Source organism: uncultured Tateyamaria sp., from assembly GCF_947503385.1.
In the GTDB taxonomy this organism is placed as follows: domain Bacteria; phylum Pseudomonadota; class Alphaproteobacteria; order Rhodobacterales; family Rhodobacteraceae; genus Tateyamaria.
The window spans coordinates 1-227,119 of the sequence record NZ_CANNDO010000001.1; the positions used below are offsets into that span (position 1 = coordinate 1).

Sequence of the window (227,119 nt, forward strand, 5' to 3'; positions counted from 1 at the left end):
GAGCCAAACAGCTCCGGATCGCGGTCGGCCAGCGACCCAGTGAAAAATCCGTCAGTGCGGTGCGGCGCGTTCATGGAGGTCTCCTCGTTTTGGCTCAGGCCACGCGGTCGCGCGGGGCCGCGCCCGTGAAAAAGTCGTTGAGGTTGTCGAGCACGCGGAACCCCATGGCCTCGCGGGCCTCGCGGGTTGCGCTGCCCATATGAGGCAACATCACGAGGTTGTCGCATTGGGCGAGCATCGGGTGAACGTGCGGCTCTGCCTCGAACACGTCCAGCGCCGCACCCCCAATCGTGTCGAACATCAACGCCTGCGCAAGCGCCGTCTCGTTCACGACCTCACCACGCGCGGTGTTGATCAGAAAGGCATCCGGTTTCATCAGATCCAGCCGCGCGGAGTTGATCATATTGCGGTTCTCAGTCCCACCGGGGCAGTGGAGCGACACGAAATCGCAGCGCGGCAGCAGCGCCTCCAACGTGTCAACCTGACGGGCATTGAACTGCGCAAGAATGCCGGGATCGACGGGCGAGCGATTGTAGACCAGAACCTCCATCCCAAAGCCGTGATGCGCGCGGCGGGCCATTTGCTGGCCGATGCGGCCAAAGCCGACAATCCCAAGGGTTTTACCCGACACTTTGGTGCCGATCAGGTGGGTCGGACGCCAGCCCGACCAATCACCCGCCCGCAACTCGCGTTCCCCGTCGCCCGCGCGCCGTGCCACCATCAGCATCAGGGTCATGGCAAGGTCAGCGGTGCATTCAGACAGCACGTCGGGCGTGTTGGTGATGGCAATGCCCCGGCGGGTCGCGGCCGTCACGTCGATATGCGAAAAGCCCACGCCATAATTGGCCAATATCTTTGTCCGCGCCTTGGGCACGTCGAGGGCGTCGGCATTGATCTTGTCAGTCACGGTCGGCAGCACGGCATCATATTTGCCGATGGCTTCTCGGAATTCGGAAGGTGACAGGGGCCGGTCACTGCGGTTCGTTGCCACGTCGTAGGATTCGGCCAGCTTCTGTTCGACCACGGCGGGCCAGCGGCGGGTCAGAAGAACAGTTGGTTTCGCCATCACGCGGCCTCCATCGCAGTTGCAATTGTCTGTCCGATCACCGCCGGGTTTTCGGCAACGGTCACACCTGCGGCGGACAGAATTTCCACTTTTTCCGAGGCGCTTTCGCCAAAGGCCGAGATGATCGCGCCCGCGTGACCCATCGTGCGACCCTTGGGCGCGGTCAGGCCCGCCACATAGGCCACAACAGGCTTGGTCACATGGTCGCGAATATAATCGGCGGCTTCGGCCTCTTGCGGTCCGCCGATCTCACCGATCATGGCGATGACATGCGTGTCTTCGTCCTGTTCGAACCGTTCAAGAATGTCGCGGAACGATGACCCGTTGATCGGGTCACCGCCAATGCCGACGGACGTAGACACGCCGATCCCACGCTCCTTGAGCTGTGCCGCAGCTTCGTAGCCAAGCGTGCCGGACCGCCCGACAATGCCCACATGGCCCTGCAAATAAATATGGCCCGGCATGATGCCCAGCATCGCCTTGCCCGGGCTGATCGTTCCGGCGCAGTTGGGCCCGGTCAGGATCATCCGCCGGTCCTTGGGGTAGCGGTACATATAGCGTTTGACCCGGATCATGTCCTGCGCGGGAATGCCATCGGTGATGCAAACGCAATACTGGATGCCCGCATCCGCAGCCTCCATGATGCCGTCCGCGGCAAAGGGCGGCGGGACAAAGACCAGCGACGCCTCGGCGCCCGTCTTGTCGACAGCCTCTTCGACCGTGTCGAACACTGGCACCCCTTCGACGGTTTCGCCGCCCTTGCCGGGGACGACGCCGCCCACGACCTTGGTGCCGTATTGCAGCATGTCTTTGGTGTGAAACCGGGCCATTTTGCCGGTGATGCCCTGCACGATCACCTTGGTGTCGCGGTCCAAAAGGATGCTCATGATGCCACTCCCAATACGGTGCCCTGCAAGCGGTCGTTCTTCCATGCGCCCACGGCGCGTTCCGCCGCCTCGTTGAGTGTACCGGCCCGGATGATGGGCAGCCCGGACTGGGCGAGGATCTTTTGACCCGCTTCGACATTTGTGCCCGCCAGACGGACGATCACCGGAATTTCGATGCCAACCTCTTTCATCGCCTGTACCACGCCTTCGGCGACCCAATCGCACCTGTTGATCCCGGCAAAGATGTTCACGAGGATCGCCTGCACATTCTTGTCCGACAGCACGAGGCGAAACGCCTTGGCCACGCGTTCGGGTGTCGCCCCACCCCCGATATCAAGGAAATTGGCTGGCTCGCCGCCCGCCAGTTTGATCGTGTCCATCGTGGCCATGGCAAGACCCGCACCGTTCACGATACAGCCGATGTTTCCATCCAGACCCACATAGCTGAGGCCGCGGTCCGCCGCCCGGCTTTCACGTGGGTCTTCCTGCGATTTGTCCCGCAGTTCGGCCACGTGGGGATGCCGGAACAGGGCATTGTCGTCAAAGGTCATCTTGGCGTCCAACGCGATGACGCGGCTGTCGGTGGTGATGACCAGCGGGTTGATCTCAACCATGGTCGCGTCAAGTTCCGTGAAGGCCCGGTAACAGCCTTGCAGCGTGCGCACCATCTGCTGGATCAGACCAGCCTCGATGCCCAGTTTGAACGCGATCTGGCGACATTGAAATTCGCGGAGGCCCACCGCTGGCTCAACAATGGCGCGCACGATGCTGTCGGGTTTGTTGGCCGAGATATCCTCGATCTCCATTCCGCCTTCGGCACTGGCCACGATCATCACACGTTGGGAGGACCGGTCGAGCACGAAACCGAGATAAATCTCGCGGTCAATCGGCACGGCAGCCTCGACATAGACGCGGTAGATGCCTTTGCCCTCTGGCCCGGTCTGGTGCGTGACCATCTTCTGGCCGAACATGCCTTCGGTCGCGTCCTGAATTTCGACATCGCTGTCACAGACTTTGACCCCACCGGCCTTGCCACGACCCCCGGCGTGTATCTGCGCTTTGACCACCCAGCGTTCGCCACCCAGCTCGCGGGCGCGATAAGTGGCCTGTTCCGGGCTGTAGGCCAGTGCGCCGTCGGGAACGGTGACGCCGAAATTCGCCAAGACTTCCTTGGCCTGGTATTCGTGGATGTCCATTTGCGCTCCTCCCAAAGCGTGCGTGATCACTCGGCGGCGATTGCCTGTCCGTAGTGGCGGCCAAGCGCGGCATCGACCGCTGTCTGGTCGACGGTCGCACCCAGATCGCGCATCGCCTGCGCAAAGCGGGTGACGATATCGCTGATCGCTGTCTGGTTCAGCAGGTTGAGGATGCCGATGCGGACCTGAACGGGCTCAGAAAGGGTCGGCCAGATGCCAAAATTCTGCGCCCGGCAATGCTGCACCAGTTCCATCTCGCGGCCCGCCATGGACTTGGGCAGATCAAGGACAATCAGCGAAGTCATATTGGAGGTGACGTCACACCCCATTGCCGTCAGCGCGTCACGCAACGCGCCCTCGTGAAAGGCGTAATCCTTGGCCCGCTGGGCAACGGTTTGCTGCAACGTGATGCGCAGCGCCTCGTGAAAGGCGGCAACGGCATAGGCGGAATGGGTGCGGTGATACGTGCCCTTTTCGACGTCTTCGCCGCCCACGATGCCCCAGTGCCGCGCCTCAAGGATGGGGTGGTGTACAAAGGTGCGCGTGCCCGTGGACTTGAGCGTTTCGATGTAGTGGTCGGTAAAGGATACGGGCGCGTATGTGAGCGGCAGACAGCAGATGCCTTTTTGCGGGCAGGACGCCCAGCCATGGACACCGGGGAAATCGTCGATGCGAAAGTCTTCGACGCCAAGGCTGGACACGGCATCGACAAGTCCCATCGCGCCATGTTTCTCGCACGCGTCCGAAAAGCCGCGGATGTCGTTGATCCGGCCAGAGCCGGTTTCCCAATGCGCCATCGCTGCCCATTTTGGTTTGTGCTGGGCTAAGGCCGCGTCGACAATGTCGCCGGTCACAGACTGGCCGTGCGGGACGTTGACGATAGTGACGCTGGCGGCTTGCGGGTCGAGCGCATTGGCGGCGAGTTCTTCTGCCGTCGCCGCCTTCATCCGCACGGTCAAACCGTCGATGCCTGAAAATGTGCCATTCACGAACATCACGACGGTGTCGCCGGGCATGACCGCGCTGAACATCATATCCAGACCAGACCAGCCGGTGCCCGCCACGCCAAAGGTGTGAACGTTGCGGGTGCCCATCACGTCACGCAGCATTTGCTTGCATTCAACCATGCCGCGCAAGACGTCAGGGTGCATGTGATCCGCCATCCCCGCGCTGGCAAAGCGCGCCATGACCCGCGCATCGGTATTGCCCGGACCGGGCCCGGCTGCGATGGTTTCCGGGATGGTCAGCTGTGGGTGGATGGTCATTTTGTGGTCTCCCCTGATCGGTGCGGCGCCGTTTTTGCGGCGGTTGGCTCAAATTACGGGCGGCCTGAAAACGCACAACGCCACTTACTCCTGCTTTTGGGTATCTATTTGGGTGGGAAAATACCTACCCATATTGCTAAAAATGCCATAGTATACCGAAAATACCCCCACCCAAATGGGTGGTTAATTCGGATTAACCATTATGAATCAAAGCATTAACCCAACCGAAGGTCCGATTGGCATCATGCTCGCGGACAGCAATCCGCTGGTTCTCTCCGCCCTGTCAGAGTTGATAGACCGCGACCCGCGATTCTCTCTTGTCGCGACATCAGCCACCGCCGAAGGGTTTTTGGGCACGGTCATGCGGGTGCCGGTGCAAATCGGCGTCATCAACTGGAACCTGCCCGCTTTGGGCGGTGCAAAGCTGATCGAGGTGCTGCGCGATCAGGCGACCGCACCGCGTATCGTCGTCTATGCCGAAGATACCGGCGATCTGCCCCGGCTGGCGATGACAGCCGGTGCCGCCGCCTTTGCGCCCCGTTCCACCGCTGCGGAAACGCTGCTGGAGACTTGCGTGGACGTCGCTGCGGGCAAGATGGTGTTCCCCTTTCTGGACGTGCGCGAATTGCAGTCCGACCCGATCCACCAACTGTCTCGCAAGGAACGTGTCATCCTCGAAGCCTTGTCCAAAGGCCTGACCAACCGCGAACTGGCCAAAGAGTTGGAGATTTCGGCCAATACGGTGAAGTTTCACCTGTCCAATCTCTACGAAAAATTGTCGGTCAAGAACCGGGCACAGGCCATCGCATTCTACTATTCGTCGCGCCTCGCGCTCGAAGACAGGTAGCCGTCGGTATACCCAGATAGACTCAAAGAGTTCTTGACATAATCGTTCGACGCAAACCCTTTTGGCGCAACATTGTTACCGTCAAGAAAGGCCCGAACAGATGTCATTCCACCCGATCGAACAAGCCCCCGGGCGCCTCAACCGCTCTGAATTGGCCGTGCCGGGCAGCCAACCGCAAATGTTTGAAAAGGCAGCGCAATCTGACGTCGATGTCATCTTTCTGGATCTCGAAGACGCTGTCGCGCCAGACGAAAAGGAACAGGCCCGCAAGAACATCATCAAGGGCCTGAACGAGATCGATTGGGGCACAAAATCCATGTCGATCAGAATCAACGGGTTGGACACGCATTACATGTATCGCGACGTGGTGGACATCGTGGAACAGGCCGGTGAACGGCTCGACCTGATCATGATCCCCAAGGTCGGCACCGCGGCAGATGTCTATGCTGTCGACATGATGGTGACCCAGATTGAGGACGCCAAAGGCCTGAAGAAACGGATCGGGTTCGAGCATATCATTGAGACGGCGCTGGGGATGCAGAACATCACCGAAATCGCCGCCGCGTCCAAGCGCAATGAAAGCCTGCATTTCGGGGTCGCGGACTATGCCGCATCGACCCGCGCACGCACCACTGTCATCGGCGGCGTAAACGAAAACTATGCGGTGCTGACCGATCCCGACGACACCGGCCAGCGCGCGACGCATTGGGGCGATATGTGGCACTACGCCCTAGCGCGGATGGTCGTCGCGGCCCGTGCCAACGGTCTGCGCCCGATCGACGGTCCGTTTGGCGATTTTCAGGACGCGGATGGCTACCGGGCGGCGGCCTACCGGGCGGCGGTTCTTGGGTGCGAGGGCAAGTGGGCCATCCACCCCAGCCAGATCGCACTGGCCAACGAGGTGATGAGCCCGTCCGAGGCCGAAATCACCAAGGCGCAACGCATCCTCGAAGCGATGGCGCAGGCCGAAGCGGAGGGTAAGGGCGCAGTGTCGCTGGACGGTCGATTGATCGACTATGCCTCCATCCGTCAGGCCGAGGTGCTGGTGGAAAAGGCAAAGCAAATCGCCGGGGGCTGATGCCCTTTTTTGAGCAAGCCCTGACCGCCACGCCGTCGGCGCACCGCTAAACGAAAAAGGCCGCGCCCATCCCGGCGCGGCCTTTCCGTGTTCCAGAGTGGTCGTTGGCCTTAGCGCCGCAGACCCAGACGTTTGATGAGGTCGGTGTAACGCGCCTCGTCTTTTGCCTTGAGATAGTCCAGCAATTTGCGGCGTTGTGCCACCATCTTGAGCAGACCGCGACGACCGTGGTTGTCTTTCTTATGGGTCTTGAAATGCTCTGTCAGCGTTGCGATGCGCGAGCTGAGGATTGCGACCTGAACCTCGGGCGAACCGGTGTCGCCTTCTTTGGTCCCATAGTCTTTCATCACTTGTGCTTTGGCTTCTGCAGTGATCGACATCGGAATCTCCTTATCCGTTAGAGTTCAAAGACGCCGCCGGCCGGGATGTCGTCCAGCACGGGGCCATGGGTCCCGATCACATCGGGATGCGCGCGTATAGAAGGGAATCGGCGGGAACGCAAAGGGTAATTCGCGCGACGATGATCACCGGTCAGGCGGGTGCGATGCCCGACGCCTGCGCGAGGCTGAGCGGCATCAGAACCACGTCGCTGGGCGCGAGGTCTGCGGCGTTGAACACGTTGGCCACGGCCACGCCGTCCATCATCACTTGGGCCGTCGTCGGATTGTCCGGATCGGCCTGCACCGTAATCTCGGGGGCGTCGTCCGCGTCGTCATAGACCAACAGGATGTTGTCGTCTGCGGCGCTGAAATCCATGATGCTGGCGGCGGCACCCGCGTCGATCCAGTCGCCCAGAACAATGCTATCCGCCCCGTCGCCGGCCGTCACAATATCGTCATTGCCCGCAATGATCACATCGTCGCCGCTGCCCCCATTGAGGAAGTCGGCACCGTCCAAATCGTCCAGCGTTGCGGTGTCAGCATCGTCCACGACACCATTGATCAGGTCATTGCCCCACCCGCCAAACAGGCTGTCCATGCCTAGGCCGCCAGCCACTGTGTCGTTGTCGAGCCCGCCATGCACCGCATCGTTACCATCGCCGCCATCCAGCACGTCCTGACCAGCAGAGCCCTGCAACGAGTCATCGCCCGCTCCGCCGTTCAGCGTATCTTCGGAGTTGTTGCCAAACAGGACGTCATCGCCATCGCCGCCGTTCACGACATCGTTGCCGTCACCGCCATGCAGAGTGTCGTCGCCATCAAGCCCATCAAGCGTGTCATAGCCATCATCGCCAAAAATCACATCCGCTGTTGCAGCCCCAGCCAGCACGTCATCGCCAGTCGTGCCAAAAGGCACGTTCGGCGGATCGGATACGTCCGGTGTGTCAGGCGTATCCGGCAGATCGGCAACGTCGACATCATCCACAATGTCGGTCACGAACGGACCGTCAGGCAGGATGGCATCCGGACCACCGCCGGTTTCAGGTACAAAAACCAACTTTTCGTCGGCTTCGGCGTCTTTTTCCGACGGCACGTCGCCTTCGGCAGTGTCCTGCGCAACTACGTCATCGTCCGCCACCTCAGTGGGCTGGCCAAAGTCCGGTAAGGACAGGTTCAGGGCGTCGGCGATGTCCGCAATCGGCTCCGCCTCTGTGTCCTGATCCTCGACATTGTCATTTTCGGCCTCAGCGTTTTGCGACGCCGTCCCGATTTCGAGAACGCCGACCGTGCCCGCCGCCATTAACCCCATCAAACCTGCAAGCCACAACATCGCTGCCAAACCTCATCACAAGACGCACCACCACACCGTGCATCTACTGCAATGAGGAGAACAAACACAAAACAAATCCAAGGGCTTGGTTAACCGACCATGTCCCTGCGCGGGTCCCAACGCACTGGTGTTTGGGTGTAGGCGATATAGAGCGGATGCTTGGGGTGGCCCGCCTTGCCGAGACCCAAATGAAACAGCGGCTTGCCGCAGTCCATCAGCAGTGCGCGCACCGCATCACCCCGGTTCAGATGCGCGCCGTGGGTGCCCCAAGCGGCCACCACATCATCCGCCCAGACCGCGCACGCGCGGATCGCCGCATCATTTCCCGGTCCAACAGGATCGACCGCGGCGCGCATCGCCTTTGGATCGGTGTCGCGCCACGCAAAGATATTGGTCACTGCAAAACTGCCATATCCAAGCGCGCGCGCACGGCGTTCGCAGCGTTCGACCGTCGGGTCGTTCTGCACCTCGGTCGCGGTGGAGGGGTTGAGCATGACGAAATTCACCTTGCGCCCCTCGGGTGCCCACACGCGTGTCAGGCTGTAACGGTAGCGTTCGCAGGGCGAATAGATCGCGGTCGAGGGCGCATCGCCTTTGGTGTGATTGCGAGTGATCATGGTCCGGTGTCATGCCAGCGGCGCGGCAGAACGGCAAGAGCCGCCCACGCGTGGCAAGGGCGGCGCTGATCATGTGGTGCGGTGTTATTCGGCAGGAACGCCGGCCGGGGTGCGGCGCAGGGTCAGGACGGCGCCCTTGGCCTCCATGATGGCTGCGGCAATCAGGGCGTAGACGATGTGCCCCCACAGCGCGACCCAAGTGATCCCGGTAAAGCCGAGGAACGGTTTGTTGCCGGTCACAAGATGCGCCATGACATAAAGGGCAAAGACCCAGAGCGCGACACCGTAGGCAACAGCAGTGGCCGACCAGTGCAAGCGCGGCATCACCGCTTGCTGAAGAGGACGGGCAATCGCGAACCAGCCGACCGCATAAAAGACGAGGCCGGTCAGGGCGTGCAGGAGGTAGGCGGCACCCGACGGATTGGCGCCGAAGATTGCCTTGATCGACGCCCCGGCAAGGCCAACAGGGGCCAGCTTTGCAAAGCCGAAGAGCGGGCTAAGCGCTTGGCCAAAGACGTCAAAGGCGATGGTGGCAAAGGCACCGGCTGTCAGGACAATACCGGCGGTCTGAAGATGTGTGCGTGTCATGGTCTGTCTCTCCCTGTGGGGCGTGTCGTTTCGTGATGAGACATATGTGGACTGATCGGTTCCAAATAGAAACCCCGCTCACGCAGCGCTGATCAGGCGGCGCGGTTTTGTAACATTTGGGGCAGGTGGTGACGGTCAACAGCGCCGCAGCGGGCGGCAATTGTTACAGGTTAAAGACCCGCGCAGGGTGCAGTTCACCGGCCTTGTAACGACCCACGGCCACCGGAACACCGTCCAGTGAGGCCCACGCCTCGTCCCCGTATTCCACGTCGCTGGCCAACACCATACCGGGATTGCCGTTGCGCATCCGCACGGCCCCTTCGGGTGTGGCGCGCAGTTCGGGCAGATCGGCAAGGCCTTCGGCAACGGGACGCAGATGGGTGTCCAGCGCGGGACTGTGTGCCATGTCTTCGATCTGGTCGTAGGTGAGGCCGTCGGACGCCTCGAACGGACCGGACCAGATGCGGCGAAGGCGCAACACATGCCCATAGCATCCCAGCGCAGCCCCCAGATCACGCGCAATCGACCGGACATAGCCGCCTTTGCCGCAGACCATCTCAAGTTCGACATGATCGGGGTCGGGGCGGTCGGTCATCACCAGTTCCTCGACCCAAAGCGGACGGGCCGCGATCTCGACCTCTTCGCCATCGCGGGCCAACTTGTAGGCGCGTTGACCGCCGATCTTGACGGCGGAGAACTTTGGCGGGACCTGCTGGATGTCGCCCACAAACGCGCCAAGCGCGGCCTTGATTTGCGCATCCGTCGGGCGGATTTCAGAGGCGGCGATGATTTCGCCTTCGGCATCGTCGGTATTGGTGGCTTGCCCCAAGCGCACGGTGAACCGATACGCCTTGAGCGCATCCGTGACATACGGAACCGTCTTGGTGGCCTCACCCAGCGCCACAGCCAATACACCGGTGGCCTCGGGGTCCAGCGTCCCTGCGTGCCCTGCCTTTTTGGCCTGTAGTGCCCAACGCACCTTGTTCACCACCGCCGTGGAGGTCAGGCCAGCGGGTTTGTCCACCACCAGCCAACCAGAGATATCGCGTCCTTTGCGGGAGCGGCCCATGCCATGCCACCTGTCGTTGCTTGCAAGGCCCGCCGCCTATCGCGGGCCATGCGCCCTTGTCAATCGGCGGGCGTCACGGTGCCAATGATCGGCCCAAGCGAAAAGCCAAAATCGCTGCGGTCGAGATCCGGCGCATAAAGCCGGGAGATATTGCCGTCGAGGAACAGCGCATTGGGCAGATCAAGGTGATCGCGAAAAAGCGAGCCGAACTCGTGGAACGTCACTGCATTATTTGAAATCGCAAATACCGCGCGTTGGCCGTCTGGCGTGGTGCCAACCCCGTTGCGCACATAGCGCGAGGTGCTGTCGACCAGAAACCGGGGATGCAATGCGCCATCGATCACCAGCATTGGACCGGACTGTGTCGCGTAGGCACAATCTGGCGCCGTTTCGACAAAACGCAGGGTCTCAAAGACGTCCGCCCGCCCATCGCGAAGGCACAGCACCCCATTCGGCAGCAGACCAAAATTGCCGGGCCCCGCGTTCGGGATCACGCGCATGACCTCTTTGCCATCCTCGACATAGTGCCCCACGGGCGCGCGGTCGTCGTGATACATGCCCGCGTTCATCGCAAATCCAAGACGCGCACCATCCGCGCGCAAGTTGCGGTCGATCGCGCTGAACTGCCCATAAGGCGCGCCGTCGTCGTCATAGAGGAACAGCCGAAGCTCTTCTTGTGCAGGCAGCACGGTGCACAGCGTATAGCTGTTGCCCTCATAGCGGACGTCCTCGCAGGTCGCCGCCAGCGCGGGCGTCGCCCAGAGCAACAGCGCCGCAAGCAACCGCATCAGTCCTGCGTATCCCGGGACACGTCTTCGTCGCGCGCCACATCCTCTCGCACGACATCCTGTTCAAACAAGCGCCGCGTGTCGTCCATGCGGTCGAATGTCTGATCCAGTTGAAAGCGCAGATCGGGCGCGAATTTCAGCGTCAGCTTTTTGGACACCGCACGGCGCAGCTCGCCCTTGTTGCGCGCCAGCAGCTTGAGCACATCGTCCTGCCCTTCGCCGCCTAGGGGTAGCACATAGGCCGTCGCGATCTTGAGATCGGGGGACGTACGCACCTCACCCACTGTGATCGACATGCGATTGAGGTCGGGGTCGTGCACGTCGCCACGCGCCAGCACATCGGCCAGCGTGCGCCGGATCAGTTCGCCCACGCGCAACTGCCGCTGAGAGGGGCCGGGCCCGTCATGAAACTTGTTCTTTGCCATCGCCCCCATCTAAGCAGTCCCCTGCCCTTTGCCAAGCAAAGCGTGGCACGCTAGGACAGCGAAACATCGCCAAGAGGAAGACGCACATGTCAGACGGGATCGGGATCGTGGTGGCCGGAGCATCGGGCCGCATGGGACAAATGTTGATCGAGACGATCACCGCCAGCGACGCGGCTCATCTGGTGGGCGTGCTGGAACGGCCCGGCCACGACTGGATCGGCCGCGATCTGGGTGAGGTGCTGGGTGGCAAGCCATCGGGCGTGATGGTCTATGACGACGCGCTAGAGCCAATGGCGCGGGCGCAGGCGGTGATCGACTTTACCGCACCAGAGGCCACCATCGCGCTGAGCCATGTGGCCGCGCAGGCCCGCGCCGTGCATGTGATCGGCACCACCGGCATGACTGACGATGAGATTGCAGCGCTTGAACCCGCGTCGCGCCACTGTGCCATTGTGCGCGCTGGCAACATGAGTTTGGGCGTGAACCTGTTGGTGCAGCTGACAAAACGCGTCGCCGCCGCTCTGGACGAGGATTTCGACATCGAAGTGATCGAGGCGCACCACCACCACAAGGTCGATGCCCCGTCGGGCACGGCGTTGATGCTGGGAGAGGCCGCAGCAGAGGCGCGCGGGGTCAAGTTGTCGGATGTCCGCGATTCGGGGCGCGACGGGATCACCGGCGCGCGCAATCGCGGCCACATTGGCTTTACCGCGATCCGCGGTGGCGACATCGTGGGCGAGCATGACGTCTTGTTCGCGGCCCCCGGCGAGCGCATCGTGCTGCGCCATCTGGCAACGGATCGCGGGATCTTTGCCAGGGGCGCGCTCAAGGCGGCGCTCTGGGCGCAGGGCAAGGCGCCGGGTCAATATGATATGGTCGATGTGCTGGGCTTGCGCGATTAACGCGGCGTTCACCTGCCGCAGAATGTCCTTTTTTTGACCCAACGGGTGAACCGATCTGCTGCTATCCACGTAGCTGTATTGAGTATCTGGTTCAAAGGGGTTGAACACATGCGTCTGTTCGTTGCCGCAATCGCTGCTGCCATGGCAGTGTCCACACCTGCGCTGGCCGATCTGAAAAAGGTCGAAAGCCAGCAGGAATTCGTCACATTGGTGAAGAACAAGACACTGACGCGCCCCCTCATCAAGTTGCAGGTGTCACCTGATGGTCGCATCGCGGGCCGCGGCGCGCGTTGGGATGTCGAAGGGTCATGGTCGTGGCAGGACGGCTATTTCTGCCGTGACCTGTTCTGGGGCGGAGATGCGCTGGGGTATAATTGTCAGGAAGTGCAGGCAACGCCCGATGGCCGGATCAAGTTCACATCTGACAGGGGTGCGGGCGATAGTGCAATGTTCCGCCTGCGCTGAACGCCCCTGCGGTCAAAAGTCGATCGCGAGTCCCTTTTTCTCCCAATCGCCATAACGCACAGGCTCGGGCCCATCGCGGCCACCAAGCTCTGTGGGCAACGACAGCTCTTCTTTGGCCTTGCGGCGTGCTGCGGCCTCGGCCAGCGCGCGCTTCGCAGCGGGCGGCAGATCGGGGGTTTCGGCGTTGTCGGTCTTTTCCGTTGTCATACCCCCTGATATACGGCGCGCCTTGGCTCCGGCAAGCGGGCCCGACTGGAAAGAATGACGCATGAGCAAACCCGCCCCATCCGGCCCGCGTGACATCGGCGTGCCTGCGCGCCGCAGCGCGATCTACCTGCTTGATCAGATCATGGGTGAGGGCAAGCTGATGGCAGAACTGTTGGCCTCTGGCACACTGGACCGGCTGGAACCTGACGACCGCGCCCGCGCGCAACGGTTGGCGACGGAAACGCTGCGCGGCCTCGAACGGGCCGACCGCATTCTGCAAAGACACCTGCAAAAGCCGCCGCCCCTGCACGTGCGCAATGCGCTGCGCGTCGGCACCGTGGAACTGTGTCAGGGCGAGGCCGCGCACGGCGTGGTCAACGCCATGGTCAGCATCGTGGGCAAGCACAAGCGCTACGGTACGCTCAAAGGGCTGACAAATGCGGTGCTGCGCAAGGTAACCGACAGTGGGCCGGAGCAATGGGCGACGCTGCGCGTGCCGCGTTTGCCGAAATGGCTGCGGGGTCCCTTGGTGACCGCGTGGGGGCCAGAGGTCATGGCGGGCATTGAGGCTGCACATTTCGCCGGGGCACCGCTCGACTTGACCGCGCAAAGCGATGCGGACGCCGTCGCGGCACAGGTGGGCGGCACGGTCCTGCCCACAGGATCGGTCCGTTTGAATGCCCCGTCACAAGTGTCGGCCCTGCCCGGCTTCAACAGTGGCGATTGGTGGGTGCAGGACGCCGCCGCCGCGATACCCGCCCGCATCCTCGCGCCGCAACGCGGGGAGAAGGTGCTGGACCTGTGCGCGGCTCCGGGCGGCAAAACGCTGCAACTGGCTGCCGCGGGGGCGGATGTAACTGCGCTCGACATCTCCGAAGGACGGATGGAGCGAGTGCGTCAGAACCTGATCCGCACCAAATTGACCGCCGAAGTGGTGGTGCAGGACGCGCTGGAGGCGACAGGTCAGTATGACGCCATCTTGCTTGACGCGCCCTGTTCGGCCACAGGCACGATGCGCCGCCACCCCGACCTGCCCTATGCCAAGGACGGGTCGGAATTCGCCCAGCTTATCGCGTTGCAGGCGCAGATGATCGACCATGCGGTCACCCTGCTGAAACCCGGCGGGCGCATGGTCTTTTGCACCTGCTCGCTTTTGCCGGACGAGGGCGAGGTACAGGCCGAAGAGGCGTTGGAGCGCCATAAAACCCTGAGCATCGAACGCACCGCACTGGACCGTCCCGGCATCGATCCCGCATGGATCACCGAAGAAGGCGGGCTGCGCCTGCGCCCCGACCACTGGTCCGATTTGGGGGGGATGGACGGGTTCTATATCGCGATGCTGCGCAAGGCGGGCTGAGAAGGCGTGACTTGATCCGGGGCGCACGCTAGAGTGCCGCGAAAAGCGCCACCAAGACGCATTGAGGCAGTGTCGATGTCCACCCGCTCCGGGTTTGCCGCCCGCAAAGCCAGGTTTCTGAACCGTTGGCACGCCCGCCGCGCGACCAAAGCGCCGGCGGCCACGGCATTTATTTCAGCACCCGAACCGCGCACCATCGGCAGTTTCGCCAAGGGGCGGCAATTGGTGGCCGGAAACTACCTGTTTGCAGGCGCTTTGATCGAAGCAAAGGGCAGTGTGATCTGGGATGTGTCTGCCCCGGACCGCGCCTATACCAATGCGATTCATGGGTTCTCGTGGATGGATGACCTTGCCGCCGTGGGGGACCCATCGACGCGCGCGCTGGCGCAAGAGTGGCTCTGGGCGTGGATTGATCGGTTTGGGCGTGGCAATGGACCGGGCTGGACGCCGGACCTGACGGGGCGACGCCTGATCCGTTGGATCAACCACGCGTTGTTCGTGCTGCGTGGGCAGGAATCCGCGCAGACCGACGCGTTCTTTCAATCGCTGGCGCAACAGACCCGGTTCCTGTCGCGCCGGTGGCACGCCGCAGCGCCCGGCCTGCCACGGTTCGAGGCGCTGACCGGGCTGGTCTATGCGGGCCTGTCGCTGGAGGGGCTTGAGGATTTGGCACAACCCGCCATCGCGGCCCTTGCGCAGGAATGTGCCCGACAGATCGACGCCCAAGGCGGCCTGCCCACCCGCAACCCCGAAGAGTTGCTGGAGGTGTTCACCCTGCTGACATGGGCGTCCGCAGCGTTGAACGACGTGGGCAAAGCGACACCCGCCGCGCATCTGGCCGCCATTGAACGGATCGCCCCGACATTGCGGACGCTGCGCCATGCGGATGGCAGCCTCGCCCGGTTCCACGGGGGTGGGCGCGGGCAGGAAGGGTGGCTGGATCACGCGTTGGCCGCATCCGGCATCAAGAGCAGCGCGCCGGATGGGCTGTCCATGGGCTTTGCCCGGCTAAGCGCGGGACGGACATCCGTGATCATCGACGCCGAAAAACCACCCAAACCCGAGGCAAGTTTCAATGCGCACGCCTCGACACTTGCGTTCGAGCTGACATCCGGGCGGCGGCCCTTGATCGTCAACTGCGGATCGGGGGCCAGTTTCGGCGCCGATTGGCGGCGCGCAGGCCGTGCCACGCCGTCGCATTCGACCCTGTGCCTTGACGGCTATTCCAGTGCCCGGCTAGGCCCCGCTGAACGACGCACCGCGCGCGAAGCCTTGGTGGATACGCCGACCCACGTGCCGATTGAGGTGAGCCATGCCCCGGACGGATTGCGGTTTCAGGGTGGCCATGACGGCTATATCAAGACGCACGGGCTGACCCATGCACGCCAGTTGGAAATGACGTTCGACGGGCGCGGGATGGCGGGCGAGGATATCCTGCTGGCCATGGAGGACGCCGAAAAACGGCTTTTTGACCGGGCGATGGACGCCCACAAGCTGGCCGGTATTCCGTTCGACATCCGGTTCCACCTGCACCCCGAAGTGGACGCGGAGGTCGACCTTGGCGGCGCGGCTGTGTCCATGGCGCTCAAGAGCGGTGAGATCTGGGTGTTCCGCCATGATGGCACGCAATCGCTGGAGTTGTTGCCAAGCGTTTTTCTGGAGAAAGGCCGCCTGAAACCCCGCGGCGCATTGCAGATCGTGCTGTCCGGGCGCGCGCTCAGCTATGCGACGCGGGTGCGCTGGTCCTTGTCCAAGGCGCAGGAAACTGCCATTGGCATCCGCGACCTAGCCCGCGAAGAGCCGGGCCATGTATTCGAAGACTAGGACCTGCTGCCCATGACCAACCTTGCCCCGCTGCGCCGCGCGCTGATTTCCGTTTCTGACAAGACCGGCCTTGTGGAATTTGCCACGGCGCTGGCCGGGCACGGGGTGGCATTGCTCAGCACCGGTGGGACCGCGCGGAGCCTGCGGGACGCCGGGCTTGAGGTGCAGGACGTGAGCGATGCGACCGGGTTCCCCGAGATGATGGATGGCCGGGTCAAGACGCTGCACCCCGTGGTGCATGGCGGTCTGCTGGCGCTGCGCGACAATGCCGAACATGTGGCCGCGATGGAGACCCATGACATTGCTCCAATCGATCTGGTTGTGGTGAACCTCTATCCATTCGAAGAGACCGTGGCCAAGGGCGCAGCCTATGACGAGGTGATCGAGAATATCGACATCGGCGGGCCTGCGATGATCCGCTCGGCCGCAAAGAACCATGGTGATGTGACCGTCGTGGTGGACGTGGAGGATTATGGCGTTGTGCTGGATGCGCTCGACGCGCATGGCGGGCAGACGCCCTATGCGCTGCGCCAGCGGTTGGCGCAAACGGCCTATGCCCGGACGGCGGCTTATGACACCGCCGTGAGCACGTGGATGGCCGCGCAGGTCGACGGCACGCCGCGCCGCCGGACCTTTGGCGGTGCGCTTGCGCAAGAGTTGCGCTATGGCGAGAACCCGCATCAGGCGGCGGCGTTTTACACCGACGGCTCGGCCCGGCCCGGGGTCGCGACAGCGACCCAGCATCAGGGCAAGGCGCTGAGCTACAACAACATCAACGACACGGATGCCGCGTTTGAGTTGATCAGCGAGTTCGCTGGGAGCGGCCCGGCATGTGCGATCATCAAACACGCCAACCCCTGCGGCGTGGCCACAGGCGCCACGCTAAAAGAGGCCTATGGCCGCGCGTTCGACTGCGACCGGACCAGTGCCTTTGGTGGGATCATCGCACTGAACCAGCCGCTGGACGAAGAAACCGCGCGCGAGATCACAGGGATTTTCACCGAAGTTGTGATCGCACCCGGGGCCAGCGACGCAGCCGTGAGTATTTTTAAAGAGAAGAAGAACCTGCGATTGCTCACCACGGAGGGTCTGGCGGATGCGGCCGTGGCCGCTCTGGCGATCAAGCAGGTCGCCGGTGGGTTTCTTGTGCAGGACAAGGATGTGGGGCGCCTGTCCCGCGACGATTTGAAAGTGGTGACGCAGCGCGCGCCATCAGACGCAGAGATGACCGATCTTCTGTTTGCGTGGACTGTGGCCAAACATGTCAAATCCAACGCGATCATCTACGTCAAAGACGGCGCAACCGTCGGTGTGGGTGCGGGACAGATGAGCCGTCTCGACAGTTCGACAATCGCCGCAACCAAAGCGACGCGCATGGCTGCTGATCTGGGCCTGCCCGAGACCCCTGCCAAGGGGTCGGTGGTGGCGTCAGATGCGTTTTTTCCATTTCCGGACGGTTTGCTGGCCGCAGCGGAGGCCGGGGCAACCGCCGTTATCCAGCCGGGCGGATCAATGCGGGACGACGCGGTGATCGCAGCCGCAGACGAGGCGGGACTGGCCATGGTCTTTACCAACATGCGCCATTTCCGGCATTAGGGGCGCCATGCAGCTTTTGTGGATCAGCACTGTTCTGGCCTTTGGCGTCGACCAGATCTCCAAATATCTGGTGATCCATGTGTTGGGCGTGTCGCCCTTCAAATCCATTGATGTGCTGCCGCCGCTGGTGCGGTTCATCTATGGCGAAAACCGTGGCATCAACTTTGGCCTTGGCTATGGCATTCCGGTCTGGTCGCTGATCGCTGTGGCCATGCTGATCTGTGCGCTGGTGCTGTGGTGGATCACGCGCCATCGGCAGTCGCGGCTGGCCTATCTGAGCGCCGGTCTGCTGGTGGGCGGGGCGCTGGCCAACGTGTTGGACCGGCTGATCTATGGCTATGTGCTCGATTTTCTCAACATGTCGTGTTGCGGGATCGACAATCCATTTGTGTTCAACGTTGCGGATATCTTTATTTTTGTTGGTGCGTTTGGCCTCGTTTTCTTTGCCAAGGATGGCAAGGGGCAGAAAAAGGGTGCGTGACATGATACGCCAAGCTGCGATAATGCGGGCCAAAGACGAAGAGGAATGGACATGCGGCTGATCGCCTGCGCCCTTGCGGCGGTGACCCTGCTGAGCGCCTGTGGCGAACCGAACCTGCGCAATCTGCGCAGTCAGGGTGACGGTCCGGACGATTTTACCATCGTTCCTGCCAAGCCGCTTGCCGAACCCGAAAGCTACACTGCCCTGCCTGCGCCCACGCCCGGCGGGTTCAACCGCACCGATCAGCGCCCGTTGGAGGATGCCGTGGCCGCCTTGGGCGGGCAGGCCACCTCGCCCAATGCCGCAGTGCCCGGCAATGATGCAGCTCTTGTCAATCACGCCAGCCGCTTTGGCCGGGAAGCAGGCATTCGCGCGACCCTCGCCGAAGCGGATCAAAAGTTCCGCGACCGTCAGCGCCGGCTGACCAATATCCGCATCTTCCGCGAAGACATCTATGCGCAGGTCTATCGCCGCCAATCCCTTGATCCGGCGCGCGTGGCCGAACAGTACCGCCGAGCAGGTATCCCGACACCATCGGCCCCACCGTCACGTCGGCGGCGGCGCTGACGCGGCCCATTCTCACGAAACTGCCAGCACCGCTTGAACCCGGGGCGGGCCGCCGTATTTCGTACTGCAACCGACACGAATGTCAGGACATGCCATGAACCGTTTGCGAGGCGCGCTGAGCGCGCTTGTCATTTCGTTTGTCTCCATTGCCTCTGCCGCGACAGCGCAGGAGGATGCGGTGACGACCTTTACCCTCGACAACGGGATGGAAGTGGTCGTCGTCGAGGACAACCGCGCCCCCGTGGTCCAACATATGCTGTGGTACCGCGCAGGCTCCGCCGATGAGCCGGTGGGCTCTTCCGGGGTGGCGCATTTCCTTGAGCATTTGCTGTTCAAGGCGACCGACACGCTGGAGGACGGAGAATTTTCTGCAATCGTGGCGGCCAATGGCGGGCGTGACAATGCGTTCACCAGCTACGACTACACCGCCTATTTTCAGCGCGTCGCGGCAGACCGTCTGGGTTTGATGATGCAGATGGAAGCCGACCGGATGCGCAACATCAACTTTACCGACGAAAACGTTGCGACCGAACGGGATGTGATCCTCGAAGAGCGGAACCAGCGCACCGACAGCAATCCGCGCGCCCTGTTCGGCGAACAGATGAACGCCGCGCAATACCTCAACCATCGGTACGGCGTGCCCATCATCGGCTGGCGTCACGAGATGGAGACACTGGACCGCGACGACGCGCTGGGGTTCTACGACACCTACTATTACCCCAACAACGCGATCCTCGTGGTGTCGGGCGATGTGGATGCAGACGAGGTTCGCGCACTGGCCCAAAAACATTACGGCGTGATCCCCGCCAATCCGGACCTGCCCGAGCGTGTGCGCAGTGCCGAACCCCCGCAAACCGCCGAACGTCGCCTGATCTACCGCGATGCGCGGGTGGCTCAGGAATATGTCAGCCGATCCTACCTCGCGCCCGAGCGTGATCCGGGCGACCAGCGTGCCGCAGCCGCATTGACGCTGCTGGCCGAGGTGCTGGGGGGCGGGCAGACCAGCTACATGACCGAGAAGCTGCAATTCGAAAGCCAGAAGGCCGTGTTTTCCGGCGCGTTCTACCGGGGTGTGTCGCTGGACGACACGACCTTTGATGTGGTGATTGTGCCCGCCCCCGGCGTGAGCCTCGAAGAGGCGGAAACCGCCATGGACGAGACGTTGGCGCAGTTCCTCGTGGATGGCGTTGACGCTGAACAGCTGGACCGGATCAAGTATCAGCTACGTGCCAGCCAAATTTATGCGCGCGACGACGTGGACCGGATTGCGCGCCGCTATGGCGCCGCGCTTTCCGTGGGCCTCACGGTCGAAGACGTACAGTCCTGGCCCGACATTCTGCAATCCATCACCCCGGACGACATCATGGCCGCCGCACGCGACGTGCTGGACCGCAACGCGTCTGTGACCGGTTGGCTGACCCGCCCTGACACCTCGGAGGTGACACAATGACCCGCTTGGCCCTTGCCCTCATCCTGTCTTTCTTTGCGAGCCTGCCAGCGCGGGCCGAGGTCGAAATTCAGGAAGTCGTCAGTCCCGGCGGCATCACGGCGTGGCTGGTGCAGGAACCTTCGATCCCGTTCGTGGCGCTAGAGTTACGGTTTCGCGGCGGTGCATCGCTGGACAATCCGGACAAGCGCGGTGCGATCAACTTGATGACCGGTTTGCTGGAAGAAGGCGCGGCTGATCTGGATGCCCGCGCATTTGCCCGCACCCTCGAAGGGTTGGCCGCATCGCTCGACTATGATGTGGGGCCGGATGCGGTGTCTGTGTCCGCACGCTTTCTCACCGAAAATCGCGACGATGCGGTGGCCCTGTTACGCGCATCGCTGATCGAACCGCGCTTTGATCAGGATGCAATTGACCGCGTGCGCGAACAGGTGCTGACAGGTCTGCGGTCGGACGCCAAAGACCCTGACAAGATTGCGCGCGCCGCGTTCAACGCAATGGCCTATGGCGATCATCCCTATGGATCGAACTACCGCGGCACCTTGGACAGTGTCAGCGCACTGACCCGCGATGACATCGTCGCTGCGCACAGCGCCGTGCTGGCCCGCGACCGGCTCTATGTGGGTGCGGTGGGTGACATCACGCCCGAAGAACTGGGCGACCTGCTGGACACGTTGCTGGGTGCCTTGCCGGAAACCGGAGCACCACAGCCGGGGCCTGCGGAGATCACCATTGCAGGCGGGTACACCGTGATCGACTTTGACACTCCGCAATCCGTGGCTGTGTTTGGCCAGCTTGGGGTGGAACAGGACGACCCGGATTTCTTTGCCGCGCGCGTGCTCAACCAGATCCTTGGCGCAGGCGGGTTTGAAAGCCGGTTGATGACCGAAGTCCGGGAAAAACGTGGGCTGACCTACGGCGTCTACTCCTTCCTTGTTCCGCGCGATCATGCGGCGACATTGCAGGGACAGGTGGCGTCGTCGAATGACCGGATCGCCGAAGCCACAACTGTCATCCGTGAGGAATGGGCGCGCGCCGCAGCCGAAGGTGTGACACCCGAGGAACTGGACGCAGCCAAGACCTTTGTCACCGGTGCCTACCCGCTGCAATTCGATGGCAATGGGCCGATTGCGCGGATCATGGTGGGGATGCAGATGCTGGGCTTGCCCATCGACTACATCGCGACCCGCAACGACAAAGTCGAAGCGGTGACGCTGGAAGACGTGAACCGCGTGGCGGCAGAACTGCTCACACCTGACGCGCTGCATTTCGTCGTGGTCGGCAAACCCGAAGGTATCGAGACCAGCTTGCCAAACGAAGGCTGACGGAAAGCTGCACCGGTGCGTATCCCGGGCCGGTGCAGATGCTCAGACCCTTTCGATGGCGATTGCGGTACCCTCACCGCCGCCGATGCAAATGGCGGCGACGCCACGCTTGAGGTTCCGTTTCTCGAGCGCATTCAAAAGCGTCACCATAATGCGCGCGCCGGACGCGCCGATTGGATGACCCAGCGCACAGGCCCCACCGTTGACGTTCACCACATCGTGGTCAATGCCCATTTCGCGCATAAAGGCGAGCGGGACGACGGCAAAGGCCTCATTCACTTCCCACAGGTCCACATCATCCCGCGTCCAACCAATACGCTCCAACAGCTTTTGCGCGGCGGGCACTGGTGCCGTCGTGAAAAGGCCCGGCGCTTGCGCGTGGCTTGCATGGCCGACAATACGTGCCCGTACAGACAGACCGCGCGCATCGGCCTCTGCTTCAGAGGCCAGAACCAGCGCCGCCGCCCCGTCGGAAATGGATGAGGCATTGGCCGCCGTGACGGTTCCACCCTCGCGAAAGGCGGGCTTGAGCAGCGGGATTTTGTCGGGCCGCGCGGTGCCGGGTTGTTCGTCCTCTGCGACAATGACCTCGCCCTTGCGGGTCTTCAGCGCCACCGGCGCGACCTCACGCGCAAAGGATCCATTGGCTATGGCGTCCTGCGCCCGCGACAAAGATGTCAGCGCATAACTGTCCTGCACGTCACGGGTGAACTGGAATGCCTCGGCGCAATCTTCGGCAAAGGTGCCCATCAGGCGGCCCTTGTCATAAGCATCCTCGAGTCCGTCGAGGAACATGTGGTCCACCACCTGCCCATGACCCAGCCGCGCGCCGCCGCGCATTTTGGGCAGCAAGTACGGCGCGTTGGTCATGCTCTCCATCCCGCCCGCAATCATCGTCGTGGCGTGCCCCAGCGCGATCTGGTCAAAAGCCATCATCGCCGCCTTCATACCCGATCCACACATTTTGTTCAGGGTGGTCGCGGGCACCTCTTCGCCCAAACCGGCGGCAAAGCCCGCCTGACGCGCGGGGGCCTGCCCCTGCCCCGCGGGCAACACGCACCCCATCAACACCTCGTCCACCGTCTGCGCGCCCGCGTCTGCAAGGGCCGCCGTAATGGCGACGCCGCCCAGATCGGCGGCGGACATGTCGCCCAACGCGCCTTGAAATCCACCCATTGGCGTGCGGGCCGCCCCAGCGATCACTACATTTTCCATGTCTCGTTCTCCGATCTCGACGGTCGCAACAGATTGGTAAGGTTTCGGTTCTAAGCAATGGGTAACGCAGGCAAGCACGAGGCGCAAAGATGGAGTTGGACAGTCAGCAGAACGGACCCCTGCAGATCGTGCGCGTAAACAGCGCGCGCATCGACGCAGCCGTCGCAATTGAGTTCAAGGATGCAATGCGGCAGGTGACCGACACCGGCAGCCCCACGGTCATATTGGATCTCAGTACAGTTGAGTTCATTGATTCGAGCGGTCTGGGCGCGATTGTCGCCTCCATGAAGCATATGGGGCAGGAACGCAGCCTTGTCCTTGCTGGTCTGACCCCGACCGTGGACAAGGTGTTTCGGCTGACCCGGATGGATAGCGTGTTTGGCGTGTTTCCGACCCTTGAAACCGCGCTTGATGTCCATGCCGCCTAACGGAACGCTGACCATGCAATCCCCGCTCAAAGTGTCCGACGTTCAAATCTCGATCACCAGCGGAGAATTCGCAGTTCGTGAGGCGCTCGCCGCCTTGCTTGAGGCGCTCACACCGCTTGAGCTGGATGTCGAGGAAACAGGCACAATCGAATTGGTTCTGGCGGAGGCGATGAACAACATTGTCGAACACGCCTACCCGCCTGAGGATGTGCCAGGGCCGATCAATGTGAAATGCAGCCGTCAGGCAGACGGTTTGCGGTTTCAGATCAAGGATTGCGGACGCCCCATGCCCGATGGTGTGACCCCCATTGGGCTACCCGTCGATCTGGACGTCGAATTCTCCGACCTGCCCGAAGGCGGCTTTGGCTGGTTCCTGATCAAGGATCTTGCCAAGGATGTCGTCTACCGCCGGGTGGATGACGCCAACCAACTGACATTCCGCCTCGCCCTTGCAGGCTAACCAAACCTCCGACCTTAGCGCCCCACCCGGCAAAGCCGGGGTTCCGGCACATCTTTGCCCACGCACACGCGGAAATCCGCACGTTCCCAAAAGCGTCTTGGTGTTTCCACAATCCTGCCCAGATCAAATGCCAAACATGCTCCTGTAGCTGCATATGGCTTCCCTCGGCGCCGCGTGAAATTGCCCCCACCCAGTACGTGGCGCCGAGGCCTTCCCCTTATGGACAACCGTGGCCAGCCCACTAGGTTGCGGAGGAAGACAAAAGACGGGGTTCCACATCATGCGCGATTTCCACTTGCCAGGCCGCTCTGCCGTTTTGGCCAGCTCCGGGATGTGTGCCACATCCCACCCGCTGGCCGCGCAAACTGCGATCGAAACACTGAAGGCAGGCGGCAACGCCATGGACGCGGCCATCGCGGGCGCAGTTCTGTTGGGCATCTGCGAGCCACAAATGACCGGAATCGGCGGCGACTGCTTTGTTCTGTGGTCTGACCCGGACGGCACCCTTCGCGCCCTGAACGGATCAGGCCGCGCGCCGGCAGATCAATCCGCTGCCGCTTTGCGCGCGGCGGGTCACACCACCGTCCCGATCCACAGCCCTGATGCGGTCACCGTTCCGGGCGCGATCGATGCGTTCTGCACCTTGTCCGAACGTGTGGGAAAACTGGGCATCGACCGCCTGCTGGCCCCCGCCATCCACTACGCCGAAACCGGCGTGCCCGTGGCGCCACGGGTGGCGTTTGACTGGGCAAATGACGCAGGCACCCTGCAAGCCCGCGCGCGCGACGTCTATTCCGCCGATGGATCAGTCCCCAAGGTGGGGGACATCTTTGCCTGCCCAGGGCAGGCCGAGGTGCTGCGCCGGGTCGCGCGGGACGGGCGCGACGGTTTCTACACCGGAGAAGTGGCCGAAGACATGGTGAAGACGCTGCGCGGTCTGGGTGGCGCGCACACGCTGGATGATTTTGCAGACACAGCCGCCACGGACACGACCCCAACGCAAAGCGACTACAACGACCTGACGCTGTTCGAACATCCGCCGAACGGCCATGGTGCCACAGCGCAACTGATGCTCAACATCCTCAAACACTTTGACATCGCATCCATGGCCCCGTGGGGCGCGGATCGCGCACATGTCGAGGCAGAGGCCGCCAAGCTTGCCTATGACGCACGCAATCGGTTTTTGGCGGACGCCGATTACACCACGCGCCTCGATCACATGCTGGCGCCCGAGACCGCCGCCAGCCTTGCCGCGCTGATCGACCCGAAACAGGCGATGGATGATCCAACCGCGCTAAGCGAGGCGGTTCACAAGGACACGATTTACATCACCGTCGTGGACAAGGACCGGATGGCCGTTTCGCTGATCTATTCGATCTATCACGGCTTTGGGTCCGGCATTGCATCGGACAAGTTTGGCATCCTGTTCCAGAACCGCGGCGCGGGCTTTACCCTCGAACAAGGCCACCCCAATGAACTGGCCGGCGGCAAACGACCCATGCACACGATCATTCCGGCGATGCTGGCACGCAACGGCAAGCCGTTCATGCCCTTTGGCGTGATGGGCGGGGCGTATCAACCCAACGGACACGCGCGCTTTGTCTCGAACCTGACGGATTTCGGGCTGAATCCGCAAAGCGCAATCGACGGCCCCCGCGCCTTTTCGGACGCGGGCACCATGAAGGTCGAGCGTGGCTATAGTGACGCAGTGCGTGCCGACCTGACCGAGCGGGGCCACGATGTCACCGTGCCGGACACGGCCATTGGCGGAGCGCAAGCGATCATGATTCACGACAATGGCGTGCTCGAAGGCGCAAGCGACCCGCGCAAGGACGGCTGTGCGCTGGGATATTGAACATCCGGCGGGTGCCGCAAGTGTAGGGTGGGCCATCTGCCCACCAGATGTCAGTTCAACTGGAAGTGCAGGGGATAGGATCCGTCCTCGAACGGACCAAACAGGTCCGGGATATCGGGGTGGTCCACAGGCTCGCCGGAATAGTCCGCCACGAGGTTCTGCTCGGACACATAGGCCACGTAGTAGCTTTGGTCATTCTCGGCGAGCAGATGGTAGAACGGCTGCGTCTTTTTCGGGCGGCTGTCCTCGGGGATTGCTTCGTACCATTCTTCGGTGTTCGAAAACTCAGGGTCCACGTCAAAAACGACACCCCGGAACGGGTGCTTCTTGTGGCGGACAACCTGCCCGAGATGATATTTTGCGCGCTTGCTTAGCATAACGTTGCGCCCCCTACCGTCCGTGACTACACGGTGCAAGGGACAATTGTCCAACATTTGAGCGCGATTTCGCTGGAAACAGTCTGTGAACCTAGCCTTAACAGTATTGGAAATCGTGGCCCCCGTGTTCCTGTTGGCGGCGATTGGTTTTGTCTGGGTCAAGATCGGGTTTGAATACCGGATCCAATTTGTCACACGGCTTGCCATGACGATGAGCGTGCCATGCCTGATCTTTGTCGCGCTTATGCAGACCGATATCGACCCGGCGGCGCTGACCGCGTTGTCTGCGGCCGCCGTCATGGCCTATGGCGCGGTCACACTCGCCTGTCTGGCGCTGGTCCATCTGCTGCGGCTGAACCGGCGGACCTACGCCGCGCCGCTGATCTTTGGCAACACCGGCAACCTAGGGCTTCCCCTGGCGCTGTTTGCGTTTGGTGAGGCCGGTTTCAGCTATGCGATCATCGTCTTTGCCATCATGGCGATCTGGTCGTTCACCTATGGCATCACGCTGGTTGCTGGCAGTGGCGCGCTGACCAAAGCGCTGCGTGAGCCGGTGGTCTGGGCCACGCTACTCGGGGCGCTGTTCATGGTTCAGGGTTGGGAAACGCCGACCTTTCTGACCAACACGCTGGACCTCATCGGACAAATGGCTATTCCGCTGATGCTGATCACGCTGGGTGTCGCCGTTGCACGTCTGTCCCCCAAAGGGCTCGCGCGGGCGGCCCTTTTGTCAGCGCTCAAGCTGGTGATTTGCGTGGCGATCGCATGGGTGGTTGGGCACTATTTTGCACTGGAGCCGATCGCCTTTGGCGTGCTGGTGTTGCAGGTGGCAACCCCGGTCGCCGTCACGTCCTACATGTTGGCGGAAAAATATGGGGCCGAGGCAGAGGACGTCGCGGGCCTTGTCGTCGCCTCGACACTGATGTCCGTGGCTGCCCTGCCCGTGTTGCTGGCCATGTTGCTCTGACAAAACGTGATTTCCATGGGGTGGTTTTTCGGTTAAACTGGGAAAAAATATAACAAGGCGAGTGAGGCAGATGAGCAGACTCTTTCGCGCTTTGGCACTGGTACTTTTGGCTGCGAGCTGTGGTGGCGGTTCGGGGGATTCCCCGCGCAACCTCGACAACGCCTGTTCCATTGTCAGTGAGCGCCCCGAATACCTGAGGGCCTTTAAGGCCACGGAACGCAAATGGGGTGTGCCGGTGCATGTGCAAATGGCCACCATCTATCAGGAATCAAAGTTTCGCGCCGACGCGCGTACACCGTTCCGATATGCGGCCGGTGTGATTCCCATCGGGCGGCAATCCAGCGCCTATGGCTACAGCCAAGCCTTGGACGGCACGTGGGAGGAATATGTGCGGGATCAGGGCAAGCGTACCGCGCGCCGGGACCGCATCCGCGATGCAACGGATTTCATGGGCTGGTACATGGCGGAATCGCAAAATCGCCTTGGCATTTCCAAGGGAGATGCCCGCAATCAGTATCTTGCCTATCACGAGGGCCGGTCCGGCTATGCCCGCGGCAGCTATCGGTCGAAATCGTGGCTGATGCGGGTTGCGGGTGAGGTGGACCAACGATCCATCATGTACGCTCAGCAATTACGCAGTTGCTAAACGGGGCCGGGGCGACACCCGGCCTCCCCTCAATTTCCGCGGCTTGGCGGCTGAAACAGCCGGTTCGACAGCGTGCCGCCCTTGGACAGTTCGCCCAGCACAACCGTGGTGGAGCCACCGCCGCTGTCATTGACCACCCATTGGCGCAATTCGACCGGGTTGCCCGTGAACTTCATCTGGATGTTTCCATATTCAGGGTGTTCGGGGTCCTGCGCCGTGACGACCGTCGCCGTCCCGTCAAAGGAATGGCCCGTCACCATGTTCGCCTGCGACAGATTCACGTTCCGGGCAAGGATCAGCGACAGAGGCGTGCGGCGCAGCGGATATGTCTCGGGCGGCTGGTTCGACTTGGGGTCCACGATATAGACCGCATTGGCACTGGCCAGAATCAGGGCCGCATTCGGATCATCATATTCAAACCGCATCCGCCCGGGGCGTTTCAGCAACAATTTGCCCGTATTGACCGACCCGTCATCGTTGATCTGGGTGATTGTTGCCTGCGCCGTTTTCAGGTCGTTGAGGTAGGATGAAATCGCCGAAAGCGGCAGCTTTTCCGCCATGGCCGCAGGGGCCAAGGACAGGGCCAACACCGCACCGATCACACGTTTCATAAACACCATACCGCTCGCATCCTTTGCATCGTTGGTCTTGGTCCCACGATATAGGGCGGTGCGGCGTGATATACGATAACAAGCAGGCGATGATGGGCGAATATCGCCCATCCTACTGTTCGGGGACGAGAATCTCGCGCTTGCCCACGTGGTTGGCGGAACTGACCACGCCTTCGTCCTCCATCTGCTCCACAAGCCGCGCGGCCTTGTTGTAGCCGATGGCCAGCTTGCGCTGGATGTAAGAGGTCGAACATTTACGGTCCTTGATCACAATGGCCACAGCCTGATCATAAAGCGCATCCTCACCATCCGTGTTGCCGCCAAGGCCAAGAACTGCGTCAATATTGCTTTCCTTGTCCTCGTCCGGCCCCTCGACCACACCCGACACGTAGTCGGGCGCGCCAAAGGCCTTGAGGTGGTTCACGATCTCTTCGACCTCTTCATCGCTCACGAACGGGCCATGGCAACGGGTGATCTTGGCCCCGCCCGCCATGTACAACATGTCGCCCATGCCCAGCAGTTGTTCGGCCCCCATTTCACCCAGAATGGTGCGGCTGTCGATTTTCGACGTCACCTGAAAGGATATCCGGGTGGGGAAGTTCGCCTTGATCGTGCCGGTGATCACGTCAACCGACGGGCGTTGTGTCGCCATAATGAGGTGGATGCCAGAGGCCCGCGCCATCTGCGCCAGACGCTGGATGCACGCTTCGATCTCCTTGCCAGCAACCATCATCAGGTCGGCCATTTCGTCCACGATCACGACGATATAAGGCATCGCCTCGGGCGCGAATTCTTCGGTTTCAAAGATCGGATCGCCAGTGTCATCATCAAATCCGGTCTGGACCGTGCGGCTGAACATCTCGCCCTTGGCCAGCGCATCCTTCACCCGGCCATTGAAGCCGTCGATGTTACGCACGCCCATCTTGGACATCTTGCGATAGCGTTCCTCCATCTCGCCCACGACCCATTTCAGGGCCACAACCGCCTTTTTCGGGTCGGTCACAACAGGCGACAGAAGGTGCGGGATTCCGTCATAAACGCTCAGTTCCAGCATCTTGGGGTCGATCATGATCAACCGGCATTCTTCCGGCGACAATTTGTAAAGCAGCGACAGGATCATGGTGTTGATCGCCACCGACTTACCCGAACCCGTGGTGCCCGCAATCAGCAGGTGAGGCATCTTAGCAAGGTTAGCCACAACGCTGTCGCCACCGATATCCTTGCCCAGCGCCAGCGGCAGTTTCATCGTGCTGTCGCCAAAATCACGTGCCGCAAGAATTTCGCGCAAAAGCACCTTTTCGCGGTTCTCATTGGGCAATTCGATACCGATGACGCTGCGGCCCGGAACGGTCGACACACGTGCGGACAGGGCCGCCATGGACCGCGCAATATCGTCCGACAGACCAATGACGCGCGACGCCTTCAGGCCCGGCGCAGGCTCCAGCTCGTACATGGTGACAACGGGACCGGGGCGAACGCTGACAATCTCGCCCTTGACGCCGTAATCATCCAACACGTTTTCCAGCATCCGTGCATTTTCCTCCAACGCCTCATCGCTGAGGTGATGGCGTTCGATGGCGACGGGGTTTTCCAGCAGATTCAGCGGTGGCAGTTCAAAACCGGGGTGGGTGTCTTCGAACCGCAGCTTGGGCTGCGCCTCTGCCTTGGCCTGCGTGCTGGGCTGAACAGGTTTGCGCACGGGCTGTTGCACCACTTTGCGCGGCTCAGGCGTGGGGATACGCGGCGCGGGTTCAGGCATGACCGGCTCTGACGCCTCGAACAGCGCCATATCGTCCTCCTCCACCAGCGGTTCTGGCGCGGCGGGCATGGTGGTCAACGGCGGCTCGGGCGGCAGACCGACACGCGGAGCAGGATCCGCGATCAGCGGCACAGGCCCGCGTCCGCGACCCTTGGTCAGCGGTGCCACCCCTTCGATACGAACTGCCGGATTGGACCGCACCCGCGACTTGATCACATCCGTGATCTTGGCGCTGATACGCGCGTCGCTGGGGGCCTGCATATCAGGCGCATGGGGTGCCTCGACCAATTCGGGTTCGGGCATCGTGTCCGGAACAGGCTCTGCACGTTTGATCAGGGTGGGCATACGGGCCAGCAAGCCGGTTTTTTCAACAGGTGCATCATCCTCGTCCAACATCTCGGGCATAACGGGGATCGACTGTGCGTAGGCTTCGGCCTCTGCCGCAGCAGCCGCACGTTCTGCCCGGCGCATGGCCTGACGTTCCTGCAAACCGCGGGCCGCCGATACAGTGCCAGAGGCACCGCGCGTCAGCACCGTCATTACAGCAGCATAGGATACCACAAGGCCAACCAGCAGGAACCGGCCCAACCGCACCACCTCGGCACGGGTAAAGCCCAGCACAAACGCACCAAAGACCAGCACACCCATCGCCATCAGCAGCGACATCAGCTTTACGGCAAAGCTCGACCCCAACGGCAACACCGCCAGCACCATCGCCAAAACGGTATCCCCGCCGCGGCCACCTAGGCCAAAGGCATGGGTTGCCACCCATTCGGTCCCCGGTTGCAGGGTCGAGGCATAGACAGCCGCAAATGCGACAAAGATCGGCGCAAAGATCAAACGCTCCAATGCGCGCTCCTGCCCCCGGTGCAATGCAAAGCGCGCCCCCCAGACCATCAGCACCAGCGCAAAGCCGAACATGCCCCAACCACCAATTAGGAACAGCGGCGCCGCAACCGAGGCACCGGGCCGACCCAGCCAGTTCTGCACCGGCGCATCCGTGGCCGCCATCCAGCTGGGGTCAGCGGGCGTATAGCTCAGCATCAGGGCAGCCGCCAAAAGGCCGGCCACAAACACCCCAATCCCGAACAGCTCGCGCCCCCGACGTTCCAGCGCCATGCTGGTGTTCGGATCAAAAAGCGGATCGCGTCGCGTTTGAAATGCCATGCCTCGTCCTCGTAGTTTATGCGGCATAGATCACGTCACGCACGGCTTCGAGCCCGCGTTTGGTGTCTGCCATTGGGGCGACCAAGGCCACCCGGATGTATGTGTCACCGGGGTTCAACCCGTCGATTTCGCGTGCAAGATATGCGCCGGGCAAAACCCGCACGCCCGTCTTTTGCCACAACTCAAGCGCCGCCGCCTCACCATCAGGCACAGGCAACCACAGGAAAAAACCGGCCTCTGGGGCGGCATATCCCGGTACGCCGCCCAAAATCTGATCCGCAACGTCGTATTTCGCATGATACTGCGCCCGGTTGTCGACCACATGCGCCTCGTCCGCCCAAACCGCAGCCGCAGCGTGCTGCAGCGGTGTCGGCAGCGGCGTGCCTGCATAGGTGCGAAGCTGCTTGACCTCGCGCATGGTCGCCGGACCGCCCACGATGAAACCGGACCGCAAACCGGGCAGGTTGGACCGCTTGGACAGCGAATGAAAGGCCACAACGCGCTCCGGGTCCGCCGCTTCCGTGCATTGCAGAATGCCCACAGGCGGCACATCCCGGTATATCTCGGAATAGCATTCGTCGGCAAAAATCTGGAAATCATAGCGCTCGGCCAGCGCAATGAGGTCGCGCCAGTACCCATCGCTCGCCACTGCCCCCTGTGGGTTCGCGGGCGAGCACATATAACAGGCCACCGCGCGGTTCAGTAGGCGCTCATCCACAGCGGCGAAATCCGGCAAATGCCCTGTCTCTGCCGTGGCAGGCACCAGCACAGGCTCCGCCCCTGCCGAAATCGCGGCCAGCATATAGACTTGATAAAACGGGTTTGGCATCAGAACGACAGGCCGCAGCCCATTCTTCTCTTCAGGGCACAGCGCCATCGCAGCGTTGTAAAGCCCCTCGCGCGTGCCATTGAGCGGCATCACGTTGGCGTCCATATCCATTGTCACGCCATAGCGCCGCCCCAGCCAATCACAAAACGCAGACCGCAATTCCGGAATGCCCTCATTGGGCGGATAGTTATTAAAACCCGCAGCATGTTCAGCGATCACATCCGTTACCCAAGCCGGAAAGGCATGTTTCGGCTCACCAATGGTCATATGCACCACTTCCCCGCCGGGCGCATGATGGTCCAGCAGCGCGCGCAGACGCGGGAATGCATAAGCCGGAAGGTTCGAAAACCGCTCGGGAAACTTCATGAAACTGCCTCGGTCTCGGGATCATACACGCCCCGTTTGTGCCAGAATAACCCAAGGCGGACTCCGCCGTCCAGAAAAACCACAGCAAAACGCCGGGCCGTGACAAATCCGCCAAACCCCATCTTCTTCTTTTTGAAAATACTCGGGGGTTTGGGGGTAAAACCCCCAATCAACACATAAATCGCGTCGCGAAGCGTCCTTTAGGTCACGCCAGCGCAGCCTCTGCCGCCGCCCCCAACCGCAACAGCGTAGCCTCACAATGCGGCTTACCCAGCAGAGACACGCCGCAGCTTGGCACGCCCGTGGGCAGGGTCAGCGCGCACAGTCCCATCAGGTTGCCCACCCGCGTGTTGCGCAGCGCCATCAGGTTTTCCGTCTTGTAATAGGCATCATCCGTGTTCAACCGCTCCAGATTGGGCGGCAGGATCGGTGCGGTGGGTGTGATCACGGCATCAAATGACGCCACAGCCACATCCCAAGCCGCCCGTGCGCCATCCAGCTTGGCCCAGGCCGCCGTGTAGTCCGGTGCGCTCACTTCTGCCCCTGCGCGGAACCGTTCGAGGATTTGGGCAAACATCGCTCCCGGATTGGCCTCGATCACATCGCGCCACAGCCCGTAGGCTTCTCCGGTGAACAATGGCCCCGACAGCGCAAAGGCGTCGGCCAGTTCCGGCACCTCCAGCGGGACAATCGTCGCGCCTGCGGACCGCAGTCGTTCCACTGCACTGTGATAGGCCGCAAGCGGGGCATCGCGCATGTCGTCCAGCACGACCGTCTGCAATGCCGCGATCCGCACCCCTTTCAGTGACGCGCCGCGCAGGTCAGGTGCCCTGCCCGCCTCCATCGCCGCCATCAGCAGAGCGGCGTCCTCAACCGTGCGCGTCAACGGGCCGACCGTGTCGAATTTCAGGCACAACGGCACACAGCCTTCCAGCGACAGACGGCCAGATGTGGTTTTGAGCCCCACAAGATCGTTCCACGCCGACGGGATACGCACCGACCCGCCCGTGTCCGACCCAATGGCCGCAGGGGCAAGATCAAACGCGACCGATGCCGCCGCACCCGAGGATGAACCACCCGGCACAGCCTCCGGGTCGTTGACGCAAGGCGGCGTCGCGGTCGACGGGTTGTAACCCAGCCCCGAAAACGCAAGCTCGCTCAGATGCGTCTTGCCCAGACAGATCAGCCCCTGCCCCGTCGCGTTGGCCAGCACCACAGCGTCCCGGTCCGGCACCCGCCCCTCCAGCAGTTTCGACCCCGCTTCGGTCGCATCCCCCGCTGTGTCAAACAGGTCTTTCCAACTGATCGGCACACCGTCCAGAACCGACAAGCGTTGACCTGCCTTGGCCCGTATCGACGCCGCTTCGGCCTCTGCCATGGCGCGGTCTCGCGTCAGGCGGGCATAGACCCGATCACACAAATCATGCCCTTCGATCCGCTCAAGATATTGTGCCGTGATCTCCACCGGGTCCAGATCACCCGCGCCGATGGCACGGCCCAGTTCTGCCGCTGTTTTGTCAAACATCTCGCCCTCCATCAGCCCTTGCCGTGACGGTAGCGACGTCGCAACGCATGGACAATCCCAAGGCCGCCTCCATATTGCCGGACATGACGCATCGCAGCGATATCCTGATCACCGGCGGCGGCCTCGCCGGACCGACTCTCGCATTGGCGCTGGCGCAGTCCGGGCACTCCGTTACCGTCATCGACGCACTCACGGAAAAAGTCCGGCGCAACGCCACCTTTGACGGGCGCAGCTATGCCGTCGCACTGACCTCCTGCCGCCTGCTGGCGGCATTGGGACTGTGGCAGGATCTCCAAGACAACGCTCAACCCATCCTCGAGATCAAAGTGTCAGACGGACGCGCAGGCCAAGGTCCTGCACCGTTTTTCATGCATTTCGACCATGCCGAGATCGAAGAAGGGCCAATGGGACATATGGTGCAGGACCGCTTTCTGCGCCGCGCTTTGCTCGACGCCATAAAAGCGACGGACGGCATCACGCATCTGTCGGGCCGGTCGGTTGTGCATCAGGAACCGGGTCAGGGGCATGTCACGGTCACGCTCGATAAAGGCGAAACGGTACAGGGTGCCCTGCTGATCGGTGCGGATGGCCGCGCCAGCGGCACCGCGGACCGCGCCGGGATCAAACGAACGGGATGGGGTTACGGCCAGACGGCCCTTGTCTGTGCCATTGAACATGACCTGCCGCATCACGGGATTGCGCACCAGTTCTTTATGCCGCCCGGCCCGCTGGCCATCCTGCCCCTGCCCGGCCACGTCAGTTCCATTGTATGGAGCGAGACGGCAGAGAACGCCGCCGCATTCCACGCACTGCCCGATGCCGACTACATCACCATGCTGCGCCCCCGTTTCGGTGATTTCCTTGGCGATATCCGACTGCGCGGCCAACGCTACACCTATCCGCTGTCACTGTCGCTGGCCGATAACCTGACAGCTGATCGTGTCGCCCTGATCGCGGACGCGGCCCATGGCGTCCATCCGATTGCCGGTCAGGGCCTGAACGCAGGGATGCGCGACATCGCAGCCCTCGCCGAAGTGCTGACGGACGCCACCCGCCGTGGCGAAGATATCGGCAGCCCGCAGGTGCTGGCGCGGTACGCGGAATGGCGGCGGTTTGACAATACCGCCCTCGCCGTCGCGACTGACAGTTTCAACCGATTGTTCTCGAATGATAACGCGGCCGTTCGTGCGGTGCGCGACATTGGCATGGGGCTTGTGAACGCCCTGCCCGGTCTGCGCCGCGGGTTCATCCGCGAGGCCGCAGGGCTTACTGGCGATCTGCCTCGTCTGATGAAGGGGCGGGCGCTGTAGGCGTCTCGTCCAGCGATCGCGCCTCATCCACCAGCATCACCGGAATGCCGTTGCGGATTGGATAAGCCACCCCGGCCCCCTCAGAGATCAACTCGTTCCGCTCCGCGTCGAACCGCAACGTGCCATGCGTTTCGGGACAAATGAGCGCTTCGAGCACACGTCGATCCACCGGGTTTCCGATCATTGCATGATCTCTCCTTCGCCGCCGCGGAGATCGAATTCGATCAGCGTGATCAGCGTTTCGCGGCGTGTGCTCAGAGACGGTGCCTCAAGCAGCGCCTGTTTGTCCTCGGCATCGAAATCCAACATCATCGACAGCGAATTTATAAGCAGTTCGTCATCCGCCTCTTTCAGCGTTTCCCAATCCGCCGACAACGACCGCGCATCGAAATAGCGCCCCAAAGTGTCAAGGAACGCCTCGCGGTCAAAGCTGGGGTCTGCCTCGGTCCGACCCCGGTCCCGATCAAACCCATCCCAATTCACGTCGCACCGCCTGTAGGGCGTAAAACCTTCGATTTCGGTGACGACGCGGAACCGGGAAATGCCCGACAACGTGATGAGATATCGGTTGTCCTCGGTCTCGGAAAACTGGGTGATGCGCCCGGCACAGCCGATCGTGTGCAATCCGTTGCCCTTGCGCCCTTCGACCTCATTCGGTTGCACCATCCCGATCAGGCGGTGATCGGTTTTCAGCGCATCGTCCAGCATTTGAAGGTACCGCGGCTCAAAGATATGCAACGGCAGGCGCGCACGGGGCAGCAAAAGCGCACCCGGCAATGGAAACACGGGGATTGTCCCCGGAAGGTCCGCCACTTTGATCATAAAATGTCAGCTAGCCCGCGCAGCCCGTCAGGCAAATATGATCGAGCTAAGCCGCCGCCGTCCGTTCAAAACAATCGGGTCGTTGGGCTTGAGCGCGTCAAAGATGGTAAAGAGCTGCGTCTTGGCCGCGCCGTCGTTCCAGTCTGCGTCCCGCTTGAAAAGATCAAGCAAAGCGTCCACCGCCGCTTCGGTCTCGCCGTTGGCGTGCAGCGCTTGGGCCAGATCAAACCGGGCCTGATGATCCTCCGGGTTCGCGTCGACCGCCGCGCGCAATTCCGCAACAGGGCCCGCATCGGCGGCTTGTTTGGCCAGTTGCAACTGGGCGTGAGCGGCCTCCAGTTCGGCGCTTTCGGAGATTTCGGCAGGCGCGCCGTTCAAAATCGCCTCGGCCTGATCAAGGTCATCCATCGCGATATGGGACCGCACGAGGCCGCCATAGGCGCCCGCGTGGTTCGGCTCTTCTCCGAGGATCGCGGCAAATGTCTGGGCCGCATCCACGGCGGCACCTTCGGCCAGCATTTCTTCGGCGGCGGCCACTGCATCCTCAAGGCCTGCGCCGGGGGCTTCGCCGCCTGCGGCCTCGATCACCCGGTCCACAAAGGCGGTGATTTCGGATTGCGGCACCGCGCCCTGAAACCCGTCCACGGGCTGGCCCTGCCAAAAGGCGTAGACGGTCGGGATCGACTGGATGCGCAGTTGAGAGGCGATCATCTGCGCCTCGTCCACGTTGATTTTGACCATCTTGACCGCCCCTTTGGCGGCGGTGACGGCGGCTTCGAGCTGCGGGCCGAGGGTCTTGCAGGGACCACACCAAGGGGCCCAGAAATCGACGATCACGGGGGTGGTCTGGGACATCTCGACCACGTCCTGCATAAAGCTCGCCTCGGAGCCGTCCTTGATCAGATCAGCCGCGTCCGGCCCGGCAGACAATCCCAAATCCATGATCCTGATCCTTCCTTCACACGTTGGGGGATATATGGATGGGAATGGCGGCACTGCCAAGGGGGGTCAGAGATGTCCCACGCTGGGACAGGACGTGGGACACGAAAAATCAAGGGGTTACAGAGGCGGATTAGGGGTTTGTTAAGGGTTGACGGTGCGCGGACGCGCAATGGGCTGGCCGCGGCGTGTCGATGCAACTGCCGTTCCGGGGCGTTTTATGGTTGCCGCGTCATCGTCGTTTTGAACGATGCTGTGACGGCGACGTATCGACAGGCCGGGGGGCGGCCAGTCGATTGCGCGGCGGCCTGCGGCCTTGATTCCGCGCTTGTCGACCGCTCATTTGGCGTCTTGCCCAGTCTCACCTGCTGAATAACGACGGGCACGATCCATGACCTTGTTCACAACCCAATCCAACGCCTGTCTGACGGGATAGTCCTGTGCGTGGCTTGCCGCCAGCACAGCGGCCATATGTGGCGCCAGTACGGTCACCAAATGGGGGAGGGTCGCGGCGATGTATGGCCCCGCCTCGGTCACGGCGGCCCCGACGGATGCTGCACGCGCGTCGTTCAACGTAACCTTTAACGCACCGGGTTTACGTTCTTCCTTAAATGCCTCGCGCACGGCGAGGATAATGAAGTTATTGAGGCTATCCCGCTCGACCGCCAAGGCCCGCGCGGAGGCGGAATCGTCCCCACCGCTCATCGCGTGCAACGTGTTATATTCTGTGATCACCTCTTCCATGATGACACGCATTTGCGGCGCGATCGCGTCGATCAGATCAGCCATTTCGGCGCGGGCAGCTTCGGCGTCTGGCCGATCAATCGGATCGGGCCGATTTTCGTCCAGTGTGGAAAGTCTGGGATGCGCCGCACAAAAGACATTGTGCAGCGCGACAAGCGCATCCAAGCCGGTCTGCAAATCCTCGCTGAGCTTGGGCGCGCCATCCAGCACCAGATCACTGCGGGTTTCGTCGGCCTTGAGTTCCAAGCGCAATTTGTTGCCCGCATTCCAGAGACTTGGAGCACGTAAATTTGCAAGATCGATACCCAGAGCCTTGCCGTAGGCTTCCAGTTTTTGCCGAAAGGCCTTGAAGGGCGCATTGTCGCCGGTTGGGCAGGCGTCGAGCAATGCGTCGAGATCGTCGCGCAAGAGGTCAAACAAGTCTTTGGCGTCGGTGTCACTGTCTGCGCCGCCAGAGGCCAAACCAATACGGCCATCCACGACACTGTGTTCGAAGCCGTTGAGTGATTGTTGCGGCAAAGCGCTACTGTCAACCGGCGGTTCCCAGTCTTCGAGATAGTCAAAGAGAGCGCGGGCGCGGTCTGACCTATCTTCGATGTCGGCGATTTCGGCGATGCGCGGGTCTGCCAAAGCGGCAGCGCAGTTTTCGAAAGTGAGGCCGTCGAAATCGTACCGGTCGTCGATCAATCCTGTCAGGCCGCGCAGCGGGGTGAGGTCAGCCACGGGCGTGCCGTTCAACCACAGCTCCGTCAGACCCGTCAGGCTGCCAAGCGGGGTGAGGTCGGACACGGAGGTCCTGTTCAACCCTAGCGCCCTTAGAGCCGTCAAACCGCGCAGCGGGGTGAGGTCGGACACGGGCGTGCCGTTCAACCACAGCCACGTCAGACCCGTCAGGCTGCGCAGCGGGGTGAGGTCGGAAATTTGGGTGTTGTCGCAATCCAGATTACGGAGTGCGGTGAGGTGTTCGATGCTGTCCGGCAGGCGCGTGAGCGCGCGGGTGTCGGGTGTGTCGAAATCAAGTTTGCCCGCGCGGCTTGTCCGGGCCGCTGCGATCAAACGCTCTGCCGTCGCGTAGGCTTGTTCCGCTTCTGTCATACCGCACCTCTTCCCCGGACACTCAAGCGCAGAAGGTGGCGCAGCTCAATCGGAATTACGGACATGACGCGTCAGGCCGGGTCGGCACCGATCTGCGGGGGCAAAGGGGTGTCCGTGGTGGACAATCGCTGCTTGGGTCGCGCAGTGCCTGATTGCAGCCGCACCGGAGCGGTTGCGGCCCTGCACCTTTTGCCGGTGCAATGCGCAGCGGTGTGGTCGGCAAAATGCCCACCCTACGCACGATGGCGGGGGGAGGCGCGGCAGGATGCGCCGGTCAGAGGTCGAAGGTCGCAAAGACCGGCGCGTGGTCGCTGGGTTTTTCCCAGCCGCGCGCGTCGCGCAGGATGCGGCTGGAATGTGCGGCGTTCGAGATGTCGGGAGTGGCCCAGATGTGGTCCAGCCGACGGCCCTTGTCCGCGGCGTCCCAATCTTTGGCGCGGTAGCTCCACCAACTGTAGAGCAGCCCGTCGGGGATGTCCTGACGGGTGATGTCCACCCATTTGCCCGCATCCTGAGTTTCGGCGAGCGCTTCGACCTCGATGGGTGTGTGGCTGACGACCTTGAGCAATTGCTTGTGGCTCCAGACGTCATCCTCGCGGGGGGCGATGTTGAGATCGCCCACGAGGATGGATTTTTGCGGCGCTTCGGCGTGGAAATGGTCACGCATGTCGGTGAGGTAGTCGAGTTTCTGGCCGAATTTCTCGTTCTTGTCGCGGTCCGGCACATCGCCGCCTGCGGGGACGTAGAAATTGTGGATGGTGACGCCGTTTTCCAGCCGTCCGGCGATGTGGCGGGCATGGCCGAGACCGGCGAAATCGAAATCGCCCGCCTCTTTGATCGGGGTTTTGGACAGGATCGCGACGCCGTTATAGCCCTTGTCGCCGCGCGCCACCATGTGCGGATAGCCTATCGCCGCAAAGCCGTCGCGGGGGATTTTGTCCACCGGGCTTTTGCATTCTTGCAGGCAGAGCACGTCCGGCCCCTGTTCGGCCAGCAGCTTGAGCACGATGGGTTCGCGCAGGCGGACGGAGTTGATGTTCCATGTGGCGAGAGAAAAGGGCATCGGGCGCTCCGGATCAGGGTTCGGTGCGCCCTTGTTAGGCGGTTTGGCCCCGGGGGGCCAGATGCTCAGGCGGTGTAGACGACGAGGCCCGCGTAGCCCTGATAGAATGTGAGGCTGCTGGTGGCTTGGGCGAATGGTTTGGACGCGGTCACGTTGCGGACGATGGCAAAGGGGTTTTGCGAGGCAAGGCCAAGGAACGCGTCATGTCTGCCGGGGGGCATGTGGGTGTTCTGGCCGGAGTCATCAAAACCCACCCAGAGCATGTCCCCGCCCCAATCCGTGGGTTTGGACGGGTTCTTGAAGATGGGGTATTGCATGATCAGCGGTTTGACGGACGCGACGCGTCCGGGGGAATTGCCGTGCACGAGCACTGCGATGGACAGCTTGAGCGCTTTGAGCCGTTTGGCGTCGGGTTTGGGGGGATTTTGCAGCGTGTAGCTGGGCGCGGCCTTGCGTGTGGATTTGGGCGCGAAATAGAGCACCACGTTGAGCTTGTCGCCCGCGACGTCTTTGGTTCGGAACAGCGCCTTGGTCCGTTTTTGGGGGCCGGAGTAGTGGAAGCCGTGATTGTCCCATCCGCTCAGCGGCGGGTAGCAGAGCACGGTCCAGGACAGCCATGGCCAGTGGCCCGACAGCATGGTCAGGGCGTTTTGCGCGCTGCGTTGCAGATTGCCGGCGTCGACGACCGTGGTGGAGATGCGTTCGTTGAAAAAGTCTTCGATGACGTCAGCGGACATTCTCGGGTCAAAGCACACGCGGGCCCAGCGGTCACAGGCGTCGGCGATGGCCTTGAGGCGGGCGGCGTAGGTGTCGGGGTACCTTTCGTCGCCAATGGTGTTTTGCGCGATTGTGATCGCTTGGGTTTGGGTGAGGGGTTTGCCTGCTTTGGTGGCCGCGATTTGAGCCTTGGCCACTTCGACGCCCACATGGGCGGTGACGGCGCGTTGGGCCATGTGGAGGTAGAAGCCGCCGATATCCATCAGCGCGACCGGATCGGCGTAGGTTTTCCGGTAGGTGAGCGCCAGCAGGTCGGTGCCCGTCTGGCCGGTCATGTAGGTCTGGATGGCGGTGACGGCGTCAGACAGATCATCGGTGCCGCGATTGGCGAGCGTCTGCAACTGCGCGCTGGTGTCCTTTTGGTCGCGACGCATTCTGGCGATGGTCTGCATGTCGCCAGAGACGGTGCGCACATGTGTGATGAACGCGGTTTCGAGCCCGATCTGCACCATGGCTTTTGACAGGTCGATGCTGAGCGCATTGAGCCGGTTGGAGATGCGCTTTTCCATTGCGCCCATCTGTTTGCCCAACGCCTGTACCGCTTCGAGGATCTGGTCTTCGGTCGATTTGACGGGCACCAGCACCTGCAACACGGTCAGCGCAACGGACGCCGCCCCAAGGGCCGCCGACAGATTGGAGGCAAAGGACATCTTGGAGAGCAGCTGTTCCATGTCGGACATGCTTTTGCCCGCCTTTTCCAGCTTTTGCGCGGCGTCGACCCATGACTTGAGTTGCTTGGCCCCCTTGTCGGCATAGCCCACATAGGTTTTCGCGCTTTTGACAGCCTGACCCGCGGCTTGGTTCTGAACCGGCATGAGATGCCCCCCCTTTTTGTATTTGACACCGGACGGTAGACACATTGCGCCCGGTTTCCAAAACAAAAACCCTACGCATCCGTCTGCGCCCGCGTCAGGACCCAAAAAAAACCCGGGCATAAAGCCCGGGCAAGTCCAACAGGGAGGTACATGGCTTGGCTCCGAAAGAACCGCTGGCCATGTGCAGCAATAGGTAAGTCCTAAACGACGCAGTTCAAGGCCGCTTTGACTCAGATCAAGAGACCAGACGGTAGCCGCCGGATTCCGTCACAAGCAGGCGGGCATTGGACGGATCCGGCTCGATTTTCTGGCGCAGACGATAGATATGCGTTTCCAGCGTGTGGGTGGTCACGCCTGCATTGTAGCCCCAGACCTCGTGCAGCAGTACATCGCGCGCCACCACGCCATCGGTTGAACGGTAGAGGAACTTGAGGATGTTCGTCTCTTTCTCGGTCAGGCGGATTTTGCGGTCGTCTTCGGTCACCAGCATCTTGACGCTGGGTTTGAACGTATAGGGCCCGAGGGTGAACACGGCGTCTTCGGATTGTTCGTGCTGGCGCAACTGGGCGCGGATGCGGGCCAGAAGGACGGGGAATTTGAACGGCTTGGTGACGTAGTCATTGGCACCGGCATCAAGCCCCAGAATGGTGTCGGCATCCGTGTCATGGCCCGTGAGCATCAGGATCGGCGATTTGACACCCTGTTTGCGCATCACGCGGCAGAGTTCACGCCCATCGGTATCCGGCAGGCCCACATCGAGGATCACGAGGTCGTAGATCGCCTCTTTGGCGCGGACCAGCGCGTCCTGGCCGTTGCCGGCCTCGAAGACGTCAAAGTCTTCGGTCATGATCAGCTGTTCGCTGAGCGCTTCGCGCAGGTCTTCGTCATCGTCTACCAGCAGGATTTTCTTCAATTGGGCCATGGGTCTGAACCTCCCTTTCGTCTTGCTAGGATACATGTGCGGGGCAGGCCCTTTCAGCAAGATTTAGCGGTTGTCTCTCACGCCCATGTGTCGCTTGGGCGTCAAATGTTTCAATTCGCGCGTGATTTGCTTATGTGGAGCCTCAAGACGCGGCTGCGTTGTAACATGGGACACCGGGATGCCGTTGGGGCCAGACATCATTGAAACCTTGGCCCGGGCGCGCAGTGACCTGCGCATGGGCGTGCCGGTGGTCATTGCCGGCGCTGTGCCTGTGCTGGCCGTGGCCGCCGAAACGCTGTCCGCGGCACGGCTGGAGGCGATGCGCGCCATGGGGCGCGATCCGGTTCTGGCGATCACCGCGTGGCGGGCCGAAACGCTCAAGGCGCGGGCCTATGACGGCGATCTGGCGCGGATCGTCGTGGCACCCGACACCGGGCTGGCTGTGCTGCAAGCGCTGGCGGACCCCAAGGATGACCTTGCCACCCCGATGAAAGGCCCGCTGCGCAGCGCCCGCGATGGCGACGCCAGCGGCCATTTGGCGGCGATCCGGCTGTGCAAGGCGGCGCGGCTGCTGCCTGCGGCGTTCTGTGTGACGGTCGATGCGCATGTCGCGGCGGATCACGGGCTGACCGTTGTCGATCTGGACGCAGCGCAGCCCCATTTGAACGCCCGCAGCCCGCTGCACCCGGTGGTGCAGGCCCGCCTGCCACTGGAAGTGTCCGAAGCCGGGCGTCTGCATGTCTTTCGCCCCGAGGACGGCGGTGAGGAACATTACGCGGTCGAGATCGGGCGGCCTGATCGTTCGAAACCCGTGCTGTCACGCCTGCATTCTGCCTGTTTTACCGGTGATCTGATGGGCTCGCTGAAATGCGATTGCGGCCCGCAACTGCGCGGCGCGCTGGCACAGATGGGGGCCGAAGGGGCCGGTGTGCTGCTGTATCTCAACCAAGAGGGGCGCGGCATCGGTCTTGCCAACAAGATGCGGGCCTATGCGTTGCAGGATCAGGGATTTGACACTGTGGAGGCCAACCACCGGTTGGGGTTCGAAGACGATGAGCGTGATTTCCGGCTGGGGTCGGATATCCTGTCGTCTCTTGGATTTCGGTCAGTGCGTCTGATGACCAACAATCCGGCCAAGGTGGCGATGATGGAGGCAAGCGGCATCGCCGTTGCGGAGCGTGTGCCATTGAAAGTCGGCGAGACGGCGCATAACCGCCTCTATCTGGCCACCAAGGCGGCGAAGTCCGGGCATCTGCTGTGACCCCGCATGATCTGGTCCTGACCCCGCGCGGGTTGCGGTTTGGCGGACGTGTCTTTCCCTACACCATCGGGCGGGGCGGGATCACCGGGCACAAGGCGGAGGGCGATGGCGCGACGCCGCGCGGTGTGCACCGGCTGGTGGGGATGCTGTACCGTCCCGACCGTATGGCGCGGCCTGCGAACTGGGCGGTGCCGATCCGGCCCGGCGATGTGTGGTCGGATGATCCGGGCGATGAGGATTACAACCACATGATGCGCGCGCCCTATGCGCCCTCGCACGAGGTGCTGCGCCGGGCCGACCCGCTTTATGATCTGGTGATCCTGACGGACTGGAATTGGCCCTATGCGGTGCGCGGACGCGGGTCTGCGATTTTCATCCACCGGTGGCGGCGGCCCGGATATCCGACCGAAGGGTGCGTCGGCTTGCGCCCGGAGCACCTGCGCTGGATTGCGCCGCGCATCGGGTTCGAGACGCGGCTGGTCGTGCGCTAACCTGTCTGGCCCGCGCACATGACGGCAACCCGGCCCTTCGGGGAGGATTTTTGGGGGACAGAGACGGGGACGCCTATGCGGGTTTGACGCGCTCACCGAAGATGGCAGAGCCCACGCGGACATGGGTGGCCCCCAGCGCGATGGCCGTTTCGAAATCCGCGCTCATCCCCATGGACAATTGGTCGAGGCCATTGCGTTTGGCAAGTTTGGCCAACAGCGCAAAGTGCAGGCTGGCTTCCTCGTCGACGGGGGGGATGCACATAAGGCCGCGTAGGGGCAGGTCGAGGTCGCGGCAGGTTTGCACAAATGCGTCGGTGTCGGCGGGCATGACCCCGGCCTTTTGATCCTCTTCGCCGGTGTTCACCTGCACAAATAGGTCGGGGCAGGTGCCGATATCCTGCGCGAGGCGGGCCAGCGTGTTTGCCAGTTTGGGCCGGTCGACGGAGTGAATGGCCTGAAACAGCTCCATCGCCTGCCGCGCTTTGTTGGTTTGCAGGGGGCCAATGAGGTGCAGGTCGATATTGTCGAAGGTGTCGCGGAACTGGGGCCATTTGCCCGCAGCCTCCTGCACCCGGTTTTCGCCAAAGCAGCGGTGGCCCGCGTCCAGCACAGCCTCGACACGTTCGTTTGGCTGCACCTTGCTGACGGCGATGAGATGCACGGCACCGGGCGCACGGCCTGCGGCGGCTTCGGCGTGGCGGATGCGTTGGGTGATGTCGGTCAGGGACATGGGCGTCGGGTCCTTGTGGCGGTGCGGTGCCCTTTAACTATGACTGTGGGACAAAAGAAAAGGGGCGCGCCACTGGCACGCCCCGAATTCATCAGATGTCGGTCGGAGATCAGAAGTTGAAGATCACACCGAGGTCGGCAACGGTGTTGCCGGAAGTGTTCTGGCCGATACCACCGCGCAGCGACACGCCGCCGCCCAGACCGTGACGGAAGCCGATTGCGACAACTTCGTCTTCGGCGTCGAGGCCGGAGTCGGAGAAGGCAAAGCGGATTTCAGTCGCGTCGGACACGTCATACTTGACCGAGAAACCGTACATGGTTTCGTCGTTGCTGTCGCTGTCGCCAACCAGGATCGAGAACGCGAACGCACCGATTTCACCGTCGAAGGAGATTGCCCAGAAGTCGTTGTCGAGCGTTACCGCGCCGCCAACCAAGTCTGTTTCTTCTTCGTTACCGAAGGCGGCACCCACGGAGTAGTTGCCAAAGTTGTAGCCCACACCGATCTGATATTCTTCACGGCTGGTTGCTGTACCGGCTGTTGTATCCTGAGCGGATGTGCCGTTGGTCACCGACGCTGCAACGGTGAAATCACCGACGGTGTAGCGCAGTTTCACTGTCGGCAGCGTTTCGCTGTCATCACTTGCAACGCCAAAGCCCGAAGCGGGGATGCCGTTGAATGCGGACGACTGTTCAGCGAACGATGTCAGACCAACGCCGTACCCGTAGTAGTTCACCACGTCGCCGGAATCGATCACGTCGGACACGTTACCAACGTCCAGACGGAAGCCGTTCGTGGACATTGCAAAGCCAGCCGACGAACGGCTTGCGATGTTGGAGTTGCCGTTGGCCTGATCGTCTGTCTGCCAGCGAATACGACCTTCGAATTCCAGGCCGTTGTCCGCGGTTGCAGTACCGGTCGCGGTCAGACGGAAACGCTGCTCGATGCGCATGTCATCGTTGCCAACTGTTGCGTCATTGCCTTCTTGGTAGAACAGGCCGAAACGGCCAAAGCCACCAAACGTCACTTCCGCAGCTGCCATGCCGGATGTGGCGATCAGCGCGGTTGTAGCGAAGAGAACTTTTTTCATGAGTTTTCCCTCGGTTTTCTAGTCACGCACCCTGCGCGAAACATGCAATTATCATTTGACGGTACTTTTATTCAAAGGCACGCGTATCTCAATCGCCAATGCAGAAAGCCGATTGGATTTGGATGCGCGTGATGCAGGGTGGGCACAGATTGCATCAGCGCAGGCGGAAATTCGCTCGAAAACGCCCTTGGCCGCCTCACTGACTTGCCATGTGCGAAACCGGGAAACGGCCAGCAAAAGAAAAGGGGCGCACCACTGGCACGCCCCAAATCGTCGGATGATGATCAACTATTAGAAGTTGAAGATCACACCCAGGTCAGCAACGGTGTTGCCGGAAGTGTTCTGGCCGATACCACCGCGCAGCGACACGCCGCCGCCCAGACCGTGACGGAAGCCGATTGCGACAACTTCGTCTTCGGCGTCGAGGCCGGAGTCGGAGAAGGCAAAGCGGATTTCAGTCGCGTCGGACACGTCATACTTGACCGAGAAACCGTACATGGTTTCGTCGTTGCTGTCGCTGTCGCCAACCAGGATCGAGAACGCGAACGCACCGATTTCACCGTCGAAGGAGATTGCCCAGAAGTCGTTGTCCAGGGTCACAGCGGACGTAGCAACGCCACCGGCGCCGCCAGCCTCGGTGATTGTTGTGGTTTCTTCGTTACCGAAGGCCAAACCAACCGAGTAGTTGCCAAAGTTGTAGCCGAAGCCGATCTGGTATTCTTCACGCTCGGTGGTCACTGCGTCTGTGGAAGGCGCGGTAACGACCTGCTGCGAGGATGTGCCATCGGTGACAGATGCCGACACAGTGAAGTCGCCCATGGTGTAGCGCAGTTTCACTGTCGGTGTTGTTTCGCTGTCATCGCTTGCAACGCCAAAGCCCGAAGCGGGGATGCCGTTGAATGCGGACGATTGTTCAGCGAACGATGTCAGACCAACGCCGTAACCGTAGTAGTTCACCACGTCGCCGGAATCGATCACGTCGGACACGTTACCAACGTCCAGACGGAAGCCGCCTGTGGACACAGCAAAGCCAGCCGACGAACGGCTTGCGATGTTGGAGTTGCCGTTGGCCTGATCGTCTGTCTGCCAGCGAATACGACCTTCGAATTCCAGGCCGTTGTCCGCAGTTGCAGTACCGGTCGCGGTCAGACGGAAACGCTGCTCGATGCGCATGTCATCGTTGCCAACTGTTGCGTCATTGCCTTCTTGGTAGAACAGGCCGAAACGGCCAAAGCCACCAAACGTCACTTCCGCAGCTGCCATGCCGGATGTGGCGATCAGCGCGGTTGTAGCGAAGAGAACTTTTTTCATGAGTTTTCCCTCGGTTTTCTAGTCACACGCCCTAACCGGGGAATCCGGCGAGGGGATGGAGGCTGTGTCACCCATTTGATGAACCATCTCAAGCAAGGCCTTTTGCGCCGTGGCAATTCCGGCAGGGGATGGTGCAGCAATGCCACAGTGCGCAATCACGGTGTGCAACAGCTTGTAATGCACCCGCCTTGCGAGGGCGCATCAACTTGTCTATCACGAGGCTCAGGCAAGAATGGTGGGACACCGGATGAGCATGGATCGCAATTTCGCGCGCCGCGTGGTGCAGGTTTTGGGCTTTTCCCTGATGTTGGGCATCGCAGGGTGTGGCCTGCGGTTTGGGTCGAATAACTCTGGCCCTGCCGAGTTGGACCCCGATATCGCGCGCGAACAGACCGGCGGTGCAGGCACCACCATTCAGGAAGCATTGGCCAACCGCCGCAACGAAGAACGGATTGTACAGGTCAACCGCTATATCTGGACCGCCTCGCTGCAAGTGCTGAATTTCCTGCCTATTCAAGAGGTCGACCCCTATACAGGCGTCATCATCACCGGCTTTGGCACCCCGCCCGGCGGCGGCAATGCCTACCGCGCCACGGTTCTGATCCAGGACCCCGCGCTTGATGCGCGCTCGCTCAATGTGGCCTTGCAGACACGCCGTGGTCCGGCCAGTGCCGCCACTGTGCGCGCTGTCGAGGACGCGATCCTAACCCGCGCGCGCCAGTTGCGCATCGCTGACGGCGGTCGCTAGCCCCTTTCCGACCCTGCGTTTCCCCACTAAGAACACCGCCGGGCCCACGCCCGGCGTTTTTCGTTTCACAAACCGCGCAAGAGATTCAGTTTCATGGCCACCTACACCCCGTCCGAGATCGAAGCCCGCTGGCAGCAAGCCTGGGACAAGGCTGACGTGTTCAAAGCGCGCCGCAGTGCGGACAAGCCGAAATACTATGTGCTTGAGATGTTCCCCTATCCGTCGGGGCGCATCCATATGGGGCACGTGCGCAACTACACGATGGGCGACGTGATCGCGCGCTACAAGATGTCGACAGGCCATAACGTGCTTCACCCCATGGGCTGGGACGCATTCGGGATGCCTGCGGAAAACGCAGCCATGGCCATTGGCGGCCATCCCAAGACGTGGACATATGACAATATCGCGGACATGCGCAGCCAGATGAAGCCGTTGGGCCTGTCCATCGACTGGTCCCGCGAGTTTGCCACCTGTGACCCGGAATATTACGGCCAGCAGCAGGCGCTGTTCCTCGACTTTCTGGAAAAGAGGCTGGTCTATCGCAAGAACGCGCAGGTGAACTGGGACCCGGTGGATATGACCGTGCTGGCCAACGAGCAGGTGATTGACGGCAAGGGCTGGCGGTCGGGCGCGGAGGTCGAGCGGCGCGAGTTGACGCAGTGGTTTTTCAAGATCTCCGACATGGCGGGCGAATTGAAGGACGCGCTGGCCGGGCTCGACAATTGGCCCGCCAAGGTGCGGCTGATGCAGGAGAACTGGATCGGCGAAAGCCGCGGGATCGAGATCACGTTCCACCGGACGGATGGGAATGGCACGATCCAGTGTTATTCGACCCGTCCCGACACGATGCGCGGCGCGTCCTTTATCGCGATTGCGCCGGACCATCCGGTGGCGAAGGCGCTGGAGGCCGACAAACCTGAACTGGCCGCCTTTATCGACGAATGCCGCAAGATGGACACGACCGAGGCGGCGATGGAAAAGGCCGAGAAAAAGGGCATCGATACGGGCCTGACTGTGCGCCACCCCGTTTATGACGATGTGGAGCTGCCGGTGTGGATCGGCAACTTTGTCCTGATGGATTACGGCACGGGCGCGGTCTTTGGCTGCCCGGCGCATGATCAGCGCGATCTGGATTTTGCCCGGAAATACGACCTGCCGGTGCGCAACGCGTTTTTTATGCCCGGTGACACGACCGAGGTCGGGGACGAGGCACTTGTACCTGCGAAGACGGAAAAAGTGTCCTTCATCGACCATTTCGCGGGCATCGCTGACGTCACAAGTCAGGAGGCGATTGACGCGACGATTGACTGGTTCGAGGCCAAGGGGCTGGGCGTTGGCCAGACGCAGTACCGGCTGCGCGACTGGGGTCTCAGCCGTCAACGCTATTGGGGTTGCCCGATTCCGGTGGTGCATTGCGACACCTGCGGAGTGGTGCCGGAAAAGAAAGAAAACCTACCCGTTGTGCTGCCGGATGATGTGACATTTGACGTCCCCGGCAACCCGCTCGACCGGCACCCGACATGGCGCGATGTGTCCTGCCCGTCCTGTGGCAAACCCGCGCGGCGCGAGACGGACACGATGGACACGTTCGTGGATTCCTCGTGGTACTTTGCCCGCTTCACCGCCCCGCGGGCCGACACGCCCACCGATCTGGACGACGCGGCCTACTGGATGAATGTGGACCAGTATATCGGCGGCATCGAACACGCGATCCTGCACTTGCTCTACTCCCGCTTCTTTGCGCGGGCCATGCGGATCACCGGCCACCTGCCCCAAGGGTGTGAGGAACCTTTTGACGCGCTCTTTACCCAAGGGATGGTCACGCACGAGATCTACCAGACGCGCGACGACAAGGGCCGCCCGGTGTACCACCTGCCCGAAGACGTGACAGACGGAAAACTGGCCGATGGCACGGCGGTGGAGATCATCCCCTCGGCCAAGATGTCGAAATCCAAGAAAAACGTGGTCGACCCGCTGGGCATCATCGCAAGCTACGGCGCGGACACCGCGCGCTGGTTTGTGCTGAGCGACTCGCCCCCGGAACGGGACGTGGAGTGGACTGCCTCGGGCGCAGAGGCCGCCTACAAACATCTCAGCCGCGTCTGGACCCTGTGCGACCGGATCGCGGCGATGGACGCAGGTGCCAAGGGTGAGGGCGACGACGATCTGCTGCGCGCGATGCACGCCTGCATCCACGATGTCACGATGGGCGTCGAATCCTTTGGCTTTAACGCCGCCATTGCCAAGCTCTATGGCTTTACCGCTGTGCTGTCGAAATCCAAGGCGCGCCACGCAGCCCAGCGTGAGGCGATCATGACGCTGGCGCAGCTGATGGCACCGATGACACCGCATCTGGCCGAAGATATCTGGGCGCATCAGGGCGGTGAGGGCCTGATCATCCACGCGCCGTGGCCTGTCGCGGACGAGGCGATGCTGAAATCCGACACCGTTACACTGCCCATTCAGGTCAACGGCAAACGTCGGGGCGAATTGACCGTGCCTGCCGATATGGACAAGGCAGAGGTTGAAAAAGCCGCGCTGGCGACCGAAGCTGTGACACGGGCGCTCGACGGCGGGCAGCCCAAGAAGGTCATCGTGGTCCCGGGTCGCATCGTCAATGTCGTGGTATAAATCAGCGTTTCTTTGTCTGGCTCTGGCCGCCTGCGGGTTCACCCCCGTTTACGGCCCCGAAGGCGCGGGCAGCGCGTTGCAGAACCGCGTGCTGGTGGACCCACCCATTGACCGCCAGGGGTTTTTGCTGGTGCGACGGCTGGAGGACCGGCTGGGCCGGACGGGCGATGCCGCCTACCGCCTGTCCGTTGATCTGTCGATCACACAGGAAGACAGGGCGATTGATCCTGATGGCGATATCCGCCGTCTGCACCTTATCGGCATGGCCACCTATAAATTGACCGACGCGGCGACCGGCGCGGTTATAAGTGCGGATTCAGTCGATGATTTTGTCGGCTATTCGGCCACGGGCACGACGGTGGCGACACTGGCCGCGCGCCGCGATGCTCAGGAACGTCTGATGACGATCCTTGCCGACCAGATTGTGCTGCAATTGCAGGCCAGCGCGCTGTGAAACTGTCGACTGGACAGGCCAATGCCTATTTCGCCAAGCCGGACGCAGGGGCCACCGGCCTGTTGATCTACGGATCGGATGCGATGCGCGTGGCGCTGAAGCGGCAAGAGGTCGTGGCGGCCCTGATCGGACCGCAGGGCGAGGAAGAAATGCGCCTGACCCGCATCGCCGCCGCCGATCTGCGCAAGGACCCTGCGCAATTGATGGACGCGATCAAGGCCATCGGATTTTTCCCCGGACCGCGCGTGGCGCTGGTCGAGGATGCAAATGATACGGTTGGACCCATCATCACCGATGCGTTGGTGGAGTGGGCGACAGGCGACGCGCAGATTGTTGTGACGGCAGGCAACCTCAAGCCCACATCGAAACTGCGCAAGGCGTTCGAGGCGCATCCGACCGCACTTGCCGCCGCGATCTATGACAACCCGCCAACCCGCGACGAGATCGAGCGTGATCTGGCTGCCGCAGGGATCGTGAACCCGCCGCAAGAGGCGATGCACCAGTTGATGGACCTTGCCCGCGCGCTGGAACCGGGGGATTTCCGGCAAACGCTGGAAAAGATTGGCCTTTACAAGCGCGGCGATGACACGCCCCTGACCGGTGCCGATATCGAAGCCTGCGCGCCCGCCTCTATCGAGGCGGCGGTGGATGACGTGTTGCTGGTGGTGGCGGACGGCAATGCAACGGCGATAGGCCCGGTGATGCAGCGCTTGCAGGCGCAGGGCGTGAACGCGGTAACGCTGTGCATCGGTGCGATGCGCCATTTTCGCAGCCTGCACCGTGCGGCGACCGACACGTCGGGCCGCCCGCAAATCTGGGGCCCGCACCGCGACCGGATGCTGGCGCAGGCGCGCAAATGGGGACCGGTCAAACTTGAAACCGCGTTGACCGTGTTGACCGACACCGATCTGCAATTGCGCAGCGCGGGCCAGAACGCACCTGCATTGGCACTGGTGGAGCGGGCGTTTATCCGGCTGGCCATGCTGGGCGCCCGGTAGGGCCAGACAAGCGGCGCTGGTGGCCACCCGGCCCTCCGGGGGGGATCTTTTGGGGACAGAGACGGGGCGGACGGCGCACCTGGTCCAGCCTGTGCCCGCGAAATGTCAGCCGCTGTCGCCGCCGAACATCTCAAGCACTTGCGCTTCGGTCATCTGGTTTCGGTCGTCACCGGCAAAGCTGTAGACATCCGGTTTGAGGTCGATGAACAATTCCCCCGTAAACGGGATGCCGTTCGCATCATCCAGCGTCCCCAGCCCCACATGCATGTCGCCCTGCATCGGGCCGGGGGCCGTGACACGGTAGAACAGGTTACCGCCACAGGTTTTGCAAAACGCCCGCTCCGCCCATGGGGAGGATGTGAAGGTGGTCAGGTTCTCTTGGCCCTCAAGGGTCAGGCCACCGGCGGGGACGGCCACGCTCATGAACACGCCACCCGACCATTTGCGGCACATGCCGCAGTGGCAGGCACCGGTTTCGGTGACGGGAGATGTGATTGTGTAGCGCACCGCGCCGCAAACGCATGATCCAGTGTGAGACATGTGAACTCCTTTGCTATGGCTCGTGTCAGCCTAGGCCCGCCCCGTGACAGAATTTGTCAGCAAGGCGGCGTTGCCCTGCCCCGCCTTGCCTGACATTGTATCCCAAATCCGACGAAAGGGAGCCGCCCATGTATCGCGTCATCGGCACAGCCAAAAGCCGCGCATTCCGCGTCATGTGGATGCTGGAGGAACTGGGCCAACCCTATGAGGTGGAACCGGCCTTGCCGCAGACGGACGACATCCGGCGCTACAACCCGCTGGGCAAGATCCCGGCACTGGTGGATGGCGATGCGGTGCTGACCGATTCCGTGGCGATCATGACCTATCTTGCGGACAAGCATAGCGGCATGACCGCCCCCGCTGGCACGCCAGAGCGGGCGCGGCAGGATGCGATGACCCTGTGGCTGGTGGATGAGATGGATGCCTTGCTCTGGACGGCGGCCAAGCACAGCTTTGTGCTGCCGGAAAAGCTGCGCGTGCCAGAGGTGAAACCCACGGTGAAAGCGGAGTTCGCACGCAATGCGGACCGGCTGGCGGGGATGCTGCGGGGTGATTTCCTGATGGGGGATGTGCCGAGCCTGCCCGACATCCTGGCCAGCCATTGTCTGGGTTGGTCGCTTGTGGCGAAATTCGACCCCCTGCCCGACAGCATCAAGCCCTACACCAAACGCCTGCGCGAACGGGACGCCTACAAGGCCGCCGCAGCGAGGTAGTCAACCGCGCCCTGCCCTGCCCTGCGGCCCGTCGCGAGACAGGCCGTGAGCAGATAGCCCCCGGTGGGTGCTTCCCAGTCCAGCATTTCGCCGGCGCAGAAGACGCCCGGTCTGTCCTGCACCATCAGGTGATCGTCAAGCGCGGTCATCGGCACCCCGCCCGCGGTCGAGATCGCCTCGTCCATCGGGCGCAGGCCGTCATGGGCCACGGTCAGTTTCTTGAGCCGCCGCGCCAGTTGCAGCGGCCCGTCGGGCAGCGGACGGCCCCATTCCTGCAACAGCGCGATTTTAACAGGATCGAGGCGGAGCGTCTTGCGCAGGTGGTTCGACAGGCTCGCCTTGCCGCGCGGTCTGGACAGGCGGGCGGCAACGTCGTCGACGCTCAGGTCCGGCAAGAGGTCCAGCGTCAGCCGCCCCCCCTTACGCACGCCCCGTGACACGGTATAGATGCCGCCGCCTTCGAGACCCTTGGCCGACAGAACCGCCTCGCCGCGCGACCGGTGCGGCCCGGCGCGCCAAGCCACGCCCTTGAGCGGGGTGCCAAGGTGGCGGGCCATGTGATCGGACCATTCAACGCGCAGCGCCGCGTTGGCCGGGGCAAACGGTGTGATCTCGGAACCGATCCAACCGGCCCACGCACCATCGGAGCCAAGGCGCGCCCAGCTGGCCCCGCCACACGCCAGAATGGTGGCATCCGCAGTAACGCCAAGCGGCCCGGACGGCGTATCAAAGCACAGCCCTTTGCCAGCCCAACCGGTCCAGCGGTGGCGCGTGTGGGTCTGCACTCCAAGCGTCTGCAATCGGCCCAGCCACGCGCGCAAGAGCGGTGACGCTTTCATCACAACAGGAAAGACGCGGCCCGTCGTGCCGGTGAACACCTGCTGGCCCAACCCTTCGGCCCACGCAACGATTGCGGCATTGTCAAAGGCGTGCAGGGCCGGGGCCAGCGCCGCCTGCGCCTCTGCATATCGCGGCAAAAGGTCGGGCATAGGTTCGGCATGGGTCAGGTTGAGGCCGGATTTGCCTGCCATCAGGAATTTGCGCCCGAGGCTTGGCTTGGCCTCGTACAGGTCCACCGCATGACCTGCGCCCGCCACCACCTCTGCGGCGGCAAGGCCCGCAGGCCCGCCGCCAATCACCGCGACGCGGCTCATTCCGGCATCGGCGGCAGCGGGCCTTTGAATTCGACCGTGCGGTGGGGATAGGGGATCGCGATGTCGTTGTCCTTGAGCGCGTTCCAGATGAGGAACAGCACGTCGGAGGTATATTTCTTGGACCCGTCGTCGATCCCGTTCACCCAGAACTCAACGGCAAAGTCGATGCCACTGTCACCAAAGCCGCGCAATTCGCAATCGGGCGGAAACGGCTGGTCCAGCACTTCGGGGTGCGTGGACACCGCTGCTTCGATGATGGCGGGTACGGCGTTGATGTCGGTGTCGTAACTGACCGAGAACGGGGCCTCGTAGCGGTTGGCAGAGCCTGAATCGGAATAGTTGACCACCCGCGTGGTAATGAAATCCTCATTCGGGACCACGATCCAGCGGCCATCGAACGTCTCGAGGATTGCAGCGCGGGCCGTCATCTTGACGATGGTGCCCGCCTCGCCACCATCGAGTTCCACATAGTCACCCACGGTCGCCTGCCCCTCGACCAGCAGGATCACGCCCGAGATGAAATTCGACGCAATTTTCTGGAGGCCAAAGCCCAAGCCCACGCCAATGGCGCCCCCCAGCACGGCAAGCGCCGACAGGTTGATGCCCATGATGTTCATCAACACAAGGAAGGCGACGGCAAAGATCAGGAATTCTACCGCTTTGGCCAGCAGTTGCCGCAGGGACGGGCGCATTTCGTCCTGTTTGCTGATGAATTCGGTCGATTGGCTGTTGGACCATTGGCCCAGCCAAAAGATGATGCCGCCGACCACAACGAATTGCAGCAGCCACAGCAGGTTGAAGGACAGGTTGCCCAAAGGCACCACAGTTGCCTCAAGCCGACCGGCGGCCGGTCCCAGCAGGCCAACCGCATAAAGCGCCGCCAGCGGGATCAGCACGTAGCGACCCAACAGTTTCAGGAATGGTTCTGCGAGGATGTCACGCACCAGCGCGCGCACGGCGAGGAACAGGAACACCCGTTTGCCAAAGGCGATCACCGCGCCGCTGTCAAAGATCGACCGCACCACGGTTTCGCCAATGCCGGTAAAGACATAGGCCAGCAGCGGCAAAAGCAGCGGCAGGAACTGCGCGACAAAGCGGCGGGCACGGGCGATGGGCGTTTCCGCCTCTCCCGGATCAAGGATGCGCGACAGGAACGGTTGCAGGCGGCGGTTGACCAGCACGGCAAGCACATAGGCCGCAAGCAGCAGGCCAAATTGCGACCATGCCGCCGGGCTCAGGAGCCAGCTGAGCGCAAGTTCCCAGCCTTGCAGCGCGTAGCCCGCGATCGTCTGAACGATCTCGGGCTGGCTCTCCAGATCAAACTCCACACCGCACCTCTTGTCGTATGCACGTCCCGCAACACTTGTCACGGTGACCCACGCAAGTGCAAGAGACCGGTGCAATGCCCGACCCGATATGCCCCTTGTGCGACCGCCCGATCCCGGCGGACGCCCCGCAAAGCCTGCACCACCTAATCCCCAAGCTCAAAGGGGGCAAGGGCGGGCCAACCGTTCTGCTGCATCACATCTGCGGTATTAGGTAGCAAGCGCAACACGTCGGATTCACATCTCAGTCACACATCAGAACAAAGCCGGATTTTCGCCGATGCGGGCTACGGCTGTGAATGTGAAAATTAACACTTGCAGCATTCACATCCTGAGTATATCTAGGCCTCAGGATAGAAGGGCTGTGAATCCCATGAGCGAGCAAAGCATCATCACACGTCGCATCGAAGAGGTGAAGGCTGAGAGCGTTCGCCTTCGCGCTAAGTTGGCTGAGAACGACAAGGAACTTGTTGAGCTGGAAACCGCTGCAAGTGTTATTGCGCGCCTTACAGGGGCAGAACGGCCTGAGACTGTCACGTCAGACGCAACGTCTACGTCGAAAGATGCAGTACGGGCAAAAAATGCAAAGCCGGAAGGCCTGCCTACGATGCCAGAATTGATCCTCATGGCGCTTAAGCAGGAAAAGCGGGCCATGGAGCCACGTGAAATCACTGAGGTTATTCGCCGCAATTGGTGGCCCGAAGTAGACGGTCAGAAGATTGGCAGCATCGTCTGGCGACTGAATAATCGCAAAGATATTGAAAAGGTTGAGGGTACTTCGACATATCGTCTTCCCCAAATAAAAGAGGCCTCTGACACTGAACCTGGCCGGTCGCCGTCAGAGGCCTCGCTTTTCCCTGTTCCCGAAGCGAAGGGGCTTGAAAGCCAGCCTCGGGATGGTGGGACATGAGGAGGTAGTTAACCCTCTCTCATGGGGGCCGGGAAGTGGTTTCCGTTGCCGGGTTTGCACCGAGTGACGCGGGGTCCGACTCCCCGTCGGTCCACCATTGAGTTAGCAATACCTGGCATATATGTCAATAGAATCAGGGTTTAGTCACCCTGATTCCGCTTGTTGTGAACTCAATCCCATGATCCGTAAGCGCCTTCTCCATTGCTGCCATGTTATTGCCAATGGGAATGCGCCTTCCTTTCTCAAAGTCGCGAACGGTAGAAAGCGAAACGCCTGAGCGTTCCGCTAGTGTTCTTTGCGGCCAATCCAGCCAGCCGCGCGCCGCACGTGATTGTTCTGGTGTCATACAGTCTATGTAAGTGTGAAAATAAAATGTGTCAACGTCAACGAAAAGTGTTGAACTCACTCATTTCAATACATATGTGTAATGTCAACGAAAAGCATTGGCATGACACAACACTTTCTCATATCCTCGCAAGCGCGCACGCTTTCACTGGCCAAAGTGGCCAGAATGAGCGACGACGAGGCGTATGATGCGTTTTGCCGCCTTCGTTGGGTTGAAACAGATGGCGAGCCAGCATGCCCCCGTTGTGGCTGCGTCGGAGCCTACAACATGCGGACGCGCAAGAAGTTCAAGTGCAAGACACGTGAATGCCAGCATCAGTTTTCGGTCACTTCTGGCACGATCTTTGCCAGCCGTAAACTTCCGGTTCGCGACTACCTTCTTGCTATCGCGATTTTTGTGAACGGAGCGAAGGGATACGCCGCCCTCCAACTGAGCCGTGATTTAGACGTGCAGTACAAAACCGCTTTCGTACTTGCCCATAAAATTCGAGAAGCCATTGGCGCGGCTCAATCAGACAACTCGCCGCTGGATGGTGAAGTTGAAGTAGATGGTGCGTACTTCGGGGGCCACATCCGCCCCAAAAACGAAGCGAAGGATCGGATCGACCGACGACGCAACAAGTATCAGACGGGGAAGCGGCGAGTTGTCGTGGTTGCTCGCGAGCGTCGGGGGCGCACTCTGACTTTCGTTCACAAAGCCGAAGGCGAGGGGGTTGCCAGCATCAACAGATGTGTTGCCACGTCAGCCACTATTCATGCTGATGAGGCGAGCCATTGGGACGCGCTCCACATGCGTTATCTGACAAAACGCATCAATCACAAGCGCGCATATTCGACCGATGATAGCAACACCAATCAAGCGGAAAGCTTCTTTTCCCGCCTGCGGCGCGCAGAGGTCGGTACCCATCACCATATCTCGGGGCAATATCTGGATGCCTACGCACTTGAAATGGCGTGGCGTGAAGATAATCGCCGGATCAGCAATGGTGAGCAGTTTTTGGCCGCTACCAATGCCGCTCTGGAGCACCCAGTCAGCCGTCGTTGGAAGGGATATTGGCAGCGAGCCACTTAGGCCGCTTCGCTGAAATCCACTTTCAAGTGGCGGTCTTGCGCGGTTGCCTTCGTGTAGGAAAACGCAAGTTGGATCGCAGCGGCCATTGTGGACGCCGGGTCAATCTTAACAAGCCGATTCACAATATCAGACAGCTCAACGACGCCCTCTTGCGGCAAGCCCGCCCGTTCAAGCAAGAACTTGATCCCTTTGATTGTAAAACCAACGTACAGAGGCTCTCCGTCATGGCCAAAATCATTGTTCTGATGGAGCGTAACGGCTCCATTAAAACGCACCTCAGTTACGCTACAGTCGCGCGTGAAGACACGGATGGAATCCATATGCTTGTCAAAATATGCGATGGGCTGGAACGACTCAAATTCCAGCCCGACAAGGTCATCGGCGTAATATCTATCAGTCACTTTTCTCTCCCGGCTGCTCGTCTTTTATTGATTTTTTGTCCACACACAAGGCGTGTCGTATCTCTCCATGTAGTCTAGCGGCATTTCGGGATCGTCGGGGCTGGCTGCTATCCAGGTCCAGTGCTCAATCCACATATCTACCTCTGGAAACTCGCCTTCCATCTTGTTTGGCGACAAGTATATAGCAAAAACCCTACCAGATGGTGCAGAAATGCGTTCGACCTCGCCTTTTTCTATGCTTCCGCCGAAGCGGGCATCATGCTTTGGATTCAGGATCAACGCAAACTTATCGAGATGCGCTTCGTTGTTGCCATTGACCAGCATCGGGCGTTTCAGTCCACGATGGGCGGAGGTTGCAAAAATGGCGCCGGTTGAGATCACCCCAAACAACTGACCAAACTGAACCCGGAAGCCACGCGAAATGCGCCTCTGCATTTTTTCGGAAGTTATTGCAATCTTGAGAACTTCTTTTGCGTGAAGTTTGGAAAAGTCTTCACAGTTTTTCAGGAAGTTAGGGGCATCCGTAACGCGATAACCGCCCATCTGATTGTAATGATAATCCACATGACCTCCGCACAAAATTACCGGCTTTTGTGAAATTTTCATTTGAGTGTCAAGCCGAATTAGTCGGAATGCTCGCCTCCCAGTGCTGTCGTATATTTGCAACCAAGCCTTGTCGCTTAAGCCCCCAAAGGCAGATATAAACCCTTTTGTAGACCCGCTTGTATTCTATGTTGGTCTTTTGTGCGTTTACGGCGCGCGCAATCTCAGCGCCCGTTTTTGGCCCACCCCTGAGCGCTTCCAGCACCATCCGCCGCAACTCGCCTTTGGCAAAGTCTTTTGGTGTCTTGCGGGGCATATTGAGCGCCATGGGTTCCGCACCATACATCCGCAACAAAGCGTCTACGTGTTCTAGGCCCTCCTGATCCTCGCGCACCATCTCCTGTCGAACGTAGTGCAGGGTATCAATTACGGTCTTAGGTTTGAGCGGGCGGAAATATCTGCGGGTCATGGGGATTCAATACAGGAATCCAACATGTTATGCGTGTTGCGCTTGCTACCTAATACCGCACATCTGCCATCGCGAGGTTCACGCGACGCTGACCGAGGCGGAACTGGCGCGCGACTACGCCACGCCAGAGGCGTTGCGGGCCCATCCGCGGCTGTCCAAATTCTTTGCTTGGGTGGCGAAACGCCCGCCGGGCTTTTTGTCAAAGGTCCCGGGTGGGCGGCGCAAGCGGTAGGGTCCGGGCGTCAGGGTTCGTGCGGGCGCGGGCGGGACGGGCGCGCATGGATGCGGCGGGCGACATCCTGAAGCACATGCCGGGCGATCAGCTGAATTTTTTCCTGATGAGTCAGGGGTGTTGGCGCGGGACGCGCCGGTTTTTTCGGGCGTATGATGTAAGTATCGCGCGCCATATACAACTCCCCAGAGAAGCATAGCACGGATCAACCACGCGCACTACCGGCTCGTTGTGCCATGGGCGGAACACAGCGCCTTGATGGCCCGGGCATGTGCGGGTGTCGCCGCAACAGTGTCGGCCACGAGACTGCGCGCACGGGCCATAACGTCGCCATCGGCCACGACCTCGTCCAAAAGGCCAAATGCCAGCGCCTGCGAAGCGGTGATCTTTTGGCCTGCCATCAGGATCAGTTTGGCCCGTGCGGGTCCCACGAGGGCCGCGAGGCGACCCGGATCGCTGGGCTGCGGCAAAAACCCCAGCTTCATCACGGGATAAAAAACCTTGGCCTCCGGCACGGCAATACGCAGGTCACAGGCCAAAACCATACCCATCGCCCCGCCCGCAACCGTCCCGTTGAGCGCGGCCACACTCAGCCCGCGAAAATCGGCAATCGCCCCCGACAGACGTTCCCACACCGGCGCGGTGGCCAGACCGCTTTGTGCGGCCTCAAGGTCCATGCCCGCGCTGAACACCTTGCCTGCGCCGGTCAGGATCAGCGCCTGCGCCTCTGTCGCCGCCGCAACCGCGTCGGCCAGATCGGACAGCATGTCGGCGGTCAGGGCATTGGCCTTGTCCGCGCGGGTCAGGGTGAGGGTGGTGACGGGACCGTCCTGAGAAATTTCGATCATCGTCTGCCTGCCTTTCTTCAAATCATGTCACTGACCGCTTACGTCCTGATCCGTGCGAGGTCCAGCGATGCGACTTGACGCGCCCAGTAGCCTGCCGGACCATACGGCCAGCCATTTGACCAAAGGATTCCCTGCCCATGACCCGTTTTCCCCAAGTGTTGACTGCGTCCACCGCCATTGCGCTGGTCCTGCCCGCCGCAGCTTTTGCCGACCTGACTGCCGTCGAGGTCTGGGAAGACTGGAAAAGCTACATGACCAGCACCGGCTATGCAGTGACCGCATCAGAGACCAGCGCGTCCGGTGTTCTGACCGCCTCGGATGTCTCCATGTCGGTCGCATTGGGCGAAGATGCCGCTGACGGAAAGGTGGACGTGCGCATGGGCGAGATCGTGTTCACGGAAAACAGCGACGGGTCTGTGTCGATCGCGCTGTCCGAAGTGACTGCGTTCGATATCACCATCGCCCCCGAGGAGGATGCCGACGAGATCGAGCTGACGATGACCTCCACCCAGACCGCACCGGTGATGACCGCCACGGGAGCCGTGGGCGACGTGACCTATGACTACACCGCCGCGCAGGTGGACGTGGCGCTTGATGGGGTGGAAGTGTCTGGCGTGATCCTCACGGACGAGATCGCGCGGATGTCGATGGTGGCAAGCGACGTGGCCTATACCATGTCCAACCAAGTCGGAGACGTACGCACCCTGTCCCAGACAATGTCGGCCAGCGCGCTGACCTATGATGTCTTCTTTGAAGACCCCAAGGGCGACGGCACATTCAAGATGACCGGCGCGATGGAGGGGCTGAGCTTTGAAGGGTCCGGTGATCTGCCGATGGATGTGGATATGCAGGACCTGAACGCAATGCTCGACGGTGGATTTGCCTTTGACGGCACATTTACGTCCACCAAGGGCGGGTACGATCTGACCTTTAACGGTCCGGACGGGGGCGGCACGATCAACACCGCATCCGACGGAGGCACGCTGCGCGTGGCGATGGCACCGGGCGGTCTGACCTATGACGTGGCGCAGCGCGGTGTGAACCTGAACATGCTGATGACCGAACTGCCGCTTCCGATCTCGCTGACGGCGGCAGAGGTGTCCACAAACCTGCTGGTGCCCTTGCAAAAATCCGACGAAGAGCAGGAATTTGGCCTTGCCATCGGGTTTGACGAATTCACCATGTCGGACGCGCTTTGGGGTCTGTTTGATGCTGCGGGCCAATTGCCGCGCGACCCGGCCACGTTGATCGTGGACCTGTCAGGCAAGGCCAAGGTGCTGTTCGATTTCCTCGACCCGGAACAGGCCGCCGTGCTGGAGCAGTCCGACACCGCACCGGGCGAGTTGAACGCGCTGACCCTGAACGCGCTGGAACTGGACGCGCTGGGGGCCAAGTTGACCGGCGCGGGCGACTTTGTCTTTGACAACAGCGATCTGGTGACATTTGACGGCCTGCCGCGACCCAAGGGTGCGGTGAACCTGTCGCTGGTGGGCGGCAATGGCCTGCTGGACAAGCTGGTCGCCATGGGTCTGGTGCCCGAGGATCAGGCGATGGGCACACGCATGATGATGGGTCTGTTTGCGGTGCCCGGCGAGGGTGAAGATACACTCAAGTCCAAGATCGAGGTGAACGACGAAGGCCACGTGCTGGCCAACGGGCAGCGCCTGCGCTGAGGCGCCACTTGAAGCGGGGGGCCCACACGGCTAGGTCATGCGCAACCAAACGGAGCAGCGCATGACCGTCCTTCCCGACCTCACCGAACAGATGTTGACCGCAGCACGCGCGGCGGGGGCCGATGCCGCCGACGCGATGGTCGTGCAGGGCGTGTCGACATCCGTCGACGTCCGCGAGGGGGCCTTGGAACAGGCCGAACGCGCCGAAGCGATTGATCTGGGCCTGCGGGTGTTCGTGGGCCAGCGGCAAGCGAATGTGTCGACCTCTGACGCCTCCGCCCGCACCATCGAAGAGATGGCGGCCCGCGCCGTGGCGATGGCCCGCGAGGCCCCCGAAGACCCGTATGCGGGTCTTGCCGACCCCGGCGCGCTGACCGACCGACGCGACGCGCAGGGGCTGGAACTGCACGACCCCGCGCCCGAGCCGTCGCCGGAGGCGTTGCAGGCGGACGCACTGGCCGCCGAGGCGGCCGCGCGCACAGTCGATGGCGTTACACAGGTTCAGCAAAGCACGGCAGCCTACAGCAGCCGGGACGTCTGGCTTGCCGCGACAAACGGCTTTTCCGGCGGCTACCGGCGCACGGATCGGGGCACCAGTTGCGTGGCCATTGCGGGCACCGGCACCGGCATGGAACGCGATTACAGCGGCGACAGCCGTATCTTTCAGAGCGACCTGCGCACCCCCGAAGAAATCGGGCTGGAGGCCGCAGAACGCGCCGTCGCCCGCCACGGCGCGCGCAAACCGCCCACCGGCGCCTATCCCGTCCTCTTTGACGAACGGATCGCCGCCAGCCTGATTGGACATTTGCTGGTTGCAGCAAATGGCAGCAGCGTGTCGCGCGGCGCATCTTGGCTGCGCGACCGTTTGGGGGAACAGGTGCTGCCTGACGGCATGACTTTGATCGAAGACCCGCACCGTCCACGGGCCTCTGGCAGCCGCCCCTTTGATGCCGAAGGGCTGCCGACGCAGCGCCGCGCGATTGTCGAAGACGGTCGATTGACGGGCTGGACGCTGGATCTGGCCACAGCGCGCAAGCTGGGCATGGCCTCGACCGGGAATGCCGCGCGCGGCACATCCGCGCCGCCCAGCCCCAGCACATGGAACGTCGCGCTGGACCAAGGCACAGCCACCCGCGCCGACCTGATCCAGGACATGGGCACCGGATTGCTCGTGACCTCGATGATTGGTTCGACCATCAACCCCAACACCGGCGACTATTCCCGCGGCGCGGCGGGCCATTGGGTCGAGAACGGCGCAATCGCCTATCCTGTGAACGAATGCACCATCGCGGGCAGCCTGCCCGAGATGCTGCGCCGGATCGTTCCCGCCAATGACGCGCGCACGCATCTGAGCCGCGTTGTCCCATCGCTTTTGGTGTCAGGCATGACCCTTGCCGGCCAGTGACCTGCCCCTGTTGACCCACGCCGCGCGTGTGGCGGGGCGCATCGCCACCAGCTTTGCCGGACCCTCTGCACGGCGCTGGGACAAGGCGGATGGCGCAGGCCCCGTGACCGAGGCCGATCTGGCCGTGGACACCTATCTGCGCAACACCCTGTTGGCGGCGCGCCCAGACTACGGCTGGTTGTCCGAAGAAACGGAAGACGATGACCGCCGCCTGAGCCGGGACACGGTGTTTATTGTCGATCCCATCGACGGCACGCGCAGCTTTGTCGAAGGGTCGCGGACATGGGCCATCTCGATTGCCGTGGCGCATCGGGGCGAAGTCACAGCGGCCGCGATCCACCTGCCTCTGCGCGACAAGCTATATGCTGCGGGCCATGGGCGCGGGGCCACCCTGAACGATGCGCCTGTGCGCGTGACCCGGACACATGCCCCGCCGCACGTGCTGGCGGCCAAACCCAATTTCGACGACGGCAACTGGCCCGGTGGACGCCCGGCCAGCGACCGCCACTATCGCCCGTCGCTGGCGTATCGGCTTGCACTGGTCGGACAGGGCCGGTTCGAGGGGATGCTGACGCTGCGCCCGTCGTGGGAATGGGATATCGCCGCAGGGGCCCTGATCGTGACCGAGGCAGGCGGGTCGGTCACGGACCGTGCGGGTGCGCCGTTGCGGTTCAACACCGAAGGTGCGTTGCTGAACGGTGTTGTTGCCGCGGAACCCGACCTGCACGCCGCGATGCTGTCGGGCCTTGTGCCCGGCGTTTCTTGACCCTGCCCGGCAGATGCGCAAACTGCGACGGGACACACACCGCCCCCAGCGAAAAGGATCCCTTTTATGACCCAGCGCCTGCATCTGGTCTTTGGCGGCGAACTCGTCGATCCGTCGAAAAACGTGTTCAAAGACGTGGACGATCTGCATGTGGTCGGCATTTTTCCCGACTACGAGACGGCGTATAACGCGTGGAAAGCCGAGGCGCAGCGCACCGTCGACAATGCCCACATGCGCTACTACATCGCCCATCTCCACCGGCTGCGCGACGAAGAAAACGCCGCCACCGCAACGGAGGAACTGGGCTGAAATCTGCGACCCGAGGATCACTTGGGCTGACCGCGTACCGGACCCTGTCGGGCCGCAAAACGGCACCGCCCTTTACCCCGCCCACCCCACGTCCCAAGGGCGAGCTGGTCTGGATTCACGCGGGCGAAGAGGGCAACGGACGGGCGATAACGGATGTCGCCCTGCGGCTGGTGGCGCTGCGCCCGGAATGCGCGGTGCTGCTGACCGGCACGCCGGTTGCACCGCCGGGTGGCCCGGACGACGGCATCCTGCGCCAACATATCGACAGCGATCATCCAGAGGTGGCCGACGCATTCATTGCCCATTGGAAGCCCGATATCGTTGTGTGGACATGGGGCGGGATGCGTCCGAACATCGTACTGGCCGCCAAGGCAAGCGGCGCGCATATGATTTTGGTCGATGCCGCCCAAGATGGGTTTGACCGCCGCCGCAACAGGTGGTTGCCCGAGGTGCCCCGACGCCTGCTGGCGCAATTCGACGTGGTCATGGCGCGGTCGCAACCCGCCTTTGCCCGTTTGGTGCAACTGGGACGCCCGATCACCGAGATCGAACTGGCAAGCCCTCTGCGCCCCTTTGGTCACACGCTGCCCGCCCATGACAGCGACGTGGCCGAAGTGACCGAAGCCCTGCGTGGCAGGCCCACTTGGCTCGCCGCCCACGTCCATGCCGACGAGGTTGCAACCGTGCTGGCCGCGCATCGGCAGGCTCTGAAAGTCGCACACCGGTTGTTGCTCATCCTGCTGGTTTCCGACCCGGAGACCGTGCCCCGCGTGACGAATGTGGCCGCCAGCCGGGGGTTGAATGCCACGCTGTGGTCCGACGGCACCTTTCCCGACGATCACGCGCAGGTGCTGGTCGCGGATGCCGTGGATGAACTGGGTCTGTGGCTGCGCGTTTCGCCCGTTGCCTTTCTGGGCGGATCGCTGGGGCCCGAAACCGAGGACACCGATCCCTACACCGCGGCAGCGCATGGCACCGCGATTGTCTACGGGCCATACGTGCCCACCCACAGTGACGCCTACAAGCGGTTGCTGACCGCCGGAGGCGCGCGGATCATCAATGACGCCAGCAGCCTCGGCCTTGCCGTATCGCAGATGGTGGCACCGGACCGGGCCGCGCAGATGGCGATGGCGGGCTGGGACGTGTTGACCGAAGGGGCGCACAGCCTCGACCGTATTGTATCCCGCATCCAGAACCAGCTTGACCGCATTGCCAAGGAACACGCGTGATGCGCGCGCCCGGCTTTTGGTACACGTCGTCGCCTGACCTGCGCGCACGCGCGTTGTCGCCGCTTGGCGCGCTCTATGCCCGTGCGACGGCGCGGCGGCTGGCACACGGGCCATATGCGCGTGTCGGTGTGCCCGTTATGTGCGTCGGCAACCTGTCGGCAGGCGGCACGGGCAAGACGCCAACGGTCATTGCGCTGGCCGAACGGTTGCGCGACCGGTTTCACCAGCCCCATATCGTCAGCCGTGGCTATGGCGGGTCCGAGGCGGGACCGCTGGAGGTGGACCCGACGCGCCACCGCGCCGCGCAGGTCGGGGACGAGCCGCTGCTGCTTTCGGCCTTTGCCCGCACGTGGGTTGCGCGGGATCGCCACGCCGGTGCCAAGGCTGCGGTGGATGCAGGTGCCACGGTGATCATCCTTGACGACGGGTTCCAAAACCCCGCGCTGGCACAGGACCTGTCCGTCGTGGTGGTTGATGCGGAGGTCGGGTTTGGCAACGGTCTGTGCCTGCCCGCAGGTCCACTGCGCGAACCGGTGCAGGTGGGCCTTGGCCGGGCCGACCTGTTGCTGAGCATCGGGGATGCCGCCGCGCAGGCCGCGTTTGACAGCCAGATACCGGCACAGGCACCGCCAAGGATCAGGGCAGAAATCACACCGTTGCAAACCGGGATGGACTGGGGCGATGGGCGCTACCTTGCCTTTGCCGGGATCGGGCGACCGGACAAGTTTTTTGCCACCCTGCGCAATCTGGGCGCAGATGTTGTCCGCACCGAAGCACTGGGTGATCACGAACCGCTGTCATCCGCCCTGCTTGGACGGCTGGAAACCGAGGCCCGCACACTGGGTGCGCAACTGGTCACAACCGAAAAAGACGCCGCGCGCCTTGCACCAAGGGATCGCGGCAAGGTGATCACTCTGCCTGTCCGATTGTCCATCTTGGATGCGGATGTGCTGGACCGGGCGCTGGATACGCTGCCTGCGCCATAAAAAAACGCCCGCGCAGGGGGCGGGCGTTTCTCGGTAATGTGACGCGCGATCAGCTGCCTGCGGCGTCGTCGATCAGGCGCTTCATCTCATCATAGGCCATGTTGTTATACGTGGTCCCGTTGATGACAAAGCTGGGCGTGGAACTGATGCCATCGGTCTCGGCGTTCTGCTGATACCACGCAACAAGCGTGCGCAGGTTGTCACCGTCTTGCAGGCACCCTTCGAGTGCGTCATTGCCAAGACCGGCCAGACGCCCGACCTTGCGCAACTCTTCGACAATGGCCGACGGGTCGCCGCCACCTGCACGGCTCCATTCGGCCTGCGTGGCGTAAAGCATATTGGTGATACCAAAGAAGCTTTCGGGTGTGCCCGCGCAGCGCGCAATGGCCGACGCCCAGAGGCCAAAGCGGTCAAAATAAACCTCGCGGTAGATAAAGTTGATCTTGTCCGTGTCGATATAGTCCGCCTTGAGCTGCTTGTACGCGCCTTCGTGGAAACGCGCGCAGTGCGGGCAGGTGTAGCTTGCGTATTCGATGACGGTAACGGGCGCGTCCGGGTTGCCCAACTGCATTTCAATCACCGAAGACGTGTCGATATCCTCGCCTGTGGTTTGCGCATTGGCCGCACCCAGCAGTTGTTCCGCTTGCGCCTGTTGCTGCGGGGACGGGCCTGCGCCCATGCTGCTCCACAGGTAATACCCGCCGATGCCGACGGCGATGGCCACGAGGGGCACCAGAAAACGTGTCATGAGCGTTGTCCTTCATGCGATTTGTTCAGAATGTTCGTGCCCAGCCGTTCCAGCGCGGCCCTCAGGTCGCCATCCTCGACCGGCGCGGCCAGATCAGTGGCGGCGGGCGTGGGTTTTGGCGGTGCCTTGGGCGCTTCGGGCGCGGGGCGGTCAAAGGCCACCTGCCCTTCGGCAAATCCGGTGGCGGCGGTTTGGGTGATGCGGATGCGCGCAATGGCGTTGTAGCCATAGACGGCGTTGACCTTGTCGCGCAGCTGTTCCTTTTGCATTTCGAGCATCGGCGCCTGCGCGCCCGTGGTCAGCAGGGTCAGTGTCGCCCCCATGCCCCCACGGCCATAACTGACCTCGACCGGGCGCGAGATCGCGGCGACGTCGGGTCCCGCCACTTCGGCCCATTGGGTGAGCAAACGGCTTTGGGCAAACCCCTTGGCCGCGCTGGCCGACCGGATTTGTCCGGTCAGCAGGTTTGCTGTCCGTTTGAACCCGAATGTTGTGGCGCGGCGCGTGGCCATGGCTATGTTCCCTGTCACTCAGTTGTGAACATAGCGGATGTGGGGGCAGGCACCAGCCATGACGACCGGAAGGAACATAACACGTGCGTGACTTGTCCGCCGAATTGCTGGGCTGGTACGATGTGCACGCGCGCAAAATGCCGTGGCGCGTGCCACCTGCCGACAAGGCCGCCGGTGTGCGGCCCGATCCATATGCCGTCTGGATGAGCGAAATCATGCTGCAACAGACCACCGTGGCGGCGGTGACAGCGTATTTTCGCGCCTTCATCACCCGGTGGCCCACAGTAAGCGATCTGGCCGCTGCCGAAGATGCCGATGTCATGGCCGCGTGGGCGGGGCTTGGGTATTACGCCCGCGCCCGCAACCTGCTGAAATGCGCGCGCGTTGTGGTCAAAGAGCATGGCGGCGCGTTTCCGGCGGATCACGCGGCGCTTCTGAGGCTACCGGGGATCGGGCCCTATACCGCCGGGGCCATCGCCTCCATCGCATTTGACCTGCCTCATGTGGTGGTGGACGGCAATGTTGAGCGGGTGATGGCGCGCTTGCACGACGAACACACACCCCTGCCCGCCGCCAAACCGATCCTGACCGCCCACGCCGAAGCGCTGACACCGGCAGAGCGGCCCGGAGACTATGCGCAGGCGGTCATGGACCTGGGCGCTACAATCTGTTCGCCCAAATCACCCGCCTGCGGCATTTGCCCGTGGCACGCCCCCTGTGCGGCGCGGGTGGCAGGCACCGCGCAAGATTTGCCGAAAAAGACGCCCAAACAGGCCAAGCCGGTGCGCCACGGCACCGTCTATATCGGCCAGCGCGTGGACGGTGCGTGGTTGCTGGAAACGCGGCCTGACAAGGGATTGCTGGGCGGCATGTTGGGCTGGCCCGGATCGGACTGGGTGGCGGCCACCGGCGCGCGGCCCACTGCACCGCCCGTGGATGCCGATTGGCGCATGGTGCCCGGCGAAGTCAGGCACACATTCACGCATTTTCACCTGATGCTGGACGTGATGATTGCAGCGCTGCCGATGACGGCAGACCCGGATCGCGGCCATTTTGTCCCGCATGAACGGTTCAGCCCCTCGGACCTGCCCACGGTGATGCGCAAGGCCTTTGATCTCACCCGAAAATGAAGCGATGCGCGCAGCGTCACACTTGGCAGGTCGCACGGCACCCCGTTACACAGGCACCGTGCGCAAAACCCAAAAGGACCACACCATGATCCTGCCCCCACAACAGGTCGCCCGTTTTCAGAACGCGCTGCCCTTCTGGATGTCCCTCCTGCTGCTGCCGCTGGCCTTTATCAGCGCGGCCTATGGCGGCTGGACGGTGCTGTTGCTGCCGGTGGTGACATGGTACCTGTTTTCGCTTCTTGATCTGGCAATTGGCTTAAACACCGACAACGCCGATCTTGAGACGTCCGAAGACGACATGTTCTGGTATCGGGCCATCACCGTGGCGTGGGCACCGCTGCAATTCCTGATGTTGTTCGGCCTGATCTGGTACGTGGCTCCGGCAGAGCACCTGAACACCGTGGAAAAAATCGCCGTTTTCTTTGGCGTTGGCGTGATCACCGGGACGGTCGGCATCAACTATTCGCACGAACTGATGCACCAGAAGAACAGGCTGGAGCGCTGGATGGCGGACGTGCTGCTGGCGATGGTGCTGTATTCCCATTTCCGGTCTGAACATCTGCTGGTGCATCACCGCTATGTCGCGACCCCGCGCGATCCGGTCACGGCGCGCATGGGCGAAAGCTTTTACCGCTTTTACCCGCGCGTCCTGAAACAGTGTTTCCTGAGCGCACTGGGCGCGGAAAAGGCGATGCTGGCGCGCAAGAACCTGCCCGCGACAGACAAATCGAACCCCTTCTGGAAATATGCCGCGCTGCAAGCCGCGTGCCTTGTGCTGGCCTTTGTCTTGGGTGGATGGGCCGGGATTGGCCTGTTCCTCCTTCAGGCGGGTGTTGCCATCTGGCAGCTGGAACTGGTGAACTACGTCGAACATTACGGGCTGACCCGCAAACATCTGGGCGAAGGCAAATACGAACACGTCCAGCCGCGCCATTCGTGGAATGCCGCGCAACGGGCGTCAAACTGGCTGCTGATCAACCTGCAACGCCATTCCGACCACCACTACAAACCCGACCGCCGCTTTCCCATCTTGCAGACCTATTCCGCCGATGAGGCGCCGCAATTGCCCTATGGCTATCCGGTGATGACCATTGCGGCGATGATCCCGTCCCTGTGGCGGCGCGTGATGAACCCGCGCGTGCGCAAATGGCGCGAGATGTACTATCCCGAGATCACCGACTGGTCTGCCTACAACAAGGCCGCCAACCCTCTGCCACGATAGCCTGCCATGTGTTCCACCGCAGGCACCGCAACCCCCACCATCCGGATCGACAATGACCGGGTGCGCGTCACCGAGTGGCGCTTTGCCAAGCGCGGGGACAACACGGGCTGGCACCGCCACGCCTATGACTACGTGGTGATCCCCCTGTTTGACGGCACACTCGAGATTGATCTGGGCAACGGCGAACGCACCACGGCGCAGATGCAGAACGGCGTGCCCTACTACCGCACGCTGGGGGTGGAGCACGACGTGATCAACGGCAACGACTTTGAATGCGCCTTTGTCGAGGTTGAGTTGCTCGAAGACCCAAAGGCGGACGCGCCCTAGTCGTCTGCCTGCAACGTCTTGAGATAGGCCACCAGATCAACCACCGGGGACGAGGTCATAATGGGCTGCCCGGTTTCGGTCTTGGTCGGCGTGTCATCCACCGCAAAGAATGGCCCGTAGACCGGCATCTCGGACCCGTGGCTGACCAGCGGGTCGGTGCCGTCGATACGACGGATCACACGTTCGGTCGGAAAGACAAAGTCGTTTTCTGCAGCCAGAACGGTCAGGTTCCGCGGCTGCACCAGCATGGCCGGTGCCATAGGTCCGTCGCCGCGCCCTTCGGTCCCGTGGCACGCCGCACAATGCATCCAGAACAGCTGTTCCCCCCGTTCGAGATCCTGCGCGTCCACAGCCGCCGGCAAGAGCAAAGCCGCAAGTGTGATCAAGTGTTTCATGTCGCCTCTCCCATGTGTTGACGTAGACAGGATGGCAGGTCTGACGGGGGCGCGCCCTGATCCGTATCAATTGGTGGCTAATCCAGTACCCAGACAGACACCGGATCGGCGACGCCGCGCACCGGTTGATCGGCGGCCCGGCGCAGTCCCGTGTTGTCACCCGCCGCATTGATCACGGCATCGCTGACCACCGCACGCACATCCAGCGCGCGCGTCATCGCCTCAAGCCGGCTGGCCACGTTCACCGTGTCGCCCAGAACCGCGAATTCCAGCCGGTTGGCCCCGATATCGCCCAGCACGACCGTACCGAAATGCAGCCCGAACCGCGCGTCAATCTCGGGCAGGCCATCGGCGCGGCGCTCGGTGTTCAACGCCTCCATCCGGTCGGCCATCGCCCGCACACAGGCCAAGGCGCGTTTGGCGTCACCCGGCAATGGCAAGGGCGTGCCAAATGTCGCCATGAGCCCGTCACCCAGATATTTGTCCAATGTCCCACCATGGGCGAATACCTCGCTCTCCATCCGGGCATGAAAGGCGCGTAGCGTCGCGATCACCTCCTGCGCGGATCGACCGTCGGAATAGGTGGTGAACCCGACAATATCCACAAAGAGCACCGCCGCGTCGTGACTGCGAATTTGGCCCAGCGGTTCGTCCTTGGTCGACAGTTCATCGACCATCGACGGCGAAAAATAGCGGGCCAGATTGGTCCGCTCGCGCGCCATTTCGGCACTGTCGAGGACCAGCATCTGATAGCGGCGCACGGCCACGGCAAGGATCGCCGCCACGATAAAGAACACGATGACCTCTTGAATCCGCAAATCCCAGTTGACCGAATTGGGGTCGAAGAGATGCGCAAGATCGGGATTGCCCGGGAACACCGATTGCATCGCCACGCCCAATTCCGGATATGTCCGTCCGAACAGCCAGACGCAGGCCGCACCCAGCAGCCAAAGCGCCGCAGTCCAGTTGCCGATCGCGATTATGGTACGCCATGAATAGGTCAGAACCCCCGCCGCAAGGATGATCGTGAAGTACTGAAAAACCTCGAATCGAAAGATCATCGCCGTAGGAATCGCCTCGGTCGAAAATGGATTGGGTATCAGCAGCGCCGCAGTCATCAGCACCAGATCGGCAAAGAGCAGCGCCAGTTCGGCGCGCGATTGACCGACACGCCCCACCCGCCGCTGCGCCAGCCCGACAAACACCAGCGCCAACAGCAAGGCATGATACCACAGCACATCCCAGTTCGGGTTCAGAAACACCAACAGCACTGCCGTGGCCGACAGCGCCCCAATGCGCGCCTTGACGGCAAGGTCCATCCCTTCGCGTTTGTTGCGCGCCAGCGCCTCTTGCGCGTGGCGGTGGGTGGGCACTTCCGCCTCTTCTGTGGACCGTCTAACCGGAAAGCGAGTGGTGCTGAGATCAACCATCCTGTGCGCCTTTTTGCGACTGCCAGTCCCAATGTAGTGTCGATGAACAAAAAAAGCCCCGCCAAATCTGGCGGGGCCTGAGTTGCAGTGCCCATGGCATAGCCTTGGGTAAGGCCGCAGGCACCTGGCGGTGTTTCGTAAATGTCTAGTCGTGCATTTCGGCCCGGATTTGCTGGCGCAGCACGTCGATGGGCACAGTCTTGCCATCGCGTTTGAAGCACCAGTAGGTCCAGCCATTGCAGCTGGGCGCGTTTTCCAGATGGGCACCAACCTGATGGATCGACCCCTTGATGTCGTCCCCGATCAGCGTGCCGTCGGCGCGCACCTTGGCCTTGTGACGCTTGTTCATGGAATAAAGCTCTTCGCCCGGGCGCAACATGCCGCGTTCGACCAATTGGCCAAAGGGCACGCGCGGCTCGGCGCGCTTGGAGGCGGACACGGTCAGTGCCTCCTTGTCGAACTTGCGGATCTTGGCAAGGCGCGCTTCGGCCACCTTGCGATAGGTTTCTTCGCGCTCAATCCCGATGAATTCGCGGCCCAGCATCTTGGCCACGGCTCCGGTTGTGCCGGTGCCAAAGAACGGGTCCAGCACCACGTCGCCGGGATTGGTCGATCCGACCAGCACCCGGTGCAGCAGGCTCTCGGGCTTTTGTGTCGGGTGCGCCTTGTCACCCGCCGCGTCCTTGAGCCGTTCGTGACCAGTGCAGATCGGCAGAACCCAGTCGCTGCGCATCTGAATGCCCTCGTTCAGCGCCTTGAGCGCTTCGTAGTTGAACGTGTACTTTGATGTCTCGGACTTGCCCGCCCAAATCATCGTCTCATGCGCGTTGGTGAACCGCTTGCCGCGGAAATTGGGCATCGGGTTTGATTTGCGCCACACCACGTCGTTCAGGATCCAGAACCCTTCGTTTTGCAACGCAGAGCCGACGCGGAAGATATTGTGATAGCTGCCGATAACCCAGATCGCCCCATCAGGCTTGAGCAAGCGCCGCGCCGCCTTGAGCCACGCCGTGGTGAACTCGTCATAGGCCCGGAACGAATTGAACTGGTCCCAATGGTCGTCGACCGCATCCACTTTGGAATTGTCCGGGCGGTGCAAATCGCCCTTGAGCTGCAGGTTATAGGGTGGATCCGCAAAGATCAGGTCGATCGAATTCGCAGGCAAAGACTGCATCAGTTCAATGCAATCGCCAGCAAGAATTTGGTTCAAGGGAAGCGCCTCGGCGCCCTTTACATGTTTCGTCATCGTCTGCCTCTGTCCCCGGCGCTTGTGCGCTCGTTGGTTGACCCCAAGATGAGTCAGAGGCGATTCGTGGTCAATTTCTTTTTTGAATCAATCAGTTGAGAATTTTTCTTGATACAAGATGTTGTGGACCGGCTTGAACGAAACTCTATGCCATGGGGTTACGCCAAGTTTCTCAAGCGCCAATCTGTGGCTTTTTGACGGATATCCCATGTTTGTCTCCCAGCCATAACCGGGATGCTGTTGCGCCAAATCCACCATGATCCGGTCGCGACATATTTTGGCCACAATTGAGGCCGCCGAAATACTGACCGAACGGGTGTCTCCCTTGATCAACGGCGTCGCCGGACAGCGCAGGCCGCTGGGCACGTGGCGTCCGTCCACCAACACGTGATCGGGCGGCACCGACAGCCCCGCCACCGCCCGCACCATTGCCAGATGCGAGGCGCGCAGAATGTTGAACCGGTCAATCTCGCCCACCGACGCGTGCGCCACCGACACATCCGCAAAAGCCAGAATCTCGTCCCACAATGCATTGCGCCGCTTGGCGCTCAGCTTCTTGGAATCATCGAGACCCTCGGGCACATGTGCCAGATCCAGCACAACCGCTGCGGCGGTCACCGGCCCGGCCAGCGGCCCGCGCCCAACCTCATCGACCCCAGCGACACGCCCGCCGATCTCCAATTCAAATGCAAGATCCGGCATCGCCCGTCTTTGTCCCCAAAAAATCCCCGCCGGAGGCATAAAACTCTGATCCCACCCACAACCACAAGCACCGTCCACAGAAAAAAGAGCGGTGCCCGAACACCGCTCTTTCTCAGTTGGACCGCAAGTTTGGGGACAAGGCGGCCCGCCTGCCCGCTCTTACCGGCGGGCCAACTGGTATCCGTGACGATTCAGGCAGCGCGCGCTGTACCCTTGGCGCCATCCGCGATCCGTGTAGAACTCACGATGACATTGACGCGGCAAACTGTTCACAAACCCATAATTGTGGCGCAGACACCGCTGCCCAAAGATCCGGCGCTTGCCGTGATCGGTGTGAAAGCTGCGCAGGCATTCCTGCGGCAACAGTTTGCGGCTGACGCGGGGCGGCAGGGGCCGGGGATCACGGGGCCGCGACACTTCGCGCCGTTCTTTCTTGTCCTTGCGTTTGTCGGCAATCACCGCACCGATGACGGCCAAACCAAGCAACGCGGCAATCGCGGCGGCGGCTTCATCATCACCCGCCCGCGCCGGGGCGGCTGAAAATCCGGTAACCGCAATCGCAACAGCGGCGATGGTGGCAATGACATGTTTCTGTATACGCAAGATCATGAGAGAGGTCCTTGTCTTTTGGGTGTGCGAGCCGTGACGTATTCGCTGGTGATCCCAAGCTGGGGCCATCCCCCTCAGACAGGCAATAACAGGCCTCTGTTATCGGATATCAGACCGGTCAAGGCCCTTATGTTATTGAATATCCCGGCAACCCGCCGCAATTTGGTGCCATGACACGCTTTGCCCTCTCCCTCCTCATCGCGCTGGCCTGCGCCGGCACCGCACAGGCCCAATGCTACGCCGAATACAAGGCCAAGAAGGACGCCCCCCTGCGCCTGCACTACGGGGTCGCGCAAATCGGCGGAGCCTGCGATACGGGGTCCGCCACCCGCGAACTGGCACCACGCCTGACAGCCCAAGGCTGGACCCTGTTGCAGGTCCAGTCCGTGTTTGGTCCCGAAGGTCTCGATCAAAGGAAAGACAGTGCAGGACAATACTACCTCCGCTTCTGACATTCGCCGCACCGGAGGCCGTCTGGTAGCCATCGGCATCGGCAGCATCCTTGCATTGCTGATCGCGGCGGCACTGTTGCTGTTCCTGACCCTGCCCGACAGCGGCGCATTCGACGCACGTGTCGAGGCGATGTTCATCGAAAACGCAGATCTCACCGGACAGGCCGAAATCAAGCTGCTGGAAATCCTCGCCCAATCCGGCACCGCATTTGCAGACACATTGGCCAGTTACCGGCTGGTGATCTTTGTGTTGCTGGTGTTTGCCACCGGCATGATGATCGCGGCGCTAGTCTTCCTGATCCTGCTGGTGGGCTTCAACCGGCGCATGGCCCAGATTGAACGGGTGGGAATTCAGGTCAATTCGCTGCTGATCAGTCGCGAGGAAAACACTGTCTTCCTCAACAACCTCGGTTTCAAACTCACCGACGCGGCGATGGAAACCATGTCGATCCTCGCCGAGGCCCGCATGGATGACGACGTCCTGTCCGGCTCCGAAATCGAAGGGATGATCTCGGGCCGGTGCGCCGCCGACTGCGAAGAGGCTGCCGGTGCCACGCGCATCAAACGTCTGCGCGACACGCTCGGCAACCAGATCGTCAGCGAACTTCTGGTCAAGAACATCGCCCGCCGCGGTTACATGCTGGCAGTGGAAAAGGACGTGATCAAAGTCCTCTGATCTTCTTCTGACCAAAAATACCACCGCCGGAGGCAATCCCATCCGCTGAAAGCGGATGTCTAAAACTGTGTGGCGCGTATGCGCCTCAATTCGACAGTAGCCACGGAACCAAAGCGGCGTATGGTGCGCCAAGACCCAAAGGAGATCGCCATGCCAGCCCCCATAAACCCGTTCAAGGCCGCTATTACGTCAGGCCGCACCGTCATCGGCTGCTGGCTCTCTCTCGGTGATCCGTTGGCCACGGAAATTGCGGGCACCGCAGGGTTTGACTGGCTGCTGATCGACGGTGAACACACACCCTACGATATCTCCAAGATGCGGATGCAGTTAATGGCTCTGGAATCCTCAGACAGCCACGCCGCCGTCCGGGTCCCTGTGGGCGAAACCTGGATCATCAAGCAAGTGCTTGACGCCGGTGCGCAAACCGTCCTCGTGCCCATGGTTGAAACCGCTCAGCAGGCGCAGCAACTGGTGGATGCCGTCCGCTATCCACCCACGGGCGCGCGCGGGGTCGGCTATTCCGGCGCGCGGTGCAGCCGGTTCGGATCCATCACCGACTATGGCCCCACCGCCGATGACCAGATTTGTCTGCTCATTCAGGTCGAAAACCGTGCCGGCATTGCCAATCTTGACGCGATCCTCGCCGTGGACGGCATCGACGGCGTGTTCATCGGCCCGGCGGACCTGTCCGCCGATATGGGGCATATGGGTCAACTCACCCACCCCGACGTGCAGGCCACGATCAAGGATGCTTTCCAGCGCATTGAGGCGGCGGGCAAAGCCCCCGGTGTGTTGGCCACCACGCCGGAATTCACGCAGGATGTCCTCGACTGGGGGGCGCGGTTTGTCGCCACCGGGCTGGACCTGTTGATGCTTGCAAACGCCCTGCGCACCCTGTCGGCCCGATGGAAGGATGCCGCGACCTGATCCGGCAATTCGGCGCGCATCACACAGTCGTCGGATGAAAACCCGCAGCCGCGTCGCTATCTTCTGTAACAGGACCACAGGCAAAGGACAGATCCGTGCGCGCTTTCGATCCAGAACTGGCCGAAATCCGGTTTGGCTATGGCCTGTCGCCACATGTCGCTGCGCCGCGCGATGCCACAGCGATGCTGGCGCGCCTGCAAGGGCCCGACACGATGGCCGACACCTACCCGATCGAACCTTTTGACACATTCCGCCTGCGCATGATCGAAGTGGCCAAGGCCGCGCAGATCCGCCGCAAGAACCGTGGCACGCCCGCCGCCGAGGCGGCCAAGAAACGGCGCAACGAATTGAACGCCGCCGCGCGCAAGGATGGGCTGACATGGGCCGGGCATGTCCTGTTGCGCCGGATCTGGACCGAGGATGCCTTTCGCGAGCGGCTAGTGGCTTTCTGGTCCGATCATTTCACCGCCCATGGCAAACGCGGCGTGATCCGCCGCGCGACCTCCCCCTATGTCCAAGAGGCGATCCGCCCGCATATCACCGGCCGGTTCGAGGACATGCTGCAAGCCGCCGTAACCCACCCCCTGATGCTCGACTATCTCGATCAGAGCCAATCCATGGGGCCGGGCAGCCAACGTGCCCAGTCCAAGAAAAAGAACGCAGGCCTGAACGAAAACCTCGCCCGCGAGGTGCTTGAATTGCACACGCTTGGCGTGGGCGGCCCGTACACCCAGACGGACGTGCGCGAACTGGCGGAATTGTTCACCGGCCTGTCATTTGCTCCGGAACATGGCTTTGTGTTCCGCCCGAAATTCGCGGAACCCGGACCGGAAACCGTGCTGGGGCAAACCTATGCTGACGATGCAACGGTCGGACCGGTCCGCGCGGTGCTGTCCGATCTGGCCGCGCATCCGGCCACGGCGGCACATCTGGCGCGCAAGCTTGCCGTGCATTTCGTGTCCGACACGCCCGATCCGGCGCTGGTGACCGCGCTTGAGGCTGCGTATCGCGACAGCGGGGGCACCCTGATCGCGCTTTACGAAGTACTGCTGAACCATCCGTCCGCATGGTCGACCGAGCTCAGCAATATCAAACCGCCGCAGGACTTCATGTGTTCTGCCCTGCGCAGCCTCGCCGTGCCCCAAGACCTGTTGATGCGTTTTGGTGAAAAGAATATGCGGCTGGTGTTTTCCGCGCCCCTGACACGGATGGGCCAAGAATGGCAGCGTCCCATCGGCCCGGACGGGTGGCCCGAACAGGACAGCCACTGGATCACGCCGCAAGGCCTTGCCGGACGGGTCGAATGGGCCATGGCCGCGCCCGAATACATCCTGCGCGTCCTACCGGACCCGCGCCGGTTCGTGGACGACGTGCTTGGAGCACGGGCGGATGATGCCGTGCGTTTTGCCGCCGCAGCCGCCGAAAGCAAATCCGAGGCCATCGGCCTTGTTCTGATGTCCCCCGCGTTTCAGCGCCGTTAAGGAGGCCGCCCGATGACCAGCCCCATGTCCCGCCGCGCCTTTTTGCAACGCACCGGCTTTGTCGGGTGTTCGCTGGCCGCGAGCCCGCTGATCACACCCGTCACCTTTGCCGCGACCCCGTGGGAGGCGCGGCTGGTGGTGATCATCCTGCGCGGCGGCATGGACGGTCTCGACGTGGTGCGGCCCTATGGCGATCCTGCTTTGCGGGATTTGCGCCCCGGGCTCGGCGGCGGCCCGGACAGGGGTGCGCATGATCTCGATGGTTTTTATGCGCTGCATCCGACACTGGAGCCGCTGATGCGGATGTGGGGCAAGGGACAGTTGGGTTTCGTGCAGGCCGTCTCGACCCCTTATCGCGACAAACGCAGCCACTTTGACGGGCAGGACCTGCTCGAAGCGGGGACCGACACGCTGGCTGGCGTGCGCGACGGGTGGCTGAACCGGATGCTGCAGGCCGTGCCGGGCCTCACTGCGCAAACGGCCTATGCCATCGGGCGCAGCGACATGCGCCTTTTGCAAGGGCGTGCCGATGTCGCCAACTGGTCGCCCGAAGCCGAGCTGGGTCTGAGCCCGCAAGCGCAGCGCTTGATGGATTTGGTGACCGAACGCGACCCGGCGATCCACGCCGCGTGGCAAGAGGCGCAACTGCTGGCCTCGCTCGAAGAGGAGGCCGCCGTCGCCTCTGGCAAACAGCGCAAGGGCGCACATGAACGCATAGCCGATTTCGCCGCAGAGCGGCTGAACGATGAGGCCCGGATTGCTGCATTTTCCCTGAACGGTTGGGATACGCACAAAGCGCAGCGCAATGCCCTGCCCCGCGCGTTGACCCAACTGTCAGAGACATTGATCACCCTGCGCAAACGCATGGCACGGGATGTATGGGACAAGACCGCCATCGTCGCCATGACCGAGTTCGGGCGCACCGCACGCGAGAACGGATCGGGCGGCACGGATCACGGCACGGGCGGCATGATGGTGCTGGCCGGTGGCGCTGTGCGAGGCGGTCGTGTGCATGGTGACTGGCCCGGATTGCAGTCCGGCGATCTCTACCAGAACCGCGACCTGATGCCGACGCGCGATGTGCGCGCCCACGTGGCATGGATCATGCGCAGTCTCATGGGTCTGGACCGGGCGACGCTCGAAGGGTCAGTCTTTCCCGGCCTCGACATGGGCAACAATCCCGGCCTCCTGCTCTGAGCGCTGCAAAAGCGGCTTGGCCTTGGGCGGTTCTCCGCCTAACGTCCGCCCATGAAGGCCCGCTATCAGCCCCACCACGGCCCTGTGCCCAACTGGACGCCGCCGTCGCGCCCGGACCCGCAGGCGCAGCTGACCGGGCGTTATGTCCGGCTGGAACCGCTTGAGGCAGAGCGCCATGCCGCGCTGCTGTTTCGGTCTTATGTGGGGCACGATCATGTGTGGGATTTCCTGCCCTACGGCCCTTTTTCATCGGCGGCACAGTACCATCGCTGGGTGCGCGAAATGGAAAATGCGCCGGACCTTCAATTCTATGCAATCTTCAATCTGTCCTCGGGCGCGTTCGAAGGTGTGGCGAGCTATCTGCGGATCAACCCCAATGCTGGCAGTATTGAGGTTGGCCACATCAACTTTAGCCCGTTCTTGCAACGCAGCCCCGCCGCGACTGAGGCGATCTACCTGATGATGGCGTGGTCCTTCGAAGCGGGGTACCGCCGGTTCGAATGGAAGTGCGATGCGCTGAACGCAGGGTCCCGGCGTGCGGCCCAACGGTTCGGGTTCAGCTACGAAGGCATCTTTCGGCAGGCCGCTGTGGTCAAAGGACGAAACCGGGACACCGCGTGGTTTGCCGCCATCGACACGGAATGGCCCGCGCTCAAAGAAGCGTTTGGCGCATGGCTCAACCCGTCGAATTTTGACGGCGATGGACAGCAGCGCGAGCGTCTGTCCGATCTGACCCAGTTGGTCCGCGAGGCCGATGATCCCAGCCTCGCACCGGGGTGAACTGTCCGGCGGTTCAGATCGCGACCTTCTCCGACAGACGATCCTGAACCAGCCCCGCAATACGCGCCATTTCCGACGCGGCGCCGTCACCGCGGGCACGCTTTGCCGCCAACGCCTCTGCGGCCATGGCCAGATCGCTGTCATCGGCACTGCGCGCCACGCCGGACACGAATTGCGCCACATAATCCACCGTGCGTGCGTCATTCGCCTCTTCCAGCATGTCGGCCACATGCGCCATGTCGTCACGGTAGGCTATCGGATCAGGCTGCACCTCTTCTTGGGACAGGGCGCGGGGACCCACGGGCCGCCGATCCGCAGGCAGATGGGCCAGGATCGCCTCTTGGAAAACTGCGAGGGATGTCACCGGCTTGGGCAAGAACCCATCGGCCCCTGCATCACGCGCCTGCTCTTCTGCGTCCACATCGCCTGAGGTGCCAAGAACGACCTCCGGGCGGTGTTGACCCTGGACCAGTTCCTGTATCAGTTCCGCGCCGTTTCCATCGGGCAGACCCACGTCGATAATTGCCACACTGGGGCGGTAGACCTGCAGGTGCCGCCGTGCCGCGCGCATCGTGTCAGCGCGTCGAATGCGCGCACCGCTGCGCAAACAAAGCAATCGCAAGGCCTCGCACGCATAGCGGCTGTCTTCGATCACCAAAACGGTCAGGCCCAACAGCGGACGCATAGACGTTGGGGCGGGATAGGTCGGCTTGAACGGGTCGTCAGAGTCCATGTCATCCTCCATCACAGGGTACGACTCAATCGTTAAGCCCCCGTGACTAACAGGCGGTTAACGCCTGCTCTTGCAGCCGCCTTGTCCCGTCGCCATAAGGCCCTAGCCTTATTCCCATAGGAGAATTGAGATGATCGGACGTCTGAATCACGTGGCCATCGCCGTGCCTGACCTCGAAGCCGCAGCAGAGCAATATCGCAACGCCCTTGGCGCCAATGTCGGCGCGCCGCAGGATGAACCCGACCACGGCGTCACCGTCATTTTCATCGAACTGCCCAACACCAAGATCGAACTGTTGTACCCGCTGGGCGATGACAGCCCGATCAACGGATTTCTGGAAAAGAACCCCTCGGGCGGCATTCACCACGTCTGCTACGAGGTGGACGACATCATCGCTGCGCGCGACCACCTCAAGGCCAGCGGCCTGCGGGTGCTGGGCAATGGCGAGCCCAAGATCGGCGCGCATGGGAAACCCGTCCTGTTCCTGCATCCCAAGGATATGAACGGCACCCTGACCGAACTTGAGCAAGTCTGATGGGCATCACCTCTGCCCTCGTTCTCTATGCGGTGATCTGGTGGATGTGCTTTCTGATCGCGTTGCCGATCAAGGTGCAGACCCAGGGCGACCTTGGAAAGGTCGAACCCGGCACGCACGCAGGCGCGCCAGAGCATCATCACACCAAGCGCAAGGCGTGGATCGTCACGTGGGTGGCGCTGGTCATCTGGGCAATCACGGCGGGCATTATCCTGTCGGGCTGGATCTCGCTTAGCAATCTCAGCTTTCTGGATTTGACACCGGACGACCCGCTGTAAGCTGGTGGTAGATATGGGTGAACGTGGCGGCACCCAAGATCGGGATCACGAGGTTCAGGAACGGAATGGTCAGCGGGATCGCCATCAGCGTGCCCGCGATCCAGATCGTGCCCACATGTTCGCGGCGCAGTACCTTGGCCTCGGCCCGGCCCACGCGGCGCATGGCCACCAGAGTGAAGTATTCACGCCCCAGCAAAAAACCGTTTAGTCCCCAAAAGATGAAGACCGTGCCAAACGGCAGGAACACATAAAGGATGATCGCCACGATATTGGCGGCCACCAAAACGCCCAGAAAATTCACTGTATCGACCAGCCCGTCGCCAAAACCTGTCCCCTTAGCGGCAGGCAGATGCGCATAATGCCGGTCCTCGACCGCACCCGCCACGTCATCCAGAAACATGGACGTAATGACCGAAGCGACCGGTATCATAAGAAACATCGACAGGACCAGAAACACAAAGAAAGACGCCCACGTCAGCACATCGTCCAGCCACGTAATGGTGCCGATCCATGGCACGTCGACGCTGTCTGCTGTCAGCCACCCTACCAGCCAGACAAATCCCGACGTTGCCGCAACCAAGAGCGCGATGGTCAAGGCAAATCCAATCAGGAGAACGCGGCGGAACCGTGGGTCGCCAAGCTGACCCAATGCGCTGAGAAAGGCGTTAACGATCATGCGCTGACCCATTCCGTCACTGTGGTCAAATCCGGGCGCGGGCGATCCGGCGGCGCGTTGGTTTCGGTTGCGATATGGATAAACCCGGCGACACGTTCGTGATCCGCTAGCCCCAGCGCCTCTTGGCAGAAGCCGCGATCGTGGCTGGGCCACCCGCTGAGCCAATTGGCCCCCCACCCGGCCGCAAGTGCCGCATTCAGAAGTGCCAGACAAACAGCCCCAGCGGAGTAAGTCATTTCGATCGCAGGAATTTTCTCGGACGGTTTCTGCACCTCGATCACTGCAACGGCAAGGTGCCCTTGATCAAACTGCGCCCGCGCCTTGGCAATGTCCTCGGCGCTCTTGCCCAATGCGGTGCCGCACGCCTCGACCGCGCTTGCCAGCCGTGGCATGGCCCCAGCCTCCAGCACAATGAACCGCCACGGCTCCAGTTTACCATGGTCCGGTGTCCGCGCCGCAGCCCTGAGCAACGGCATCAACGCATCCCGGTCCGGCGCAGGGACTTGCAACGTCTTGGCAGGCCGCGACCGGCGGGTCAGCAGGAAATCTAGCGTCTCGGGGGATGGGGTGGGCATATGTTACGCCTTTTTACATACATCCTGTTCCATGTCGGTCCAAACAGGGAAAAGGTCAAGGGGTGTCAAGGCCAAGAACGCCTGCCATGCGGTCTATCTCACTGATAAGAAAGGCATCAAGCCGCGCGCCGGGTTGACGCGACTGCAAGGCGCGCGCCATCGGATCGGGCGCAGCAATCTTGCTCCCCGACAGCGCCCCAAGCGTGGCGTGACCGCAAAACGGGACGTACACCTCGGAATATCCGCCCTCGTGAACAAGCACGAGCCGTCCGGCGCATATCTGTTCAGCGCATATCTGAATTTTATGCGTCATCTCGCGGAACGTGTCGGCCGTGGCGAGCATTCGCGCAAGCGGGTCAATGGCGGCCGCGTCGTAGCCGCAGGCGACGATGATCAGGTCTGGCGCAAACGCCTCGATCGCCGGAATGGCGATGCGGTCCATGGCGTGCAGATACGCGGTGTGGCCCGCGCCCGCAGGCAGCGGCACGTTGAAGTTGTAGCCAACACCCTCACCCGCACCACGGTCGTCAATGCCGCCGGTGGTCAGCGGGTAATTCCCCTCTTGATGAAAGGAGATTGTGAGGACGTCGGAGCGGTCGTAAAAAATCGCCTCGGTCCCATTGCCGTGATGCACATCCCAATCCAGCACAGCCACACGCAGATCAGGTTGCGTGGCTTTGGCCGCCTCAATGGCGATGGCGATATTTGCCAACAGGCAAAAGCCCATAGGCCCCTCGGACCGGCAGTGGTGTCCCGGTGGACGGCTCAGCGCGTAGGCGTTTGCGTGCGCCCCGTTCAGCACCGCGTCAACGGCTCCAATCGCCAACCCAGCGGACAGCGCCGCAATCTCGTACCCGCCTTTGGCAAAGGGGGCGTGGTGGCCCATCTCACCCCCATCCGCATCCGACAGGGCCTTGAACGCATCAAGGTACAGCGCCGGGTGGACGCGACGCAGCTGTTCATAGCTGGCCTCTGGCGCACTGGTCACGGCAAGATCTGAGGTCAGGCCCGTGACATCCATCAGGTTCTTGAGCCGTCGTTTGGTCTCGGGGCTTTCGGGCAGTCCGCCTGCGGCCAGTGGTTGCACCAATCCGCCCAACGGCACGGTAAAGGCATAGTTGCCACCGCCATGCCACATGGTCCGTTCATCCCAAAAAAATCCGGTGCTCATCGGCCCCTCCATTCACCCACTGTACCGTGGCGGAATTCGGACAAGGGCGCAATGTAAGGCGGGTCCGTGACTGTGCAGTGACAAGGTCACACGCCGGTGGCAGGCCAAGGGGCCAACGGGCCAAGGTTCTCAACGCGCCTCGGCCAACAGTGCGTCTACATCCAGGGGCGCGTTGACCATACTCAGCTGGCCATCCGGCGCGCGCGGCCAGTCTTTGGGGGCACGATCGCGATAAAGCTCAATGCCATTGCCATCGGGATCGTTGAAATAGACCGCTTCTGACACCCCGTGATCCGCTGCGCCATCCAATGCGGTGCCGTGATCCAGCACCCGCTGCAAAGCCGCGCCCAGCGACGCACGGTCTGGAAACAGGAACGCAACGTGGTAAAGACCCGCCGCCCGCACAGGTGCCGGTTCCGCCCCGCGCGAATGCCATGTGTTCAGGCCGATATGGTGGTGATAATCGCCCGCTGACAGAAACGCCGCCTGATCGCCGTAGCGCTGCGTGACCGCAAAGCCCAGCACGTCGGAATAGAAGTGAATGGCCCGGTCAAGGTCCGTGACTTTGAGGTGGATGTGCCCGACGCGGGTGTCGGCAGGAACCTTGGCAGACATGTGCGATCTCCTTTGGTTTCAAAGATAAGGACGCCAAAGGTGCCGCGCATAGATGCGCGGACGCACAGGCATGGTGCGGGACTGCCGGACAGGTCAACGCCGCGCGGCGCGGGCATTCACCGATTGCAATCGCAACGCGCATGGCAGCCCTGCTGGTTTTGCGGACAAGCGCTTGTGCCGTCAGGCAACCAGTGTTGATACCGGGTATCTGCAATGCCTTCATGTCCGGCCCGTGGGCGGCAAGCGCACCCGGCACCCCGCCGCGTATGGCGCAGTACCATTTCCCCACGACGCGAATGCTTTAGCCGGGCTGTGGACCCGTCAATGTCACCCCGCATCGTTGAACGGGCAATCACCCGACCGGTCATGTGCCAGTGTCTGGCAGGTGATCATGTTCGGCATAATCGTGGACATATCCGGCACATTGGTAAACGCCGTTTGCGCGCCCCGCCTGCGACAGCGCCGTCATCACGACAAATCCGTAGGTCGCATCGCTGCGGGGCAAATATGCCCAACGGGTACAACACGCCTGTCCTTTGGACATGCACAAGGAATGCCGACCCGTCGATGCGGCAATCGCATCCAACGTCGGATCGCTACGTTTACCGGTTGACCTCCCGGTTGAGACGTCGTGCTCTCCTGCCATGACAACTCTTGGAAAAAACGCGAACTACGTCCGACTGATTGGCGCATCAGGTGCAACCAATCTGGCCGACGGGATCGCCAGCGTTGCTTTCCCTTGGTTGGCAACGCTGCTGACCCGGGATCCGTTTCTTATTGGCTTGGTGGCCTTCGCCGGGCGGTTTCCTTGGCTTCTGCTTTCGGTTCCTGCGGGCGTCATCACAGACCGCTCGGATCGGCGCAGCCTGATTGTGCGGGCGGACGTTTTTCGTGTTCTGCTGACGTTGGGGGTCGTGGGATTGATCCTGACGTTGCCCGGCAACATCGAAGCACTGCCAGAGTTCGACATGGCGCTGCCCTATGTCCTTGCCCTTTCAGGGCTTTCCTTCCTTCTGGGCTGTGCAGAGGTCGTCCGGGACAACGCGGCGCAGACCATTATGCCATCGGTGGTTCCGCTGGATGACTTGGAGCGTGCCAACGGACGCCTTTGGACAGTTGAAACGGTCATTGGCCGCTTTGTCGGCCCACCGCTGGCTGGATTTCTCATCGCCTACGCGTTGCCCGCGCCGTTTCTGTTGGATGCAGTGGCGTTTGGTTTCGCCGCGTTTCTGGTGTGGTGCATTGCTCTCCCTCCGCGCATCGCACCCCCAAAAAGATCATGGCGGGTCGAAACAGTGGAGGGGCTGCGCTGGCTTTGGGAACGACCTGTATTGAAGCGTCTCGCGCTCTCGCTCGGCGCGATAAACGGGCTGGCCTCACTTGCGGCAACAATTCTGGTTCTGGTGGCGCAGGAGCGTCTGGGGCTCTCGGCGACCGGGTTTGGCCTCTTGCTGACCGCCGGGGCGGCCGGAGGTGTGGCGGGCGGGCTTTTGTGTCCTGCAATCGTCGCGCGGATCGGCGCGCAACGCAGCCTCACTTTGTCGCTTGGTATTATTCCGCTGCCCTTCATCGGGATGATGGCAACCGAAGCCTTTGTCGTCGGAATCGCGCTTTTTGTGGAAACATTCGTGGGTACGCTTTGGAACGTGGTCACTGTTTCCTACCGGCAACGCACCATTCCCGACAACCTCTTGGGCCGGGTCAACAGCGTATATCGGTTCTTTGGCTGGGGGACGATTTCACTTGGCGCATTGCTCGGCGGCATCGTTGTCGGCGTGGGTCAGCAGTTCTTCGACCGGGATGCGGCATTGCAGGTGCCGTTTGTCCTTGCATTCGTTGGCACGGGCGCGCTGTTTCTGTGGGGGATGCGGCGGCTAAGGATCGAATAGCACGTCATCCGATCCATCTTTCGCGCGGCTTTCATGCGCGCGGACGCAGCGGCGTGACGCTTTGCCCGTCGACCGTCTTGCCACGCGTATCGCGGATTAACCGCTGACCATCCCCACGATGTCGTAGGTTTGTTTCAGGATCGGCGCTGTGATGTTGCGGGCCTGTTCGGCACCGCGGGCAAGGACACGGTCAATCTCTGCGGTGTCGGCCATCAGGCGGCTCATCTCTGTCGAGATGGGGGACAGTTTGGACACCGCCAGATCGACCAGCGCGGGTTTGAATGCACCGAACTGGGCACCGCCGTGGTCGGCCAGCACCTGTTCAACAGTCATGTCCGCCAGCGCGGCATAGATGTTCACGAGGTTGCGCGCCTCGGGGCGGTCCTCCAGCCCTTTGACTTCGGAGGGCAGCGCGTCGGGGTCGGTCTTGGCCTTGCGGATCTTCTTGGCAATCGTGTCGGCATCGTCGGTCATGTTGATGCGGCTGGCATCGGACGGATCGGACTTGGACATCTTCTTGGACCCGTCGCGCAGGGACATCACGCGGGTTGCCGCCCCTTCAATCACCGGTTCGGTCAGCGGGAAAAAGTCGACGCCATAATCGTGATTGAACTTGGTGGCGATGTCGCGGGTCAGTTCAAGGTGCTGTTTCTGGTCGTCACCCACGGGCACATGTGTGGCGTGATAGATGAGAATGTCAGCCGCCATCAGCGCGGGATAGGCAAAGAGCCCAAGCGAGGCGTTCTGCGTATTTTTGCCCGCCTTGTCCTTGAACTGGGTCATGCGCTGCATCCAGCCCATGCGCGCCACGGTGTTGAAAATCCACGCCAGCTGCGCGTGCTCGGGCACTTGGGACTGGTTGATCAGGATAGATTTCTCCGGGTCGATCCCGGAAGCGATGAAACCGGCGGCCAGTTCGCGGGTGTTGTGCGCCAGATCGCCGGGGTCCTGCCAGACGGTGATCGCGTGCAGATCAACCATGCAATAGACGGTCTCGTAGGCCCCTTCGTTTTGCATGTCGACAAAACGTTTGATCGCCCCGAGGTAGTTGCCCAGTGTCAACCCACCCGACGGCTGGATGCCGGAAAATACGCGCGGCGTGAAAGTCGTGTCAGACATGGGGCATCCCTCTGGGCAAATGTGCTCGGCTGGAGTACCCATGCACGCCAAAACCGTCAAGCAGGCCATCAGATGCGCAACACTACCGATCCCAGCCCGTTCAACGCGTTGCCGCCTGCGGTGTGGTTCCTGTTCGCCGCCATTGCTTTGCCGGAACTGGCATTTTCGATGGGCGAGGCCGGTCTGGTCGGCGGGCCACAGGCGATTGGCTGGCGGCTTGAGGCGCTGAACACCTATGCATTTTCCGGGCAGGCCTTTGACTTTATGATCGGCAACGGCGTGATCCTGTGGGAACACATGCTGCGGTTGGTGACCTATCCCTTTGTGAGCGGCACATTCACGTCGACCCTGATCGGCGGGGTCATCGTGCTGGCCATGGGCAAGCTCGTGGGCGAGGCGCTGGGGGGCTGGGCGGTCTGGCTTCTGTTCATGCTGTGCAGCATCATCGGCGCGTTGGTCATGGGGCTGCTGACATCGCAAAGCTGGCTGGCCGGGGCCTATCCCGGCGCATATGGGCTGATCGGGACATTCACGTTTCTGTACTGGCAAAAGCAGGTGGCCACCGGCGGGGCGCCCGGTCAGGCCTTTATGCTGATCGGAGTGCTGATGGGGCTGCAACTGGTCTTTGCCGCGTTGTCGGGGGTGGCGGGGCAAACGCCCAGCTACCGCTGGGTGGCCGAACTGACCGGCGCACTGACCGGGTTCGGTCTTGCGGCATTTGTTGTGCCGGGTGGCATGGCGCGGCTGCTGGCCGCACTGCGTCAGCGTTAGCGGCGCATCGACCGCCTGAGGTCCGAGAACGGCAACCCGCCCAGCAGATGGGCCGCGCCGAAATAGCTGACGGCGCTCAGCACGATCAGTACAAACAGCGCGACGTAGCGGACGTAGTCCGTGCCCAGTGCGGGTTGCATCAGAACCGACGCCCACCACAGCACAACGCCCATCAGTACAGCCGCCAGCGCGATACGCGGCAGGCGACGGCGGTAGCGGCTATCGACACGCACGACGTCACCCATGCCGCGCAACCCGAGATACAGCAGGCCCAGCATCGACCATCCCGCGACAGTGGTCGCGATGGCCGGTGCCATCCATCCGATCACAGGGGCAAGCCCCACCGCCAAGGCGGCGTTCACCACCATCGCGACCAGCGCATACTGGAACGGGCGGCGCGTATCGCCGCGGGCAAAGTACTGGGGCTGGACGACCTTTTGCAGGACAAAGGCGGGCAGGCCCAGACCATAGATTGCCACGGCCACGGCAATGGCGGCGGCATCATCCGCGCCCGTTGCTCCGCGTTCAAACAGCACCGACACCAGCGGGAGGGGGATCACCATCAGCGCCACCGCCGACGGCAGCGTCAGCGCCATGGAAAATTCGGACGCGCGGGAATAGGCCTCCTGTGCGCCGACAGTATCCCCGGCGGTCAATCGGCGGGTCAGGTCGGGCAGCAGCACGATCCCCACTGCGATACCAACAACGCCCAAGGGAAGCTGATAAAGGCGGTCGGCGGCAAACAGCCAGCTGACCGCGTTGTCATATTGGCTGGCCACAAGTTGGCCAACGACAAGGTTGATCTGCATCACCCCCGTGGCCAGCGCCGCCGGGATCGCGGTCCGCAGCAGTTGCGCCATCTCGGGCGTCCACCGTGGCAGCCCGAGGCGCAGGCCAAAGCCTGCGCGCGCCGCTGCGCCCCAGGTCAACGCAAGCTGCGCCATCCCGGCCAAAGGCACGGTCCAGACCAGCCACTGGATAACCGCGCCGCCCGTCGCCCATGCCGCCGTCATCGCGGCGATGACAAAGATGTTCAGCAGCACCGGCGCCGCGGCGGCGGCGGCAAAGCGGCCCGTGGCGTTCAGCACGCCGGAAAACAGCGCCGACAGCGACATAAAGAAGATGTAGGGAAAGACGATCCGGCCGAACCCGACCGTCAGGTCGAACCGTTCGTCTTCAAAACCACCGGCGGTGGCCCAGACCAGCGCGGGCATAAAGACCATCGCAAGGCCGGTCAGGGCCAGCGTCACCAGCGCCAGCGCGGCCAAGGCATCGCGGCCAAAACCGGCGGCGTCCCCTTCGCCTTCGAGACGGGCCGAGAACATCGGGACAAAGGCTGCATTAAACGCACCCTCGGCAAAAAACCGGCGAAACATATTGGGCAGCCGAAAGGCCGCCACAAAGGCGTCCATGAGGGGGCCGGGACCGATCAGGGACAGGATCATAATCTCACGGACAAACCCGAGCACCCGGCTCGCGAGGGTCCAGAATCCGACGGTCAAAAAGCCGGAGAGAAGGCGGATCGGTCTCATGGAACCGGGGTAGCGGCATCGGGGGGGCGGCGCAACGGGGCCGCGGCGCTGTGCAGGCAGGCGTGATTTTCATGTCCCACGCTGGGACAGGTCCGGGCGCACGCCAAATCAATGAGTTACAGAGGCGCTTTTACCAACCCTTAAGGATTGCGCGCCTCAACCGCTCCACCTGCCGCAAGGGGGTGCCAACCGCCAAAGCCGTCGCAAACCCGCACCAAGCGGGCGGATGGCGATGCCCTGCGCGGATCATCGGGGGCGCCGCACCGCCCTCACCCCGCACGCGCCACGGCCCCTTACCCAGCGACACACGCGCAATGCTTACCGACGTCAAAACTGACGAACGCAAGCCGTTGCACACGGCGGCGATCCCCTTCGGGGCGATGCAGAGTGACGCATTCCTTTATGCGCCGCCCTTGCGACGCGGTGAGCCTGCCCCTGTCTGACACGGAACGGCCCAACAGACCGCATGTCGTGCCGCATCTTGGGGTTGATGACCGGCGAGGGCCACGCACCCAAAGGCCGTTGGCCCGGACATCTGGACCCGTCCGACGCCACACGGCAAGGCAGCGATCCGCAGATGATCGGGGACGGCGCGGTCTTTGCGTTGGCGCGGCAAGCCTGCCCTGAACGCACCAGAACAGCCCGACAGACCGCATGTCGTCCCGCATCGTGGGGTTGATGACCGGCGAGGGCTCCGCACCCAAAGACCGTTGGCCCGGACGTGTCGACCCGTCCGACGCCGCACGGCGGGGCGGCGATCGACAGGTGGTTGGGGACGGTGCGGTCTTTGCGTTAGGCGCATAGCGGGTGCGGGTCAATACCGTCGTCGGCGTCCGTTCAACCTCGCATCTGCCCGGCCCGCTGGACCTTGTGCCGGTCAAAACCCGAGGCAGCGCGCGGATCAGCGTCGTGGGCCTGCTCATGCGCCAAGGCACTGGCGCAGGGCCTGATTTGACGCGGTGGCGGGGTTGATAATCCTCGACCCGCTGTCGCTGGGCGGTTTTGGTTCCGTGATAGGGTCCTGTGGATGGTTTGGATGTCCGGCGCGCGCGGCCCCCCCCTTGGACTGCGATGCGCTACAGGGTTTGGAGAGCGTGGCCAAGATGTGCGGGCCGCGCGGCCGCCAAGCCCCGGCCAAGTCCCATGCAGACAGGCCAGCCCCCAGGCAAAAGCGGCTGATGGACAGCGTTTCGGCACAAAAGGGATCGGGCAGCGGGACCCTGTTCATATCTTGGTGCAACAGAGCAGGATCAGACCGTAGCGACCAATACGGCAGTAAACGTGCGGCCACACGCCCGGTCCGCCCCGTGCAGAGAGGCTGTGATATCGGGAGGCGCGTTCCGGGCCATGCCGGGAGGCGCTGCGCAAAGAGCGGACATGGCGGATTGTGCGCAACCGATCAACGCGGGGATAGCGAAGCAAAGGGTATGGGTTCGCCACCCGCAAACGCCCGGGGCAGGCGCTGCACAGGTCCGTTGCGGGATGGGCTTGGCGCGCGATGACGGCTGCGGGCCTGAGCGTTTGAGTGGCCCCGGACTGGCCGCTGGTGTTCAGGATCAAACCGCTATCCTTGTGTCATCAGCGGCATGGGCGCACCGGATTTCGGCATCCCGTGACAGGGCACCGATCAGGCCCGCGTGGCCCACGCGTGCCGCCTCCGTGATCTTGGGGATGCGACGGTGCAATGTTCTGTGACAGCCCCGGCGCAGCCCGTCTGCACGTCATGAGGCGCGTCTGACAGAGATGGTGGAACACCCCGACGCGCCTGCGCAGACGGCGGAACTTCCGCAGGTTGATGTCACGCTGTCACGATTTCCGGCGCGTTGATCCGCAAGGCCGAATGTCCGCTAGCCTGCGGCCAACGGCCCACGGGTGATCTTGTGAACGGTATCCGGTGAGGCCGCTTGCAGGTGGCGTTCGGCCCGTCCATCAAGGATCGCCTGCACGTCATGCAGGATCATGTCGCCAATCGGGTGCCGCCCGCCGTCGACCGCAGCGGCCCGGTGTGGCGACCAGATGACGTTTTCGGCCTGTCGCATGGTGGCCCGTTTTGGCACAGGTTCCTGCGGGAACACATCGCTTGCCAGCCGGATGCGCCCGTCCTCTGCGGCGGCGACAAGCGCGTCGAAATCCACCAGATGCGCCCGGCTGATCACCACCACCAGCGTCCCGCGCGGGATCAGGTCGATCAGGTCGCGCGACACCAGTTGGTAATTGTCCTCGGTCGGGGTGGCGGCGACCACGATGCAGCGGCAGGTGGTCAGCACCTCTTGCAGCCCGCAGAGCGTGACGCCGTCAAAGGATGCGCCTGCGGACTGGAGCCATGGATCAAAGGCGCGGATGCGCGGCGCAAAGGGGCGGAGCAGCCGCAGGCATTCCTGCCCAATGGAGCCGAAACCCACAAAGCCGATGGTCTGGCCATAAAGCGAAAAATCCGTTTCGGTGTTGTCATTCAACCAGCGTTCGGACCCGGCGCGGAACCGTTCATGTTCCTCCACGATCCCGCGCCCGCCGGCGATCATCAGCCCCAGCGCCATTTCCGCCACCGACCGGCGAAAGCCGGGTGCGCAGGACAGCACCTCGATCCCGCGCTCGAAGCACAGATCGTAGTCGATGCCGGTGTGAAACCTGCCCGACACCTCAATGATGGCCCTGAGGTCGGGTGCCTGATCCAGATCGCTCTGTTCCAGCGCAGGCTCGGCGGCGATGACGAACTGCGCCTCGGGCAAACGCGCCACGACGTCCGCGCGCGGCATGGGCCAGTTCACCCCGCCGTGGATGTCACACAGCGCGTCCAGCGCCGCATAGGCGGACGGGCTGAACAGTTCTTCGAGTTGGCGAAAGTGCTGATCGAGGATGAGACGCGGTTTTGACATGGGCAACCTCTGGTTCGCTGCGCGTGCGGTCATGCGGCGCATGAGGTGACGTTGAAAGAACGCGGGCGGGATGGCAACCGGCTTTGCCGCGCGGGCGGTGGCGCTTGCGTTCGGTAGACGGGTGTTCAGAGGCGGCAGCCGTCCGGTTGGTCGTCCGGGGGGATCAGGCCAGCGGCACCATCCGGGCGCTGTCCATCACGTATCGCGCGTAGCGGAAATCGCGGATGCGGGCGATGCGCCCGCCGCGCCAGCCGAGGATCACAACATAGTCGCCGTCGCCGTCCGTGATATGCATCGCGGGGTGGCCTTCGACGGTGACAGGGCGGGCGGACATCAGGGCAATGTCGCTGTAGTTGGAGAAGTAGCGGCCCACCGGCCCTGCCCCCTGCTGGCGCACGCGCCCCACAAGGTCGAGGCTGACATCGGCCAGCAATTGCGCGCGTATCCCGTCAAAATCCCGCCCGATGAACCGGTCCACATAGTCGTGCAACCGGTCTGCGTCGGCAACGGGCAGCGCTGCGGTGTCCGCCGTGTCCCGGTCGGGCGCGATGCGCCGAAGATTGTCGCGCCCGCGCGACAGGGCCGATTTTACGCCGCCGACCGACACGTCGAGCATTTCGGACACTTCCGCCAGCGAATGGCCCATCACGTCCTTGAGGATCAGCGCACTGCGTTGCAGCGGCGTCAGTTGCAGGAACACGGTGAGGGCAAAGGTTGCCAGTTCGCGCGCCTCGAGCGGGGGCGGGGTGTCGTCCGCGATGGGCTGTTCCGGCAGCGGTTCCATCCGGACCCGTTCGGTGCGGCGCATGTGGTCGATGGTGCGATTGTGGACGATGCGGAACAGCCAGCTTTCCACATTGCGCACCCCGCCTGCGGGCCAGTTGACCAGCGCGCTGGCCAGACTGTCCTGCACCACGTCCTCTGCATCAAGGGCCGACCCCAACATGCGCGCGCTGTAGCGGTGCAACCGTGGCCGTATCGCTGCGATCTGCGTGTCCGCGAGGCCATTGGGGCCGGTCTGTGTCATGTCGCTTTGTCCAGACGTTCGATGCCGGCACCGTTGATGCCAAAACTTTGGCAGTCACTGTATTGCGGGTCGGTGATTACGGCCATGGCGTGTGCGGCAAAGCCCGCTGGCGTCAGCGGATTGGTGTAGCGGTCAAGAAAAGCGTCCTGCGATATGCCCAGCCGGTCGGCGTAGCCGCTGGAGGCCGCTTGCCCGATCTCGGTTTCCCGGAACTGCTGCAATGGCAAAATGGTCAGGAATCGCAGGCCGAGGTCCAGTTCATCCGCCTCGCGTTGCAGGTAGTTCGACAAAAACCACTGCATCCGTTTCGCCCCGGCGTAACCGCCCGACGCAAAGGAGCCCGCCAGCGCCGCACCGCTGGAAATCGTCACCACGAGGCCACCGGGTGCCATGGGCCGTGTCAGTGCCGCTGTGCCAAAGGTAAAGGACGATTTCGTGTCGGTCTGCCAGTTGCCGGAGAACGCGTCCCATGTCTGCATATGTACCGGTGCCATGTGCGGCACTGCCCCGGCGTTCAGGATCAGAATGTCGGGCAGCACCGTGTCAAAGGCGCGGACCGCAGCATCATCCGCGGTGACGTCCTGTTGCATGGGATGAATATGGGCGGACTGCCGCGCCATGGCGGCCAGATCGTCGGGATCGCGGCCCAGCGCCCAGACCTCTGCCCCCATCTGTGCGGCAGCGACTGCCATTGCGCCTCCCAGCCCGCGGGTGCCGCCGGTGATCATAACCTTTTTCGAAGCGAGGGTCATTCTGTGGTCTCCTGAAGATGGGGTTCAGAAGAGAGACGAGTGCGCCCGGTCAAAAGATACCGCAGAGGCACAAAAAAGACGTGCGCCCCGTTCCGCAAACCGGCATGGCCTATTCCGCCGGTGCCCCCAGAATGTCCTGATCCACGCGGTCAATGTCTGCCTCGTACCACGCGATGGTCGCCGCCGGATCGGCAACAAAGCTGGCGGCAAAGCTGTCCGGTGCCTCGGTGTCGGCATCGTATTTGACCGACCACACCATCATGGCCAGCAATGCGGGCAACAGATCGCGCAGCTTGCGCGTCGGGAAATAGCACACGCGGCTGCCTTTGCGCGGGTCGGTGCGGCGGTCCAGCAGACCGTTGCGTTCCAGCCGTGACAGACGGTCGGCGAGGATGTTGGTCGAAATGCCTTCGGGTCCCGACAGAAATTCGCTGTAGGTGCGTTTGCCGTGCAGCAACACGTCCCGCATCAGCAAAAAGCACCATTTGTCGCCAACGATCCCCGCCGCATAGCGCGTGGGGCATCCGTTCCAGTGAGCGCGGTCGGTCTTGGTCATGGGCGCAATATAGGGCGCGAAAATATACTTGCAAAATGAAAGCACTCCGCGCTATCCAAATTACACTTGCAAAAAACAAGAGGAATCACGATGACCAATCCCTTTGTCTGGTTCGACAACCTTGGGCCCGCCTCCGCAGCAACGACCGAATTCATGTCCACCCTGTTCGGCTGGACGCCCGGTGACATGGGCGGCATGTCGATTGTCACGGCCCGCGGGGCCGACAGACCCTTTGCCGCGATGGGCGACACGATGGGGCAAGTCTCCGGCTGGGTGCCCTATGTCGAAGTCACCGATCTGGCCGCCGAGACGCAGCGCGCCCGCGACGCGGGCGGCACCGTTCTGGCCGAGGATATGGCGGGCCCCGCGGGCCGCGCGACCTTTGTGCAGGATCCGGGCGGCGCGGTGCTGGCCCTGTGGACGCGGGCGGACACGGCATGATCCTGCGCCATATCCTGTCGGTACTGGCCTTTGCCGTTGTCAGTTTTGCGGCGCAGGGGCTGTCGCATTTTGCGGTGAACGCGGATCATTTCGCCGCCATCACCCATTTGCGCGCTGATCCGGTTATCCCGATGGGCCTGGCCGCGATGGTCGTGCAGGGCGGGATCATGTCTGTTGCCCTGCACCGCTGGCATCCCCGCCGGGCGCGGGTGACAGACGGTCTGGCGATCGCCCTTGCCTTTGGCGTGTTCCTTGTAAGCTATATCGCGCTGGTGGAGCCTGCCAAATACACCGTCCCGGACATCCGCGCATGGATCGCGGTCGAGGCGGTGGTGGGCGCGGTTCAGTTCACCCTGTTCGGCGTGGTGCTGGGGGCAATCCATGCGTGGCCCGGCCAACCCACGCGCGTGGACGCCTGACGATGGCCCGGTTTGTGCTGTCGGTCGGTGCCTATGTCGGGATCGTCTTTCCGCTGGCGATCCTGTGGCACCTTGTCCTGTTCAAAGAGCGGTATCACGCCTTTGGCTATTTCGATGGCGATCCCGACTTGGCACTGGGTCTGGCCACCATCACCGCGCAGGCGATCCTGCTTGCGCTGCTGTACAAGCGCATCGCGCTGCCGGGCGGTGAGATGCGGCGCGCGCTGACCTTTGGCCTGACTTTGGGCGCGTTTTACTGGACCTGTCACGTGCTGGCCTTTCTGGCCAAGCAGTCGACGGCGCAGCCATGGGCCTATCTGGTGATGGAGACCGGCTATCTGAGCCTGCAATTTGGTTTCTATTCCATCGCCTTATGGGTGATCCACCGCCCCCGGAGGGGCTGAAGGCGGCGCGTCAGTTAGCGGCGCGCTCCACCCCTTCGACAATCGCGGCGCGGAGCCGTTTTTCCAGCGACCGCTGTTTGCTTTCGGAGTGGTATTTCAGCCCGAACATATCCTTGACGTAGAACGTGTCGACGACCTGTTCGCCATAGGTGGCGATGACCGCGTTGGCGATATAGACATTGGCCGCCGCCAGTGTCCGGGTGAGGTCGTGCAACAGGCCGGGGCGGTCGCGGGTGTCCACTTCGATGATCGTGTAGATGTCGGAGCCTTCGTTGTCGAAGGTGATGTGCGTGGGCACGCGGAACGCCTTTTCGCGTTTCTTGACCTTGTCGCGGTCCTTGATCGCCTCGCGGGTGACCACCTCACCGGCCAGCGTGCGTTCGATCATCTTGCGCAGGCGCGGCAGGCGGGCGGGGTCATAGGGGTTGCCGTCGGCGTCCTGAATCCAGAACGCGTCCGTCACGAACCCGTCCTTGGTCGTATAGCTGCGGGCGTCGACCACGTTGGCCCCGACCAGCGCCAGCGCGCCGGTGAGGCGGGCAAAGATGCCCGGATGGTCGGGCATAACGAAACAGGCGCGGGTGGCGTCCCGGTCTTCGTCCGGGTGCAGGTCCACGACAATTTCGTTGTCGCCGATGTTGCGCAGCAGTTCCGCGAACACCACATGCGCGGTAACGTGCAGGCCCTGCCAATAGGGGTCGTAATGGCGCGCCACCTCGGCCTGCACATCTTTGCGCGGCCAGTCGGCGAGCGCCTCGCGCAGGGTCTTTTTCGCCTCTGTGCCGCGGCCCTCGCGGGTCAGCGCCTCCATCCCGTCCTCAAGCGCGCGGCGGGTCTGTCGGTAGAGCGCCCGGATCAGCACGGCCTTCCAGTTGTTCCACGTGGTCGGCCCGACGCCGCGGATGTCGCATACGGTGAGCACGCACAGCAGGTCGAGCCGTTTGACCGTCTGCACCGCCTTGGCAAAGTCGCGCACGGTGCGCGGGTCGGCGATGTCACGTTTCTGGGCCATGTCGGACATCAGAAGGTGGTAGCGAACGAGCCATTCGGCGGTGTCCACCTCGTCCTGTTTCAGACCCAGACGCGGCGCGATCTTGCGCACCATCTGCGCGCCGAGGATCGAATGATCCTCGTCCCGGCCCTTGCCGATGTCGTGCAGCAGCAGCGCCACATAGAGCACCCGGCGGTTGACCCCTTCCTTGAGGATCGAAGAGGCGACGGGCAGGTCCTCGACCAGTTCCTCTTTCTCGATCATGGCAAGCTGTGCGATGCACTGAATGATGTGTTCGTCCACGGTGTACGAGTGGTACATGTTGAACTGCATCATCGCGACGATGTGTTCGAATTCGGGGATAAAGGCGCTGAGCACGCCAAGTTCGTTCATCCGCCGCAGCGCGCGTTCCGGATTGCCGTGTTTGAGCAGCAGGTCAAGAAAGATGCGCTGCGCCTCGGCGGTGGTGCGCATGTCTTCGTCGATCAGGTCGAGGTTCGATTTGATCAGGCGCATGGCGTCCGGGTGGATCAGCATCCCCGTGCGCAGTGCCTCTTCGAAGATGCGCAGGAGGTTCAGCTTGTCACTGAGGAAATCCGACGGGTCCGAGATGGCGAGGCGGTTGCCAATCACCTCGTACCCGGCGCGCACGCGCGGCTTGCGCTTGAACAACCGCTCCAGCAGCGGTTCGGCCTTGAGGTGGTCCGCCTCCAGCTTGGTCAGAAAGATGCGGGTCAGGTCGCCCACCTGCGTGGCGTGGCGAAAATAGTCCTGCATAAACCGTTCAACAGCGCGCCGGCCCTGCCCGTCTTCGTAGCCCATGGCCTCGGCCACGGCGACCTGCATGTCAAAGGTCAGCTGTTCTGTAGGGCGGCCCGCCAGCAGGTGCAGGTGGCAGCGCGTGGCCCAGAGGAAATCCTCGGCGGCGACGAAATCCTCGAACTCGTCCTCGGCCAGCAGGCCCAGCGGCACCAGTTCGGCGGCGTCCTGCACCTGATGGATATACTTGCCGATCCAGAACAGCGATTGCAGATCGCGCAGCCCGCCTTTGCCCTCCTTCACATTTGGCTCGACCACATAGCGCTGGCCTTGCCGCACATGGCGCGCGTCGCGTTCGGCCAGCTTGGCCTCGATAAAGGCGCGCTCTGTGCCGCTAAAGAGATCGGTGCGCAGGCGCGTGTCCAACGCCTCTGCCAGCGCGACGTCGCCGAACAGGAACCGCTGTTCGAGCATCGCGGTGCGGATTGTAAAATCCTCACCGCCGAGACGCAGGCAGTCGCGGATCGTGCGGCTGGAATGGCCGACCTTCAGCTTGAGGTCCCAGAGCATATACAGCGTCGCCTCGATCACCGTCTCGGCCCATGGCGTGATCTTGTACGGCGTCAGAAACAGCAGATCGACATCCGAGAAAGGCGCCATTTCACCCCGGCCGTAGCCGCCCACCGCGATCACGGCGAGCCGTTCGCCTTCTGTCGGGGTGGGGTTGGGATGCAGCACCTCCATCGCGGCACGCAAGGTGGACGTAACAAGGCTGTCGGTGAGAAACGTATAGCCCATCGTGGTCGGGCGTGACCGAAACGGATCGGCACGGAAGGCGTCGGCAATTGCTGTGCGCCCCGCCTTCTGCGCGGCGCGCAGATGGGCGACGATGGCGGCGCGCGCCTCGGCTGCGGGGGCCGCGTGCTGCGCGCCCAGCAAGGCGTCAAACGCCGCCTGATCAAAGATCACGGACCGGTCGCAGATCAGGTCGGGCGCCGGGGCGGGCGCTGCGGTCTCTGCCGCGGCACTCACCACACCCGGTCCTGTTGCACGCTGGTCCGCCCCTTTAGAATCCGGCACCGCCAAATCCGTTTGGCGCGGGGCTGACCACAACGACCTTGTTGTCGCGGATCGTGGCCACGGCCAGACCGCGCTGGTTCGTCCCATCGGGCCGCAGGCGGAACACGCCGTTCGCCCCTTGGAACCCGGCACCTTGCGTCAGGGCGGCCCCGGTCAGCGCGTTGGACCGGCCTTGGCTGGCCAGCGCGCCGATGGCTGCGATGCCGTCAAAGGCAAGACCGGCCAGCGGGTGCGGCGCACTGCCATAGGCGCCTTCGTATTGGCGGCGGAACGCGGCAGACCGTGCGGGATCCGGCAGCGCGAACCAACCGCCCTGCACGCCGGGCAGGTCCAGCGTTTGCGGCGGGATATCCCAACGGGCAAGGCCGATGAACTGGGTGCTGGACGGCGACACGCCCGCCTCGGGCAAAAGCTGCGACAAGAGCGGCAGGGCCGACGAGCTGGTGGTGGTCAGGAACACGGAATCCGCGGCACCGCTGTCCACGGCGGCCTTGACCCGTGGCACGGAATCGACGACGCCCTGTTGCGACAGCGGGTAATCAACGGTGCCGACAAGGGTGGCGCTGCTGCGCGAAATGGCCTGCTGGATCGCGTTGCGGCCCAATTGGCCCGACACGTCCTGTGCGTGGACGATGACGATCCGGTTCCGGCCCTGCGACGCGGCATAATTCACCAGACGGCCCGCCGTGTTGTCAAAAGTGGCGCCAAGGACAAAGACATTGCCGCCCGCGATTGTGGTGTTGTTGGAAAAGGCCAGAACGTTCACGCCCTGCGGCGCGACAGCGACGCCTGCCGCGTTGGCGGCCTCGGCGTATAGCGGGCCAAGGATGATGCGCGCGCCGTCGTTGACGGCCAGCGCGGCCTGACTGGCTGCGGTTTGCGCATTGCCTGCGGTGCCGTAGACGCGCAGGTCAATCTCGACCCCGTTGAGGTCACGCATGGCCAGCCGGGCCGCGTTTTCGAGGTTGCGGGCCAGCAGATCGTCACTGGCCTGACCGGAGCCGCGGGGCACCAGAAGGGCCACCGGTATCGGCTGCGAGGTGTCGATGCGGGGGCCGCCCGCGCCGCTGCCGATGGTGGTCAGGGCCGACGGATCACAGGCGGCCAGCGCGAGGGCGGCCAGCGGCATCAGAACGGCGCGGCGGGTCGCCTTGCGCAAGGTGTCGAAAAACGCAAACATGAATACAATCACTCCCGGGTGCATGGGCGTTGTCCTGTGCAGGCGGCCCGTGTCATTTCTGGCGCGGATAATAGACGTCAAAAAGGGCGGGTCCAGCGTTGAATTTTATCAAGAGCGGTCTGAAGCCGGGGCTCTGGTTTGTCGGGGTGCCCATTGGGACGGCGCGTGATATCACGCTGCGCGCGCTGGATGTGCTGGCATCGGCGGACGTGCTGGCCGCCGAGGACAGCCGCAGTTTGCGCAAACTGATGGACATTCACGGCGTCCCGCTGGAGGGGCGGCGGATCGAGGTGCTGCATGACCACTCCAGTGCCGACGCGGTGCAGCGCCTTGTGGACAAGGCGCAGAGCCAGAGCGTGGCCTATGCGTCCGAAGCGGGAATGCCGGGGATCGCGGACCCCGGGTTTGAACTGGCCCGCGCGGCGCGCGCGGCCGGAGTGCCGGTGACCTGTGCGCCCGGCCCGTCCGCCGTGGTGACGGCGCTGGCTGTGGCGGGGCTGCCGACGGACGCGTTTCATTTTGCCGGTTTCTTGCCGAACACCCAAGCCGCGCGCAAAAAAGCGCTGACCGCCCTGCGCGATGTGCAAGCGACGCTGGTGTTCTACGAATCACCCAAACGGCTGCGCGCCATGTTGCTGGATGCCGCAGAGGTGTTTGGGGCCGACCGGCACGGTGCAATGTGCCGGGAACTGACCAAACGGTTCGAGGAAATCCGCACCAACACCCTCGAAACACTGGCAAATGACCTCGACTCGCATCCGGTCAAAGGCGAGATTGTGGTGCTGATTGCGCGGGGCGAACGGGGAAGCGTTAGGGAAATCGACATTGATAGTGCGTTAAAAGCGGCACTGGGTACGATGTCGACGAAGGATGCCGCCAGTTTCGTGGCGGACAGTCTGGATGTGCCCCGGCGCCGCGTCTACCAGCGCGCGCTGGAACTGGTGCGGGACCGTCCGGCACCGTAGTGCAAGGGGATGACGATGGCCTTTCATGCGCGGGACTTTGGCGATGCCGCGCGGGTGGCGCGCGGGCAGTGCGCCTATCACGCGGGCCTCTCGGCGGAGGAACAGGTGGCTGCACGCTACCGTGCGCAAGGCTGTGTCGTGCTGGCCGAACGCTGGCGCGCGGGCCGGGGGGAACTGGATCTGGTATTGCGCGACGCGGAAGGTGTCATTGTCTTTGTCGAAGTCAAGAAAAGCAGGACTTTCGATCAGGCGTTGTCACATTTGTCGACGGCGCAGGCGCGTCGTTTATTCGCCACGGCGGAACAGTATCTTTGCACTTTGCCGGACGGTGTTTTCACACCATCCCGGCTGGATGTGGCGCTGGTCAATGCCGTGGGTGAGATTTGCGTTCACGAGAACTTTTTCGCAGGTGGTCTGTGATCTGCGAGCGCCCCCTGCGCGGGCGCACAGGCCAAATTCATTGCACCTCCGCCGCGGCTGCGCCATCTAAAGCGCAGTTTGCCGGAGAGTAGCCCCATGAAGATCGCCTTTCAGATGGACCCGATAACGGGTGTGGACATCAACGCCGACAGCAGTTTCCGGCTTGCCGAAGAAGCGCAGGCACGCGGGCATGACCTGTTTTTCTACGGACCCGACCAGCTTGCCTACGAAGAAGGCAGGATAACCGCGCGCGGGCATGACATGACGGTGCAGCGCGTTGCGGGTGATCCGGCCGTTTTGGGGCCACGGCGCGTCGTCGATCTGGCGGATTTCGACGTGGTCTGGCTGCGTCAGGATCCGCCCTTTGACATGCATTACATCACCTCCACGCATCTGCTGGACCGGCTGAAGAACGATGTTCTGGTCGTCAACGACCCGTTCTGGGTGCGCAACTATCCCGAAAAGCTGCTGGTGCTGGATTTTCCCGACCTCACCCCGCCCACCACAATTGCGCGCGATCTGGAGACCATCAAGGCGTTCAAGGCGCGCCATGGTGACGTGATCCTGAAACCGCTTTACGGCAATGGCGGCGCGGGTGTCTTTCGCCTTGATGCCAATGACCGCAACCTGACATCGCTGCACGAGTTGTTCACCGGCTTTTCGCGTGAACCGCTGATCGTGCAGAAGTTCCTGCCCGACGTGTCCAATGGCGACAAGCGTGTTATTCTTGTCGATGGCGCCCCCATCGGGGCGATCAACCGTGTTCCGGCGGCCGGTGAGACGCGGTCGAACATGCACGTGGGCGGACGGCCCGAGAAGATCGGCCTGAGCGACCGGGACCACGAGATTTGCGCGGCCATTGGTCCGCTGCTGAAGGAAAAGGGTCAGGTGTTTGTCGGCATTGACGTCATTGGCGACTATCTGACTGAAATCAATGTGACCTCGCCCACCGGCATTCAGGAAATGGAGCGGTTCGACGGGCTGAACGTGGCCGGTGCGATTTGGGATGCCATCGACGCGCGGCTTGCATGAGTTGGATCAGGCCTGTTCTCAATCGCTATCTGCGACTGACCGAAAAGCCGCATCTGCGCAAGGCCACCAGCCCGGAGGCGTTGCGGCGCAGCTTTCGCATCAAGGCGCGGCTGTTTTTCCACCCCCCTGTTGGCACCCGGTTCGAGACGCGCCCGCTGGGACCCGGCGAGGCACTATATGTCACCCCGCGTATGGTCCGGTCGGACAGTGTCCTGCTCTACTTTCACGGCGGCGGTTACGTGTTTGGCGCGCCGGAAACCCATTCCGCGATGCTGGCGACCCTCGCGCGGCGCGTCGGAGCACCGGCTGTCCTGCCCCGCTACCCACTGGCGCCCGAACACCCCTATCCGGCCGCGCCCGACTTTGCCGAAGCGGTCTATGATGCCGTTCTGGCCAAACATCCGGGCGCGCGCATCCTGATCGGCGGAGACAGCGCGGGCGGAGGGCTGGCCCTGACCCTTCTGGCGCGCCTGTTGCGCAAAGGCACCGCCTTGCCCGCAGGCGTTTTTGCCTTTTCACCGCTGACCGATTTGAGTTTCTCCGGCGACAGCATCCGCACAAACGCGGACGCAGACGTGGAGTTGCCCGCCGAGCGCATCCCCGAGATGACAAGACTTTACTTGAACGGTGTCGACCCGGCGCAGTCTGATGTCAGCCCGCTGCACGCCGATTTTACCGGCGCACCGCCCGTCTGGATCACCGCCGGGACCACAGAGATTCTGCTGGATGACAGCCGCCGCATTGTCGACCGGATGACAACGCAAGGCGTCGCGGTCACTTATGTCGAAGAGCATGATCTGCCGCATGTCTGGCCGATCTTTCACAACCTGCTGCCCGAGGCACGGGCCACATTGGCCAATCTGGCCGTTTGGATCAGGGCTCAGGCCAGTTCGAAAGAGCCGACGCGGTAACTGATCGCCTCGCCGATATGTGGACGCTGCACCCTTTCGGAGCCGTCCAGATCGGCGATGGTGCGCGCCACCCGCATGACCCGGTGATAGCCGCGCGCCGACAGTCCAAAGCGGTCTGCCGCCTTGGTCAGCAGCGCGCGCCCGTCCGCATCGGGTTGCGCGAACCTGTCCAACATCCCGCCGGACAGGTCTGCATTGTGCCGCAGTCCATGATCCGCAAAGCGTGCTGCCTGCACCGCACGCGCCGCCGCCACACGCGTCGCAATGGCTGCGGAGGTTTCGCCGTCGGCGGGCAAGTCGAGGTCGGAATAGGTGACGGGCGGCACATCGACCCGCAGGTCGAACCGGTCCATGAGCGGCCCCGATATCCGGCCCAGATAGTCATCGCCGCATCCCGGCGCACGCGCGCAGGCCCGCGCCGCGTCGCTGAGATAGCCACATTTGCAGGGGTTCGCCGCGGCCACCAGCATAAAGCGGCAGGGGTATTTCACGTGGTTGTTGGCGCGTGCGACCATGACTTCGCCCGTTTCGATGGGCTGGCGCAGGGTTTCGAGGACGGTGCGGGGAAATTCCGGAAACTCATCCATGAACAGCACCCCGTTATGGGCAAGCGACGCCTCCCCCGGCTTGGCCCCGCGCCCGCCGCCGATAATGGCTGCCATGGACGCGGTGTGGTGCGGTTCGCGAAACGGGCGGTCCATGGAAATGCCGCCCGCGTCCAAAAGCCCGGCGAGCGAGTGGATCATCGAAGTTTCCAGCGCCTCCATCGCCGTGAGTGGCGGCAGGATACCGGGCAGGCGCGCCGCCATCATGGATTTGCCCGACCCCGGTGTGCCGACCATCAGCACGTGGTGCCGCCCGGCTGCGGCAATTTCCAGCGCGCGTTTGGCCCGCTCCTGCCCTTTGACGTCCCGCATGTCCGGCCCGTGATCCGCCGCCGCCAACTGACCCGCCGTTGCGGGTTCCAACGGGGCCTGTCCTGTGTAGTGGCGCACAACATCGCCCAGATCGGTGGCCGCGATGACCTGTGCCGCGTCGACCCACGCGGCTTCGGCCCCTGATCCTTCGGGGCAGAGCAGCGTGCGATCCTGTTCCGCCGCCGCCATGGCAGCCGGCAGGGCACCGATCACCGGCACCAGCGTGCCGTCCAGCGACAATTCCCCCAATGCGACGGTCATTTCCACCGCGTCTTTGGGCAGGATATCCATCGCGGCCAGCAATGCCAGCGCGATAGGCAGATCGAAATGCGAGCCTTCCTTGGGCAAATCCGCAGGTGACAGGTTGATTGTCACCTTCTTGGACGGCAGGGCGATGGACAGCGCACTGAGTGCGGCGCGCACACGGTCGCGCGCCTCTGACACGGCTTTGTCCGGCAGTCCCACGATGGCAAAGCCCGGCAGGCCCGGCACCATGGCGCATTGCACCTCGACTTCTCGCGCTTCGACCCCCTGAAATGCCACCGTGTACGCCCGCGCCGCCATATGCACCTCTGCTGCTTATGGTTAACGGTTAGCGGCGCCCGGTTTACGATTGGTTAACAGCGCAGGTCAGACTGGCCAGGGACGGGTGGGAAGATCCATTTCGTAGGGAACGGTGTCATAAGTGACCTTTATCCCTTCGGCGCGCCATGCCTGAAAGGCCGCATCCGAGATGGTTGTCTGGCAATAGGCCCGCGCCCCGTCACTGACCGGCAGGTCATAGCCCACAATCCGCGCACAGACCGGGGCGTAAAACGCATCGGCCAGCGAATACGCCCCAAAAAGCCATGGCCCCGCGCCCGCGAAAGCCCGCGCATGGGCCCATAGCGTTTCGATCCGCGCCAGATCCGCAGCCACGTCGTCGGGCAGGGCAAAACCTTCTTTTACGTGGGACAGTTGCATCGGGCAGGCGACCCGCAGCGCACCAAAGCCCGAGGCCATTTCCGCCGACAGCCACCGCGCCGTGGCGCGGGCGGCAGGATCGGCAGGCCACATCGCCACATCAGGATGCCGTTCGTGCAGGGTTTCCGCGATGGCCATGGTTTCGCCAACCACCGTGCCGTCCGGCAGACGCAGCGCAGGGACAAGCCGCGCGGGCGCAAGGTCCGCCATGTCATCTGCCATCGTCCCGTCAAACAGGCCGACCAAGTGGGTGCGGAATGGCAGGCCGAATTTCTCAAGCATGAGCCAACCGCGCAAGGACCAGCTTGAAAACGTCCGGTCACCGATAAAGAGATCATAAGTCATGGGGCAGACGTTACGCAGACCAGTCGCAGCCCGCCAAATGCCCATTTGTGAGATCGGGAATCACGGACTGTGATTGATCCGCTCCACCACACCGTCTGCGGGGCGCAGGGTTGTGACGCTCAGCGGGTCGATCTTGTGGGCCAGAACCTGTTCCGCCGTGACGCCAAGCGTGGCCTGCACCTGCGTCAGGATCACTCCGAAATGCGCGACCACGATAATGTCCTTGGGCTGGTACGTGGCCGCGATCCGCTGCACGGCAACGGCCACACGCTGCGCCGACGCGTTCCAACTTTCGCCGCCGGGGGGCGCGTGATCACCGGGCGTTTCCCAGTATTGACGGCTTAGCGCTTCGTCCTGTGCGGCCACGGTGTTGAAATGGACGCCGTCCCACGCGCCAAAGTGAAACTCGCGCAGGCCCGGATCGTGGGGCAGGCGTGTACGGCCAAGCGCCAGCGCATCCGCCGTACGCACGCAGCGGTCCAGATCGGACGACACGACCAGCGCATCGCCCGGCAAAAACGCCGCCAAGCGCGACACCGCACGCGCGTCCGACAGGTCCGCCGGGACGTCGCGCCATCCGGTGAAGGTCTTTTGATGGGTCGGGCCGTGCCGTACCCAGTGCCAGGTCGTCATGGCATCTCTCCTTTGCGGACCTGCACCAGTCCGGCCAACACATGCAGCACGCAATCCGCCTGTGCCGCCAGCGCGATGTTCAGCCGCCCCTGCGCCTCGCGAAAGGCGCGGGCCAGCGTATTGTCGGGCACGATCCCCTGCCCCACCTCGTTCGACACGACAACCACAGGGGCCTTGCACGTCGCCAGCGCGTCCAAAAACCGCGCCTGAGCCTGCGGCAGATCATGTTCCCCCAGCATGACATTGCTCAGCCACATGGTGGCGCAATCCAGCAAGACCGCCTCGCCCGCGGCGCGCGCCGACAGGGGCGTCCAGACCGCCACAGGTTCTTCGATTGTGCGCCACCCGTCGCCCCGATCAGAAATGTGCTGGTCAACTTTAAGCTGTATTTCCGCATCCCAAATTTGCGACGTCGCCAGATAGATCCGCGATAACCCGCTGTTAACGATCAACTTTTCGGACGCTGCCGACTTGCCCGAAGCAGCGCCGCCTAGCACGAGTGTCAAAGGTGGCAACATTTTTTCATCTTCCAAGTGAACCAATCGGCGTTTCGGTGCGTAGACAAGACAAGTGCGCAAAACAAGACTTACATCCACAGGGGGATGCTCGCATGGCTCTAGACAACGTACGCGACATGTCACTGTCGCGCACCGCAATGAAAGCGGAACTGCTCGACGCTGAAACCGAATTGCGCCTCGCTTATGCGTGGCGCGACGATCGGGACGAGGCCGCGCTGCATCGCCTGATCACCGCTTATATGCGGCTGGCCATCTCCATGGCGTCCAAGTTCAAGCGCTACGGCGCTCCGATGAACGACCTGATCCAAGAGGCGGGCCTTGGCCTGATGAAAGCGGCCGATAAATTCGACCCTGACCGCGGCGTGCGGTTTTCCACCTACGCCGTGTGGTGGATCAAAGCGTCCATTCAGGATTACGTGATGCGCAATTGGTCGATGGTGCGCACCGGCTCAACCTCGTCGCAGAAATCCCTGTTTTTCAATATGCGCCGGGTGCAGGCGCGGCTGGAGCGCGAAAGCGCCGCCGCCGGAGAGACGCTGGACAAGCACCAGCTGCGCCAGATGATTTCGACCGAGATCGGTGTGCCCCTGCACGATGTCGAGATGATGGAAGGACGCCTGTCCGGCTCCGACTATTCGCTGAACGCGACGCAATCGGTCGACGACGAGGGGCGCGAATGGATTGACGCGCTCGAAGATGACGGGGCGCAGGCGGCTGAGCTGGTCGAAAACAAGCACGACACCGAACAGCTGCGTGCATGGTTGTTGTCCGCGTTAAATGCGCTGAACGAACGCGAACGGTTCATCGTGCGCGAACGCAAGCTGCGCGATGATCCCCGCACGCTGGAAAGCCTTGGTCAGGAGTTGAGCCTGTCCAAAGAGCGCGTGCGCCAGCTTGAGGCTGCGGCCTTTGGCAAGATGCGCAAGTCGCTGGAAAACCAGAGCCGGGAAGTGCATCACTTCCTCGTATGATCCAGAGATACATCATGGCTGCGGCCAGCGCGGGGGCGATCCTGATCTATGCGCTGGCCGTTTTCGCGTCCACCGTCTGGAGCGACTGGGCAGGCGATGTCCTGATCATCGGTGAACTGCACGACAACCCGCACCACCACGCACAACAGCGCAATGCCCTGATCGAAATGCGGCCCAAGGCGGTTGTGTTCGAAATGCTGACCCCGGATGAGGCCGCGCAACTGGCAGATGTGGACCGCACAGCCGACGCGATGACCGCAGCAACCCAAGGGTTTCACTGGTCCAACATCGCAGACTATGCCGACGTTCTGGCTCAAAGCCCTGTCATTGTTGGCGCGGCCCTGTCACGTGCCGATATGCGCGCCGCATTCTCCGACGGAGCGGCCCGGAGCTTTGGGCCGGAGGCGGGCCGTTTCGGCCTGACCACCCCACTGCCCGCGGCACAACAAAGCGCGCGCGAATCCCTGCAATTCGATGCCCATTGTACGGCGATGCCACCCGAGATGATGGGCGGCATGGTGGAGGCGCAGCGCCTGCGCGATGCCGCCTTTGCGCGCGCGGTGATCGACGCGCTGGACACCTACGGCGCGCCCGTGGTCCTGATCACCGGCAACGGGCACGCCCGCACCGACTGGGGTGTGCCGGTCTATCTTGAAGCCGCGCGGACCGGTCTGCGGGTCGACAGCATTGGCCAGGGCGAAGCGGGCAGACCGCCCCAAGGCACGTTCGACCGAACGCTGACAGATGCGCCCACGCCTGCCCGCGACGATCCCTGCGCCGCATTCTCCCCCAAGGGCTGATCCGGTCCCTGTCTCTGTCTCCTGAAATCCCGGGGGTGAGCGCGTCAGCGCGAGGGGGCTGGCCCCCTTCCCACCCTCTGCCCCCCGTTCCCCCCTCTGGTCCTTGTCCCGCACTGCGCCTATGGTCGCGTCAACTGACTTGCCGGAGCGCGGACATGCTGCAGGACAAACGCATCCTCCTGATCCTCACGGGTGGCATTGCCGCCTATAAAGGGCTCGACCTGATCCGCCGCCTGCGCGAACGGGGCGCGGCTGTGACCCCGGTGCTGACGCGCGCCGCCGAACAGTTCGTGACACCATTGGCCGTGTCGGCGCTGGCCGGAGAAAAGGTTTATCGCGACCTATTTGATCTGACGGACGAGGCGGAGATGGGGCATATTCAGCTGTCGCGGTCCGCCGATCTGATCCTTGTGGCACCCGCAACGGCGGACATCATGGCCAAGATGGCGCAGGGCCGTGCGGATGATCTTGCCTCGACCCTGTTGCTGGCCACCGACACGCCGGTGATGATCGCGCCCGCGATGAATGTCCGCATGTGGGACCACCCCGCGACCCAGCGCAATCTGGCGCAGTTGCGCCGCGATGGTGTGACGGTCATCGGCCCCAATGACGGCGACATGGCCTGCGGTGAGTTTGGCCCCGGTCGCATGTCCGAACCGCTGGAGATCGTGGCGGCTGTGGAGGCGCATTTCGGTCCCAGACCCATGAGCGGCAAACATGTCCTCATCACCTCCGGCCCGACCCATGAACCGATTGATCCGGTGCGCTATATCGCCAACCGGTCTTCTGGTGCGCAGGGGGCCGCGATTGCGACAGCGTTGCTGGACCTTGGTGCCGATGTGACCTTTGTCACAGGCCCTGCCACCGTTGCGGCCCCGCAGGGCGCGCGCATCGTGGCGGTCGAGACCGCGCAAGAGATGCAGGACGCCGTCACCGCAGCCTTGCCCGCGGACGCGGCCATTTTTGCGGCCGCCGTCGCGGATTGGCGGGTGGACCGCGCCTCGGACAGCAAGATGAAAAAGCAAAAGGGCACCCTGCCCACCCTGCGCTTTGCGGAAAATCCGGACATTCTGGCCCATGTGGCGCAGATGGTCGACGGTCGTCCGGGCCTAGTCGTCGGCTTTGCCGCCGAAACGGATGATGTCGTGGCCAATGCGACGGCCAAGCGGACGCGCAAAGGGTGCGACTGGATCGTGGCCAATGACGTGTCGCCCGAAACAGGGATCATGGGCGGGACCGAGAATGCGATCACCCTGATCACGCAAGACGGCGCAGAACCGTGGCCGCGCATGGCCAAAGGCCGGGTGGCGCAACAGCTCGCGCAGCGGATTGCGGATGCGCTGACCTGATCGCCGCACCCTCTGGCCAGCGTTGGAAATGAGTTTATTTGGCAAGATGAGAATGCAAAACGTTCCTCTGAAACTGATGCGCACCGCGCAGGCCGATCCGGACATCCCCCTGCCCGGCTATGAGACTGACGGCGCTGCGGGTGCCGACATCCGCGCGAACCTGCCCGATGGCCGGACCGTCACGGTCGCTCCCGGCGCGCGGGCGCTGATCCCGACAGGCATTGCAATGGCCATTCCGCGCGGCTACGAGGTGCAGGTGCGGCCCCGGTCCGGGCTGGCGCTGAAACACGGGATTTCTCTGGTCAACAGCCCCGGCACCATCGACAGCGACTATCGCGGTGAGGTTGGGATCATCGTGCTGAACACAAGCGCTGACCCGTTCGAGGTCAGCCATGGGATGCGCATCGCGCAACTGGTGCTGGCCCCCGTTGTGCAAGCGGCCTTTGACGCGGTTGAGACCCTCGACGATACGGCCCGCGGCGCGGGCGGATTTGGCAGCACGGGGCGCGGATGATCCTTGTTCTTGTTATCGCTGCGGCCCTCTGGGGGGTTGGGCACCTGATGGGCACGCCGCACAAGGCACGCTGGCTGATGATCGGGCTGTTGTATGTGGCGGTTCTGGCTGTGCAGATTGCGCTGCCCACAGGTCACCCGTTGCGCGTGGCCACGGGTGAAAGCCCGGCGTTCTGGTTGATCCTTGGCGGCTTTGCCGCGCTGATCTGGGCGTACCGTCAGGGTCTTGGCCGTTTGCGCGCACGGGTTGCGCAAACAGAGGCCGAGGCCGCACCGGCCCATCAGACCGGGCCGTTTTCCGATGCCGAATTGAACCGCTATGCCCGCCATATCGTCCTGCGGGAGGTGGGTGGCATCGGACAGAAGGCGCTCAAGGAGGCGCGGGTGCTGGTTGTGGGCGCGGGTGGTCTGGGCGCGCCGGTGCTGCAATATCTGGCCGCTGCCGGTGTTGGCACCATCGGGGTGATCGACGATGACATCGTCGAAAACGCCAACCTGCAACGGCAGGTGATCCACCGCGATGCGGATATTGACGTGCCCAAAGTCTTCTCTGCCCAAGCCGCGATGGAGGCACAGAACCCGTTTGTCACCGTGCGCCCCTATCACCGGCGTCTGACGGCGGAGATCGCGGGCGACCTGATGGCGGATTACGATCTGGTGATCGACGGCACCGACAATTTCGACACGCGCTATCTGGTGAACGAGACCGCTGTGGCGCGCGGCATCCCGCTGATCTCTGGTGCGCTGACCCAATGGGAAGGACAGTTGAGCGTGTTTGACCCCGCCCATGGCGCGCCCTGTTATCGCTGCGTCTTTCCCGAAGCGCCCGCCGCGCATCTGGCCCCGAATTGCGCCGAGGCGGGTGTGATCGGTCCGCTGCCCGGGGTGGTCGGCACGATGATGGCGGTTGAGGCGATCAAGCTGATCACCGGCGCAGGCACGCCCCTGCGCGGTGAGATGGTGATTTACGACGCGCTTTATGGCGAAAGCCGCAAGATCACACTGAAACGGCGCGATGCGTGTGCGACATGTGGCCATGTGCCGGGCTGAAGCCCGGCCTACGGTCTGACCAAAGGAGAGAGCAAGATGACCAACGTGCTGCTGCAAGACTGGGACACGCCCTTTGCCATTGCCCCGTTCGACCGGATCACCGACGATGACTTTGCCCCTGCTCTGGACACGGCGCTGGCACTGCACAGCGCGGACATCGACGCCATCGCGGGCAATGACGCGGCGCCCGATTTTGCCAACACGATCGAGGCGCTGGAAGCCGCTGGCGCGGGGTTGGACAAGGTTCTGGGTGCCTTTTTCACCGTTGCGGGTGCCGACAGCACCCCCGCACGCGAAGCGTTGCAGCGGGATTTTTCCCCCAGACTGGCGGCGCATTTTGCCGAGATTGCCGGGAACAAGGCGCTCTTTGCCCGCGTGGCCGCTGTGTGGGCAGCGCGTGACGCGCTTGATCTGACCGATGAGCAGGCGCGCGTGCTGATGCTGACCCACCGCAACTATGTTCGCGCGGGGGCTGCGCTGGAGGGTGCGGCGGACGCACGGATGAAAGTGATGAAGGGTCGGCTGGCTGAGTTGGGCACCGCCTTTACGCAGAACCTGCTGGCGGATGAGCGCGACTGGTTCATGCCGCTGTCCGAGGCGGACCTTGAGGGGTTGCCTGGCTTTGTCGTGGACACGGCCCGCGCCGCCGGTGATGAGAAAGAGGCCGGTGGGCCGGTGGTCACGCTGTCGCGGTCGCTGATCACGCCATTTCTGCAATTCTCGCCGCGCCGGGACTTGCGCGAAAAGGCGTATCGCGCATGGGCTGCCCGTGGAGCCAACGGGGGGGCCACCGACAACCGCGCCATCGCCGCTGAAATCCTGAAATTGCGGGAAGAGCGGGCGCAGTTGCTGGGCTACGCGAGTTTTGCCGAATACAAGCTGGAAACCGAGATGGCCAAGACACCGGCCGCCGTGCGGGACCTGCTGATGTCTGTCTGGGACCCGGCCCGCGCCCGCGCCGAGGACGACGGCGCGGTGCTGGAACAGATGCTGCGCGCGGACGGCATAGACGGGCCGCTGGAGCCATGGGACTGGCGGTATTACGCAGAACAGCGGCGCAAGGCGCTGCATGATCTCGATGAGGCCGAGGTGAAGCCGTATTTTCAGCTCGACCGCATGATTGAGGCGTCCTTTGCCTGCGCGACCCGTCTGTTTGGGCTGGCGTTCAAACCATTGGACGTGCCGCTTTATCACCCGGATTGCCGGGCGTGGGAGGTGACGCGGGACGGGCGGCATGTGGCAGTGTTTATCGGGGACTATTTCGCGCGCGGCTCGAAACGGTCCGGGGCGTGGTGTTCGGCCATGCGGGCGCAGGCCAAGTTTCCGCAGGCGCAGACGCCGGTTGTTATCAACGTGTGCAACTTTGCCAAGGGCGATCCTGCGCTTCTGAGCTATGATGACGCGCGGACGCTGTTTCACGAGTTTGGCCATGCGTTGCACCAGATGCTGTCGGATGTGACCTATGAAAGCATCTCGGGCACGTCTGTGGCGCGTGATTTTGTCGAGTTGCCCAGCCAGCTTTATGAGCACTGGCTGGAGGTACCGGAGGTCCTGCGCGAATTTGCCACCCATGCCGAGACGGGTGAGGCGATGCCGCAGGATCTGCTGGACAAGGTTCTGGCGGCGGCGACCTATGACATGGGGTTCCAGACGGTGGAATATGTGGCGTCAGCGCTGGTTGATCTGGCCTTTCACGATGGACCGGCACCGGCGGATCCGATGCAGAAACAGGCGCAGGTGCTGGAAGAGATCGGGATGCCCCGCGCCATTGGGATGCGCCACGCCACGCCGCATTTTGCGCATGTCTTTGCCGGGGACGGCTATTCGTCGGGCTATTACAGCTACATGTGGTCCGAGGTGATGGATGCCGATGCTTTTGCCGCCTTTGAGGAGGCGGGCGGACCGTTTGACGCGGATCGTGCGGCGGCACTAGAAGAGCATATTCTGAGCACCGGGGGCAGTGTGGATGCGGCGGAATTGTATATCGCGTTTCGCGGACGGCTTCCGGGTGTGGACGCACTTTTGAAAGGGCGCGGGCTGGCGGCGTGATCCCTAAGGCGCGCTGACGCGCACGCGATTCATGTGTTGAATGGGGGCTCTGCCCCCAAACCCCCGTGGTATTTTCGGTCAGAAGAAGCCTAGTAGCCTGCGCGGCGGTCCACCTGGTGCAGGAAGGGTTCACCGGCTTCGCCGCGGCGGATGTTTTCGGCCACGGTTTTCGAGGAATAGGCGGCGCGGGTTTCGGACGCCACGTGGGGGGTGACGGTCACAGATTTGTGGTGCCAATAGCCGTGGCCCGGTGGCAGTGGTTCGGTCCGGAACACGTCCAGCGTGGCGTGGGCGATATGTCCGGTGTCGAGCGCATTGAGCAGCGCCTTGTCGTCGATCAGTGGACCGCGGCCGGGGTTGAGGATGCGCGCCCCGGCGGGCATCAGCGCCAATGTGCGCGCGTTCAGGGTGTTTTCGGTGTCTGATGTCGCAGGCAGCAGCAGCACCGCGTAGTCAGCCCGCGCGAGCGCCTCATCGAGGCCGTGAAAACCGGTAATCCCCGGAATGTCCTTCGGCGTCCGGCTCCAACCTGCGACGTCAAAGCCAAGCCCCTTGAGCGCTTCGGCGCAGGCGAGGCCCAGCTCGCCCAAGCCAAGAACCGTTACGCGCGTGTCAAAGGCCAGTGGCGGCGCTACGGGTCTCCACGTGCCGGGGCTGGCGGTGATGTGGGCGTCCATGCCCAGATGCAGGCGCAGGATGTGCCCGGTCACCCATTCCACCATGCCTTGGGTCAGGGCCGGGTCCACCATCCGGCAAAGCGGGATTTTGAGGGTTGGGTTATGTACCACCGCCTCGACCCCGGCCCAAAGGTTCAGCACCGCCTTGGCCCGGGTGTATGGGGTAAAATCCTGCACCTCGGAATTCGGGGCATAGACGATGTAGTCGACTTGGCGAGGGGCCATATCGATGTCGATTTTCGCCGTTACGCCCACTTCGGACAGCGCGGCGTGCAGGGGGTCGCGGTATTCTTCCCAGCGGGCTTTGGTTGCGGCGAAGAGGACGTTGACGCTCATGTGTCGAAAGCCCGTGCAAGATCGGTCATGCCCTTGATCTCGATCGGGTTGCCGGACGGATCGGTCAAGAACATGGTGGCCTGTTCACCGGGCTGTCCTTCGAACCGGACGTGCGGGGCAAGCACGAAATCAACACCTGCCGCGTCCAACCGGTCGGCGAGTGCGCGCCAATCGGCCATCGGCAAAACAGCGCCGAAATGGGGCATCGGCACATCGTGATCGCCCACCTTGCCAGTGGGCGCGCTGGCAAAGGGCGCGCCCAGATGGCAGCTGATCTGGTGGCCGAAAAAGTTGAAATCGACCCATGTGTCCGTGCTACGCCCTTCGGCACAGCCCAGCAGGTCGCCATAAAAGGCCCGGGTGGCATCCAGATCGGCGACGTTAAAGGCAAGGTGAAACAAGGTCATGGCGTGACACCTAGCGCAGGGGCGGCATCAAATCTACCCGCCCTTCAGCCCCAGCGCGGCCTGCGTATACCCGCCCGCCGCACCGTCGATGAAATGCACATGGGTGTCCTCCATGATCGAGGGCACGATGCAGGTCATCATCGCCTCGTCCTGTTCATGCAGGCCAAACTGCACGACGCCCTCTGCCGCCTCAAGCACGGCGCGCAGGCGCGCCACTGTCGCCGCGTCACAGTCGATGGTCATCTTGAGCCCATCGTCAAACTTGCGAAAATCGGCGTTCAGCCCCACGACCTTTCGGTAATGGCCGGGATCAAAGCCGCCCAGCTTGAGGTTGGTCTTGAGAAACAGGAATGCCATGAGCAGTTCGAATGTGACTTTGCCCTTGCTGGGCGCTGCGCCGTCTGCCTGAGGCACGCGCGCCTCCATGTCAGCAGCGTTTTTGGGCCATGTGAGCGCCGGGCCTTCGGGCGGGATCGGGTGACCGCCACGGTCGAGGTGGCGCAGAACCTCCAGCACCTCTTCGATCACGCCTGCCACCGCTTTTGGTGGCGCGCCGGGGGCGGGCTGGATCAGAACGGAGAGGATCGTGCCCTGCCGCGCTTTCATGTGGCTCCAGCGGCAGCTTAGCCCTTCGAGGTTGGGTTTGGTGCCCGGAGGGGCAGCAGGCACGGTGTCCTGCCCCGCTTTCATCTGCGCCTCGGCCCATGCGACGCCGCCGCCGGCGAACATCGCGTAATCCACGCCGTCCGTCACCTGATAGCGCGCCACGGCGACCTCGCGCCCGCCCGCTCGGATGTCCGATACGGGATAGAGCCCGACGCGGAGGCCCATATCGAACTCTTCGCGCGCCCAGACCTGCACCGCTGCCAGCGCCGCGCGCGCTGCATCTGCATGTTCCGGCGGGTGGGCGAATGCGGCACCGTCCCCGCCAAACACATAGGGAAATGCCCGGCCTTCGGCCCCGTTGATCTGGGCCGAGATGACAGCCGCGCCAATCATGTTCACGGTTTTGTAGCGCCCTTCGGATATCGCCTTGGTCGAGCCGACGATGTCGGAGGTGCCCACAACCCAATCCGCGGGCAGCGGCGTGTAATTTGCCGGATCTGCCAGCGGCGCAAAGGCCTGATGCCGGGGCAAAGTGTCGTAGAACATGGGGGCACTCCGTCAATTCGGATCAGCCTAGCACGGCAATCCACCTTGCGTCAGCCCGGGTCCCATGCCACGTCACGGCAAGGGATCGGAGACATCATGAACACCGGATTGCTTTTGCTGGCGCTGGCCTATGTGCTCAGCCAGTTTTTTCGCGCCTTTCTGGCCGTGCTGACGGCCCCGTTGCAGGATACGTTGGGCGTTGGGCCGGATGTGCTGGCCACGGCATCTGGCATTTGGTTTCTGTCCTTTGCCGCGATGCAGATCCCCGTGGGCTGGGCACTGGACACGATTGGCCCGCGCCGGACAGCGGGCTGGCTGTTCCTGATCGGAGGCGGCGGTGGGGCGGCGCTGTTTGCTGTGGCGCAAGGCCCGATCTACATACACGCGGCGATGTTGTTGATCGGTATCGGCTGTTCGCCCGTGCTCATGGCAAGCTTTTACATTTTTGCGCGTGAATTTGACCCGGCGAAATTCGCCACCCTTGCGGCGCTGATGATCGGAGTCGGCACCATCGGCAACCTGATTTCAAGCTACCCGATGGCCTTTGCCGCCGAAACCATCGGTTGGCGTAACGCCATGTGGGCGCTTGCGGCGGTCAGCGCTGTGATCGCACTTGGGTGCCTTGTGACGATCCGGGACCCGGCGCGGGCCGAAACCGCTGGCGCGGGGTCTTTGTTTGACCTGTTGCGAATGCCGATCCTGTGGCTGATCTTTCCGTTGATGTTCGTCAATTATGCGCCTGTCGCCGCGGTGCGCGGCCTGTGGATCGGGCCCTACCTGCGCGACGTATTCGACATGAGCGTGGCACAGATTGGCGTCGGCACGTTGGTGATGAGCCTTGCCATGATCGTGGGCACCATCGCGTATGGGCCACTGGATCGCATCCTTGGCACCCGCAAATGGGTGGTTTTTGGCGGCAACGTTATCACGGTGGCCCTGCTCGCCGCCCTCATCACGTGGATTGGTGTGGACCCGTGGCTGTCCATCGCGCTGATGTCCGCCATTGGGTTTTTCGGCGCGACATTTCCAGTGATCATCGCCCATGCGCGCAGCTTTTTCCCAGTTCACCTGACCGGGCGGGGTGTCACGTTGATGAACCTGTTTGGCATTGGCGGCGTGGGCGTGATGCAGACCATCTCGGGGCGCATCCACACGGCAACGGCGGGCGGTGATCCAACGGCGCCCTACACAGCCATCCTTGGCTTTTTTGCGGCGGCGTTGCTGGTTGGTGTGATGCTCTATGCCCTCACCCGCGACAGCCGCGACTAACGGCCCCTTCCCCCCAGCATCCTTTGGGTATAAGGCGCACGCACCTACCCGAAAAGGAGTCAATTATGGGGTATCGTGTCGTCGTCGCGGGCGCCACCGGCAATGTGGGCCGCGAAATGCTGAACATTCTGGCCGAGCGCCAGTTTCCTGTGGACGAGATTGCCGTTCTGGCAAGCCGTCGTTCGCTGGGCACGGAAGTGTCCTTTGGGGATGAGACGCTGAAGACGAAGGACCTCGACACGTTTGACTTCACGGGGTGGGACATGGCGCTGTTTGCCATCGGCTCCGACGCGACCAAGACATATGCGCCCAAGGCCGCCAAGGCCGGTTGCGTGGTCATCGATAACTCGTCGCTTTACCGCTATGATCCGGACGTGCCGCTGATTGTGCCCGAGGTGAACGCCGACGCCATCGAGGGTTATGCAAAGAAGAACATCATCGCCAACCCGAACTGCTCCACCGCGCAGATGGTTGTGGCGCTGAAACCACTGCACGACCGCGCGACGATCAAGCGTGTGGTGGTGTCGACCTACCAATCCGTGTCCGGCGCGGGCAAGGAAGGGATGGATGAGCTGTGGGACCAGACCAAGGCGGTCTACAATCCGACATCTGACATTCAGGTAAAGAAGTTCCAGAAGCAGATCGCGTTCAACGTGATCCCGCATATTGACGTGTTCATGGATGACGGCTCCACCAAAGAAGAGTGGAAGATGGTCGCCGAAACGAAAAAGATCGTTGATCCCAAGATCAAGGTCACGGCCACTTGCGTGCGCGTCCCTGTGTTTGTGGGCCATTCCGAGGCGGTGAATATCGAGACCGAGGATTTCCTCGATGAGGACGAAGCGCGCGATATCCTGCGCGAAGCGCCGGGCATCATGGTGATCGATAAGCGCGAGGACGGCGGTTACGTCACGCCGATCGAATGTGTCGGCGATTTTGCCACGTTCATCAGCCGCATCCGTCAGGATTCCACAATAGACAACGGTTTGAACTTCTGGTGCGTCAGCGACAACCTGCGCAAAGGTGCTGCGCTGAACGCCGTGCAGATCGCAGAACTTCTGGGCAACCGGGTGCTCAAGAAGGGTTAGAACGGCTCGAACACGTCGAAATCATCGGAGTCCGCGACGTCGCGGGCTCCGGCAAGCAAATGGGCCATACGGTGCGGATGGCCTGGCATCGGTGCACCGAAGCGTTTGACCAGACGGCCATAGCCAAACCCGAGTTCGGACGTTTTGCACAAACGGCGGCCCTGCGCATCATGCAAGTTCAACCCACCACCCGCCGGTTCGACCTTGTAGCCACGCGACCGCAATAAACGCTCCAGATGTGCCCAGGATGTGGCACTGGCGATGTCCGCAGCGAGGAGCCGCTGCAAGCGCGCGACGAGCGCCTCATCCGCGCATGTGCGCGTCTTCGGTTTGGCAGATCGTCGCACTTCCTGATCCAACGCATCGCGAACCAGTTGACCAAGGGACACATCCCGCGCCCCAGCGAGGGTCTGTGCCGCAAACAGAAGCTGCGACGGCAGCCGGATTTCAACGCGTTCCATGTTCATGCCGCCACGTTGGCACAGCATGGTTAAGCATTCCTTGCACGCGTATTGTACAAATTCCCCTTTCCCTTTGTGCTGTGTTCGCGGCACGCTCTGCTTATCGCACTTCCAGAAAATAGGTTGCTCATGCGCGCTCTTGCCTTCTGCCTCGCTCTTCTGCCTCATCCGCTACTGTCGGACACAATCACGCTGGATGCGCCACCTAAGGCGGTGACGGCCTACGCGTCAGGCGCGGTGATTACCCGCAGCCTCAGCTTTGACATCCCTGCCGGGGATCACTCTCTGGTGATCGCTGATATGCCCCGTTTTACCGACCCCAGCGCCATTGACATCTCCCTGAGCGGTGCGACCGTGCAGTCGCGCAGTTGGTCCGAACAGGACGAAACACCCTATCGCACACCGCGCACACCCGAGTGGCTGGCGGCTAAAGCGGCACTGGATGTTGCCATAGATGCGCTCGCCGCGCGCGATGATGCCATCGCACTGGCTGAGGCGCGTGCGCAGGCGGCCCAAGACCAGATCACCTTTCTCAACGGAATCACCCTGCCGGACGAAGCCGCGCTGGATGTGGACGCGCTGCGTGCCATTGGCCAGTTGATCGCCTCCGACGGCACCGCCGCAAGGACTGCCATCACCGAAGCAACCGCCGAGGCGCGCAGCCTGCGCGCGGGCCGCGATGACCTCGCCTTTGCCGTGGCAGAAGCACAGGCAGCGTTGGAGGCGGCGAGTTCACCCAACAAAAACCCAGCCGCGCTGACACTCAACGTGTCTGCTCAGACGGATGGACCTGCGACCCTGACCGTGCGCTATATCTCGCAATCCGTCTCGTGGATGCCTGTCTATCGCGCCTACCTCGACAACGACGATACGCTGCGCATCGACCGGGGGGCGTCAATTCAGCAAAACAGCGATGAAGACTGGTCAAATGTCAGCCTCACCCTATCCACCCTGTCGCCGTTTCAGGGCACCGATCCGGGCACGCTCTGGCCCTTACTGCGCCGGATTCAGGACCCTGCTGAACTGCGCAAACTGCAAGTCACCTCGCGCGGGGCAAGCCTGTCTGCGGACATGGCCGAGGTTGAGATGCCCGAACCCGTGATCGAAGAGGCGGTCGCACTGGCCGACTTTTCCGGCGTTGGTGTAAGCTACGCCTTGCCCGGCACAGTCACCGTCCCGACCGGTCGCGACGCCCTGCAAATCGCGCTCGACACGCTCGACTTTGACGCCGGTCTCAGCGCGCGCGCTGTGCCGCGCCTCAACGAAACCGCGTTCCGGCAGGTGGCCTTTACCAACACCTCGCCCGAGATCCTGTTACCGGGTCAGGCGACGCTTTATGTTGACGGCCAACTGGTCGGGATCACACAGATGGGTACCCTGCCGCCCAATGCCGACACCGATATGTTCTTTGGCCCCATCGAAGGCCTACGCATTACCCGGACTGTGCTGGACCGGAACGAAGGCGACAGGGGCATCATCACCCGGTCGAACGAGGAACGCGAGGAAATCCGGCTGGAGGTTGAAAACCTGACCGCGCGCGCATGGGACGTCGAATTGCGGGAAAGCGTGCCCTACTCAGAACAGGAGGATCTCGTGATCGACTGGAACGCCTCACCCGCCCCGGATGTGGACGGCGTCGATGACCGGCGCGGCATTCTTGCGTGGGATTTGACGCTGGAGCCCGGCCAAACCCGGCGCATCGCAATTGAGACTCGAATCACATGGCCCGAGGGACAGGTGCTGCGATAGAGCGTCAAACCTTACCAACAGATGAACACATCAGAATGTCCGCTCAAACAGCTTAGATTTTTGGGCGGACATTTTGCATTTTAGGCATCTACGAAACCCATTCAAGCCCCTGAAATAACGTCATAAAATACAAAACGTCAAACTTAGCTGCAAGTGAAATCAGTTCGGTAAGCCGTTAGTAATTTCCCACTGGCATAAACACCTCAACGATGGGTCCGGGGGGGCCGCGTCGTGTCCGGCCGGGGGGCCGGGCGTGAGTTAAAAGAGGTGATGGGATGACGATGTGGTTCACAGCGCTGATGGGCGCAATGTGGAAACAAAACGATGGGTATCCAGCCAAGGCAGAACGCCGGGCTAAGGTGACGCGAGAAGAGATGTCAAATCTCTTCGCCAAAGAACTGTCCCGCAAACCAATCCGGTATTGAGCCTGCGTGGCGCATTCATGCGACGACGGTTGGCCTTGGATCAGTTGGGTAACGAGTGTCTGTTGGGTAAGTACGAGTGATGGGCGCGCGATGTCTTCGGACATGGCGCGCCCTTTTTCGCGTGTTCAGAACCGTTCGGCCCGAAGCACCTCGCAATCACTGACCGTGACCACGCCGATATGGCGCTCAACCACGGCAAACGCCGCCTCAAGCATCGCGTCCAGCCGTTCGGGCCGGATGATGCAAACAACCTGCACCATACCGGTGCCACGGCTGACCTGCCCTTCGCGGCTCCATGCGCCGGAGCGGCCTGACCCGCCCAACACAGGCAGGATGGTGAATCCGGTCACGCCAGCATCTTCGAGCGCGCCGGTGAGGCGCGATTCCATGACCTGTTCGATGATGATGGCCACGCGTTTGGCCTGATGGGTCTGCATGGCTTAGCCTCCGGTCAGCGCACTGGCCACCGCCACATAGACGGGCAAACCAATGGTGAGGTTAAATGGGAATGTGACGCCAAGGCTCAGCGTCAGATAGATCGACGGGTTCGCCTCGGGCAGAGCAACGCGCATGGCTGCGGGCACGGCGATATAGCTGGCCGACGCAGACAGCACCATGAACAGCGCAACACCTCCCGTGGACAGGCCGAGGAGCAAACCAGCGACGAGGCCCGCAGACGCACCCACCAGCGGCATAACCAGGCCAAAGGCCAGCACACCCGGACGCAACACACCCGACCCGCCGCGCAGGCCCCGCCCCGCGACAAGGCCCATATCGAGCAGGAACAGGCACAGCACCCCCTGAAAGGGCGAGACTATGAACGCCTCGATCTTGACCAGCCCGTCAACACCCGTGATCCAGCCGATCAGGAAACTGCCCACCAGCAACACGATCGACCCGTTCAACATGATTTCGCGCATCAGTTCCGAATCCATCCGCCGGCTGTCGCCGCCCCGCGACACCAGCCACAGCGCGGACAGGATCGCGGGCGCCTCCATCGCGGCGGCAACAGCCACCATATAGCCTTCGGACGTGATCCCGCTGGCCTCCAGCACCGAGGTCCCCGCCACAAAGGTCACAATAGAAATCGATCCGTAATGCGCCGCGACCGCCGCCGCGTCCAAGCGGCTGAGGTTGCCCAGCACCTGCAACAGCGCAAAGGCGATGAGCGGCAGCACCGCCGACAGGACAATCCCGGCAACAAGCGACAGCGCCAGCGTGCCGTCGATCCCGTGATCCGCAACACTCACCCCGCCTTTGAACCCGATGGCGAACAGCAGGTAGATCGACATGCCCTTGGCCACCGCCTCGGGAATGTTCAGGTCCGACCGCGCCAGTGCTGCGGCCACGCCCAAAGCAAAGCTCAGAATGATCGGCGACAGCAGATTGGTCGCCGCGAGGCTCAGGATGTCTTGCATATTTGCCTCACGTCAGAGTTTCACGAACCCCAATTCGGCACCGCTGAACTGCGCAAGGCTCGCATCGCCGATATCGGTCCACAGACCATGCAGGCTCAGCGACCCCTTGTTCACCCGCTCTTCAACAAAGGGGAAGCTCATCAGGTTTTCCAGCGATGTGACAATTGCCTGCTCTTCCATCTTTCGTGCCTGCTCGGCCTCATCGGCCACTTTTTCGACCACGCTGTATTTTGGCCGCAGGATATCCAGCCACCGGCCCACGAAACTGGTCTTGTCTTCCAGTTCGGGCGCGCGGCCCGCGCACATCTCGATACAGCCTTTGACCCCGCCGCATTTGGAATGGCCCAGCACGATGATATGCGCCACCTTGAGCACATTCACCGCATATTCCACGGCCGCCGACGTGCCATGGTGCAGCCCGTCAGGTTCGTGCGGTGGCACCAGATTGGCGATGTTGCGATGGATAAAGTATTCGCCCTGATCCGCACCAAAGATCGACGTCACGTTCACCCGGCTGTCGCAGCAGGCGATGATCATCGCACGCGGGCGCTGCCCCTCTTCGGCCAGCCGCTGATACCACGCCTGATTCTGCGTATAGGTGGTGGCTTTCCACCCTTGGTAGCGCTGAAGGAAGTAATTGGGCAACGGTTTGACGCGGTGCATGGGCGCAGACCCTCTTCGTGTGACTTTGACCGCGTGCATTAACGGGTATTTGTCGCGAATTCGAGGGAAAAGACACACCCGCCCTAACGATTTAGGAACCCCCGCCATGGCATTGCAAAGCGTGCCGTGGGGGCGCGCAAGTGATGTGTGAACGAGGTGAAGAACGTGACAACCGTAACGCAAATCAGGCCAGCGGAAGACGTCCGCGTGGATCACGACCGTCTGGGGGCGCTCTATTCCGAACTGGGCCATGCCGGGGCCGAGGATGTCGTGTGCCGCGCGATGGAAGAACTTGCGCTGCGCATGGCGCATTGTGACCGCCTGTACCGCGCCGGTGATATGGTTGAACTGCGCAAGTCCAGCCGGTCGCTGGTTTCCATCGCCGATCAGATTGGCATGAATGTGGTGGCCAAGGTCGCCGCTGACGTGACCCAATGCATCGACTCCGGCGATCATGTGGCACTGGGCGCCACGCTCGCGCGCCTGATGCGCACGGGCGAGGGGTCGTTGACCGCCATCTGGGACTTGCAGGACATCACGATCTGACGCGGCGGTGATCCGCCTTGCGGTGAACAGCAAACAGACTAGGGTTTGCATCACCTGACAGCCAAGCGGACCCGTGATGACCCTGACCTTTGCCCCAGACAGCCCCGACGCGACGCCGCTCCATCTCATCTCCGAAGAGGAGTGCGCCAATTGGGCGGCGTCCATAGGACCTGTGTCAGAGGCATGGGTGAACGCCACCGGCTTTACCGGTGGTCTTGGTCAGGCCGTCGCCGTGCCGGGTGCGGATGGTACAGTGAACTGTGCCGCTATCGGCTTTGGCACATCGTCGGCGCGTGCGCGCGCCCGGTTTCACCTCGCGGCAGGGGCCACCAAGCTGCCCAAGGGCACTTACCGGCTGGACAGCGCACCCACCGACGCCGCGCGCGACGTCGAGGCGTTGGGCTGGCTCCTCTCATCCTACCGCTTTGACCGCTACAAGGACCAACGCCCGATGCAGGCGGCATTGATCGCCCCCGCAGGCGTCGACGCCACCCGGATCGAAGCGCAGGCCGCGGGCGAGGCGCTCACACGCACGCTCATCAACACACCTGCCAGCGACATGGGCCCGCCCGAGCTTGAAGCCGCAACCCAATCGCTGGCCAACACGTTCGATGCGCAGATGACTGTTACCCGTGGTGATGATCTGCTGACCAGCAATCTGCCTTTGATCCATACGGTGGGGCGCGCAGCCGACCGCGCACCGCGCCTGATTGACATGCGTTGGGGCACCAGCGGCCCGACCCTCACCTTGGTGGGCAAAGGGGTCTGTTTCGACACCGGCGGACTCAACCTCAAACCGGGCAGTTCCATGGGCCTGATGAAAAAGGACATGGGTGGTGCGGCCAATGTTCTGGGTCTGGCGCACATGATCATGGCCACCGGCCTGCCCATCCGCCTGCGGGTTCTGATCCCGGCGGTGGAAAACAGCGTCGCAGGCAACGCCTTCCGCCCCGGCGATATCCTGACAAGCCGCAAAGGCCTTACGGTTGAAATCAACAACACCGACGCCGAAGGGCGTCTGGTGCTGGCTGACGCGCTGACTTTGGGGGACGAAGACCAACCCGATCTGATGATCTCCATGGCCACGCTCACCGGCGCGGCCCGCGTCGCCGTCGGCCCTGACCTCGCACCTTATTACACGGACGATACGGACCTCGCCCACGCGCTCGACTCCGCCGCGACAACCCAAGCCGATCCGGTCTGGCGAATGCCTTTCCACACCCCCTATGAGACGATGATCGAACCCGGCATTGCCGATCTGGACAACGCGCCCAAGGGAGGCTTTGCCGGTTCCATCACCGCCGCCCTGTTCCTGCGACGCTTTGCGGGTGACACGCCTTACATGCATTTCGACGTTTACGGATGGCAACCCAGCGACGCTCCCGCCCGCCCCAAAGGCGGCATAGGCCAAGCCACCCGCGCCCTGCTCAGCGCCCTGCCCGAAGCATTGAACCTATGACCGACCGACGGACGCACCCCGATCCGACATTGGTGGACGGCACGACACCTGCGCAAATCATCAGCCCCTGCGCCGACCTGCTGGCCCGACCGGACGGACCGCGTGACCGCCAGCTTCTGCATGGTGATCCGGTCACCATTCTGGGCGACCGTGACAATCACAGCTACGTCCGCTCGGTCAAAGACGGCTACATCGGTTTCATCGCCGCAGGTCATCTCGGCCAACCCACAAAACCCACGCATATGCTGACGGCAGCCGCGGGTCACGCCTACGCCAAGGCCAGCTTCAAAAGCGCCGATACCGCAACGCTCAGCTTCGGCAGCCGCCTCACGGCCCTTTCGGAAACGTCCGGCTACATCGAAACCACGCTTGGCTTCGTGCCAAAATCACAGACGACGCCCCTGCCCCACACCGCAAAACCAACGGACAGCGCCCGGCACTTCCTTGGCACACCCTATCTCTGGGGCGGTAACACACGGGCGGGCATCGACTGCTCCGGGTTGATCCAGATCGCACTTCTGACCGCAGGCATCCCGTGCCCCGGCGACAGCGACCTGCAACAGGACGCCTTTCCGCCAATTGAACCGAACCGTGTCCAGTCCGGCGACCTCGTCTTTTGGAAAGGGCACGTGGCGCTGCTGCTTGACGCGCTCACCATCATCCACGCCAATGCCCATCACATGGCAGTCGTCACCGAACCCCTTGCGGGCGCAATCGAACGCATCTCAAAACAGGACCACGGCGCCGTCACCGGCTACGCCCGTCCCGCTTCTTCTGACTGAAAATACCATCGGGGGCGTTTGAGGGGGCAGACAGCCCCCTCATCAGAAAAATGAATCGCGTGCGCGTCAGCGCTCAATCAGGTCACTCGACCGCCCGGATCAACTTGCGTTCAAGCACCCGCAGCACGGTCTTCAGGTCGTGCCCGCGCCGCAGGATTTGCCCGTCCATGCCGATCACCGCGTACATCCCCTGCCGCCCACGCAGCTTGGGCCGCTTCTCGATCCGGTAAAGGGGATTTTCCGCCGTCCGCCGGAACACCGAAAACACTGCCACTTCGCGCAAGGACGAAATTCCATAATCCCGCCATTCACCCGCCGCAACCATGCGCCCATAAAGCGACAGAATCACCGACAGCTCCGTGCGGTGAAAAGCGACCTGGGCGGGCGGCGTCTCGCGCATGTTCGACGGCGGCGGATTGTGAAATGTCATAGCCACACAGTTGCGCGCCCGCTCTTTGATTTCAAGAGGCGTGTGATCAACCTTGAATACGTTACAAATCGCGTGCAGTCTCGAAAAATCTGAAACGCTTTGGGAGGGGCGCAGGTGACACCGCAGACCCGGGCCGAACGCAGCGCCGATGCGATGTGGGCCAATGACCGCGCCAGTCGGGCGCTTGGAATGACGCTCATCCATATTGCCCCGGGTGCGGCCACGCTCACCATGACCGTGCGCGATGACATGCTGAACGGCCACGGTCTCTGCCATGGCGGGTACATCTTCACGCTGGCCGACAGTGCCTTTGCCTTTGCCTGTAACAGCTACAACCAGTCCGCAGTCGCCCAAAACAACCAGATCACCTATGTCGCGCCCGGCAAAGCCGGTGAGATGCTCACTGCGACGGCTATGGAAATCCACGCCGCTGGCCGCTCCGGCACCTATGACGTGACCGTCACAGGCGATATGAACCGGACAATCGCCCTCTTTCGGGGGCACAGCCGCACCATCCCCGGCACGCATTTCGAGGAAGACGCATGAAAGACCTCACACCCGATCCCAAATCCCTCGACCCGATCGAGATCGCCAGCCGGGACGAGATCACAGCGCTCCAACGCGACCGCCTGAAATGGTCCCTGCGCCACGCCTATGACAACGTGCCCCACTACCGCGCCAGCTTTGACGCCGCAGCCGTGCACCCCGATGATCTGACCGACCTGTCTGACCTCGCCCGCTTTCCCCTGACGACGAAACAGGACCTGCGCGCCAACTACCCGTTTGGCATGTTTTCCGTACCCCGCGATCAGGTGGCCCGCATCCACGCCTCCTCCGGCACCACAGGTCAGCCCACGGTCGTGGGCTATACGCAGCGGGATCTCGACACGTGGGGCAATGTCGTTGCCCGATCCTTGCGCGCGGCGGGCCTGCGGCCCGGTGACCTTCTGCACAATGCCTACGGCTATGGGCTGTTCACCGGCGGGTTGGGCATTCACCTCGGGGCGGACGCGCTTGGCCTGACCACGGTGCCCGTCTCGGGTGGCATGACCCCGCGCCAGGTCCGCCTGATCACCGACTTCCAGCCCAAGGGCATCACCGTCACGCCATCCTATGCGCTCAGCGTCCTCGACGCCTTCCGCGCCGACGGTCTCGACCCGCGCGACAGCTCGCTCCAGGTTGGCATCTTCGGTGCCGAACCCTGGACCAACGCGATGCGTGCAGAAATCGAAGAGGCGTTCGACATGCACGCCGTCGACATCTACGGCCTCAGCGAAGTGATGGGCCCCGGCGTGTCAATGGAATGCGTTGAGACCAAGGACGGCCTCCACATCTGGGAGGACCACTTTTTCCCCGAGATCATCAACCCCGAAACCGGCGAACCCGTTGCGGATGGCGAAATGGGCGAACTGGTCTTTACCTCGCTCACCAAGGAAGCCTTTCCCATCATCCGCTACCGCACGCGCGACCTCACCCGCCTGCTGCCCGGCACGGCCCGGTCGATGCGCCGGATGGAAAAGGTGACGGGCCGGTCTGACGACATGATCATCCTGCGTGGCGTCAACGTCTTTCCCACCCAGATCGAGGAATGTCTGCTCGCCACCCCCGGCTTCGCCCCCCATTTTCAGATCGAACTGACGCGCGCGGGCCGGATGGACGCAATGACCATCCATTGCGAAGGCACCGGCGACAGCACCGCGCTCGCCAACCGCATCAAACAATCCCTCGGCGTGACGGTGTCCGTCACCACCGGGCCCACCGGAACGGTCGAGAGATCACAAGGCAAAGCCGTCCGTATTCTTGATCGGCGCTGATCTCGCCAGAGGCAATCCCACGCAGTCAGTGGACATTGCAATCTCAGAGCTGGATAACTGCTCCGAGGCCTGCGGCGGGGCTCTCAAACACGCTGCGGGCGCTGGCGGCAGAAAGACCGCCGCACATTCCCGCCACCCGCTTTCCATGATTGTCGAAAATCCGGTCGTTCAATGGAGAGACAACATGTCGGGAGGTTGCATTCAAAAGGCGGCGGAATCTGCTTTGTCGCATGTTTGAACTTTGGGATGCGTTTGATCAGTTTCCCGGTGGCCATGGCGTCAATGTTCAAGCCCCAGCGGAATTCAGGCTGCAATAGCTCACTGGATCGGCCACTGACGGGAACGCCCTTTTCCAGAACGCATGTCAATTCTGCGGTATCCCCGCCAAGTTCAACCAGCAGCTTGGGCGAGATCGTTAGCCTGTTGACCTCCTCCCCTGAAATGTCCTCGATTTGAGGCTAGCCTGTTCTCCGTATGGCGGCATGGAGGTGTCTGACGCGCGGCGTTTAAAGACGCTGGAAAGCGAGAACGCCAAGCTCAAAAGGATGCTGGCCGAGCAGATGATGGACGTGGCGACGCTTGAGGAAATGCTCGGATTGGGAGCGCATGAACGCCACTGGTCCGGGCGAATGCGCGGACGGTTCTGACGCCCGGCCCACGGAGAAATGCTGTGAACTGGGCGATGAAGACCAAGCGCTACAATCAACGACGCGCCTGCGCGCTGGCCGGGATCGATCCGCGTGTCTATCAGCACAGGTCGAAGCGCCCCGCCGATACTGAACTACGGACTGGGATGAAGGAACTGGCGGCCAAGCGGCGTCGGTTTGGCTTTCGTCGGCTCCACATCCTGCTCAAACGGGAAGGCTGGGATGTGAACTGGAAGAAGCTGTACCGGCTCTACCGCGAAGAAGGGTTGACCGTTCGTAAACGGGGCGGACGCAAGCGGGCAGTCGGCACCAGAACACCTGTGGCGATCCCGCAGGGGCCGATCCAGAGATGGTCGCTCGACTTTATGTCTGACGCGCTGGAGGACGGTCGCCGCTGTCGCGGGGTGAACGTGATGGACGACTTCAGCCGGGAATGACTGGCCGCCGCGGTCGATACATCCACCGGTGGCGCACGTGTCGCCCGCGAACGGGACCGGATCGCCAAATTGCGCGGCTACCCGTGCATGGTGATCTCGGACAACGGCACGGAGCTGACTTCGAACGCGATGCTGAAATGGCAGGAAGACCGCCAAGTCGGCTGGCACCACATCGTGTCCCGCTGCCTGACAGCGCATACGCGAGAGGAGGCAAGCCAATGCAGAACGGTCTCGTCGAAAGCTGCAACGGACGGATCCGGGAAGAGTGCTTGGACGAACACCTGTTCCTGTCTCTGCGCCATGCCGTCGTCCATTGTCTCTCAGACCAATGGCGTCCCAATGGACAACCATGATTGCGGCATGGCGCGCCGACTACAATCACCACCGGCCTCATTTCAGCCTCGCTGGTCTGGCGCCACACGAATATGCTAACCGGTCAAAGGAAGACCAAAACCTGAACAGAGCTAACTTGTAAGCACGGACTCTCAGGGGAACAGGTCAGTTTCGAAGCGGTCCAGACTCGCTCCCATTGAGGTGCCGCTGGATTTGTTGACCTTTTGCTTGATGGTTTTGCTCCGTAATGCCGGAAAATGAAACAAGAGAGACCGGGAAATCAGGGACACTTCAGTTCGCCCCGATCGTGTTCGTCAGCGCAGCCGTCTATTCGATTGCTGCTGCCGGCGTCGGAATGTCCTACGCTGCAACTCGCCGGTTCTGAATTGGCAAAGGCAAGATTATCGGTGGCACCTTTTGCGCGCTGGCGTCCGACCCGCTCTTCAAATCCGCTGAGCTGACCGTCGGTCAGTGGCGGAAAAATCGCCGACCGACCAATACAGCCCAAAGATCGAATGTCGCCTCCGGGTTGCCAACAAGCATCAACTCCCCGCCAACAAATACCCACCGTACCCTCGGTTGTGGGGCCATAGTCGTACCATCTGGTGTACGGTCTCTGCACAGGATGTGACACCGTCAAAACGCTTGTTTTTAAGGGGTCAGCACCGCGCTGCGATGATCCGGCACCCCTCGCGCACTGTTGCGCGCAACATTTGTTCAGGCAAACGACCCCTGACAGAACCACCCCGGCGACATTGCCCCTCCGTGGGCATAGAACAGCCACAGCCGCTGGCCATCCTCGGTGTCCGTCACCCAGTAATCCCGCGTGCCCGACCGCCAGTTGGGATCGTCCAGCCACCATTCCGGCGCGATGCGCTCAGGCCCGATGGCCCGCAACCGGCGCAGGTCGCGGCCGCGCCAGCGGAACGTCTCGGGCAGGCGCGGGGTGGCTGGGGCGTGCACCGGCTCGGGGTGCCACATCAGCATGGGCCGCGGGTTCGACGGCTTGGGCCACGGGCCCTCATGCGGCTCAGACCACGCCGCGGCCAGCATCCTGTGCGACTTTTCCGGGATATGGCTGTCGGACGGGTGATAGCGCCGGATCGCATCCAGCCCGATCCGCGCGCCCAGCCGCCCCATCAGATCGTCCATCGCGTTGGCATCCGCCAACCGCTTGCGCACGGCCGCGCCCGCCTGCATGTGTCCCACGGCCTGCACGTCATGTACCGGCTCGACCTGCACCGCCACCAGCCGCACCATGTCGATGCCGAACCCTGCGTCGATCCCCTCGATCTTCATCTCCAGCAGGGGGCGAATGCGGTGCGGGTCAAAGCTGGGCCGGGCCAGCCCAACCTCCACCGCCTCGACCGCATGATCGCTGCGGTAGGCCTCAAGCCGGACGCGCCGGGCACCTTTTCCCCGGTCTTCCAACGTCTTGCACAAGCGTGGCAGCACCCTGTCGATGGCCGCCATCACATCCTCGGCCAGCCCGATAGGATCGGGCAGCGTCATGCGCACGGCAAAATGATCGGGGGTGCGCGCCGGCGACACCGGCTCGGGCGCGCTGCCCATCGCCTGATCCATGCGCAGAACCAGACCCCGACCAAAGCGGCGCGCCAGCGATGCCCGCGGCTGACCCAACAAGTCCCCCACCCGGCGCAGACCCAACCGGCCCAGCTGCGCTGTCATTTCCGGCTCCAGCCGCAGGGCGGCAATGGGCAGCTGGCTGAGCGTGCCATAGGTTTGGCCGGGCGGCGATATCCTCGTAGCATCAAAGGCTTGCGCCCGTACGGCCGGGGCTGCCCCCCCTTTGGTCCAGTGCCGCCGCTTGCCTGCCCGCGCGCGGGTCGCACGCGCCTCTTGGTCGATGGCGTCACCGCTCCGGTCCGACCCCGCGGCACGGCCCGCAAACCGCGCCAACGCCCAAGCCGCCCCCCGCGTGTCCGCCAGACCCATCAGCACGCTCAGCCCCAGATCGGTGCAATCGTCCTCGACCACCTGCATCAACGCGGCCTCACCACCAAACAGATGCGCGCAGCCCGTGAGGTCCACCACCAGCGCATCCGCTTCTTCCGGCGCGACCCACGGGGAAAACTTGCCCGCCCAGCGCTGCAACGCCTCCAGAAACCGCGCCTCCGCGGGTCCGCTGCGCGGATAGGTCATCAGGCCCGGACACATCGCATGGGCGTCCCGCACCGGCTGACCAACCTGCAGACCGTTGCCCTGCGCAACACCATTCAAAGACGTGATAAGCTGCATGTTCTGACGCTCCTCGACCACGGCCACAGGCTGATCGGCCAGCATAGGCTGGCGACGGATCAGGCGCTCGGCCCCCAGCCGGGGAAACCAGATGGACAGGATACGACGATCGGACATAAATGTTCGCTTTTTGTTCTTGTCGCGAAATTAGGGCGAGTCGCGCCCCAAGTCGAGTCAGCCCAAACGGAAATCAGGCGCCGTAACGCGCCATGAACGTCTCGACCGCGCCGTCCACCACGCGGTCGATATCGGCATCCGTCACCTCGGTGATCACACCGAACATCAGACGCGGCCAGATGTCGGCCTTGCACAACTCGCCAAACTGGTCAGTCGCAAGCGTCAGATCGTCGATGACCAATTCGCCCCGCTCAACGGCACCTTGGAAATAGGCCCCCATCTCGGTCCGCATCCGCTGCGGCCCCGACTTATAGAACGCCCGTCCGATCTCGGGAAAGCGGTCTGATTCCGCCACACAGATGCGAAAGATCTGCTGCCCGAATTTCGACGTCAGAAAGCGCACGAAATGCCGTCCCGCCTGTGCCAGCACCTCGCGCGGGGCGGCGCACATGTCGATGATGTCCAGCGCCGCCTGACTCTGCCGCTCGCATTCCTGATTGGCCACCTCCACGAACAGAAGGCGCTTGTCGGGAAAGTAGCTGTACAGCGTGGCTTTGCTCACTTCGGCTGCGCGGGCGATGTCGTCCACGCTCGCCCCTTCGAACCCGTCGGCCATGAAAACGGTCCGGGCGCCTTCCAGCACCTGATCGAATTTGCGGCCCTTGCGGACAATGGGGGTGGCGTCGTTCATGCGTGCTCCGGTCAAGAGACCCACAATATAAACCGAACCGTTCACTTGTGACAGGAAAATCGCCCGGGCACACCCGCATGGACGCGCGCCACCACACGGGCTAAGTCTGGGCCATGCTGCCGATCCTCTTCAAAACCTTGCCCTTTTTCGTGTTGATTGGTCTGGGATACACGGCAGGGCGCACCCGGTTTTTTACCCAAGAGGCGACCGCCGCCCTTACCAAATTCGTCTTCTACTTCGCGCTGCCCGCGATGCTGTTCCGCTTTGCCGCAACGCTCGACATCGCGCAGATCTGGGACGGCCCGCTGGCCGCCGCTTACCTCAGCGGCACAATCGCCGTCTACCTGATGGCCACAGCCGTGGGCTGGCTGCGCCGCCTCGACATCCCCACAAACGCGGTCGAAGCACAATGCAGCGTGATCGGCAATGTGGGTTTTCTCGGCCTGCCCATGCTGGCGGTCCTGCTGGGCGAGGCGGCGGTGGCGCCAATGATCCTGATCCTGTCCATCGACCTGATCGTGTTTTCCAGCCTCATTGTCATCCTCATCACCGGCAGCCGCGATGGCCGGGTGTCCCTGTCGATTCTGCGCACCATCGGTCTGGGCCTTGTCCGGAACCCCATGATCATGGCAATCACAAGCGGCCTGCTCTGGTCCGCCGCAGGCTGGCCGATCCCTGCACCGGCCAATGATTTCCTGCTGATCCTCGGCGCCGCCGCGACCCCCGGCGCGCTGTTTGCCATTGGCGCATCGCTCGCCTCCAAAAACGCCGAGCGCATCGAAATCGCGGGCTGGCTCAGCTTTGCCAAACTGATCCTGCACCCCGCTGCCGTCGCCTTTACCGCTTATGCCCTGTTCCCGGTCACACCGTTCGCCTTTGCCGTTGTTGTCGCCTGCGCCGCCATGCCGGTGGCGGGCAATGTCTATATTCTGGCGCAGCACTACGGCGTCGCTCCGCAACGCGTCTCCGCGTCCATCCTGCTGTCGACCGCGCTCAGCGTGATCACACTCACAGCGGTCATCGGCTGGGTAAGCCCCTGATCTTCTTCTCTTGAAAAATACTCCCGCCGGAGGCGTCCGCCGCTTGCCCCAAAGGCCGACGCCCGCTAGCGATGAACCAACCTCAGGAGGATGCCCATGCAAACCGAATCCGAAAACGCCTGCTTCGGCGGCACCCAAGGTGTCTACACCCACGCCTCCACCGCCTGCGGCTGCGATATGACCTTTGGCCTGTTCCTGCCCGAAGAGGCGCAAGACGGACCCGTGCCCCTGCTCTGGTATCTGTCGGGCCTCACCTGCACCCACGAAAACGCCATGACCAAGGCAGGCGCACAGACCTGGGCGGCGGACCACGGCATAGCGCTCTGTTTCCCAGACACATCGCCCCGTGGCGACGCAGCCGCAGATGATGAGGCTTATGATCTGGGCAAAGGCGCGGGCTTTTACGTCAATGCCACCGAAACACCATGGGCACCGCATTACCGCATGTGGGATTACGTGATGGACGAACTGCCCGTCCTGCTCGAACGGAACTTCTCCATCGACCCGGAACGGCAGGCAATCACCGGTCACTCAATGGGGGGACACGGTGCGCTGACCATGGCCATGGCAGCGCCGGACCGGTTCCGCTCTGTCTCGGCCTTTGCGCCCATCGCCAACCCCACGTCCAGCGATTGGGGCCGCAAGCAACTGACCGCGTATCTCGGCACCAACGAAGATCTCTGGTCGCCCCACGATGCCACTTTGTGTATGCGCAACAAGGGCTTCGACGGTCCCATCCTGATCGACCAAGGGGCCAGCGACCAATTCCTTGACCTGCTGAAACCCGAAAGCCTCGTCGAAGCCGCCGCTGCGCGCCGCCAGCAGATCACCTTCCGGATGCAGCCGGGCTATGACCACAGCTATTTCTTTGTGAGCACGTTCATGGAGGATCACGTGGCCTTCCATGCCGAGGCGCTCTACCGGTGACGACTCTCTATATCGACGCCGATGCCTGCCCGGTCAAAGCGGAAGCGGAAAAGGTCGCCACGCGCCACAAGGTGCCCATGAAAGTCGTCTCCAACGGCGGCCTGCGGCCCTCGCAGAACCCGCTGGTGGAAACCGTGATCGTGGCAGAAGGTCCCGACATTGCCGACATGTGGATCGCCGACCGCGCGAGGATGGGCGACGTCGTGGTCACAGGTGACATCCCGCTGGCCGCCAGATGCGTGGAGGCGGGCGCGCGTGTGCTCAAACACAATGGCGAAGCGTTGACGCAGGCCAATATCGGCAACGTGCTCGCCACCCGCGACCTGATGAGCGACCTGCGCGCCGCCGACCCGTTTCGGCAGGGCGGCGGCAAGGGCTTTACCAAGGCCGACAGATCGCGTTTTCTGGACGCACTGGAACGGGAACTGAGGGCCGCCAAGCGATGACGATCAAAGCAGTGGTGTTCGACATCGGCAATGTGCTGATCGAATGGCAACCCGAACGGTTCTACGACAGCGTGATTGGCAAGGACCGCCGCCGTGCGATGTTCGACGCCGTCGACCTGCACGGCATGAACGAGCTTGTGGACCTCGGCCATCCATTCACCGAAACAATCTATGCCACAGCCGAGAAGTATCCCGACTGGCGCGACGAAATCCGCATGTGGCACGACCGCTGGATCGAAATGGCATCACCCGCAATCGACCATTCCGTCCGCCTGATGAACGCATTGCAGGCCAAAGGCACGCCAGTGTTCTCGCTGACGAATTTCGGCGTCGGCAGCTATGATTTTGCGGCCACGCACTATGACTTTTTGCGTCAGTTCGACCGGGACTTTATCTCGGGTCATATGCAAGTGACCAAACCCAGCACCCGCATCTACGAAATGCTGGAACAGGCCAGCGGCCTCTCCGGCGAGGCCCTGATCTTTGCCGATGACCGCGCGGACAATATCGCCGCAGCGCAGGCGCGCGGCTGGCGCACGCATCTGTTCGACGGGCCGCAGGGCTGGGCCGACCGTCTTGTGGCCGAAGAGCTGCTCAGCAGCGATGAGGCCCGGTAGAGCGCACGATGACCCCGCCCTTCATCCCCTTCAAAGCAGGCGAGGCGGTCCTCGACTGGATCGGCCTGTCGGACGCGCTGGCCGCAGGACACAAAGGCGCCCGCGCGCAGATTGAAGATACATTTCTCTATCGCGGCGACGACACGATCCTGTCCCGCGCGGCGTGGATCGACGGCCTTGGTGCGCTGGTCAAAACGGCAACCATCTTTCCCGACAATGTCGACGTGCCGACCATCAATGGCGGCGTGTCGCTCTTTGACGACGCGGACGGCACCCTTGCCGCCAATATCGACTTCCATCTGGTGACCAAGTGGAAAACCGCCGCCGACAGCCTGCTTGCAGCACGGCGGCTCGCCCCAGCGGGCGCGCAGCGCATTCTGATCGTCGGCGCGGGCACGGTCGCCCGGTCGATCCGCGAAGCGTTTGGGGCAGGCTTTCCCGACGCGCAGTTCCATATCTGGAACCGCAGCAATCATCGTGCAACACAACTGGCCACCACATGGCCCGACCTGCGGGTCGAAGACGACCTCGAAACCGCGGTCCGTGCGGCAGACATCATTGTGGGCTGCACCCGCACAACCGATCCGTGGTTACAGGGTGACTGGCTCCGCCCCGGACAGCACGTGAACCTGATTGGCGCCTACCGCCCCGACATGCGCGAGGCGGACGACGAAGCAGTCCGGCGCGCGCACCTCTATGTCGACAGCATCGACACAACTGTGGGGCATATCGGTGAGCTCAAAATCCCGCTGGAGGCCGGCACCATCACCCACGACCAGATCAGGGCTGATTTCTACGACTTGGACGCCTTCGCCCCCGATCCAGAGGGCATAACGCTGTTCAAGAACGGCGGCGGCGCGCATCTGGACCTGATGACCTGCCGCTACATCCTTGATCGGTGGCAGGCGCAATGATCTGGGCTGTCGTCATCCTGCTGGGCCTGATCGCCACGCCCCTGACGATCGAGGCCATGCGGACCTCCATGTCCGAAGACCGGCAACAAGAGGCGCCGGGCCAGATCGCCCTGCTGTCGCAGGGGCGCACGCATTACGAATGGCTGGGTCCGGATCGCGGGCCGGTTGCCGTCTGCATCCACGGGCTGACCACACCGTCCTTTGTCTGGCGCGGCATGGCCAAGGGGTTGGCCCTGATGGGGTTCCGCGTGCTGGTGTACGACCACTACGGACGCGGCTATTCGGAAACGGTGCTGGGGCGGCAGGATGCAGCGTTTTTCCTGACGCAGTACAATGATCTGCTGGCCTATGAGAACGTGACCGAACCGGTCACGCTGCTGGGGTATTCCATGGGCGGTGCGATTGCCGCCCACGTGGCCGCCAGTCAACCTGCGCGCGTCAAACAGCTTATCCTGCTGGCACCCGCAGGTATGACAGAACTGATCAACGGGCGGCTCAAGGCCACCCGCGACCTGCCAGTGATCGGTGACTGGCTGTTCCTTGCCACATATCCATTCATCCTGCGCAAAGGCATCAGCGCCGAAGCGGGCGTGCCCGGATCGGTCGAAAACATCACCGCCTTGCAGCGGCGCGAAACGGACCGGCGCGGGTACTTCCCGGCGGTCCTGTCCAGCCTGCGCGGAGTCCTGCGCCACCCGGTAGAGGCGGAACATGCCGCAATTGCCGCGGCCCAAGTCCCCACGCTCGCCGTGTGGGGCGCCGATGACGACGTGATCCCGCTCAACAGCAAAGACGTGCTGGCACAGTGGAACCCCAACGCGCGGCAAACCGTGATTGACGGTGCGGGCCACGGGCTGACCTATACCCATACCGATCAGGTGCTTGAGGCGATCCGCGCGTCGCGCGGTTAGGCCGCCACCGTCCGGCCAAGGGGTTTTTCGCGGATGGGCAGATGCACCAAGGCGCTGAACGCACCCACGGCAACCCCGATCCACCACACCTGCTCGTAAGAACCATAAAGGTCATACATCCGTCCTCCCAGCCAAACGCCAAGGAACGACCCCATCTGATGACTGAAAAACACGATACCATAGAGCGTGCCCATATAGCGCAGCCCGTAAATATGCGCGACCAAACCACTGGTCAGCGGCACCGTGGCCAGCCATAGCGACCCCATCGCGACGGAAAACAGGATCACCGTCTCGGGCGTCATGGGAAAGAGAATGAACAGCGCCGCAACCAGTGTCCGCGCCGTGTAAATGCCCGCCAGCAGGTACTTTTTGGCATAGCGCTTGCCAGCCCACCCAGCGGCCAGCGTGCCTGCGATATTGGCAAGTCCGATCAATGAGATCGCCCAAGCCCCAAGTGCTGACGTCGTTGTAATTCCCATATTGTGCAGCATACTGCCCGGCACGATGGGTCCGCACACCTCTGTCACGAAAGCCGGGAAATGGGCCGTGACAAAGGCCAGTTGATAGCCGCACGAGAAAAAGCCCAGAAAGATCAGCGTATAGGACGGATCCTTGAACGCCTTGACCAGAATCTGGCCCATGCTCTCTTCCAACTCGGCCTTGGACGCCATTGCAGGTGCGCGCATCAGGGGCAGCGTCAGGATCAGGGCGAGGATCACAGCGGCAAAGATCAGAAACACGGTCTGCCAACTCATCAGCGTCAGCATCCATTCCGCCATCGGTGCGCCAAAGACCTGACCGGCAGACCCGGCGGCGGTTGCAATCGCAAGGCTCATGGAACGGTTGTCATCCGATGACGCACGGCCCACTACGGCAAGGATCACGCCAAAGCCGGTGCCCGCAATGCCGAACCCCACCAGCCACGCATATAGCTGGTGTTCCAGGGGCGTGACGGAATAGGCCGACAGCACCATGCCAGCAGCATAGACAATAGCACCAATGATGATCGCCTTGCGATCACCGATCTTTTCGGCAATCGCACCGAAAATGGGCTGCCCGATCCCCCACGCAAGGTTCTGGATCGCGATGGCCAGTGAAAACTCTGTGCGGAGCCAGTCAAACTCTTCCGCAATGGGAATCTGGAACACCCCAAAGGATGCGCGCACGGCAAAGCTGATCATGATGATGAAGGACCCCACGATCAAAACCGGGGTCATCAGGGATGCGCGAGCCTGCATGGGACATCTCCGTTGTGCCTTGTTGACACTACGGGTCGCAGACGGCGGGTCAAATCAGGATTTCTGTAGCGTGCACAACAAAAACTGATCCGCCGCTTAACAAGTCCGACCATGCGCGCTAGGACGGAAACGCCCATGACCGATTTGATCACTGAATATCAAACGCTTGCCGCCGCTGGCACGCTTCAGGCAGACCCGGCACAAGAGGCCGTGCTGCCCGAGTTTGAACGCATCCGTTCGGCCCTCGCGGCGCCGGTCAAACGCGGGCTGTTCCGAAAGGCCCCCGAAGCGCCCAAGGGCCTTTATCTGTGGGGCGGTGTCGGGCGTGGGAAATCCATGTTGATGGATTTCTTTGTCTCCCATGTCGAGGTGCCCGTGCGCCGGGTGCATTTCCACGCCTTCATGCAGGAAATCCACGCGGCCATGCACGCCGCGCGCCAGACCGGCGTCGAAGACGCCATTGCACCGGTCGCCGCGGATGTTGCCGCCTCTGTGCGCTTGCTGGCCTTTGACGAAATGCAAATCAGCGATATCACCGATGCGATGATCGTGGGCAGATTGTTCGAGGCGCTGTTTGCCGCTGGCGTCGTGGTGGTCACCACATCAAACCGGGTGCCCGATGACCTTTACAAGGACGGTCTGAACCGGCAGCTGTTTCTGCCGTTCATCGACCTTTTGAAAGAACGTATGGTGGTGTGGGAACTGGCCTCGCCCACCGACTACCGGCAGGACAGGCTGGCCGGTGCGCCCACCTATTTCACACCACACAATGCCGACGCGCGGACACAGATGGACGCCATCTGGGCCGACCTCGCAGGCGGCGCAGACAGCCAGCTTGACCTCACGGTGAACAGCCGCACTGTCACCCTGCCCCGGTTCCGCAATGGGGTCGGCCGAGCGAGCTTTTTCGACCTGTGCGCCAAGCCGCTGGGCCCTGCCGACTATCTTGCCATCGCGGAGGCCTGCAAGGTTCTGATGATCGACGACATCCCTTGCCTGAGCCGCAGCAATTTCAACGAGGCCAAGCGCTTTGTCACCCTGATCGACGCGCTGTACGAGGCGCGCGTGCGGCTGATATGCTCTGCTGCTGCGGTGCCAGAGATGCTGTACCTCGAAGGCGAAGGGACGTTCGAATTTGAACGCACCGCCTCGCGCCTGCGCGAAATGCAAAGTGAGGGTTGGGGCGCCTAGCTGCGTGCGGCGCGCACCATGGCCTGCAACAGGCTGTTCGTGTCCATCCGGCCCGTGGGCAACACCAGCGCATAAGGCGGCGTGAATTCCCCCCGTGCCGCTGCGGTATTCAGCAGCGCGTCGATATAGGCGTCGGATTTCTGGTTGGACAGCGATGCCACCAGCAGCGCATGAAGCCGGTCACCCCGCCGCACCGGATAGCCGAAACCGCCCAGCACGTTGCGCGCCAAAAGCGGCAGATCGTCAGGCCCCGCGCCCGTGCTGCCCGCCAATTGCCGCAGAACATCGCTGGCTTCGCTCGACCTGACGGCCTGACGCAATTCCAGCAGCGACGCATCCGCCCGCGTCACCTCTTGTTCCACGACCAGAACGGGTTGCGGTTCCGGCGCTGGCGCAATTGCGATTTGCTCTGTCGGCACCACCGGCTCTGGCGGTGTGGCGGCTGCCAAAACCTGTTCCACAGGTGGTGCGGGTTCAGGCGTCGCCTCGGTCAACCAAGGCGGTGCCGGTTGCGGTCGCGGCTGCATCGCAACAAGCGCAACCGTGACCACGAGAAAGGTCATTATGACCAATAAAATTGTGATTTTCGCCGATGACACGGCCGTCCTCGCACCCTTTGCAGGGCGGATAACGGAACCATGCCCGGGCGCTTCGCCATCGCGCCATACCATACTGTTTCCCCCAAAAAACCCAGGCTAAATGTCTTGCCTATTGGCATAATGCGCTAAATGTAGCCCAGACTGCGCCGTTTGGTCAATATGATGCGGGGCACCATGTCAGCTGTGGTTTCTCAGGATCTGTCCCGCTAGATAAAGTGATCCACAAATCAGTACCCTAGCGTGCGGCGCCTCTGCCAAAACCGCGCGCAGCGCTGCGTCCACATCCTCTGCCGCGTGCGCGGAAACCCGCGCATCGCGGGCGGCGGCAGCAGTATCAGCCGCGCTGAGTGTGTTCGGCTCACCGGGAATCGGAACCGCGTAGATCGCCTGCGTCACCGACCCCAGAGGGGCAAAGTAGCCCCGCACGTCCTTGGTGTTGAGCATCCCGCAGATCATGTAGGTGGGCCTGTCCGGCAGGCGGCGCAACACCGCAGCCAACGCCTGCCCCGCAGCCGGATTGTGCCCGCCGTCCAGCCACAATTCCGCACCGCTGGCGGTCGCAATGTCGACAAGCGGCCCGGCCTTGAGCCGCTGCATCCGGGCGGGCCAATGGACCTGTGTCACAGCAGCCGTGCAGGCCGCCTCGTCACAGCCCAGATGGCGCAGCGCCGCCAGCGCCGCTCCGGCATTCTGGATCTGGTGATCGCCGGGCAGCACCGGGCGCGGCAGGTCGAGCAGACCGTGATCGTCCTGGTACACCATCCCGTCCCGTTCCGGCCCTGCGTGCCAGTGCTGACCATAGGCCAGCAGCGGCGCGCCAAGCGCCGTGGCCCGCGCTTCGATCACATCCATGCCCGCGTCGTCCTGCGGTCCGACGACACAAGGCACCAACCGTTTGATGATCCCCGCCTTTTCGCCCGCAATCGCGGCCAGCGTGTCACCCAGAAACGCCTCGTGATCCATGGACACCGGGGTGATGATGGTAAGCGCAGGACGGTCGATCACATTGGTCGCATCAAGCCGCCCGCCCAGCCCAACTTCAAGCAGCGTGTAATCCGCCGGGGTCCGCGCAAACGCCAACAGCGCGGCACAGGTCGTGATCTCGAAATAGGTGATGTCCGCGCCGTCATTCGCGGCATAGCATTCGTCCAGAAGTGCCGTCAGCGCGTCCTCGGAAATCAGGTCTCCGGCTAGCCTGATACGCTCGTGAAACCGTGCCAGATGGGGCGAGGTATAGGCGTGAACGCGGTGCCCCGCCGCCTCAAGGCCCGCGCGTATCATCGCCTGCGTCGACCCTTTGCCATTGGTGCCTGCGATATGGATCACGGGCGGCAGGTCATTCTGCGGGTTGCCCAGACGGTCCAGCAAGCGCCAGACACGGTCCAGCGTCAGGTCTATCACTTTGGGGTGCAGGGCCATCATCCGGGCAAGGATGACGTCCGAACCGGCTTCGCTCATGCGGGTGGTGTGCCTTGATCGTCGGGTGCCGGGGCCGGTTCAGCTTCGGCTTCGGGCGCGGGCAGATCGCCTTTGACGGCAGGTGGCAGGCCCATCAGCATCCGGGTGATGGTGATCAACTCGTCCCGCATTTCCGTACGCGATGTCACCCGGTCCAGCATTCCGTGATCCAGAAGGTATTCGGCCCGCTGGAACCCTTCGGGCAACTTTTCGCGGATCGTCTGTTCGATCACCCGCGGCCCTGCAAAGCAGATCAGCGCATTGGGTTCCGCGATATGCACATCGCCCAGCATGGCATAGCTGGCCGTGACACCGCCCGTGGTCGGATGGGTCAGCACAACGATATAGGGCAGCCCCGCCTCCTTGAGCATCTGCACCGCGACGGTCGTGCGCGGCATCTGCATCAGGCTCAGAATGCCTTCCTGCATCCGCGCGCCACCGGCGGCTGAAAACAGGATCAGCGGGCGGCGCAGTTTCACCGCCTCTTCGGCGGCGGCAATGATTGCGTTGCCCACATACATCCCCATGGACCCGGCCATGAACGAAAAATCCTGCGCCGCCGCAACAATGGGCGTGCGCCCGATTTCGCCTGCGGCGACCAGCATCGCCTCATCTTCTCCGGTCGCCTTTTGGGCGGCTTTCATCCGGTCGGGATAGCGTTTCTGATCGCGGAACTGCAACGGGTCGGCCACGGGTGCGGGCACGTCAACCTCGGTGAATATGCCGCCATCGAACAGGGCCTGAAACCGGTCGCGTGGGGTGATCCCCATGTGGTGATTGCAATTGGTGCAGACGTTCAGATTGTCGGAAAGCTCGCGGTGAAACAGCATGGTGCCGCACTCATCGCATTTGGTCCACAGATTGTCCGGGGTCTCTCGCCGCGAAAAGATCGAATTGATCCGGGGCCGGACATAGTTGGTGATCCAGTTCATATGCTCATCCGCTTAACGTCGCTTGGCCCAGATAATCGGGGTGGCGCACAATTGCAATCAGCGCCGGATGGCCAGCCGTGCCGCCAGCCACGCCACCAGCATCCAACCAAGGTCCACTGGCAGCCATGCCGCCATCTGCGCCTCGTCCCCCATACCAAACGGCAAAAGGTAAAGCGCAAGGCCCGACATGTCGTCCGGCGGACTGGTCAGCAGGATGGCCTGCACGTTGTTAGAGAAATGGACCGCAATCGCCGGGCCCAAGGTGCCTGCGCGCGCCGTCAGGTCAGCCGTGACAAGGCCAAAGACCCCGGCGAACAGGGCGATGGTGAACGCGTTGGAACCGGCGCTTTCCGGGACGTAGTGCAGCGCGCCAAAGATGGCTGACGGGATGAACATCCACACAAATGGCGACGAAAACCGTGCTGCAAACTGTTGCTGGAGATAGCCGCGAAACAGGACTTCCTCGGCACTGACCTGAATCAGAACGGCGACCAACCCAAAGGGCAGCAACACCAGCCACCGGCCCAGCGCCATATTGCGTTCAAGCGGACCACCAATGTCATAGGGCGGCAGCACCCATAGTGCCGCGACCACCAGAGCCAGCACCACGGACACCGCCACGAACTGCCGCAGCGCAGGCCCCGGCGCGCCAATCAACGTCATCGGTCTGCGGCGGTGCAGCACCACGCAGACCATCGCGGCAGCCACACCCAGCAACCCCAGTTGCAACAGGAAAAACAGCACCGCCCCGGCGGTCAGGCCAAGCGGTCCGTCTGACTGGATTTCACGGGCAAGCTCCGGCCCCATCAGGTTTATCGCGGTGCCGAACACCATCTGGCTGAGCATCAGGAAAAACGCCGCCACCAACACGATGCCAAAGGGGATGCGCCACGCCTGTGCCTTGGCCCGCGCCGGGGCGACAAAGGTCGCGTGCGCCGTGTAATCCAGCCGCCAGATGCTCATCGGTCGATCGGCTCAGGCACGTGGTCCTGCTCGTCCTGCGGGATTTCGACATTGGCCTGCCGCAGCAACTCGGCAACACCGGTCAGGTGGCTCGATACGGTCTGCAACATGCTCAGCAAGACGCTGGTGTCGTTCTCAAGGACGGCCTTGAACTCAACCGCGCCGATGCGCAGAAACGTCACTTCGGTCTGCGCGGTCAGGTGCAGGTTACGCGGATCGTCAAGGATGATGGCCAGATCGCCAATCAGGCGTCCGGGTTCGACCGTCGTCACCACACGTTCTTTGCAATCGGGCGTGTCAAAGGACAGCTCCGCCGTGCCCGACACACACAGATAAGCCGCGTCGGGCTTGTCCCCCATGGAAAAGACGCGCTGCCCCGGATCAGCCCGATACCACTGCGCGGCAAAGGCCAGCAGCCGCTGGTTGCGCATGTTCAAACCGCCAAACAGGTCGGTGCGCGCGATGGCACGCAGCTTGCGGTTCAGATCGTCCGATTCCGCGTCGTCGTCGTGGACCTGCACACCGTCGATCCGCCCATCCACGATCTCGACAAACAGGTCATATGCATCCGGGTCGTTAAAGCTTTCTTCGAGGAAAATCAGCGTACTGTCGGGCAGCAGGTCGTGCAGCGCACCGCGCGTCCGCTCGCGCAGTTCGGCGCCGTGGCTGGCCAGCGCACGGTCCAGCACCATAATGTCGGGCCGCTTGATCCCCGCGCGCGAGAACGCCGCGCGTTCATGGAAAATCGTTGGCAGGTTGGTGCCGCCGATCCCCGTTGGCAGGTCAAAGATCGTCTCGGCCACAAGGCGGCGCAGGTCCTTGCGCTTGAGCAGGTCGGCCACAAGGTCTTCAATCACTTCGGATTTGGCCCCCGCCACCATGGAAATCCGGCCATACAGCGCGTTTTCGAGGATCGTCAGCCGCGGCAAGTAATTGTCAGGCGTGATCGGCACGAACATCTCTTCGACCGCGGCCCGCATGATGACGCCATTGGTCTGCCGGATTTTGACGATCTCGGCCTTGAAACTGTCGGGGAAGGCCGGGCCAATCTGTTCGGCGGTAAAGGCAAAGGGCACCGTCAGCAGCAGCGCAAATTCTTCGTCCGATAGGGCCACGTCGCCCTTTTCCCGCCGCCTTGCCGCGATGTCGACCAACTGTTCATACAGCTCTTCGTCGATGTTGAGCGCGGTAAACAGCGGGTGGCTGGTGCCGTCTGTGCCAAAGGTCTGGTGCAGCGTCTCGATCAACGTCTGAGAGATCGCGATGCCCTGTTCAGCGATGCCGTGCTCAAAGAGCAGGCTGAGAAAACCCGCCTGCGTGGCCAGCCCCTGCTGGCTGATGTCGATGCGCGGCGCGGCAAACAGGAGGTTGCCGCCCAGCGGAACGGCCGGGTTGAATTCATCGGGGTCGAACCGATGCACGAGGTCGGCAACACCGTTCTCGTCCAGCAGCGTCGCAACCTCCGGGCGCAGTTCCACGATGGCCTGCGCGAGGTTTGGGTATCTGGTGACGTCAATGCGGCTGTTAAGCATCCGGCGGAACATGAATTCGTCAATGCCCATGGCCTGTACCAGTTCAAACCACCATTTGCGCACCTCGTCCTCGGACCCAAGGCCCGCCAGCGTGGGGTCGATCCAATCGGCGTCCACGCGGTCCGGGCTGTTGCCCGACCGGGCCGCCTCGGTGCCAAAGCGGTCGCGTCCCGCCTTGTCCCACGGCACCGTTTTCGGGTTTGTCATCAACGGCATCATCAGGTTGCTGCCCAGCGTTCCGTCAAACAGATACGGGCGCGACTGCGCGTACCCGATGCGCGCCGACACCACGGCCTGATGCAGTTTGGTCAGGTCATGGCCCGCAACGGTGATGTGGCCGCGGGTGGGCAACACCTCGCGCGTCAAAAGCTCGGCCAAGGCGGTGCGCTCGGTCTGGTTCTTGACCTGTATCGCGACCCGGCTGCCTGCCGGTATCTCAAGCGAGATGCCTTCGAGCACCGGCGTGTTGTCCGCGTTGCGCACTGTCACATTGTCCAGCACGATATCGCCCAGCAGATGCGGCACGACGTCGGGCTGCCCTTCGAACAGCGCCTCGTCGATCATGTCGCGGGGGGCGAACCGTTCGGTCACGATCTCCCAGCGCAACGCCATGTCCTGCGTCTGGTTGTAGTAGGTCAGCAGCTCTTTCCACGGGCTGGACAGGTCTTTGTACGCCGCCAGCGCAGCCACCAGCGCGCCCACGGTGATATCGCCGCGAATGGCCAGCACCCCGCCCACTGAATAAAAGAAAAACGGCGTCAGCTGCGTGATGAAGTTGTTGAGGAACTTCATAAAGAATTTTTGCTGATAGATTTTGAACCGCAGTTCAAAGATATGGCTCAGCCGGTCGGTGAACTGTGCCAGCCGGTAGCGCAGGCCGCCATTTGTACGCAGGTCGGAAATGCCCGCCGCGCTTTCGCCGATCTCGGCAGAAAAGGCGCGCACCTGTTTGATCCGGTCCTTGTTCAGCAGGTTGATGCGCCGTTGCAGGATCGGGATGATCCACGCCTGAAGCGGGATCAGCGCAATGCCCGCCAGCCCAAACCACACCGATTGCAGAAACAGGAACACAACGATGATCAGCATCTGGCCCGCCTGAAACACCGGCTGCGCCACCATATCGCCCATCAAGCCGCCCATCGGCTCGGCCTCGGAGGTGACCATGCTCACCAACTCGCCCTGGCTGGTCGAGCGGAAATAGTTGCGCGGAAAGCGCAACATGCGGCTGATCAACTGGAACCGAAACCGGCGCAGCAGGCGCTCTGCGGTGACGCCTTTCATGGTGTTCAGCCGCATTTTCAGCAGCCCGTGCGCCAGCACCGCACCCAGATAGCCAAAGCACAGCGCCAGCAGGAATTGCACCTGGCTCAGCTGAAAACCCCAGACATTTATGATGTCATTTGACGCGCCAATGGCGTCGTTGATGATCCGCTTGGGCAGTTCGAGCGTCGCGTAAAGGAAGGGGAACGTGACGATGGTCAGGGCAAGCAGCATCAGCTGATCGCGTTTCGAATGCTTCCAGATGAAAGCGAATAGGCTGGAATCCATGGTGCGTCCCGCTTGGGGCAGCGTTACAAAAATGGGCTGGGGCGATGCCCCTGTGCTGCGCCGTTTGGCAAACCTAGGACCGCGCTGAGTGCATTACAACCGGCAGCGCGCTTGCAGGGGGCCGGACCAAAAGCTATTGCGGTGCCAACACGATCCAGGGAGTGACCCAGATGCTCAAAGGCAAGTTCGACAAATCCAAACTGCCCAGCCGCCATGTAACCGAAGGCCCCGAGCGCGCGCCGCACCGGTCCTACTACTACGCGATGGGCATGACCGAAGAGGAAATCCACCAGCCTCTGATCGGTGTCGCCACCTGCTGGAACGAGGCCGCACCCTGCAACATCGCGCTGAACCGGCAGGCCCAAGCGGTAAAGATGGGCGTAAAGGCTGCCTATGGCACGCCGCGCGAATTCACCACGATCACAGTGACCGACGGCATCGCCATGGGTCACGAGGGGATGCGGTCATCGCTCGCCTCCCGCGAGGCGATTGCCGACACGGTCGAATTGACCATGCGCGGTCATTGCTATGACGCGCTTGTGGGCCTTGCGGGGTGCGATAAATCCCTGCCGGGCATGATGATGGCGATGATCCGTCTGAACGTGCCGTCCGTGTTTCTTTATGGCGGGTCGATCCTGCCGGGCAAGGCACCCAACAATCCGGTTGTGCCCGCAGATTTCGCCAATCGCGATCTGACCGTACAGGATATGTTCGAGGCCGTGGGACGTCATCAGGGCGGCACCATCTCGACCGAAGCGCTTGAGGTGCTGGAACGTGTCGCCTGCCCGTCGGCAGGGGCCTGTGGCGGTCAGTTCACCGCCAATACCATGGCTTGTGTGTCCGAGGCGATCGGCCTTGCGCTGCCCAATTCGTCCGGTGCGCCCGCACCCTACGAAAGCCGCGATCAATATGCCGAAGCGTCCGGGTCCGCCGTGATGAACCTGATCGAGAAAAACATCCGTGCCCGTGACGTCTGCACCCGGCAGGCGTTCGAGAACGCCGCGCGCGTTGTGGCCTGCACCGGCGGTTCGACCAACGCGGGCCTGCACCTGCCCGCCATGGCGCACGAGGCGGGCATCGACTTTTTCCTTGAGGATGTGTGCGAAATTTTCCGCGACACGCCCTATTTTGTCGATCTGAAACCGGGCGGCCAATATGTGGCCAAGGACCTCTACGAGGTGGGCGGCATCTATGTGGTGATGAAGGAACTGCGCAAGGCAGGCCTCATCCACGAGGACTGCCTGACCGCGACCGGCTATTCCATCGGCGAAGAACTGGACAAGATCGACCTCGAAGCGGACGGCAAGGTGATCTACCCCGTCTCCGACCCGATCACCAAGACGGGCGGCGTTGTCGGCCTCAAGGGCAACCTCGCCCCCGAAGGCGCCATCGTAAAGGTGGCGGGCATGGAAGCGCAGCACCAGCGCTTTGTCGGGCCTGCGCGCGTGTTCGAATGTGAACAGGACGCGTTCGAGGCGGTGCAGAACCGCGCCTATGAAGAAGGCGAAGTGATCGTGATCCGCAACGAAGGCCCCGCAGGTGGCCCCGGTATGCGCGAGATGCTGGCCACCACGGCAGCCCTGTCGGGCCAAGGCATGGGCAAGAAGGTGGCGCTGATCACCGATGGCCGCTTTTCCGGGGCGACGCGCGGGTTCTGTGTCGGTCACGTCGGCCCCGAGGCCTACAAGGGCGGCCCGATTGCCCTGCTCAAGGACGGCGACATCATCACGCTCGATGCGATCAAGGGCGAACTGAGCGTGGATCTGAGTGACGAGGAACTGACCGCGCGCAAAGACGCGTGGGCCGGACCGCGCCAAACCATCTACGAAAGCGGCGCGCTGTGGAAATACGCGCAGCTTGTCGGCGACACCTACAAGGGTGCCGTAACCCATCCGGGCGCCAAGGCCGAGCGGCATGAATACATGGACCTCTAGGGTCTGTGCCGCGGTTCTGACCTGCCTCACCCTCGCGGGCTGCGAGGGCGGGTTCGGGCTGCCCGGTACAGGTGACGATGACGGGCTGCGCAGCGCGACGCTTGGCCTTGGGGCGGTGACATTGGTCGCGCCAAACGGCTTCTGCATCGACAAACGCAGCCTGCGCGCCCGCTTTGCGCTGATGGCGCGCTGCGACACGCTGGGAGTGCGGGCGGACGGTGACGTACCGCTGGCACTGATCACCGCGACCACGGTGCCCGGCGACACCGCCCGCCCCATCACGCCCGAGGATCTGGGCACACGCGCGGAAACCGTCCTGGACCGGGCAGATCGTGACGGGCTGACGATGGTACAGGTGCGCGGCACCCCACCCAGTCCCGAATTGCGCGAAATCTACTGGCGCGCGGCAGGGCGCGTTGGCAACCAGATTGTCGGGCTGGCCATCTATGAGGCGCAGGACAGCGCGCCCTTGGGGGCCCGCGCCCCGCGGCTTTTGGAACAGACCATGCAGCTTTCGCAGGCGCAGACTGTTGCCTCTGTTGTCGCGGCTGCGGACAATTCTGCAACGCCGCCCAACAATTAGCCGCAGTGCAGGCTTTTGCACGGTTTATTCACGGGAAACCTTTGGCATAGATAAAGGGCCGAAGGACAACCCACGGGCCGCAAAGAGCACATGGCAGGCAAGAGCGTCAGCTTTATCGAACAAATCGCCCACAAACGGGCGATGCGCCGCTGGGCGCGCGCTGCGCGTAACGCCGGCACTATCGCGCTGAGCGAACTGCGCAACCGTCGCAGTGCCGCGCGCCTGCTGCGCACCCATCTTGACCGGTTGATCCACCGCGCCGACGAACGGCTGGCTTTGCCCGCCATCGGCTCCACCAGCTTTCCCAAGCCGCACAATGCCGATTGGGCGTGGCGGCCCGAATTGTGGCGCGGTCCCATCGCGCGCCCCGGCATGTCTTCGGTCGAGACAAAGTCGATGCTGGGTGACGAGGTCACGCTGTTCCACGATTGCGATTTTTCCGAATTGACCCTGCGCCAGTTGCGCAACCAGCGCGAAGAGGACCTGGCCCCCTACGGCCTGCGCCTTGACGTGTTCAAATTCGACGGCTCCTTCCTGTCACTGGTGATCGACTTGCCGCAGGAGGCGATTCAGGGCCTCAAGAAAACCCATCTGATCGGGGTGAACACAATCGTCGAGATGGAAAAGCCGCTGGAGATTTTCGTGCGACTGAACGTCCGCCACGGTCCAAACACCGAACAGATCGTGCGCGAACTGCCCCTCAATGAAGAGGACGTGATGGTCGAATTTGACCTCGCCTATTCCAAGCTGAACGAACGGCGCGTTGAACGGGCGTGGCTGGACCTGATCTTTGAAGGGCCGGAAATGAACCAAGTCACCTTGCGAGACCTCACATTCTCGCGCAGGCCGCGGGCGGCACTATGACAAGGGGCGGATCATGAGCACGCTGACATTGACACCCACCCGAATGCGCCACGGCATCTGGGAGGGCGTGATTGCCCAATCCGGCAGCGGCGTGCCGCAGATTTCCGTGACCCATCTGGGCAATGCCGTCCCGGATGTACAGGTCACGGAACAGGGCGAGGCCGGGTTGTGGCTGGTACAGGTGCCCATCCCCGCCGAGGCGATTGCCGACGGGGTGCAGGTGTTTGTCCTGTCTGACGCCACGGACGGCGAAAAGCTGGGTCATTTCACACTGATCGCGGGTGAGGCCCTTGGCGACGACATCCGGGCAGAGATGGAGTTGCTGCGCGCCGAATTGGACATGCTCAAACGCGCGTTCCGCCGCCACTGCGTCGAAACCGGCTGAGGTCAGAGCAGAATTGCCCACGGGCAATTCAAGTGACTGCAAATAAACAATAATTTTTAGTTACTGCGCCGCACGTACGGCAACAGCGCGTCAGCGCTGGGCGGGCTTGAACCCCTGCAACACGCTGCGCGTTGCGGCCACCAGCGGGTCGTGGGTGTCTTTCATGATCTGCACCCGGTCGAACCGATCCGGGTCGCTGGTCACCGCTGCGCGCAAGGCGGTGCCAAAGGCCATGCGCAATTCGGTCCCGATGTTGAACTTGCACACCCTGGACTGGCGCGACAGCATCTGCCGCTGCGCCAGCGGCACGCCGGACCCGCCATGGATCACCAGCGGCACATCGGTGACCGCCTCAATCGCGCGGATTCGCGCCACGTCCAGCCCATCGCCCACGTCCTGTTGCAGGTGTACGTTGCCCACGGAAATTGCCATTGCGTCCACGCCAGTGTCCCGCGCGAATTGCGCGGCCTCGTCCGGGTCCGTGCCCGCCGATTGCTCGCCCCCCGAATAGCCGACAAAGCCGATCTCGCCCTCGCAGGATACGCCCGCAGCATGGGCCATTTCGACTATGGCCGCCGTTTCGTCGATGTTCTGGGTCAGCGGCTTGCGCGATCCGTCATACATGACCGACGTGAACCCGCTGTCGATGGCCAACCGCGCCTCATCGGCCTCATATCCGTGGTCGAGATGAGCAACCACGGGGACAGAGGCCTCTTCGGCCAGATGGGTGAACATCTTGCCCAATATCGGCAGCGGCGTGTGCGCGCGGCAGGATGGCCCCGCCTGCAAGATCACCGGCACGCCTTCGGCTTCGGCGGCGGCCACGTAGGCGCGCATATCCTCCCACCCCAGCGTGACCAATCCGGCAACAGCGTAACCGTCGCGCAGCGCGGGCTGAAAAGCCTGTTCGAGCGTTACAAGGGTCATTTGAACTTGGCCACCATGTCCATGATGCCCGGAATAGTGTGCAACTGATCCGCGTGAGAAGGCTGAAAATACTGTTTCAGCGACCGCTGCGACAGCCCGCCCAGAATGGTAAAGTAATACATTTCGTAGCCCGGCAGCACCGCGCAAGGGTGATACCCCTTGTCAATCAGCATCGTGGAGCCGTCGACGATGTGGTACGCATCGCCCGCCTTGCCATCCTCGCGTTGCAGCATTTGCAGACCCGACCCGTGGTTGGGCTTGAAGCGGAAATTATACGTCTCGTCGTGGCGCGTCTCTTCCGGGAGCCGGTCCGTGTCATGCTTGTGGCTGGGAAAGCCCGACCAGCCACCCGCACCCACAGTGAACAGTTCTGACACCAGCAGGCGCCCCACCTTGTCGTGCTGGTTGGCGCCGAGGATATGCTTGATCTTACGGTGTGTCTTGGTGTCGTCCGACCCGTATTGCACCCGGTCAATGCCGTCCTCGCGCACGTCGAACGGTTCCAGGACCTGATCGTACTTGGCCCCGGCCACGAACACCTCTGCCGTGTCCGACACGCAGGTCATCCGCGTCTTCGCCCCCACGGGCACGTAGACCCCTTCGGGCTCGCCCCCCCACACGTCGCCCACGCGGTGTCCAAGGCTGGCAAAGGCCGCGCCGTCCACGTCCACATCCACCGTCCCGGTGGCAGGCACGATACAGGTCTCGTACCCGGGCACGGCATAGTCAAACACCTCGCCCTTGGTCAGCTTGACGATGTTGAAATAGTTGAGCGGCACCAGATCGTGATCCACGTCCACAATGGGCTGATTGCCGTTGTCAAAAGGTGCGATATGCATGTCTGTCCTCCCTCAGGTGTCCGTGGGGCCGGGGTGCGACGCCAGAAAGGCGTCAAGCTGTGCGGTGTCGGGCATGGCAGGCGCGCAGCCCGGTTTCGACACCACGATGGAGGCCGAGGCCGATCCGCGCAGCACCGCGTCGTGCAGGGAATGTCCCGCCGCAACCGATGCCAGCAGGCCCGAGATAAAGCTATCGCCCGCCCCGTTGGGTTTCACTGCCTCGACCGGGTAGATGCCGGTGCGGATTTCCTGCCCGTCGGCAAAGGTCACCGCGCCCTTTTCGCCCATCTTGTAGATCACGATGCGCCCCGGACGCTGTGCCAGTTCGCGCGCCTTGTCGAGGCCTTTGTCAATGCCGCCAGCCATAAAGCCGAACTCTTCGTCATTGCCGACGATCATGTCGCTCGCCTCGCCCGCGCGCGACAGGACGTCCGCAGCCACCTCTGCCGAGGGCCACGAATAGGGGCGGTAGTCGATGTCGAAGATGATCGGCAGCCCCGCCGCCTTGGCCGTGTCAAACGCACGAAAGGTCGAGCCGCGCGACGGTTCTGCCGCGAACACGGTGCCTGCGGTGACCAGCGCGGTGAAACGGCCATAGTCGACCTGATCCACATCCGCATCCGTCACCTGAAAATCCGCCACCCCGTTGCGGTAGATCACGTTCTGGAAATCCTCGATACAGCTTTCGTAGACCGCGAGCGAGTTGCGGTACTCGCCCCCGACGGCACGCACATAAGTCGTCTCGACCCCGTAATGCGCCAGCTTGTTCACACAGAACCGACCCACCGCATCATCCGAAACGGAGGTGACCAATGCAGCCTGCGATCCCAGCTTGACCAGCCCGGCGCAGGTGTTCGCGGACGAGCCGCCCAGATCGGCGTGGAACGTGTCCGCATGTTCGGATTTCGTGCCCACGGGGGCCGCGAACATGTCCATGCCCGCGCGGCCAAAGACGACAAAGCGGTTGCCCCGGATCCCGTCCATCAATGCGCTCATGATCCCCTCCCGCGACTTCGCTCTTGTGAGAGGTGTAGCGGTGCGCTAGTCATTTTGCAACCGGTTGCAAAATCGTTTCAGGGAGGACATCGCCATGACCCAGATCGGTATCGGCGTCGTGGGCGGCGGCTATATGGGCAAGGCGCACAGCGTGGCCATGGCCAGCGTCGGCGCGGTCTTCAGCACCGCCCTGCGCCCCCGGCTCGAGATGGTGTGCGCCACGTCCCAAGCCAGCGCCGAACGCTACCGCGCGGCGTACGGGTTCAACCGCGCAACCGGGGACTGGCAGGTGCTGGTGAACGACCCCGCGGTCGATGCAGTGGTCATCGCCTCACCTCAGGAGACGCACCGCGCCATCGCCGAAGCGGCGCTTGCCCTGGGCAAGCCGGTCCTGTGTGAAAAACCTCTGGGCGCTTCGCTCGACGATGGCGCGGCCATGGTCGCCGCAGCCGAGGCCGCAGGTGTCGCCAACATGGTCGGGTTCAACTATATCCGCACCCCCGCCAGCCAGTTCGCCCGCCAGTTGATCAACGACGGCACCATCGGCACGCCCACGTGGTTTCGCGCCGAACATACCGAGGATTTTCTGGCCGACCCGCAGGCCCCCGCCACATGGCGCACAACCGGCATGGCCAACGGCACGATGGGGGATCTCGCACCGCATATCGTGAACGCGGCCCTTGCCCTGATGGGCCCGATCGACCGCGTCATGGCCGAGGTGGAAACCGCGCATGACACGCGCCCCGGCGGGACCGTTACCAATGACGATCACGCCCAGATCATGTGCCGGTTCCAGAGCGGCGTGATGGGCCATATCTATGCCAGCCGCATCGCGATGGGCCGCAAGATGGGCTATGCCTACGAAATCCACGGCACGCGCGGCGCAATCCGCTTTGATCAGGAGGATCAGAATGCACTCTGGCTCTACGTCAATGACGGGCCGGAGGCGACCAAGGGATTCACCAAGATCCTCACAGGTCCCGCGCATCCAGACTACGAACCCTTTTGTCAGGGGCCGGGGCATGGCACCGGATACCAAGATCAGATCATCATCGAGGCGCGCGATTTCCTGCACGCCATTCACTCCGGCCAACCCGTCTGGCCCACCTTTGCCGACGGGCACGAGGTGAACCGGGTGATTGCGGCAGCGCTCGCCGCATCGGACAGCCAAAGCTGGCAGAGCGTCAGCGACTTCTAAAAGGACAGGCACATGCAAAAGCTCAACTGGGGCATGATCGGTGGCGGTGAAGGCAGCCAGATCGGCCCGGCCCACCGCCTTGGCGCACTGGCCGACGGCCACTTCTCGCTGGCGGCGGGCGCACTGGATGTGGACGCTGAAAAGGGCCGCGCCTACGGCCAGACCCTTGGGATGGCACCAGACCGGGCCTATGGCAACTGGCAGGACATGCTGGAGGGTGAGCGCGCCCGCGACGATCGCATCGACCTCGTGACCGTTGCCACACCCAATTCGACCCATTTCGAAATCACCAAGGCATTCCTTGCGGCGGGCTTCAACGTGCTGTGCGAAAAGCCGATGACCATGACCGTCGAAGAGGCCGAAGAGATCGTGCGCGTGGCGCAATCCACAGGCAAAATCTGCGCGGTGAACTACTGCTACTCCGCCTACCCCATGGTGCGCGAGATGCGGCACATGGTGGCCAGCGGCGAGATCGGCAAAGTGCGCCTCGTCGTGGCGAACTTCAGCCATGGCCACCACGGTGACGCGACCGATGCCGACAACCCGCGGGTGCGCTGGCGCTACGATCCGGCGATGGCGGGCGTGTCCGGCCAATTTGCCGATTGCGGCATCCATGCGCTGCACATGGCGAGCTTTGTCGCAGGCGACGAGGTCGAAACCCTGTCTGCCGACTTTGCCTCGACCATCCCGTCCCGTACGCTCGAAGACGATGCGATGATCAACTTCCGCATGTCGGGCGGCACGGTCGGGCGGCTGTGGACATCATCCGTCGCCATCGGACGCCAGCACGGCTTTGACATTCAGGTGTTCGGTGAAACCGGTGGGCTCCGCTGGGCGTCAGAGCAGCCCAATCAGGTGCTCTACACCCCCGTAGGTGGCCGCACCCAGATCATGGAAAAGGGCGAGGCGGGCCTGTCGGGCGCCGCCAGCAGCCTCAGCCGCGTGGCCATCGCCCACCCCGAAGGCTTCCCGCTGGCCGTTGCCAACATCTACGTCGACCTCGCCGCCGCGATCCGGGGCGAGACGCGCGACGCCCTGCCCACGGCACCGGACGGCCTGCGCTCCATCGCAGCCATCTATGCCGCCGTGGCTTCGGCCAAGGACAATGGCGCATGGACGGACGCGCGCCCACCCATGTACCGGACCTAGTCCCTTCTTTTCTTCAAAAATACTCCGGGGTCTGGGGCAGCGCCCCAGTCCGCCCTATGCCCCGTTTTCCGGCAATGAACGCAGCGTACCGCGCTCGACAATTTCGCAGTCGAACACGCGCACCTCTGGCACGGCATCGGACCCGGCCAGCATCGCCTCCATCACCGCGACCGAGGCGTCGACAATCTGCGCGATCGGTTGGCGGATCGTGGTCAGGTCGATGTTCTGCCAGCCTGCCATTTCCATGTCGTTCAATCCAATGATGCCCACATCCTCGGGGGCGGACAGCCCGCGGCTTTGAATGGCCGACAGCGCCCCAATGGACAGCACATCGTCGCCGCAGAAATACGCCTCCGCCGGACCCTGATCCAGCAGCCGCAGCATCTCGTCCCGCCCCGCATCAAAGGAATAGGCCCGCGCAAAGGAATGGGTGACGTGTACCGCCACGTGCCGCTCCAACTGGGCGCGAAACCCGGCCAGACGGTCCTGCGTCGATGTTGCAGTGTCCGGCCCGCCCAGAAATCCGATCCGGGTATAGCCGCGTGCCAGCAGCGTCCGGGCCGCCATACGACCACAGGCGACATTGTTGATGCCAACCACATGGACCGGGGGCGCGGGCACAGCCCGGCCAAAGGCGTGGACCACAGGGACACCCGCGTCCCGAAAAACCTCCGCAAAGGCGGGCGGCAGGGTCGACGAGGCGACCACAACCCCGTCCACGGAATATTGCTGGAGCATCCGCACCGACGCCTCCGGATCGGTTTCGTCCGACAGGTTCACCAGCAGGGGGCGCAGGCCGCAATCCTGCAACGCGCGGGTAAAGAGGTCAAAGACCTCCAGAAAGATCGGGTTGCGAAAGTTGTTGGACACCAGACCAATCAGCTTGGTCCGCCCGGTTGTCAGCGACGAGGCCAGCGCGTTGGGGCGATACCCCAGTTCGCGCGCAGCATGTTCGACCTTGCGCCGCATCTTGTCCGACACAGACGCCCCATCGGTAAAGGTCCGCGACACCGCGGACCGGGACACGCCCGCGCGGGCGGCGACCTCTTTCAGAGTGGCGGCCATAGGGTCACATCGGAACAGTTCATACGCGCAGAGTGCCCGAGCGGTGCGGCCCGTGCAACCGGTTGCAAGACCCGCGCCCTAGCCCACCAGCAACTCTTCGAGCCGCTGCCCCGCTTCGCGGAGTTTGGGCAGGCCAGCTTCGAGGCTGGCGATGTCATGGCGGATCTTTGGCGCGTGGATCGACAGTGTCGTCAGCAGCCGCCCCTGATCGTCGCAGACCGGAATGGCAAGCGCGGCCATGCCGTCCATGAATTCCTCGTCATCGGTGGCGTAGCCGCGGCGTGCCGTTTCGCTCAGCATCTGCTTGAGCCGGCCGATATCGGTTTCGCTGTTGGCGGTGCGCTGTTCCAGCGGCACCGATGACAGCAGCCGGTCCTGCGTTTTCGCGGGCAACGCGCTGAGATACATCTTGCCGCTTGCGGTACAGTGAAACGGCACCTGCGTGCCAATGGGCAACTGGATACGCAGCGGCCAGTGCGTCTCGACCCGGTCGAGATAGACCATGCCGTCACGGCCCGGCGCGGCAAGGTTGCAGGTCTCGCCCAGTGCGTCCGCCAGATCACGCATCACCCGCAACCGTTCGGTGCGCACCCGTTGCGAGGACAGCGTGTTGGTCGCCAGCTTGCGCATCCGCCAGCCGGGGCCATAGCTGCGCCCATCGAGGCTGCGTTGCAGATACCCTTCGGCCTCGGCGGTTTGCAGCAGGCGGTGCACGGTGGGCTTGGGCAAGCCCAGCAGCTTGCCCAGTTCGCTTGGCAGCACCGGCACCCCGGCGCGCGCCACCTCTTCCATCAGGACGAGCAGGCGCAGGTTGGTGGGGATCTTCCCGTCTGCGTCTGACTGTAGGTCGTCCGGCATGGTTGGCCTTTACCTGTTTGGCAGCAACAGCAGCGCCAGTTCCGGTGTCAGGGACACAACGATCCACACCGATATCAGCGCGATAAGATAAGGCACGGTGTAGCGCAACAGTCGGAAGTAAGGAACACCGGTGACACCAGACGCCACGTAAAGGTTCAGACCATAGGGCGGTGTCACAAATCCGATAGACGCCCCCACAAGGAAGATCACCGCAAAGTGGATCGGGTCCACCCCGACCGACGCCGCGATGGGCGCAAGGATCGGCGCAAGGATGATCGTAACGGGCAGCGATTCCAGCACCATGCCGCAGACAAACACGATGGCCATGGCAGTGAACAGGACAGGGTAATAGCCCCCCATCGACGTCACAAAATCCCCAATGACCGCCTGCGCCCCCAAGAGCGACAGGATCTGCTGCATCACCACCGAAATGGCGATAAGCGGCGCAAGGATGCCCGTAATCTCGGCTGAACGCGTCACGATGCCGGGAATTTGCGGGATGGTGAAACCTTCGACGACCAGCATCTGGGCATAGGATTTTTCAGTCCAGTCCTTGGTCTGGTCCAGCCGCAGTACCTTGGTTGCAACCCAGCTGAGCAAACCCGCAATGATGCAAAAGCCCACGGTCACGCCCGCCGCTTCCGTGGGGGAGAATTTGCCGGTGTAGATGCCCCAGAGCACCAGACCAATGGCAAAGAACCCCAGCCACGCACCAAACGCGGTTTTCAGAACCCGGTTCAGTTGCAGCGGGATCAGGTAACCCCAGCCGTTCAGGCGGCAGATGATCCAGCAGGCGAACTGCATCCCGACCACCATCAGCGTGCCGGGCAGGATGCCCGCGATGAACAGCTCGGAAATGGGCAGGTTCATCAGGAACCCGTAAACAATAAAGATGATCGACGGCGGGATGATAATGCCCACGGTGCCGCCCGCCGCCGCGGTGGCCGCCGAAAACCGTTCGTCATAGCCGCCCTTGACCATTTCCGGGTGCAGCATCGAGCCGATGGTCGCCGTCGTGGCCGAGTTCGACCCCGAGATCGCCGCAAAAAGCCCGCAGGCCCCAAGCGACGCCATGGCGAGACCGCCCCGTAACCAGCCCAGACAGGCATAGGCAAAATCCGACAGCCGTCGCGCGATGCCGGATTTGTTAATCAGGTCCCCGGTCAGGATGAACAGCGGCATCGCCAGCAAGGCGAAGCCTTTGTTGAACACGTTGAGCAATTCGGCGCCCATATTGTCCAGCGTCAGCCCCAGCACAAAGGAACAGCCGATGACCCAATAGGCGATGATCAAAAAGACCGGTACGCCCAGCATGAAAAGGAATGTGACCCCAAGAGAGATCAGTGTGACCCAGCTTCCGTCCGTCATCACGCGTCTCCCCCGATTACAGCCTGTTTGATCAGCGGCGCGCCGGTGCGCCAGTTGTGCATGTCGTCACGGATGTTCTCGATCGCCCGCGCAGCCATCAGGATGGCGGCCACGGGTGCCGTCAGCAGGAACCACCAGAGCATGACATTGTCGGTGCCCAGCACGATCGCAAAGTTCGACGCCGACAGCGCCGTTTGGCGACAGGTCGTCACGAACAGGATCAGCGCAAAACCGAACCACAGCCCACAGTCGAGCCACAGGCACGCCATTTGCGCGGGCCGCGGCATCTTGGTCCGAAATTCGGAAAAGCTCAGATGCGTGCGCAGTCGGATGTTATAGGCCGCACCGAACCACGCCATGATCATGAACAGGATCGGAGGGATCGTCGTCGACCACGGTTGCTGGTTCGAAAACACAAACCGGTCAATCACACCCCAAAAGATGATGAAGGCGATGGCGAGATAGCTGGCGACCATGATCGTCCGCTCAAGATGGCGTTCGATCCATTTCACGTTGGAATAGACCAACGACACCAGATAGCCGCCCACCAGACATACAACCACGCCGATCCACCAAAAGGCGTCGCTGCGCAGCGCATTGCGAATTTCAAAACTGTCCTGAGACCAAACTGCACTGAATATCGTGCCGATATCTGACCACATGATGGTCGTCCTCCCTCGCCTTTAGATGTCTGCCTGCCGCTTGCGGGTCTGTTGCAGACGAAATAGCCGGCCCCACCTTAGGGACCGGCCAATCGTTTCGGCAATGGTGATTAGCCTTTCCACCAGCGGCGGGGTTCGACGTTCTCTGCCAGGGTGATGTCGTGCTCGCGCACGGTGTCGTAGATTTCCTGATAGGTGTCGATGCCACCGGCCCAGCCGTTGATCCGCTCGCGCCACTGTTCCCACAGGGCGGGCTGATACTCGGGCGAACACTGTTCTTCGGCCTTTTTGATTTCGGCGTCGGACAGTGCGGCCACGCGCACGTTGTTCTGGGCAAAGATGGTGTCCGGACCCTGATGCGGGTGCGAGAAACCAACCGTGTTGACCAGCGCCGCTTCGTTTGCGGCCTGCACGTGCACCTGTGTCAGGTACGACGCTTCCATGACGGCATCCTGCAACTCACCCCCAAGCTTGTCAAAGCTGGCGGCGTTCATCGCGGTGTGTTCCGTACCGCAGAAGAAACGCAGGTCCACACATTGGCTGACGACGGGTGACATGTTGGCATATGCCACGGCCGAGGCCCATGTTTCCGCACCGTCGATCAGGCCCTGCTTGAGACCGTCGAGGGTTTCTTCCCATGCCACGGGCACGGGGTTCAGACCCAGCGCGTTCATCGCGATCCGGCCCAGCTGTGTACCCGTCACGCGGTTCTTGGTGCCGCGCAGCTGGTCGATGCTGGTCACGGTGTCCTTGTCCTGCCAGGCCAGACCCAGCTGGATGCCGCGCAGTTCTGCGTGGGTGAACAGGAACTTCAGACCATGCCGTTTCTCGAAGGGGTCACGGAGGACTTCCTGCGATTTGGGGTGGTACATAAAGTAGTATTGGTCGGCCCGGCTGCGGAACATGTACGCATAGTCGAGCACGTTCAGATAGGGCGCGCCACCGGCAGAGTTCTGCGTAGACGCCGCATAGATGTCGACGATGCCTTGCTGCGCTTTCTCAACGCAGGACAGCTGGCCACAAATCTGGTTGTTGCCGATGAATTCGACCCGGATTTCGCCATCTGTCCGCTCTTCGAGGTCGCGGGCAAATTCAAGACAACCGGCGCGTTCGATCAGCAGGTTTTGCTGATTGAAACCAGCCGCGCCGAACTTGAGCACGTGCTTGGCTTCTTTCTTGAAGCGCTTGTTGTAGGTCGATTCCGCTGCCGAGGCGAGATTCGCAAGGCTCATGGCCCCACCGAATGAGCCCGCGGCAAGCAAGGTCGAGCTGAGCCCGTAAGTCCCTGCCACACGGAACAAATCCCGGCGCGAAATCCCGCTCAGGTTTTTCGTCAGCTTCATTGCATTCCTCCCTTTTTGCAATTATTGAGACGTTTTGTATCAAAAAACGCTAGAGTATTTTATTCAATCTGCATAGACTTTTTTGCAGCATACACGTGGGAGGGTGAAATGGAGGCAGATTTTGTCGTGATCGGCGCGGGCTCGGCGGGCTGCGTTATCGCCAATCGCCTCAGCGCCGACCCAAAGCACAAGGTGATCCTGCTGGAAGCAGGCGGGCGCGACCTGAACCCGTGGATCCACATCCCCGTTGGATACTTCAAGACAATCCACAATCCGAATGTCGACTGGTGTTACAAGACCGAACCCGATCCGGGCCTGAACGGGCGGTCGATCGAATGGCCGCGGGGCAAGGTGCTGGGCGGGTCGTCGTCGCTGAACGGGCTTTTATATGTCCGGGGCCAACCACAGGATTACGACCGCTGGGCGCAGATGGGCAATCGCGGCTGGGCGTGGGACGATGTTCTGCCGCTGTTCAAACGGTCCGAGCGAAACGAACGCGGCGCGGATGAATTTCACGGCGATCAGGGCAACCTGTCGGTGTCGAACATGCGAATCCAGCGCCCGATCACGGACGCTTGGGTCGCCGCAGCACAGGCGGCGGGTTACAAGTTCAACCCCGATTACAACGGTGCGGATCAAGAGGGCGTAGGCTTTTTCCAACTGACTGCGCGCAATGGCAGGCGCTGTTCATCTGCGGTTGCCTTCCTCAACCCGGTCAAGAGCCGGGACAACCTGAACATCATCACCCACGCCCAAGTCGACAAGATCGAACTGGACGGGCGCCGGGTCACCGGCGTGACCTACCGCGACCGTGGCGGCGCACTGCACACGGTCAAGGCGCGCCGCGAAGTCATTTTGTCCGGCGGGTCGATCAACTCGCCGCAATTGTTGATGCTGTCGGGGATCGGCGAGGCGGCGCACTTGCAGGAACACGGGATTGAGGTGGTCAACGACCTGCACGGTGTGGGCAAGAACCTCCAAGATCACTTGCAGGCGCGGCTGGTCTACAAATGCAACGAACCGACCCTCAATGACGAGGTATCGAGCCTGATGGGACAAGCGCGGATCGGGTTGAAATACCTGATGTTCCGGGCGGGTCCGATGACCATGGCCGCAAGCCTTGCAACCGGTTTCATGAAAACCCGCGATGATCTTGAGACGCCGGACATCCAGTTCCACGTGCAGCCCCTGTCTGCCGAAAACCCCGGCAAGGGCGCCGATCCGTTTTCCGCCTTTACCATGTCGGTGTGCCAGTTGCGCCCCGAATCCAAGGGCGAGATCAGGCTGCAAAGCAAAGATGGCAAGCAGTACCCCAAGATCATCCCCAACTACCTGAGCACCGAGACCGACTGCCGCACGGTTGTCGAGGGCGTCAACATCGCCCGCCGGATTGCGCGGCACGCGCCGCTTACTTCGAAAATCTCCGAAGAATATCGCCCCCACGCCGATCTGCCGATGGACGACTATGACGCGACGCTCGATTGGGCGCGCAACAACACCGCGTCGATCTATCATCCCACGGGCACCTGCAAGATGGGCAGCGACAAGGGGGCCGTCGTGGACGAGAGACTGCGCGTCCACGGGATCGAAGGGCTGCGCATCGCGGATTGTTCGATCATGCCGGAAATCGTGTCGGGCAACACCAATGCGCCCGCGATTATGATCGGTGAAAAGGCGTCTGATCTGATCCTCGAAGACGTTGCATGATGCGATTGCGCGCCACAGCTGGCGCGCAAGCCGTTCATTCGTGACATAATTTTCTGCGGAACTGCCGTTCGGCGGTGTTTGGTGAGTTGACGCACGGCCTCGTGATGCGCAGAGTTATCGTGCATTTGAGGAAGGCTGTTATGACTGTCACCAGCGACGACACTGAACAGGATCGGACGATCCCGCCGCTGCGCGCCCTGAGATTTGACCGACCTGCGGATTTGTATCACGAAATCCCGGAGGTCGGAGGTTTTACCAAACACAGGCCCAACGACGACGAAGACCCGCTTGGGTTCTTTGAGCGCCTGCGCGGGTCAACCACACCAGAAGACGCGATCACCTACACGGCCTTTGCCACGGAGCCGCAGGTGGCTATCGGTTGGGGGGTCGAGGCGATCCGCGTATCGCTGCCCGACCTGCCACCCGACGAATTGCAATTGATGAGCTGGATCAGCCAGTGGCTGGACCACCCCAGCAGCGAAAATCGCTGGCGCACGATGCAGGTGGCCCTGTTTGCCCCGCGCCGCTCTGCGACTGTGTATCTGGGCCTTGCGGTGGGCTGGTCCGGCGGCGCGCTGGCCCCGAATGATCCGGTGGCCGTACCCGACTGGCGTTCACCCAAAGCGGTCAATGCCGCGATTTTGCGGGCATTGGGGCAACTAGGGCTTGAACAACGGTCTGTTTCTCTTGCGCGAGTGCTGGACCTCGCCGCTGGGTTGTTTAGGGTGTATTGAGCCCTAAACCTTGCACCACACGGGATTCTTTTGAGCGATGACCACGCTGACGCTGCGCATTGAAAACCATGCGACGCTGGACAATGGCGGTCCTGTGGCCCTGACCCTGACCGGCAAGGGCGCGCAGATTGGCCGCAAAGCAGGCAATGACTGGGTCCTGCCCGATGCCTCGCGCCACATTTCGGGGCACCATTTCGACATCACATTCGAGGGCGGGAATTTTTTCCTGACAGATGTGTCGAGCAATGGCACCTTTTTGCACGGCGAGCGCTATCGCATCGACGGCACGCATCAGATCGCTGACGGAGACCGGTTCACGGTGGGTCACTACATTCTGTGCGCGCAGATCACGGCAGATGCCGCGCCTGCGGTCACTGACCCGCCCGCGGCACCTGCGCCCACACCCGCGCCTGCGCCCGTGCCGCCCGCCTTTGCACAAACCCCGGAACCTGCGGCGCCGCCGCCAGTGGCCCCACCACCGGTGGCCCCGCCAAGCCCTGCTGATGAATTCGATGACGTATGGGGCGATCTGGGCGGCGGCTCTGGCGGGTCCGGTCTACAGGCGCCACCTGCCGGGCAGACATTGGCGCCCTCACCGACCACCGGCGTGCAGGCCCCCACACCCTATGCACAAGACGGCGGTGGCACAGCCACGCAGCAACCGGATTTCAACAGGGTGACAGCCGCACCGGGACTCGCACCGACCACACCGCCACAATTCGGCATTCCGGGCGCCGGTGCCATTTCAACACCGCCCGCTTTTGGAGGCGGCGCACCGGAACCACAGGCCGCACCGCCGCAACCGGCACCGGCGGCCCCTGCCCCACCGCCCGTTGCACCGCCACCGGAACCCATCGGCTCCGAAGGGTTCGGCATCGGGCAACACGTGGCACCGGCGGCGCAACCCGCCTACCCCCAGGCGATGGCACCGCAACCCGGTGGCGGAGGCGGCGATGCATTCCTGCGCGCCTTTATGGAAGGGGCGGGGATCACCGACACCAGCCAGTTGCAGATGCCCCCGGAAATGCTGGGCCGCATCCTTGGCCAAGTGGCGCGCACCGGCACAAACGAATTGATGCGGATGTTGCAGGACCGCGCCGCAGTCAAACTGTTCGTCAGCAACGAAGACCGCACCATGCGTGTGGCCACGGGCAACAACCCGATGAAATTCATGATCGACACGGATCAGGCGTTCGAGGCGCTGTTTCTGAAACCTCGTGACGGATACCTGACAGGTGCGGACGGGTTCGAAAACGCGCTCAGTGACATCCGCCGTCATCAGGCTGCTGTGATTGCGGCCCTTCAGCCTGCGCTGGCCGAAATGCTGGGCGGCTTGTCCCCCGACGATATCGAAGGCGACATCGGTGGCGGCATCATGGGCGGCGGGGCGCGCAAGGCGTGGGACGAATTCACCAAACGGTGGGAAGCACGGGCCGCCCAAGGGGAAAACGGGATGCTCGACGCGTTTATCAAGGCGTTCTCGCGCCATTACGCGGACGCGCTGCGCAAGATGTAGGGTTGGGAAGACCGGGGGAGTGGTGAGATGAGTTTGGACTGGATCAAGACGCCGGTCACGCAGGACGCACCGGGCGGGCCGGACCTGTGGATGGACGACGACCCCGAATTCTCCGAATATTATTTCGACGCGCAGGGGCGACTGCCCGAGGCGGATGACTACGTCAAACTTGGTCTGGAAATGGGCAGCGGCGGCAAAGCCGAGGACCAGATATTTGACCCCAAGTCGGTCGATCTGAAAGGTGAACTGGCCACAATCGACGCGCTGCTGAAACGCACGCGGGATGCGCGCCTGCTGACCCTGCGGGCGCAATGGTCCGCGCTGGCGGGGAATATGGAAACGCTGGCCGAAAGCCTCGTGGCGATGGCGGACCTGCTCGAAGAGATGCCCGAGGATGCGCATCCGGGGCTGGAAGACGGCCCCGCCGACCGGCTGGAGGCGATCAACGATCTGACGCAGGTCGGCGCGATGATCTTGCCGCTGCGCTATTACGACATTGCCAACAGCGGCGCGTCGCGCCGTCGGGTGATGGTCTGTCAGGGCGATGTGACGCCGCATGATGGCGAAGACGATCTGAGCATCGACGACATGGTCGCGAACATGATCGACCGGGGCGAAGAAACAGAGATTGTCCACGGGCACCTGACCACGGTTCTTGAGGCGGTGTCGCGTATTCAGACCGCCTGCCTGACCGCAAGCAAGCCACACACACCACAGTTGCAGAACCTCACCAATGAGGTGAACGCCGTGCTTGGCGTGATTGCGTCGGCCAACCCTGAACTGGCCAGCGACAGCGACGAGGAGTCCGATGATGCCGCGCCCACCGCGGTGGGTGGCAGCAGCGGCGGACCGGCACCTGTGGCCACCGACGTCAAGGACCATGACGAAGCGCGCCGTCGCCTTGTCGCGGTCGAGACGTATTTTGGCCTCAAGGAACCGTCTTCGGCCTGTGTATTGCTGGTAACGCAGGCGCGGCTGTTGATCGGCAAGTCTCTGATCGACGCCTTTGACATCCTTGCCCCCAACTCTGCGGATCGGGCCAAGGTCGAGTTTATCTCTGACAATGGGTTTGCGCTGGCGCACCACCAGTTGCGCAACCTCGCCGACGAAGTGCTGATCGAAGAGATCGAAGAGCCGGAGCCGTATTGGGAACCTGAGCCGGAACCAGAACCTGAGCCGGAACCAGAACCCGAGCCGGAACCAGAACCCGAGCCGGAACCCGAACCTGAGCCCGAACCTGAACCGGAGCCGGACATGACCGATGAGGACGGGGAACCGATGGCTGAAGAGGCTGCCGACGAAGATGCGGTAGAGGCCGATGACGCGCCAGAGCCGGAACCTGAGCCGGAACCCGAACCTGAGCCGGAACCTGAGCCAGAGCCGGAACCCGCCCCGCCGCCGCCTCCGGCTGAGCCCGAAGTGTTCATCGTCCGCGACGCCGCAGAGGCCGGCGCCCAGATCAAAGCCGTTGAAACATATTTCAGAACGGTCGAACGGTCTTCACCGATTCCAATGCTGCTGACGCGCGCGCGCAGCTACATTGGCAAGGATTTCGAGGCATTGTTGCGGGAATTCGTACCGAAGTCCGATTACTGATGTCCGGGCACCGCCCAGATCGCAGATTCGCACGCACGGGATGAATTTTTTTCGCAAAAACCGCAAATTATCTTTGGAAACAGGTGAATAATCCGGCACGATCCGTGTTGTTCAGGGTAAGACCTGTCAATTCGGGGGTGCACGAGAATGAAAATTGCAAACCTAATGATTCGCAAAATGTCAATGGCGCGATTCAACCATTGAATGATCGTGAGCACCGCTGCACCTTAACATCAAGTTTTTTCGGGAGTTTCCAACATGGCATCTGATACCGGCACGGGGCACATCCGCCGCAATCGCCCGCCGCGCGTTCACATTGCTTATACCGACCCCATCGACTCGGAAAAGAACGTCGAACTGCCCTTCGTCATGGGCATCATGAGTGACCTGTCGGGCAACAACCCCGGCAAGGAAAAAGCGCCGGTAGAGCAGCGCGAGTTCGAAAAGGTCACCATGCACACGCTCGACAGCTATATGTCGCAAAAAATCCAGCCCGGTGTATCGGTGATGGTCGACAACAAGCTGAAGGATGGCGACGGCCAGAAGATGGGCGTGAACCTGCGCTTTAACTCTATGGACGATTTCGAGCCGGCCAACATCGCGCGCCAAGTGCCCGCGTTGAACGAATTGCTCACCGCCCGCCAACAGCTTGCTGACCTGCTGTTGTATATGACGTCGAAACCGAAAGCTCAGGAGCAGATCAAAGAGCTGCTGAACGATCCGGACAAGCTGAAGGTGCTGGCCGAACAAGCCAAGGCCGAAGCCGACGCCAAGAAAGCCGCAGATGAAGCGGGTCAACCAACAGAAGGCGACGCGTAAACGTGTCCCGCATCACTATGGGGAGTGAATACATTGGCTGAAGAAGCACAGGTACAAGACGGAGGCCAGGGCGCGCTGAGCGAACTGGATGATTTCTCCGCAATTCTCAAACAGACGATCAACCCGACCACCGAAAACGCCGAGCGCGCGATTGACAACGCACTGGCCACCGTCGTGCAGACCGCGATGGCCGATCAGAGCCTGATCGACGAGGACGTGATCGACACGATCAACGCGATGATCGCCGGGCTTGACCAAGAGCTGAGTTCGCAGATCAACGAAATCCTGCACAACGAGGAATTCCAGTCCGTGGAATCGTCGTGGCGCGGTCTGGCGTATACGCTGAACAACTCGGAAACCGGTGCGTCCCTTCAGTGTGAGGTGCTCAACACCTCCAAGAAGGAACTGGCGGGCATGATGAAGCGCTATCCCGGTGCCAAATGGGATCGCTCGCCGCTGTACCGTCAGATCTATGAACGCAAGATTGGCACCTTGGGTGGTGACCCGATGGGCGCAGTCATGGGTGATTTCTACTTTGACCATTCGCCTGCGGATGTGGCCCTGCTGACATCCATGTCGAAGATTTCCGAAGCGGCTCTGGCCCCCTTCCTGTCGTCCGCCGCCCCGCGCCTGCTGGGTTTGGACAGCTGGAACGAACTGTCCAACCCGCCGGACATCGAAGAGCTGTTCACCGCATCGGACTATGCTGGCTGGAACAGCCTGCGCGAAAGCGAAAACGCGCGGTTCCTTGGCCTGACCCTGCCGCGTGTGCTGGCCCGCGAGCCGTATGGCCCGGAAAGCACAATGACCGTGGACGAATTCAATTTCACCGAGGATACCGACGGCCACAAAGGCGAGAAGTATTCGTGGATGAACGCGGCCCACGCGATGGCCGTGAACATCAACCGCGCGTTCAAGGAACACGGCTGGACCGTGCGCATCCGCGGCGTGCAGTCGGGCGGTGAAGTCGCACAATTGCCGACCCACCACTTTGACACCGGAGCAGGCGAAAAAGACCTCAAGTGCCCCACCGAAGTCAGCATTGATGACCGCCGCGAAGGCGAGCTGTCCAAGGTTGGCCTGTTGGGTCTGGTCCACCGCCAGAACACGGACAAGGCCGTGTTCCTGGGTGGGCAATCGCTCTACAAACCGAAAAGTTATGTCGATCCCGAGGCGACCGCGTCCGACAACATGTCGTCGCGCCTGCCCTATATGTTCGCCGTCTCCCGCTTCAGCCACTATCTGAAAGCGATGATCCGCGACCAGATCGGGTCCAGCAAGGACAAGGATCAGATCCGCATGGATCTGCAAACCTGGATCGACCAGTATGTCACTCTCAACCCGCAAAACGCGTCTGAAAAGGAAAAGGCCGAAAAGCCCCTTGCCGATGCGAAGGTTGAGGTTGTCGAGGATGAACTGAACCCCGGCTACTACATGGGTAAGTTCTTTCTCAAACCGCACTTCCAGATGGAAGGCATGGATATCGGGATGAGCCTGGTGTCCAAAATCCCCCCGCCCAAATAATGGGTCCCCTCTCAAGTAACCCTACCGTTTGATCAAGGAGATAGATCATGGCAGTCGATATTTTCCTCCACCTGGACAAAATCAAAGGCGAGTCGGTTGACGACAAATACGCCGGTGAGATTGACGTTCTTCAGTGGTCCTGGGGCATGTCCCAGTCGGGCACAACACACCTCGGCCCAGGCGGCGGCGCCGGCAAGGTCAACGTGCGTGACATGACCCTGACCAAGTATGTGGACATGGCCACACACGAGCTGCTGAAAGCCTGTGCCAAAGGCACACACATCGCAGACGGCTTTATCGTGGTGCGCAAAGCGGGCAATGTGCCGCTGGACTACTTCCGCGTCGACATGACCGACATCATGGTTTCGTCCTACGAAACCGGTGGGTCGGGTGACGGCATGGACCGCATCATGGAAACCGTGACGCTGAACTTTGCCAAGTACAACGTGACCTACGCGTCGCAAAAAGCCGACGGCTCCAAAGGCCCCGAAGGCAAAGCTGGCTTCGATATCGCCAAGAACAAAGAAGCTTAATCCAGGCTTCACCCCATGCGGCCCGGTATCCACCGGGCCGCATTTTTTCATTTTTTGAAGGCCCCGATACGCGACAATGGCGTCCCGTTCATCCACCACCAAAGCGCCCCGGCAACGGGCGAACCGCAAGGTCCATGAACGCTCGCGTATCTCTCTGCTAGACGTCTTTCGCCAGTCTTTCCGCGAACATGATTCCGGTGCCACCAGCACCTCCGAGGTGGAGGCCGGCGGCCTGAACACCGTGTCCAACGTATCCGGTCGGTCCAATGCCCGCCGTCTGGGTGTGGACGAGGATACGCTGCGCGACCATGTGCGCGAACATCTGGCCACATTGATGAACACCATACGTCTGGATGCCGCCATTGACCTTGATGACACGCCTTTGGTGGCGCAATCGGTCGTGAACTACGGCTTTCAGGACCTCAGCAATCTGACCCGGACCGAGCTGACAGGTCACGCCATCGCCAAATCCATCAAACAGTCGCTGTCGGACCACGAACCGCGTCTGGTCAAAAGCAGTATCGACGTTAAGGTGCAGGTGCTTGAGGGCGACGACTATCAGCGCGTCGCCGTACATGTGACCGCCGACCTGATCGCCGACCCTGCGGACATCCCCGTCGAATTCAGCGCGGATGTGGACACGGGCGCCGGCAAGGTTGTGCTGAACGCGAAACGGATTTGAGCCGATGAAACAGGCATTCAAGGAAGCGTATGAGCGCGAGCTCCTGTTGCTCAAGGAGCGGGCGGCCCTGTTTGCCAAGGACTATCCGGGTCTGGCCGACCGGCTGGGCGGCCTGCTGGAAGAAAACCTTGATCCCTCGATCGCGGGCCTGCTCGAAGGATCGGCCTTTCTGGCGGCCCGCGTTCAACTGAACATCGACCAGCAGTTCCGCACCTTTTCGACGGAATTGCTGGAACAGGTCAGCCCCGAAATGACAGCCCCCGTACCGGCGGCGATGCTGGTACAGGGCCACACCCCCGAAAAACCGGTCGAAATCGCGAATGGACGCACGATCAAGGCAGGATCGTATATCGAGGCGACCTTTACCGAAGCGACCCGACGCATCGCCTGCCGGTTTCGTCTGGCCGAACCGATCACATTCTGGCCGCTGAAAATTGCCGCAGCCGAATATCACGGCACCGCCACCCCTATGAACGCGCTGGGATGCGATGGGCCGGGGCTTGAGAATGCAGGCGGGCGCACCGCCGCGGGCCTTGTCGTCACGCTGGAACGGACGGACGGTCAGCCGCTGGATGGGTTGAAAACCGATGTTCTGCCGATCCATTTCACCGGCCCGCAGCAAGAGGCAATGGCGCTATATGCCCAAGTGTTCGGCCGCCTCACCCGCGCGTCACTGCGCTGGGAGGACAAGGGCGGCACACCGGTCTTCCACAACATCCCGCTGGACGAGATCGAGCAGGTCGGCTTTGACGGTGATCTGCCGCTCTATGGGCGGGACGAACGGCTGTTTCCGGGCATCAGCACGCTGCTCGAATACTTTTCGTTTCCGCGCAAGTTCATGGGGTTCCGCATTCGCAACCTCGCCCACCATGCCAAACGGATCGAGACGAAGTCGGCCCAGTTGGTGCTGGAATTCGACGCGCCCGACAAACATCTGACCACCCATTTCGAAGACAAAAACCTCGCCCTGTTCTGCGCCCCTGCGGTCAACCTGTTCGAAGATGATGCCAAGCCGATCACGCTGGACAACCGCGCGCACCAGATGCCCGTCGCGCCCAACCGCACGCCTGCCACCCATTTCGAGGTCCAGCGTATTCTGGACGTCCGCGCACAGTACGATGCCGCACGGGACAAGGTGCAGGTGCAGCCGCTCTATGGCATCCCGCCCTCGGGCAGCGCCCCGCGCGAGACGCTTTACTACACATACACCCGCCAGCGCCGTGGCCTCAGCCAATCGGAGCGGCGCGTGGGCGGCACGCGGTTCCGCTATGAGGGGACCGAAACCTGGATCACCTTTTATGAACCGCCAGAGGCAGAGCCTGCGAACCTGCTGTTTGTAAAAACGCTGTGTTCGAACCGGCACCTTCCTGAAGTGCTGCCCATGAGCGAGGCGACATTCCACCTGCTGGATGATCGTATCATCACGATGAAGCCCAAAGTGGGCCCAACCACCCCCCGCGAAGCCGTGGCGGAACTTGAGGCCGAAGGCCCGCACCGTATGACGGCGGGGGACAATTACTGGCGGCTGGTGTCGCTCATTTCGCTCAGCTATCGCGGTTTTGTCGGGCCGGATGGCACCGGCAATGTCGAGGCGCTGCGCGAGGTGATGCGGCTGTTTTCCGACGTGTCCGACCAATTGACCGAGGCACAGGTGGGTGCCCTGACCCACGTCAGCGCGCGGCCCCGCACACGCACCATCCAGCGCGCCGACGGATTCCACCCGGCGCGCGGGATGGAGGTGACGCTGAAATTTGACGAGGACCTGATGGACCCGGCGATGATCGTGACGCTAAGCGCGGCGCTGGACCGGTTTCTGGGGGACTACGCCGCTGTCAACACGTTCACGCAATGCGTCGTCACCAACTCCAAGAACAACGTGCTCAAGGTCTGGCCCCCGCGCGGCGGATCGGGACCGCTTCTGTGAACGCAAGGACCGAAGAAGAGCGCAAGACACGGCGCGCAAAATGGGGCTTTTTACAGTCCCTGCGCTACCTCGAACGCCGCGCGGGCAGCAAACCCCGCATCGGCCAAAGCCGCCGGTTGAGCCAAGAGGTCGTGGACTTGGGTCAGGACCCCTATACCGGGTTCGCCTATGACGAATTGAGCGAGGTGGATGTCGACGCCAAAACACCGCGCATCCGCCCCCGGTTCCTTGGCTTTTTCGGGCCGTTTGGTCCCCTGCCCCATTCCATCACGCGCGAAGTGGATCGCTGGAAACGCAATGGCGACAACGCCTTTGTCCGATTTGCCGACATCTTTGTCGCGCGGTTTCAGCAGCTGTTTTACCGGTCGTGGTCCGACGCGCGGCCCATCACACAATACGACCATCCCACAGGCGGCGAATTTCCCCGTTTGCTACGATCACTGACCGGCGATGCGCCCAAATGCTTTGATGGCACGTCGCCCGTCGATGATGTGGTGCGCCTGCGCTACACCGCGCTCAGCATGGACCGGGTGCGCAGCCCGGTGCGCCTGCGCCAGATGCTGCGCGCGCATTTTGGGGTGGCGGTGCGCGTCGAGGAATTCGTGACCGGCTGGCTGGAGTTCTCGCCCGAGGACCGTTCCGTCATGGGGCGGCAGGGGATGCGTCTGGGTCAGGATTTGCGCGTGGGCCAGCGCGCGCCGTCCATCAGCGAAAAGATCGTCCTGCATCTGGAATGCAATTCGGTCGACGAATACCGCAGCTTTCTACCGGGGCGCGACCGGCAGGCAGAGCTCAAGGATCTGGTTCTGGGCTATCTGGGTGCCTTTTTCGAGATCGACGTCGCGCTGTGGCTGCCGCGCGCGCAAATCGCGCCCGCGCAATTGGGCACAACGACAGAGTTGGGCTGGACCAGTGCCATGCCCATGAGCCAAGGTGGCGACGTACAAAATGCGCTCGTAAGGGCGACACAATATAAAATTTCGATGGAAGTTTCTTGACGGGGGATTGGGAATGGTTGCTGAGATTCAGGTTGAAAAATATGCGGGCAAACTGAACCGTACTGGATACGACGCCTTTATTCAGGCGATGAGCCTGTCGCGGGGCGAAGGCCACCGCCACGTGGACGTGTTGCACTGGATGTATCACATCGTGTCGAACAAGCAGTCGGACATTTCCGTCATGCTGGGCGTGCTGAACCTTGACCGCGCAGACGTGCTGCGCGACCTCACGGACGCGTTGGGCAAGCTCGAAAAGAATGTTACCGAAATCCCTGCCATCTCCGACAGTATGGCGCAGATGCTGAAAAACGGCTGGGTCTACGCGACCCTGTTGTTCGGCGAGGTACAGGTGCGGTCCGGCCACGCACTGGTCGCCTTGCTGTCGTCGTCCGAGCAAAAGCGCGTGCTGGAACGGTTGTCGCCCACGCTTGGCAGCCTGTCCGCCGATCAGTTGGCCAAAGAGGCCGGAACCCTCTTTGCCGACAGCGAAGAAGAGGACATGCGGCCCATGGACGGCTCGGGCCTGTCCGCTGGGCCGTCGGGCGATGGCGCCGAAGGACCGGGGGCGTCGACCGCGCTTGGCCGTTTCGCCAAGGATATGACTGCGGCAGCCGCCACTATGGACCAGATCGTGGGACGCGATGACGAGATCCGCCAGATTGTCGACGTGCTGCTGCGCCGCCGCCAGAACAACCCGATCCTGACCGGTGAGGCGGGCGTGGGCAAAACCGCCGTGGTCGAAGGGTTCGCCCAGCGGCTGGCGGCGGGAGACGTGCCACCGCTGTTGCAGGGCACGAAACTCTACGAATTGGACATCCAGTCGATGCAGGCGGGTGCGTCGATGAAGGGTGAGTTTGAACAGCGCCTGAAATCCGTGATCGACGAGGTGCAGTCGTCGCCCACACCCATCATCCTGTTCATCGACGAGGCGCACACACTGATCGGTGCCGGTGGTGCCGCAGGCACCGGCGATGCCGCCAACCTGCTGAAGCCCGCGCTTGCGCGTGGCACTCTGCGCACGATTGCGGCCACGACGTTCTCGGAATACCGCAACTACTTTGAGAAAGACCCGGCCCTGACCCGCCGCTTCCAGCCTGTGGACGTGGACGAGCCGGATATTGAACGCTGCTGCTTCATGCTGCGCGGTATCCTTGACCCGATGGAGGCGCATCACGGCGTACGCATCTCGGACGAGGCGATTGTGGCGGCTGTCAGCCTGTCGGCCCGCTACATCCCTGCCCGCCAATTGCCGGACAAGGCTGTGTCGCTGCTGGATACCGCGTGCGCCCGTGTGGCTGTTTCCCAAGCGTCTACCCCGGCGCGCATCGGTGATCTGCGACAGGCCATCAAGGCGCTTGAGACGGAAATCGCGTCCAAGGAATCCGAGCGCGAACTGGGTTCCACCAACGAAGAACGTCTGGCAGAGGCCGCCGAGGAAAAAACCAAACTTGAGGCCGAACTGGCCGAATTCGAAGGCAAGTACGAGGCGGAAAAGGCGCTGGTCGACAGCATCCTGACCCTGCGCAAATCCATCGCCGAGGCCAAGGGCGAAGACGCCGACGCCGTCATGGACGCCCGCCCCGAAGAAGAAGCTGACGCAGAGGTCGAACCCGCCGACGACGCAGACGCCGCCCATGCCGAAATGGCCGCCAAGATGGCCGAACTGGAAGGCGGAAACCCGGACGACCGCATGGTCTATGCCCATGTGGACGCGCAATCCGTGGCCACCGTAATCTCGGACTGGACGGGCATCCCTGCGGGCCGGATGGTGCAGGATGAACTGGCCGCCGTGCTGACCCTTGCCGACCGCTTGCAAGAGCGTGTCATTGGTCAGGATCATGGCCTGCGCACCATCGCCAAGCGCATTGAGACGTCCCGCGCGGGCCTCGCCAACCCGGAAAAACCCATCGGTGTTTTCATGCTGTGCGGCCCGTCCGGTGTGGGTAAGACAGAAACAGCGCTGGCGCTGGCCGAAACGCTATACGGTGGCGAACAGAACATCATCACCATCAACATGTCCGAGTTCCAAGAGGCGCATTCCGTCTCCCTGCTCAAGGGCGCGCCTCCGGGCTATGTCGGCTACGGCGAGGGTGGTCGCCTGACCGAGGCGGTGCGGCGCAAGCCCTATTCGGTCGTATTGCTGGACGAGATCGAAAAGGCCCACCCCGACATCCACGAGCTGTTCTTTCAGGTGTTCGACAAGGGCATCATGGAGGACGGCAACGGGCGTCCTATCAACTTCAAGAACTGCCTGATCCTGCTCACGTCCAACGTGGGCACCGAAGTGATCATGGAAATGGCCGAAGGTGGCGAGACGGAGCCCGATGTCGAAGAGTTGTCGACCGCACTGAAACCGTTCCAGTTGGATGTCTTCCCGCCCGCGCTGTTGGGCCGGATCGTGTCGATCCCGTATTTCCCGCTGGGCAAGGCGGCACTGGCGGACATCACCAAGCTGAAACTGCGGTCGGTGGCCAAACGGCTCAAGGCATCGCACAACGCCGAGATGGTCTATGGCGACGACGTGCTCGACCATATCACCGAGCAGTGCAAAGACCCCGACAGCGGTGGCCGCATGATCGACAACATCATCACCAATTCGATCCTGCCCGAGATGTCGCGCGAGGTCCTCAACCGCATGGTTGCCGGTGATGAGTTCAACAAAGTTGTGGTGACGCATACCGCCGACGGGTTCGGCTACGCGTTCGAATAGGGGGGTGGCGCGCCACGGTGGCGCGCCTTACCAACCGTACATCGAGGTCGAATTGGCCGCTGTGCTCTGAATTTGCAGGTCGGGGAACAGCGCATCAAGGCCATTGGCCTGTTGCGTGTCATTGATGCAGCCCTGAAGCTCACGCTTGAGTGACATCAGCTGCTGTTTCAACGTCTTGATCTTGGACCGGAAATTCGCCTCATCCCGCTGGATTTTCTGCTGGATGTACATCGACTCGTCGATATGGCTGTCAAAACTCTTTTCGAGGCTGGAACTGTATTTCTGCGCAGCCATCAACCCTTTGACGCCGTTCATTACCTTGCCCAGACCCGCGCCCCAGCTCTGGTTGCTGCTTTCTCCGGCTTTGGCGATCAGGTCAGCCGTGCTCACCACCTGATCTGCCACATATTTCATCCCCAGCTCACCCTGATCGGACGGTTTTCCGTTGACCGCATTCGACATCACATCCGCCGCGCTGGTGTGCTTCTTGACCACGTATTGCGTGCCCGCCTGCATCATCGTGTCGGATTTCATGAAATTCGTGGACGCGTTTGCGATGCCCGTCATGGCCTGCGCGGTGGACGTCTGGCCGTGCAGCCATTTGCTGCCGTTGTCGGCAATATCGATGGCTGCCACTCCGGCGGAAGCGGTCTTGGCGGCCTGCTTCATGCCCATTGTGTCAAGGATGGACGCGCCGATATCCAGAAACGCAACGCAGCTGTCCTTGATCACGCTGGTCACCAGAATAGCGTTGTTGAGATAGCCCATGCGCTTGGCCAGTGCGACGGCCTCTTCGAAATCCTGTTCGACAGATGCGATAGTGCGTTCGAGGTTGGCAACCTTGTCGGAATAGCCGCTGCACGATTGGGGCCGAAACACTTGGTTGGCGTGGTTGCGACCACTTGTGCCGGGCCACACACCGGGTTTGACGATAGGTCCACTCATACGCAAATTCTCCTGAGCAATGCGGGGCTAACTCTCTGCAATCCTTGCGAAGTGTCAAGGCTTGGCTACAGGGTTTCCAGCAGCTTGCCGATCCCGTCCTTGTAGCGTTTGACCTCTGCCGGGGTGACGGCGGGCGGTGGAGGTGCCGAGGCAACGGCGGTGCCGCCCCGGCCCACGCGGTTCATCTTGCGGTCCGACCAATCGGTCATCCATTTGATATCCTTGCCCCGCAGGAACGGGTTGGCGTTCACGACGCTGGCTCCCATCACCTCAAGCACTGTCGCCTGCGGGTTTGCATTCAGCGCGACATTCGCGCCCGCAGGCCCGAGGAAGTGCGCCAGATACAGACGACCCGGCGTGATCGCGTGCCCTCGGGCACGCAGAAACGCCTCGTTCTCGCGGGCGAGGTTCGTGACCATGGCGCGGCTGAGCGCGGGGTCGAACCGCAGTTCCAGCAACTCGGCCCGGTTCAGGGTTGCCACGAGGTCGGGACGGTAGGTGCGCATCATCCGCAGCCACGTGCTTTCGATGAACTGGCCCAGACCGGTTGCGGTGGACCGCGTGTTCTTGGCCCGCGCGTTGCCGGCGCTTTCCACCCGGATGATCTGCGCCACCAGCGCCTCGACCGCGCCCGAGGCGCGCGCGACACCAAGCGCCAGCGGATCGACGGGCCGCCCGTTGAGATGCAGTTCGAAATGCAGGTGCGGGCCGGTGGACCGGCCGGTGGTGCCGACATAGCCAATGACCTGACCAGCCTGTACCGCACTGCCCAGCTTGATCCCCTCACCAAAGGCGTTGAGGTGGGCATAGCGGCTGTGCGCACCACCCGGATGATCAATATAGACGATGTTGCCATAACTGGACGAGAAATTGGCGCGGCTGATCTTGCCCCCTGCCACCGCCTTGACCGGGGTGCCGGTGGGCGCGGCCCAATCGACGCCGTTGTGGTTGACGGTCTTGTTCAGGATCGGGTGGTGTCGCGGCCCAAAGCTGGACGTCTTGGTGCCCGACACCGGGATCAAAAAGTTGCTGCCGCCCAGCCCGGAACCGCCGCCGCCGCTCCCGCCGCTTTGTGGGTCGAAACAACCAAAGGGCGCGTCACGCTGATTGGGCCGCACGACATAGCATTCAAAATTTGCCGTCGGCCCCTTGAGCGCGACATAGAGGATTTGCCCGGCAGGCGCGACACCCGCGCTTTCGTCCCGTTTGATCAGACGCATTGTGTCGCCTTCGGTCGCGATGCGGTCGAGGTCCTGCACCCGGCTTAGCATCACCATCAGCTCGCCCACCAGCTCTGACGACACGCCATTGCGCAGCGCCGTGGAATAGATCGCGTCCTTGAGCTTGACCTCCCCCTGACTGCCGCGGTTGCGCACGGCAATGTCCGCACGGCGCAACAGGTTGCGCGAAAACCACGGGTCGGCGCTGACCTCGAACCGGCCCGGACCGGGCTGCGCAAGGCTCGCCAGATAGCGGTCGGGCGCATAGATCGACATCTGCATCAGTTGCGCCCCAAGCCGGTCTGGTTCAAGCCGCAGGGCAACCAGCCCCCCCGACGCCAGCTTTGTCAGAGCGTCCAGTTCGATCCCCATATCCTTTGCCATGCGGGACACGAAACTGAGGATGCGGTCGATCTCGTCTTCGGTCAGTTTCTGATCCGTGAGGATCGCCTTAAGCTCTCGATCCGTCTCAAGCCGCACAACCTCGTCCCGGAACAGGGTACTGCGTTCGGATGTGGACAGGCTCAGCGCTTCGGTCGTGGTGTTTTCAATCACCGTCTCGACATAGCTGACTTGGGTTGCGCCGCCGTCGCCGCCGACGACCTCGCCCCAACTGCCTTCGTCGTCGTCAAAGACCACCTGCGCGCCCGCTTCGACGGCATCGGGCACCGTCGGTGTGGTGTCGACGATGGCGGTTTCGCGGCGCGCCTGAAACGCGGCGAGGTCAGCGGATGATGACGGCAGGGTCAGTTGCACACGCTGGGTGGCGTCAAAAAGCGAATCTTCGATCACTTCCAACTGGTCACCGATGCGCGCGCGTTGCGGGTGGATCTGGTGTTCCAGCGAGATGCGGCGTGCCCCCAATGCGGGTCCGTCCGGCAGCGTGATGATCATGGGCGCACCGCGAATATCCAGAAAAGCCTCCGCCGCGGCGGCGGCCAGAACGATCCCGCCTTCGGCAGCCCCCTCGGACTGGACCAGGGTCAGCTCTTCGCCATCGGCACCGATATCCCCGTCGGCGTAATCGGCACCACTGGGCCACAGCACCATGACCAGCACCACCAACCCCGCGACCGCGCAAAAGGCGGCGGCCCCGATGCCCACACGCTTGAGCATACGTGCACGCCGCCGACGCTTCCACGCGCGGCCCGATCCGGCAAAATTGGGATCAATTTCGATTTGCGACATATGCGTTGTGACCGGCGCGCCGGATCAGCGGAACACGCCGATGCCGCCGCCGCCCGTGATCTTGGGTTTGTTCGCCGGAGCCTTGGGCTTGGGCGCAGGGGCTGCGGGCTTCGGCGTTGCGACGCGGCGCGTGGTTGTTGTGCGTGTGGTGGTGGACCGGGTTGTGGTCGCACGTGGGGCCGGAGCAGCAGCGGCCACAGGCGCCTCGCACCGGACGTCAGGGTACATGATGATGGTGCGGAACAGTTCCATGCTTGGATTTTGGTCCGGCCAGTCAACGCCGTCTTCGCGCTCACCAAAATATTCGCCCACCGAGCGGGCCGACCCACGGCCCCATAGGCCATCAATGCCCGAGCGGTAACAATTCATCCGTTGCAGTTCGGACTGAAGCGCCACGTTCAGACGGTCCGCAGGCGGGTCGATATGGCCCTGTTCGACAAGCATACGGAACATCGTCGGATCATCGCTGCGCATGGCGATCCGAGTTTCCATATCGTCAAAGGCAAAGGACATCTGCGCTACGGTTTCCGGCAGCAATGAGGTGATCCCGAAATCCGCCTCGCGGCCCGGTTCGATCCGGCCAAGGATGATGGACGGTGTGGGCAGACCAGCGGCCACCGCCACTGCACCCCGACCAACGCCAGGTCCTGCAAAGCTGGGTGCGGTTTCGGCAGGTGGCTGATAGGCCGCAATCAGAACTTGGCCACCCGTCGCATCCGCACCGTCGCCCAAATCAAACGCAATCGGGTCCGACCCATAGGATTGCGCCATTGCAGCACCAGCCAGCGCGCCAAAGCCCACCAGTCCGAACATCAAATGTCGCAAAATCCCAGCCATCGCCGACCAACCGTTGAAAACACACCAATGCAGAGTTCCATGCCGATAATACGGTGCCCGCCCGTGCAGTGGCAAGTTATTCCGCAGGTGCGCGCAGAAAGAAGGTCCACCGTTCGGACCGGCGCGTGTCCACCTCGTGAAAGCGGGCGGCGATGTGACCCCGGATCAGACAATCCTCGCGGCCCCGAATGCGAAACTCGCCGGGATCAACACACAGCGTTGTGGTGCCCGGCAACATTGACGCGTTGAACACGTCGCGGGCATACACATAGATGTAGCGCGAGGTCAGTGTATCTTCGATGACGTTGGCGCATTGGTTCGGGCCTACTGTCCACCAACCCGCCGTTTCCCATGCATCAGCGTCATAGGCCCCGACGGCGACGTTCACGACATCAAGTGTTTGATTACAAAACTGGAAATTTGCTTTGACTGTCGATGGAACAGCAACTGCGCATAGGCAAAAAACCGCCGTGGCAAAAATCCGCCGTAATTCCCCCTCACAAAATATAGATGCAAGTTGTTGGTAAACCACAAGATTTGCCTTTTGCAATAGGGTCATGTTGCACATTTCATGCGTTCGCTTCGATTTCTTTGGCACGGCTGGATGCAATTGGCCATGGCCCATGCTATATGATCGGCACGATGATACGTTCGCTTTTGATATGTTCGGCCCTTGTGGCGTCTTCGGGTGCTGGCGCAGTTGCGCTTTCTGCCCTGCATGATGCCACTGGTGACCGCCACGTCCGCACATTGGCGCCTGCGCCTGTGGCGACGATTGAACCGCGATTTGTAATCCCGAGCTTTGCGCCGGCCCCGAAAGCCCCCGAGGTGATCGAGGTTGCGTTGCGTGACGCACCGACACTGCCGGCCATCGTCGACACCGACATCGTGCCAGTAGCTGCCGTGACACCCGCCCTGACCGAAGCCCTTGCACCCCCGGTGGCCAAGCCCATTGCGACACCGAAACCGCGCAAGGCAGCAGTCAAACCCAAAGCACGCGCGTCGGCCAAAACCGTGCAAACGGCACGCGCCGTGCGCAACGAAACGGTCCGCACGTTCAAGCAGCGCAGCACGCGCCCGGTGATTGTAGCCCAAGCGCCTGCATTCACGTCTGAGCAACGCGCCGCCTTGCAGCCTGATTGGGTCATCGGCGTATACCGCTGACATACTTGAAATTCTCCGGTTGACTTGACCCGGCCCTGTGCCGCTAATTGTGGCGTTGATTTAGGGCTTGGCGTCGGAGATTGAAATGTCACGCAGAAAATTGGCCGCAGCAGCGGCCGCTCTGGTATTGTGTGCTTCGCACGTGTCTGCACAGGACACGACAGGTGCAATTTCCCTCGAACTGAACCGGGCCTCCGCCTCACCCGAAGGCGGGTGCAGCGTGGTGTTTTTCGGGAAAAACGGGCTGGATCAGGCGTTGCAGGACGTGTCGTGGCGGCTTGCCCTGTTTGATGCTGACGGGGTGTTCATCAACCTCCTGTCACTGCCGCTGGGTGATCTGAGCGCAGGCAAACGGCGCATCGTGCGCTATAACCTGCCCGCCGCCTGCACGGAAATGTCCGAAATCATCGTCAACGATGTGGCGACCTGCAAGATTGATGGCGTGTCCGACGACGACGCTGCTGACCTTTGCCTGTCGTCGCTGGACGTTACATCGCGCACTGACATTGCCTTTGGCCTCTAGGCCTCACGCGCCCCAGTCCCGGGCCCCGAGAACAGTTTGAACACACATGACCCTGACGATTTTCCAACTTGCTGCGTATGTTATCTATGGCCTCTTGGGCGTGCTGTCGCTGTTTGCGCTGAGTGTCGGGCTGTTCAAGCTGGGCCAGTTTGCCAAGCTTGGCGTAGGGCGCCGAAAGGAAGCTGAAAAGATCCTCGACGATTGGCTGAATGGCCGCGTCGAAGAGGCGATCCGCACGGCGGGCCGTCGCAAATCCGTGCTCAGCCGCGTGCTACAGGCGGTGTTTTCCGGCATTCAGGCGCGGCCCGGCGATACCGGCTATGCCGAGGAACTGAGCCGCCAGACCGCCATTGTCGAACTCGCCACGCTCAGTGAACGGATGCGGTCGCTGGATATGGTCGTTCAGGCCGCCCCGATGCTGGGTCTTTTGGGCACGGTGATCGGCATGATCGACGCGTTTTCGGTTTTGGCCGTGACGGATGGTGCGGTTGACCCCACCGCGCTTGCCTCCGGTATCTATGTGGCGCTGATCACCACGGCGGCAGGCCTCGCCATTGCGCTGATCGCCTTTTTCATCGCCACATGGCTCGAAGGACGTATCGACCGCGAACGCAACATGATGGAAGCGGTGATGTCCGCCGCCATCCACGGTCGGGTCGATCCGAATTCTGGCGCAAGCTAAGGGGCGGATGGGCACATGGGCGCCTCGTATCAACCGCTGCCAGAACGGCCACGGCGCTACAGGTTCGCGCTGACGCCGCTTGCGGATGCGATGTTTCAGCTGCTGATCTTTTTCATGCTGTCCACCAGCCTGACCCCCTATTCGCTGGTCACGTTGCGCACCACCCCCGATGAAGCGGAAGAGACCGAGGCACAGGCGGACCCCGCAGCCCCCGAGGACGAAAACGCCGAAGCCCCCGCGCCCGAGGCTGTGGCGAATGACGGTGTGACCATCTGGGACATCGGCAACGGCACGGTCACAACCAAGGGCCAGGTCTTTGACATCGAACAATTGCCATCGCTGGCCGAAGCCATCGGCAGTCAGGACGACCCCGGTCAGGTGCTGATCATCATTGGCGGACAGGCCCGCGTGCAGGACGTTGCATCGGCGCTGGAGGCGCTGGACAGCGCAGAGGTGGAGGCGGTGCAAATTGCCCGCACGCGCAACTGATGCTGCGCCGCGCCCGCCTTGCCCCCGCCCGTCAGGGCAACAAGATGGACAGCGGGCTGGCCATCGTGAACATCGTGCTGCTGTTGATCTTTTTCTTTCTCACCACGGGGTCTTTGTCGAATTCGACCACTGTGACCGTCAGCCTGCCTGAAACGACTGAACTGCCGCTTGATCTGCTGCCCAAACCGCTGCTGACTGTATCGCTGGAAGGTGATCTGACGCTGGACGGCGTGCCCATCGAACGGGGTGCATTGGCCGATGCGCTGATTGATGACCCGATGTTGCACGTGCTTGCCGATCGTGAGGCAAATGCAGGCGAGTTGCTGGATCTGATCGCCGCCGAAGAGCTGATCGCTGTTCAGGTGCGGCTTGTCACCGTCCACCGCAAGGATGCGGAGGACGCGGAATGAGCTTTCTGCCCTATGCGCCGCAACGCTCCACCACATGGGCCGCGTCCATCGGGGGATCGACCGCCATCCACGGGGCGGTGGTGTTTGGTCTGCTCACCTCGTCTGTGGCGTTGTTGCCGGAACCATCGTCGCCCGCAGTGCGCGAGCCAGAATACGAAATCACGCTTGAGATCATTGACGCAGATATCATCGACCTCGATGACGCGCCCGACATCCCCGAAGATGCGGTGGCCATCGAACCCGAAGACGCGACCGCCGATGTGTTGGAAGAGGCCGATGATGCGCTGGCCCTGGAAGAGGACGCAGCCCTTTTGGAGCCGGAAGACGCCGAAACGCTGCAACCCGATGCCGAGGACGACACGTTGGCTCCGGTCGAAGAGGTGGCAGAGCCGGAACCTGAACCGCTTCAGGAAGAAGAGCTTGCGCTGTTGGAACCCGAAGTGCTGGAGCCTGAGCCAGAACTGGTCGCGCCAGAACCCGAGGTGATCGCACCCGAACCGGACGTCCTTGCAGAACCCGAAGCCCCGATTGTCCCCGAACCCCAAGTGGACCCGGACGATCTGGCCATTGACGATCTGAGCCTTGTGGGCGACGACGTGTTCAACCCACTGGCCGAAGCGGTGGCCCCGGCAGCAGATACACCGCTTGCACCCGATGTGGTCGTCCCGGACGTGGTGGAACCCGAAGCCATCATCGAAGAAGACATTGCAGCGGTCGTCCTGCCCGAACCGGATGTCATCGCGCCGGAACCTGAGATCATCCAACCAGAGCCCGAGGTCGAGCCAGAAACACCGGCAGCCCTGCCCGAGGTGATCGAGGAAGACCCCGAACCGGAAATTGTGGAAGACCCGGAACCGGCGGAGGTCACAGAGCCTGCCGATATCACCGAAGATCCCGCCGTCGCTGACCCGGCGGAGGAGGACACCGGCACCGCAACGGCTGGCGCAATCCCCAACCCGTCGCCCGCTGCACTTCAGATCGGCGCATTGCTTCAGCGCATCCGCGAAACCCCGGCGCCGCAATGCACGCTGGTATTGCCCCGTCGCGCCGGTGACGATGGTGTTGGCCTGTCCTTTATCGGAGCCGAGCCGGACACGCTGGAAACATTGGCCGCGCGCATCGTGGATGGGCTGGATACCGTCCCGGCGCAGACGCGCGAAATCCTCGACCCCCGGCAATGCGCGGCGCTGGACGCCATCCGGCAAAGCGCGGCCTACCCAGCCAGCCGCATTGGTCTGGCGCTGGACGATACAACCCTGAACAGTGGTGAGGCCTTGCGCGCCCGCGTGCTGGGCGCAGGTGGTCTGTTCCTGACGCTGATCCTTGTGGACGACAATGGCGTGATTCAGGACCTTGCGCGCTTTACCACGCTGGATGGAAATGACCCGGTGATCGAAGCGCCGGTGGCCCGGACCGGGCCCGCAAGAGACACGCGGCAAATGCTGATCGTTCTGGGATCGACAGACGCGCCGATTGACCTGTCCGGTGGCATCGGCCAATTGGCGCAGGACGCCTTTGCCGCATTGCCACGCGAAGTGTTGGAAACGTCCCTGTTCGGCCTTGCGACCTTCGACGTGCGCTAAGCGCTAGCGGTTGATCTGAACCACGCCCAGATCAACAGCACCCAGACCATCGTCAGCCAGTTCCCGCGTCATCAGTGGCAGGATGTCTGTCGCGGCGGTCCCGTCCTGCATCGCGGCGGCCCGTACCAAAGCGGCTTCGGATGCTGTTGCGATCAACAGGTAGGTGCCCGGCTGCGCCGAAGGCAGGCGGAACGAAAACTGCCGCTGGTCGCCAATCGGGTCTTCCAGTTGGCTCATCAGCGAAAACACCCGACCGTTAGGGGCCACCAGCGCCAGCCAGTTTTCCCGTCCGGCGCTGCCGTGGATCGTACCCACGACGCCTTCGGCGCGGGTCACCGTGTTCTGGTCCAGCGCCATTTCGATGGCGTCACCGCGCGTGCCCTGAAATGTGCGCGCAAACTCAAGTGCCGCGCATTGTTCGGGTGCCACGCCGCGTTCGAGCACTTCGGGCTGTGTGCCAAACTGTTCGGACCACCCCGCGGCGATGCCCTGCAATGTGGACGCGTCCTGCGCAAACCCTTCGATCAGTCCGGTGTTTGGACCCTGGCCACGCCGCGCGGCATAGGTGCATCCTTCGGGCACCGCTTCGGCAAGATAGGTTTCCCGACTGCCCGGCACCCGCGCCAGCCCTTCGGCAACCTCGTCCGACAACCCGTCTTCGGCATTTGGAACAGTGTTGAAGTAATACCACGCCCCCCCGCCTGCGACGCCTGCAATCAGGACCAGCGCCGCGACAAGGCCAAAGCCACCGCCGCTTTTCTCGACCACCGGTTCGCTTTGGGTGGTGCCTTCGCTGCCTGCGGCGGGCACCGACGTGACAAAGGTTTCGGTGCGCCCGCTGGGGGCCGCCTGAAGACCGGGCACGGTGCGGGTCGTCGCACCCATGGTCAGTTGATAGAGGCCATCGGTATTCTGCGTGGGTTCATCGCCGCTGATCGCCTTCAGCCCGTCGATCACCTGACCCATGTTTTCAAGACGCTGCTTGGGGTCAGGTTGCAGCATGTTGTACAGCAGCGCCTGAAACGCGACCGGCAAACCGTTGAGGTCTGGCACGCCCTGACGTTTCTGCACCGCCTCGACGATGCTGTCGCCCATCGGAACCGCCTTGCCGGTGAGACAGGCAATCATCAACAGGCCGAGCGAATAGATGTCCGATGCGCCTTCGGCTTCGCCGCCATAGGCCCCCAGCTGTTCGGGCGAGACGTATTTCAGTTTGCCCGCAAATTCGTTGCCAATGGTCACATCCTTGACCTTGGACGAGCGCGAGATGCCAAAGTCGATGATCACCGCTTTGTTGATGTCATTGTCGGGCAACATCACGTTGTCGGGCGACAGGTCGCGGTGAACCACACCAATCTTGTGCGCACGCTCCAGACCGTCCGCCAGACGGGTGAACAGCGCACAGACGTCTTCCTCGCCCAGAGGACCGTCATTCTTGAGCTTGTCGCTGAGCTTGTTGCCTTCAATGAAACCCATGACAAGCGCGTGCAGGTTCAGGTTTGCATCCGGCGGCACATAGGCAAAGTAGCGGACAATCGCGTCGTGGTGCAATTGGCGCAGGGTGCGCGCCTCGCGGCGGAACATCTGCGCGACGCGGATATCCTCGGCCATTTCGGGCAGGATCACCTTGATCGCGACGCTTTCGCCGGTGCCGATCTCGACGCCCCGAAAGACGCGGCCCATACCGCCCTGATCCAGCCGTTCCTCGACGCGGTACATGTTGTTGATGACCGCCCCGGGTTCGAGGTTACGCAGGGGTTCGGGCGTGTTCGTGGTCGCCGTGCCGCCTCCGGTCAGTTGCGTTGGATCAAGGTCATCGCCTTCCAGATCGGGTGGCGGTGCTTGCGGGATCGGAGCGGCGGCAACCGTAGCGGCGGCAGCGGCAGCGGCAGGATCAACAACAGGCGCAGGCGTTTCATCGGTAAAGGGCCGGTACGTTGAACCACCTGCGTCCGGCGCAGGTTCTGCCGTCTGGGTCACCGGCATTTCGCCGATGATGGTGCGGTCCGGGTCTTCGGCTTCTGGTGCGGGCGGGGTGTCGGACACATCACCGCCCGGCATGGGCGAAATGATTGTCCGATCCGCCTCTTCTTCGGCAGCCGGTTCCTCGGTCGCAACGGGTTCGGCGGCGGGCATTGGCGCGATCAATGTCCGGTCGTCGTCCTCCTCCGGGACTTCGGGCCGCTTTGGCGGTTGGGTGTTGTCCGTGTTGCTCACAGATAACCCCCGAATTCAGGGTATACGCCTGATGCTTCGAACTCCGGCAGTGGCACCTGATGGCAGGTCACGACAACAACCGACACGTTGTCCTTGCCGCCGCGTTCCAGCGCGGTTGCAACCAACTTGTCGCACAATCCTTCGAGGTCGCCGCCGAACTGGCGCATCACGCGCTCAAGTTCATCATCGTGGAAATATTCCGTCAGCCCGTCCGAACACAGCAAAAAGGTATCCTTGTCCGCCAGCACGCCCTCAATCATTTCGCATTCGGGTTGCTGGGTGACACCGATGGCGCGGGTGATGACGTTTTTGCGGGGCCACGCCTCGGCCTCGGCGGGGGTGATGGAGCCTGCATCAAGCAGGGCCTGCACCTCGGTGTGATCGCGTGTCACCTGGCTCAGTACACCGCCGCGCAGGCGGTACACGCGGCTGTCGCCGGACCAGATACTGGCATAGTGCCCTTGGCTCACCAGCAGGGCCGCCACCGTGGACCCGATGGTGCCATTCCCCAGTTCTGCGGCGTGTTGAAGAATGCGGGCATTGGCCCGCGTCAGCCGTTCCATGAACCGCGCGCGCAGGTCGACGGCACCGCCGGGCATTCCCACGGTCTGCATCTCGCCCACGATGGACTGGCTGGCAAAATCACCAGCGGCATGGCCGCCCATACCGTCAGCCACCAGCCACAGCCCGCTGTCGGGAAGCGCCAGAAGACTGTCCTCGTTGACCTTGCGGACACAGCCCACATCGCTGAGGGTTGCCGTCTCAAAGACGAAGCTGGGTTCGTTTGTCTCACTCATTGACGGAGTCTCTCGCCTCACGGGTTCGTTCTGTCAACAGCCATCGCATGGCCGTCAGGTCCGGCAGTCCATTTGCACCCAACCATCCCGCCGACCGTGTCGGCAGCGCCGCATGCCACCAATGACTGCGGCCAAGCTGGGCTTTTTGTGCGTCTGCGCCGCTTGCATCTGCGAACAGTCGCGGCAGATCGCCATCATCGCGGTGGCCCCAGATCGTGCCGTCCTGACCGTCTTCGAATAGGACGCCCTGCACGGGCGGCACCTGAAATCCGTTCAGCAGGGTCGCGACACCACGTGTCCCATCCTTGGGCACTTCGAACCCTGCGATATGCGCGGCCATAGCGCGGTATGGGCTTTCGTCATGGGCGGGATGAACCGGCGGCGGCGATACGATGCCCGTCAGCCCAAAGATCAACGGAAACCGCCGCCCCACCTTGTCCTGACTGGGCAGAAAAATCCCCGCCAGCGGCGCGCCAATCACGTCCGGACCCAGCCAGAAATTCAGCGGCGGCGCAGCGGCCCAAGATGCCTCCCAGTCGTCAGCCAACCCTTCCTTGAGGGCGGGCAGCACCCCTTCCAGCCATGTATCAAAGTGGCTCAGCAGCGCGTGGTCCAATCCATGGGCAAGGAAATCCCCGTAGGCGGGATGTTTGCCGTAGATGACCACCGTTGCTTCGTCGCTCATGGGCCTTACTCGATCGTGGTGGGACAGGAGAAATCGGACAGTTCCCGCATCAGGAACGGAATGGCGATGCTGTCGAATTCGAGCCGCAGGGTCACCGACCGACCGCCCACCTGATAGGTCACATCCGCGCGCGTGCCGGACGTCTTGTTGCGCCCGCGCGAGATGAATTCGGATAGCGCCCAGCGGCCCCCGCCAAAGCGCAGCGCGTTTTCCGTGGTCTCTGACCGGGGCAACAACGTCACCAGAATGTCCGCCGTGTCGTCCGGCCAGGTAAAGCTGGCCCCGGACGAGTTCAGAAACAACTGCACCTCACGCCCGCTCATGTTGATCGACGTGCTTTCAACGGTGGGAGAGGACGCAACCTGCGACACCGAGAATGACACCGACGGTGCCGCGCTGTCCGGCGGAAAGAAGGCCTGCCGGATACGTTCGGCGCGGGCAAACTGGCTCAGCGTGGCGCTGCTCAGCCGTGCGCCCAGCGGGCTGCCTTCGCGGGCAACGATCCGGCCATCGGCTTCGCGCTGGGTATGTTCACGCAGATACGTCTCGTAGAATGTCTGCATCCGGCCGCCGTAGCCAAAGAACTCACCAAAGACAGAGGTCGAGATGTGCCGCGCACCGCGTCCCGCAAACGGAAACGCGGACGAGACATTTTGCGTGCAATAGGCGGCCACTTCTTCGGCCAGTGCCCGCTGCAACTCGCCCATGGAGGCATTGGCCGACACCGTCAGGAATTCGGATTCGATGGAGTTGACGAAGCCCACAACCGGTTCGGGATAGAACGGCACCCCTTGGCTCAGGGTGTTCAGGGCGTCCTGCATCCCGCGCTGATCCAGCAACGTATTGCCACCGCGACCAGCCAGTTGGCGGTTGGTCAGCAGTTCCTGCATCCCCGCCAGCAACACATCGACCGGGCGCGCGTTCTGCTCACCGCGGACAAAGGCGTGCCATTTTTCGAACCGCTGTTCGATGGTTTCCAATTGCCGCCGCTGCGACGGTGCCGATGCATTTGTTACCGCGCGTTCCTGGAACTTGGCCTTGTCGCGCAGCAGGTTGAGGAAGATGCGCTGGATCGCGCCCGACCGCCGCTGCACCTCGGTAAAGCCGACATCCGCCATTTGCGAGCCGACGTCGCCACCGCTGGCGATAATCGCTGCGGGGTTGTCGATCCCTTCGACCGCGTCGAGGAACCGCGTCAGCCGCGTTTCCTTGTCCACCGCTTCGGCCAGCTTGAGGATGGGCGAGGCAAAGGGCGCAGATGCCACGGCGAGGCCGGGATATTGCGGCGCGCCCGCAGACATCGGCACCAGTTCGATCCGGCCCAGCATGTCGTTCCACTTTTCCGCAAAATCGGATCGGTAAAAGGCGTGCAGATCGCGGTTCAGCCCCAAAAGCTGGCCTTGATAATCCACACCCTCGCCGGGGGCACCCAGCACCCAACGTTCTTCTTCCAGCCGTTCGGCAGCATTGGCGACCGCATCCTGAAAGAACGACCAGTACCCGGTGAAGGTGAACAGTCCCGGCACTTCGAGGCTTTCGAGCGGTTTGCCATCAGTGGTCCGAAACACAACATCTGCCTGCACGTCGGCCAGTTCGTCCGTCAGGCGGAATGGGGTCAGCGTTGCGCCTTGGCTCAGGATCGAACTGTAGGCCTGCTGGGCAAGGCTTAGCGTCGCGATTTCCTTTTGCGTCCGTTCGACCAGATCCTTGTCCGGTTTGAGCGACGGTTCGATCCGGTCATCCAGTTCCAGCATTGCCGCCAGATGTTCGTTGATCTCGCGATATTCGCCATCCAGACCGGGCTCGGAATATTCCGGCCCCCATGCTTCGGCGAAATAGGCTTGAATGGCCACGTCGTCTGATTTGCCGTCCTGCTCTTTGGCCAGCAGGATATAGACCTTGAGCGCACGGTAGGCTTCTTCGGTGTTGTTCTCGGCCAGCAGTCGCGGCAGCCGGTTTTCAAGATACAGCATCATGCGCGGACGCAAGAGCCGTTCGAGCGAGTCCGAATAGGATTGCAGCGCCGCCGACCGGATAGAGGCACGGCGCGACAGGCCGACCTTTTCCGCGAATTGCTGTTCGCGCGGATCAGCGTAGCCTGCGGGAATGTCCCGCGCCAGCGCCAGCGCTTGCAGGATGGGCCGCGTGCTGGGATCGTCGATGATGCTTTGGGTCAGAAGGCCCTGCGCCTCGACCTGATAGCTGTCGGTGGCCGCCGCCGCCTCGCGGATCAGCGACGCGTTCTGCCAAAAACTGTAGCCAAAGAGGCCAAAGGCCCCGATCACCGCCGCCGCGATCAGACCGGTCACACCGGTGCGAAAGATCGCCTTGCGCCGCATCGCCTTGAAGTCGTAGCCAACCCAGTCCCGTTCCGCAAAAATGACCTGTTTCAGCAAGTCATGCAGGAAATAGCTACGCCCCTTGCCGGACATGAAACTGGGCTGGAACCCACCTTGGTTCTCGGACATCGCGCCCAGAACCTGATCGATGGGCGTGCCTTCCTGTGTGCCGGAGGTGAAATAGAACCCGCGCAGGATCGCGTGCAGGTCGGTCGATTTCTGGAACACCCGGCGGAGGAAATCCGACACGTTGCGCTGCAACAGCACCAATTGCCCCGGAAAGCCAAACATGGCGATGCGCGCCACGGTGTCGGGTTCGTCATTCATCCGGTCCGTGACCTCGTCACTGAGGCGGCTGATCAGTTGATCGAACTCGGATGATACGTGCCGATAGGTCTCTTCCTTGCGGTCCTTGGTCTGGAACGTGATGCCCCAGACCGAGCGGCGGCGATCCTCGCCATAGTGACCAAAGAATTCGCGGAAACCCGAAATCAGATCGGCCTTGGTGAACAGCACATAGACCGGCACGTCGATGCGCAGCGTCTCATGCAATTCTTCGAGCCGTTTGCGAACGGCCAGCGCGTGGGTGTCCAGCGTGTCATCGGTCGCGGTCATCATGTCTTCGCAAGAGAATGCGAGGATCACACCGTTGATCGGCTGGTTTGGCCGCGCCTTCTTCAGCTGGTCCAGAAAGGCCTGCCAGCTCATCTTATCGGCGCGTGCGTCACTGTCCTGCGTGGTGTAGCGGCCCGCCGTGTCGATCAGCACCGCCTCTTCGGAAAACCAGAAATCACAGTTCTTGGTGCCGCCGAAACCGGCCACGGCACTTGCGTCAGTGCCCGGAAACTCAAGACCCGAATGGACGAGCGCCGTGGTCTTGCCCGCACCCGGAGGTCCGATGATCACGTACCACGGCATGTCATAGAGATAGGTGGATTTGCCGCCCTTGCGCAGCTTGCCAAGCGCCTCTTGCATCCGGTCGTGCAGGATCGCGCCGTCGCCGACGGGTTGTTCCATCAACGACTCTTCGAGCTCCTGCGCGGCCTTGCGGCGCTTGCGATAGCGCAGACCGCTGACAATCGCGATGGGCGACAGGATCAGGGCGATCAACAGCACCCGGAACCACACGGACGCCAGCCACTCGATCCCAAAGATCGGCAGACCAAACCAGACGGCGGCGCAGATGCACAGAATACCCAGCGCAATCACCACCCAGCGGAACCATTTGAACCGCCAGTAGGTCACCGGGTTCAGCCATTTGAGAACACCCCTCACAGGCGCTGCTCCTTCTGCAACAGGATTTCAACGCGCCGGTTCTTGGCCCGCGCTTCGCGCGTGTTGGCCGTGTCCAGCGGTTTGGCGGGGCCGACGCCCTCGACCGTCATGCGGCCCGGGTTAGACAGGTGCGGCTCTAGCAGTGCGCGCACGGTTTCGGCGCGCGCCTCAGACAGCGCCTCGTTCGTCTTGTAGCGGCCACGCCCGCTGGGCGGGATATTGTCCGAATGGCCTTCCACGATGATATCGCCCGGCTCGCCTTCCAGCACTTCGGCAATGCGCTTGCCCAGACCGGACACGTCCGTCGTCAACTCGGCAGAGCCAGAGCCAAAGCGCAGCGCATCCCGCAGCCGGACCGAGATATAGTCACCCGCTTCTTCAACCTCGACATCGCCTGCCTCGATCTCGGCGGCAAGTCGACCCTGTATGCGCTCAAGCTGACCAGTGGGCGGCGCTTCGTATTCGATCACATTCTCGCTGCGTTCGATCACCACCTCGCCAAGGTTGGTGTGGAGCCCGATAATGTCGTCCTGCGCGGCCTGCGCATCCCCGGACAAGAGCCATGACAACGTAATGAACAGGGCCACGACCATGGCCGACGCAACACCACCCACAACCCAAAGCGGCATACCGCCGGACTGGCGGCGACCACCCAGAAGGACGGGAATCCACTTGTGGCTCAACTCTTCGGGTGGGCGTGCATTTGCGGAACGGAAGCGCTGGTAAACCTCGGTGCGCAACCGGCTGAGCATCACTTGTCCATTCGGCTCTGTCCGATACTTGCCCTCAAACCCCAGCGCGAGACAGGTCAGCATCAACTCCAGCACATGTGCGCGCTGACCGGGCAGGCCGATGACCTGCTCAAGCCGCGCGAAAAAGCCGATACCGGCAGAGCGGTCGGCCAGCAATTCAGCCGCCATGGAGAACTGCTGCCAATATTGCGGGTCGTTGCCGGGGATCGTCTGTACGATGTCGTCGGATGTCGCGGCCAGCGCATAGCGGGCCACGTCGATATCCTCGGGCGGCACGCCCGCCTCCTGACATTTCTGCACAAAGCTGGCGATTTCGCGCATCACGTGATCGCGCAGCGGAATGGCCTGCATCTCGACCATGCCGGTGCGCAAACGGCCCAGAAGAACCAGCAAGTCAGAGGCTGCGGCAATGATCGGGTTCGACGACGACCCCACATCCAGCCCCGATCCGCGCAACGCGTCGGTAAAGGCAATCTTGGGCCCGGTGCGTTGTGGCTGTGGTTGCGGCTGCGCGCCGGCAACGGGGAACTGCCCGTCCGCAGGCGGCGATGCAGGTGTCCAACCTGGGTGTGGCTGCCCGGCATAGGGGTCCGGGTAGTGCGGTGGATACTGCCCGGCGGGCTGTTGCGCCGGATAGGGCTGCTGTGCCGGGGGGTAGGGTTGTTGCGGTGCCGCGGGTGGCGGCGGCGGGTAATACGGTTGCTGCGGCGGAGCCGCCTGCGGAGGTGGCAGCGGCGCGCCGGGAGTGGGCGTCAGCGCGCCGCCCAGCCACGTATCCTCGCCGCCGCGCGGCGGCGCGGCAGGCGGATGCGCCGGCGGCTGGCCATATTGCGGTGGCTGCTGCGGTGCAGGTTGTTGGGGCGGATACGGGGCCGCAGGCTGCTGCGGCGGCAGCCGCTGGCCAAACACGGTGTTTTCCCCTTGGGCGGGTGGTGCCGCCTGCGGCGTGGGTGGGGGTTGCTGCCCCTGCGCCGGGGGCGGCAGCGCAGGCTGCGCCGCCGGTTTGGCCGGTTGTGGTGGCAGCTTTTGCCCAAAGACTGTGCGGTCTTCGTCGTCAGACGCCATCTCGCTTACCGCTCCTCCGGTATCGCCCAGAGCTCAAGTTCCAGCCCCGGCCACGCCCCGGCAAAGTGCATCCCCATCGCAGGCGCGTTGGAAAAATCGCGCCACAGCGGGCTTTGCTTGTCCACGATGAAATAGACGTGGTTGGCCACGACGCGGATTTGCGGTGGCGGGTTCGGGACATGGACCAGCTGGATGCCGGGCATATTGTTGACGATGATTTCCTTCATCCGGGTGGATGGTGCCACTTTGCACAGCTGCGGGAACTGCTGTTGTATCTGCGTCAGCGGCAGCGCTGCGGCGACCTCGATGATAAAGGTTGCGTTGGCAAAAAGGTTGGGGTCCTCGACCATCGCAAGGAAGCTGTTTTCGCGCCGCTGTTCCAACGTCAGACGCAGGGCACGGCCCACATCACGGCTTAGTAGGCGACGGATGTCGTCCACCAGCGGCTTGAACGTCTCTTTCGGCTGGTCATGCCGGTAGCGGCCATAATCGCGCACGCGACGGTCGCGCTCTTCGAACGTGGTCAACTCGCCCGCGAGCGAAATCAGCACTTCGTAAAGGCGCTCGGGATGCACCGATGGCAGGCGGCGCAGATGGCGCAGCACGGGCAGGACCCGGTTCAGCACCATTAACATCAGGTAATCCTTGTCCTGCATCCCACCGCCCGACGTGGGATCCGCGGCATAGCGTTCCAGCACCTCAAGCCGTGCCTCAACTGATCCGGTGACCGCCTTCAGGTAGCCTTCGTAGGCACGGTGGACGCTGAGGACGAGACCCGTGGGCGGTGCCGCCTGATCCAGCGTCACAACCGTGCCATCGCTCACATCAGCCACACGGCCCAGACAAATGCACTGGTATCCTTCGCGCGGACGGTCGCGCAGCGTCAGTTCCAGCCGGGGCACCGCAATCTCGACGGACTCTTCGATCCGGGAGGCGGCTGTGGTATCCGCCACGCCACGCTCTTCGGACAGGACAAAGCGCAAACTGGCGTCGTCACCCACGCCGACATCGCGGTCATTCTGCGCCTGATTTGGCAGGGTCAGCCAGATCATTTTGCCCACGGCATCCTCAGGCACGTCGATCTCGCGCGGAAGCGGGCTGGTGTGCGGCGCATCAAAGGGCGTGCCATCGGGCATGATGCCCGACACCTGCTCAAGCTCCAGACGACCCTGCCGCAACTGCCCCTGATCAAAGGACAATTCGGCGATACCCCATGGAAACGGCGTCATATGCGCAGTGCGCGCAATCACCGTGCGCTCCATATACCGGTCTGCCTGCTGCAGATGCTGGGGCTTGATGAACAGCCCTTCTTTCCAGGCAACCTTGCTGAAACGCGACATGTCTTAAATGGCTCCAATATTCCGTGTCGCAGACCCGCCCGGCTGCGACGCCATGACTTTGCGATTATGTGACAGAAGGGTCAAGCGATACGCGCCTTTCCAAGGGTTTATCCCGCATTACACAGAACAAACACCCGAGCAGGCGATTGCATTCGCACGATCACTGCGGGGCAGGTCCGCAGCAGACACCAAATTGGGCCATGTGTTTCTGCCACAGTTCTTAAACTATTGTGCATCCACACTTCACGCGCATTTGAACAGGCGGCGAAAAAATGCTCATGTCTCGGTAACGGGATTCTAACTTTTGGGTATTGTCATGGCAGTTCAATCTTCTGCAGTCCGGGGACGCCGCGCAACGGGGTATCGCGCGGTCGCTCTGAGCACCACTATTTTGATTACGATGATGGCCGTTCCAGGCGCCGCGCAAGACACGCTTGTCTGGGATCCGGGCAATGGTGGCAATGCGACCGGCACAGCAGACAATGGCATCTGGGATCAGGATCCCGGCGGCACAGCGAACTGGTTCAACGACAGCTTCGGCACACCGGATGATGTGTTTGAGGCAGGCGACAATGCGGAATTCAACGCAACCGTCGGCGTGGGTGAGGGCAATGTGAACGTGTCCGAAAACATCACCACGGGCACAATCACATTCAACGAGGACGGCTACAACGTCATCGGTTCGGGCGATATCAACGCCACCGGCGACATCAACGTCACCAATGATGGCGACACAGCGACCATTTCGAACGAGTTCAGTGCGGCAGGCGTGACCGCGAACGGCGCAGGCGATCTGAACCTGACCGGGGCCAACGCAGGCGGCCTGACCGTCAACGGCGTGGCGACAACCACCGTCACCGTGAGCAACACGGTTGCAAACGATCTCGACAGCAACAACGGAACCACCATTGTCACCGGTGGCGGCAACATTCAGGGCACAACCTCGATCACCAACAGCACGGTTAACGTGATCAACACTGGTATCCTGACTGGTGCCACGACAGTTGGCAGCGGCGGTACGCTGGATGTTGACAACGGCATGGTCGGCGCGGTGGAGAATACAGGCGGCGGCACCGTGGATATTTCCGGCGGTACGGTCGCCACCCTCGACAACACGGCTGGCAACACCACGATGACCAACGGGGCCATCAGTGGCCTGACAAATGTGGATTCCGGGCTCGTCACTGTGCAGGGCGGCAACCTGAACGGCAACGTGACCGTCCAAGGCGGAGAGTTGAATACGACCGGCGCATCGACAGTTATTGCTGGCAGCACAACGGTCAGCGCAGGCGGTACACTTGACGTCGACAATGGCGACATTGCCGCAGTCGAGAACACCGGCGGCATCGTCGAGATGTCCAACGGCAGCATTGACAGCCTCGACAACACGGCCGGGACAACGACCATCACAAACGGCACGGTCGAGACGACGACGAATATCGACGCCGGAACCATCAACCAATCGGGTGGCACCCTGACCGGCGCTGTAACGATCAACGGCGGCGAGATCAATACATCGGGTGCCGCGATCATCACCGGGCCCACAACAGTGTCCGCGGGCGGTACGCTTGACGTGGACAATGGCGACATCGGCGACGTCGAAAACACCGGAGGTATCGTCGAAATCGGCGGCGGCAACGTAAACAGCCTCGACAACACCACCGGCAATACAACCATGACCGGCGGCACCATCGACACCACCACGAATATCGACGCGGGCCTGATCACTCAGTCTGGCGGCACCATGACCGGCGCTGTGACAATCAATGGCGGCGAGATCAACGTGACCGGCGCTACGGCGGTCATCACCGGCGCCACGACAGTGTCCGCAGGCGGTACCCTTGATGTGGACAATGGCGACATTGGCGACGTCGAAAACACCGGCGGTATCGTCGAGATTGCCAATGGCAACGTCAACAGCCTCGACAACACGTCGGGCACTACGACCATCGCAAGCGGCACCATCGACACCACGACCAATGTGGACGGAGGCAGCGTCACCCAATCCGGCGGGACACTCACCGGCAATGTGACCATCACCGGCGGGACATTGAATACGACAACCGGTGCTGCAATCATTGCAGGGTCCACAACCGTGACCGGCGGGACCTTCGACGTGGATGCGGGCGACATCGCCGATGTGGAAAACAACGGTGGAACGGTCGACATCGCGGGCGGGAACGTCAACAGCATCGACAATACATCGGGCAACACGTTCATCTCGGGCGGCTTTGTCGACACGACAACCAATCTGGATGCCGGTTCGATCACCCAATCCGGGGGCACGCTGACTGGCGACGTCACCGTGGGTGGCGGCACGCTGACCACGACGGCTGGCACGATCCAAGGGTCGCTGACCTCCAGCGGGGGCATCACGAACCTCGGCAACACCGTGCTGGGCGATGCGACCAACAATGGCGGCACGTTCAACTTGGGCGGCACAGGTTCGGTCTTGGGCACGTTCAACAACAACAACGCATTCACCTTTGCAGGCGGCAGCCTGAACGACGTGACCAACACATCGACCTTTGATGTGACGGGCGCGCAGACAATGACGGGTGATTTCACCAACTCGGGCGGGACACTCATCATTGATCCTGCCGATCAACTGACTGCCACGTCTTTTGCCAACACCGGCGCGGGCAGCACCATCAACCTTGGCGGGACGCTGGTGGGATCGGTGACCAACGGCACCGGCGGCACGCTCAACGCCCTTGGGACAACGGGCGCCATCACTGGTGACCTGAACGTGGGCACCGGCGGCACCGTTTCGCTGCAAGACACGCCCAACGTCTACACTCCGTCCACATTGACAGTGAGCGGCGGCGGTGACCTGAATGGCGGGACACTGGCCTTTGACGTCGGCACCAACGGCGGCGGTGGCGTTGACAGCGACACGATCAGCTATGGCGGTGCCATTACCGGTCAGGTCAACTTCGATTTCAACATCGACAGCGGCCTCGACACCGAAACCGGGACAACCACCCTGATCACGGCAGGCAGTTCTGCCCTGACATTCGGAACAATCACGGCAAACCAAGACGCAAGCAGCGTGTCTGTCTCCGGCACGAGCACATTTACGTTGGGCGCGTTGCAATACAACCTGACAGACACCGGCACTGGTGTGGATATGACTGTCGGGCTTGACGGTGGCATCGGTAACCTTGCTGCGGGTATCGGCCTGACCCAATCGGTCGTCGGCTCGATTGTGAACCGCCCAACCAGCCCCTACGTGACCGACTACGTCGGCTATACCGGCGACAGCCGCAAACGTCTCAAGCGTCAGGCGGCGTCTGACGATCCTTGTGGCATTGGCGGCTGGGCGCGTGTCAGCGGCGGTGACGCGGATGTGGACGGCTCGTTCTCGTTCAACGGCGGCGAGGCCACAGCCTCTACGCAGAGCCTGAACTACTACAGCATCCAGACCGGTGGCGACATCGCCTGTTTCGACGATCGCTTCAACGGGTTCGACATGGCGTTTGGTGTGATTGCGGGTTACAGCACCGGCGACACCAACAGCACGGCGTTCCTGCTGGGCAGCACAACGGCGGATACGGTCCTCGACACCGATTTCTCGCAGACCTATGCGGGTGTCTATGCCACCGCATCGCGGGGATCGTTCTTTGCCGACCTGCAACTGCGCTTCGAAAATCTGGATTACGAGGTCGGCATCACCAACGTGACGCTTGAGAACGGGACACTGGAAAACGTGACCGACTTCTCCAGCTCGACGACGACCTTGTCCGGGGCGGTTGGCTACTCGTGGCAAATTCCATCGGTTGACGGGCTGAACTTTGTCGGGACGGCGGGCTTCTCTTATACCGAGTTCGACACAGACAGCGTGACCATCACATCCGACTCGACCTCACGCGATTCCACCACTGGAGCGGTTCTGACACCCGGCACCGTGACAGATAGCGTCCTTCAACTGGACGACTCGAGCATCGAGCTTGGCTTTGTGTCGGGGACATTGTCCCGGTCGCGTGTCCTGCCGGACGAGATCAGCGCGATCAACTATTTCGGGACGGTCACCTACTACAACGACTTTGCAGACGCACCGACGGCGACGCTGTCGGACGGCGGAAGTGTCGGTAACCTCGCGCTGTCCAACCTTGGCTCTTACGGCGAGGTCAGCCTTGGCGTGAACTATATCCGCCTGCTGAACACCGGCAGTGACGGCAAGGCGCGCCAGCTTTCGGCAGCCGCCCGTGTCGACTACCGGTCGGGCAGCAATGTGGACAGCTACGGCATCACCGGACAGCTGCGCATTCAGTTCTGATCCGAGACCACCTCACGCAAAGGAAAAGGGGCCCCGGAACGGGGCCCCTTTTTCGTTCCCGTCTTGAGGTGGAGTCAGACCAGCATCTTGGGCGATCCGGTGACGATGGTGCCGCCATGACTGGTGGGCGAGCCAATATGCGCAACGGGTTTGTTGTCCACGATACACACGGGGCTGCCCACAAGGATCGTCGCGCCGCAGGCGGTCATGTCACCAACCCGCGCAATGGGCAGACCCTCGCAGGTGGACGCGGTGGAGACGCCCACAATGGCGTTTGGTCCGTGTATGGGACATGCGTGTTTGTCAGTCAGACGTGCTGCGGGTTTCATGTCAATCTCCTTGCGTTGGCTGCGGTCAGTGGATCACGCGCCACTGCCCGTTTCCGTCTTTCCAGTAGTAAAGGTACATGGTCGTGAGCCATCCTTCGTTCTCCTGATCGGCAAAACGGTGTGGCAATGGGACGAACGTGGCCAGACGGCCATTTCCGAACAAGCGCAGTTCGGCGTCCGTCACATCAAACGGGAGGATTTTGCTGTCCGGGTCGTCAATAATGGTGGCCACGGAATGCTCATAATACACATCCGCAGGTGCGCCCAATGCCGTTGCGTTGCGCGACGTGAACCCCTCCAGATACGGCCTTGCAGCCCCGGCTCCTACCGCCATTGCAGAGTGGACTTCGCGCATTGCCTGCACAAGTGACCGGCGCATTTCTGGGGTGTCCTGAAGGATCTCGCCGTTCATCCACGCCATCTCTGGTAGATCAACCTCTACGTTGACATCAAATCGATACAGCACCCAACCATCTGCATCCTCGCTCACTCGGGCCGGTTCGTTCGCGCCCATAAGCGGCTGGGTTTCGACATTCGAGGACATGACCTGCACGGCCGTACCACCGGCTTCCGGTGTCACAAGTTTGACCTGCATACGCACGGACATCGGGCGGCCATCAAAGCTTGATGGAAAGGACAGGAACTCCCAATAGCCCAGATCAATCCTGAAAAACGGCTCCATGCCATATTCGCCATCAGGCAACATGCGCACCATTACGGACAAGGTGTTGCGGCCCTTGCGGAACGCACCATTCAACCGGATCCCGGTATCGATTTCGGCACTGCCCCCGAATGGCTCTGACGGGTCAAAGACAGGCACATCGTTCACCAAAAGATGCATCTCTGCCGCCCGAATATTTATATCAATCCCGACTGCTGAAAACTCGGGATTTTTCAGATCCGCCACTGCAATTCCTCCGGCAAATACCAAAATCAGCGAATAAACAAGGACACTACATCGTGCCCTTATAAAGCTCGACAGCCTCGAAAATCGGGATTTTCTGGGATGCGGACGATCCAACCTTGTGATTGCTCGTCCCCATTTCATATGCCGCCTTGACTTCAATCGCCACACCCGACCAATCGACAAGTACATTCAGCTTTGCCTCCGGATTTGCTTGTTTTTCCTCGCGCGACAGACCGCTCAGAGTGCCCTTGACGGATGACGACGCCTCACCGCTGGCCGAGAATGTGGCTTCGACGATCCAGGCTTTGCCCTTGACGTTCAAGTTCAAAGTGAGCTTGACGCCAATCTCGGTGGAGGCCGATCCGGTCACATCCCAAGTATCGCTGCTGATCGCGCGTTTCAGCGTCACGTCTTCTGTCTTGGCCCACGTGTCGGCATCTGAACTGATATCCCGACCAACGGATGTTTTGGCAAAGAACTCCAGATCACACACCGCACTTGCCATCAGGTAGACTGCGGCGGATTCATCCGGCTTGCGTGCCATCCAGTCCCGCGCGTCTTTGACGGCCTCGACAAATTTCCGGGGCACGCTCGGGTGCGCCTGAGCTGCCGTGAGCAACATGTCGATAACTTCGAACTTGGCCGTGATGCCGATCAGGGGCTGAAAACCCATGGTGATGTCTGCCGCAACACCAACCTTGGAATGATCATCGCCCCGCTCCGCCAATTTCAGGGTCGCTTTGGACATGATCATCTTGTGTTCGGTTTTGATCTCTGACCGGATCGAGCGATCCGGTGTGGCACCGCTGTTGCCTGCGCGCGATTTCAGGCGCTGCATGGCGGCATCGAGAAACGGCACCGCCGATTTGGACTGCTGTGTGGGGTCCGTTTCCGAACCTGCGGAAATTTCAAACTCTGAAGCGCCGTAGGTGCCCTTCAGCGATCCCGCAAAGGTAAACTTGGATTCAAAGTTGAAACTGCTGTCATAGGTGCCTTCGAGACCAAACTCGAATGCCGACGCTTCCCACTCAAGTTTCGGAAAGGTGCGCACGATTGCGCCCCATTGCGCGCCACCGCCACAGGCGCAGACCTCGAAACTGTTGTCGCGCCCCAGACTGTTGACCCCTGACCAGATCGACTTGCCCGTGCATTTCATGAACAGCTCGAGATCGGTGCCAGACATGCTTTCACCGGCAAAGTCATATTGCAATTTGGTTTCGAGTTTTATGCCGTTTTCCGCCACCGGCGGTGTGCTGTTCAGCTTCAGGGTCGGCACTTGACCTGTCATGCAGCAATTGGCGTTGGGCTCGTGGGTGACTTCGATTGTCACTGTGTCGACGGTCGGGTTCGTTTCTTTGTCGCATACGACGGCAAGAACACGGTCCTTAGAGTCATCCTTTAATGGAAGCGTCATGCGGTTTTGCGCATGTGCACAATGGAATGTGATGCCCTTGATGCAGCACCCGCCAGCAGCGGCACAAACCGCACACGCCCCGCCAAATTCCTGATCGCTGGCCGCAGGCGCAGTGGACGGCATCTCACCATTGGGACCAATGGGCGTGCCGCCTTTGCTGATGTAGTCGCCATATTGCGCCTGCGCCGTGATGTCTTCGACCACAGGCCCCTGCCGCCGCGCATTTGCAATCGACCGGCGGGTTTGCAACGCGCTCGAGAACTTGTCGGGCTGGTTCGTGACCAACGTCTCGATATCGTCCAGCGTGGGGCGATAGTCGTTCATGCCAATGCTCCCGGAGCTACTGTTTTGCCACGCGCACGCTTGGCCGCGCGCGCCTGTTCGAACCAATCGCGCAGCGCCGTCGCCTTGGTCAGGCTGACCGGTTCAGCGCGGTTCAGGATCGCGGCGGCTTCGGCCTCGCGCGTGTCGAATTCCGGCCCGAACACCATCATCGCATCCGCGAAATAGCCGATATGCTTGAGCGATTGAAGACCGTAAGCAGGCGCTTTCTCGGGTGCAAGCTGCGCGCAGGTCATCACCACCTGTTCCGGCGCGTTGGGAAACCGCGTGTGCAAATCGCGCGCAAGCTTGCGGCGGCTGCGCACGCCATGCAGGCGTGTCATCTCGGCATAGGCCGCCTCCAGAACGCTGAAGGCCTTGGGATGCGCGGGCGCAGGCCCCTCGGGCATCGCCAGTTCAAGAAAATGGCCACGGAATACGTCCGGGGCCGCCAGCGGTGTCAGGCCGGTCCATCCCCCCAGCAACGGCGACACAGGCACCCACAACCGCAGCACCGGCGCCAGCAGATGCGCAAGGTGATCGGCGTCCAACGCCTGCATTGCGTCGCCCAGAACGCGGGGATCATAAAACCGGAAATAGACCGGCGCATGTTCGTCCGCTGGCGTCCACAGCATCGTGAATTTGCGAAAATGATTGCGCAATTCCCGTTCGCTCGCGTCAGAGGCAAAGACGATACCCCAATGTTCGATATTGCCCAGCACGTCCAAATCGTCCGCGATCGGCGTGTCCGGCAACACCGGGATCAGCCAAGGCGCGTGGGGCGCGTCTTCCGGCGTGTCAGCGCGGTAAAGGCACACGCCGCCATTGTCGTGAACCAGTTGCGGCATTTCCGGACAGGACGCACCGTCAATGATCGTCCATAGCGGCGCTCCGGCATCCTTGAGGATGTCTGCGCTGGATACAGGACCTGCCCCGGCGGCAAGAACCATCAGCCGTCATCCTGCATCGGGCAGTGCGAGACAAAGGGCGCGCCCTCACCCGCTGCCGCTTGCAACACGGCGGGCACCGCAGGGATCGCCGACGCACCGGGGGACGCGCTGCCAACGCGCAGCATCGGTGCGATGTCGACCTTGCCGCCCTGCACCACGACCGCTGCGGCACCGGACACCAGCGTCACCTTATTGGCGTCCAACACGATGTTGCTGGCCTTGATGGTCAGATCGCCGCCCGCCTTGATCTTGTAGTCTCCCGAAACGTCCGTGTTCCAGTCCGCATCGGTCTTTTCCTTGACCTCACCGGTCACGGTCAGGTCGCGCTTGCCCTCAATGCTTTCCGTCCGGTTGGCCGCCACGTCGAGGTTGGAGTCATTGCCCACGGACACGTTGTCATCAAATTCCACCCGCCGCTTGGCCGAGTTCTTGACATGCATGTCGAGGTTCTTCTGGGCGTGCATGTAGATGAATTCTTCGCCCGCCTGATCCTCAAAGGTCAGCTCATTGAACCCTTCGCCCTCGTGGCTTTTGGTTTTGAACACCGACCGGCTCTTGTTGTCGGGCAGTTCATGCGGCGGCATGTTCACCGCGTTGTATACACAGCCGGTGACGATGGGCTTGTCCGGGTCGCCTTCGAGATGTTCGACGATCACCTCCATCCCGATGCGCGGCACAACCATGCCGCCCCACCCACGCGCGGCCCAGTTCTGGCTCACTCGGCACCGCATGGAAAACGCGTTCTCAAGATCCCAGTGGTAGCAGACGAGGATGCGGCCAAATTCGTCGCAGTCAATCTCGCCATCACCCACAACAAAGGCTGTTTGCGGCCCCTGAATGCGGGGGATGCGCGTGCGCTGTTCCGGGCGCAGAGGCGTGTCGTCCGGCATCAGCACATAGTCCGCCGAAAACGGCATCTCGTCGCCGCCCGTGTCGCCAGAGCGGTAGGCCTGCGCGCGGAACCGATGCCGCGTCTCGATGCAGATATAGCGTTTGCCGGTCGCACCTGCGACCTCGTCCCCTTTGAGCGTCACGCACCAGCCAGCCCCCAGAACGGGGATGTCGCCAGTTGCCTTGTGGCGCGGCCCCTGCCCCGCCTCCAGCTCTTGGCGGCGCTTGACCATCAGGTCGCCCTCACCGCTTTCGAGATAGTCGCCGGGATAGTCATAGCTTTCGATGTCACCTTGGGCGTAGGCAGCATCGCCCGCCTGATCCACCTCTTGGGTGGCGTTGGGCATCTTGAAGTTAAACTCGTTGAGGCGCACCGACCCGGTGGTGACACGGGCACCGCCTTCCCAGTGCCAGAAATGCTCCTCGTCGTGCATGTTGTGGCCCTGCACACCCCAGAACGACCGCGATCCGCCCGGCACCTCGGGCAGCGAGGCGGGGTAATCGACCAGCACCAGCGTGTGGTTGCCATTGGTATGCTCATAGCACCACGTGATCCCAAACCGTTCCATCAGGCGGGCAACGAAATCCGCATCGCTTTCGCCATATTGGACGGTGTATTCCAGCTCTGGGTAGCTGTCGGACAGGTTGATCTTGTAATGCGGGCTGCCAAGATCGGCATAGGCACCCAGCACCTCTTCGATGATATCGACGACCGTCATCTCGTGGAAAATCTTGTGGTTTCGGCGCAGACCGGCCACGTGCATCCACGGACGCAGCACCAGATGATAATGCGCACCCCCATCGGCGATGCCGCCATTGGTCGCCTCGCACACGATCCCGTCATAGTACCGCTTGCCCTCGGACATCTCGATCTCGACCGTGGCGTGGGTGCCCAGCAGTTGGTTGAGGTCAATCGCAGCATCATCCGCCAACGCCTCGACCCGCCATTCAAACGGACGTGACAGGGTTTCGACACCGTCCATGCGCAACATGACCAGCGCGTTGCCACCCAAGGCGGTTGTCAGGCTCGCCCGGCGTTCACTCTGACTGAAGGACGCGTTCATTCAAAAAGCTCCGCAAATAGATGTCGCATCCCATGTACGCCAGCCTGAAAGCGGACATGGAATGTATTGGCATTTGCAGCAGCCTGCCACGTCGCCGCGGAACAGGAAAGGCAGGAATTCCATACGTTTAAACTCTGGCCCACACCGGGAGACGGGACGGGGGACAAACCCGACGCGATGGGCAGCGCTACTGATATACGCATGGCATTTCGGTCCGATGCGGCACCGCGACATTGTCGGCAATCATCCGCCACAGGGGGTCAGAACGTCAGTTGCTGCGTGTGGCACACGAAAACGCCGGCTGGCAGAGCGCAAAAATAGACGCGGACCGTGCGGGGGCGTTGTGCGTCTGGCACCATGAACCGGATCGGTGCTTGCCGAAATGTGACCAGCCGGTCGTCCGGTCCGCTGCGCAAGGGTACGCTGGCCGCCTCTTGCGGGGACAGAAGCGGCATCAGTTGCGCCCCGTCAGGCCCCGACAGCGGACTGCGGTCAAGAACGGCGCTGACCAGTTCGGGTATTGTATCGTACCCACGGGCACGGCGCAGTCGCTCAAGATGCGGGCCGAGGATCGTGCTCCACGCCTCAACATCGCCCTCCGCATAGGCGCTGTGCAGTGCCGCGCTCGCCTCGTAAAGAACCGTGCGGTTCTCCGGCGTGTCGGCGAGCGGTATGGCATCTGCCCACGGCACTTGCGTGAGGGCCGGATCGTTCAGGTCAAACGAAACCGTGATCCGCCGTGCCGCCGCGTCCGACACCCGGTTGCCGTAAACGATCTGCGTTTCCTCGATACGAATGGCAGAGGTGGGTGCAAAACTTTGGGCGTTGGCACCGTCATCCACCTGAACAAAGCGGCCTTCTCCCACGTCATAACGCAAGGTCAGCAAGACCGACTGGCCCACGGGCGCTCCGCGCAGCTGTGTCAGGCCGATCTGGATGTAGACGCCCGCATGTGGCGTGAATGCCTGCGCATCAAGATCGAAAGGTTCAACATCAAGGACAAGACTGTTTGGCCCGTGCTGCAATGCCATCTCGACGGGCACCGTCAGCACCTGGTTTTCCAGCCGCAAGTGCTGTGCCATGGGCGCACCGTTCACCGACAACTGAAAGAAGGCGTTATCGGTGATGACGTTTGCACTATAGGTGTGCTGAAAATGGGACGTGGTCACGGCGGTCTCCTCAGACGATGCGGTCACTGGCAGGGCCAAAAGCGCGACACAGGCGAACAGTGCGCGGAGCAGTGCAAGCGGTTCAAATCTCGATCCATTCATCTTCGCTTCCTTCCGGGACCATCAATACACGTCGCCATCGACCCTCGCCCATATTTGACTGGGCCGATGCCCCGCTTGTTGTTTCGCTTGTACCAAACGTTTCGGCGTTGCCCGTGTCAAAGGTCTGTGTGTCGTCATCCTCGACAGATGCGCCCATTTCGGCTGTGGCGTAAGCCTCCAGTTCGATGCCTTGGAAAATTCGCTGCTTTTCGAATTTGACGGTGCCGTCGGACATGTCCGTCGCCCGCCCCCGGAACCGCCAGCCGGTGCTGACCGAACCACCCACAGCGGCTGAGGCCGAGATGAACCACGTTTCAAGGTCGATCCGCGCGGACGCGACGAGCGATCCGGTGAATTCCACGCCAGCCTCAAATTGCTGTTGCAGGTTGCTGAACGCCTGTTCCCAACCGGGCGTGTTCGAAATCGTCACCTGAACCGCTTGCTGAATCCGGTAGGCGACATCGCCTGATCCGCGCAAGGTCAGCGTACATTGCGCACTGGCCCGCAGCACATTGCCCGGCTGCGCAATGTAGGCGGCTATTTCCCGCCCGCGCGGAATGCGCGACAGCATCAACTGAAGTAGGTCGACCGACCCCGTCACCGACGGGTTCATCGACAGCGAAAACGGATCGACATTCACCTCCAGATCAGGGCTGCCCGATTTGCCCTTCACCTCGATGGACGGAATGCTGACCGTGACGGCAAAGGCCAGCGTCAGCGACACAGGCTGCGGCAGGGTGGGCAGGGTGTAGTCAAATGACGGCGGCGTGGATTCGTTCGACAAACCGCTCATCGCAGACTGAACAGCGTCCACGACCGCGAACAGCGGGTGGCGCTGAATAGGGCCTTGCGGCTGGTCGACGCGCGGCGCTGTTGTGACTGTCTGTCCGGCGGTCAACTGAAGGGTCTGGTTGCCCACCTCGCCCGTGACCTCGCCCGACAGGCCCGCGCTGAGCGTGGGCAGCCGCGTGATGGTAAAGGTCGCGGACACCTGACCGGTCAGCGATGCGCTGGCCTTGATGTGCGGGATCGCGAATATTTCGAGGCCCTGCGCCCGTGGCACCATGCACTGATACGGGTTGACCGTCGCCGGTTGCGCGTTTCGGTACGACGATGCGCTGACCACCACACCGGACAGATACATCACCGCCAAAGCCTCGGGCGGCAGAATGTTCGATGAAAAGGCGGGCATCTGGAACGGCGAGGTTACTGTCACCTCTCCTGAATCCATAATTGCCTCGGGACCGGCGGCATGGCGCCGCGGATTGACCGACGGGCGGGCGAAATTCATTTTGCACGCCTCCTTGTCAGTCAATGTCACCTTGGCCTTGGCCGACGGTTGACCGCCCACCGGGTCTTTGGCGATCACATACAGACGGTTTGGCCCATCCTGCGGGACCGGCCACGCAACCTTGCGCGATCCATCCGACGAATCCTCGACCTCGAACGCCCGCAGACAACACGGCTCGCCTGCCACGCAATCACAGGCCGCAGCGGCAAATTCCGGGTCATTCATGGCCCGGGACGTGGTGGCATCCGCAATTTCCGCATCCGCCTGTTGCATATAGCTCTGCGCCGCCGCTTCCGAACTGGCATAGCTGGGCATTCCGGGCAGGTTTGACGCCACACCACTGCGCGTCTGCTGGAGCGAGGTAAAGACATCGCCACCTTGCAAGCCGTTCTCGATCATCCGCCCAAGCGTGCCGTCAATTTCGCTCAGAAGGTCCGCTTGTTGCGTGTAGGGGTCGGTGCTCATGTTGCAGGCTCCTGCGTGCGTGCGCTGGCGACAAGCCAGTCAACGAGGGCGTTCTTCTTTTGCCACGGTTCGACGCGGGACTGGTTCAGGATTGCCCCCGCTTCGGGGTAGGTGTCCCAGAAATCCTGCCCGCGCATCATGATGGCGCGCGCCATAATCGACACCTGCTTGACCGATTTCAGGTGAAAACGGTGGGCGGCGACCGGTGCGGCCTGTGCCGCCTTGCGATACTCGGACCAGTCGCGATTGGGAAACTCATCACTCAGTTTACGGGCGAGGCTGCGCTCTGCCTTTTTGCGTTGCAGGCGCTGGAACCGGTCGTATTCCACAGTATCAATCCGAAACGCGCCACGGGTCTGCGCACCTTCATCAGACAACAGCCGGACCCGCGCCAGACGTCCCACGCAACTTGCCGCGGAATCAAAGGGCGTAATGGGCAGCGCCATATAGGCGTGATCCGGCAAAACCGTGCGCGGGCTGAGCGGGGCATAGACTTCGTCCATCGGTTCCATGAACCGTCCCAGCGTGGCGGGCGATAGCGCGCTGGCCATATCGAGCATCACCCGCGGATCATAAAAGCGGAAATAGACCGGCGCCTGCGCCTCGCCCGGAATGTAGGCCATGGTAAAGCGCCGCAGATGCCGCTTGAGGACATCCATAGTGGCCGCGCTGCGCAGGAAAATCCCCACATGCGCTTCCGGGCTCTGGTCGAGAATGGCGTCCAGCATTGTGCTGCCCGGACGCAGGTGTACCAACCACGGGCCAGTGGCCAGCGTCCCTGCATCGGTGGAGGCATAAAGACATGCGTGCGCATCGCCCGACGTGGCGAGCGTTTGCGGCAATCCCGGCCACGCAACCCCGTCCAAAAGCGCCCAGAGGGACCTGTGCGGCTGCAAGGTATATGCTCCCACCTCGTCCACCTCGGACGGATAGGTCGTGTCGGCATCGCAAAGCCGCCCGAACAACAGCGGTGTTTCGCCGTCGGCATCCTTGGAAATGCTGACCAGTTCGGGGCTGCACGTGTCGGTGATGGGTGCCAGCGCTTCGACCGCCTCCAGCGCAATCCCACGCGGATCCAGTGCGGCCTTCAGCGCCGCGCGGTACCCATCCGCGGTGTCAGCGCACAGAACCAACCGGCCCATGACCTTGTCGGTCTTTGCTCCCCAGAACCGCGCCGCAGGCGTTAACGCGTGCAACCGGACATATCCGATCCACGGGGTCACGGACGTGCCAAACCCGTTTGGTCAAAGGCAATCACGGTCACTGGAGCCACAAAGGTAAGTCCATCAAATTGCGGTATCTTCGTCGCAACCTAGACACGCCACCAGCGAACGCAATGGGGGAGAACCTGACCTTTACGCGACCGAATCCAACACGCAACAACTCAACACGGCATTCGGACCTATAGGGCCGCCCGCACATGCGCAGGTCCCCCGCCCTTCGGAGCGGCGTTGGCCGCCTGCATGGGCGCTTGCGTCCGATGCCCCATCACCCCGCAGCCCGTCGATAGACACGGTTTCTTAGTCCGAATCGCGCACGCAAAAGGTCAGCACCAGAAAGGCGCGCGGATCGGACCGACGAGCGAGGCGATTGAGCAATGACAATCACGCAACAAACGATGATCTACATCGGCAACCTTGCCGAAATTGACACAAACGAAAGTGATGGGGACGGCGAGTTCGATAGCATCCCCCTCGGCACGTATGATCAGAACACGTTGCAAAATACGCTGGTCACGGGCAACGACGCTGACAGTAGCGGTCATATAAGCGATGATGAGCAAGCCTTTGAAACGGTCGAATACGACTTTGGCGGCGGGCTCATCTCTACCAACACCGACCACACGGCGGTCTACAACATCACGGTCCTGCTTGGGGACGGCAGCACCAAGACGTTCGATGCGCTGCTGATCCAGATGACGAATGGAGACACGTTTTTAACCGATCTCCTCGACAACAGCGAATTTGACAATCTCAACATTCAGACGATCACCGTTAACTCCGTGGGCGTCGACAACTATTCCGGATGGCTCACGGGCCAGTCTGTGGACAATAGCCAGATCGTCTGTTTCACCTCCGGCACCCTGCTGTCGGGTCCCGACGGCGCGCTGCCGGTCGACGCGGTCCGGCCTGGCACTTACCTGAACACCGCCGAGAACGGGCCGCAGCCGGTCCGCTGGATTGGCCGCGCCAAGATCGACGCAGCCAGACTGGCCGCCAATCCCAAACTGCGCCCCGTGCGGATCATGGCCGGGGCACTGGCACCGGGCCTGCCGTGCAACGATCTTGCGGTATCGCGGCAGCACCGGATGCTGGTGCGTTCTCGGATTGCCGAACGAATGTTTGGTGAGGCAGAGGTTTTGGTGCCCGCCATCGCCTTGGTTGACCTGCCCGGTATCTTCGTCGACGACACCGTGGGCGATGTGACCTATTTTCATGTGCTCTTTGACCGACACGAGGTGATCTACGCCGAAGACGCCCCGACAGAGAGCCTTTATGCAGGACCGGGCGCGCTGCGCACGCTGAGCCCAGCAGAGATTGAAGAGGTTCAGTCCATATTCCCTGATCTGATCGAAAAAAAGCATCTTCCCGACCCCGCGCGGTTGATGCCGTCCGGCGTAAAACGGCGGAATATGATGGCGCGCCTGACCAAAAACGGTCAGCCTGTTCTGTGCGCAAGTTTAGAATTCGGGCGCGCGCATGATGCCGACCAAACCGGTGGTATGCACAACAACAGTTGAGAATGTCAGGTGAACCAGCGTGCCCACCGCCGGTGCGTTCGAAGGCAGGTCACGGGTCCAAAACGGTCCCCCAGGGGTATTGGTCCACGGCGCCAACGCCACCAACAAAAAAACTGTGTTTGTCGGGTTTTCAGGCCGGAGAACCTCCGTTCGGCGTCGGACAGGATCACAACACCTTCATCTCTGTGAGACATGGCCAAAGCAGGTCGAACCAGATGCCGTGATAACTCGGCGATGGCATTGCATCGGAACAGTGTCCACGACCGCCTCGTCCGAACAGATGGCGATCGCTCAACATCTGCGAGGCCGCTTTCTTTGGATAATTGCGCCAATGTTGACGGAAATGGATGTCCGCACCAATCCCGCGATTGGCTCGGCGCCCGGAAGGATGGACGGCGAAAGTGACCCTTTAGCACCGCACATCATTGGCCGCTTTGAATATCAGAGATTGAAGGCCATTGAGACCCCCCGCAGTATCGACTTTTGGCGCGCAAGCGTCGGTATTCACAACGCCACCCGCGTGAGGGTCGCGCAACCCCAATCCGCAAGTCTGGTCGAAATGATCCGGCGGATTTGGCACCCCATCACACAGCGACAACCGGTCAAAGCGTCCATCCCGCACATCGCAGAAATACAAGCCCGCGACCGCCACGCAGCCGGGCAACGCTCCAATCTCCGGCATCTTTGCAACACGCGCAGGCACTATGCGGTCAACAAGATCTAGGTGTGGCGCGCAAACACCTTTGTCGTGCCATCGCGCAGCACAAGCAGCGTGTCATATGCGTCGCGTTGGCTGCCCATTTCCATACCGGGCGAACCGATGGGCATTCCGGGCACGGTCAGGCCAAGGCCATTCGGGCGCTCAGCGAGCATTCGCTGGATATCCCCTGCTGGCACGTGACCTTCCACGACGTACCCGCTGATAAAGGCGGTGTGACACGAACTCAGCTCCGGCGGGACGCCCGCGCGTTCCTTCATCTCCCACAGCGTGTCCTGATCGACATCGCGCACGACAGGATCAAAGCCTGCGCCGATTAGGTGATCGACCCACGCCGCGCAACAGCCACAGGTCGGCGATTTGAATACCTCGATTTGCGCGGACGTGGCGCGGGCCGGATGGGCGAGCAATGCCGGACCAAGGCCAGAGACGAGAGCGGTCAAGATGAAGTGTCTGCGGTTCATATGCTGTATCTCCCAGCTTGGGTGTGTGTCGTGTGGCGCGTCATATGACACGCAACCAAGTCATCATTCCGCCAGCCGAATGCTCCAGCATATGGCAGTGCAGCAGCCAGTCACCGGGATTGTCCGCGACAAACGCAATCTCGACAGTCTCGCCCCGGTTCATCAGAACGGTGTCGCGCAGTGGACCCAATGAACCGTCCGCTGCGATCTGCCGGAAATGGTGACCGTGCAGGTGCATTCCGTGCGGCCAAGCGGTGTCATTGATCATGGCGATCCGCACTGTTTCTCCGATTGTTGCCTTGAGCAGCGGCGTATCAGCCATGTCGGCCATGCCGTTGAACGCCCAGACTTTGCCCTGCGCGGCCATGTCCCGAATGCCCGTCATCTGGCCGTTCATCATCGCCCCGCGCAATTCGCCCATGGCACCGCCTTCCATGCGCAACTCGGCCCGGGCCGCTGTCTCCAGCGGTCCAAGGACGGGAACCGGATTGGGCGGCAGAGCGGCAGGCGGCGTTAGTCGGGCGGCGCGGTCTGTGGGTGTGACACGGAATGCCGCGATGACATATCCGCTGTCGCGTTCGTTGCTGACAATGAAGGCTTCGTCGCCAGCATCGGCAATCACATCGACGATCAGGTCGGCACGCTGGCCGGGTACGAGGGTGAGCGTGGCGAGGGGCTGCGGTGCCTCAAGTGGCATTCCGTCAAGCGCCACAACCCAGCCTTCGAATCCGCGCGTCTCGAGCGCAAAGATCCGGGCATTGGCTGTGTTCACAAGGCGCAGACGCAATCTGGACAGGCGCGGTACGTCGCGCGTCCACGCCCCATCGCCATTGACTGTGATCCAGTTGCCCAAACGCCCGCCATGGGACCAGTCATGCATGTTCCCAAAGCCATCCGCGACCTGCGCGTCGTCGGTCAAGCGCCAGTCGTCTAGCAACAGAACTTCGTCCAGATCAACGACCGGTGCATCCTTGGCCTCATCGACGACAAGCGCACCGTACAGCCCTCTGGCCATTTGTTCGTAGGTGCGGTTGTGCGGATGGTACCAGTAGGTGCCTGCGTCCGGCAGCGCAAAGTCGTACAGGAACGCGCCGCCCGGTTCGACGGCCTCCTGTGTCATGCCCGTGACTCCGTCCATTCCGTTGTCGATCCGGATACCGTGCCAATGCACGGTCGACGCCTGCGGGAGATCGTTGCGGAACTCCTGTGTCATCCGTTCCCCTTGGCGCGCACGCAGAAGCGGGCCGGGAACGGTGCCGTCATAACCCCAGATGCTGGTCTTGGGATATGTGTCAGGGGCAAGCTGAACCGTGCCCGGCCCCGCGCGCAGGATAGGTGAGTTCTGCGATTGCGCATGTCGCGGCAATCCCGCAACCAACGCTGCGCTTGCGCAGGTCTGGCCGAACCGGCGACGTGACATCAACGGCATGAGAAGGCTCCTCTACTTTGGTGACGAGATTGTCGTCAGCGTTGCGGTGACACACAAAATAGCGGTGATCAGCACCGCTTCGAGCGTGATGGAGCGTCGCAGGCGCACCCCGGCCTGTGGCATGTCGGCCAAAAGCGCGGGCGTCAGCGACAATTTGTTGATGGCAGCGAGGGACAAAACGCCGACAAAGAGGGCGATCTTGGCCGCAAACATCTGGCCGTAGGGCGTGGACAATGCGGCTGGGCTGGCCGCGCCGAAAAGCGCCAATGTGATCCCACCTGCAAGGACAAGCAGACCGACACTCCAGAGTGCGCGGCCTCCGAATTCATGGGCCAAGGCGCCAGCACGGATCGGCGGCTCTGACCGCGCGGCCTGTGCAAGCGGTGCAAGGCCTCCGATCCAAAAGGCGAGGCACAGGATATGCAGCGTTACGAGTGCGCCAAGTATCACCTGTGGTTCACCAAGCGCATGACCGCGAAGGGCAAAGGATGCTGACGCGAGGACTGCCCCCACAATCGCGATGACTTGACCAGAACGCGCACGCCAGAACACAAACAGAATGAGCGCAAGCCCAACCAGCCGCAGCGCGGCGCTGGGTCCAAGCGGGCTTTGCGCCACCATTCCTAGGATCGTGGGGTCCATTGCGCCATCCCAAGTCCCACCCATGAGAAAGCTGGCGCGCACAGGCAACCTCAGCACAGTAAAGACGGCTCCGACACAGGCCGCGAGGACCGTAATCCGACGAAGTGAGGTGCGCCCGCGCGCGTCCACTTCGCGCAAGGCGACCAGCACCAGAACGCTGCCGACAGCAATCAGCGTCCCGGCATAGGCGATCACCTTTACGATGATCGACACCCACGTGACAGTATCGGCAGAGGCAAGAGAGGCGAGCATTCGACCTCAGTCGGTCAGTTCGAAAGAAAAGCTGCCCTGCATCGCGTGCCCATCGGCGGCCAACCCGCGCCACTCCACGGTATAGAGCCCCGGCTCCAACGGCTCGGGCTCTGCACGGAACTCAAGGGATGGTTCCAACCCGGTGCCACGCTCCACGGGCATCTCGGCACCAGCTGCATTCAGCAGCCGCACCATGGTGATGCGCATGGGGTCGTTAAACACCATGTGGATCATCTCGGGCGTTTCCGCCAACCGCGCGCCGTCTGCTGGCGTTGTGCCTTCCTTTTCGGAGTGCGCCAGCGCCGCAGAGCACATGGATACAAAAGTGGCGATCGTTGCGATCACGTTTTTCATTGTTCACCTTTTTTCTTCATCGGCGCAGGACACACGTGCGGTGTTCATGTGCAAATCGACTCTCTCATTCGGCTGATACAACTTCCAGCAACTGGAAGGTAAACACCAGAAAGACGCTTGACCTTCCAGTCGCTGGAGACCGCATTTTTGGAAAGGTCTGATTTCTGAATGCTAACCGGGAGAGCGCGACGTGACGTCCGAAACCACAATCCATCGCGTGGGGTGCGGGCCATCGTGCCAAGCTGCCGGTGGAATTGTCCAACCAGATCGTATTGGGGACACCGCTGGATGAGAATGTGGCTTGTTCTTGCTGGCGCTGCGGCGTCGCTCGTCTTGCTCGCGGGGCTGCTCTGGAATGTCGGGGCTGACGTGCAAGCCGCGCCCGATCAACGTGATTTGTCCCGCGGCAAGGTGGTCTATGCCGAGGCCTGCGCCGCCTGTCACGGCGCCAATCTGGAGGGTCAGCCAAACTGGCGCATTCCCGGTCCGGACGGTATGCTGCCCGCACCCCCGCACGATGCCTCCGGGCATACGTGGCACCACCCCGACCGGATCTTGATGGACATCACCGTCCGTGGCACGGCGGCCGTTGTGGGCGGCGGCTATGACAGCAACATGCCGGGTTTCGGCGACAGCTATTCCGAGGATGAACTGCGCGACGTGCTGGAATGGATTAAGAGCCAGTGGCCGGAACGCGAACGCGCGCACCAAGCGCAAATCACTGCTCAGGACGTCGCAGCGCAATAGCCCGGTCAGCGTTGCGGGCCATCTGCGCGGCGGCGGGCAATCTCACGGTAAAGTGCTTCGCGCGTGACCGCCAACTCATGTGCCACGTTCTGCCAGTGCCCCTTTTCTGGCAGCGCTCCGTTATGATCCATCCAGGCATTCAAACGCTGCTCAACCGTTTTGAGCCCTCTGATTTCAGCAAGGAGGCGAGTGGCTTGAACTGTGCGCGCCAAACGAGCCGCCCACGCCCTTGATAGTCCGGGATCAGAAACCAGCCGCGCAAGCAGATGCCCGATCTGAACCGTTCGGATATGCGCCGGTTCCATGACCCTTGCATCGCAATGATAAGCCTCTGCGTAGATCGACGCCTCTGCCAGAATGTCACCCTGCACGGCACGTTGAAAGCACATCACCTGGCCATCAAGCTGCGTCCGTTCGAGGTGGACAGACCCAAATTCGATGCGATGCACGTATCGCACCGGGTCACCGGCATGAAACAGATACGTGCCCGCCTCTTTATGCCGGGCATCCCCATCCACGAACAGCGCGTCCAGAACATCATCCATGACATGATCATAATCATGTGCGGAATGCCCTGACTATGGGAGGCACTTTGATGAAAGGAACTTTTTATGCGCAGGCACTGTATTTTTGTATTTCCACTGATCTTTGCAGGTCATGCTGGCTTGGCCGAACAAGCGCACACACCGTACGCCGGATTGGAGGCCCGCGAGATTGCGACGCTTTCTGACAGTGACATGGCCGATCTCAGCGCAGGGCGCGGCTGGGGCCTTGCCCTTGCCGCTGAACTGAACGGGCATCCGGGTCCGGCCCATGTGCTGGAACATGCCGTCGAACTTGAACTGTCCGCAGATCAGGTCGCGCGGGTGCAACGGATTTTCCAAGACATGCAGCGCGCTGCCATCGCCGGGGGAGAGGCATTCATCGCCGCAGAACGCGCGCTCAATTCAGCCTTTGCAGCAGGTGACCTTGACACAATCGCGTTGCAGGACCTTGTGCAGGGCGCCGGTGAGGCGCGCAGCGCTTTGCGCTTTGTGCATCTGTCGCGTCATCTTGAGACATTGGACGTCCTGAATGCTGGCCAAGTCGCACGGTACAACGCGCTGCGTGGCTACACCGATGATCCCTGCAACAGCGTTCCAGAAGGTCACAACGCCCAGATGTGGCGCAGCCACAACGGATGTGATGGTTAGGCTGGGACCAACCGGATGCAAGACGCGCAACGGGAACGGTGGCTGCGGCGTGGGTCAAAGACCGGAGATGCGTTGAAAGAGGTCGTCGCCCGGGCCAACGGGGTCATCCACCCCAAACCCGACATGACGAACCGTGCCTTGCGCGCGCACCCGTCATTGGCCGATCAATAGCTGCGCAACCTGTTTTGCATCGCGCGCAGGCTTTGCCGAGTGGGACATCGCCGCAATGACAATGGCCCCTTCCTTCAACAGCAAAAACTGGCGGGCCAACACATCGGGTTCTGCTACTCCGGCAGCTTTGGCCAATGCGTGAAAATGGTCCAGCAGCAGACGTTTGTGCGCATAGGATTGCACGTTGATCGCGTCATCTGGATCTTGGAATTCAGCGCTGGCTTTGATGAACATGCAGCCCTTGTAACCATCTTCAAGAAACCACTCCCCAAGCGCGTCGAACATGGCCAGCAACTGACCTTGTGGTGTGGCTGACAACTCTTCCATGCGTCGGAACAGCCAATTCCGAAAATTCTCATCCCGCAGGCGCAACACAGCGAGGATCAATTCATCCTTGGTGCGAAAATGTTTGTAGATCGAGGTTTTCGAAACCCCGGTCTCGCGCGCAACAAGGTCCATGCCCGTCGCGTGAAACCCGTTTCGATAGAACAGCAAGAGCGCCTTTCGAATCAGCTCTGCGCGTTTGTTCTGGCTCATGTCAGCATCCAACCTTTACTGATCTGTCAGTATCTCTGAGTGAGATGCCAGTCAAGAAAGATAGCGTAATTATATTGCCTTACAGGTCATCAACTGAGCGTGAGCAGAGATTGTGATGAAGGTCATCACGAATTTTTCCTTGATTAAATTTACCGATCTGTTCACCTAAACAGAACATTTACCGATCTGTTCATGTTGAGATCGGGAAACACGCAGAAAGGACTGAACCCATGAAAAAGATCCTAACCCATTCGACCATGGCCGCCCTTCTGGCTGGCACCACGCTGTTGACCGGAATGGTTGCAACTGTGTCAGAGGCGGCGGAAAGCCCCTTTGCTGTGTCCATGAAAAAGATGGAGATCGGCGGATTGAACATCGCCTACCGCGAAGCGGGCGATCCGGAAAATCCAACCGTTCTGCTTCTGCACGGCTTTCCGACCTCGTCGCATATGTTCCGCAACCTGATCCCGGAACTGGCAACGCACTATCACGTCATTGCTCCAGATTACCCCGGCTTTGGCGCGTCTGACATGCCGGATGCAGCGCAGTACGATTACAGTTTTGCAAATGCGGCTGAGATCGTGACGCAACTGATCGACGCCAAAGGCGTGGGCGATTACGCGGTCTATCTGATGGATTACGGCGCGCCCGTTGGCTACCGCATGTTCTCCGAACACCCCGAGCGTGTGACCGGTTTCATCATCCAGAACGGCAATGCCTACGAAGAGGGGCTGCGCGAATTCTGGGACCCGATCAAAGCCTACTGGACCGATCCATCCCGTGAAAATGGCGACGCCCTGCGCGGGTTCCTGACGATGGAGGCGACCGTCTGGCAGTTTACCCATGGCGTCCGCAACGTCTCGGCGGTCAGCCCGGACAACTTCTGGCATGTTCAGTATCTGCTGGACCGCCCGGGCAATCAGGAAGTGCAGCTTGAGATGTTCCTCGACTATGGCACGAACGTGGACGAATACAGCAAGTGGCAGGCACAATTCCGCGCGCATCAGCCGCCCGCATTGATCGTCTGGGGCAAGAATGACCAGATTTTTCCGGCCGATGGCGCACACCCCTATTTGGACGATCTGGAGGATGTGGAATTCCACCTGTTGGATACCGGTCACTTTGCGCTTGAGGAATATGGCGACGTCATTGCCGCCGAAATCCTCGACTTTCTGCCGCGCACGCAAAAGTAAAACCGTCCTGCCCGGGTCACTTCGGGCAGGACAGAACCACATACGGGACCGCAAGATGACCACGATGGATTTGACGCATGTGCACCGCATCGCCGCTTTTTCGGAAGGCGATACCGGCGGCAACCCCGCGGGTGTTTGGGTGGCTGACAGCCTCCCCGGCGCGGCACAGATGCAAAGCATCGCAGATGCGGTCGGATATTCCGAAACCGCCTTTGCCGCCCCGGAAGGGGATCGCTGGCGGGTCCGATACTTTGCCCCGGAGTGTGAGGTGGATTTTTGTGGTCACGCCACCATCGCCCTTGGGGCGGTTTTGACGGAACGCACCGGGCCGGGCACCCATCACTTGCGGAGCAACGCGGGCGAAATCAGCGTTACGGGGCGGTTGGATGATACGGGCCGGGTGCAGATCGAACTGTCATCGCCACCAACCCGCAGCGGCCCTGCTGATGCAGGCCTGCTTGAACATGCGCTGGTGCTCTTTGGGTTTGGCAAAAGTGATCTCGACCCTGCGTTACCCGCCGCGATCACACATGCGGGCAACGATCACCTTGTTCTGGCGCTGCGTGAGCGCGCGCGGCTGTCGGACATGGACTATGATCTGGACGCGGGTCGGCGTCTGATGGAACGGCACGGGCTGACCACGATCAACCTGATCTGGGCCGCAACTGCACAACGGTTCCATTCCCGGAACGCCTTTGCGGTTGGCGGTGTGGCCGAAGACCCGGCCACCGGCGCCGCAGCGGCAGCACTTGGCGGATATTTGCGCGACACAGGCTGGCCGCACGCGGGCAGCATCATCATCTCGCAAGGGGTCGACATGGGAATACCGTCCAAGCTGAACGTCGTCATCCCGGACCAGCCCGGAACGCCGGTTCGGGTGTCCGGGTCCACGCGCACGATCGCTCAGGACGAATAGGGAAAATCACGCCATTGAAATGGCGCAGAAGGGGGAAACATCAGCATGGCATCTGTTGCATCCATCTTTGCGACCACGTTGACGCGGGCGGCCGGGCTCAAACTGACGGCTGGCGGCGAGGTCTGCGGACATGGCGAAACGCTGTTTCGTTTGAACGGTCCCACTGCGGACAAGATCCCGGACAGTGCGTATTTCGAATTGATCGAATGGCTCAGGTGTCACACACATGACGATCCTGCGTTGGTCTTCAGCTACGCGCATGAAATCCAGAGCAATGATCTTGGCGCGTTGGGATTGGCCGTAAAATCCGCACCAACCCTGAGAGACAGCCTTCAGCGCCTCGAACGCTACTTCCGGCTCATCACCGACACCGCTGTTTACAGTCTGACAGAAGACACCGATCCCGCGCTCTTTGCCCTTGAGACACGCACACCGGAACACCCTGCGCTTCAGCTTCGGGATGAATGTGCGCTCGCCGCCGTCGCGGAAAACGTCCGGGCCTTTGGCAGCAGCAAGGTCACATTGGACCACGTGGCGTTCCGCCATGGCTGTCGGTCAGATCCGCAACGGTTCGAAGCCTTCTTTGGATGTAAGGTCGTGTTTGGGGCACCCCACAATGCGATTGCCATCACGCCGGACAGCCTTGATCAGCCGAACAAGTTGGGCGACCGGGGCATCTCCGACTTTCTGACGCAACATCTCGATAGGGAAATTCAGCAACTGCCTGAACCACGCTCGCTCAGAGATACGGTGCTGGATCATCTTGCATCGCGGCTGAGCGACGGGGTGCCAAGCGCCTCAGACGTGGCGACGCGAATGGGCATGAGTGAGCGGACATTCTATCGGCGCCTTTCGGACGAAAACCTGTCCTACCGCGATGTGCTGCGCGACGCGCAATTGTCGCTGGCGCAGGACCTGTTGGCCGACAGCGACTGCTCCATTGCCGAGGTGGCCTTTCTGACCGGCTTTTCCGAACAAAGCACGTTCAGCAGGGCATTCAAGCGTTGGGTTGGCGCAGCGCCCGCTCAATTTCGGCAGCTTTCACCCTGACGCCCCGAGCGGCGCCGAGATTGGCAGAGACGGCCAAACTCTTGGCAGAACCGGCCAATACCCAACGCGCCCTGCTTCCTAGATTGGTGTCACCCCCCCCCGAGGGATGCCAAGTCAGAACAGTCCCTGACCACATCACGGCAACCCTCAAACCGGAGACGCAGGAATGAGACATTCAGGACAGATTGTTCGCATCCGCTGGCACCGCCTGCCAGATGTGGTTTGTCCCCCCCGCCACAGCGGACACGACATCCTGAGGTCCATCCCTGCCTCTCCGCCCCTTTGGACCAAACGCGCCGTGATTACGGGCGACGCGCCTTACTCCGAACGGACAATCGCGGTCTTGATAGCCGGCGGTGTCTGGGTGGCCCTTGGCTGCATCGCCGAGATCATCAGGCTTGCCCAGACATCGCCGCCGCCCCTGTGACCTTGGATACGTCCGTACATCTACGCTGAGGCAATGCACACCGAAAGGACCACGAAATGACCCGGCCACCCTTGCCGCCCTTTACCCATACCACCGCCACGGAAAAGGTCCGCCTTGCCGAAGACGCATGGAATTCCAAGGACCCGGGCAGGGTCGCACTGGCCTATTCAATCGACAGTGTCTGGCGAAACCGGACCACGTTCATCACCGGCCGTCCCGCCATTGTTGCGTTTTTGTCCGACAAATGGGCGCGCGAACGGGACTACCTGCTGATCAAGGAATTGTGGGCATTTGCCGACAATCGCATCGCTGTCCGGTTTGCCTATGAATGGCGCGATGCGCACGACCAGTGGTTTCGATCGTTTGGAAACGAGAATTGGGAATTCGCCCCGGACGGGCTGATGCAACGGCGCATCGCCTCGATCAACGACCTGCCGATTGATGAACGACAGCGTCTGTTCCGCTGGACGGATGCGACACGGCCCCCGGATCATCGCGGCCTTACAGTATTGGGTCTTTAGACAACCTAAAGACCCGACACCCCGACGCGCAGTCCCGCGTCGGTCCAGCGTGAAAGCGGACATGGAACGCCAGTCACGCAGCCACTCCGGCTGCGATCAGGAAAGGTTTGTCCGCAAGACCGCACGCTCACCGCAGAGCAATCATGCCCTGCCCCATCTGAACCAAGGAGACACAGATGAAACCCGATCCCGACCACCATCACAACTGCGGCTGCGGCCACACACCTGAATCTGTCGACCTCGCCCGTCGCCGGGTGCTGGCAGGCGTGGCCGCCGCCGGTGCTGCCGGTGCTGCGTCCATCGTAGGCACCAAAACGGAAGCAGCCACTGATGCCGCCAAAGCGGCATATGCCGATCCCGAAAACCCCGGTCTGCCGCAGATCGATATGACCATTGACCCCGCGCGCACAGCGCTGGTGGTCACCGACCCGCAGATCGACTTTCTGTCAGAGGACGGCGTGACCTGGGGTGTTGTTGGCGAAAGCGTCACCGAACAGGGAACCGTGGACAATATCGAGCGTCTGTTCATTGCCGCGAAGGCGGCGGGTATGCCGGTCTTTATCTCCCCGCACTATTACTATCCGCACGACCACAAGTGGGATTTCGAAGGCACGCTTGAAGCGACGATGCACGCCATCGGCATGTTCGACCGGCTGGGACCACTGAACCTCGACAACTTCGAAGGCTCCGGTGCCGATTGGATGCCCCAGTACAAGAAGTACATCGAAGACGGCGAAACCATCGTCTGTTCGCCCCACAAGGTCTACAGCCCGGCACAGAACGACCTGAACCTGCAATTGCGCAAACGCGGGATCGACAAGGTGATCCTTGCGGGTATGTCGGCCAACCTGTGCACGCAGGCGCATCTCTATGAGTTGCTGGAACTGGGCTACGAAGTTGCGGTTGTGCGTGACGCAACCGCAGGCGCGAAAGTGCCCGAAGGCGACGGATACCTCGCCGCGATCATCAACTTCCGCATGGTGGCAAACGGCGTCTGGTGGACAGACGACGCCGTCACCCGCATCGCAAACGGCGCGTGACGCCCGACACGCCTCAACCAACCCATTGGAGAAAAACAATGACTTTGACCACCATGAAATCCGTCCGCCTTTGGACAAGCGCACTTGTCCTGTCTTCAGTCGCCACAATGTCCCTTGTGAACCCGGCTGTGGCTGCGGACGAATACAACGTCACCAACAGCCTGACATTGACCGGCCAACCGCTGGGTCTGCATGGCTTTGATCCGGTGTCGATGTTTCACGACGGGACAGCCGCGCAGGGCAACGCCGCATTCACCTCCGAACATGACGGTGTGGATTACTACTTTGCATCTGCCGCCGCCCAAGGCGAATTCGATGCCGATCCAGCCGCGCACTTGCCGCAATTCGGCGGGTTCTGCGCCTTTGGCGTCTTTGTCGGCAAAAAGCTCGACGGCGACGTGCGCTATGCCGACATCGTTGACGGGAAGCTCTACCTTTTTGTGAATGCCGCGATCTTCGCCAAATACCTCGAAGACCAAGCCGCCGTCATCGAAGGTGCCCACGCCAAGTGGCCCGACATCAAGTCCACCCAGATCAGCGACCTGTGATCCACCACCACCCTCAGGCGGCGGCCCTCAGGTCGCCGCTACCACACATGCAATCGGAAACCTCCCATGACCCCATTTGAGAAACACACCATCGACACCGCGCCCGAAGCGGCCAAACCAATCCTCCAGAGCGCCCTGAAAGGGTACGGGTTTGTCCCAAATCTCTACGCCGCAATGGCCACTGCACCCACCCTGCTTGAAGGTTACATGAGCCTGTCCGCCATATTTGGGAAAACGGATTTGTCGGAAACAGAACGGCAGATCATCCTGATGACCAACAACCGCCTGAATGGCTGCAAGTACTGCATGGCCGCACATACCACCTTGTCGCAGATGGCCGGTGTGGATGGCGACGTTATTGCCGCGTTGCGCAACGACACGCCCATTGCCGATGCCAAGCTTGAAGCGCTCCGCCAGTTTGCCATTGCCGTCAACGAAAGCCGGGGCTGGCCAAGCCCTGCCCAGTTGGATGCCCTCTTGGCGGCGGGTTACACGCATCAGACGGTACTCGAAGTGATCGTGGGCACCGCGCTCAAGGTGCTGTCGAACTACACCAACCACGTCGCGGACACGGATCTCGACGATGCGTTCAAAGCAAATGCGTGGACCGCTGAGGACCGCGTGGCGGCAGCGTAATGCGGTTGGCTGGCGGTGATCGTTTTTGGTCACCGCCCGTCACCCAGGCGCAACAAAGACCGATAATGGCACTGCAAACGCAGCGGTCAGGCTGCGTGTTCTCGGGGTTCCCGGAGCACGTCAGTCTGAATTTTCGTGCCTGAAAAACGTCCTCTTACAAAAGGGGCACCCAGAGCAGAACAAAACCGGCTACGGCAGCCGCGAGGCGATGTGATCGCACCACAGGTCGGTACGGCCCGAGATGACGTAAACGGACGCATCCGCAACCAACGCCTCCAAGCTGCGTTCTTCCGCATCGGTATCCTCTCCGGCGTCGGTGCGCCGTTGCAGATCAATTGCGTAATCTTCCAGCGGAATGCAGCGAAACAGGTGAAACGTTTCGGATGTCGCCCCGTGCGCCATGAGGTTTTCGGTCAGATCATCGAACCCGCCGGATGACGACGTCGCGGCGACCGAAGGACAATCACCGAGGCTCTGCGCAACATCCGCGCAAAAACTGGCGTACGTCTCTGGCGTGTAGCCGAGGCGCGTCATGTCATCTTCCACCACGCGGATGTCGCCTTCGGCAAAGCACTGCACAAGTTCGCTGCACAGCAGATCGCTTGCGATGGTACGGGATCGGTCCTGATCCTGGTCAAGCTGCGCATGAGCAGTTAACGAAGGCGCTATTGCGGCATACCTATGCACGCCAACCACGGCCCTAAGAGGGGGGGCCGCAGCCATGTACCCATCTGGTTGAAGGACAACCTGGAAACCGGGCGCGGCGGCGCGAAACCTGTGGGTTTCGGTGGTGGCCCGCAATGTCGGGGCGCTGGCGCGGTAGCCATCCGATCGAATGACGGCGCGCAATACGGGGGCCTGCGCGCGGTATCCATCCGACAGCGTGACCGCGCGAACACGTGGTGCAGCGGCTTGGTAAACACTTGGCGCCGTCGATGCACTGAGGGTCGGGGCTGACGCGCGATAGTTATTGCTGCTCGACATGAGCGTGATGGATGGGGCCGCACGGAAATCATCGGCGAGGACCGCTTGCCCCGCACAGACGGCAAGCCATGCCATCGCCCCGGCCCGCAAACCCGTCATTCACCTTGCAGTATGGTCTGCAACGACTGTAGCCCCGGCGACACTGTCGGAACGCTGGCTGTTGCGGTCTGGCCTGTCGTTGACGCACGCGCGGTGTTGTCTTCTGCGCCGAATGTTGCGGAAAATCTGGTCACCGTCACAGCCGGATCAAGGTAGTACCTGCCCTGTTCCTTCGCAGACGCACCGGCTGTCCATCCCGCAGCGATTGCCGGGCTGCTTGAATCGCCAAAGACGAACATCTGACCGGCAGTCTCGTGCTGAAACTCCTTCACATTGCATCGCAAATTCAACGCAAAGCCCCGCTGGCTGGTAATCCGTCTCAGTATGTCCGTTTGTTCTGCGGTCAGCAGAACAAAGTCATCGGTGGGCCCCAGATTGCTGTAGCCAAGCTGGAGCGTGCCGCGCGCTTGTCCGTTTTCAAGCAGAAACGCGCGTTCAAAGTTGAAGTCATCGTTCGGATTTTGGCCAGACACGGTGCAATGAATGGCAACGCTCGTAAACGCCGACGGCACGGAAAACGCGTATGGCAAGTCGATGACAAAGGCGTTGTAACCCTGTGCGAAGGTTGCGGTGGCAAGACCCGAGGCCGCGATGCCAAGCGCCATGTTGTGAAAAATCCTTCGCATGTCTCTCTCCTTGGTTTGGGCCGCTGGGTGCTCAGGGGTATGCGTATTCGGCGGCGACAACCGATGCCGT

General features: G+C 62.1%; 221 protein-coding genes and 4 pseudogenes (1 of these 225 cut by a window edge). 113 read left to right on the plus strand and 112 right to left on the minus strand.

The genetic code is table 11. From position 1 onward, the window contains the following. Positions 1–94: 94 nt before the first annotated feature. From Q1A85_RS00005 to Q1A85_RS00020, 4 genes are read right to left on the minus strand one after another with little or no spacing between them, the layout of a single operon-like run. Positions 95–1,066 carry a D-glycerate dehydrogenase gene (locus Q1A85_RS00005; protein ID WP_299683774.1) on the minus strand — a complete coding sequence of 324 codons (972 nt, stop codon included), beginning with the start codon at positions 1,064–1,066 and terminating at the stop codon, positions 95–97. Then, complete coding sequence (sucD, locus tag Q1A85_RS00010) at positions 1,066–1,953, minus strand: succinate--CoA ligase subunit alpha (protein ID WP_299683776.1); 888 nt, start codon at positions 1,951–1,953, stop codon at positions 1,066–1,068. The genes Q1A85_RS00005 and sucD overlap by 1 nt, the downstream gene beginning before the upstream one ends. Beyond that, on the minus strand, positions 1,950–3,149 hold the full coding sequence (locus tag Q1A85_RS00015) for a malate--CoA ligase subunit beta (RefSeq protein WP_299683777.1): 1,200 nt from the start codon (positions 3,147–3,149) through the stop codon (positions 1,950–1,952). The genes sucD and Q1A85_RS00015 overlap by 4 nt, the downstream gene beginning before the upstream one ends. A 26-nt stretch (positions 3,150–3,175) precedes the next feature. Beyond that, a complete protein-coding gene (locus Q1A85_RS00020; RefSeq protein ID WP_299683779.1) occupies positions 3,176–4,414 on the minus strand; it encodes an aminotransferase class V-fold PLP-dependent enzyme in 1,239 nt (412 codons plus the stop codon). 202 nt (positions 4,415–4,616) lie between these two features. On the opposite strand from Q1A85_RS00020, the gene Q1A85_RS00025 reads away from it, so the two are divergent. Next, complete coding sequence (locus Q1A85_RS00025) at positions 4,617–5,261, plus strand: response regulator transcription factor (protein ID WP_299683781.1); 645 nt, start codon at positions 4,617–4,619, stop codon at positions 5,259–5,261. Between the two features lie 100 nt (positions 5,262–5,361). Further along, positions 5,362–6,339: a CoA ester lyase gene (locus tag Q1A85_RS00030; protein WP_299683782.1), complete on the plus strand. Its 978-nt coding sequence runs from the start codon at positions 5,362–5,364 to the stop codon at positions 6,337–6,339. 110 nt (positions 6,340–6,449) lie between these two features. Here Q1A85_RS00030 and rpsO read toward each other — a convergent pair whose 3' ends face one another. From rpsO to rbfA, 7 genes are all read right to left on the minus strand, one after another. Next, entirely contained in the window at positions 6,450–6,719 is a 270-nt protein-coding gene (gene rpsO, locus Q1A85_RS00035; RefSeq protein ID WP_299683783.1) for a 30S ribosomal protein S15, read from the minus strand. A 151-nt stretch (positions 6,720–6,870) separates the two neighbouring features. Then, entirely contained in the window at positions 6,871–8,049 is a 1,179-nt protein-coding gene (locus tag Q1A85_RS00040; RefSeq protein WP_299683785.1) for a calcium-binding protein, read from the minus strand. Between the two features lie 89 nt (positions 8,050–8,138). Then, positions 8,139–8,666 carry a DUF1643 domain-containing protein gene (locus Q1A85_RS00045; RefSeq protein WP_299683787.1) on the minus strand — a complete coding sequence of 176 codons (528 nt, stop codon included), beginning with the start codon at positions 8,664–8,666 and terminating at the stop codon, positions 8,139–8,141. 84 nt (positions 8,667–8,750) lie between these two features. Continuing rightward, complete coding sequence (locus tag Q1A85_RS00050; RefSeq protein WP_299683789.1) at positions 8,751–9,254, minus strand: hypothetical protein; 504 nt, start codon at positions 9,252–9,254, stop codon at positions 8,751–8,753. 163 nt (positions 9,255–9,417) lie between these two features. Next, the gene (gene truB / locus Q1A85_RS00055; RefSeq protein ID WP_299683791.1) at positions 9,418–10,323 is read right to left on the minus strand and encodes a tRNA pseudouridine(55) synthase TruB; all 906 of its coding nucleotides are present in this window, start codon (positions 10,321–10,323) and stop codon (positions 9,418–9,420) included. Positions 10,324–10,382: 59 nt separating this feature from the next. After that, complete coding sequence (locus Q1A85_RS00060) at positions 10,383–11,111, minus strand: phosphodiester glycosidase family protein (protein WP_299683793.1); 729 nt, start codon at positions 11,109–11,111, stop codon at positions 10,383–10,385. After that, positions 11,111–11,536, minus strand: coding sequence for a 30S ribosome-binding factor RbfA (gene rbfA / locus Q1A85_RS00065; RefSeq protein WP_299683795.1), 426 nt, complete (start codon positions 11,534–11,536; stop codon positions 11,111–11,113). The genes Q1A85_RS00060 and rbfA overlap by 1 nt, the downstream gene beginning before the upstream one ends. Before the next feature lie 86 nt (positions 11,537–11,622). On the opposite strand from rbfA, the gene dapB reads away from it, so the two are divergent. Both dapB and Q1A85_RS00075 read left to right on the plus strand, forming a co-directional pair. Further along, positions 11,623–12,438, plus strand: coding sequence for a 4-hydroxy-tetrahydrodipicolinate reductase (gene dapB / locus Q1A85_RS00070; RefSeq protein WP_299683797.1), 816 nt, complete (start codon positions 11,623–11,625; stop codon positions 12,436–12,438). A 108-nt stretch (positions 12,439–12,546) separates the two neighbouring features. Beyond that, positions 12,547–12,903: a dihydrodipicolinate reductase gene (locus tag Q1A85_RS00075; protein WP_299683799.1), complete on the plus strand. Its 357-nt coding sequence runs from the start codon at positions 12,547–12,549 to the stop codon at positions 12,901–12,903. Between the two features lie 12 nt (positions 12,904–12,915). Here Q1A85_RS00075 and Q1A85_RS00080 read toward each other — a convergent pair whose 3' ends face one another. Beyond that, a complete protein-coding gene (locus tag Q1A85_RS00080) occupies positions 12,916–13,110 on the minus strand; it encodes a DUF1674 domain-containing protein (RefSeq protein WP_299683801.1) in 195 nt (64 codons plus the stop codon). A gap of 61 nt (positions 13,111–13,171) precedes the next feature. Between Q1A85_RS00080 and Q1A85_RS00085 the strand changes: the two genes are divergently transcribed. The 7 genes from Q1A85_RS00085 to Q1A85_RS00115 all read left to right on the plus strand — a co-directional run bounded on the left by Q1A85_RS00085 (position 13,172) and on the right by Q1A85_RS00115 (position 21,707). Then, positions 13,172–14,467 carry a transcription antitermination factor NusB gene (locus Q1A85_RS00085; RefSeq protein WP_299683803.1) on the plus strand — a complete coding sequence of 432 codons (1,296 nt, stop codon included), beginning with the start codon at positions 13,172–13,174 and terminating at the stop codon, positions 14,465–14,467. Between the two features lie 75 nt (positions 14,468–14,542). Beyond that, positions 14,543–16,291, plus strand: a complete 1,749-nt coding sequence (locus Q1A85_RS00090) for a heparinase II/III family protein (RefSeq protein ID WP_299683805.1) — start codon at positions 14,543–14,545, stop codon at positions 16,289–16,291. A 12-nt stretch (positions 16,292–16,303) separates the two neighbouring features. After that, positions 16,304–17,887, plus strand: coding sequence for a bifunctional phosphoribosylaminoimidazolecarboxamide formyltransferase/IMP cyclohydrolase (gene purH, locus Q1A85_RS00095; protein ID WP_299683807.1), 1,584 nt, complete (start codon positions 16,304–16,306; stop codon positions 17,885–17,887). Positions 17,888–17,894: 7 nt separating this feature from the next. Further along, positions 17,895–18,368, plus strand: coding sequence for a signal peptidase II (lspA, locus tag Q1A85_RS00100; protein WP_299683809.1), 474 nt, complete (start codon positions 17,895–17,897; stop codon positions 18,366–18,368). A 51-nt stretch (positions 18,369–18,419) separates the two neighbouring features. Continuing rightward, entirely contained in the window at positions 18,420–18,935 is a 516-nt protein-coding gene (locus tag Q1A85_RS00105) for a DUF3035 domain-containing protein (protein WP_299683811.1), read from the plus strand. 94 nt (positions 18,936–19,029) lie between these two features. Continuing rightward, positions 19,030–20,385, plus strand: a complete 1,356-nt coding sequence (locus tag Q1A85_RS00110; RefSeq protein WP_299683813.1) for a pitrilysin family protein — start codon at positions 19,030–19,032, stop codon at positions 20,383–20,385. Beyond that, a complete protein-coding gene (locus Q1A85_RS00115; protein ID WP_299683815.1) occupies positions 20,382–21,707 on the plus strand; it encodes a pitrilysin family protein in 1,326 nt (441 codons plus the stop codon). The genes Q1A85_RS00110 and Q1A85_RS00115 overlap by 4 nt, the downstream gene beginning before the upstream one ends. Before the next feature lie 42 nt (positions 21,708–21,749). On the opposite strand, the gene Q1A85_RS00120 is transcribed toward Q1A85_RS00115, so the two are convergent. Then, positions 21,750–22,922 carry an acetyl-CoA C-acyltransferase gene (locus Q1A85_RS00120; protein ID WP_299683817.1) on the minus strand — a complete coding sequence of 391 codons (1,173 nt, stop codon included), beginning with the start codon at positions 22,920–22,922 and terminating at the stop codon, positions 21,750–21,752. A gap of 89 nt (positions 22,923–23,011) precedes the next feature. On the opposite strand from Q1A85_RS00120, the gene Q1A85_RS00125 reads away from it, so the two are divergent. From Q1A85_RS00125 to Q1A85_RS00135, 3 genes are all read left to right on the plus strand, one after another. Next, complete coding sequence (locus Q1A85_RS00125; protein WP_299683819.1) at positions 23,012–23,350, plus strand: STAS domain-containing protein; 339 nt, start codon at positions 23,012–23,014, stop codon at positions 23,348–23,350. Continuing rightward, the gene (locus Q1A85_RS00130; RefSeq protein WP_299683821.1) at positions 23,334–23,810 is read left to right on the plus strand and encodes an ATP-binding protein; all 477 of its coding nucleotides are present in this window, start codon (positions 23,334–23,336) and stop codon (positions 23,808–23,810) included. Before Q1A85_RS00125 ends, Q1A85_RS00130 begins: the two co-directional genes overlap by 17 nt. Before the next feature lie 280 nt (positions 23,811–24,090). Further along, a complete protein-coding gene (locus tag Q1A85_RS00135) occupies positions 24,091–25,665 on the plus strand; it encodes a gamma-glutamyltransferase family protein (RefSeq protein ID WP_299683822.1) in 1,575 nt (524 codons plus the stop codon). Between the two features lie 50 nt (positions 25,666–25,715). Here Q1A85_RS00135 and hspQ read toward each other — a convergent pair whose 3' ends face one another. Further along, the gene (hspQ, locus tag Q1A85_RS00140; RefSeq protein ID WP_299683824.1) at positions 25,716–26,042 is read right to left on the minus strand and encodes a heat shock protein HspQ; all 327 of its coding nucleotides are present in this window, start codon (positions 26,040–26,042) and stop codon (positions 25,716–25,718) included. A gap of 85 nt (positions 26,043–26,127) precedes the next feature. Between hspQ and Q1A85_RS00145 the strand changes: the two genes are divergently transcribed. Both Q1A85_RS00145 and Q1A85_RS00150 read left to right on the plus strand, forming a co-directional pair. Beyond that, positions 26,128–27,009: an AEC family transporter gene (locus Q1A85_RS00145; RefSeq protein ID WP_299683826.1), complete on the plus strand. Its 882-nt coding sequence runs from the start codon at positions 26,128–26,130 to the stop codon at positions 27,007–27,009. Between the two features lie 70 nt (positions 27,010–27,079). Next, positions 27,080–27,655: a lytic transglycosylase gene (locus tag Q1A85_RS00150; protein ID WP_299683828.1), complete on the plus strand. Its 576-nt coding sequence runs from the start codon at positions 27,080–27,082 to the stop codon at positions 27,653–27,655. A 29-nt stretch (positions 27,656–27,684) separates the two neighbouring features. On the opposite strand, the gene Q1A85_RS00155 is transcribed toward Q1A85_RS00150, so the two are convergent. The 4 genes from Q1A85_RS00155 to Q1A85_RS00170 form a co-directional block, all read right to left on the minus strand. Continuing rightward, complete coding sequence (locus tag Q1A85_RS00155; protein WP_299683830.1) at positions 27,685–28,266, minus strand: outer membrane lipoprotein carrier protein LolA; 582 nt, start codon at positions 28,264–28,266, stop codon at positions 27,685–27,687. Between the two features lie 112 nt (positions 28,267–28,378). Further along, positions 28,379–31,192, minus strand: a complete 2,814-nt coding sequence (locus tag Q1A85_RS00160; RefSeq protein ID WP_299683832.1) for a DNA translocase FtsK — start codon at positions 31,190–31,192, stop codon at positions 28,379–28,381. Positions 31,193–31,208: 16 nt separating this feature from the next. Beyond that, complete coding sequence (locus Q1A85_RS00165; protein WP_299683834.1) at positions 31,209–32,387, minus strand: aminotransferase class I/II-fold pyridoxal phosphate-dependent enzyme; 1,179 nt, start codon at positions 32,385–32,387, stop codon at positions 31,209–31,211. 205 nt (positions 32,388–32,592) lie between these two features. Continuing rightward, the gene (locus tag Q1A85_RS00170; RefSeq protein WP_299683836.1) at positions 32,593–33,912 is read right to left on the minus strand and encodes an amidase family protein; all 1,320 of its coding nucleotides are present in this window, start codon (positions 33,910–33,912) and stop codon (positions 32,593–32,595) included. 47 nt (positions 33,913–33,959) lie between these two features. Here Q1A85_RS00170 and Q1A85_RS00175 point away from each other — a divergent pair, with 47 nt between their 5' ends. Beyond that, on the plus strand, positions 33,960–35,222 hold the full coding sequence (locus Q1A85_RS00175; protein ID WP_299683838.1) for an FAD-dependent monooxygenase: 1,263 nt from the start codon (positions 33,960–33,962) through the stop codon (positions 35,220–35,222). On the opposite strand, the gene Q1A85_RS00180 is transcribed toward Q1A85_RS00175, so the two are convergent. From Q1A85_RS00180 to Q1A85_RS00210, 7 genes are all read right to left on the minus strand, one after another. Continuing rightward, entirely contained in the window at positions 35,179–35,406 is a 228-nt protein-coding gene (locus Q1A85_RS00180; protein ID WP_299683840.1) for a Trm112 family protein, read from the minus strand. The two genes, Q1A85_RS00175 and Q1A85_RS00180, sit on opposite strands and share 44 nt — an antisense overlap. Then, positions 35,403–36,044 (minus strand): LON peptidase substrate-binding domain-containing protein, encoded by a 642-nt coding sequence (locus Q1A85_RS00185; protein WP_299683842.1) that lies wholly within the window; start codon positions 36,042–36,044, stop codon positions 35,403–35,405. Before Q1A85_RS00185 ends, Q1A85_RS00180 begins: the two co-directional genes overlap by 4 nt. Positions 36,045–36,071: 27 nt before the next feature. Then, positions 36,072–36,989, minus strand: a complete 918-nt coding sequence (locus tag Q1A85_RS00190) for a co-chaperone YbbN (RefSeq protein ID WP_299686317.1) — start codon at positions 36,987–36,989, stop codon at positions 36,072–36,074. A 333-nt stretch (positions 36,990–37,322) separates the two neighbouring features. After that, positions 37,323–38,822, minus strand: coding sequence for a leucine-rich repeat domain-containing protein (locus tag Q1A85_RS00195; RefSeq protein ID WP_299683844.1), 1,500 nt, complete (start codon positions 38,820–38,822; stop codon positions 37,323–37,325). A 274-nt stretch (positions 38,823–39,096) separates the two neighbouring features. Beyond that, on the minus strand, positions 39,097–39,885 hold the full coding sequence (locus Q1A85_RS00200) for an exodeoxyribonuclease III (RefSeq protein ID WP_299683846.1): 789 nt from the start codon (positions 39,883–39,885) through the stop codon (positions 39,097–39,099). A 65-nt stretch (positions 39,886–39,950) separates the two neighbouring features. Then, entirely contained in the window at positions 39,951–41,477 is a 1,527-nt protein-coding gene (locus tag Q1A85_RS00205) for a hypothetical protein (RefSeq protein WP_299683848.1), read from the minus strand. Positions 41,478–41,712: 235 nt separating this feature from the next. Then, a complete protein-coding gene (locus tag Q1A85_RS00210; RefSeq protein ID WP_299683850.1) occupies positions 41,713–42,399 on the minus strand; it encodes a response regulator transcription factor in 687 nt (228 codons plus the stop codon). 178 nt (positions 42,400–42,577) lie between these two features. On the opposite strand from Q1A85_RS00210, the gene ribA reads away from it, so the two are divergent. Both ribA and Q1A85_RS00220 read left to right on the plus strand, forming a co-directional pair. Then, positions 42,578–43,660: a GTP cyclohydrolase II gene (gene ribA / locus Q1A85_RS00215; RefSeq protein WP_299683852.1), complete on the plus strand. Its 1,083-nt coding sequence runs from the start codon at positions 42,578–42,580 to the stop codon at positions 43,658–43,660. Then, complete coding sequence (locus Q1A85_RS00220) at positions 43,657–44,151, plus strand: L,D-transpeptidase family protein (RefSeq protein WP_299683854.1); 495 nt, start codon at positions 43,657–43,659, stop codon at positions 44,149–44,151. Before ribA ends, Q1A85_RS00220 begins: the two co-directional genes overlap by 4 nt. A 73-nt stretch (positions 44,152–44,224) precedes the next feature. On the opposite strand, the gene Q1A85_RS00225 is transcribed toward Q1A85_RS00220, so the two are convergent. From Q1A85_RS00225 to Q1A85_RS00235, 3 genes are all read right to left on the minus strand, one after another. Continuing rightward, positions 44,225–44,881: a YggS family pyridoxal phosphate-dependent enzyme gene (locus Q1A85_RS00225; RefSeq protein ID WP_299683856.1), complete on the minus strand. Its 657-nt coding sequence runs from the start codon at positions 44,879–44,881 to the stop codon at positions 44,225–44,227. A gap of 109 nt (positions 44,882–44,990) precedes the next feature. Beyond that, a complete protein-coding gene (locus tag Q1A85_RS00230) occupies positions 44,991–45,968 on the minus strand; it encodes a porin (RefSeq protein ID WP_299683858.1) in 978 nt (325 codons plus the stop codon). A gap of 291 nt (positions 45,969–46,259) precedes the next feature. Next, complete coding sequence (locus tag Q1A85_RS00235; protein WP_299683860.1) at positions 46,260–47,279, minus strand: porin; 1,020 nt, start codon at positions 47,277–47,279, stop codon at positions 46,260–46,262. A 253-nt stretch (positions 47,280–47,532) separates the two neighbouring features. On the opposite strand from Q1A85_RS00235, the gene Q1A85_RS00240 reads away from it, so the two are divergent. From Q1A85_RS00240 to holA, 4 genes are all read left to right on the plus strand, one after another. Next, positions 47,533–48,027: a DUF3576 domain-containing protein gene (locus tag Q1A85_RS00240; RefSeq protein ID WP_299683862.1), complete on the plus strand. Its 495-nt coding sequence runs from the start codon at positions 47,533–47,535 to the stop codon at positions 48,025–48,027. Between the two features lie 93 nt (positions 48,028–48,120). Further along, entirely contained in the window at positions 48,121–50,658 is a 2,538-nt protein-coding gene (leuS, locus tag Q1A85_RS00245; protein WP_299683864.1) for a leucine--tRNA ligase, read from the plus strand. Then, positions 50,645–51,112, plus strand: coding sequence for an LPS assembly lipoprotein LptE (gene lptE, locus Q1A85_RS00250; protein ID WP_299683866.1), 468 nt, complete (start codon positions 50,645–50,647; stop codon positions 51,110–51,112). Before leuS ends, lptE begins: the two co-directional genes overlap by 14 nt. Beyond that, positions 51,109–52,110: a DNA polymerase III subunit delta gene (gene holA / locus Q1A85_RS00255; RefSeq protein ID WP_299683868.1), complete on the plus strand. Its 1,002-nt coding sequence runs from the start codon at positions 51,109–51,111 to the stop codon at positions 52,108–52,110. The genes lptE and holA overlap by 4 nt, the downstream gene beginning before the upstream one ends. A 105-nt stretch (positions 52,111–52,215) precedes the next feature. On the opposite strand, the gene Q1A85_RS00260 is transcribed toward holA, so the two are convergent. Continuing rightward, the gene (locus tag Q1A85_RS00260) at positions 52,216–52,650 is read right to left on the minus strand and encodes a GFA family protein (RefSeq protein ID WP_299683870.1); all 435 of its coding nucleotides are present in this window, start codon (positions 52,648–52,650) and stop codon (positions 52,216–52,218) included. 128 nt (positions 52,651–52,778) lie between these two features. On the opposite strand from Q1A85_RS00260, the gene Q1A85_RS00265 reads away from it, so the two are divergent. Next, on the plus strand, positions 52,779–53,363 hold the full coding sequence (locus Q1A85_RS00265; RefSeq protein ID WP_299683872.1) for a glutathione S-transferase family protein: 585 nt from the start codon (positions 52,779–52,781) through the stop codon (positions 53,361–53,363). Here the strand turns inward: Q1A85_RS00265 and Q1A85_RS00270 are convergent. Then, entirely contained in the window at positions 53,339–54,517 is a 1,179-nt protein-coding gene (locus tag Q1A85_RS00270) for a TIGR03862 family flavoprotein (protein WP_299683874.1), read from the minus strand. The genes Q1A85_RS00265 and Q1A85_RS00270 overlap by 25 nt on opposite strands. After that, a complete protein-coding gene (locus tag Q1A85_RS00275) occupies positions 54,514–55,845 on the minus strand; it encodes a mechanosensitive ion channel domain-containing protein (RefSeq protein ID WP_299683877.1) in 1,332 nt (443 codons plus the stop codon). Before Q1A85_RS00275 ends, Q1A85_RS00270 begins: the two co-directional genes overlap by 4 nt. 74 nt (positions 55,846–55,919) lie before the next feature. Here Q1A85_RS00275 and Q1A85_RS00280 point away from each other — a divergent pair. After that, positions 55,920–56,048, plus strand: a pseudogene (locus Q1A85_RS00280) (HNH endonuclease); the annotation flags it as partial. A gap of 167 nt (positions 56,049–56,215) precedes the next feature. Continuing rightward, positions 56,216–56,752, plus strand: coding sequence for a hypothetical protein (locus Q1A85_RS00285; protein WP_299683879.1), 537 nt, complete (start codon positions 56,216–56,218; stop codon positions 56,750–56,752). A gap of 133 nt (positions 56,753–56,885) precedes the next feature. Here the strand turns inward: Q1A85_RS00285 and Q1A85_RS00290 are convergent, their stop codons facing one another. After that, entirely contained in the window at positions 56,886–57,098 is a 213-nt protein-coding gene (locus Q1A85_RS00290; RefSeq protein ID WP_299683881.1) for a helix-turn-helix transcriptional regulator, read from the minus strand. 102 nt (positions 57,099–57,200) lie between these two features. On the opposite strand from Q1A85_RS00290, the gene Q1A85_RS00295 reads away from it, so the two are divergent. Then, positions 57,201–58,169, plus strand: coding sequence for an IS1595 family transposase (locus Q1A85_RS00295; RefSeq protein WP_299683883.1), 969 nt, complete (start codon positions 57,201–57,203; stop codon positions 58,167–58,169). Here the strand turns inward: Q1A85_RS00295 and Q1A85_RS00300 are convergent. From Q1A85_RS00300 to Q1A85_RS00310, 3 genes are read right to left on the minus strand one after another with little or no spacing between them, the layout of a single operon-like run. Next, positions 58,166–58,570 (minus strand): hypothetical protein, encoded by a 405-nt coding sequence (locus Q1A85_RS00300; RefSeq protein WP_299683885.1) that lies wholly within the window; start codon positions 58,568–58,570, stop codon positions 58,166–58,168. The two genes, Q1A85_RS00295 and Q1A85_RS00300, sit on opposite strands and share 4 nt — an antisense overlap. Positions 58,571–58,594: 24 nt before the next feature. Next, complete coding sequence (locus tag Q1A85_RS00305) at positions 58,595–59,134, minus strand: hypothetical protein (RefSeq protein ID WP_299683887.1); 540 nt, start codon at positions 59,132–59,134, stop codon at positions 58,595–58,597. Between the two features lie 49 nt (positions 59,135–59,183). Beyond that, positions 59,184–59,582: a hypothetical protein gene (locus tag Q1A85_RS00310; protein ID WP_299683889.1), complete on the minus strand. Its 399-nt coding sequence runs from the start codon at positions 59,580–59,582 to the stop codon at positions 59,184–59,186. 61 nt (positions 59,583–59,643) lie between these two features. Here Q1A85_RS00310 and Q1A85_RS00315 point away from each other — a divergent pair. Further along, positions 59,644–59,814 (plus strand): annotated as a pseudogene (locus tag Q1A85_RS00315) (HNH endonuclease); the annotation flags it as partial. Positions 59,815–60,032: 218 nt separating this feature from the next. Here the strand turns inward: Q1A85_RS00315 and Q1A85_RS00320 are convergent. Next, positions 60,033–60,662: an enoyl-CoA hydratase/isomerase family protein gene (locus Q1A85_RS00320; protein WP_299683891.1), complete on the minus strand. Its 630-nt coding sequence runs from the start codon at positions 60,660–60,662 to the stop codon at positions 60,033–60,035. 137 nt (positions 60,663–60,799) lie between these two features. On the opposite strand from Q1A85_RS00320, the gene Q1A85_RS00325 reads away from it, so the two are divergent. From Q1A85_RS00325 to lpxK, 6 genes are all read left to right on the plus strand, one after another. Next, positions 60,800–62,335, plus strand: coding sequence for a DUF2125 domain-containing protein (locus Q1A85_RS00325; RefSeq protein ID WP_299683893.1), 1,536 nt, complete (start codon positions 60,800–60,802; stop codon positions 62,333–62,335). A 61-nt stretch (positions 62,336–62,396) separates the two neighbouring features. After that, positions 62,397–63,740 (plus strand): TldD/PmbA family protein, encoded by a 1,344-nt coding sequence (locus Q1A85_RS00330; RefSeq protein ID WP_299683895.1) that lies wholly within the window; start codon positions 62,397–62,399, stop codon positions 63,738–63,740. Then, positions 63,727–64,506, plus strand: coding sequence for a 3'(2'),5'-bisphosphate nucleotidase CysQ (locus Q1A85_RS00335; RefSeq protein ID WP_299683897.1), 780 nt, complete (start codon positions 63,727–63,729; stop codon positions 64,504–64,506). Before Q1A85_RS00330 ends, Q1A85_RS00335 begins: the two co-directional genes overlap by 14 nt. Positions 64,507–64,572: 66 nt before the next feature. Next, entirely contained in the window at positions 64,573–64,815 is a 243-nt protein-coding gene (locus Q1A85_RS00340) for a DUF4170 domain-containing protein (protein WP_299683899.1), read from the plus strand. Beyond that, entirely contained in the window at positions 64,698–66,044 is a 1,347-nt protein-coding gene (locus Q1A85_RS00345) for a glycosyltransferase N-terminal domain-containing protein (protein ID WP_299683901.1), read from the plus strand. Before Q1A85_RS00340 ends, Q1A85_RS00345 begins: the two co-directional genes overlap by 118 nt. Continuing rightward, the gene (lpxK, locus tag Q1A85_RS00350; RefSeq protein WP_299686318.1) at positions 66,044–67,030 is read left to right on the plus strand and encodes a tetraacyldisaccharide 4'-kinase; all 987 of its coding nucleotides are present in this window, start codon (positions 66,044–66,046) and stop codon (positions 67,028–67,030) included. The genes Q1A85_RS00345 and lpxK overlap by 1 nt, the downstream gene beginning before the upstream one ends. Before the next feature lie 49 nt (positions 67,031–67,079). Here the strand turns inward: lpxK and Q1A85_RS00355 are convergent, their stop codons facing one another. Next, entirely contained in the window at positions 67,080–67,778 is a 699-nt protein-coding gene (locus tag Q1A85_RS00355; RefSeq protein ID WP_299683903.1) for a DsbA family protein, read from the minus strand. After that, complete coding sequence (locus tag Q1A85_RS00360) at positions 67,775–68,290, minus strand: DciA family protein (protein ID WP_299683905.1); 516 nt, start codon at positions 68,288–68,290, stop codon at positions 67,775–67,777. The genes Q1A85_RS00355 and Q1A85_RS00360 overlap by 4 nt, the downstream gene beginning before the upstream one ends. A gap of 83 nt (positions 68,291–68,373) precedes the next feature. On the opposite strand from Q1A85_RS00360, the gene mutY reads away from it, so the two are divergent. From mutY to Q1A85_RS00375, 3 genes are all read left to right on the plus strand, one after another. Continuing rightward, positions 68,374–69,420 carry an A/G-specific adenine glycosylase gene (mutY, locus tag Q1A85_RS00365; protein ID WP_299683907.1) on the plus strand — a complete coding sequence of 349 codons (1,047 nt, stop codon included), beginning with the start codon at positions 68,374–68,376 and terminating at the stop codon, positions 69,418–69,420. Between the two features lie 85 nt (positions 69,421–69,505). Continuing rightward, positions 69,506–70,642 carry an alkane 1-monooxygenase gene (locus tag Q1A85_RS00370; protein ID WP_299683909.1) on the plus strand — a complete coding sequence of 379 codons (1,137 nt, stop codon included), beginning with the start codon at positions 69,506–69,508 and terminating at the stop codon, positions 70,640–70,642. A gap of 6 nt (positions 70,643–70,648) precedes the next feature. After that, positions 70,649–70,969, plus strand: coding sequence for a cupin domain-containing protein (locus Q1A85_RS00375; RefSeq protein WP_299683911.1), 321 nt, complete (start codon positions 70,649–70,651; stop codon positions 70,967–70,969). On the opposite strand, the gene Q1A85_RS00380 is transcribed toward Q1A85_RS00375, so the two are convergent. The 5 genes from Q1A85_RS00380 to Q1A85_RS00400 all read right to left on the minus strand — a co-directional run bounded on the left by Q1A85_RS00380 (position 70,966) and on the right by Q1A85_RS00400 (position 75,351). Then, positions 70,966–71,364, minus strand: a complete 399-nt coding sequence (locus Q1A85_RS00380; protein ID WP_299683913.1) for a cytochrome c — start codon at positions 71,362–71,364, stop codon at positions 70,966–70,968. The two genes, Q1A85_RS00375 and Q1A85_RS00380, sit on opposite strands and share 4 nt — an antisense overlap. Positions 71,365–71,441: 77 nt before the next feature. After that, positions 71,442–72,794 (minus strand): adenylate/guanylate cyclase domain-containing protein, encoded by a 1,353-nt coding sequence (locus Q1A85_RS00385; RefSeq protein WP_299683915.1) that lies wholly within the window; start codon positions 72,792–72,794, stop codon positions 71,442–71,444. Positions 72,795–72,939: 145 nt separating this feature from the next. Further along, complete coding sequence (locus Q1A85_RS00390) at positions 72,940–74,040, minus strand: site-specific DNA-methyltransferase (RefSeq protein ID WP_299683917.1); 1,101 nt, start codon at positions 74,038–74,040, stop codon at positions 72,940–72,942. A gap of 87 nt (positions 74,041–74,127) precedes the next feature. Next, entirely contained in the window at positions 74,128–74,742 is a 615-nt protein-coding gene (locus Q1A85_RS00395; RefSeq protein WP_299683919.1) for a ribonuclease HII, read from the minus strand. A 159-nt stretch (positions 74,743–74,901) separates the two neighbouring features. Beyond that, complete coding sequence (locus Q1A85_RS00400; protein ID WP_299683921.1) at positions 74,902–75,351, minus strand: hypothetical protein; 450 nt, start codon at positions 75,349–75,351, stop codon at positions 74,902–74,904. Between the two features lie 170 nt (positions 75,352–75,521). Here Q1A85_RS00400 and Q1A85_RS00405 point away from each other — a divergent pair, with 170 nt between their 5' ends. From Q1A85_RS00405 to Q1A85_RS00430, 6 genes are all read left to right on the plus strand, one after another. Further along, entirely contained in the window at positions 75,522–75,803 is a 282-nt protein-coding gene (locus Q1A85_RS00405; protein ID WP_299683923.1) for a hypothetical protein, read from the plus strand. Beyond that, positions 75,775–76,479: a hypothetical protein gene (locus tag Q1A85_RS00410; RefSeq protein ID WP_299683925.1), complete on the plus strand. Its 705-nt coding sequence runs from the start codon at positions 75,775–75,777 to the stop codon at positions 76,477–76,479. The genes Q1A85_RS00405 and Q1A85_RS00410 overlap by 29 nt, the downstream gene beginning before the upstream one ends. 150 nt (positions 76,480–76,629) lie before the next feature. Continuing rightward, the gene (locus tag Q1A85_RS00415; RefSeq protein ID WP_299683927.1) at positions 76,630–77,406 is read left to right on the plus strand and encodes an HpcH/HpaI aldolase/citrate lyase family protein; all 777 of its coding nucleotides are present in this window, start codon (positions 76,630–76,632) and stop codon (positions 77,404–77,406) included. Positions 77,407–77,501: 95 nt separating this feature from the next. Beyond that, positions 77,502–78,887 (plus strand): DUF1800 domain-containing protein, encoded by a 1,386-nt coding sequence (locus tag Q1A85_RS00420; RefSeq protein ID WP_299683929.1) that lies wholly within the window; start codon positions 77,502–77,504, stop codon positions 78,885–78,887. A gap of 12 nt (positions 78,888–78,899) precedes the next feature. After that, complete coding sequence (locus tag Q1A85_RS00425; protein ID WP_299683931.1) at positions 78,900–80,084, plus strand: DUF1501 domain-containing protein; 1,185 nt, start codon at positions 78,900–78,902, stop codon at positions 80,082–80,084. Between the two features lie 51 nt (positions 80,085–80,135). Further along, on the plus strand, positions 80,136–80,864 hold the full coding sequence (locus Q1A85_RS00430) for a GNAT family protein (RefSeq protein WP_299683933.1): 729 nt from the start codon (positions 80,136–80,138) through the stop codon (positions 80,862–80,864). 13 nt (positions 80,865–80,877) lie between these two features. Here Q1A85_RS00430 and Q1A85_RS00435 read toward each other — a convergent pair whose 3' ends face one another. Further along, positions 80,878–81,597 carry a response regulator gene (locus Q1A85_RS00435; protein WP_299683935.1) on the minus strand — a complete coding sequence of 240 codons (720 nt, stop codon included), beginning with the start codon at positions 81,595–81,597 and terminating at the stop codon, positions 80,878–80,880. Between the two features lie 130 nt (positions 81,598–81,727). Between Q1A85_RS00435 and mce the strand changes: the two genes are divergently transcribed. Then, on the plus strand, positions 81,728–82,132 hold the full coding sequence (gene mce / locus Q1A85_RS00440; protein WP_299683937.1) for a methylmalonyl-CoA epimerase: 405 nt from the start codon (positions 81,728–81,730) through the stop codon (positions 82,130–82,132). Continuing rightward, positions 82,132–82,410 carry a DUF1467 family protein gene (locus tag Q1A85_RS00445; RefSeq protein WP_299683939.1) on the plus strand — a complete coding sequence of 93 codons (279 nt, stop codon included), beginning with the start codon at positions 82,132–82,134 and terminating at the stop codon, positions 82,408–82,410. The genes mce and Q1A85_RS00445 overlap by 1 nt, the downstream gene beginning before the upstream one ends. On the opposite strand, the gene Q1A85_RS00450 is transcribed toward Q1A85_RS00445, so the two are convergent. From Q1A85_RS00450 to Q1A85_RS00470, 5 genes are all read right to left on the minus strand, one after another. Further along, a complete protein-coding gene (locus Q1A85_RS00450; RefSeq protein WP_299683941.1) occupies positions 82,373–83,086 on the minus strand; it encodes an EI24 domain-containing protein in 714 nt (237 codons plus the stop codon). The two genes, Q1A85_RS00445 and Q1A85_RS00450, sit on opposite strands and share 38 nt — an antisense overlap. Then, positions 83,083–83,661, minus strand: coding sequence for a nitroreductase family protein (locus tag Q1A85_RS00455; RefSeq protein ID WP_299683943.1), 579 nt, complete (start codon positions 83,659–83,661; stop codon positions 83,083–83,085). The genes Q1A85_RS00450 and Q1A85_RS00455 overlap by 4 nt, the downstream gene beginning before the upstream one ends. 55 nt (positions 83,662–83,716) lie before the next feature. Then, positions 83,717–84,832: a class II histone deacetylase gene (locus tag Q1A85_RS00460; protein WP_299683945.1), complete on the minus strand. Its 1,116-nt coding sequence runs from the start codon at positions 84,830–84,832 to the stop codon at positions 83,717–83,719. A 129-nt stretch (positions 84,833–84,961) separates the two neighbouring features. Beyond that, entirely contained in the window at positions 84,962–85,447 is a 486-nt protein-coding gene (locus tag Q1A85_RS00465; RefSeq protein WP_299683947.1) for a VOC family protein, read from the minus strand. A 364-nt stretch (positions 85,448–85,811) separates the two neighbouring features. Continuing rightward, the gene (locus Q1A85_RS00470) at positions 85,812–85,991 is read right to left on the minus strand and encodes a hypothetical protein (RefSeq protein ID WP_299683949.1); all 180 of its coding nucleotides are present in this window, start codon (positions 85,989–85,991) and stop codon (positions 85,812–85,814) included. Positions 85,992–86,091: 100 nt separating this feature from the next. Between Q1A85_RS00470 and Q1A85_RS00475 the strand changes: the two genes are divergently transcribed. Continuing rightward, a complete protein-coding gene (locus Q1A85_RS00475; RefSeq protein WP_299683951.1) occupies positions 86,092–87,336 on the plus strand; it encodes an MFS transporter in 1,245 nt (414 codons plus the stop codon). A gap of 96 nt (positions 87,337–87,432) precedes the next feature. Here the strand turns inward: Q1A85_RS00475 and trpS are convergent, their stop codons facing one another. Beyond that, entirely contained in the window at positions 87,433–88,455 is a 1,023-nt protein-coding gene (trpS, locus tag Q1A85_RS00480; protein ID WP_299683953.1) for a tryptophan--tRNA ligase, read from the minus strand. Between the two features lie 72 nt (positions 88,456–88,527). On the opposite strand from trpS, the gene Q1A85_RS00485 reads away from it, so the two are divergent. Beyond that, the gene (locus tag Q1A85_RS00485) at positions 88,528–89,226 is read left to right on the plus strand and encodes a rhomboid family intramembrane serine protease (protein ID WP_299683955.1); all 699 of its coding nucleotides are present in this window, start codon (positions 88,528–88,530) and stop codon (positions 89,224–89,226) included. Here the strand turns inward: Q1A85_RS00485 and murJ are convergent. Then, positions 89,223–90,758, minus strand: a complete 1,536-nt coding sequence (gene murJ / locus Q1A85_RS00490; RefSeq protein ID WP_299683957.1) for a murein biosynthesis integral membrane protein MurJ — start codon at positions 90,756–90,758, stop codon at positions 89,223–89,225. The genes Q1A85_RS00485 and murJ overlap by 4 nt on opposite strands. Before the next feature lie 466 nt (positions 90,759–91,224). Here murJ and Q1A85_RS00495 point away from each other — a divergent pair, with 466 nt between their 5' ends. Next, positions 91,225–91,437, plus strand: coding sequence for a hypothetical protein (locus tag Q1A85_RS00495; protein WP_299683959.1), 213 nt, complete (start codon positions 91,225–91,227; stop codon positions 91,435–91,437). A 1,168-nt stretch (positions 91,438–92,605) separates the two neighbouring features. Here the strand turns inward: Q1A85_RS00495 and Q1A85_RS00500 are convergent. The 4 genes from Q1A85_RS00500 to Q1A85_RS00515 all read right to left on the minus strand — a co-directional run bounded on the left by Q1A85_RS00500 (position 92,606) and on the right by Q1A85_RS00515 (position 95,969). Further along, positions 92,606–93,676 (minus strand): NAD(P)-dependent oxidoreductase, encoded by a 1,071-nt coding sequence (locus Q1A85_RS00500; RefSeq protein ID WP_299683961.1) that lies wholly within the window; start codon positions 93,674–93,676, stop codon positions 92,606–92,608. Between the two features lie 121 nt (positions 93,677–93,797). Continuing rightward, positions 93,798–94,661 carry a sigma-70 family RNA polymerase sigma factor gene (locus Q1A85_RS00505; RefSeq protein WP_299683963.1) on the minus strand — a complete coding sequence of 288 codons (864 nt, stop codon included), beginning with the start codon at positions 94,659–94,661 and terminating at the stop codon, positions 93,798–93,800. Continuing rightward, complete coding sequence (locus tag Q1A85_RS00510) at positions 94,658–95,413, minus strand: SDR family oxidoreductase (RefSeq protein ID WP_299683965.1); 756 nt, start codon at positions 95,411–95,413, stop codon at positions 94,658–94,660. The genes Q1A85_RS00505 and Q1A85_RS00510 overlap by 4 nt, the downstream gene beginning before the upstream one ends. Before the next feature lie 109 nt (positions 95,414–95,522). Next, entirely contained in the window at positions 95,523–95,969 is a 447-nt protein-coding gene (locus Q1A85_RS00515) for a helix-turn-helix domain-containing protein (protein ID WP_299683967.1), read from the minus strand. Between the two features lie 90 nt (positions 95,970–96,059). On the opposite strand from Q1A85_RS00515, the gene Q1A85_RS00520 reads away from it, so the two are divergent. Genes Q1A85_RS00520 through Q1A85_RS00530 form a run of 3 tightly spaced genes read left to right on the plus strand, consistent with a single transcriptional unit; the run spans position 96,060 to position 97,233 of the window. After that, positions 96,060–96,410 (plus strand): VOC family protein, encoded by a 351-nt coding sequence (locus Q1A85_RS00520; protein WP_299683969.1) that lies wholly within the window; start codon positions 96,060–96,062, stop codon positions 96,408–96,410. Beyond that, positions 96,407–96,829, plus strand: coding sequence for a hypothetical protein (locus Q1A85_RS00525; protein WP_299683971.1), 423 nt, complete (start codon positions 96,407–96,409; stop codon positions 96,827–96,829). Before Q1A85_RS00520 ends, Q1A85_RS00525 begins: the two co-directional genes overlap by 4 nt. Positions 96,830–96,831: 2 nt before the next feature. After that, on the plus strand, positions 96,832–97,233 hold the full coding sequence (locus tag Q1A85_RS00530) for a hypothetical protein (RefSeq protein WP_299683973.1): 402 nt from the start codon (positions 96,832–96,834) through the stop codon (positions 97,231–97,233). A gap of 10 nt (positions 97,234–97,243) precedes the next feature. Here the strand turns inward: Q1A85_RS00530 and Q1A85_RS00535 are convergent, their stop codons facing one another. Both Q1A85_RS00535 and Q1A85_RS00540 read right to left on the minus strand, forming a co-directional pair. Further along, the gene (locus Q1A85_RS00535; protein WP_299686320.1) at positions 97,244–99,952 is read right to left on the minus strand and encodes a [protein-PII] uridylyltransferase; all 2,709 of its coding nucleotides are present in this window, start codon (positions 99,950–99,952) and stop codon (positions 97,244–97,246) included. A gap of 97 nt (positions 99,953–100,049) precedes the next feature. Continuing rightward, positions 100,050–101,243, minus strand: coding sequence for a penicillin-binding protein activator (locus Q1A85_RS00540; protein ID WP_299686322.1), 1,194 nt, complete (start codon positions 101,241–101,243; stop codon positions 100,050–100,052). Between the two features lie 98 nt (positions 101,244–101,341). On the opposite strand from Q1A85_RS00540, the gene rsmI reads away from it, so the two are divergent. From rsmI to Q1A85_RS00560, 4 genes are all read left to right on the plus strand, one after another. Next, complete coding sequence (gene rsmI / locus Q1A85_RS00545; RefSeq protein ID WP_299683975.1) at positions 101,342–102,208, plus strand: 16S rRNA (cytidine(1402)-2'-O)-methyltransferase; 867 nt, start codon at positions 101,342–101,344, stop codon at positions 102,206–102,208. Between the two features lie 15 nt (positions 102,209–102,223). Then, positions 102,224–102,628 carry a YraN family protein gene (locus tag Q1A85_RS00550; RefSeq protein ID WP_299683977.1) on the plus strand — a complete coding sequence of 135 codons (405 nt, stop codon included), beginning with the start codon at positions 102,224–102,226 and terminating at the stop codon, positions 102,626–102,628. Positions 102,629–102,724: 96 nt separating this feature from the next. Then, positions 102,725–103,660: a glutathione synthase gene (gene gshB / locus Q1A85_RS00555; RefSeq protein WP_299683979.1), complete on the plus strand. Its 936-nt coding sequence runs from the start codon at positions 102,725–102,727 to the stop codon at positions 103,658–103,660. After that, on the plus strand, positions 103,657–104,571 hold the full coding sequence (locus tag Q1A85_RS00560; protein ID WP_299683981.1) for an alpha/beta hydrolase: 915 nt from the start codon (positions 103,657–103,659) through the stop codon (positions 104,569–104,571). The genes gshB and Q1A85_RS00560 overlap by 4 nt, the downstream gene beginning before the upstream one ends. On the opposite strand, the gene Q1A85_RS00565 is transcribed toward Q1A85_RS00560, so the two are convergent. The 4 genes from Q1A85_RS00565 to Q1A85_RS00580 form a co-directional block, all read right to left on the minus strand. Further along, complete coding sequence (locus Q1A85_RS00565) at positions 104,541–106,052, minus strand: YifB family Mg chelatase-like AAA ATPase (protein WP_299683983.1); 1,512 nt, start codon at positions 106,050–106,052, stop codon at positions 104,541–104,543. The genes Q1A85_RS00560 and Q1A85_RS00565 overlap by 31 nt on opposite strands. Before the next feature lie 66 nt (positions 106,053–106,118). Beyond that, positions 106,119–106,796 (minus strand): glutathione S-transferase, encoded by a 678-nt coding sequence (locus tag Q1A85_RS00570; RefSeq protein ID WP_299683985.1) that lies wholly within the window; start codon positions 106,794–106,796, stop codon positions 106,119–106,121. Between the two features lie 60 nt (positions 106,797–106,856). Continuing rightward, positions 106,857–107,429, minus strand: a complete 573-nt coding sequence (locus tag Q1A85_RS00575) for a histidine phosphatase family protein (RefSeq protein WP_299683987.1) — start codon at positions 107,427–107,429, stop codon at positions 106,857–106,859. After that, entirely contained in the window at positions 107,426–107,926 is a 501-nt protein-coding gene (locus Q1A85_RS00580) for a bifunctional adenosylcobinamide kinase/adenosylcobinamide-phosphate guanylyltransferase (RefSeq protein ID WP_366140561.1), read from the minus strand. Before Q1A85_RS00580 ends, Q1A85_RS00575 begins: the two co-directional genes overlap by 4 nt. Before the next feature lie 113 nt (positions 107,927–108,039). Here Q1A85_RS00580 and Q1A85_RS00585 point away from each other — a divergent pair, with 113 nt between their 5' ends. From Q1A85_RS00585 to Q1A85_RS00610, 6 genes are all read left to right on the plus strand, one after another. Continuing rightward, on the plus strand, positions 108,040–108,918 hold the full coding sequence (locus tag Q1A85_RS00585; RefSeq protein WP_299683990.1) for an RNA polymerase factor sigma-32: 879 nt from the start codon (positions 108,040–108,042) through the stop codon (positions 108,916–108,918). Then, entirely contained in the window at positions 108,915–109,718 is an 804-nt protein-coding gene (locus Q1A85_RS00590) for a ChaN family lipoprotein (protein ID WP_299683992.1), read from the plus strand. The genes Q1A85_RS00585 and Q1A85_RS00590 overlap by 4 nt, the downstream gene beginning before the upstream one ends. 155 nt (positions 109,719–109,873) lie before the next feature. Further along, positions 109,874–111,067 (plus strand): bifunctional phosphopantothenoylcysteine decarboxylase/phosphopantothenate--cysteine ligase CoaBC, encoded by a 1,194-nt coding sequence (coaBC, locus tag Q1A85_RS00595; protein WP_299683994.1) that lies wholly within the window; start codon positions 109,874–109,876, stop codon positions 111,065–111,067. A gap of 52 nt (positions 111,068–111,119) precedes the next feature. Next, on the plus strand, positions 111,120–111,581 hold the full coding sequence (dut, locus tag Q1A85_RS00600) for a dUTP diphosphatase (RefSeq protein WP_299683996.1): 462 nt from the start codon (positions 111,120–111,122) through the stop codon (positions 111,579–111,581). Beyond that, positions 111,578–112,630 carry a molybdopterin-synthase adenylyltransferase MoeB gene (moeB, locus tag Q1A85_RS00605; protein ID WP_299683998.1) on the plus strand — a complete coding sequence of 351 codons (1,053 nt, stop codon included), beginning with the start codon at positions 111,578–111,580 and terminating at the stop codon, positions 112,628–112,630. The genes dut and moeB overlap by 4 nt, the downstream gene beginning before the upstream one ends. 36 nt (positions 112,631–112,666) lie before the next feature. Continuing rightward, positions 112,667–114,679: a M3 family metallopeptidase gene (locus Q1A85_RS00610; protein WP_299684000.1), complete on the plus strand. Its 2,013-nt coding sequence runs from the start codon at positions 112,667–112,669 to the stop codon at positions 114,677–114,679. An 89-nt stretch (positions 114,680–114,768) separates the two neighbouring features. Here Q1A85_RS00610 and Q1A85_RS00615 read toward each other — a convergent pair whose 3' ends face one another. From Q1A85_RS00615 to Q1A85_RS00625, 3 genes are read right to left on the minus strand one after another with little or no spacing between them, the layout of a single operon-like run. Beyond that, the gene (locus Q1A85_RS00615; protein WP_299684002.1) at positions 114,769–115,692 is read right to left on the minus strand and encodes a glyoxylate/hydroxypyruvate reductase A; all 924 of its coding nucleotides are present in this window, start codon (positions 115,690–115,692) and stop codon (positions 114,769–114,771) included. Then, a complete protein-coding gene (locus Q1A85_RS00620; RefSeq protein ID WP_299684004.1) occupies positions 115,689–116,099 on the minus strand; it encodes a VOC family protein in 411 nt (136 codons plus the stop codon). The genes Q1A85_RS00615 and Q1A85_RS00620 overlap by 4 nt, the downstream gene beginning before the upstream one ends. 33 nt (positions 116,100–116,132) lie before the next feature. After that, positions 116,133–117,251 (minus strand): DUF3095 domain-containing protein, encoded by a 1,119-nt coding sequence (locus tag Q1A85_RS00625; RefSeq protein ID WP_299684006.1) that lies wholly within the window; start codon positions 117,249–117,251, stop codon positions 116,133–116,135. A 96-nt stretch (positions 117,252–117,347) separates the two neighbouring features. Here Q1A85_RS00625 and Q1A85_RS00630 point away from each other — a divergent pair, with 96 nt between their 5' ends. Together Q1A85_RS00630 and Q1A85_RS00635 are read left to right on the plus strand one after the other, a co-directional pair. Next, complete coding sequence (locus Q1A85_RS00630) at positions 117,348–118,520, plus strand: MFS transporter (protein WP_299684008.1); 1,173 nt, start codon at positions 117,348–117,350, stop codon at positions 118,518–118,520. A gap of 65 nt (positions 118,521–118,585) precedes the next feature. After that, positions 118,586–119,608: an aspartate-semialdehyde dehydrogenase gene (locus tag Q1A85_RS00635; protein ID WP_299684010.1), complete on the plus strand. Its 1,023-nt coding sequence runs from the start codon at positions 118,586–118,588 to the stop codon at positions 119,606–119,608. Here Q1A85_RS00635 and Q1A85_RS00640 read toward each other — a convergent pair. Then, complete coding sequence (locus tag Q1A85_RS00640) at positions 119,605–120,096, minus strand: hypothetical protein (protein WP_299684012.1); 492 nt, start codon at positions 120,094–120,096, stop codon at positions 119,605–119,607. The two genes, Q1A85_RS00635 and Q1A85_RS00640, sit on opposite strands and share 4 nt — an antisense overlap. A 102-nt stretch (positions 120,097–120,198) precedes the next feature. On the opposite strand from Q1A85_RS00640, the gene Q1A85_RS00645 reads away from it, so the two are divergent. Beyond that, positions 120,199–121,818 (plus strand): DUF4139 domain-containing protein, encoded by a 1,620-nt coding sequence (locus tag Q1A85_RS00645; RefSeq protein ID WP_299684014.1) that lies wholly within the window; start codon positions 120,199–120,201, stop codon positions 121,816–121,818. Positions 121,819–122,368: 550 nt separating this feature from the next. Here the strand turns inward: Q1A85_RS00645 and Q1A85_RS00650 are convergent. From Q1A85_RS00650 to Q1A85_RS00660, 3 genes are read right to left on the minus strand one after another with little or no spacing between them, the layout of a single operon-like run. Then, a complete protein-coding gene (locus Q1A85_RS00650) occupies positions 122,369–122,680 on the minus strand; it encodes a transcriptional regulator (RefSeq protein WP_299684016.1) in 312 nt (103 codons plus the stop codon). Positions 122,681–122,683: 3 nt separating this feature from the next. Next, positions 122,684–123,661: a sodium-dependent bicarbonate transport family permease gene (locus Q1A85_RS00655; RefSeq protein ID WP_299684019.1), complete on the minus strand. Its 978-nt coding sequence runs from the start codon at positions 123,659–123,661 to the stop codon at positions 122,684–122,686. 12 nt (positions 123,662–123,673) lie between these two features. Beyond that, positions 123,674–124,324, minus strand: coding sequence for a carbonic anhydrase (locus Q1A85_RS00660; protein ID WP_299684021.1), 651 nt, complete (start codon positions 124,322–124,324; stop codon positions 123,674–123,676). Positions 124,325–124,471: 147 nt separating this feature from the next. On the opposite strand from Q1A85_RS00660, the gene Q1A85_RS00665 reads away from it, so the two are divergent. From Q1A85_RS00665 to Q1A85_RS00675, 3 genes are all read left to right on the plus strand, one after another. After that, positions 124,472–124,870 carry a hypothetical protein gene (locus tag Q1A85_RS00665; protein ID WP_299684023.1) on the plus strand — a complete coding sequence of 133 codons (399 nt, stop codon included), beginning with the start codon at positions 124,472–124,474 and terminating at the stop codon, positions 124,868–124,870. Positions 124,871–124,946: 76 nt separating this feature from the next. Beyond that, positions 124,947–126,329: a M17 family metallopeptidase gene (locus Q1A85_RS00670; protein WP_299684025.1), complete on the plus strand. Its 1,383-nt coding sequence runs from the start codon at positions 124,947–124,949 to the stop codon at positions 126,327–126,329. Then, positions 126,326–127,111 carry an NlpC/P60 family protein gene (locus tag Q1A85_RS00675; RefSeq protein ID WP_299684027.1) on the plus strand — a complete coding sequence of 262 codons (786 nt, stop codon included), beginning with the start codon at positions 126,326–126,328 and terminating at the stop codon, positions 127,109–127,111. Before Q1A85_RS00670 ends, Q1A85_RS00675 begins: the two co-directional genes overlap by 4 nt. Positions 127,112–127,193: 82 nt before the next feature. Here the strand turns inward: Q1A85_RS00675 and Q1A85_RS00680 are convergent, their stop codons facing one another. Next, positions 127,194–127,541 carry a DUF2794 domain-containing protein gene (locus Q1A85_RS00680; protein ID WP_299684028.1) on the minus strand — a complete coding sequence of 116 codons (348 nt, stop codon included), beginning with the start codon at positions 127,539–127,541 and terminating at the stop codon, positions 127,194–127,196. A 114-nt stretch (positions 127,542–127,655) separates the two neighbouring features. Here Q1A85_RS00680 and paaI point away from each other — a divergent pair, with 114 nt between their 5' ends. The 3 genes and pseudogenes from paaI to Q1A85_RS00695 form a co-directional block, all read left to right on the plus strand. Further along, on the plus strand, positions 127,656–128,087 hold the full coding sequence (gene paaI / locus Q1A85_RS00685) for a hydroxyphenylacetyl-CoA thioesterase PaaI (protein WP_299684030.1): 432 nt from the start codon (positions 127,656–127,658) through the stop codon (positions 128,085–128,087). After that, positions 128,084–129,355 carry a phenylacetate--CoA ligase PaaK gene (gene paaK, locus Q1A85_RS00690; protein WP_299684032.1) on the plus strand — a complete coding sequence of 424 codons (1,272 nt, stop codon included), beginning with the start codon at positions 128,084–128,086 and terminating at the stop codon, positions 129,353–129,355. Before paaI ends, paaK begins: the two co-directional genes overlap by 4 nt. A gap of 467 nt (positions 129,356–129,822) precedes the next feature. Further along, a pseudogene (locus Q1A85_RS00695) lies at positions 129,823–130,914 on the plus strand (IS3 family transposase); the annotation flags it as partial. Positions 130,915–131,489: 575 nt separating this feature from the next. Here the strand turns inward: Q1A85_RS00695 and Q1A85_RS00700 are convergent. Both Q1A85_RS00700 and Q1A85_RS00705 read right to left on the minus strand, forming a co-directional pair. Then, entirely contained in the window at positions 131,490–133,148 is a 1,659-nt protein-coding gene (locus Q1A85_RS00700) for a DNA polymerase Y family protein (RefSeq protein ID WP_299684034.1), read from the minus strand. A 73-nt stretch (positions 133,149–133,221) separates the two neighbouring features. After that, the gene (locus Q1A85_RS00705; protein WP_299684036.1) at positions 133,222–133,839 is read right to left on the minus strand and encodes a TetR/AcrR family transcriptional regulator; all 618 of its coding nucleotides are present in this window, start codon (positions 133,837–133,839) and stop codon (positions 133,222–133,224) included. A 113-nt stretch (positions 133,840–133,952) separates the two neighbouring features. Between Q1A85_RS00705 and Q1A85_RS00710 the strand changes: the two genes are divergently transcribed. The 6 genes from Q1A85_RS00710 (at position 133,953) to Q1A85_RS00735 (ending at position 138,694) form a co-directional block, all read left to right on the plus strand. Continuing rightward, the gene (locus Q1A85_RS00710; RefSeq protein WP_299684038.1) at positions 133,953–134,879 is read left to right on the plus strand and encodes an AEC family transporter; all 927 of its coding nucleotides are present in this window, start codon (positions 133,953–133,955) and stop codon (positions 134,877–134,879) included. A 96-nt stretch (positions 134,880–134,975) separates the two neighbouring features. Further along, a complete protein-coding gene (gene fghA / locus Q1A85_RS00715) occupies positions 134,976–135,806 on the plus strand; it encodes an S-formylglutathione hydrolase (protein WP_299684041.1) in 831 nt (276 codons plus the stop codon). Then, entirely contained in the window at positions 135,803–136,252 is a 450-nt protein-coding gene (locus Q1A85_RS00720) for a YaiI/YqxD family protein (RefSeq protein WP_299684043.1), read from the plus strand. Before fghA ends, Q1A85_RS00720 begins: the two co-directional genes overlap by 4 nt. Then, positions 136,249–136,869: an HAD family phosphatase gene (locus Q1A85_RS00725; RefSeq protein ID WP_299684044.1), complete on the plus strand. Its 621-nt coding sequence runs from the start codon at positions 136,249–136,251 to the stop codon at positions 136,867–136,869. Before Q1A85_RS00720 ends, Q1A85_RS00725 begins: the two co-directional genes overlap by 4 nt. Before the next feature lie 8 nt (positions 136,870–136,877). After that, positions 136,878–137,783, plus strand: coding sequence for an ornithine cyclodeaminase (locus Q1A85_RS00730; protein WP_299684045.1), 906 nt, complete (start codon positions 136,878–136,880; stop codon positions 137,781–137,783). Next, positions 137,780–138,694, plus strand: a complete 915-nt coding sequence (locus Q1A85_RS00735; protein ID WP_299684046.1) for an alpha/beta hydrolase — start codon at positions 137,780–137,782, stop codon at positions 138,692–138,694. Before Q1A85_RS00730 ends, Q1A85_RS00735 begins: the two co-directional genes overlap by 4 nt. Here the strand turns inward: Q1A85_RS00735 and Q1A85_RS00740 are convergent. Continuing rightward, positions 138,691–139,932: an MFS transporter gene (locus Q1A85_RS00740; protein ID WP_299684047.1), complete on the minus strand. Its 1,242-nt coding sequence runs from the start codon at positions 139,930–139,932 to the stop codon at positions 138,691–138,693. The genes Q1A85_RS00735 and Q1A85_RS00740 overlap by 4 nt on opposite strands. Positions 139,933–140,067: 135 nt before the next feature. Here Q1A85_RS00740 and zapE point away from each other — a divergent pair, with 135 nt between their 5' ends. Further along, positions 140,068–141,123: a cell division protein ZapE gene (gene zapE, locus Q1A85_RS00745; protein WP_299684048.1), complete on the plus strand. Its 1,056-nt coding sequence runs from the start codon at positions 140,068–140,070 to the stop codon at positions 141,121–141,123. Here the strand turns inward: zapE and Q1A85_RS00750 are convergent. From Q1A85_RS00750 to Q1A85_RS00770, 5 genes are all read right to left on the minus strand, one after another. Beyond that, entirely contained in the window at positions 141,120–141,686 is a 567-nt protein-coding gene (locus Q1A85_RS00750) for a hypothetical protein (RefSeq protein WP_299684049.1), read from the minus strand. The genes zapE and Q1A85_RS00750 overlap by 4 nt on opposite strands. A gap of 213 nt (positions 141,687–141,899) precedes the next feature. Further along, the gene (locus Q1A85_RS00755; RefSeq protein ID WP_299684050.1) at positions 141,900–143,180 is read right to left on the minus strand and encodes a folylpolyglutamate synthase/dihydrofolate synthase family protein; all 1,281 of its coding nucleotides are present in this window, start codon (positions 143,178–143,180) and stop codon (positions 141,900–141,902) included. Then, a complete protein-coding gene (accD, locus tag Q1A85_RS00760) occupies positions 143,177–144,112 on the minus strand; it encodes an acetyl-CoA carboxylase, carboxyltransferase subunit beta (protein WP_299684051.1) in 936 nt (311 codons plus the stop codon). The genes Q1A85_RS00755 and accD overlap by 4 nt, the downstream gene beginning before the upstream one ends. 57 nt (positions 144,113–144,169) lie before the next feature. Beyond that, entirely contained in the window at positions 144,170–145,075 is a 906-nt protein-coding gene (locus Q1A85_RS00765) for a CPBP family intramembrane glutamic endopeptidase (RefSeq protein ID WP_299684052.1), read from the minus strand. Further along, positions 145,072–148,155 carry an ABC transporter transmembrane domain-containing protein gene (locus tag Q1A85_RS00770; protein ID WP_299684053.1) on the minus strand — a complete coding sequence of 1,028 codons (3,084 nt, stop codon included), beginning with the start codon at positions 148,153–148,155 and terminating at the stop codon, positions 145,072–145,074. The genes Q1A85_RS00765 and Q1A85_RS00770 overlap by 4 nt, the downstream gene beginning before the upstream one ends. 170 nt (positions 148,156–148,325) lie before the next feature. Here Q1A85_RS00770 and ilvD point away from each other — a divergent pair, with 170 nt between their 5' ends. From ilvD to Q1A85_RS00790, 4 genes are all read left to right on the plus strand, one after another. After that, a complete protein-coding gene (gene ilvD, locus Q1A85_RS00775) occupies positions 148,326–150,089 on the plus strand; it encodes a dihydroxy-acid dehydratase (protein WP_299684054.1) in 1,764 nt (587 codons plus the stop codon). Then, positions 150,070–150,672, plus strand: coding sequence for a hypothetical protein (locus tag Q1A85_RS00780; protein ID WP_299684055.1), 603 nt, complete (start codon positions 150,070–150,072; stop codon positions 150,670–150,672). The genes ilvD and Q1A85_RS00780 overlap by 20 nt, the downstream gene beginning before the upstream one ends. 90 nt (positions 150,673–150,762) lie before the next feature. Continuing rightward, the gene (locus tag Q1A85_RS00785) at positions 150,763–151,536 is read left to right on the plus strand and encodes a DUF6478 family protein (protein ID WP_299684056.1); all 774 of its coding nucleotides are present in this window, start codon (positions 150,763–150,765) and stop codon (positions 151,534–151,536) included. 13 nt (positions 151,537–151,549) lie between these two features. Next, a complete protein-coding gene (locus Q1A85_RS00790; RefSeq protein WP_299684057.1) occupies positions 151,550–151,921 on the plus strand; it encodes a hypothetical protein in 372 nt (123 codons plus the stop codon). Between the two features lie 90 nt (positions 151,922–152,011). Here Q1A85_RS00790 and Q1A85_RS00795 read toward each other — a convergent pair whose 3' ends face one another. Genes Q1A85_RS00795 through Q1A85_RS00805 form a run of 3 tightly spaced genes read right to left on the minus strand, consistent with a single transcriptional unit; the run spans position 152,012 to position 154,683 of the window. Further along, positions 152,012–152,848, minus strand: a complete 837-nt coding sequence (locus Q1A85_RS00795; protein WP_299684058.1) for a class II fructose-bisphosphate aldolase — start codon at positions 152,846–152,848, stop codon at positions 152,012–152,014. Further along, on the minus strand, positions 152,845–153,687 hold the full coding sequence (locus Q1A85_RS00800) for a 5-deoxy-glucuronate isomerase (protein WP_299684059.1): 843 nt from the start codon (positions 153,685–153,687) through the stop codon (positions 152,845–152,847). Before Q1A85_RS00800 ends, Q1A85_RS00795 begins: the two co-directional genes overlap by 4 nt. Positions 153,688–153,699: 12 nt before the next feature. Beyond that, the gene (locus Q1A85_RS00805; protein ID WP_299684060.1) at positions 153,700–154,683 is read right to left on the minus strand and encodes a PfkB family carbohydrate kinase; all 984 of its coding nucleotides are present in this window, start codon (positions 154,681–154,683) and stop codon (positions 153,700–153,702) included. A 94-nt stretch (positions 154,684–154,777) separates the two neighbouring features. On the opposite strand from Q1A85_RS00805, the gene Q1A85_RS00810 reads away from it, so the two are divergent. Together Q1A85_RS00810 and Q1A85_RS00815 are read left to right on the plus strand one after the other, a co-directional pair. Further along, positions 154,778–155,881, plus strand: a complete 1,104-nt coding sequence (locus Q1A85_RS00810; protein ID WP_299684061.1) for a Gfo/Idh/MocA family oxidoreductase — start codon at positions 154,778–154,780, stop codon at positions 155,879–155,881. A gap of 12 nt (positions 155,882–155,893) precedes the next feature. Continuing rightward, positions 155,894–157,030 (plus strand): Gfo/Idh/MocA family oxidoreductase, encoded by a 1,137-nt coding sequence (locus Q1A85_RS00815; RefSeq protein ID WP_299684062.1) that lies wholly within the window; start codon positions 155,894–155,896, stop codon positions 157,028–157,030. Between the two features lie 54 nt (positions 157,031–157,084). On the opposite strand, the gene Q1A85_RS00820 is transcribed toward Q1A85_RS00815, so the two are convergent. The 5 genes from Q1A85_RS00820 to Q1A85_RS00840 form a co-directional block, all read right to left on the minus strand. Next, a complete protein-coding gene (locus Q1A85_RS00820) occupies positions 157,085–158,095 on the minus strand; it encodes a LacI family DNA-binding transcriptional regulator (RefSeq protein ID WP_299684063.1) in 1,011 nt (336 codons plus the stop codon). A 78-nt stretch (positions 158,096–158,173) separates the two neighbouring features. Continuing rightward, positions 158,174–158,953 (minus strand): IclR family transcriptional regulator, encoded by a 780-nt coding sequence (locus Q1A85_RS00825; protein ID WP_299684064.1) that lies wholly within the window; start codon positions 158,951–158,953, stop codon positions 158,174–158,176. A 9-nt stretch (positions 158,954–158,962) separates the two neighbouring features. Further along, positions 158,963–160,321 carry a TRAP transporter large permease gene (locus Q1A85_RS00830; RefSeq protein ID WP_299684065.1) on the minus strand — a complete coding sequence of 453 codons (1,359 nt, stop codon included), beginning with the start codon at positions 160,319–160,321 and terminating at the stop codon, positions 158,963–158,965. Further along, positions 160,321–160,983 carry a TRAP transporter small permease subunit gene (locus Q1A85_RS00835; protein ID WP_299684066.1) on the minus strand — a complete coding sequence of 221 codons (663 nt, stop codon included), beginning with the start codon at positions 160,981–160,983 and terminating at the stop codon, positions 160,321–160,323. Before Q1A85_RS00835 ends, Q1A85_RS00830 begins: the two co-directional genes overlap by 1 nt. Positions 160,984–161,093: 110 nt before the next feature. Continuing rightward, the gene (locus Q1A85_RS00840) at positions 161,094–162,326 is read right to left on the minus strand and encodes a TRAP transporter substrate-binding protein (protein ID WP_299684068.1); all 1,233 of its coding nucleotides are present in this window, start codon (positions 162,324–162,326) and stop codon (positions 161,094–161,096) included. A gap of 108 nt (positions 162,327–162,434) precedes the next feature. Here Q1A85_RS00840 and Q1A85_RS00845 point away from each other — a divergent pair, with 108 nt between their 5' ends. From Q1A85_RS00845 to tssH, 11 genes are all read left to right on the plus strand, one after another. Further along, positions 162,435–164,033 carry a choline dehydrogenase gene (locus tag Q1A85_RS00845; RefSeq protein WP_299684070.1) on the plus strand — a complete coding sequence of 533 codons (1,599 nt, stop codon included), beginning with the start codon at positions 162,435–162,437 and terminating at the stop codon, positions 164,031–164,033. 140 nt (positions 164,034–164,173) lie between these two features. Continuing rightward, the gene (locus Q1A85_RS00850; protein ID WP_299684072.1) at positions 164,174–164,767 is read left to right on the plus strand and encodes a hypothetical protein; all 594 of its coding nucleotides are present in this window, start codon (positions 164,174–164,176) and stop codon (positions 164,765–164,767) included. Between the two features lie 37 nt (positions 164,768–164,804). Then, the gene (tagH, locus tag Q1A85_RS00855) at positions 164,805–166,283 is read left to right on the plus strand and encodes a type VI secretion system-associated FHA domain protein TagH (RefSeq protein ID WP_299684074.1); all 1,479 of its coding nucleotides are present in this window, start codon (positions 164,805–164,807) and stop codon (positions 166,281–166,283) included. A gap of 27 nt (positions 166,284–166,310) precedes the next feature. Next, a complete protein-coding gene (locus Q1A85_RS00860; protein ID WP_299684076.1) occupies positions 166,311–167,879 on the plus strand; it encodes a type VI secretion system ImpA family N-terminal domain-containing protein in 1,569 nt (522 codons plus the stop codon). Positions 167,880–168,137: 258 nt separating this feature from the next. Then, on the plus strand, positions 168,138–168,698 hold the full coding sequence (tssB, locus tag Q1A85_RS00865; RefSeq protein ID WP_299684078.1) for a type VI secretion system contractile sheath small subunit: 561 nt from the start codon (positions 168,138–168,140) through the stop codon (positions 168,696–168,698). Positions 168,699–168,722: 24 nt separating this feature from the next. Next, complete coding sequence (gene tssC, locus Q1A85_RS00870; RefSeq protein ID WP_299684080.1) at positions 168,723–170,222, plus strand: type VI secretion system contractile sheath large subunit; 1,500 nt, start codon at positions 168,723–168,725, stop codon at positions 170,220–170,222. A 47-nt stretch (positions 170,223–170,269) separates the two neighbouring features. Beyond that, entirely contained in the window at positions 170,270–170,755 is a 486-nt protein-coding gene (locus tag Q1A85_RS00875) for a type VI secretion system tube protein Hcp (protein ID WP_299684082.1), read from the plus strand. Between the two features lie 76 nt (positions 170,756–170,831). Next, positions 170,832–171,437, plus strand: coding sequence for a type VI secretion system baseplate subunit TssE (tssE, locus tag Q1A85_RS00880; RefSeq protein WP_299684084.1), 606 nt, complete (start codon positions 170,832–170,834; stop codon positions 171,435–171,437). Between the two features lie 4 nt (positions 171,438–171,441). Then, entirely contained in the window at positions 171,442–173,361 is a 1,920-nt protein-coding gene (tssF, locus tag Q1A85_RS00885; RefSeq protein ID WP_299684086.1) for a type VI secretion system baseplate subunit TssF, read from the plus strand. Beyond that, entirely contained in the window at positions 173,358–174,359 is a 1,002-nt protein-coding gene (gene tssG / locus Q1A85_RS00890; protein WP_299684088.1) for a type VI secretion system baseplate subunit TssG, read from the plus strand. Before tssF ends, tssG begins: the two co-directional genes overlap by 4 nt. 13 nt (positions 174,360–174,372) lie before the next feature. Next, positions 174,373–177,069, plus strand: coding sequence for a type VI secretion system ATPase TssH (gene tssH, locus Q1A85_RS00895; protein WP_299684090.1), 2,697 nt, complete (start codon positions 174,373–174,375; stop codon positions 177,067–177,069). Between the two features lie 27 nt (positions 177,070–177,096). On the opposite strand, the gene Q1A85_RS00900 is transcribed toward tssH, so the two are convergent. The 4 genes from Q1A85_RS00900 to Q1A85_RS00915 form a co-directional block, all read right to left on the minus strand. After that, complete coding sequence (locus Q1A85_RS00900) at positions 177,097–178,014, minus strand: hypothetical protein (protein WP_299684092.1); 918 nt, start codon at positions 178,012–178,014, stop codon at positions 177,097–177,099. Between the two features lie 65 nt (positions 178,015–178,079). Next, a complete protein-coding gene (locus Q1A85_RS00905; RefSeq protein ID WP_299684094.1) occupies positions 178,080–180,422 on the minus strand; it encodes a M23 family metallopeptidase in 2,343 nt (780 codons plus the stop codon). Positions 180,423–180,446: 24 nt separating this feature from the next. Continuing rightward, positions 180,447–181,235: a hypothetical protein gene (locus Q1A85_RS00910; protein ID WP_299684096.1), complete on the minus strand. Its 789-nt coding sequence runs from the start codon at positions 181,233–181,235 to the stop codon at positions 180,447–180,449. A gap of 100 nt (positions 181,236–181,335) precedes the next feature. Beyond that, positions 181,336–182,010, minus strand: a complete 675-nt coding sequence (locus tag Q1A85_RS00915) for a DUF1036 domain-containing protein (RefSeq protein ID WP_366140562.1) — start codon at positions 182,008–182,010, stop codon at positions 181,336–181,338. Here Q1A85_RS00915 and Q1A85_RS00920 point away from each other — a divergent pair. The 6 genes from Q1A85_RS00920 (at position 181,902) to Q1A85_RS00945 (ending at position 186,110) form a co-directional block, all read left to right on the plus strand. Beyond that, the gene (locus Q1A85_RS00920) at positions 181,902–182,423 is read left to right on the plus strand and encodes a hypothetical protein (RefSeq protein WP_299684100.1); all 522 of its coding nucleotides are present in this window, start codon (positions 181,902–181,904) and stop codon (positions 182,421–182,423) included. The genes Q1A85_RS00915 and Q1A85_RS00920 overlap by 109 nt on opposite strands. An 85-nt stretch (positions 182,424–182,508) precedes the next feature. After that, complete coding sequence (locus tag Q1A85_RS00925) at positions 182,509–182,946, plus strand: hypothetical protein (RefSeq protein ID WP_299684102.1); 438 nt, start codon at positions 182,509–182,511, stop codon at positions 182,944–182,946. A gap of 46 nt (positions 182,947–182,992) precedes the next feature. Next, on the plus strand, positions 182,993–183,628 hold the full coding sequence (locus tag Q1A85_RS00930) for a MotA/TolQ/ExbB proton channel family protein (RefSeq protein WP_299684104.1): 636 nt from the start codon (positions 182,993–182,995) through the stop codon (positions 183,626–183,628). A gap of 15 nt (positions 183,629–183,643) precedes the next feature. Beyond that, a complete protein-coding gene (locus tag Q1A85_RS00935) occupies positions 183,644–184,117 on the plus strand; it encodes a biopolymer transporter ExbD (protein WP_299684106.1) in 474 nt (157 codons plus the stop codon). After that, positions 184,117–184,527, plus strand: coding sequence for a biopolymer transporter ExbD (locus Q1A85_RS00940; RefSeq protein WP_299684108.1), 411 nt, complete (start codon positions 184,117–184,119; stop codon positions 184,525–184,527). Before Q1A85_RS00935 ends, Q1A85_RS00940 begins: the two co-directional genes overlap by 1 nt. Beyond that, the gene (locus Q1A85_RS00945; RefSeq protein ID WP_299684110.1) at positions 184,524–186,110 is read left to right on the plus strand and encodes a hypothetical protein; all 1,587 of its coding nucleotides are present in this window, start codon (positions 184,524–184,526) and stop codon (positions 186,108–186,110) included. The genes Q1A85_RS00940 and Q1A85_RS00945 overlap by 4 nt, the downstream gene beginning before the upstream one ends. Positions 186,111–186,113: 3 nt before the next feature. On the opposite strand, the gene Q1A85_RS00950 is transcribed toward Q1A85_RS00945, so the two are convergent. The 6 genes from Q1A85_RS00950 to tssK are packed head-to-tail and all read right to left on the minus strand — an operon-like array spanning position 186,114 to position 196,580. After that, positions 186,114–188,327, minus strand: a complete 2,214-nt coding sequence (locus tag Q1A85_RS00950; RefSeq protein ID WP_299684112.1) for a serine/threonine-protein kinase — start codon at positions 188,325–188,327, stop codon at positions 186,114–186,116. Further along, positions 188,324–189,124 carry a protein phosphatase 2C domain-containing protein gene (locus Q1A85_RS00955; protein WP_299684114.1) on the minus strand — a complete coding sequence of 267 codons (801 nt, stop codon included), beginning with the start codon at positions 189,122–189,124 and terminating at the stop codon, positions 188,324–188,326. Before Q1A85_RS00955 ends, Q1A85_RS00950 begins: the two co-directional genes overlap by 4 nt. After that, the gene (tagF, locus tag Q1A85_RS00960; protein WP_299684115.1) at positions 189,117–189,809 is read right to left on the minus strand and encodes a type VI secretion system-associated protein TagF; all 693 of its coding nucleotides are present in this window, start codon (positions 189,807–189,809) and stop codon (positions 189,117–189,119) included. The genes Q1A85_RS00955 and tagF overlap by 8 nt, the downstream gene beginning before the upstream one ends. 5 nt (positions 189,810–189,814) lie before the next feature. Beyond that, complete coding sequence (gene tssM, locus Q1A85_RS00965) at positions 189,815–193,423, minus strand: type VI secretion system membrane subunit TssM (protein WP_299684117.1); 3,609 nt, start codon at positions 193,421–193,423, stop codon at positions 189,815–189,817. After that, complete coding sequence (gene icmH / locus Q1A85_RS00970) at positions 193,420–195,240, minus strand: type IVB secretion system protein IcmH/DotU (RefSeq protein WP_299684119.1); 1,821 nt, start codon at positions 195,238–195,240, stop codon at positions 193,420–193,422. The genes tssM and icmH overlap by 4 nt, the downstream gene beginning before the upstream one ends. Before the next feature lie 5 nt (positions 195,241–195,245). Next, complete coding sequence (gene tssK / locus Q1A85_RS00975) at positions 195,246–196,580, minus strand: type VI secretion system baseplate subunit TssK (protein WP_299684121.1); 1,335 nt, start codon at positions 196,578–196,580, stop codon at positions 195,246–195,248. Positions 196,581–196,983: 403 nt separating this feature from the next. On the opposite strand from tssK, the gene Q1A85_RS00980 reads away from it, so the two are divergent. Continuing rightward, positions 196,984–200,859: a hypothetical protein gene (locus tag Q1A85_RS00980; RefSeq protein WP_299684123.1), complete on the plus strand. Its 3,876-nt coding sequence runs from the start codon at positions 196,984–196,986 to the stop codon at positions 200,857–200,859. A gap of 74 nt (positions 200,860–200,933) precedes the next feature. Here the strand turns inward: Q1A85_RS00980 and Q1A85_RS00985 are convergent. The 8 genes and pseudogenes from Q1A85_RS00985 to Q1A85_RS01020 all read right to left on the minus strand — a co-directional run. Then, a pseudogene (locus Q1A85_RS00985) lies at positions 200,934–201,197 on the minus strand (PAAR domain-containing protein); the annotation flags it as partial. A gap of 16 nt (positions 201,198–201,213) precedes the next feature. Beyond that, entirely contained in the window at positions 201,214–202,236 is a 1,023-nt protein-coding gene (locus Q1A85_RS00990) for a hypothetical protein (RefSeq protein WP_299684127.1), read from the minus strand. Next, entirely contained in the window at positions 202,142–203,833 is a 1,692-nt protein-coding gene (locus Q1A85_RS00995; protein ID WP_299684129.1) for a hypothetical protein, read from the minus strand. The genes Q1A85_RS00990 and Q1A85_RS00995 overlap by 95 nt, the downstream gene beginning before the upstream one ends. Further along, a complete protein-coding gene (locus tag Q1A85_RS01000) occupies positions 203,830–204,780 on the minus strand; it encodes a DUF4123 domain-containing protein (protein ID WP_299684131.1) in 951 nt (316 codons plus the stop codon). Before Q1A85_RS01000 ends, Q1A85_RS00995 begins: the two co-directional genes overlap by 4 nt. Further along, a complete protein-coding gene (gene tssI, locus Q1A85_RS01005; RefSeq protein WP_299684133.1) occupies positions 204,780–206,735 on the minus strand; it encodes a type VI secretion system tip protein TssI/VgrG in 1,956 nt (651 codons plus the stop codon). Before tssI ends, Q1A85_RS01000 begins: the two co-directional genes overlap by 1 nt. A 260-nt stretch (positions 206,736–206,995) precedes the next feature. Then, positions 206,996–208,006 (minus strand): hypothetical protein, encoded by a 1,011-nt coding sequence (locus tag Q1A85_RS01010; RefSeq protein WP_299684135.1) that lies wholly within the window; start codon positions 208,004–208,006, stop codon positions 206,996–206,998. Continuing rightward, positions 207,987–209,762, minus strand: coding sequence for a hypothetical protein (locus tag Q1A85_RS01015; RefSeq protein WP_299684137.1), 1,776 nt, complete (start codon positions 209,760–209,762; stop codon positions 207,987–207,989). The genes Q1A85_RS01010 and Q1A85_RS01015 overlap by 20 nt, the downstream gene beginning before the upstream one ends. Further along, complete coding sequence (locus Q1A85_RS01020) at positions 209,759–210,985, minus strand: DUF4123 domain-containing protein (RefSeq protein ID WP_299684138.1); 1,227 nt, start codon at positions 210,983–210,985, stop codon at positions 209,759–209,761. Before Q1A85_RS01020 ends, Q1A85_RS01015 begins: the two co-directional genes overlap by 4 nt. A 374-nt stretch (positions 210,986–211,359) precedes the next feature. On the opposite strand from Q1A85_RS01020, the gene Q1A85_RS01025 reads away from it, so the two are divergent. After that, entirely contained in the window at positions 211,360–212,502 is a 1,143-nt protein-coding gene (locus tag Q1A85_RS01025) for a Hint domain-containing protein (RefSeq protein WP_299684140.1), read from the plus strand. A 253-nt stretch (positions 212,503–212,755) separates the two neighbouring features. Then, positions 212,756–213,226: a hypothetical protein gene (locus tag Q1A85_RS01030; RefSeq protein WP_299684142.1), complete on the plus strand. Its 471-nt coding sequence runs from the start codon at positions 212,756–212,758 to the stop codon at positions 213,224–213,226. On the opposite strand, the gene Q1A85_RS01035 is transcribed toward Q1A85_RS01030, so the two are convergent. From Q1A85_RS01035 to Q1A85_RS01050, 4 genes are read right to left on the minus strand one after another with little or no spacing between them, the layout of a single operon-like run. Continuing rightward, the gene (locus Q1A85_RS01035; RefSeq protein WP_299684144.1) at positions 213,223–213,684 is read right to left on the minus strand and encodes a DUF411 domain-containing protein; all 462 of its coding nucleotides are present in this window, start codon (positions 213,682–213,684) and stop codon (positions 213,223–213,225) included. The two genes, Q1A85_RS01030 and Q1A85_RS01035, sit on opposite strands and share 4 nt — an antisense overlap. Before the next feature lie 40 nt (positions 213,685–213,724). Continuing rightward, positions 213,725–215,113 (minus strand): multicopper oxidase domain-containing protein, encoded by a 1,389-nt coding sequence (locus tag Q1A85_RS01040; RefSeq protein WP_299684146.1) that lies wholly within the window; start codon positions 215,111–215,113, stop codon positions 213,725–213,727. Between the two features lie 12 nt (positions 215,114–215,125). Next, a complete protein-coding gene (locus Q1A85_RS01045) occupies positions 215,126–216,007 on the minus strand; it encodes a CopD family protein (protein ID WP_299684148.1) in 882 nt (293 codons plus the stop codon). 6 nt (positions 216,008–216,013) lie between these two features. Further along, the gene (locus Q1A85_RS01050) at positions 216,014–216,361 is read right to left on the minus strand and encodes a copper resistance CopC family protein (RefSeq protein WP_299684150.1); all 348 of its coding nucleotides are present in this window, start codon (positions 216,359–216,361) and stop codon (positions 216,014–216,016) included. Positions 216,362–216,655: 294 nt separating this feature from the next. Here Q1A85_RS01050 and Q1A85_RS01055 point away from each other — a divergent pair, with 294 nt between their 5' ends. Then, positions 216,656–217,108, plus strand: coding sequence for a c-type cytochrome (locus tag Q1A85_RS01055; RefSeq protein ID WP_366140545.1), 453 nt, complete (start codon positions 216,656–216,658; stop codon positions 217,106–217,108). A 5-nt stretch (positions 217,109–217,113) separates the two neighbouring features. Here Q1A85_RS01055 and Q1A85_RS01060 read toward each other — a convergent pair whose 3' ends face one another. Further along, positions 217,114–217,653, minus strand: coding sequence for a Crp/Fnr family transcriptional regulator (locus Q1A85_RS01060; protein WP_299684154.1), 540 nt, complete (start codon positions 217,651–217,653; stop codon positions 217,114–217,116). Between the two features lie 66 nt (positions 217,654–217,719). Between Q1A85_RS01060 and Q1A85_RS01065 the strand changes: the two genes are divergently transcribed. After that, positions 217,720–218,301, plus strand: coding sequence for a hypothetical protein (locus tag Q1A85_RS01065; protein WP_299684156.1), 582 nt, complete (start codon positions 217,720–217,722; stop codon positions 218,299–218,301). Between the two features lie 15 nt (positions 218,302–218,316). Beyond that, positions 218,317–218,472 carry a hypothetical protein gene (locus Q1A85_RS01070; RefSeq protein WP_299684158.1) on the plus strand — a complete coding sequence of 52 codons (156 nt, stop codon included), beginning with the start codon at positions 218,317–218,319 and terminating at the stop codon, positions 218,470–218,472. On the opposite strand, the gene Q1A85_RS01075 is transcribed toward Q1A85_RS01070, so the two are convergent. Continuing rightward, positions 218,455–219,009: a TetR/AcrR family transcriptional regulator gene (locus Q1A85_RS01075; protein ID WP_299684160.1), complete on the minus strand. Its 555-nt coding sequence runs from the start codon at positions 219,007–219,009 to the stop codon at positions 218,455–218,457. The genes Q1A85_RS01070 and Q1A85_RS01075 overlap by 18 nt on opposite strands. Positions 219,010–219,239: 230 nt before the next feature. On the opposite strand from Q1A85_RS01075, the gene Q1A85_RS01080 reads away from it, so the two are divergent. The 7 genes from Q1A85_RS01080 (at position 219,240) to Q1A85_RS01110 (ending at position 225,340) form a co-directional block, all read left to right on the plus strand. Beyond that, positions 219,240–220,202 (plus strand): alpha/beta hydrolase, encoded by a 963-nt coding sequence (locus tag Q1A85_RS01080; protein WP_299684162.1) that lies wholly within the window; start codon positions 219,240–219,242, stop codon positions 220,200–220,202. Positions 220,203–220,257: 55 nt separating this feature from the next. After that, a complete protein-coding gene (locus Q1A85_RS01085; RefSeq protein ID WP_299684164.1) occupies positions 220,258–221,118 on the plus strand; it encodes a PhzF family phenazine biosynthesis protein in 861 nt (286 codons plus the stop codon). Positions 221,119–221,163: 45 nt separating this feature from the next. Next, positions 221,164–222,168 carry an AraC family transcriptional regulator gene (locus Q1A85_RS01090; RefSeq protein ID WP_299684166.1) on the plus strand — a complete coding sequence of 335 codons (1,005 nt, stop codon included), beginning with the start codon at positions 221,164–221,166 and terminating at the stop codon, positions 222,166–222,168. A 483-nt stretch (positions 222,169–222,651) separates the two neighbouring features. Further along, positions 222,652–223,116: a nuclear transport factor 2 family protein gene (locus Q1A85_RS01095; protein WP_299684168.1), complete on the plus strand. Its 465-nt coding sequence runs from the start codon at positions 222,652–222,654 to the stop codon at positions 223,114–223,116. A 176-nt stretch (positions 223,117–223,292) separates the two neighbouring features. Next, complete coding sequence (locus tag Q1A85_RS01100; protein WP_299684170.1) at positions 223,293–224,156, plus strand: cysteine hydrolase; 864 nt, start codon at positions 223,293–223,295, stop codon at positions 224,154–224,156. Positions 224,157–224,194: 38 nt separating this feature from the next. Then, positions 224,195–224,704: a YHS domain-containing (seleno)protein gene (locus Q1A85_RS01105; RefSeq protein ID WP_299684172.1), complete on the plus strand. Its 510-nt coding sequence runs from the start codon at positions 224,195–224,197 to the stop codon at positions 224,702–224,704. A gap of 66 nt (positions 224,705–224,770) precedes the next feature. Beyond that, positions 224,771–225,340, plus strand: a complete 570-nt coding sequence (locus tag Q1A85_RS01110; RefSeq protein WP_299684174.1) for a carboxymuconolactone decarboxylase family protein — start codon at positions 224,771–224,773, stop codon at positions 225,338–225,340. A gap of 189 nt (positions 225,341–225,529) precedes the next feature. Here the strand turns inward: Q1A85_RS01110 and Q1A85_RS01115 are convergent, their stop codons facing one another. From Q1A85_RS01115 to Q1A85_RS01125, 3 genes are all read right to left on the minus strand, one after another. Beyond that, on the minus strand, positions 225,530–226,423 hold the full coding sequence (locus tag Q1A85_RS01115) for a hypothetical protein (protein ID WP_299684176.1): 894 nt from the start codon (positions 226,421–226,423) through the stop codon (positions 225,530–225,532). Beyond that, a complete protein-coding gene (locus Q1A85_RS01120; RefSeq protein ID WP_299684178.1) occupies positions 226,420–227,049 on the minus strand; it encodes a hypothetical protein in 630 nt (209 codons plus the stop codon). The genes Q1A85_RS01115 and Q1A85_RS01120 overlap by 4 nt, the downstream gene beginning before the upstream one ends. Positions 227,050–227,118: 69 nt before the next feature. After that, position 227,119: a 1-nt sliver of a hypothetical protein gene (locus tag Q1A85_RS01125; RefSeq protein WP_299684180.1), read on the minus strand. 386 nt of this gene lie beyond the right edge of the window; a 1-nt sliver of its 387-nt coding sequence is all that appears in the window; its start codon lies off the right edge, out of view — the gene reads right to left on this strand; its stop codon straddles the right edge of the window (only 1 of its three bases is visible, at position 227,119).

Coding starts and splice junctions, on each gene's coding strand:
- Q1A85_RS00005 (WP_299683774.1), bottom strand. CDS start 1,066: ATGGCGAAACCAACTGTTCTTCTGACCCGCCGCTGGCCCGCCGTGGTC.
- sucD (WP_299683776.1), bottom strand. CDS start 1,953: ATGAGCATCCTTTTGGACCGCGACACCAAGGTGATCGTGCAGGGCATC.
- Q1A85_RS00015 (WP_299683777.1), bottom strand. CDS start 3,149: ATGGACATCCACGAATACCAGGCCAAGGAAGTCTTGGCGAATTTCGGC.
- Q1A85_RS00020 (WP_299683779.1), bottom strand. CDS start 4,414: ATGACCATCCACCCACAGCTGACCATCCCGGAAACCATCGCAGCCGGG.
- Q1A85_RS00025 (WP_299683781.1), top strand. CDS start 4,617: ATGAATCAAAGCATTAACCCAACCGAAGGTCCGATTGGCATCATGCTC.
- Q1A85_RS00030 (WP_299683782.1), top strand. CDS start 5,362: ATGTCATTCCACCCGATCGAACAAGCCCCCGGGCGCCTCAACCGCTCT.
- rpsO (WP_299683783.1), bottom strand. CDS start 6,719: ATGTCGATCACTGCAGAAGCCAAAGCACAAGTGATGAAAGACTATGGG.
- Q1A85_RS00040 (WP_299683785.1), bottom strand. CDS start 8,049: ATGTTGTGGCTTGCAGGTTTGATGGGGTTAATGGCGGCGGGCACGGTC.
- Q1A85_RS00045 (WP_299683787.1), bottom strand. CDS start 8,666: ATGATCACTCGCAATCACACCAAAGGCGATGCGCCCTCGACCGCGATC.
- Q1A85_RS00050 (WP_299683789.1), bottom strand. CDS start 9,254: ATGACACGCACACATCTTCAGACCGCCGGTATTGTCCTGACAGCCGGT.
- truB (WP_299683791.1), bottom strand. CDS start 10,323: ATGGGCCGCTCCCGCAAAGGACGCGATATCTCTGGTTGGCTGGTGGTG.
- Q1A85_RS00060 (WP_299683793.1), bottom strand. CDS start 11,111: ATGCGGTTGCTTGCGGCGCTGTTGCTCTGGGCGACGCCCGCGCTGGCG.
- rbfA (WP_299683795.1), bottom strand. CDS start 11,536: ATGGCAAAGAACAAGTTTCATGACGGGCCCGGCCCCTCTCAGCGGCAG.
- dapB (WP_299683797.1), top strand. CDS start 11,623: ATGTCAGACGGGATCGGGATCGTGGTGGCCGGAGCATCGGGCCGCATG.
- Q1A85_RS00075 (WP_299683799.1), top strand. CDS start 12,547: ATGCGTCTGTTCGTTGCCGCAATCGCTGCTGCCATGGCAGTGTCCACA.
- Q1A85_RS00080 (WP_299683801.1), bottom strand. CDS start 13,110: ATGACAACGGAAAAGACCGACAACGCCGAAACCCCCGATCTGCCGCCC.
- Q1A85_RS00085 (WP_299683803.1), top strand. CDS start 13,172: ATGAGCAAACCCGCCCCATCCGGCCCGCGTGACATCGGCGTGCCTGCG.
- Q1A85_RS00090 (WP_299683805.1), top strand. CDS start 14,543: ATGTCCACCCGCTCCGGGTTTGCCGCCCGCAAAGCCAGGTTTCTGAAC.
- purH (WP_299683807.1), top strand. CDS start 16,304: ATGACCAACCTTGCCCCGCTGCGCCGCGCGCTGATTTCCGTTTCTGAC.
- lspA (WP_299683809.1), top strand. CDS start 17,895: ATGCAGCTTTTGTGGATCAGCACTGTTCTGGCCTTTGGCGTCGACCAG.
- Q1A85_RS00105 (WP_299683811.1), top strand. CDS start 18,420: ATGCGGCTGATCGCCTGCGCCCTTGCGGCGGTGACCCTGCTGAGCGCC.
- Q1A85_RS00110 (WP_299683813.1), top strand. CDS start 19,030: ATGAACCGTTTGCGAGGCGCGCTGAGCGCGCTTGTCATTTCGTTTGTC.
- Q1A85_RS00115 (WP_299683815.1), top strand. CDS start 20,382: ATGACCCGCTTGGCCCTTGCCCTCATCCTGTCTTTCTTTGCGAGCCTG.
- Q1A85_RS00120 (WP_299683817.1), bottom strand. CDS start 22,922: ATGGAAAATGTAGTGATCGCTGGGGCGGCCCGCACGCCAATGGGTGGA.
- Q1A85_RS00125 (WP_299683819.1), top strand. CDS start 23,012: ATGGAGTTGGACAGTCAGCAGAACGGACCCCTGCAGATCGTGCGCGTA.
- Q1A85_RS00130 (WP_299683821.1), top strand. CDS start 23,334: ATGTCCATGCCGCCTAACGGAACGCTGACCATGCAATCCCCGCTCAAA.
- Q1A85_RS00135 (WP_299683822.1), top strand. CDS start 24,091: ATGCGCGATTTCCACTTGCCAGGCCGCTCTGCCGTTTTGGCCAGCTCC.
- hspQ (WP_299683824.1), bottom strand. CDS start 26,042: ATGCTAAGCAAGCGCGCAAAATATCATCTCGGGCAGGTTGTCCGCCAC.
- Q1A85_RS00150 (WP_299683828.1), top strand. CDS start 27,080: ATGAGCAGACTCTTTCGCGCTTTGGCACTGGTACTTTTGGCTGCGAGC.
- Q1A85_RS00155 (WP_299683830.1), bottom strand. CDS start 28,266: ATGAAACGTGTGATCGGTGCGGTGTTGGCCCTGTCCTTGGCCCCTGCG.
- Q1A85_RS00160 (WP_299683832.1), bottom strand. CDS start 31,192: ATGGCATTTCAAACGCGACGCGATCCGCTTTTTGATCCGAACACCAGC.
- Q1A85_RS00165 (WP_299683834.1), bottom strand. CDS start 32,387: ATGAAGTTTCCCGAGCGGTTTTCGAACCTTCCGGCTTATGCATTCCCG.
- Q1A85_RS00170 (WP_299683836.1), bottom strand. CDS start 33,912: ATGTTTGACAAAACAGCGGCAGAACTGGGCCGTGCCATCGGCGCGGGT.
- Q1A85_RS00175 (WP_299683838.1), top strand. CDS start 33,960: ATGGACAATCCCAAGGCCGCCTCCATATTGCCGGACATGACGCATCGC.
- Q1A85_RS00180 (WP_299683840.1), bottom strand. CDS start 35,406: ATGATCGGAAACCCGGTGGATCGACGTGTGCTCGAAGCGCTCATTTGT.
- Q1A85_RS00185 (WP_299683842.1), bottom strand. CDS start 36,044: ATGATCAAAGTGGCGGACCTTCCGGGGACAATCCCCGTGTTTCCATTG.
- Q1A85_RS00195 (WP_299683844.1), bottom strand. CDS start 38,822: ATGACAGAAGCGGAACAAGCCTACGCGACGGCAGAGCGTTTGATCGCA.
- Q1A85_RS00200 (WP_299683846.1), bottom strand. CDS start 39,885: ATGCCCTTTTCTCTCGCCACATGGAACATCAACTCCGTCCGCCTGCGC.
- Q1A85_RS00205 (WP_299683848.1), bottom strand. CDS start 41,477: ATGCCGGTTCAGAACCAAGCCGCGGGTCAGGCTGTCAAAAGCGCGAAA.
- Q1A85_RS00210 (WP_299683850.1), bottom strand. CDS start 42,399: ATGGCCCAATTGAAGAAAATCCTGCTGGTAGACGATGACGAAGACCTG.
- ribA (WP_299683852.1), top strand. CDS start 42,578: ATGCCGTTGGGGCCAGACATCATTGAAACCTTGGCCCGGGCGCGCAGT.
- Q1A85_RS00225 (WP_299683856.1), bottom strand. CDS start 44,881: ATGTCCCTGACCGACATCACCCAACGCATCCGCCACGCCGAAGCCGCC.
- Q1A85_RS00230 (WP_299683858.1), bottom strand. CDS start 45,968: ATGAAAAAAGTTCTCTTCGCTACAACCGCGCTGATCGCCACATCCGGC.
- Q1A85_RS00235 (WP_299683860.1), bottom strand. CDS start 47,279: ATGAAAAAAGTTCTCTTCGCTACAACCGCGCTGATCGCCACATCCGGC.
- Q1A85_RS00240 (WP_299683862.1), top strand. CDS start 47,533: ATGGATCGCAATTTCGCGCGCCGCGTGGTGCAGGTTTTGGGCTTTTCC.
- leuS (WP_299683864.1), top strand. CDS start 48,121: ATGGCCACCTACACCCCGTCCGAGATCGAAGCCCGCTGGCAGCAAGCC.
- lptE (WP_299683866.1), top strand. CDS start 50,645: ATGTCGTGGTATAAATCAGCGTTTCTTTGTCTGGCTCTGGCCGCCTGC.
- Q1A85_RS00260 (WP_299683870.1), bottom strand. CDS start 52,650: ATGTCTCACACTGGATCATGCGTTTGCGGCGCGGTGCGCTACACAATC.
- Q1A85_RS00265 (WP_299683872.1), top strand. CDS start 52,779: ATGTATCGCGTCATCGGCACAGCCAAAAGCCGCGCATTCCGCGTCATG.
- Q1A85_RS00270 (WP_299683874.1), bottom strand. CDS start 54,517: ATGAGCCGCGTCGCGGTGATTGGCGGCGGGCCTGCGGGCCTTGCCGCC.
- Q1A85_RS00285 (WP_299683879.1), top strand. CDS start 56,216: ATGAGCGAGCAAAGCATCATCACACGTCGCATCGAAGAGGTGAAGGCT.
- Q1A85_RS00290 (WP_299683881.1), bottom strand. CDS start 57,098: ATGACACCAGAACAATCACGTGCGGCGCGCGGCTGGCTGGATTGGCCG.
- Q1A85_RS00295 (WP_299683883.1), top strand. CDS start 57,201: ATGACACAACACTTTCTCATATCCTCGCAAGCGCGCACGCTTTCACTG.
- Q1A85_RS00310 (WP_299683889.1), bottom strand. CDS start 59,582: ATGACCCGCAGATATTTCCGCCCGCTCAAACCTAAGACCGTAATTGAT.
- Q1A85_RS00320 (WP_299683891.1), bottom strand. CDS start 60,662: ATGATCGAAATTTCTCAGGACGGTCCCGTCACCACCCTCACCCTGACC.
- Q1A85_RS00325 (WP_299683893.1), top strand. CDS start 60,800: ATGACCCGTTTTCCCCAAGTGTTGACTGCGTCCACCGCCATTGCGCTG.
- Q1A85_RS00330 (WP_299683895.1), top strand. CDS start 62,397: ATGACCGTCCTTCCCGACCTCACCGAACAGATGTTGACCGCAGCACGC.
- Q1A85_RS00340 (WP_299683899.1), top strand. CDS start 64,573: ATGACCCAGCGCCTGCATCTGGTCTTTGGCGGCGAACTCGTCGATCCG.
- lpxK (WP_299686318.1), top strand. CDS start 66,044: ATGCGCGCGCCCGGCTTTTGGTACACGTCGTCGCCTGACCTGCGCGCA.
- Q1A85_RS00355 (WP_299683903.1), bottom strand. CDS start 67,778: ATGACACGTTTTCTGGTGCCCCTCGTGGCCATCGCCGTCGGCATCGGC.
- Q1A85_RS00360 (WP_299683905.1), bottom strand. CDS start 68,290: ATGGCCACGCGCCGCGCCACAACATTCGGGTTCAAACGGACAGCAAAC.
- Q1A85_RS00370 (WP_299683909.1), top strand. CDS start 69,506: ATGATCCTGCCCCCACAACAGGTCGCCCGTTTTCAGAACGCGCTGCCC.
- Q1A85_RS00375 (WP_299683911.1), top strand. CDS start 70,649: ATGTGTTCCACCGCAGGCACCGCAACCCCCACCATCCGGATCGACAAT.
- Q1A85_RS00380 (WP_299683913.1), bottom strand. CDS start 71,364: ATGAAACACTTGATCACACTTGCGGCTTTGCTCTTGCCGGCGGCTGTG.
- Q1A85_RS00385 (WP_299683915.1), bottom strand. CDS start 72,794: ATGGTTGATCTCAGCACCACTCGCTTTCCGGTTAGACGGTCCACAGAA.
- Q1A85_RS00390 (WP_299683917.1), bottom strand. CDS start 74,040: ATGACGAAACATGTAAAGGGCGCCGAGGCGCTTCCCTTGAACCAAATT.
- Q1A85_RS00395 (WP_299683919.1), bottom strand. CDS start 74,742: ATGCCGGATCTTGCATTTGAATTGGAGATCGGCGGGCGTGTCGCTGGG.
- Q1A85_RS00400 (WP_299683921.1), bottom strand. CDS start 75,351: ATGATCTTGCGTATACAGAAACATGTCATTGCCACCATCGCCGCTGTT.
- Q1A85_RS00405 (WP_299683923.1), top strand. CDS start 75,522: ATGACACGCTTTGCCCTCTCCCTCCTCATCGCGCTGGCCTGCGCCGGC.
- Q1A85_RS00415 (WP_299683927.1), top strand. CDS start 76,630: ATGCCAGCCCCCATAAACCCGTTCAAGGCCGCTATTACGTCAGGCCGC.
- Q1A85_RS00425 (WP_299683931.1), top strand. CDS start 78,900: ATGACCAGCCCCATGTCCCGCCGCGCCTTTTTGCAACGCACCGGCTTT.
- Q1A85_RS00430 (WP_299683933.1), top strand. CDS start 80,136: ATGAAGGCCCGCTATCAGCCCCACCACGGCCCTGTGCCCAACTGGACG.
- Q1A85_RS00435 (WP_299683935.1), bottom strand. CDS start 81,597: ATGGACTCTGACGACCCGTTCAAGCCGACCTATCCCGCCCCAACGTCT.
- mce (WP_299683937.1), top strand. CDS start 81,728: ATGATCGGACGTCTGAATCACGTGGCCATCGCCGTGCCTGACCTCGAA.
- Q1A85_RS00445 (WP_299683939.1), top strand. CDS start 82,132: ATGGGCATCACCTCTGCCCTCGTTCTCTATGCGGTGATCTGGTGGATG.
- Q1A85_RS00450 (WP_299683941.1), bottom strand. CDS start 83,086: ATGATCGTTAACGCCTTTCTCAGCGCATTGGGTCAGCTTGGCGACCCA.
- Q1A85_RS00455 (WP_299683943.1), bottom strand. CDS start 83,661: ATGCCCACCCCATCCCCCGAGACGCTAGATTTCCTGCTGACCCGCCGG.
- Q1A85_RS00460 (WP_299683945.1), bottom strand. CDS start 84,832: ATGAGCACCGGATTTTTTTGGGATGAACGGACCATGTGGCATGGCGGT.
- Q1A85_RS00465 (WP_299683947.1), bottom strand. CDS start 85,447: ATGTCTGCCAAGGTTCCTGCCGACACCCGCGTCGGGCACATCCACCTC.
- Q1A85_RS00470 (WP_299683949.1), bottom strand. CDS start 85,991: ATGTCCAAAGGACAGGCGTGTTGTACCCGTTGGGCATATTTGCCCCGC.
- Q1A85_RS00475 (WP_299683951.1), top strand. CDS start 86,092: ATGACAACTCTTGGAAAAAACGCGAACTACGTCCGACTGATTGGCGCA.
- trpS (WP_299683953.1), bottom strand. CDS start 88,455: ATGTCTGACACGACTTTCACGCCGCGCGTATTTTCCGGCATCCAGCCG.
- Q1A85_RS00485 (WP_299683955.1), top strand. CDS start 88,528: ATGCGCAACACTACCGATCCCAGCCCGTTCAACGCGTTGCCGCCTGCG.
- murJ (WP_299683957.1), bottom strand. CDS start 90,758: ATGAGACCGATCCGCCTTCTCTCCGGCTTTTTGACCGTCGGATTCTGG.
- Q1A85_RS00495 (WP_299683959.1), top strand. CDS start 91,225: ATGTCGTGCCGCATCTTGGGGTTGATGACCGGCGAGGGCCACGCACCC.
- Q1A85_RS00500 (WP_299683961.1), bottom strand. CDS start 93,676: ATGCGCCGCATGACCGCACGCGCAGCGAACCAGAGGTTGCCCATGTCA.
- Q1A85_RS00505 (WP_299683963.1), bottom strand. CDS start 94,661: ATGACACAGACCGGCCCCAATGGCCTCGCGGACACGCAGATCGCAGCG.
- Q1A85_RS00510 (WP_299683965.1), bottom strand. CDS start 95,413: ATGACCCTCGCTTCGAAAAAGGTTATGATCACCGGCGGCACCCGCGGG.
- Q1A85_RS00515 (WP_299683967.1), bottom strand. CDS start 95,969: ATGACCAAGACCGACCGCGCTCACTGGAACGGATGCCCCACGCGCTAT.
- Q1A85_RS00520 (WP_299683969.1), top strand. CDS start 96,060: ATGACCAATCCCTTTGTCTGGTTCGACAACCTTGGGCCCGCCTCCGCA.
- Q1A85_RS00525 (WP_299683971.1), top strand. CDS start 96,407: ATGATCCTGCGCCATATCCTGTCGGTACTGGCCTTTGCCGTTGTCAGT.
- Q1A85_RS00530 (WP_299683973.1), top strand. CDS start 96,832: ATGGCCCGGTTTGTGCTGTCGGTCGGTGCCTATGTCGGGATCGTCTTT.
- Q1A85_RS00540 (WP_299686322.1), bottom strand. CDS start 101,243: ATGTTTGCGTTTTTCGACACCTTGCGCAAGGCGACCCGCCGCGCCGTT.
- Q1A85_RS00550 (WP_299683977.1), top strand. CDS start 102,224: ATGGCCTTTCATGCGCGGGACTTTGGCGATGCCGCGCGGGTGGCGCGC.
- gshB (WP_299683979.1), top strand. CDS start 102,725: ATGAAGATCGCCTTTCAGATGGACCCGATAACGGGTGTGGACATCAAC.
- Q1A85_RS00560 (WP_299683981.1), top strand. CDS start 103,657: ATGAGTTGGATCAGGCCTGTTCTCAATCGCTATCTGCGACTGACCGAA.
- Q1A85_RS00565 (WP_299683983.1), bottom strand. CDS start 106,052: ATGGCGGCGCGGGCGTACACGGTGGCATTTCAGGGGGTCGAAGCGCGA.
- Q1A85_RS00570 (WP_299683985.1), bottom strand. CDS start 106,796: ATGACTTATGATCTCTTTATCGGTGACCGGACGTTTTCAAGCTGGTCC.
- Q1A85_RS00575 (WP_299683987.1), bottom strand. CDS start 107,429: ATGACGACCTGGCACTGGGTACGGCACGGCCCGACCCATCAAAAGACC.
- Q1A85_RS00585 (WP_299683990.1), top strand. CDS start 108,040: ATGGCTCTAGACAACGTACGCGACATGTCACTGTCGCGCACCGCAATG.
- Q1A85_RS00590 (WP_299683992.1), top strand. CDS start 108,915: ATGATCCAGAGATACATCATGGCTGCGGCCAGCGCGGGGGCGATCCTG.
- coaBC (WP_299683994.1), top strand. CDS start 109,874: ATGCTGCAGGACAAACGCATCCTCCTGATCCTCACGGGTGGCATTGCC.
- dut (WP_299683996.1), top strand. CDS start 111,120: ATGCAAAACGTTCCTCTGAAACTGATGCGCACCGCGCAGGCCGATCCG.
- moeB (WP_299683998.1), top strand. CDS start 111,578: ATGATCCTTGTTCTTGTTATCGCTGCGGCCCTCTGGGGGGTTGGGCAC.
- Q1A85_RS00610 (WP_299684000.1), top strand. CDS start 112,667: ATGACCAACGTGCTGCTGCAAGACTGGGACACGCCCTTTGCCATTGCC.
- Q1A85_RS00615 (WP_299684002.1), bottom strand. CDS start 115,692: ATGAGCGTCAACGTCCTCTTCGCCGCAACCAAAGCCCGCTGGGAAGAA.
- Q1A85_RS00620 (WP_299684004.1), bottom strand. CDS start 116,099: ATGACCTTGTTTCACCTTGCCTTTAACGTCGCCGATCTGGATGCCACC.
- Q1A85_RS00625 (WP_299684006.1), bottom strand. CDS start 117,251: ATGTTCTACGACACTTTGCCCCGGCATCAGGCCTTTGCGCCGCTGGCA.
- Q1A85_RS00630 (WP_299684008.1), top strand. CDS start 117,348: ATGAACACCGGATTGCTTTTGCTGGCGCTGGCCTATGTGCTCAGCCAG.
- Q1A85_RS00635 (WP_299684010.1), top strand. CDS start 118,586: ATGGGGTATCGTGTCGTCGTCGCGGGCGCCACCGGCAATGTGGGCCGC.
- Q1A85_RS00640 (WP_299684012.1), bottom strand. CDS start 120,096: ATGCTGTGCCAACGTGGCGGCATGAACATGGAACGCGTTGAAATCCGG.
- Q1A85_RS00645 (WP_299684014.1), top strand. CDS start 120,199: ATGCGCGCTCTTGCCTTCTGCCTCGCTCTTCTGCCTCATCCGCTACTG.
- Q1A85_RS00650 (WP_299684016.1), bottom strand. CDS start 122,680: ATGCAGACCCATCAGGCCAAACGCGTGGCCATCATCATCGAACAGGTC.
- Q1A85_RS00655 (WP_299684019.1), bottom strand. CDS start 123,661: ATGCAAGACATCCTGAGCCTCGCGGCGACCAATCTGCTGTCGCCGATC.
- Q1A85_RS00660 (WP_299684021.1), bottom strand. CDS start 124,324: ATGCACCGCGTCAAACCGTTGCCCAATTACTTCCTTCAGCGCTACCAA.
- Q1A85_RS00670 (WP_299684025.1), top strand. CDS start 124,947: ATGACCCTGACCTTTGCCCCAGACAGCCCCGACGCGACGCCGCTCCAT.
- Q1A85_RS00675 (WP_299684027.1), top strand. CDS start 126,326: ATGACCGACCGACGGACGCACCCCGATCCGACATTGGTGGACGGCACG.
- Q1A85_RS00680 (WP_299684028.1), bottom strand. CDS start 127,541: ATGACATTTCACAATCCGCCGCCGTCGAACATGCGCGAGACGCCGCCC.
- paaK (WP_299684032.1), top strand. CDS start 128,084: ATGAAAGACCTCACACCCGATCCCAAATCCCTCGACCCGATCGAGATC.
- Q1A85_RS00700 (WP_299684034.1), bottom strand. CDS start 133,148: ATGTCCGATCGTCGTATCCTGTCCATCTGGTTTCCCCGGCTGGGGGCC.
- Q1A85_RS00705 (WP_299684036.1), bottom strand. CDS start 133,839: ATGAACGACGCCACCCCCATTGTCCGCAAGGGCCGCAAATTCGATCAG.
- Q1A85_RS00710 (WP_299684038.1), top strand. CDS start 133,953: ATGCTGCCGATCCTCTTCAAAACCTTGCCCTTTTTCGTGTTGATTGGT.
- fghA (WP_299684041.1), top strand. CDS start 134,976: ATGCAAACCGAATCCGAAAACGCCTGCTTCGGCGGCACCCAAGGTGTC.
- Q1A85_RS00725 (WP_299684044.1), top strand. CDS start 136,249: ATGACGATCAAAGCAGTGGTGTTCGACATCGGCAATGTGCTGATCGAA.
- Q1A85_RS00730 (WP_299684045.1), top strand. CDS start 136,878: ATGACCCCGCCCTTCATCCCCTTCAAAGCAGGCGAGGCGGTCCTCGAC.
- Q1A85_RS00735 (WP_299684046.1), top strand. CDS start 137,780: ATGATCTGGGCTGTCGTCATCCTGCTGGGCCTGATCGCCACGCCCCTG.
- Q1A85_RS00740 (WP_299684047.1), bottom strand. CDS start 139,932: ATGCAGGCTCGCGCATCCCTGATGACCCCGGTTTTGATCGTGGGGTCC.
- zapE (WP_299684048.1), top strand. CDS start 140,068: ATGACCGATTTGATCACTGAATATCAAACGCTTGCCGCCGCTGGCACG.
- Q1A85_RS00750 (WP_299684049.1), bottom strand. CDS start 141,686: ATGACCTTTCTCGTGGTCACGGTTGCGCTTGTTGCGATGCAGCCGCGA.
- Q1A85_RS00755 (WP_299684050.1), bottom strand. CDS start 143,180: ATGAGCGAAGCCGGTTCGGACGTCATCCTTGCCCGGATGATGGCCCTG.
- accD (WP_299684051.1), bottom strand. CDS start 144,112: ATGAACTGGATCACCAACTATGTCCGGCCCCGGATCAATTCGATCTTT.
- Q1A85_RS00765 (WP_299684052.1), bottom strand. CDS start 145,075: ATGAGCATCTGGCGGCTGGATTACACGGCGCACGCGACCTTTGTCGCC.
- Q1A85_RS00770 (WP_299684053.1), bottom strand. CDS start 148,155: ATGGATTCCAGCCTATTCGCTTTCATCTGGAAGCATTCGAAACGCGAT.
- ilvD (WP_299684054.1), top strand. CDS start 148,326: ATGCTCAAAGGCAAGTTCGACAAATCCAAACTGCCCAGCCGCCATGTA.
- Q1A85_RS00780 (WP_299684055.1), top strand. CDS start 150,070: ATGAATACATGGACCTCTAGGGTCTGTGCCGCGGTTCTGACCTGCCTC.
- Q1A85_RS00785 (WP_299684056.1), top strand. CDS start 150,763: ATGGCAGGCAAGAGCGTCAGCTTTATCGAACAAATCGCCCACAAACGG.
- Q1A85_RS00790 (WP_299684057.1), top strand. CDS start 151,550: ATGAGCACGCTGACATTGACACCCACCCGAATGCGCCACGGCATCTGG.
- Q1A85_RS00795 (WP_299684058.1), bottom strand. CDS start 152,848: ATGACCCTTGTAACGCTCGAACAGGCTTTTCAGCCCGCGCTGCGCGAC.
- Q1A85_RS00800 (WP_299684059.1), bottom strand. CDS start 153,687: ATGCATATCGCACCTTTTGACAACGGCAATCAGCCCATTGTGGACGTG.
- Q1A85_RS00805 (WP_299684060.1), bottom strand. CDS start 154,683: ATGAGCGCATTGATGGACGGGATCCGGGGCAACCGCTTTGTCGTCTTT.
- Q1A85_RS00810 (WP_299684061.1), top strand. CDS start 154,778: ATGACCCAGATCGGTATCGGCGTCGTGGGCGGCGGCTATATGGGCAAG.
- Q1A85_RS00815 (WP_299684062.1), top strand. CDS start 155,894: ATGCAAAAGCTCAACTGGGGCATGATCGGTGGCGGTGAAGGCAGCCAG.
- Q1A85_RS00820 (WP_299684063.1), bottom strand. CDS start 158,095: ATGGCCGCCACTCTGAAAGAGGTCGCCGCCCGCGCGGGCGTGTCCCGG.
- Q1A85_RS00825 (WP_299684064.1), bottom strand. CDS start 158,953: ATGCCGGACGACCTACAGTCAGACGCAGACGGGAAGATCCCCACCAAC.
- Q1A85_RS00830 (WP_299684065.1), bottom strand. CDS start 160,321: ATGACGGACGGAAGCTGGGTCACACTGATCTCTCTTGGGGTCACATTC.
- Q1A85_RS00835 (WP_299684066.1), bottom strand. CDS start 160,983: ATGTGGTCAGATATCGGCACGATATTCAGTGCAGTTTGGTCTCAGGAC.
- Q1A85_RS00840 (WP_299684068.1), bottom strand. CDS start 162,326: ATGAAGCTGACGAAAAACCTGAGCGGGATTTCGCGCCGGGATTTGTTC.
- Q1A85_RS00845 (WP_299684070.1), top strand. CDS start 162,435: ATGGAGGCAGATTTTGTCGTGATCGGCGCGGGCTCGGCGGGCTGCGTT.
- Q1A85_RS00850 (WP_299684072.1), top strand. CDS start 164,174: ATGACTGTCACCAGCGACGACACTGAACAGGATCGGACGATCCCGCCG.
- tagH (WP_299684074.1), top strand. CDS start 164,805: ATGACCACGCTGACGCTGCGCATTGAAAACCATGCGACGCTGGACAAT.
- Q1A85_RS00860 (WP_299684076.1), top strand. CDS start 166,311: ATGAGTTTGGACTGGATCAAGACGCCGGTCACGCAGGACGCACCGGGC.
- tssB (WP_299684078.1), top strand. CDS start 168,138: ATGGCATCTGATACCGGCACGGGGCACATCCGCCGCAATCGCCCGCCG.
- Q1A85_RS00875 (WP_299684082.1), top strand. CDS start 170,270: ATGGCAGTCGATATTTTCCTCCACCTGGACAAAATCAAAGGCGAGTCG.
- tssE (WP_299684084.1), top strand. CDS start 170,832: ATGGCGTCCCGTTCATCCACCACCAAAGCGCCCCGGCAACGGGCGAAC.
- tssF (WP_299684086.1), top strand. CDS start 171,442: ATGAAACAGGCATTCAAGGAAGCGTATGAGCGCGAGCTCCTGTTGCTC.
- tssH (WP_299684090.1), top strand. CDS start 174,373: ATGGTTGCTGAGATTCAGGTTGAAAAATATGCGGGCAAACTGAACCGT.
- Q1A85_RS00900 (WP_299684092.1), bottom strand. CDS start 178,014: ATGAGTGGACCTATCGTCAAACCCGGTGTGTGGCCCGGCACAAGTGGT.
- Q1A85_RS00905 (WP_299684094.1), bottom strand. CDS start 180,422: ATGTCGCAAATCGAAATTGATCCCAATTTTGCCGGATCGGGCCGCGCG.
- Q1A85_RS00910 (WP_299684096.1), bottom strand. CDS start 181,235: ATGTTCGGACTGGTGGGCTTTGGCGCGCTGGCTGGTGCTGCAATGGCG.
- Q1A85_RS00920 (WP_299684100.1), top strand. CDS start 181,902: ATGATACGTTCGCTTTTGATATGTTCGGCCCTTGTGGCGTCTTCGGGT.
- Q1A85_RS00915 (WP_366140562.1), bottom strand. CDS start 182,010: ATGTGCGGACGTGGCGGTCACCAGTGGCATCATGCAGGGCAGAAAGCG.
- Q1A85_RS00925 (WP_299684102.1), top strand. CDS start 182,509: ATGTCACGCAGAAAATTGGCCGCAGCAGCGGCCGCTCTGGTATTGTGT.
- Q1A85_RS00930 (WP_299684104.1), top strand. CDS start 182,993: ATGACCCTGACGATTTTCCAACTTGCTGCGTATGTTATCTATGGCCTC.
- Q1A85_RS00935 (WP_299684106.1), top strand. CDS start 183,644: ATGGGCGCCTCGTATCAACCGCTGCCAGAACGGCCACGGCGCTACAGG.
- Q1A85_RS00940 (WP_299684108.1), top strand. CDS start 184,117: ATGCTGCGCCGCGCCCGCCTTGCCCCCGCCCGTCAGGGCAACAAGATG.
- Q1A85_RS00945 (WP_299684110.1), top strand. CDS start 184,524: ATGAGCTTTCTGCCCTATGCGCCGCAACGCTCCACCACATGGGCCGCG.
- Q1A85_RS00955 (WP_299684114.1), bottom strand. CDS start 189,124: ATGAGTGAGACAAACGAACCCAGCTTCGTCTTTGAGACGGCAACCCTC.
- tagF (WP_299684115.1), bottom strand. CDS start 189,809: ATGAGCGACGAAGCAACGGTGGTCATCTACGGCAAACATCCCGCCTAC.
- icmH (WP_299684119.1), bottom strand. CDS start 195,240: ATGGCGTCTGACGACGAAGACCGCACAGTCTTTGGGCAAAAGCTGCCA.
- tssK (WP_299684121.1), bottom strand. CDS start 196,580: ATGTCGCGTTTCAGCAAGGTTGCCTGGAAAGAAGGGCTGTTCATCAAG.
- Q1A85_RS00980 (WP_299684123.1), top strand. CDS start 196,984: ATGGCCGTTCCAGGCGCCGCGCAAGACACGCTTGTCTGGGATCCGGGC.
- Q1A85_RS00990 (WP_299684127.1), bottom strand. CDS start 202,236: ATGAAATGGGGACGAGCAATCACAAGGTTGGATCGTCCGCATCCCAGA.
- Q1A85_RS00995 (WP_299684129.1), bottom strand. CDS start 203,833: ATGAACGACTATCGCCCCACGCTGGACGATATCGAGACGTTGGTCACG.
- Q1A85_RS01000 (WP_299684131.1), bottom strand. CDS start 204,780: ATGGTTCTTGCCGCCGGGGCAGGTCCTGTATCCAGCGCAGACATCCTC.
- tssI (WP_299684133.1), bottom strand. CDS start 206,735: ATGAACGCGTCCTTCAGTCAGAGTGAACGCCGGGCGAGCCTGACAACC.
- Q1A85_RS01010 (WP_299684135.1), bottom strand. CDS start 208,006: ATGAATGGATCGAGATTTGAACCGCTTGCACTGCTCCGCGCACTGTTC.
- Q1A85_RS01015 (WP_299684137.1), bottom strand. CDS start 209,762: ATGAGCACCGACCCCTACACGCAACAAGCGGACCTTCTGAGCGAAATT.
- Q1A85_RS01025 (WP_299684140.1), top strand. CDS start 211,360: ATGACAATCACGCAACAAACGATGATCTACATCGGCAACCTTGCCGAA.
- Q1A85_RS01035 (WP_299684144.1), bottom strand. CDS start 213,684: ATGAACCGCAGACACTTCATCTTGACCGCTCTCGTCTCTGGCCTTGGT.
- Q1A85_RS01040 (WP_299684146.1), bottom strand. CDS start 215,113: ATGCCGTTGATGTCACGTCGCCGGTTCGGCCAGACCTGCGCAAGCGCA.
- Q1A85_RS01045 (WP_299684148.1), bottom strand. CDS start 216,007: ATGCTCGCCTCTCTTGCCTCTGCCGATACTGTCACGTGGGTGTCGATC.
- Q1A85_RS01050 (WP_299684150.1), bottom strand. CDS start 216,361: ATGAAAAACGTGATCGCAACGATCGCCACTTTTGTATCCATGTGCTCT.
- Q1A85_RS01055 (WP_366140545.1), top strand. CDS start 216,656: ATGTGGCTTGTTCTTGCTGGCGCTGCGGCGTCGCTCGTCTTGCTCGCG.
- Q1A85_RS01060 (WP_299684154.1), bottom strand. CDS start 217,653: ATGGATGATGTTCTGGACGCGCTGTTCGTGGATGGGGATGCCCGGCAT.
- Q1A85_RS01065 (WP_299684156.1), top strand. CDS start 217,720: ATGCGCAGGCACTGTATTTTTGTATTTCCACTGATCTTTGCAGGTCAT.
- Q1A85_RS01070 (WP_299684158.1), top strand. CDS start 218,317: ATGCAAGACGCGCAACGGGAACGGTGGCTGCGGCGTGGGTCAAAGACC.
- Q1A85_RS01075 (WP_299684160.1), bottom strand. CDS start 219,009: ATGAGCCAGAACAAACGCGCAGAGCTGATTCGAAAGGCGCTCTTGCTG.
- Q1A85_RS01080 (WP_299684162.1), top strand. CDS start 219,240: ATGAAAAAGATCCTAACCCATTCGACCATGGCCGCCCTTCTGGCTGGC.
- Q1A85_RS01085 (WP_299684164.1), top strand. CDS start 220,258: ATGACCACGATGGATTTGACGCATGTGCACCGCATCGCCGCTTTTTCG.
- Q1A85_RS01090 (WP_299684166.1), top strand. CDS start 221,164: ATGGCATCTGTTGCATCCATCTTTGCGACCACGTTGACGCGGGCGGCC.
- Q1A85_RS01095 (WP_299684168.1), top strand. CDS start 222,652: ATGACCCGGCCACCCTTGCCGCCCTTTACCCATACCACCGCCACGGAA.
- Q1A85_RS01100 (WP_299684170.1), top strand. CDS start 223,293: ATGAAACCCGATCCCGACCACCATCACAACTGCGGCTGCGGCCACACA.
- Q1A85_RS01105 (WP_299684172.1), top strand. CDS start 224,195: ATGACTTTGACCACCATGAAATCCGTCCGCCTTTGGACAAGCGCACTT.
- Q1A85_RS01110 (WP_299684174.1), top strand. CDS start 224,771: ATGACCCCATTTGAGAAACACACCATCGACACCGCGCCCGAAGCGGCC.
- Q1A85_RS01115 (WP_299684176.1), bottom strand. CDS start 226,423: ATGACGGGTTTGCGGGCCGGGGCGATGGCATGGCTTGCCGTCTGTGCG.
- Q1A85_RS01120 (WP_299684178.1), bottom strand. CDS start 227,049: ATGCGAAGGATTTTTCACAACATGGCGCTTGGCATCGCGGCCTCGGGT.